Raw genomic sequence first — 230,686 nt, forward strand, 5'->3', positions numbered from 1 at the left:
GTGACTCTCTCAAATCTTTGGCAAAGTTGCCTGCTACAACTTCAAGATCAAGTTTCAGCGAGTGATCTTAGCACTTGGCTTCGACCTTTACAGGCTGATGCAGTATCGAATAACCACATTGTTTTATATGCTTCTAATATGTTTGTGAAAGGTTGGGTTGAGACCCATTATCTCGCACAAATCCAGCAAATTTGTCAAACACTTGCACAAAATCCTGAACTACGTATTTCTTTAAAAGAAGGGGTCAAACCTGCACCCAAGATAGTGGAAAGCACACCAAATACAACACTTAGATCAGAAAGTGCGGTAGATTTTCAAACAGAATCTAATACGCCAATAAAATTTGAATCCCATCTCAATACTAAACATTTATTTGATAACTTTGTTGAAGGTAAATCGAACCAACTGGCACGCGCAGTCGGTCAAAAACTTGCTCAAGCACCGGGCGAACCATCAGCCAATCCTTTCTTTTTATATGGCGGCACTGGTTTAGGGAAAACTCACTTGTTACACGCCATTGGCAACGGCATTTTAGCCAATAAACCGAATGCACGTGTGCTTTATATTCACGCAAATAACTTTATGCAGCATATGGTAAAAGCAGTGCGTGATAATAAAATGGATCAATTTAAAAAATTCTATCGTTCTCTTGATGCGCTTTTAGTGGATGATATTCAATTTTTCGCTGAAAAAGAAAAAACCCAAGAAGAATTCTTCCATATATTCAATAACTTATTTGAAACGGGTCGCCAAATTATCTTGACGTCAGATCGTTATCCTAAAGAAATTGAAAAAATTGAAGAACGTTTAAAATCACGTTTTGGCTGGGGCTTAACAACAGCCATAGAGCCGCCCGATCTTGAAACGCGTGTAGCGATTTTATTGAAAAAGGCGGAAGAACATAATATGAACTTGCCAGAAGAAGTCGCTTTCTTCATTGCTCAACGCTTGCGTACCAACGTGCGTGAACTTGAGGGGGCGTTAAATCGAGTAAAAGCAATGCAAGACTTCAAAGGCGGCGACATTGATATTGATTTCGTGCGTGATACCTTAAAAGATATTTTGGCTCTACAAGAACGCTTGGTTACCATTGAAAATATTCAAAAAGTGGTGGCTGAATATTATCGAATTAAGGTTTCAGATTTAAAATCAAAAAGTCGTGCGCGTTCAGTGACTCGTCCACGCCAAATTGCTATGGCGTTAGCAAAAGAATTAACAAACCGCAGTTTGCCTGAAATCGGTCGTGCATTTGATCGTGATCACACGACCGTATTAAACGCTTGCCGAGAAGTGCCAAAATTCCGCGAGCAAGACAATAGCATTCAAGAAGATTGGGCGAATTTGATCCGCACTTTGTCCGCATAAAAGGAGAACGCAATGCAATTTAGCATTTCAAGAGAAAATTTATTAAAACCGTTGCAACAAGTATGTGGCGTATTGAGTAATCGCCCAAATATTCCTGTATTAAACAACGTATTGTTGCAAATTGAAGACAATCGTCTGACTATCACTGGTACAGATTTAGAAGTCGAATTATCGAGTCAAACTCAGCTTTCATCGTCTTCTGAAAATGGCACTTTTACCATTCCAGCAAAAAAATTCTTAGATATTTGCCGCACTTTATCTGATGATTCAGAAATCACGGTTACTTTTGAACAAGACCGTGCATTAGTGCAATCGGGGCGTAGTCGTTTTACGCTGACAACCCAACCTGCCGAAGAATATCCAAACCTCACAGATTGGCAGTCTGAAGTGGATTTTCAACTTCCGCAAAATACCTTACGCCGTTTAATTGAAGCCACTCAATTTTCTATGGCAAACCAAGATGCGCGCTATTTCTTAAATGGTATGAAATTTGAAACAGAGGGCAATTTATTGCGAACTGTGGCAACAGATGGTCATAGACTTGCGGTGTGTACCATTTCCCTTGAACAAGAATTACAAAATCATTCTGTGATTTTACCGCGTAAAGGTGTGTTAGAGCTGGTTCGTTTATTAGAAACAAACGATGAACCAGCACGTTTACAAATTGGCACCAACAATTTACGTGTCCATTTAAAAAACACGGTATTTACATCAAAATTAATTGATGGTCGCTTTCCTGACTATCGCCGAGTATTGCCTCGTAATGCCACAAAAATTGTCGAAGGCAATTGGGAAATGCTGAAACAGGCTTTTGTTCGTGCGTCCATTTTATCTAATGAACGAGCGCGCAGCGTGCGTTTAAGCTTAAAGGAAAACCAGCTTAAAATTACTGCCTCAAACACAGAACACGAAGAAGCAGAAGAAATTGTCGATGTCAATTACAATGGCGAAGAATTAGAAGTGGGCTTTAATGTCACCTATATTCTTGATGTGCTGAATGCACTTAAATGTAATCAAGTGCGAATGCGCTTAACTGATGCGTTCTCCAGTTGCTTAATTGAAAACTGTGAAGACAGCAGCTGCGAATACGTCATTATGCCAATGCGTTTATAATATGGCGATTTCTCGTTTACTGGTCGAAAAATTTCGTAACTTAACAGCAGTGGATCTTGATTTTGATCCCTGCTTTAACTTTTTAATCGGCAACAACGGCAGCGGAAAAACCAGCTTATTAGAAGCTATTTTTTATCTTGGTCACGGACGTTCATTTAAAAGTGCGGTCACAAACCGCATCATTTCTTACGACGAACCGCACTTTACCCTATTTGGGCAAATCCAAGAAAGCCAACATCAATGGTCTGTTGGCTTACAAAAACTGCGTCAAGGAAACACCTTAGTAAAAATTAATGGCGAAGATGGCAATAAAATTTCCGATCTTGCCCATCTTCTGCCAATGCAATTAATCACGCCAGAGGGCTTAACCTTACTCAACGGCGGGCCAAGTTATCGCCGAGCGTTTTTAGATTGGGGATTATTCCACCACCAAACAAGTTTCTATTCTGCTTGGAGCAATCTCAACCGATTACTTAAACAACGAAATGCCGCACTCGCACAAAATCAGCCTTACTCTGCCATAAAAATTTGGGACGTTGAACTTGCCAAACTTGCCCACCAAGTAAGTCAATGGCGTGCCGAATATGCAGAAGCTCTCCGCCCTGAAATTGAACAAACTTGCCAACTTTTTCTGCCTGAATTAGAAATTAATGTCAGCTTTCATCAAGGGTGGGAAAAAAATGCTGATTATTATGAAATTCTTCAACAAAATTTTGAACGGGATCGTGCCTTAAATTACACCTTTTCAGGCCCTCAAAAAGCGGATTTTCGTTTCAAAGCACAAGGATTGCCTGTTGAAGATGTGCTTTCTCGTGGACAGCTTAAACTTTTAATGTGTGTATTAAGACTAGCGCAGGGCGAGCATTTAATGAAAGAAAAGCAACGCCATTGTATTTTTTTAATTGATGATTTTGCCTCGGAATTAGATCAATACAAACGTGCCTTGTTGGCAGAACGATTACAACAAAGTGGCTCACAAGTATTTGTTACCGCCATCACTCAAAGACAACTAAAAGAAATGCAAGTGGAAAACAAAAAAATGTTTTCTGTTCATAATGGCATCATTAACGCCTTAAATTAGCCAAAAGTGCGGTGGAAAATACGCCAATTTTTTAAAAAATATCAAAAATCATTATCATTACCTCGTAAATGTAATTCAAGTTTTGAGCGATTTATGCTATAAAACTCGCCCATTATAAAAATGAAGATAACTTGCAAACTATCAACGCAACACAACCAAGATTTGAATCAACTTGTAGCCGTATATCAAATTGTGTCCTATCAAATCTACTTTTTAAACTTAATTAATAAGGACAGCTTCCATGCTAAATAAAAAATTCAAACTCAATTTTATTGCGCTTACTGTCGCCTACGCATTAGCCCCTTATACAGAAGCCGCGCTAGTGAGAGACGATGTGGATTATCAAATATTTCGTGATTTTGCAGAGAATAAAGGGAGATTTTCTGTTGGCGCAACAAATGTGGAAGTGAGAGATAAAAATAACCAATCTTTAGGCAGTGCCTTACCTAACGGTATTCCGATGATTGATTTTAGTGTTGTGGATGTGAATAAACGTATTGGTACATTAGTGGATCCGCAATATATTGTAAGCGTAAAACATGCACACGAACATATAAATGACTTTTATTTTGGGCATTATAACGGACACAGAGATGTTTCAAATGATGAAAATAAATATAGTGTAGTCACACAAAATAATGATAAACCTGAAGAAAAATGGGATTATCAAAAACGACTTGATGACTATAATATGCCTCGTTTAAATAAATTTGTTACCGAGGTTGCACCAACTACACCTACATTAGCTGGGGGCGGTTTAGAAACCTATAAAGATAAAGAAAGATATCCATATTTTGTACGAGTAGGTGCTGGTACTCAGTTTGTTTATGAAAAAGGTTCTTACTATGTTGAAAAAACTACCCGTAATAATGATATTAAATTATTAGCTGATGCATATCGCTATGCTATCGGTGGTACACCTTATAAAGAAATAAACATTGATCAAGTTGAAACCAAAGAAGGTCTTATTGGTTTTGGCGATAGTCGTAAAGCAGATCTTGATGCTAAAACCTTGCTTTCTCAAGACCCACTTACCAACTACGGCGTATTAGGCGATAGTGGCTCGCCTTTATTTGCTTTTGATAAACAACAAAACAAATGGGTTTTTATCGGGCCTTATACTTATTGGGCTGGCTATGGTAAAAAATCTTGGCAAGAATGGAATATTTATAAAAAAGATTTTGCTGATAATATAAAAAACCGAGATAACGCTAAACCTGTGCCTTTCTCTAACAAAGAATATCGTTGGACAAACACTACAAATCATCAAAGTGAAATAAAAAACACTGATCATACAATTACTGTAACACTCCCCTCAGATCCAAATAGACTTGTTAATTTCCAACAAAAAGAACATTTACAAACAGGACAAAATGTAACATTTGACGATAGCACTAATAATGGGAAAGGCACACTTATTTTAGATGATCATATCAATCAAGGTGCTGGCGGTTTATTCTTTAAAGGAAACTATGAAGTTAAAGGAAAAACGGACGATATTACTTGGGTAGGCGGCGGAGTTTCTGTTGAAGAGGGAAAAACTGTAACGTGGAAAATACATAATCCTGAAAAAGATCATTTAGCCAAGATTGGTAAAGGAACATTAATTGTTGAGGGAAAAGGGAATAATAAAGGTTCGCTAAAAGTGGGCGATGGCACCGTTGTTTTAAACCAACAAACAACTAAAGAAGGACAACGCGCTTTTGCTTCAGTAGGGATTGTAAGTGGTCGCTCAACTCTTGTGCTTAATGATGATAAACAAGTAGATCCAAATTCAATTTACTTTGGATTTAGAGGCGGTCGATTAGATGCCAATGGCAATAATCTCACTTTTGAGCATATCCGTAATATTGATGATGGTGCAAGAGTGGTTAATCATAATATGACTAATACCTCAAATATAACGATTACTGGGACAGGATTAATAACAAATCCAAATACAATTACTCCATATAATATAGAAGCACCAGATGAAGATAGTCCTTATTTTCGACGCATTAAAGATGGAGGACAACTCTATTTAAATGTAGAAAACTATACTTATTATGCGTTAAGAAAAGGTGCTAAGGCTAATTTACAACTTCCTTACAATGATAAAGAAAGCAATGAAACTTGGCTATATATGGGTAAAAACAAAGAAGAAGCCCAAAAGAAAACGATGGAATACATCAATAATAGCCGTATGAATGGCTTTAACGGTTATTTTGGCGAGGAAGAAGGTAAAAATAACGGTAATCTAAATGTGACTTTTAAAGGCAAAAGTGAGCAAAATCGCTTTTTATTAACAGGCGGAACAAACCTTAATGGCGATTTAAATGTTCAACAAGGTACATTATTCCTTTCTGGCAGACCAACACCACACGCAAGAGATATTGCGGGTATTTCTTCAACTAAGAAAGATCCTCACTTCACTGAAAATAATGAAGTGGTAGTAGAAGACGACTGGATTAACCGCAATTTTAAAGCAACAAATATTAATGTAACCAATAACGCAACCCTTTATTCAGGACGCAATGTTGCAAATATTACTTCTAATATCACCGCCTCTAATAAAGCACAAGTTCATATCGGCTATAAAGCAGGCGACACAGTTTGTGTACGTTCTGACTATACGGGCTATGTGACTTGCCATAATAGCAATTTATCGGAAAAAGCCCTTAATAGCTTTAATCCAACCAATCTACGCGGTAATGTAAATTTAACCGAAAGTGCAAACTTTACCTTAGGCAAAGCTAACTTATTCGGCACAATTAGCAGCACGGGAAATAGCCAAGTTAATTTAAAAGAAAATAGCCATTGGTATTTAACAGGAAATAGTGATGTTCATCAATTAAATCTAGAAAATGGGCATATTCATTTAAATAATGTCTCAGATGCAACAAAAGCAACAAAATACCACACGCTCAATATTAGCAATTTATCAGGTAACGGTTCTTTCTATTATTTAACTGATATTTCTAAAAATCAGGGCGACAAAGTTGTTGTAACCCAATCCGCCACAGGTAACTTTACATTACAAGTAGCAAATAAAACAGGCGAGCCTACAAAAAATGAACTCACGCTTTTTGATGCGTCAAATGCAACTGAAAGAAATGGCTTAAATGTTTCACTGGCAAATGGCAGTGTTGATATTGGTGCTTGGAAATATACGTTGAAAAACACTAATGGACGTTACGATTTGTATAACCCAGAGGTAGAAAGAAGAAATCTAACTGTCGATACGACAAATATCACAGCACCTAATGATATTCAAGCTGATGCACCTAGCGTATCAAGTAACAATGAAGAAATAGCTCGTCTTGAAGCACCAGTTCCACCACCTGCGCCTGCTACACCATCAGAGACAACTAAAACAGTGTCAGAAAATAGTCCGCAAGAAAGTGAAACCGTAGAGAAAAACGAGCAAGACGCAACCGAGACAACAGCTCAAAATAGAGAAGTTGCAAAAGAAGCTAAACCAAGTGTAGAAGCTAACACTCAAACAAATGAAGTGGCTCAAAGTGGAAGTGAAACCGAGGAAGCTCAAACGACTGAAACAAAAGAAACAGCTACGGTAGAAAAAGAGGAAAAGGCTAAAGTAGAAACAGAAACGGCTAAAGTAGAAACAGAAACGGCTAAAGTAGAAACAGAGAAAACTCAAGAAGCCCCTAAAGTTGCTTCTCAAACGTCTCCGAAACAGGAACAGTCTGAAACTGTTCAACCGCAAGCAGAGCTTGAAAGTGAAAATGTTCCGACTGCTAAGAATGCAGAAGAAGTTCAAGCTCAACTGCAAACACAACCAAGTGCAACAGTAAGCACTGGAAACTCTGTAGTGGAAAATCCAGAGAAGACAACACCTGCTACAACTAAATCTGCAGTTAATTCAGAAGCAGTTCAATCAAAAACAGCAACAACAGAAGCTGTTGTTAGCCAGCCTAAAGTGACTTCTACTGACGAAACAACAGCAACTTCTACTGACGAAACAACAGTAGCTGATAATTCAAAAAGCAGTAAGCCAAATCGTAGAAGTAGAAGAAGTGTTAGCTCGGAACCAACTGTTACAAGTGGCAGCGATCGTTCTGCAGTAGCATTGCGCGATCTCACAAGTACAAACACCAATGCGGTACTTTCTGATGCCATGGCAAAAGCACAATTTGTTGCATTAAATGTAGGGAAAGCAGTTTCTCAACATATTAGCCAGTTAGAAATGAATAACGAGGGGCAATATAACGTTTGGGTATCTAATACTTCAATGAACGAAAATTATTCCTCAAGTCAATATCGTCGTTTTAGTTCTAAAAGTGCGCAAACTCAACTTGGTTGGGATCAAACAATCTCAAACAATGTTCAGTTAGGTGGCGTGTTTACTTATGTTCGCAATAGTAACAACTTTGATAAGGCAAGCAGTAAAAATACCTTAGCACAAGCAAATCTCTATTCTAAATATTATGCGGATAATCATTGGTATTTAGCGGTGGATTTAGGCTATGGTAATTTCCAAAGCAACTTACAAACTAATCATAATGCAAAATTTGCTCGCCATACTGCACAATTTGGTTTAACCGCAGGCAAAGCATTTAATCTTGGCAATTTTGGTATTACGCCAATAGTAGGCGTGCGTTATAGCTACTTATCAAACGCTGATTTTGCATTAGATCAAGATCGCATTAAAGTAAATCCAATATCTGTCAAAACGGCCTTTGCTCAAGTTGATTTAAGTTATACTTATCACTTAGGCGGGTTTTCCGTTACGCCAATTTTGTCTGCTCGATATGATGCAAATCAAGGCAGCGGAAAAATTAATGTAAATCAATATAATTTTGCTTACAACGTGGAAAACCAACAGCAATATAACGCAGGACTTAAATTGAAATATCATAATGTGAAATTAAGTCTAATTGGTGGATTAACAAAAGCAAAACAAGCGGAAAAACAAAAAACAGCGGAAGTGAAACTAAGTTTTAGTTTTTAATAAGCCTGTTTAAATTAGCGTTATAGACGACAAAGCCCTGTGTATTACAGGGCTTTATTTTTGAATGAAATTCAGTGATTAAGTGCGGTGAAAAATCAGCTCATTTTTTATTTTTAACGTAAAAACGCTGGAATATTTTTTTCGTATGCTGAGATTTTGTCTTCGTGCTGCAGGGTTAAGCCGATATTGTCCAATCCGTTTAACAAACAATGACGGCGAAATTCATCAAGCTCAAAAGTATAAACTTTATCCCCAACAGTGACCGTCATCGCTTCTAAATCTACATGGATTTGCTTGCTTTCATTTGCCCATACCCATTGGAAGATTTCTTCTACTTCTTCTTCGCTTAAACGAATTGGTAACATATGATTATTTAAGCTGTTGTTGTAGAAAATATCTGCAAAACTTGGAGCGATCATCACTTTGAAACCGTAATCTGCTAATGCCCAAGGGGCATGTTCACGAGAAGAACCACAACCAAGGTTTTTACGCGCCAACAAAATTGTTGCACCTTGATATTGCGGATAATTTAAGACAAATTCTGGATTTGGCTTGGTGCCGTCCACATCAAGATAACGCCATTCGTGAAATAAGTGTTTGCCGAAACCTACGCGAGTGATGGCTTGTAAAAATTGTTTTGGAATAATTGCATCGGTATCTACATTTGCCGCATCCAATGGTACGACTAAGCCTGAAAGTTGTTTAAATCCTGCCATTTTTCTTTTTCCTCTTTTTAAGCTTTAATTTAATGCCACTTCACGAATATCAACAAATTTACCGAACATTCCTGCTGCTGCCGCCATTGCAGGACTTACTAAATGGGTACGTCCATTACGACCTTGACGCCCCTCAAAGTTACGGTTTGACGTTGAAGCACAGCGTTCCCATTCGCCTAAACGGTCGTCGTTCATTCCTAAGCACATTGAACAACCTGGATTACGCCATTCTGCACCTGCGGCAATAAAGATTTTATCCAAGCCCTCTTTTTCCGCTTGTTCTTTCACTAAGCCAGAACCTGGTACTACTAAAATACGTTTTACATTATCCGCTTTTTTACGACCTTTCATTACAGCCGCTGCTGCGCGTAAATCTTCAATACGTGAGTTGGTGCAAGATCCGATGAACACTTGATCAACTTTAATATCTTTTAAATTAGTGCCAGCTTCCAAGCCAATATAATGTAAGGCTTTTTCCGCCGAAGCACGTTGTACAGGATCTGCCATTTCTTGCGGATTTGGTATGGTTTCATTCACAGAAATTACCTGCCCTGGGTTTGTCCCCCAAGTGACTTGTGGTGCGATGTCTTTTGCTTCTAGCGTTACCACAGTGTCAAATTGTGCATCATCGTCAGATTTTAAGGTTTTCCAATAAGCAACCGCATCATCCCAATCTTTGCCTTTCGGTGCGTGTGGACGATCTTTCAAATATGCAAATGTGGTTTCATCTGGTGCAATCAAGCCTGCTTTCGCGCCCATTTCAATTGCCATATTACAGACGGTCATACGCCCCTCCATAGAAAGGTCTCGGATCGCTTCGCCACAAAATTCCACAACGTGTCCTGTTCCGCCTGCCATCGTGGTTTTACCGATAATGGCAAGAATAATATCTTTTGCCGTAATACCTGATGCAACTTTACCACGCACTTCAATTTTCATACTTTTTGCGCGAGCCTGTTTTAAAGTTTGAGTGGCTAATACGTGTTCTACTTCAGAAGTACCAATACCAAATGCCAAGGCACCAAATGCACCGTGCGTTGCGGTGTGTGAATCGCCACAAACAATTGTCATACCCGGTAAGGTTAAGCCTTGTTCAGGCCCCATAACGTGTACAATGCCTTGCTCTTTGGTTGTTATATCAAATAATTTAATACCTGTTGCTTTGGTATTTTTATCCAATTCTAACACTTGAATTTTCGCTTGACCTTCAAGTTTATTGACATCGCGTACTTGAGTAGAAATGCTGTGATCCATTGTGCCAAAAGTTTTGTTTACTTGGCGTACTTGGCGATTTGCGACGCGTAACCCATCAAAAGCCTGCGGACTAGTTACTTCGTGAATCAAATGACGGTTAATATACAAAATTGGCGTTTCGCCCTCTGCTTCATAAACAATGTGTGAATCAAATAATTTTTCGTAAAGTGTTTTTGCCATAATATTTTTCTCTATTCGTTAAGGGAAGTGCGGTTAAAATTCAAGGTGTTTTTCAACCGCACTTTAAATACTTTGTCCCCCTGTTTATTGGGGATATTTCTAAATAACTAAGGGTGGGAGATTGCCCCCCTTCCGCCCTTCGGGCACCTTCCCCCGTAAACGGGGGAAGGCAAGTATTAAATTGCTTGTGTAATCAATGTACCCATTTCTGCCGTTGAAACTGGTGTGGAATCATCGGCTAAATCGGCGGTGCGATGTCCGTTTGCCAAAACTTTTTGAACCGCACTTTCAATGGCATCTGCTGCTTCGTTTAAGTTGAAGCTATAACGCAACATCATCGCGGCAGAAAGAATTTGTGCGATTGGGTTGGCAATGCCTTTGCCTGCAATATCAGGGGCTGAACCGCCAGCAGGCTCGTATAAACCAAAACCCTCTTCATTTAAGCTGGCAGATGGCAACATTCCCATAGAGCCTGTGATCATCGCTGCTTCGTCAGAAATAATATCGCCGAAAATGTTAGAGCAAAGTAAAACATCAAAAGCTTCTGGTGCTTTGATTAATTGCATTGTGGCGTTATCGATATAGATATGCTCTAAAGTCACTTCAGGATAGTCTTTTGCTATTTCTGTCACAGTTTCACGCCATAAAATGGAAGACTGTAATACGTTCGCTTTATCTACAGAAGTGACTTTTTTATTGCGTTTCATTGCTGCCTCAAAAGCCGCACGTGCAATGCGTTCGATTTCATATTTGTAATACACTTCCGTATCAAATGCTTTGGTTTGTACGCCATCCCCCTCACGACCTTTAGGCTGACCGAAATAAATCCCGCCCGTTAATTCACGCACCACCACCATATCAAAGCCTTTTTCAGCAATATCTGCACGTAATGGACAGAATTTTTCCAAGCCTTTATAAAGGGTTGCAGGACGAAGATTACAGAATAATTTGAAGTGTTTACGCAATGGCAATAATGCACCGCGTTCTGGCTGTTGATCTGGCGGTAAATTTGTCCATTTAGGGCCGCCTACAGAGCCAAACAAAATGGCATCCGCTTCATCACAGCCTTTTAAGGTTTCTGCTGGTAATGGATAACCGCAATGATCAATGGCAGCACCGCCCACATAAAACTCGTTAAAGTTAAGTTTAAAACCAAATTTTTCTTGAACTTTATTTAATAATTTAATGGCTTCCGCCATTACTTCAGGGCCAATACCATCGCCTGCTAATACTGCTACGTTGTATGATTGCATATTATTTTTCCTATTTTTTACTGCAAAAGTGCGGTTAGTTTTTTCGTATTTTTCCCCTCTTTGCGAAAAAGGGGAACTCGATAGATTAATGCTGTTTATGATTCTTAATATCTGCCACTTTATGCGTGCGATAAATGGCATTGATAGCGTGGACTAAAGCAAGTGCGGAAGATTCAACAATATCTGTTGCTAAACCAACACCGTGGAATTTACGCCCTTCGTGTTCCACCACAATATCCACTTGCCCTAATGCTTCTGCACCCTCGCCTTTGGCGGTTAAGTTATAGTGAGACATTTTAATTTCTAAACCCGTTAAATTTAAGATGGCGTTATAAACCGCATCTACTGGGCCATTTCCGCCAATTGAAGACGTACTTAATTTTTCGCCATCTAATTTCAATTGAACAAAGGCTGTTGCTGGATATTCTTTGGTTGAATGCGCAGAAAGTTTATCTAATACCAAACGATCTTCATCCCCTTGTTGCATATCGATAAATGCCAAGGCTTCCAAGTCATAATCGAACACTTGACCTTTTTTATCCGCCAATTTTAAGAACGCGTCATACAATTTATCCAAATCATAATCTTGTTCGTTGTAGCCCATATCCGCCATATGACCTTTCACAGCCGCACGCCCAGAACGTGCGGTTAAATTCAATTTTTCTTTTTTCAAACCAATGGTTTCTGGAGACATAATTTCGTAGGTATTTTTGTTTTTCAACATACCATCTTGATGAATACCAGAAGAATGGGCAAAAGCATTTGAGCCTACAATGGCTTTATTCGGTTGAATTGGCATATTGCAAAGCTGGCTAACCATTTGACTCACGCGATGAATTTCTTGGGTATTAATACGAGTATCCACATCCATAAAATCCTGACGCACTTTCATTGCCATCACGACTTCCTCAAGGGAAGTATTGCCCGCACGTTCCCCAATTCCATTAATAGTACATTCAATTTGACGCGCACCATTTTGCACTGCCGTTAAAGAATTAGCCGTTGCCATACCTAAGTCATTGTGGCAATGCACAGAAATCACAGCTTTGTCGATATTCGGCACGCGATTATGCACTTGAGCAATAATGTTGCCATATTCATTTGGTAAGCAGAAACCGACTGTATCGGGAATATTTACTGTAGTTGCGCCTGCATTGATTGCGGCTTCAACAATACGACAGATATTGTCAATGCCTGTACGCCCCGCATCTTCGCAAGAAAACTCAACATCATCCGTATAATTACGTGCGCGTTTCACTGCTGCAACTGCCATTCCTACTACATCATCAAAAGAACGTTTTAATTTCGCTTCAACGTGTAATGCCGAGCTTGCAATAAAAGTATGAATACGAAATGCTTCAGCGACTTTCAATGCTTGGTATGCGGCATCAATGTCTTTATCTACGGCTCGAGATAACGCGGCAACACGAGCGTTTTTGATATGGCGCGCAATGGTTTGAACAGATTCAAAATCTCCTTGAGAAGAAACGGGGAACCCCACTTCCATTACATCCACGCCTAAGCGTTCAAGTGCTAAAGCGATCTGTAATTTTTCTTTTACCGTCAAACTTGCTTTTAACGCCTGTTCCCCATCACGCAAAGTCGTATCAAAAATAATAACGCGATCTGTCATAACAATTTCCTTACTAAAAATTCCTCTAAAATCACTCCAAAAGTGCGGTGCGTTTTTCCTGTATTTTTTAGACAAAAAACCCGCAACTTATAAAGTGCGGGTTTAAAATTGGGTATTTACATCTGACTGTTTTTTATCCACAACTTAGCCGCACGCAAAATGTGAGAGCAGCAGGTTGAGAGATAAAGAAACAATACGAGACATAAATAAAAATCCTTCTGTGTAAAACGTTTTCCATATTACGAATAAAAAACTGGCTGTCAAACTATTTTTTGGCATTTTATATTAAAAATAAACCTACTCACACTTTATTAAATATATATTTAACTAATAAATTTAATAAAATCAGAATATTTAACCAATTTAATCATCATCAACAAATTTTTCTTATTGGATTTTTTACATTTTCAAAATAAGAAAAATTTTGCAATTTTTTACTCACTAAAAAGAATTTTTGCGATCTACATCGCAAAATGCTTTTAAATTAATCGTTTCTCTCCCTCGTTTTTTCCATACTAGATTTTCAAATAAAAAGGAAAAAATATGAATGACATTACCTACACATTACTCCGTTTAATGCAAGTGCCTAAACTTGGCGGCGTTGGCATTGATAAAATTTTGTCCAATATTACCTTAAATGAATTACTTAATTATGATGATGTTGCTTTCCGACAAATGGGATGGGGAGCCATTCAAATTCGCCGTTGGTTCAAACCTGAAGCAAAATTTATTGAGCCAGCACTCGCGTGGTCACAAAAAGAGGGAAATCATTTAGTAAATTATTTTTCCCCTTTTTATCCCTTTTTATTGAAACAAACCGCAAACTTTCCGCCACTATTATTTGTAAAAGGAAATTTAACCGCACTTTCACAACGCCAAATGGCAATGGTTGGGAGCCGTTATTGCACGACTTATGGAGAATATTGGGCAAAACATTTTGCAACAGAACTTTCATTAGCGGGTTTTACCATAACAAGCGGTTTAGCATTAGGAATTGATGGTCATTGTCATCAGGCTGTCGTTAATATTCAAGGGCAAACTATTGCGGTCTTAGGCAGTGGATTAGAACAAATCTATCCCTCTAAACATCAAAGATTATCAGCACAAATCATCGAAAATAATGGTGCATTAGTCTCTGAATTTTTACCAAACCAAGCACCTATTGCTGCTAATTTTCCACGCCGTAATCGGATTATTAGTGGGCTTTCAGTCGGCACGCTTGTTGTTGAAGCCACCGAAAAAAGCGGCTCTCTTATTACTGCGCGGTATGCGTTGGAACAAAACCGAGAGGTTTTTGCTGTGCCAGGCAATATTCAAAATGAATCAAGTCAAGGTTGTCATCGCCTGATTAAACAAGGCGCAATGTTGGTAGAAAATGCAAAGGATATTTTGGAAACGCTCTACCAACATTCTATCCACAGCCAAACTGAAATTGATTTTGACCAGATCGCCGTGCCTAATTACACGCCACCACCCGATCCTCGCCGATTAGTAGAAGCACCAAGCCACCCGAAACTTTATTCACGTATTGGCTATACTCCTGTGAGCATTGATGATTTAGCTGAAGAATTTAATTTAAGTGTCGATGTTTTACTTGTTCAATTGCTCGATCTTGAGCTACAAGATCTTATCATAAGTGAAAATGGCTTATATAAACGCGTTTAACGTAAATTTTTATGCTAAGATACGCCCATTCTTTTTTCATAAAAGGACGATTATGTTAGCAATTATCTCCCCTGCCAAAACCCTTGATTTTGAAAGTGCGGTAAAAAATTTTCCTGTTTCTCAACCGCACTTTACTGATTACAGCGAACAACTTATTGAGGTTTGTCGTAAACTTTCTCCGCAAGATCTTTCATCATTAATGTCTATCAGCGATAAGTTGGCAGGTTTAAATGCCGCACGCTTTGCAGAATGGACAAAAATTCACAATGAAGACAATTCCCGCCCTGCACTCTTTGCATTTAAAGGCGATGTTTATACGGGTTTAGATGCTGATTCCCTTTCGGAAGATGATGTCATTTTTGCACAATCCCATTTACGTATGCTGTCTGGGCTTTATGGGCTTTTAAAACCACTTGATTTAATGCAACCTTACCGATTAGAAATGGGGACAAAATTAGCCAATCCGAAAGGAAAAGATCTGTATGCCTTTTGGGGAAATGTGATTACCCAAGCAGTTCAACAAGCTATTGATGCACAAGGCGATAATGTATTAGTCAATCTAGCCTCTGATGAATATTATAAATCTGTTAAAGAAAACCAACTTAACGCCAAAATTATCAAGCCAGTTTTCTTAGACAATAAAAATGGAAAATACAAAGTAATTAGCTTTTATGCTAAAAAAGCACGAGGCTTAATGTGCCGTTATCTTATTCAACATCGTTTAACCGACATTGAACAATTAAAAGAATTTGATTTAGGTGGTTATTGGTTTGATTCAGCATCCTCCACTGAAACCGAATTTGTATTTAAGCGAGATATTAATGAATAAAATTTTTGTTATTTTGACCGCACTTATACTCTCTGGCTGTGCAACTAAGCTGACGCAATTAAATGTGCCTACGCAGTTAGAGCACAACGGTAAAAATTATGCCCTTACTGGCAGCCAAGATTTAGAAACCATTGCTCGCTATGCGTATATATCTAAGCCAGATACGCTAGAAAATTGGCAATCTGAAATTGAAATTCTCTTTGATCGCAATCAACCAGTGCGCTCAATTAAAGAGCGGATCGCATTGAGAGAACGTATTTATCGTAATACAGGCGTAAAAGATTTCCATTTCGATGCTATTCCAGAAAATTCAACCAATCCAAATGAATTAAATGGATATGTCATCTATTCGCCAACGAAAGAAAATCCATCTTGGCAAGTCAATGTGATGAAAGGACGACAATTACCACAATGTGGCTTTGTTCAGTATCAATATTCGCAAAAAGTGCAACAACCAACACTTTCTAAACATTTATCAGTCGATAAAGTGCAACAACATTTGCAAAAATACATTGTGGATATAGAAAGAAAACATTTACAAAATTTGAAATGGCAGTTGTTCTGTGAAAAATAATGTAGATCAAAATCTCATCAGATTTTGCTAGAGCAGATTCTTTGAATGATGTAATCTTATGCCCATTTTCAATTATGGTTAAAAGTAGGTAAATTATGATTAAAAAAATTGCAGTTTTAACAAGTGGTGGCGATGCGCCGGGTATGAATGCCGCAATTCGTGGCGTAGTACGTTCTGCACTTGCAGAAGGCTTAGAAGTGTTTGGTATCTATGATGGTTACCAAGGCTTATACAACAATAAAATCAAACAATTAAATCGCTATAGCGTATCTGATGTAATTAATCGTGGCGGTACTTTCTTAGGTTCTGCACGCTTTCCTGAATTTAAAGATCCAAATGTTCGTGCGAAATGCGCAGAAATTTTACGTTCTCACGGCATTGATGCGCTTGTGGTTATCGGTGGTGACGGTTCTTATATGGGGGCAAAATTATTAACCGAAGAACACAGTTTCCCTTGTGTTGGCTTACCCGGTACTATTGATAATGATGTTGCAGGTACTGACTATACCATCGGTTATCAAACCGCATTACAAACTGCAGTGGATGCAATCGACCGTTTACGTGATACATCAAGCTCACACCAACGTATTTCTATCGTTGAAATTATGGGTCGCCATTGTAGTGACTTAACGATTTCTGCGGGTATTGCTGGTGGCTGTGAATATATCGTCGCATCAGAAATTGAATTTAATCGCGAAGAATTAATTCAACAAATTGAACGTAGCATTATTCGCGGTAAACGCCACGCTATTATTGCTATCACTGAACTTTTAACTGATGTTCATTCTCTGGCAAAAGAAATTGAAGCTCGCGTAGGCCACGAAACTCGCGCAACCGTTTTAGGGCATATTCAACGTGGTGGTTCTCCTTGTGCTTTTGACCGTATTCTTGCCTCACGTATGGGCGCATACGCAGTAGATTTATTGCTACAAGGCAAGGGCGGCTATTGCGTAGGTATCCAAAATGAACAGCTCGTTCATCACGATATTATTGATGCCATTAATAATATGCAGCGTGTATTTAAGGCTGATTGGCTTAAAGTGGCAAAACGTTTGGAATAATCCTTTATTCCACTATATAAATCACTAACACTTAATTCATCTTTTTATCTTTCTCAAACGGACACAACAATGTGTCTGTTTTTTCTGAAAAAGTGCGGTCAGTTTTTCTCTTATTTTCTACAAATCATTTATTTTTAAAGATTGAAAATAAATGCGACTGCCAGTTCTACCTAGATGATCTTTTTGCTATCAAAATAGAGATCCGATAAAATGCCTCAGGCAAAATAAGGGATAAAATTATGACAAAGAAAAAAGTAAAACCCAATTCAAATACTATCGCACTGAATAAACGTGCAAGACACGATTATTTTATTGAAGATGAAATTGAAGCAGGTCTTGAATTACAAGGCTGGGAAGTCAAATCTATGCGCGCAGGCAAGGCAAATATTAGTGATAGTTATGTTATTTTTAAAAATGGCGAAGCCTTTTTATTCGGCGCAAGCATTCAGCCATTAAATGTTGCATCAACGCATATTGTTTGTGATCCAACTCGCACTCGTAAGTTATTGTTAAATAAACGCGAATTAGCATCCCTATTTGGCAAAGCAAACCGAGACGGTTTTACCATAGTTGCACTTTCTCTTTACTGGAAAAGTGCGTGGGCAAAAGTCAAAATTGGTTTAGCCAAAGGTAAAAAACAACAGGATAAACGTGATGATATTAAAGAACGTGAATGGAAAGTAACAAAAGATCGCATTATGAAAAATGCACATCGAAGATCTTAAATTGTAATAATAAATTAGCCCCAAATTACTTGGGGCTAATTTTTAAAATAGAATGAAAAACATTCAATCTTTTTGTTAATAAAAGAATATCGCCTTATCCCATACCGTATTTTTTTAATTTTTTACGTAATGTACCACGGTTGATACCAAGCATATTTGCTGCACGGGTTTGATTACCACGAGTATATTGCATAATCATATCTAACATAGGGTGTTCAACTTCCGCTAATACTAGCTCGTAAAGATCATTCACATCTTGACCATCTAATTGTGCTAAATAATTACGCAACGCTTGTTTGACTGAATCGCGTAATGGTTTGCTGGTCACTTGTGATTGCGCATTTAATACTGATACCGTTAAGGCATCGGCAGAATTACGTTGTTGTTCTAACATTTTTCTTTATCCAAAATTAAATTGAAAAAATCTTCCAATACAATCAGCTGCTCTTTAGGATCACTAATTGCATTAAAAGTCTGTTTAAAAACGGAATCAGGTTGAATTCCCTGTAAATACCAAGCTACGTGTTTACGCGCAATGCGATAGCCTTTTTGTTCGCCATAGAATTGATGTAATTCTTGAATATGACGCAAAATCTGACCGCACTTTTCCTTTAAACTTGGCATTTGACTTATCGAGTTATGCTCAATTAGGTTTTCTACCGCTTGAAATAACCAAGGGTTACCTAAGGCAGCACGACCGATCATAATGGCATCCGCTCCAGTATAATCAAGAACGAATTTTGCTTTCCGAGCAGAATCAATATCGCCATTAGCTATAACTGGTATAGCAATCGCTTGTTTAACGGCTTTAATGTTATCGTACTCCGCTTCCCCTTCAAAAAGACAAGCACGTGTACGACCGTGTACCGTTAATGCTTGTATGCCACATTGTTCTGCAATTTTGCCGATTTGAACGCAGTTTCGATTAGATTTATCCCAGCCTGTACGAATTTTTAAGGTCACTGGCACATTGACGGCGGACACTACTTCTCGCAAGATTTTTTCCACCAAATCTGGAAATTGCAACAACGCAGAGCCTGCGAGTTTGCGATTTACTTTTTTGGCAGGGCATCCCATATTAATGTCAATGATTTGAGCGCCATATTCCACGTCAATAGCAGCGGCTTGCGCCATCTCGAGTGGATCACTACCTGCAATTTGCACCGCATTGAGACCTAAATCTTCGCTATGTGCCAAACGCAATTTGGATTTTTCGGTATGCCAAACTTGCGGATTTGTGGACATCATTTCTGAAAATGTAAGCCCCGCACCATAATATGCACAAAGACGGCGGAAAGGCTGGTCGGTAATACCTGCCATTGGTGCAAGTAAAACACGATTTTTTAATTGGTATGAACCGATTCGCATTTTACGTTCCTTTCCTAGCAAGCCTAAATCTAATTTATATCGAACTGCTCGACAACCGACAAGGCTGGCTATAATACGCATTTTGCCTTGCTTTGCAAAGTGAAATTTGTTTAAAAAATACACTTTTTTTGATTGACAAAAAGAAATTAAAGCGTTTTTAGCTTACCCGTAATTCGGCACCATTCTTCTCTCGCCGCGACGGGCTCTAACGCAAATGTTTGCGTATAGGCATCGCATACCGATTGAGCTTGAGTTTCTAAAATGCCCGATAAACCAAGATCGCCATTCGGTTTAACAAGTTGGCTAATGATTGGGTAAAGTTCTTTGAGAGGGCCAGCAAGAATATTTGCCACCACGACGTCAGCTTTTAAATCAGAGGGTTTTTCATCAGATAAGAACAGCTGTAGGCGATCTGCCACGCCATTTTGCTCGGCATTATTGCGACTGGCTAGAATTGCTTGTGGATCGATATCAATTCCCACCGCACTTTTCGCACCAAGTTTTAATGCTGCAATGGCTAAAATACCAGATCCACAACCAAAATCGATGACGCTTTTATCTTTTAAATCAAGACCATCTAGCCATTCTAAACATAGTGCGGTTGTAGGATGAGTGCCTGTACCAAATGCTAAACCTGGATCGAGCATCACATTGACGGCATTTTCATCAGGCACATCACGCCAACTTGGACAAATCCATAAACGCTTACCAAATTGCATTGGGTGGAAGTTATCCATCCACTCACGCTCCCAGTCTTTATCTTCTATTTGTTCAATTTTGTATGCCGTATTGCTATCTAAGTGTTTTGCTTCTTTTAATAAGCGGACAATTTCTGCCATATTTGTTTCTGCATCAAATAGCGCAATAACATCAGTATTACCCCATAAACGCGTTTCGCCCGGCAAAGGCTCAAAAATCGGTGTATCTTGACTATCCATAAAAGTTACAGAGACGGAGCCGATTTCTTCTAAAAAATCACTCATTTGTTCTGCTTTTTCATTGGTGCTATTTAGGCGAATTTGAATCCAAGCCATTTGTTTTTTCCTTTCAAAAATTTGCGGATTTTCACCGCACTTTATTCTTTCTCGTAACCTTCGTAATAATAAGATTGCTCAATACCTTTAAAAATAATTTCTCGGTTATTTACATCATCTGTTAAATTCGCTTGTAATAAAAAACGAATTTCTAAATCGTTAATTGGGCTACGCTCCATTGCTTGTAAGTATTGAGTTTTATCCACATTTTGCCAATTAACAACTTTACCTAAATTTTTCTTTAAAACTAAATCTAACCAAATGCGAGTTGAACGACCATTACCTTCTAAAAAAGGGTGCGCAATATTCATTTCTACATATTTATTAATAATATTTTCAAAAGTATCTTCTGGCATTTGCTCTATTTTTCCTAATGCCTCTTTTAAATAAAGTGCATTAGCAAAACGAAAATGACCTTTTGAAATATTTTGTTCACGAATTTTACCAGCAAATTCATAAAGACCATTAAATAGGTAATGATGAATTTGTTGCAGCCCTTTTGTTGAACCAATTTCAATTTGATGAATATCACCGCTTTCAAATAAACGGTAGGCATTTTCTAAACTTTGTTGATCAATTTTTTTCACAATGATGATAAATCCAAAATTTTGGGGCATATTATACCGATTTTTTTAAAAGTCTCGGCAGTAAAGTCGAGCCAAGTGTGGCGAGCATGATGATTGTTATACCAAGTGCGGCTGAAAATGACAGTGTTTCGCCAAGTAATGATATGGCAAATAAGATGCCGAATAGTGGCTCAAGTGCGACTAAAATACCAGAGATATTGGCATCTACACTATTAAGGCCTTTATTCCATAACCAATAGGCAAGCCAGCTACAACCAATGGCAAGATATAATAAACCAGCAATACCTGTGGAATTTAATGATATTTGCCAGTTTTCTGTGAGTAATAGCGTAAATGGCAACGTTGTGATGGTGCCAAGTACAATGCTGACGGAGGTATAGGCTTGCGTTGAGACTTTGGCTACAACTCGCTGTGTCCAACGTAATACGGCAGCGAAGATGATCCCTGCGCTTAGCACTAATAAACAGCCGAATAAACTGATGTTATCAATGCCTTCATTATTTTTTCCACCATTAATTAAAATCGCCACGCCAATAAATGCCATTGCGCCAAATAGCCAGTGAAACCATTTTGCTTTGTCTTTAAAGAAGAAATGCCCGACAAATACAACGAGCAGCGGTTCTAGCCCAATCATGGTGACTGCACTGGACGCAGATGTATATTTTAGCCCGATGAATTGCAATAAAAATACGGCGGTATAGTTAAAGAATGCCAACCACCAAAGCTGTTTACGCATTGGTTTATCAATTTTTTTCCAACGACGTAAAAAGAGTGGCATGACAATAATCATTGCAATAATTAACCGCACTTGCACAACAAGCACAGGATCCATCATCGAATAAGTGAGCTTACCGACGATTAATGAACTGCTCCAAATAAGTAGCGCGAGAATTTGATAGAGCATTGATGTATCCCTGTGAATAGTTCCAATTCTATGTTTTAGCCTAGAAATTGCTGAAAGTGAGAAAATTAAATATCACCTTCCTCTAAGTTTAGAAGAAGGTGACAGCATATTGATTGACGCTTAAAGTGCGGTAGCTTTTAATTGAGTTTTTTCGATTCGACGTTCGCCCAATTTATTACCTACTAAAAAAGCGATCAATCCAAATGCTAATGATGGCACGATTTGATGGAAGTTAAATAATTTGACGCCAAGTTGAGTGAGTAAGATATAACTCCCCAAGCCGATAATCATTGAGCTTAACGCACCATAAGCATTTGCTTTATCCCAATAAATACCCAGTACAATTACCCATAAAAATGCGGCTTCCAGTCCGCCAAAGGCAAATAGGTTTAACCAAATAATCATATCTGGTGGATTGAGGGCGGCAAAGATTAAAAGTGCGGTCAAAATCAGCGTAATAATTGATGAAAAATAGCTCACTTTTTTCTCATTTTTTGCGGCTTCTGGCTTCGTAGAAAGGTATAAATCTTTGACAAAAATAGAAGAGGATTGAATAAGTTGTGCATCAATTGTAGACATAATTGCAGACATCGGCGCAGCTAAGAAAATCCCCGCAACAATAGGCGGCAATACTTTTATCATTAATGTTGGAATTACTTGATCTGATACCGTTAAATTTGGAATAACCGCTCTGCCAAGCGCACCAGCTAAGTGCATACCCAACATAATAATTGAAAGTACAATGGTTCCAATCAGCATACCGCGATGTAAGGCTTTACTATCTTTAAATGCCATACATCGAACTGCGGTATGTGGAAGACCAACCACCCCGAAACAGACAAGTATCCAGAAAGAAGCCATAAATTGGAAATCTAACATTCCATTTGGCCCGTAAGGCGTGACTAAGTCAGGATCAATTTCAGTTAATTTATTAACCGCACTTTCTACACCACCGAGGGCATAAATCGTGCCAATAAGGAGGATTATAGTCCCAAAAATCATTACGGTACCTTGAATGGTATCCGTCAGTACGACGGCACGGAAGCCCCCGATAAAAGTATAGATACCTACCGTTAAAGCAAATAAGAGTAATGCTTGAGTATAAGAAATGCCGATGGTTGTTTCTAATAAACGCGCACCACCAATAAATTGCACGGTCATAGCCGCAAAAAATGCGAGAAGAAGAGCAAGGCTTGATAGCCAAACTAAATATTTGTTTTTATAGCGATAAAAGAAAAGATCATTAATAGTTAAAGCATTGGTTTCTCTTGATAATAGCGCGAATTTTTTACCTAATGCACCTAATGCAAGCCATACGACTGGCACTTGAATCATCGCAAGTAATACCCAACCTAATCCGTATTTATAAGCAGCTCCTGGCCCTCCGACAAAAGAACTTGCACTGGCATAAGTTGATGCAGTTGTCATTGCGAGCACAAAACCAGTCATCGAACGATTTCCCACATAATATTCTGTTAAAAAATCGCCTTTTGTACGTTTTACATAGGCAAAAATTGCCGCACCAAAAACAAAAGTGAGATAAATAATTAAAGGAAGAATAATACCTAAATTCATTTTTGATTCCCCTGATCGTTAATTTCAAGAGAAATATCCTGAAAAATAATTTTGACAATCCAATAACCAATCACGATGAATAAAATGGGTAAGTAAATACAGGAGAGTTCAAACCAGAGGGGAAAGCCGATAGGGCCTTGAGTTTCTTTAGGTAAATAAGCACATAAGCACCAACCTATCACATATAAAATAGATAAGCTCAATGCCCAACTGGCTTCTTTACCAGCTTGTTGATAACGTTGTTTTAATGTCATATTTTTTCCTTAAATTTTTTATAAGTGAAAATATATTTTTTGAATGGTATAAGGGGGCACATATATCCTACGCTCCTTATACTTATGCATATTACAACTTTTTTGAATAATTCAAAATGTTTTGCTGATTTCTAAGTAAATTCGATTTTTATTATATTCATAAAAAGGATGATTACTGGTTACCCTTTGATACGACCAAGATAATTTCGGTGAGATTCCCCAGATATGAAAGTTTCTATGCCAAATAGTAAACACTGATGCATATTCCTTATTTTTCTGGCGAATACCAATAAGATCTTTTTCTTTATAGGCACGTTGTGCATAATTCAGGATTAAACGAGTTGATATACCCGCTTTCCATTCTTGTCCCCATCCTAATCGGACATTTTTTCGTTGATAAGCATTATCTAAATCTCGAGTGTTTTCGCGATTATAATCAGCTCCACCAAACCAATACTGTCCACTTTTTGTCAGGTAAAGTAGTGTAGCGGAAGCTAGATAGTTATTTCCATTTAGATGTTTACGAGTTTCATAGCGTTGTTCACCATACTCAAGTGCGGTCGAAATTTGCCATTTTTCATTTAGCCAATTGGATAAATCCAATCTAGCACCTGAATTTTTAGAGTATTGTTTCATCGCATTTCCGCCAGATGAGCCGCCCGCATACCAACGCTTCTCAGTAAATGGCATTAATGAGAGTTCAAATCGTGCAGTTTGGTATCCAAGACCTACACCAGCTCTCGCGTTAAATTCATTATATTTCTTGTTATCCCAATAATATTTCCCACTACCTTCCAAGGACAATTTTGTAAAGTAGTTGTGAGGTAATGACCATTTTTTTTCAGCATTCCCAAAATACGAAAATCCTCTGGCACTTTCTTTTTCCCAAGCACTCCAGTTGCCAATTTTGGTTCCGGCTTTTGGCGCATTATTAATATTACTTTCATTTAAAAAACTAAATCCACCCTGGACTTTCCATTGATCTCGTTGATTTAAGGCTGAAAGATATTGTTCAATTATTTTTACAGAATCAGGGGAAACTTGCTCTGCTCTTAACTTTTGGAATTGATCTTTTGCCGCTTCGTTATCATTATTCAAAAACAAGGCTTGGGCTAATTGATAGCGTAAAGGTAAAAGATCAGTTTTTTGTGAAAATAAGTGTCGATAAGCTTTAACGGAATCAGAAAAATGCCCTTTTTCTCGTAAGTCAATTGCTTCCGCCCATTCTAACAAGAACGGATCTTTTTTAGGAAGGGGTTGATATAGAGGCAATAAAAGTTGTACCGCCTCACCATTATTTTGTAATACGGCAGGGATAAGACCGCGAATAATCAAGTCTGGGTGTTTGGCTAATTCTTCTTTTGTAATCGATAACTTTGATGGATTATTATTGGTCAAAAGTGCGGTTGGTTTTTGTGGTAAATTTGGTTTGGCCAAATGTAGCTGCTCATCTAAACGCCCATCATGTGGTTGTGGGGATTTTTCCTCGGCAATAGAATATGACGTAAGAAATAATGATGAGCCGAGAAATAAAATAAATTTAGTTCGTATATTCATTTTTATCCTTATTGGGAAAAAATAAAGCAAGCCTGAGCTTGCTTTAAATGATTAAACAATTTATTACTGTGCTTTTGCACCGTAGGCTCCAGCCCAAGAATTATCTTTAGCTTTCACCATTCCACCTAGTTCTTTAGCACCATCGCCGTAAAATTTACCTTCGGCAATACCCTGAGATTTAAAAGAATCTGATTGAGCAGTACCAGAAAAAGTATTTCCTGTAATTTTAGCTTTTTCAATATCAATTTTGACTTTTTGTGAGGAACTTGTAGATTTTGTTGTATCAATGATTAAACTACCTGATAATTTTTTATCGCCAAAATTAACAATAAACTTTGAACTTCCTTTCATATAATCATCAGGTATAACACTTTCCTTTGATGTCATTATGCTTTCACCTTCATAAGTGACTTCGCCTGAATCAGGTAGTTTTTCAGTCGGGATTCCATTATAAAAAAGAATATCATTTTGTCCTGCTTCATTACTTGCAATTGCACCAAAGCGCATAGCAGTATATTTATTACAACAAATGTGTGGAACTCCATTGAGCGGTTGCTCAATATATTTAGCTTCATTCCAATTTTCAGTAAAAGCAATAGGGATTTGTTTTCCATCAACATCAATGCTGGTTAAGGTTCTATTAGATAGCTCTTGTTCATTGTTAATTGTGTTAATTTGTCCTACGCTATCTTCCTCACTTTCTGTTTTTATAGAAAAGACTAAACCTGTATTAGTCGGTGAACGTTTGGGCATTTCTAGAACAGCTTGTTCTGATGGTTGAGTTGCTGGAGTGCTTGGTTGAGCTGTAGGAGCATTTGATGCTGATGCCCCACTACCGCTTCCACAAGCCGTTAATGTTAAGGCTGCAAGTATCGTTAAACTAAATTTTTTTAAATTGATGTTCATAATTTCTTCTAAAATAACTAATGGTGGGGATTATATATAAAAAACTATTAATTGTCTTAATAAATCCTTTATGTTATTTGTCTTTTATAATAAGGGCTATAAAATAAATAATAAAGTGGCTAACACCTGTTAGCCATTTAAAATTTTAATTATTCATGCATCCCTAATTTTTTCTCCAAATAGTGGATGTTTGTTCCACCTTTTTGGAAATTTTCATCTTCAAGAATTAATTCATGAAGTGGAATATTGGTTTTGATACCATCAATAATTGTTTCAGATAATGCATTTTGCATACGACGGATTGCCACTTCACGTGTATCACCATAAGTGATAAGTTTTGCGATCATCGAGTCGTAATGTGGAGGCACAGTATAGCCGCCATAAACATGAGAATCCCAACGAACGCCCAAACCGCCAGGCGAATGTAAGTGATTTACTTTGCCCGGAGACGGTAAGAATGTTTTTGGATCTTCTGCGTTAATACGGCATTCCATTGCATGGCCTTTAACTTTGATGTCTTCTTGTTTAAAGGAAATTGGCAAGCCTGCCGCAATGCGCAATTGCTCTTTCACTAAATCTACACCTGTGATCATTTCAGTTACTGGGTGTTCCACTTGGATACGCGTATTCATTTCAATGAAATAGAATTCGCCATTTTCATATAAGAATTCAAACGTACCTGCCCCGCGATAGCCGATTTCTACGCAGGCTTTTGCACAGCGTGAACCAATATCACGGCGAACTTCTTCTGTGATACCTGGCGCTGGCGCTTCTTCCACAACTTTTTGGTGACGACGCTGCATTGAGCAGTCACGTTCAGCCAAATAAACTGCATTGCCATGAGTATCTGCTAATACTTGAATTTCCACGTGACGTGGATTTTCTAAGTATTTTTCCATATAGACCATATCATTATTGAATGCAGCTTTCGCTTCTGCTTTTGTCATTGCAATAGATTCTTCTAATGCGTCTTCGCTACGAACAACACGCATTCCTCGGCCGCCACCACCGCCTGATGCTTTGATGATGATTGGATAACCAATACGTTTGGCGATTTCTTTATTTTTAGCAATATCATTACCTACAGGGCCATCCGAACCCGGTACACAAGGCACGCCTGCTTTTTTCATTGCTTTAATAGCTGAAACTTTATCGCCCATTAAACGAATAACATCTGCAGTTGGGCCGATGAAAGTGAAATCTGAACGTTCAACTTGTTCAGCAAAGTCAGCGTTTTCAGATAAGAAACCGTATCCAGGATGAATTGCATCCGCACCTGTTACTTCGGCAGCAGCAATGATAGCTGGAATATTTAAATAACTTTTTGCGGAAGGTGCTGGGCCGATACAAATGGTTTCATCAGCGAGTAAAACGTGTTTTAAATCACGATCAGCAGTGGAGTGAACCGCCACTGTTTTAATACCTAATTCTTTACAAGCACGTAAAATGCGTAGTGCAATTTCACCGCGGTTAGCAATCACAACTTTTTCTAACATAAAAGAGTCCGTTTAGTCAGATAGACGTGAATTTTTATGTAGGTTCTTGAAATATTGTTCTCCCTATAAAATTTGGTGTGAACAGATTTCAATTTATATTGCCTACGATAAATTCGCTCTAATGGTTTGTATATGAAATAGGCGGACTAAAGTCCGCCCGACGAAAATATTGGAAATTATTCAATAACGATTAATGGTTCGTCGAATTCAACAGCGTCACCGTCGTTGATAAGAATTGCTTTTACTACGCCAGCTTTGTCCGCTTCAATGCGGTTCATCATTTTCATTGCTTCAACGATACAAAGCGCGTCGCCAACTTTCACAGATTGACCTACTTCAACGAATACTTTTGCTTCTGGGCTTGGGCTGCGATAGAAGGTTCCCACCATTGGAGAACGTACAAGATGACCTGATAATTCATCCGATGCGGCTGGTGCGGATGTCGCAGCTGCTGGAACTTGAGCTGGTGCAGCGGCAGGAGTCGGTGCTACTACTGGTGCTGCAGCATATTGAACGGCTGCTACTGGCGCAGCACGGCTAATACGTACTGTACCCTCTTCTTCTTGCACTTCTAATTCAGTAATGCCCGATTCTTCTACTAATTCGATTAATTTTTTGATTTTACGAATGTCCATACGTTCTTCCTAAAAAGATTGAAATTTTAACCGCACTTTTAAAGGAAAAAGTGCGGTTATGAATAAACTTACTTTTGTGTTGCAAAGATTACCTTAATTTTTTCAAATTTGCGATAAAATTCTGTGAATTTCGCCAAAAATGCTCGATTTTCTATTTTTTAGCAAGGTAATCCATAGCAAATAAAAAGGCAAACTCGTAACCTTTTGCGCCCAAACCGCAAATAACAGCTTCAGCCACATCGCTAAAATAAGAATGATGACGAAATGGTTCACGTTTATGCACGTTAGATAAATGAATCTCCACAAAAGGAATTGAAACAGCTAAAAGTGCATCGCGCAATGCTACACTGGTATGGGTGTAAGCCGCAGGATTAATTAAAATAAAATCGACTTGTTGAAAACTTTCGTGGATCTTATTAATTAATTTTTCTTCACTATTGGCTTGAAAACATTCCACTTTTACATTGTGTTGAGTGGCTAAAGTTTGTATTTTCTCTTCAATGGATGCAAGAGAAATACTGCCATAATGTTTTGGCTCGCGAGCCCCTAACATATTTAAGTTCGGGCCATTTAACAGCAAAATTCTGTGTGTTTGCGACATTTTTAATCCTTTTTGTGTGGTGCATTATACTGGTTTTTTCGATTTTTGGTGGTCGAATCAGATAATTTTAGTGATAAATTCAGATTCTAAATCAACAATAGGTAAATCAGAACTAGGCCAAGCACGTAGTACTTGATATTCCATCAAATCTAAAGTATCTAAGCCTGGAGTCACATTCGGAGTGTATTGTTGTGCAATTCGCGCGAGCTGAGAGAGCCCTAAACTGCTTTCGATACTTGAACTAATAACCGCTTTTAGACCTAACGAATGTGCTTGGTTAATGAGCTCAGTACAACGTTGAATTGAACCAATTAAAGTGGGTTTGATGACGACAGCCGATAAGTGCGGTTCTTTTTCTAGACAAAAATTAGGCTCTCGCACGGATTCATCCCACGCAATAGTAATGTCGGTTTGAGCTGCAAATTCACGGCTGAGTTCTTGTGTTTTACAAGGTTCTTCTAAAAATTGAATACGTTTTCTATGTTGCAGTTTGACTTGAGCGGCAAACTGTAACGCTTTTTCTAACGACCAATGGCGGTTTGCATCCAGTCGTAATTGTAAATCGGGAATTGCCTCTAAAAACATATCGGCAATTAATCCATCGCGATTGGCTTCGTATATGCCCACTTTCATCTTTGCCACTTTTTCGCCTTCCATGCTCGCAAGTTTGGCGTACAATTCATCTGGATCGCCATAACAAAGTGGTGCCGTATGATAATTGCCTTCAGCTTGTAAATAACCTTTCATTTCATCCATTGCGCAACTGATACCAAAAGCAACGGAGGGATAGGTGCCATCTAATGGGACGCGAGGTGCGTCACAGCTTGCATTGCACCATGTTGTTAGCCATTCAATTGCTTGTTCTTGAGCTTGGTCTAAGGTTTCTTCGCTAAAACCAGGTAGCGGGGCGATTTCTCCCCAACCGTCTCGGCTGCAACTCACTCTTACGATTAAGCCTTCACGGCGTTTTAAAAAACGATCACGCAGAATAAGTTGGCTATCAACGGGGATCGAATAACGGTAAAGATTAAATGATTTTTCAGCCATGCTTGCTCCCAATACAAAAGTGCGATCAAAATTCACGAAGATTTTTAACCGCACTTTAGAACGATAAATTAAGGGTTACGTCTGAATTTGCTGAAGTCTGGGGCGCGTTTTTCGTTAAACGCATTGCGGCCTTCTTGACCTTCTTCAGTCATGTAGAACAACATTGTTGCGTTACCCGCTAATTCTTGAAGACCTGCTTGGCCATCACAATCCGCATTTAATGCCGCTTTCAAACAACGGATTGCGATTGGGCTATTGCGTAACATTTCACGACACCAACGCACGGTTTCTTTTTCAAGATCAGCGTAAGGCACAACAGTATTGACTAAGCCCATGTCTAATGCTTCTTGTGCATTATATTGACGGCATAAGAACCAAATTTCACGCGCTTTTTTCTGACCCACTAAACGAGCCATATAGCTTGCGCCCCAACCACCATCGAATGAACCGACTTTTGGCCCTGTTTGACCGAAAATGGCATTTTCAGCAGCAATCGTTAAGTCACAAAGCATATGTAATACATGACCACCACCAATTGCATAACCAGCCACCATTGCTACAACTGGTTTTGGACAAGAACGAATATCGCGTTGGAAATCTAATACATTTAAGTGATGTACGCCGCTGTCATCTTTGTAACCGCCGTAATCGCCACGCACTTTTTGGTCACCACCAGAACAGAATGCTTTTTCGCCTTCGCCAGTTAATACAATGACACCAATGTTTTCATCAAAACGTGCATCAGAAAATGCAGTGATCATTTCTTTCACTGTTTGTGGGCGGAACGCATTACGAACTTCAGGGCGGTTAATGGTAATTTTTGCAATGCCATCAGTGGATTTATGATAGCGAATATCGCTATAGCCTTCACTGTGATCGACCCATTCAACAGGCGCATATAACACATCATCTTTTGGATTTTGCATAAGAATTCCTTTTAATTAACGTAAAAAAGTGCGGTCATTATAGCGGAAGTTTTTCGGATCAGGAAAACTAAATTCATTTGCTGCTTTATCTGTTGTGAAGATATTGCTAGAATTTTGCGTATTCTCTCTTTTATAAGGATCAAATGTGAAATTAATTGCAACCTTAGGTATGGCAGCATTGCTGTCTGGCTGTTCAATGTTTGATAGCCAACAATCCGCAATTCCAGCGGAATTTGCGGGGGCTGATTACCAACTTTCCGATCAAGATGCAAAACAATGGGCGATTGCAAGTAAGCAAGTAGAACAATGCGTTTACCCAAATTTAACTCGAATTTTGCAACAGCATTTTTCAAAAGAAGATAGCTATATTCACTCACAATATGTCTTTTTCTATCCGTTGGAAAAAATTATTGGCGAACAATATGTGAAGATTATCCAAGCCGATGAAAAATCAATGAATTATGCAAGCTATCAGTTTAAAAAATTCCGTACCGGAGTGGGCAATGTTGAACCTTTAACTAAACAGTCTTGTTTGAAGTTGCGTAACGAAGCGCGCGATGATTTGGCTGTCGTGAAAGGTCAATATAAAAATGGTATGGTGGAAGTGCAAAAAAATGAAGATGGCACACCAAAAAATTCTGATGGCATTGCAACCAATCAAAATAAATTCTTCTTTGATATTATCAAATGGGGATCGATGTTGTTACTTTAGTCTAAAATTCGATGCAATAAAAAACCGCACTTTAAAAAAGTGCGGTTTTATTTTTTCATTCTTTCTAGCTAAAAATTACGCTAATTTTTTGATTTGTGCAGCTAATTTAGATTTGTGGTTTGCTGCTTTGTTAGCGTGGATTAAGCCCTTAGAAGCCATACGGTCTACAACTTTTTGCATTTCAACGAATGCTGCTTCAGCTGCTGATTTTTCGCCTGCTGCTACTTGAGCATATACTTTTTTGATATAAGTACGCATCATAGAGCGTTGGCTTGCGTTGTGTTGGCGACGTTTTTCAGATTGAACCGCACGTTTTTTTGCTGACTTGATATTAGCCAAGGTCAAACTCCTAAAATTTCTGTTGATTGATAGACAAAATAAAGGGCACCAATATGCCGATTTTTTATACTTTTGTCAATGGAAAATTTGTGTTGATTTCGGTGAGACACAACCGAAAGTAAGTATCGTTATTTTTACAAGCTCTTTCAATAGGGGCTCACACAAACGATGTGCGGCGGATTTTATCAGTTTTTTTTCACGGAATATAGCACAAAAATAAAATTTCTATACAATTAGGCAAAAATTTTAGGCTTGAGAAGAATATTTTGAGTAAACGACTTTTAAAATCTAGCATTATTGTTAGTTCTATGACGTTATTATCAAGAGTGTTAGGTCTTGTGCGCGATGTAGTTATCGCTCATCTCATTGGGGCTGGCGCTGCGGCGGATGTTTTTTTATTTGCTAATCGTATCCCAAATTTTCTTCGCCGTTTATTCGCTGAGGGGGCTTTTTCACAGGCTTTTGTCCCTGTTCTCGCAGAATATCAAAAATCTGGCGATATGAATAAAACCCGTGAATTTATTGGAAAAGTTTCTGGTACGCTTGGGGGATTGGTGAGTATTGTTACGATTTTGGCGATGGTTGGTTCACCTGTCGTTGCCGCTTTATTTGGGATGGGCTGGTTTACCGATTGGATGAATGATGGCCCTGATGCACATAAGTTTGAACAAGCTTCCCTTTTACTTAAAATAACTTTTCCTTATTTATGGTTTGTTACTTTTGTCGCGCTTTTTGGAGCTGTACTTAACACGATTGGAAAATTCGGCGTGATGTCCTTTTCACCCGTGTTATTAAATATAGCGATGATTGCCACCGCACTTTTCCTTGCACCACAAATGGATAACCCAGATCTTGCACTGGCTATCGGGATTTTTCTAGGCGGATTATTACAGTTCTTATTCCAAATTCCATTTATGAAACAAGCTGGTTTACTGGTGAAACCCAAATGGGCTTGGCGGGATGAAGGCGTAACCAAAATTCGTAAATTAATGATCCCTGCGTTATTTGGTGTATCGGTAAGTCAAATTAATCTTTTGCTGGATACAGTGATTGCGAGTTTCTTAATGACAGGCTCTATTAGCTGGCTGTATTATTCCGACCGCCTACTGGAATTTCCTCTTGGTTTATTTGGTATTGCTATTTCTACCGTAATTTTGCCAACGCTTGCTCGCCACCACGTTAATCGTGAAGGAAATTCAGCTAAAAGTGCGGTTGATTTTCGTAATACAATGGATTGGGGCGTACGAATGATTTTATTACTTGGCGTTCCCGCAGCCATTGGTATTGCTGTATTGGCTCAGCCAATGTTACTTACGCTCTTTATGCGTGGAAATTTTATGCTAAATGATGTTCATGCCGCCTCTTATTCTTTATGGGCATTTAATGCGGGTTTACTTAGCTTTATGTTGATTAAAATCCTTGCCAATGGCTATTACGCCCGCCAAGATACCAAAACGCCAGTAAAAATTGGCATTATTGCAATGATAAGCAATATGGGCTTTAACCTATTGGCAATTCCTTTCAGCTATGTAGGATTAGCCATTGCTTCAGCGATGTCCGCAACTCTTAATGCTTATTTGCTCTATCGCGGCTTAGCCAAAGCGGATGTCTATCATTTCTCACGTAAAAGTGCGGTCTTTTTCGTGAAAGTTTTAGTGGCGGCAATCGCAATGGGGGCAGCAGTTTGGTATTACGTGCCTGAAATCAACCAATGGGCGAAAATGGATTTCTTTATGCGTGTTTATTGGCTTGTTTGGTTGATTGTCTTAGCCGCCATAGTTTATGGCGCAACGTTGATTTTATTAGGCGTTCGAAAACACCATTTGCTGACAAAAAACTAACTTCTCGCTATAATGCCGAAATTCTCTTATTTTCATGGATAAGGACATGCAATTAATTCGCGGGCTTCACAATGCAAATCGTGTTTTACAAGGTTGTGCGCTAACGATCGGCAACTTTGATGGCGTGCATTTAGGGCATCAAGCCGTCCTTCGCCATTTGCGTCAAAAAGCTGACGAATTAAATTTACCCATGGCGGTATTGTTATTTGAAGCTCAGCCGCGTGAATATTTTATGGGGGAAAATGCTCCAGCCCGTTTAATGCGTTTGCGTGACAAAATTTGTTATCTCGAAAAAGCGAAGGTTGATGTCGTAATTGTGGCGAAATTTGACCGCACTTTTGCCGAAAAACCAGCTGATGTGTTTATTGAGCAAACGCTTGTTAATCATCTACATGTGAAATTTTTAAGCATTGGCGATGATTTCAAGTTTGGTTCAAAACGCCAAGGCAATTTTGCAATGTTGCAAGAAGCTGGTAAGCGTTTCGGTTTTGTTGTTGAAGATAACCGTAGCTTTTGTCTAGATGAACAGCGAATTAGTAGTACTGCAATTCGCGAAGCGTTAGCGAATGATGACTTACAACTTGCAAAAAATTTACTCGGTAAACCTTATCGTATTTTCGGGCGTGTGATTCATGGGAATAAGTTGGGCAGAACAATTGGATTTCCAACGGCAAATATTCGTTTGCATAGACAAGTCAATCCAATCAAAGGTGTTTATGCCGTAAAAGTGCGGTTAAAATCGGGTGAGATTTTTAACGGCGTGGCAAATATGGGAAGACGCCCAACTATAAATGGATTAATGCAATTATTAGAAGTGCATTTATTTGATTTTTCTCAGAATATTTATGGCCAAATGGTGGAAGTCGAATTCTGCCACAAGATTAGAAACGAGATTAAATTTCCGTCTTTTGATGATTTAAAACTGCAAATTGAGAACGATGTAGAAACAGCGAAAGCGTTTTTTAACAGTTAATTTTAAAATGTAAAAATTGGAAAATAAAATGACAGTCGATTACAAAAACACTCTTAACCTACCGGAAACCAGCTTTCCAATGCGTGGCGATTTAGCTAAGCGCGAACCTGTAATGTTAAAAAATTGGTACGAGAAAAATCTTTACCAAAAAATTCGTGAAGCGAGTAAGGGTAAAAAATCTTTTATTTTGCATGATGGCCCTCCGTATGCGAATGGTAACATTCATATTGGTCACGCTGTAAACAAGATTCTGAAAGATATTATTATTAAATCCAAAACAGCATTAGGTTTTGATTCGCCTTATATCCCAGGTTGGGACTGTCATGGTTTACCAATTGAACTTAAAGTTGAAGGTTTAGTAGGTAAACCAAACGAGAAAATTACGGCGGCTGAATTTCGTCAAAAATGTCGCGAATATGCTGCGGAACAAGTCGAAGGTCAGAAAAAAGACTTTATCCGTTTAGGTGTGTTGGGCGATTGGGATAATCCATACCTCACGATGAATTTCGATACTGAAGCGAATATTATCCGTACTTTAGGTAAAGTGATTAAAAATGGTCATTTGTATAAAGGCTCAAAACCAGTTCATTGGTGTTTAGACTGCGGTTCTTCTTTGGCTGAAGCAGAAGTAGAATATGAAGACAAAGTTTCTCCGTCAATTTACGTTCGTTTCCCTGCGGAAAGTGCGGTTGAAATTGAAGAGAAATTTAATGCAGTAGGCAAAGGCCATGGCAAATTATCTGCGGTGATTTGGACTACCACACCTTGGACAATGCCATCTAACCGTGCGATTGCGGTAAATGCAGACTTAGAATACAACTTAGTACAACTTGGCGATGAGCGCGTGATCTTGGCCGCTGAATTAGTTGAATCAGTAGCGAAAGCGGTGGGAGTAGAACAAGTTGAAGTTTTAGGTTCAGTAAAAGGTCAAGCACTTGAGTTAGTACGCTTTAACCATCCATTCTATGATTTCACTGTGCCAGTGATTTTAGGTGATCATGTGACCACTGATGGCGGTACGGGGTTAGTACATACCGCACCTGATCACGGTTTAGACGACTTTGTCGTGGGTAAACAATATGATTTACCGATGGCGGGTCTTGTAGCTAATGACGGTAAATTCATTTCAACTACCGAGTTCTTTGCTGGCAAAGGTGTATTTGAAGCCAATCCGCTTGTGATAGAAAAATTACAAGAAGTGGGTAACTTATTAAAAGTTGAAAAAATCAAACACAGCTATCCACACTGCTGGCGTCACAAAACGCCAATTATTTTCCGTGCGACACCGCAATGGTTTATCGGTATGGAAACGCAAGGTTTACGCCAACAAGCATTAGGCGAAATCCAACAAGTTCGCTGGATTCCAGATTGGGGTCAAGCACGCATCGAGAAAATGGTGGAAAATCGCCCAGACTGGTGTATTTCACGCCAACGTACTTGGGGCGTGCCGATGACGTTGTTCGTGCATAAAGAAACAGAAGAATTGCATCCTCGAACATTAGAATTACTTGAAGAAGTAGCGAAACGTGTAGAGAAAGCCGGTATTCAAGCATGGTGGGATTTAGACGAAAAAGAATTATTAGGTGCGGACGCAGAAACCTATCGCAAAGTGCCAGATACCCTTGATGTATGGTTCGACTCAGGATCGACTTATTCTTCTGTTGTCGCAAATCGTCCAGAATTTAATGGTCAAGATATTGATATGTATTTGGAAGGTTCTGACCAACATCGTGGTTGGTTTATGTCTTCTTTAATGCTTTCTACGGCAACAGACAGCAAAGCACCATATAAACAAGTATTAACCCATGGCTTCACGGTGGATGGTCAAGGCCGTAAGATGTCAAAATCTATCGGTAACATCGTGACTCCACAAGAAGTAATGGATAAATTTGGTGGCGATATTTTACGTTTATGGGTTGCTTCAACAGACTATACAGGCGAAATGACTGTTTCTGACGAAATCTTAAAACGTGCAGCGGACAGCTATCGTCGTATTCGTAACACCGCGCGTTTCTTATTGGCAAACTTGAATGGTTTTGATCCAAAACGTGATTTAGTTAAACCAGAAGAAATGATTAGTCTAGATCGTTGGGCAGTCGCTTGTGCATTAGATGCACAAAATGAAATTAAAGATGCGTACGATAACTACCAATTCCACACAGTGGTACAACGTTTAATGCGTTTCTGTTCGGTAGAAATGGGGTCGTTCTATTTAGATATTATCAAAGACCGTCAATACACCACCAAAGCAAACAGCCTTGCACGTCGTAGCTGTCAAACTGCGTTATGGCATATTGCTGAAGCATTAGTTCGTTGGATGGCACCAATCTTATCTTTCACTGCCGATGAAATTTGGCAACACTTGCCACAAACCAAAAGTGCTCGTGCGGAATTCGTATTTACTGAAGAATTCTATCAAGGCTTATTTGGTTTAGGCGAGGATGAAAAATTAGATGATGCTTACTGGCAACAACTGATTAAAGTTCGTTCAGAAGTAAACCGTGTATTAGAAATTTCTCGTAACAATAAAGAAATAGGCGGCGGTTTAGAAGCAGAAGTGACCGTTTATGCTAATGACGAATATCGTGCATTGTTAGCACAATTAGGTAATGAATTACGTTTCGTATTAATTACCTCAAAAGTAGATGTAAAATCTTTATCGGAAAAACCTGCTGATTTAGCGGACAGCGAATTAGAGGGTATTGCGGTAAGCGTAACACGTTCTAACGCAGAAAAATGCCCTCGTTGCTGGCATTATTCTGACGAAATTGGGGTAAGCCCAGGACATCCAACACTTTGTGCACGTTGTGTAGAAAATGTAGTGGGCAATGGAGAAGTTCGATACTTTGCATAATTAAATTCATTGTAAAACAAAAAGTGCGATTGATTTGCTCTGTCCTTAAAAGTTAGACTAAATAAGCAACAATTATGGACAGGTTAATTCGCCGCACTTTTTATAGGGAGCAAACAATGGCAGAAGAAACAATTTTTAGTAAAATTATCCGTAAAGAAATTCCGGCAAATATCGTCTATCAAGATGAATTAGTCACTGCATTTCGTGATATTTCCCCTCAAGCTAAAACACATATTTTGATTATTCCAAATAAAGTCATTCCCACAGTGAATGATGTGACGGAGCAAGATGAAGTAGCGCTAGGTCGATTATTTAGCGTAGCGGCTAAACTCGCTAAAGAAGAAGGTGTTGCGGAAGATGGTTACCGCCTAATTGTGAATTGTAATAAACATGGTGGGCAAGAAGTATTCCATTTACATATGCATTTAGTTGGTGGAGAACCTTTAGGTAGAATGTTAGCGAAATAATGAAAAAATATTTTCTAATTTTAGCGAGCTTCATGCTCGTGGCTTGTTCAAGTTCAGAACAAAACTTAACTTATTCAACAAAGCCGATTTTGAATATTACGTCGTCTCTTTCGCCTTTGATTCAAGTTGAAACGACTCAAAAATCAGCGGTTATAAAAAATAAAAGTCAGCAACTTTTGAATATAAGTTACCATTTGTATTGGTACGATCATTTAGGGGTAACCCAAATTTGGGAAAATCAGCAAGAAAGCTATTCCGCTCAATTTTTGCTAAAACCACAAGAGCAAAAATCAATTGATTTAACTAAACCTACTGTAGAAAGTAAAAATTATCGCCTTTATTTAAAATAATTTATGAGCTCGTTGTTAATTGATTTAAACGGAAAAGAGTTGGAACAAGAGGAAGTTGAGTTACTTTCTCACCCTCTTGTTGCAGGATTAATTTTATTTACTCGAAATTTTGAAAACAGAGAACAAATTCAAGAATTAATTCGTTCTGTTCGCCAACGAGTGAAAAAGCCTTTATTAATTACGGTGGATCAAGAAGGTGGACGAGTTCAACGTTTCCGTGATGGATTTACAATGTTGCCTTCAATGCAGGCTTTTCAAGAAACTCTGTCAGCAACTGAACAAGTGAGTTTTGCTAAAGAAGCAGGTTGGCAAATGGCAGCAGAAATGATTGCCTTGGATATTGACTTGAGTTTTGCTCCTGTGTTGGATTTGGGGCATGAATGTCGAGCGATTGGCGATCGCAGTTTTTCATCTGATATAAAAAGTGCGGTAAATTTAGCCACCGCTTTTATTGATGGTATGCATCAAGCAGGTATGGCATCTACAGGTAAACATTTTCCCGGTCATGGCCATGTATTAGCCGATTCTCATTTAGAAACACCTTATGATGATCGCACAAAAGACGAAATTTTTAGTTTCGATCTCCAACCTTTCCAACAGTTGATTTCACAAAATAAACTCGATGCGATTATGCCTGCTCACGTAATTTATTCGCAATGTGATAGTCAGCCTGCAAGTGGTTCAAAATATTGGTTGAAAGAAATTTTACGCAAGAAATTAAATTTCCAAGGTACAATTTTTTCCGATGATCTAGGAATGAAAGGCGCGGGAGTAATGGGGAATTTTGTAGAGCGTAGTAAAAAAGCACTCAATGCAGGTTGCGATCTTTTATTACTGTGTAATGAACGTGAGGGTGTCATTCAAGTATTAGATAATCTAAAACTTACTGAAAATCAACCGCACTTTATGGCTCGTCAAGCTCGCTTACAAAGTTTATTTAAACGTAGAGTGATTAATTGGAACGACTTAATTTCAGATCAACGTTGGAGACTTAATTATCAAAAATTAGCTGATATTCAAAGCCGTTGGTTAGACATTCAGGCAGCAAAAAATGATTGATTGTCGATACTATCAACAAAATAAATGTCGTTCTTGCCAATTGCTTGAAATACCTTATAGTCAGCAGCTAACTGAAAAACAATATCATTTAAAGCAGCAACTGATTTCTATTAATTACGATGAAGCTCAATGGGTGGCTCCTTTTCAATCTAATGAACAAGGCTTTCGTAATAAAGCTAAAATGGTTGTTAGTGGTAGTGTTGAACGCCCGATACTTGGCATTTTAAAAAATAATGATCCACAAAGTGCGATTGATTTGTGTGATTGTCCTCTTTATCCTACACATTTTTCAGCAATTTTTTCAATTCTCAAAGATTTTATTGGTCGCGCAGGTTTAGTACCTTATAACATTGCTAAACAAAAAGGCGAGCTTAAATATATTTTGCTGACAGAAAGTATCGCGACGGAAAAATTGATGTTGCGTTTTGTGTTACGTACAGAAAATAAATTGCCATTAATTCGTCGAGAATTGCCCAAATTATTGGAAAAATTACCGCACTTAGAAGTGATTAGTATTAATTTACAACCACAGCACGCGGCTATTTTAGAGGGCGAACAAGAAATTTTTCTGACAGAACAACAATTTTTGCCTGAAAATTTTAACGGTATTCCACTCTTTATTCGTCCACAAGGCTTCTTTCAAACTAACCCTAAAGTGGCTGCAGGTTTATATGCAACCGCTCAACAATGGGTGGCTGAATTCCCTATTTATAACCTGTGGGATTTATTTTGTGGCGTAGGGGGATTTGGCTTACATTGTGCTAAAGCGTTGCAGGAAAAATGGGGAAAACCCATTAAATTAACAGGAATTGAAATTTCTTCCTCTGCTATTTTGGCAGCCAGTCATTCTGCGAAAATATTAGGTTTAGAACATGTAAATTTCCAATCTCTAGATGCAGCAAGCGTGATTGAAAATAAAAATAAAAATAAGCCAGATCTTGTGATTGTAAATCCGCCGCGTCGTGGAATTGGAAAGGAATTAAGTGAATTTCTCAACCAAATTCAACCGCACTTTATCTTGTATTCCAGCTGTAATGCCATGACAATGGGTAAAGATTTACAGCATCTAACTTGTTATAAACCATTGAAAATTCAACTTTTTGATATGTTTCCGCAAACATCTCACTATGAAGTATTAGTTTTACTAGAAAGAAAAAAGATTAATTAAGGTAAGCTAGAAAAGGCTAGGGAATTTGAAAGAAGGGTGGTGGAACTAAGCAGAATTGGTCTTAACAGCAAGTGGCTTACTGCACGCATCCCTGCGGGATTTCTACCCAGTCCACCATAGATTAAAAAATGCATCTCGGTGTTCTAGCTTTTGCAGCATAAAACTATGCAATAAGGTTTAAACCTTTAAAGCCACTATATCAGGAGACCAATCCTGTCTTCCTACAATATCCGTAAGAATTGGAGCAATGATAAAATCCTTTATATTAATTGTCAATTAATGTTTTGAATATTATTTCCAATTAAACAAAAACCACCCAAATTAATTTCGGATGGTTTTATTTTGAATAAATTATGATGAAAAATTATCTTGCGCCATATACAACGATTGTTTTTCCATGAGCGTGGATAAGATTCTGATCCTCCAACATCTTAATAATGCGCCCCACAGTTTCTCGTGAACAACCCACCATTTGCCCTATTTCTTGGCGTGTAATTTTGATTTGCATACCATCAGGATGCGTCATTGCTTCAGGCTGTTTAGCTAAGTTCATTAAAGTTTGAGCGATGCGACCTGCGACGTCTAAAAATGCCAAATTCGTGACTTGACGTGATGTATTTTGCAAACGTCTTGCCAATTGTGCAGTGAGAAACATTAAGATTTCAGGGTTTGCCTGAATCAACTGGCGATATTTCTTATAGGAAATTTCAGCAATTTCACATGTTGTTTTTGTTTTTACCCAAGCTGATCGTTTTGAACCTTCATCAAATAATCCCGCTTCGCCAAAAAATTGTCCTGCTCCTAAGTAAGTGAGGATCATCTCTTTGCCTTCATCATCTTTTGAAGATACCATTACAGAACCTTTAATTACATAATACAGCGTGGTCGCATCTTCCCCAGCATGAATTAAAGTTGATTTTGCAGGATATTTATGCAAATGGCAGTGAGTAAGAAACCAATCTAAAACGGGATCTCGTTGAGTTGCTTCTTCTTGAGAGGAGGTTACAACTTCATCAATTTCGGTTAATTCATTTGACATTCTTGCTCCTTACATTCCTGTTTCAAAAATTCCGTTTTATTTTTGATGTCAATGGATTCATGTAATTCAGACCATACAATCAACGCAATTCCATTGCGAATTTGAGTCAGTAAAAGTTGTTTTTTCTGGTTGAGTGAAAGTTCTTCTATACCGTAATCGGTTCCTTCGCGTAAAATCACGCTTTCTACGATATTATCTAATGTTTCTGCTTCCAGTTCTTGCCAAGGAATAATCATATATTTACTCGGTAAAGTCAATTAGGCAAAAAGTGGCTCGATAAAACGCCATTGTTGTTCAAAAGACTGACTTGAATTCAGACGGAAATTTGTACGAACATAGCGCATAAATTGTCCTTCGCAGAGTGTCACTAAATGTGAGGCAATTATACGTTCATCCACGTTGAAAGCACGCCCTTCACGTAATTTACGCATTTGCAAAATATTGACAAACTGCATCTCAAGACGATCGAAAAATTGTGCCACACGTGCTTGTAATTGCGCTTCTTCAAACATTAACGCGTGACCTGTTAGAACACGTGTTAAGCCGGGATTTTTTCGAGCAAAATCCAAAATTGTTTGTAAAATGTCGTGAATGCGATTCATTGTTTGAGTTTCGTTACGCATTGACGCTGTAATTCGGCTCAGCAAAGTACTTTCAATATGTTCAATTAGTGCTTCAAACATTTTTGTTTTGCTTGGAAAGTAACGATATAACGCAGCTTCCGACACACCAACTTCTTTTGCTAGACGAGCGGTTGTCATTCTTTCCATTCCACGTTCAGAATGAAGCATATGTATCAATACTGTAAGCACTTGCTGACGACGTTCTTTTACCGTTCTTTTTTCAATTTTCGGTGTTTCAATTTTAGGCGCAATTTCTTCTACGCCTGATAAAGATAATTGTTCTTCTACCATAAATTATTGTTTACCTGAATGACCGAAACCGCCTTCTCCACGTTCGGTTTGTTGAAAATCTTCTACAATATTAAATTCAGCTTGTACTACTGGCACGAAAACAAGTTGAGCAATACGATCGCCGACTTCAATTTTGAATGGTTCATTTCCACGGTTCCACATTGATACCATTAATGGCCCTTGATAATCGGAGTCAATTAATCCCACAAGGTTTCCTAACACAATGCCGTGTTTATGGCCAAGACCCGAGCGAGGCAAAATCACGGCAGCTAAATTGGGATCCGCAATATAAATTGATAGCCCTGTCGGAATTAATTTGGTTTCGCCTGGTTGAATTTCAAAGCTTTCATCGATCAACGCACGTAAATCAAGACCTGCTGAACCTTCAGTTGCGTAAGTTGGCAGAGGAAATTCATTTCCAATGCGAGAATCTAAAATTTTTACGTCAATTTTTTTCATTTAATACTCCGTTTGAAATTCATTTTTAGGTAAAAGTGCGGTTGGAATTATAAGGTTTTTTGATAGCGTTCGATGATTTCATTGACTAAATCAGCGGCAAGTTCTACTTTTGATTTTAGCGATAATTTTTTATGACCATTTTTCCAAAAAAGCTGCAAGGCATTTTCATCCGCGTTAAAAACTTGTCCGCCAGATACATCGTTGGCACAAATCATATCAAGATTTTTGCGTTCAAGTTTATCTTTTGCATAATCATCAATATTTTGGGTTTCGGCTGCAAATCCAACAGTAAAAGGACGATGTGTTTTTAAATGTCCTACATCTGAGATAATATCGGGATTTTTAATTAACTTGATAGATATTTCATCGCCAGATTTTTTGATTTTTTGTTCTGCAACTTCAGCTACTCTGTAATCAGCAACAGCCGCACAACCAATAAAAATTTGATTTTTTACCGCACTTTCAAGAGAGGCTTGCCACATTTCTTGTGCTGAGATGACATTAATTCGATTTACATTTTTTGGTGTTGTTAAATTCACTGGGCCTGAAATCAGTGTGACGTTTGCCCCACGTTTGGCAAATGCTTCAGCAATCGCAAATCCCATTTTCCCTGAACTATGGTTAGAAATATAACGAACGGGATCGATTGCCTCACGCGTTGGGCCTGCTGTAATGGCGACATTTAATCCTTGTAGATCTTGTTTTTGAGAGAAAAAGTCAGAAAGTGCGGTAAAAATTTCCTCTGGTTCTGACATACGCCCTTTCCCCATATCGCCGCAAGCTTGAAAACCACTATTGGGGCCGATAAGCTCAATCCCACGTGTTTGAAGAGTCGTTAAATTTTGTTGAGTAATGGATTGGTGATACATCTGCTGATTCATTGCTGGCACAAGAAAAATTGGCGCATCAGTTGCAAGACAAATTGTTGAAAGTAAATCATTCGCCATGCCTACAGTAAGACGGGCAATAAAGTCTGCACTAGCTGGCGCAATAATAATGGCATCAGCCCATTTGGCAAGTTCAATATGCCCCATTGCCAGCTCTGCTTGTGGATCAAGTAAAGATTGCGATACAGCATTGCCAGAAATGGCTTGAAGTGTCAAAGGAGTAACAAATTCTGCTGCAGCTGGGGTTAATACTACACGTACTTCAGCTTCTGCTTTGCGTAATAAACGAATCAACTCTATTGTTTTATAGGCTGCAATGCCGCCCGTAATACCGACGACAACACGTTTTCCGTTTAAATTCATTTTCTTCCCTTGTTAGTACTTAACCACAATTTCGTTATTTTACTTTAATTTTATTGAATGCCCAACGCTATTTTTACGATATGCATCGCAGATTTTGAATCACTTGCTCGTCAAACCTAAAAAGTGCGGTCAAAATCTTTCTTATTTTTCTTTTATAAATATATGGAAAACAATGATGAATTAATGCCACGGGAAAAATTGCTGGCATTCGGAGCAAAAGCATTAAGTGATTATGAACTACTTGCGATTTTTTTACGTACTGGTATCAAAGATTGTCCTGTTATGTCACTTTCTAAAAATGTATTAACGCATTTTGGCTCCTTGCACGCTTTACTTTCCGCAGATAAAAAAGCTTTCTGTTCTGTAAAAGGCTTAGGTATTACGCAATTTATTCAACTGCAAGCGATTACGGAAATGACCAAGCGTTATTTAAAGCAAGAGATGTTAAGTACGCCGATTATTAATGATCTTGAAACGGTAAAACTTTTTTTACTCACTGAATTGCAACACGAGGAAAGAGAAGTATTTATGGTTTTATTTTTAGATAATCAACATCGTTTGATTAAAAAAGAGCGGTTATTTTTAGGTACAATTAATGTATCAGCGGTTTATCCGCGAGAAATTATTAAAGAAGCACTCTATTGTAATGCGGCAGCTTTAATTTTGGCACATAATCATCCTTCAGGTATAACGGAGCCGAGTTATTCGGATCAACTTATTACTAAAAAAATTCAAGATGCGGCTGAACTAATGGAAATTCGCGTGCTTGATCATTTAATTGTAGGGAAAAGCGATTGTTATTCTTTCGCGGAGAATTGTTTATTATAATTTTTTATAATATTGACCATTTTTTTACCGATTACATTCAGGAAAATCGCATTTACACTTGAGAAATGAAAACAAAGTCAGTATAATTTGCGACCTTTAATATAGTAAGCGGGTCGGATTAGCGCGACCTGACGAGGTAGCAAGCTAGGTTTAACCAGCTTTAAACATCCGAACCGTAAGCTCGAGCTTATATTTAATTATTGGAGATTATTATGTCTAGAGTTTGTCAAGTAACAGGCAAGCGTCCAGCTGTGGGTAATAACCGCTCACACGCAATGAATGCGACACGTCGTCGTTTTCTTCCAAACCTTCACACTCACCGTTTCTGGGTTGAAAGTGAAAACCGTTTCGTAACCTTACGTTTAACTGCGAAAGGTATGCGTATTATTGATAAAAAAGGCATTGATGCAGTATTAGCTGAAATCCGTGCTCGTGGCGAAAAAATCTAAGGAGCTAAAAAATGGCAGCTAAAGGTGCTCGTGAGAAAATCCGTTTAGTTTCTACTGCAGAGACAGGTCACTTCTACACAACTGATAAAAACAAACGTAATATGCCTGAAAAAATGGAAATCAAAAAATTTGATCCAGTAGTGCGTAAACACGTTATCTATAAAGAAGCAAAAATCAAATAATATTGATTTAATTATTTTAAACCCGAGTAAAAACTCGGGTTTTTTATTTGTTCTTATTACAAACGTTTGCTTCTTATTTAACCGTTTGACTCGTAAAAAGTTAAATTTGCTTTTCATATTGTAAAAAAAATGTACAATTGTCCCCGTTTTGACGTAACCCTACATCAAAACCTGTTTCCAACCTAGCCCGTCCTGTGGGCAAACTAGGGTAAAAACAAAAAAGCTGAAACGCTTTTTTTAATAAGTAGCGAGTCAAATGCCCTATGTATCTGTTTTATAAACGGTAAATTTATCGCAAGGCACCCGACTTATTTTTTTCACCTCTTTTAGAAGGTTTTAATCAAAATGACAATGATCACCCCTGTACAAGCAATTCTTGCTTCAAACCAACATTTTTTAGATCGCCAAGATGTAATGGAATCCAACGTACGTAGTTATCCTCGCAAATTACCTTTTGCCTATGCAAAAGCACAAGGCTGTTGGGTTACTGATGTTGAAGGTAATGAATACCTCGACTTTTTAGCAGGCGCAGGAACCCTTGCATTAGGACATAATCATCCTGTGTTAATGCAAGCCATTAAAGACGTATTAGATAGCGGATTGCCGTTACACACTTTAGATTTAACCACTCCACTTAAAGATGCGTTTAGTGAAGAATTATTGTCATTCTTCCCGAAAGATAAATATATCTTACAATTCACAGGCCCTTCTGGTGCAGATGCAAATGAAGCAGCCATCAAATTAGCCAAAACTTACACAGGGCGTGGCAATATCATCGCTTTCTCAGGCGGTTTTCACGGTATGACCCAAGGGGCATTAGCCTTAACAGGTAATCTTGGTGCAAAAAATGCCGTTGAAAATTTAATGCCGGGCGTACAATTTATGCCATATCCACACGAATACCGCTGCCCATTTGGCATTGGTGGAGAAGCGGGTGCGAAAGCAGTTGAACATTATTTTGAAAACTTCATCGAAGATGTAGAAAGCGGCGTGGTAAAACCTGCTGCGGTGATCTTAGAAGCAATCCAAGGGGAAGGTGGCGTTGTGCCAGCACCAATCAGCTTCTTACAAAAAGTACGTGAAGTTACCCAAAGACACGGTATTTTAATGATCTTAGATGAAGTACAAGCTGGTTTCTGTCGTTCTGGAAAAATGTTCGCCTTTGAACACGCAGGTATTGAGCCTGATATTATTGTGATGTCAAAAGCAGTTGGTGGCAGCTTACCATTAGCTGTATTAGCTATCCGTAAAGAATTTGATGCGTGGCAACCTGCAGGACATACAGGTACATTCCGTGGCAATCAATTAGCGATGGCAACGGGTTATGCGTCACTTAAAATTATGCGTGATGAAAACCTTGCACAAAATGCGCAAGAACGTGGCGAATACTTAACCAATACATTACGTGAATTAAGCAAAGAATATCCGTGTATTGGTAACGTGCGTGGTCGTGGCTTAATGATGGGCATTGATATTGTTGATGAACGCCAGCCAAAAGATGCAACAGGGGCTTACCCACGCGATTGTGAATTAGCGGCAGCAATCCAAAAAGCTTGCTTCAAAAACAAACTCTTGCTCGAACGTGGCGGACGCGGTGGCAACGTGGTTCGCGTGCTTTGTGCAGTAAACATCAACCAAAGTGAATGCGAAGAATTTATCAAACGTTTCAAGCAATCTGTAGCAGACGCATTAAAAGCCGTGAGAGGCTAAAGTGCGGTTAAATTTTTCAAAATTTTTGTGAATTTTGACCGCTTAGTAATTATCCTCCCTCTTTAAAAATAGGGGCAAGGGGGAAATTTGATTACAATGTTTAATTACTCACAAAGTTGAATTTTCTTCTGCTAAATATCCCCTACCCCCTCTTTGCTAAAGAGGGGGAATCTTTTAGGAAATTAGATAACAGTGTCAAACCTCAAACAACACAAACAAGCTTTGTTTTGCAACGATAGCAAAGCAATTACTGATTATGAAACAGCGATGCATAATGCGGTGCAAGCAGTCTCTGCTTGGCTGAAAAATGAAAAAATGTACACAGGCGGTTCAATCAAACAAATGCGAGCCTTAATAAGCGGTTTTAATCCGACGAAAGAGGGTATGGGTGTACAGAAATCACTCGATCATTTGGTGGAAATTTTCCTCAATCCAAGCCTTAAAGTGCATCATCCACACTCACTTGCCCATTTACATTGCCCAACAATAGTGGCAAGTCAAATTGCGGAAGTACTGATTAATGCGACCAACCAATCAATGGATTCGTGGGATCAAAGCCCAGCAGGTTCAATTATGGAGGAGCATTTGATCGACTGGCTACGCCAAAAAGCAGGCTACGGCGAAGGCACTTCGGGCGTGTTTACCTCTGGTGGCACGCAATCAAATTTAATGGGTGTGTTGCTGGCACGTGATTGGGCGATTGCGAAACATTGGAAAAATAATGATGGCTCCGAATGGTCAGTACAACGTGATGGTATTCCAGCGGAAGCAATACAAAAAGTGAAAGTAATTTGTTCAGAAAACGCACACTTCTCTGTACAAAAAAATATGGCAATGATGGGAATGGGTTTCCAATCAGTCGTTACTGTGCCATCAAATACCAATGCACAAATGGATGTGATTGCACTTAGGCAAACACTTGCACAGCTTAAAGCCGAAGGCAAAATTACTGCCTGTATTGTTGCTACCGCAGGCACAACAGATGCGGGTGCAATTGATGACTTAAAAGCAATCCGCAAACTTGCCGATGAATATCAAGCGTGGTTACACGTTGATGCTGCTTGGGGTGGCGCATTATTGCTTTCCAAAGATTATCGCCATTTCTTAGCTGGTATTGAATTAACCGACTCAATCACGCTAGATTTCCACAAACACTTCTTCCAAACCATTTCCTGTGGTGCATTTTTGCTCAAGGATCCAGCAAACTATCGCTTCATCGATTACAAAGCTGATTATCTCAATTCGGAATATGATGAAGCTCACGGCGTGCCAAACTTAGTGGCAAAATCGCTACAAACAACTCGTCGTTTTGACGCATTAAAATTATGGTTTACCCTTGAAGCATTGGGAGAAGATCTTTACGCTTCAATGATCGATCACGGCGTAAAACTAACCAAAGAAGTCGAGCAATACATCAACGATACTCCAGCCTTAGAGATGCTTGTACCAAGTCAGTTTGCATCGGTGTTATTCCGTGTCGTACCAAAAGACTATCCAGCTGAATTTATTGATGCACTAAACCAAAACGTGGCAGATGAACTCTTTGCACGAGGCGAAGCGAATATTGGCGTGACTAAAGTAGGCGACAAACAATCACTGAAAATGACTACCCTAAGCCCGATTGCAACATTGGAAAATGTTAAAGCGTTATTAACTCAAGTACTAACAGAAGCAAATCGTATTAAAGACGACATCAAAAATAGCACTTACACACCACCCATTGATTAATTAGTCAATTAACACAAAAAATAACCGCTTGTATCTGAAGACAAGCGGTTATTCTGTAAAATAAAAATCTTTTAGCATAGATTAAACGAGATATATAAATTTTATCCATTAGATAACTACCTATATTTTTGAAATATTCATCATTTTAATTTTCAAAGAATATAAAAAATGGTAAAACTAACCGCACTTTATATCATTATTCAATCTACTCACTAAGTTAAAAATTATGCCAGAACTTCCCGAAGTTGAAACTGCACTACGTGGTATTAGCCCTTATCTTAAAAATTTTACGATTGAGAAAGTTGCCGTACGCCAGCCTAAATTGCGCTGGGCTGTATCAGAAGAATTGATAACACTAAAAAAGGTAAAAATTGTCGATCTCACTCGTCGAGCAAAATATTTGATTATTCACACGGAAAAAGGCTATATCATCGGGCATTTGGGCATGTCAGGTTCGGTGCGAATTGTGCCACAGGATAGCGCAATAGATAAACATGACCATATTGATATTGTGATGAATAATGGCAAATTATTACGTTATAACGATCCTCGTCGTTTCGGTGCATGGTTGTGGACGGAGAATCTAGATGACTTTCATCTTTTCTTAAAGCTAGGGCCTGAACCGCTTTCTGATGAATTTAATGCAGAATATTTATTCAAAAAATCTCGTCAAAAATCAACCGCACTTAAAACCTTCTTGATGGATAACGCTGTGGTGGTGGGTGTTGGAAATATTTATGCGAATGAAAGTTTGTTTATTTGTGGTATTCATCCACTTAAACTCGCTAAAAATCTGACCCGCAATCAATGTATTTCCTTAGTGAACACGATTAAAGATGTTTTGAGAAAAGCCATTATTCAAGGTGGAACGACACTTAAAGATTTTTTACAGCCAGATGGTCGCCCAGGTTATTTTGCACAAGAATTATTGGTATATGGCAATAAAGATAAACCTTGTCCAAAGTGCGGTGGAAAAATTGAAAGTTTAGTTATTGGGCAGCGTAATAGTTTCTTTTGCCCGAAATGTCAGAAAAGGGGTTAGAACAAATAAATTTTCAAATTGAAAAGAAAGTATTAAATATAATGAAAACAGCGGTCAAAATAGACCGCTATTTTTAGTTTACTGGAAATTCTTCAATGACAACAGGAACTTGTAAGATTTTGCCTAACCGTAAAATAGTAACAAGAACTTTTGAATTAGGTTTTGTATTTGCGATAATTTGCATCATTTCTCGGGCTGAAATCCCCTCTTGATTATTTAATTTCAAAATCACATCGCCAACTTGAATACCTGCTTTTGCTGCAGGGCTATTCGGGCTTACGTCTGTGATAACTATTCCTTCTTCACTACTTGAACTAATATCACTTTGCACACCAAAATAACCTCGAATCACACGTCCATCACGCATAATTTTACGTAGTACATCATTTGCAATATCTATTGGAATGGCAAAATTTAGTCCTTCTGCGATTTCATTGGCGGTTTTACCAATACTAAGTGTGCTGATTCCTACCAATTCTCCTGCAGAATTAATTAAGGCACCGCCTGAGTTTCCGCGGTTAATTGATGCATCGGTTTGGATGAAGTTTTGTCTGCCAACAGAATCACCTACCGCATTACGACCCATTGCGCTAATGATTCCTTGAGACACACTTTGTCCTAAATTGTAAGGATTACCGATTGCCAACACTACATCGCCGACTTGAGCTTGACGATTTGAATTTTGTGGAATAGTTGAAAGATTATTTGCACGAATTTTGAGAACAGCGAGATCAGTGAGATTATCTGAACCAACAAGACTGGCCTCAAAAATATTTCCGTTTTGCAACGCTACTACAATTTGATCGGCATTTTGGATAACGTGTTTATTTGTCAAAATATAACCGTCTTTACTCATAATTACGCCAGAACCTAAGTTATTCACTTGTAGTTGCTCATTATCATTAATGCTGGAAGAAAAAGAGCGGTTATAAACATTCACTACTGCTGGAGAGGCAATACGCACGGCATTTTTGAATGATACAATATCATCAGTAGTGAAGATGTTGCTGTTATTCAGTCTTGGAACCGCAAACAAAATCACGCCCGCAGCAGCCAAGCCCCAAAGGGCGGAATGGAAAAGTTTTTTAAGCATTTAGATTCCTTTCGGCGTGTAAGTTAATTTTATATCGTCACCGATTTGTTCTAATTCATTGAGTTGCCATAATGGTGCATCGGCAAGTTTAGTTAAATTCGGTAATTGGCATAGACCACGAGCATTGTCGCCAAGTAATTTGGGTGCAACGTAAATAATCAATTCATCTACTAATTTCGCATCAATTAAACTCCCTGCTAAATTTGCTCCAGCTTCTACCCAAAGGGTATTTATTTGTCGTCTTCCCAATTCTTGCATTAATTCTTTTAGTAAATTTTCTTTTGGAAGAATAATTTGTTCACAGAAATCAGGAAAGCCTGTTAAATCTCGTGGTTCATTAGAAACTAACCAAACAGGAGAATACGTTAAAAAAAGTTTATGAGTCGGCTGAATGCGATGTTGTGAATCTAAAATGACTCGCACAGGCTGGCGAAGATCTTCTTTTTTATATTCTGTTTTAAGATTTTCAGGAAATTCGTCCCAGCGTACATTAAGGCTTGGATCATCTGCAATTATTGTCGCAGAAGTAGATAAAAGTGCGGATGATTTTGCACGCATTTTTTGTACGTCTGAACGAGCATCTGAACCCGTAATCCATTTACTTTCTCCACTTGCCATTGCTGTTCGTCCATCTAAACTCATCGCGAGTTTGAGTTGAACAAAAGGCATACCTTGACGCATTCGTTTTAAAAAGCCTTTATTTATTTTTTCTGCTTGATCGCTCAATAAATTCACCGCACTTTCGATGCCGGCATCAGACAACATTTTCAAACCTTTCCCTGCGACTTGATGATTTGGATCTTGCATAGCCGCAATGACTTTTACTACGCCAGCCTCAATTAATCCTAATGCACAAGGTGGGGTGCGACCATAATGAGAGCAGGGCTCTAAGGTGACGTAAGCTGTTGTTCCTTTGGCATTTTCGCCAGCTTGAGCTAAAGCAACGCGTTCGGCATGAGGTTGTCCAGCCTTAAAATGAAAGCCTTCTCCCACAATTTCACCATTTTTTACCAATACGCATCCCACCGATGGGTTCGGTGTGGTGGTATATTGTCCTTTGGTGGCTAAATCTAAGGCGCGTTGCATAAATACGTGATCTTGTGAGGAAAATTCGCTCATGGTTAATCCTTTAAGCTCTCAATTTCTTTGGTGAATTGATTAATGTTATCAAAACTCAAATAGACTGATGCAAAACGAATATAAGCCACTTTATCGAGTTTTTTTAACTCATTCATCGCGAGTTTTCCAACCAGTTTACTTGGTACTTCACGTTCACCCGTCGCACGTAATTGAAAAATTATATGGTTAATTGCTTTTTCTACATCATCTGCACTTACAGGACGTTTTTCTAAGGCGTGTTGAATACCGCTACGCAATTTATCTTCATTGAATGGCTCACGTGTACCATCAGTTTTGATAATTTTCGGTATGATTAATTCTGCCATTTCAAAAGTAGTAAAACGTTCGTGACAATGACCGCACTCACGGCGGCGGCGAACTTGATAACCATCAGATACTAAACGGCTATCAATGACTTTAGTTTCTTCTGTATCACAAAATGGACAGCGCATAGATAATTCTCCATAAAAGGTCGTTATTCTACTAAAAAATAGGTTATTTGACGATTAGCTTTGTGCCTTTCTTTTTTTCTTTTGTGCGAATAATAAACCAAACCAAGCTTTCGTTTGTGCTAATAATTTTGCAAGATTTTCAGTTTGTTTAAATCTTGAGGTCTGCGCTAATACCCGTGACCAATATGGATCAGCTTTTGACCCGAAACCATTACTTTCAGTTAATTCCTGAAGTTTTTCAGAAACATTGTCAAAATTTACCGCACTTTTATCGTCTACAATAAAATCATTAATATTTCTTATGGTTGGCACCAATTGGATTTCAATTTGACTTTGTAAATAATCTTTTACGTAAGTTTGTAATTGAGAGAGAGCGGCTTCACGCTCAATAGGCGGTAATTCGATCACTTGATCTTGTGTAATTAATTTTGCTGGCACCGTATTTTCTTGTGTAACACATTGAATCAAATAATAAATCCAAGGACGGATACAATAGCGATCTTTGTATTTTGCAAAATGCCACTGAATTACTTGTGAATCATCGCCAAATAAAGGCTCCATATAACCAAATAGACGAATTTCTTGATTTTCGTTTTGCCAATCTACGGCAATATTTAAATCAATAGAAGCATGTTTGGCTTCGCCAAGATCCACTATTTTCTCTTTAAATTCTAGAACATTGTTACGAATATTTTCAGCATAAACCTTTCCAAATTTAGCCCGAGGCAACACACCTTTAACTTCTGCTTGTCTAAAATAATCAGCAAAATTTTGTTCATCCATATAGATTAAATCATTATTAAACGAATAATTATCCAAGCCATTTAAGGTAAAGTTTTCGCTGTCAGCAATACGGTTATCTTCATCGCGGAAATAAACACCAAGTTGTTTTTCAAAGAAAAATTTCACTGGGTTTTCCACAAAGCTGACTAAACGATCCAGTTCAATTTCTTCGATTTTTTCTGGGTTTTCTGTCATCGTGACCGCAAATTCCGAATTACTTGCACTTGCGTCAAATTGAGCCATTGGCAACCATTTTGTCGCAAAAGAGCGGGTAAATATCTCGTTATATTTGAAATTATCTGGGCTAAATGCGGTCATTGGATGTTCAATGACAGTAAGGACATTTTCACTTTGACCTTGATTAATATAATCCACGAGTTGGCTTACCAATACGGATGGTTCTTTCGGTTGATTATCTGTAATGGAACGCCCAACATAGCTGATATAGCAATAATTACGTGCGGCTAATAAGGCCTCTAAGAACAAATAACGATCATCATCACGACGAACACGGTCGCCTTTTTGATGATGATATTGCATTAAATCAAAACTGTTTGGTGTTTGTGTTCTAGGGTAATCGGCATCATTCATTCCAAGTAAACAAACTACTTTAAATGGCACTGAACGCATTGGCAATAAGGTGCAGAAGTTTACTTTTCCTGCAAGGAATTTGAGGCTATTTGGTGAATCTTCTAATTTTATTGTGATGACATCGGCAATCACATCTGCTTGTAATTCTTCAGTAAAATGGAGCGATTTTAGATGCTCAGCTAATTCATTAATTTTCTCTTGAATATAGAAAATCGTGTCGCTAGTGTCTTCATTTTGTATGAAGAAATCTGATAAAAGTGCGGTTAAAATTTCTTGCCATTTTTCGATGGAATGTGCTTGTTGCAGCGTTTCATGCAGCGCGGAAAGTACGGTAAAAAACTGTGACAACTTGCCAGCGAGTTCACCTTTTAAGCCATAGCTGCTGTTTAACCCCAGACTATCTTGCCAAATGCCCTGTTCTTCACGCATCGCATATCCTAAAATCATTCTTTCTAATCCAGCCTGCCAAGAATTGAAATTGATGCCATCTTGATTTTTTTGCAGACCGAAACGAATCCCTGAATCCGCCACCCATTCTCGCACTAATGGTAAATCAGCAAGAGAAATATTAAATCGTTCTCGCATCGCAGGAATATCCAACAACGCTAACACATCTTCCGCACTAAAATTGCTTTCTTTTAAGCGTAATAAAGTTAAGTAACTTGAGACCAACACATCGCTTTCTGAAAGTTTATTATCCGAAAGTGAAAATGGAATTTGTGGAGCATTTCCATTTTTTTGCCCGAAAACGGCCTGAATATAAGGCGTGTATTGATTTATATCTGCCACCATAACAACTACATCTTTTGGCGTAAGGTTAGGATCCTGATTGAATAAATCGAGTAAATAATCGTGCAAGACTTCCACTTCCCGCATAGCACTGTGGCAAGAATGTAGGGTTAAAGTGCGGTCATTTTTTTCGATATTTAACGGTTTATTTTCTAAATGCAGAATTTGAGATTGCAATTGTCCAAGTAAACTGTTCGATTTAATTTCTTGATAAGCATTGACGGGATAAGTTGGAATATGCTCTTCATCTCGCACTAAGGTATAGAGAAAATCTCGTCCCATTTTCCCCCAAGCCGCCAGCAATGGATTGCCTACTTGAAGGTTTTCATTTTGATAAGTGACGTCAAACTGAGCGTTTTCTAGTTGAGAAAGTTGTTCCTCAGAAAAGAGCGGTTGATTTTCATTTTGTTTATTGAATTGATAACGCTGACGAGAACGCAAATAATCGAGGCGTAAATCGCTAATATCTCCCCAATATTCTTGGCAAGGATTATTAAAAAATAAATGAATATCCACTTCAGAGGATATCGCTTGCAAAATATTGAGATAAGCAGTTGGAAGTGCTGGAATACCAAAAATAAATATGCGTGAAGGTAATTTTTTCGGTGCTTTTTTATCCGCAAGCAAGGCTAAGAACTGATTATGCAAAGCCGCTCGATGTGTAGCATCATCAACATCTGATTTAACATCGACGACCAACGCACGCCATAGCTCCCCTTGCCATTTTGTATTGCCTTGAATTTGCTCAAACAACGTATCGTTTAGGTTAGGTTGTTGCTTTTGTATTTGCGCAGTGATTTGTTCATCTTCGCCTTTTTCCCAAGCAAAAATCCATTCAGCTCGGTAAACTAAATATTGGTCAAATAAGTCGGCTATTTTACTGCTAAGTTGATAAAGTTTGTATTGTTCAGAATGTGGCGAAGATGCTAAATAATTGCGTAAAGGCAAAAAATTTTCTTTCTCGAGAAAAGTCGGAATTAAGCGTATTAAACGCCACATCATTGAATCTTTATCAAAAGGGTTTTCCAATGCCGTTGCGGGTAAATTTTGAGCATAAAGCTGCCAAATAAAACTTGCTGGCATAGGAAATTTTAGGTTCGCTGAAATGCCTGTTTCTTTGGCGAGTTCAATTTGTAGCCATTGCGCCATATTAGGGCTTTGCACCAAAATAATATCTTGTTGAAAAGGATCTTCAGGTGGTAAAGATTTGAATAAAGAAGAAAGAATTTCTTTTTGTTTTTCAAGCTGATTGGAATAATAAACAATGAACACAATGGCGACCTTTTGATGATTTAACCTAGAAAAAACAACGCCATTTTACTGAGTTTTTATCAAAATTTCACTCGTAGGATAACGCACAATAATGCGTTCATTTTCACATCGAATACGAAAAGTTAAGCCATTTTGTTGTATCAATTGTTCACAAGCTAACCCTAAAAATTGGCGTTGAGCTTGATTCTCTGCAATTTGTGTTGCCTGAAAATCTTGATAAATTTTTACCGCACTTTTTCGCTGTTCTGCCGTCCATTGATTAAAAACAAGAAATAAAACGCTAAATAAAGCTAAAGAAAATAACAATGTAATAAGAGACATTCCTTTATTCATCCTGAACATTAAAATCACTCCAACTTTTTTCTGCTAACTTCCACTGACTATATTGTTGCACTAAAGCAACCACCGTCTTTTTCCCATAAGCTAAAGTTACGCCATCTAAAGTTAAATTCCCGTTGGTAATCACTGCGCCAATAATCCTCCCTTTGCCAGTCAATTTTAAATCGCTCTCTGCAATTAATACGGCAGACACCGTGCCATTAATTTCAACTTCTGCTTGTGAATCTGAAAACCAATAAAGTTTAGGCGTTTTATTCGCATTTAAAATTTTAGGAGGGGAAGAAAAGTGCGGTCGAAAATAGGCAAGTTTTTCGCCACTCACAAAATCTTTCAATGCGCCTTGATTATCTCCCTGTTTAGGCGATTTTTTAAATAGGCTCATTCTTTCACACCAAAGAAAATATTGAATTGAATCTGTGGCACCATCAAGCGTAATGCTGATTTGCTTTACACTTTCATTATTATTTAAGGGTAAATCAAGGCAGGCAGTTTGTTTTTTCAAGGCTGTTATTCTTTGTAATTGTAATGTTCTTTCCACATAGTGTTTTCGTTGATTTTGTTGTGCCCGAAAAAAACTTAAATGGCTGTCATCTAACAATAAGATTACGCTTAATAAGCCTGAAATAAAAATCAGAATAGTCAGCGTAATAATGCCTTTTTGTATTGTCATTGTTTTTGATTCCAGAGAGCAACGACAAGGGATGTTTCATAACTAATATTTGGAGCTTGTTTTAAATTTCCTTTTAGCTTGATTTCTAATCCTTTTCCTTCGATTAACCAATTAAATTGTAGCTTAGTGATTTCATATTCGTTGTTATCTAATAAATCTGCCCAACCTCCCCCAGCGTTGCAAGCGGTTTGTTGAAAAGCACGTTTACAAGTTTCTGCCGTGCAATTAGTAGGAATAACACTTTGATAAGTCAGTTTGGTTTTTATCATTTTGTTACTCACTTTATAGCCGAATAATTCTTCAGTACTACTTTTAGATGTATTTTTCCCATTTTTCATACAGGTTTTCGGCGAACCTTTGCCAATACACCCATTTTTATTTAAATCATAAAAGAACAACACGCAGCTATTAGGTGGGGCGTTATCTTCTTGGCTAATGAAAATGGCTGTGCCTTGTTCATCTAATTCAAATAAAGATAAATTGCTTTCCGTCAGTTTTGCATTTAATGCTCGAAATCCTAATCGGCGAAGATCTTTACCTATTAACTGTAATGTTCGTTGTAATTCAGCTTGTAATTTTAAATGTAATAACATTTGTTGGTTTTGTGTTTGTATTTGCACATAAAAATGCGAAATGCTTAGCAGCAATAAAGAAGACAAAGCCAGTGAAATCATCAGTGCTAATAGGGTTTGCCCTTTTAATAATGTTTTCATCATTAATTACAAGCACTATCAAATTGATTGGTTTTTAAACGAATACTACCAACATTGAAAAATAAAAATAACGTACGTTCATTTTCTGCTTGCAAAATAAAACAACGAGTAACGATAGTATTACGAATGCCATCAAATCTCGTGATTTCTTTCGGATAAATATAATGGCTTTGAATCATCGTTTTATTAGGAAAATAAGGATAGTAAAAATGTGCATAAACCTCTTTCGGGCAATTTATCGGATTTAAACAATCACAAGTTTGGTTATTTTTTACTTGTGCCGTTAAGCACCATTGTTGTGTCGCAAGGTTCCGATTGATAAGTAAAAACCACACTTCCGATGAATTTTCTGCACGAGCCTGAATTTGTCGTAGAAATAAATACAGGCGATGTTGCTCTTTAGCTAAAATCGTTTTAGGTAAATCGGTTTGCCATAATGGCACGACAAAACTCAGCACAATGCTGATAATGGCTAACCCAATTAATAATTCCACTAATGTCATACCTTTCTGCATAAAACGCTCCAATTTTCTACCGCACTTTAATGATAAATAATGAGTAGAAAAATCACTTGATATGATTTTTGCGATCTGTATCGCAAATTTTTCCTGAAAACCTATAAAAACCATTGTTTTATGATTTTCAACTGGTTATTTTGGCAAATCTCGCTATAATGACGCGGAATTTTTCTGTTCTTTAAAATCTGGTGGAAATATGAATCCAATGTTAAATATCGCTATTCGTGCGGCACGAAAAGCGGGCAATGTGATTGCTAAAAATTATGAACGCCGTGATGCTATCGAAAGCACACAAAAAGGTATTAATGATTATGTGACAAACGTTGATAAAGCGTCTGAAGCAGAAATCATTGAAGTTATTCGTAAATCTTATCCTGATCACACAATTATTACGGAAGAAACAGGCGCAATTGAAGGCAAAGATAGCGATGTACAATGGATTATTGATCCTCTAGATGGTACCCGGAATTTTATGACAGGACTTCCCCACTTTTCTGTGTCTATCGCAGTTCGTGTAAAAAATCGCACTGAAGTCGGGGTTGTTTACGATCCAATCCGCAATGAATTATTTACTGCTGTGCGTGGCGAAGGTGCAAAATTAAATGAAGTACGTTTACGTGTAGATAGTAAACGTGAACTTCAAGGTTCAATTTTAGCCACTGGTTTTCCATTCAAACAACCAAAATTAATGCCAACTCAATTTGCAATGATGAATGCCTTAATTGAAGATGCTGCGGATTTCCGTCGTACTGGTTCTGCTGCATTAGATTTATGCTATGTGGCGTCAAATCGTATTGATGGCTATTTTGAAATGGGCTTAAAAGCATGGGATTGCGCAGCTGGCGATTTAATCGTGCGTGAAGCAGGTGGTTTAGTCTGTGATTTTGATGCAGGTAACGGCTACTTACGCAGTGGCAATATCATCGCAGCCCCATCACGCGTAATAAAAGAAATGTTAAATAAAATCCGCCCTTGTTTAGGTGCTGAATTTAATCATTAATTTTTATAAGTACAATAGCACCTATCAAGGTGCTATTTTTAATTTTATTAATGAAACATACTTGATTAGCGACTTTATCTGCGCATCAACGAAAAAAAACGACGACATTATGCTTCCAGAACTTGGCTTTTTCCTTCTTTTACTCGCAACAGCTAGCGCGTTTTTTCTTGCGTTAGTGCCTCAATTTGGGTTATTCAAAAAAAATTCGACTTTAATTAATGCTGCTTGGCCGCTTAGTTATATTTTTACCCTTGCGACGACGTTCTCAATTGGTTTGCTTGCTTATTCTTTTGCGGTGGATGATTTCACCCTTGAATATGTAGCGGCACATTCTAATTCCCAATTACCTACATTTTTTAAAGTGGCTGCCACTTGGGGCGGACATGAAGGTTCAATGTTGTTTTGGTTATTTTCATTGAGTTTATGGCTTGCTGCTTTTGCTTTTTTTAATCGAAAAAATGACCGCACTTTTTCCGCTCAATCTTTATCTTTATTGGGATTAATTTGCTTTGGTTTTGCGGTGTTTATTTTATTTTATTCCAATCCATTTGGACGCATTTTTCCTGCTCCCGCAGAAGGGCGCGATCTCAATCCAATGTTGCAAGATGTGGGATTAATTTTCCATCCGCCTTTATTATATGTTGGCTATGTGGGCTTTGCGGTAAATTTTGCAATGAGTTTGAGTGCGTTGATTTATAACCAATCTGCACGACAAATTGCACGCTCAATGCGTGGCTGGGTGTTGGTTTCTTGGTTGTTTTTAACCATTGGCATTGTGCTTGGTGCGTGGTGGGCTTATTACGAACTTGGCTGGGGCGGTTGGTGGTTCTGGGATCCCGTAGAAAATGCATCTTTAATGCCTTGGTTGCTTGGTTTGGCGTTATTACACAGTTTAATGGCAACAGAAAAACAAGGTGTATTTAGTTATTGGACAACGCTTTTTTCTTTGCTCGCTTTTGCCTTTAGCGTATTAGGCACGTTTATTGTTCGTTCTGGTGCACTCACTTCTGTGCACGCTTTTGCATTGGATAACACGCGCGGTTATGTATTGTTATTAATTTTCTTTGTTTTGACAGTGTTAGCCTTTGGTTTATTCGCTTTGCGTGCGGGCAGTTTGTCAGAAAGTGCGGTGAATTTTCAGTTCGTTTCTAAATCGGGTGGCATTTTATTGCTGAATATTTTGCTGACCATTGCCACTGTTTCTACCTTTTTAGGCACCTTTTACCCGATGTTATTCCAAGCGATGAATTGGGGCTCAATTTCGGTGGGAAGTCCTTATTTTAATAGTATTTTCTTCCCAATCATTACGGTAATTTTAATCTTAATGGTAATTTCGCTTAGCATACGTAAAGTGCAATTTGATCGCGTATTATTGATACGTTACGTATGGTTGCTTATTCCGTCTTTGATTCTCGCCAGCTTGATGATTTGGCAACAGCTACGCCATAATTCTGCGTTGAATTTTCACGCTTTCGCTTTTGTGTTATTAACTCTTGCGATTTGGCTTTTGTTGGTCACTTTATGGCAAAATTGGCGACAAATTCGTTTGTCTCAATTTGGTATGATTTTAGCACACTGTGGCGTGGCGATTGTGACTATTGGCGCAATAATGAGCGGTTATTTTGGCAGTGAAATTGGTGTGCGTTTAGCACCGCAACAAAGTCAAACGCTGGGACAATATGAATTTCACTATCGCCAATTTTCTAATGAAATCGGACCAAACTTTACGGCAGAAATCGCCTTTTTTGACGTAACTGAAAATGGTAAACCTTATGCAGAAATTATCCCCGAACGCCGTTATTACGATGTTCGTACAATGACAATGAGTGAAGTGGGGCTTAATGGCGGTTTTTGGGGCGATTTATATATTGTGATGGGAGATTCTCTCGGCAAAGGAGAATTTACTTTCCGCTTACATTATAAACCGCTGATTCGTTGGCTTTGGGCTGGCGGTATTTTAATGGCGTTTGGCGCACTTTTTAGCGTCTTCGGATTACGCAGAAAACAGGAAAAATAATGAACAAAAAACTTCTCTTTTTTGCACCGCTCTTTGTGCTTTTAGGCGTGTGTGTATTATTAATTGCTGGGTTAAATCAAGATCCGAAAAAAATTGCGTCGGCTTTAATTGATAAACCCGTTCCAGAGTTTTATCAGGCTAATTTACATGAGCCATCACAAATCGTAAGCCTGAAAGATTTTCCTAAACAGCCATTTTTATTAAATGTGTGGGGCAGTTGGTGTGGTTATTGCAAAGAAGAACATCCGTTGTTAATTGAGATTGCAAAAACGTTGCCTATTGTGGGTGTAGATTATCGCGACAATCCGCAAAATGGCATTGAAATGCTTAAGCGAATGGGCAATCCGTTCGTCTTAACCATTAATGATAGTCAGGGAGAACTTGCCCTCAAATTAGGCGTGGATGGCGCGCCAGAAACTTATCTTTTGGATGAAAATGGTGTGATTCGTTATCGCCATTCTGGTTTATTGGATAAAGAAACTTGGCAAACGGTATTTTTGCCAAAAATTGAAGCATTGAAGAATAAATGAAAAGCCTATTAGATATTTTTACTCGAGTTCAAAAAACATTTGTTTTTGCAACCGCACTTTTATTCGCATTTTCCTTGTTTACTCAAGCGGAAATGGTGGATACCTATCAATTCCAAAATCAAGATGATCGTACTCGCGCCGTAGAGTTGGCAAAATCTTTACGCTGCCCCCAATGTCAGAACCAAAATTTGGTGGAATCTAATTCACCTATTGCGTATGACTTGCGTCTTGAAGTGTACAAAATGGTGGATGAGGGCAAAAGTAATCAGCAAATTATCGATCAAATGACCGCTAGATTTGGTGATTTTGTGAACTATAAACCACCGTTCAAATGGAATACGGCGTTGTTATGGCTATTACCAGTCGCTCTTTTAATTTTAGCTGCTGCACTGCTTTATTTCTCAAATAGAAAAAAACAGTTTTCAGAAAAAATAGTTGCACAACAACTAGAGAATGATGAAATAATTTCCCTCCCCTCAGCCTTTGGCAGCCCCCCCCACAAGCAAGAGGAGCCAAGCAAACTTTCTAGGGGAAAAGTGAATAGTAAAATTTATTTTGTGCTTTTTACTTTACTCATCGCTATTCCAACCGCTTATTATTTTTCTCTTGATCGTTTTAGTCGTGTTCAACAAGGCGAGCAATCAATGATTGAGCAACATAATCAAAATGTTGAAATGAATGATGAACACAAAAATGAAAATGTAATTGAGAAGATCCAAAATAAACTGCGTACTGATCCAAATAATGCGGAAACTTGGCTTCAACTTGGGGAAGCCTATGTGCAGAATAATGAATTTGACAGTGCGCTTGTGGCCTATTCTAATGCGGAAAAATTGTCGGGAAGTAAACCTAATATTTTAGGTTTGGCAGCCACCGCACTTTATTATCAAGCAGGTCAGCAAATAACCCCAAAAGTAGAACAACTTTTGAATGAAGCTTTGGCAAAAGATAAAAATGAAGTGTCAAGTCTTTCTTTGTTGGCGACGATTGCCTTAGAAAATCGTCAATATCCACAAGCCAGTGCATATTTACAGCAATTATTAGATTCTGGTAATGCTGCAGTGGATCGTCGTTCAGTTATTCAACGAATGAAGATGTTGGATTTTTTACAACGTGGGGAAAAAGGACAAAATCCGTGAGCCAATATTCTGAAAATATTATTATTGGTGCTGGTGCAGCAGGATTATTTTGCGCGGCACAGTTGGCTAAATTAGGCAAGTCGGTGACAGTTTTCGACAACGGCAAAAAAATCGGACGTAAGATTTTGATGTCAGGCGGTGGATTTTGCAATTTCACTAATTTAGAGGTTACGCCTGCTCATTACCTTTCTCAAAATCCTCATTTCGTCAAATCAGCCCTTGCTCGTTATACCAATTGGGATTTTATTTCTTTAGTGGCGGAGCAGGGGATTGCTTATCACGAAAAGGAATTAGGGCAATTATTTTGCGATGAGGGCGCAGAACAAATCGTTGAAATGCTGAAATCTGAATGCGATAAATATGGTGCTAAGATTTTATTGCGTAGCGAAGTTTCTCAAGTTGAACGGATTCAAAATGATGAAAAAGTGCGGTTTGTTTTACGGGTAAATTCAACCCAATGGCAATGTAAAAATTTGATTGTTGCGACAGGTGGGCTTTCTATGCCAGGGCTCGGCGCAACGCCATTTGGCTATCAAATTGCGGAACAATTTGGCATTCCAGTTATTCCTCCGCACGCGAGTTTAGTGCCTTTTACTTATCGAGAAACAGATAAATTTTTAACCGCACTTTCAGGCATTAGCTTGCCAGTCACGATCACAGCCCAGTGCGGAAAATCTTTTCACAACCAGCTTTTGTTTACCCATCGTGGAATTTCAGGCCCTGCGGTGTTGCAAATTTCCAATTATTGGCAGCCTACTGAGTCAGTGGAAATTGATTTATTACCTAACCACAATTTGGAAGAGGAAATTAATCAAGCAAAACAATCTTCACCAAAACAAATGTTGAAAACTATCTTGGTTCGATTACTTCCGAAAAAATTGGTTGAACTTTGGCTTGAGCAAGGTCTTGTGCAAGATGAAGTTATCGCTAACATCAGCAAAGTGCGGGTAAAAAATCTGGTGGATTTTATTCATCACTGGGAATTTACTCCAAATGGCACAGAAGGCTATCGTACGGCTGAAGTCACTATGGGCGGTGTGGACACCAAAATGATTTCTTCTAAAACGATGGAAAGTAACCTTGTACAAGGTTTGTATTTTATTGGCGAAGTGCTAGATATAACAGGCTGGCTAGGCGGTTACAACTTTCAATGGGCGTGGAGTTCAGCTTATGCTTGTGCAACGAATATCTCAAGACAATAAATAGATAAAGATCAAAGCATACGCATTTTTTACAAGACAAAATCTCAAAATAGCTTTATCATATCGCCTGTTTTAGGCTGGCCTAACCCGTTTTAATTAACTTAATTGAGGAAAATAAAAATGGCAAAAATCGTTAAAGTGATTGGTCGCGAAATCATCGACTCACGCGGTAACCCAACTGTTGAAGCTGAAGTTCATCTTGAAGGTGGTTTTGTTGGTTTAGCTGCGGCTCCATCTGGTGCATCAACTGGTTCTCGTGAAGCATTAGAATTACGTGACGGCGACAAATCTCGTTTCTTAGGTAAAGGCGTATTAAAAGCCGTGTCTGCAGTGAACAACGAAATTGCACAAGCTATCGTTGGTAAAGATGCAACAAATCAAGCTGAAATCGACCAAATTATGATCGATTTAGACGGTACTGAAAACAAATCTAACTTTGGTGCAAATGCAATCTTAGCGGTATCTTTAGCAAACGCAAAAGCAGCTGCAGCATCTAAAGGCTTACCTCTTTACGCTTACATCGCAGAATTAAATGGCACTGCTGGTGTTTATTCTATGCCATTACCAATGATGAACATTATTAACGGTGGCGAACACGCAGATAACAATGTCGATATTCAAGAATTTATGATTCAACCAGTGGGTGCGAAAACGTTACGTGAAGCACTTCGTATCGGTGCTGAAGTATTCCACAATCTTGCAAAAGTATTAAAATCTAAAGGCATGAGCACGGCAGTTGGCGATGAAGGTGGTTTCGCACCAAACTTAGCCTCTAACGCAGACGCTTTAGCATGTATCAAAGAAGCAGTTGAAAAAGCAGGTTACGTATTAGGTAAAGATGTAACCTTAGCGATGGACTGTGCATCTTCTGAGTTCTACAACAAAGAAACTGGCAAATACGAAATGAAAGGCGAAGGTCGTTCATTCACTTCTCAAGAGTTCACACACTATCTTGAAGAATTAACCAAACAATACCCAATCGTGTCTATCGAAGATGGTCAAGATGAATCTGACTGGGAAGGTTTTGCATACCAAACTAAAGTGTTAGGCGACCGCGTTCAATTAGTGGGCGACGACTTATTCGTAACTAACACCAAAATCTTAAAAGAAGGTATCGAAAAAGGTATCGCAAACTCTATCTTAATCAAATTCAACCAAATCGGTTCTTTAACTGAAACTTTAGCGGCAATCAAAATGGCTAAAGATGCAGGTTATACCGCTGTAATCTCTCACCGTTCAGGTGAAACCGAAGATGCGACTATCGCTGATTTAGCGGTTGGTACAGCAGCAGGTCAAATCAAAACTGGTTCTATGAGCCGTTCTGACCGTATTGCGAAATACAACCAATTAATCCGTATCGAAGAAGCATTAGAACGCGCAGGTACTCCAGCAGCATTCCCAGGCTTAAAAGCGGTTAAAGGTCAAGCGTAATTCACGCTGAATTTACTGTAAAATCTCACCGCACTTTGTATAAAAGTGCGGTGTTTTTATATCTAATATTTAAAGGAAAGGGAATGTTACATTTAACTTTAGAGGACTCACTCTTTTTAGGGATGCCAAAGCAAGTAGGAACGCATTCTACGGTATTTGAGCATTTTGCCGTAATGTTTGAAGATGACGGTGAAACAGGCTATTTTTATGCACTTGATATGCGTCAAAATGCTCAACCGATAGTTGATATGTTGCACGTGTATAATGTTGATTCAACCTCTAATCATCATGAGGCTCGAAAACTTGAAATTTGTTGGGATGAAAGTGGTTACTTAGCCTTGTTGCTTATTAATGGCTATCCTCATGCCGTATTTGATTTTGCTCGTTTAGTCGGCTATAACAGCAATAAATATCCACAACCAGATCTAATGAGTATGTGGACTCGTGAAGAAATTACCAATAAACAGGCCGAGCAATGGCTAGGCGTGAAAACCATTCGATAAAAATTGAGAACAATGAAAAAGAAAAATCAGATTTTAGTGAGTTTATCTATTGTGGCCTTATTAGGAGGCTGTTCAGAAGAACAAGTACAACGTGATGTGTATCAGTCTTTAGACGATTGTTTAGCGGATTGGAAAAAAATTGAGCTTTGTGAGGCAGATAAAAATACCGAGAGTACTCAGAAAACTGAAACTACACCACCGCAGGGGCTTGGTTTAAATATTCGTGATAACGGTAATGCAGAAAGTGCGGTAAAAAATCCAGCTGAAAATAATGCACAAGCTAATCAAAGTGAGAACAATGCTGAATCGACTGCAAAAGCTGAAAGTACCGATCCTTCTTTAGGGGCCGCAATTGCTGGTGGCGTTATAGGGTATATGGCAGCTCGTGCAATTAGTAGTTTCCTTGGCCCGAGCTATCATCCTGGAAATCGAGCTGTCACCACACCAGCAGGGCAAGTTGTGCAACCGCAAACAAATCGTTCTGTTGGAAAACCAATGCTTGTGAAAGGAAATGCAGGAAGCATGAATAGCAAACCTGTATCTCGTGGTGGTTTTAGTAGCCCAAATAATACTAATCGTAGCAGTGGGGGCTAAATGAAACGTGTAACCGGGTTTCCTATTCGACCAGATATGGTGCAACAGCTACTTAATGTTGGATTTGATTACTATAATTTGCCTTCTAGTGATGGCTCTCATTATTGGTCTGATAATGTTGCCTATGAATTTACTTTAGCGGAAATTGATCGCATTGAGGATACAACTAATGAATTACATTTAATGTGTTTAGATTTTGCGGCGGATGAAATTAAAAAAGGCGATTATGAAAATTATCGTTTTACGGAGTTGCAAAAACAGCTTATTGAAAGCTCTTGGCGTAATCAAGATCCTTATTTATATGGACGCTTTGATTTTGGCTATGATGGCGACAACCTAAAAATGTTTGAATATAATGCCGATACGCCAACATCTTTGTTGGAGGCTGCGGTTGTTCAATGGCAGTGGTTGGAACAAATTGAGGGCTTGAAACATCGTGATCAATTTAACTGGATTCATGAAGAATTAATTAAACATTTCCAATTTTTGAAACAACAAAGTGGTAAAACAGATTTCCATTTGAGTGCTATGCAAGATGCTGGCCGTGAAGATTGGGGCAATGTGGATTATTTAGCTGATGTGGCTTATAACGCAGGTTGGAATATTCATCAATTAGCGGTGGAAGATATTGGCTATAACAGCGAAACAGAAAAATTTGTAGATTTAAATGATCAGCCTATTGAAATGTTATTTAAATTGTATCCGCTGGAATGGCTAAGCCACGCTGAGTTTGCTCGCCATATTACAACCGCTGAAACACGATTTATTGAGCCTGCGTGGAAAATGTTGTTAAGTAATAAAGCGCTATTGGCAAAACTTTGGGCGCGTTATCCGAATCATCCGAATTTATTGCCTGCTTATTTTACGCCTTTCGAATTACCAAAAGATTTATCGATGTGGGTGAAAAAACCATTGTTAGGTCGAGAAGGTGCCAATGTCTTCTATTATGAGAAAAACAATGGCGTAGAATTTGCAGCGAAAGGAAGCGAACACTCTACGTTTTATGCTAATTCAGGTTATGTTTATCAACAAAAATTTGAATTACCAAGTTTTGATGGAATGTATCCAATTATCGGCTCTTGGGTTGTGGGTGATGTGGCTTGCGGTATGGGATTACGCGAAGATTTTACTGCAGTAACGGGGAATGATAGTCATTTTATACCTCATTATTTTGTACCTTGATACATATTTATCATTATTACTCAAATGCAATATTTATCATAAGAATGGAAGCTATTATAGGTTATTTTTCACATTCAAATTTTTAACCGATTACAAAATCGTTCACGTATTATGTAACTAATTAGTAATATTTCATTAAAAAAAAATCTGCATCCAAATTGATTAAACCTTAGTCTAACTTTTGGGTGCAGATTAATTACTACTATTATTTATTTAAAGTAATTAACTCGAAAGATTATAACAATCCGCCTTGACCTAATGCAGGGTCAGTATCACGAGCTTTTAATGCATCTTCAACGGTTAAACCTAATGCTTTCGCAACGCCTTCACCGTATGCTGCATCACACCAGTGACAGTTACGAATATGACGGTATTTGATGAAATCAGGTGCATCGCCCATTGCAGCTGCAGTGTTATTAAACAACGCTTGTTTTTGCTCTGCATTCATTAAGTTAAATAATGCACGAGGTTGGCTGAAGTAATCGTTATCATCCTTACGATAATCCCAGTGTGCTGCATCTCCGTTGATACGAAGTGGTGGTTCAGCAAAGTCTGGTTGTTGTTGCCATTGGCTGAAGCTGTTTGGCTCGTAGTGTGGCAAGCTACCGTAGTTACCATCTACACGACCTTGACCATCACGTTGGTTGCTATGAACTGGGCAACGCGGACGATTCACTGGAATTTGACGGTAATTCACACCTAAACGGTAGCGTTGTGCATCCGCATAGTTAAATAAACGAGCTTGTAACATTCTGTCAGGGCTTGCGCCGATACCTGGAACCAAGTTACTTGGTGCAAATGCAGATTGTTCTACATCAGCGAAGAAGTTTTCTGGGTTACGGTTTAATTCAAACTCCCCTACTTCAATTAATGGATAGTCTTTTTTTGACCATACTTTGGTTAAGTCAAATGGATGATAAGATACTTTTTCTGCATCAGCTTCTGGCATAATTTGTACAAATAATGTCCATTTAGGAAAATCACCACGTTCAATCGCTTCATATAAATCACGTTGATGGCTTTCACGGTCATTTGCAATAATTTCTGCGGCTTCAGCATTCGTTAAATTTTTAATGCCTTGTTGAGTACGGAAGTGGAATTTTACCCAAAAACGTTCGCCCGCTTCGTTCCAAAAACTATAAGTGTGAGAACCGAAACCGTGCATATGACGATAGCTTGCAGGAATACCACGATCACTCATTACAACAGTTACTTGGTGTAATGCTTCTGGTAATAATGTCCAGAAATCCCAGTTATTTTTTGCTGAACGCATATTAGTACGCGGATCGCGTTTTACTGCTTTGTTTAAATCTGGGAATTTACGTGGATCACGTAAGAAGAATACTGGCGTATTGTTACCTACTAAATCCCAGTTACCTTCTTCAGTATAGAATTTTAATGCAAAACCACGAATATCACGCTCAGCATCTGCTGCACCACGTTCGCCTGCCACGGTAGTAAAACGTGCGAACATTTCAGTTTTTTTACCCACTTCACTGAAAATTTTTGCACGAGTATATTTAGTAATATCGTGTGTCACAGTAAAAGTACCAAATGCACCAGAACCTTTTGCGTGCATACGACGCTCTGGGATTACTTCACGTACGAAATCAGCTAATTTTTCGTTAAGCCATAAATCTTGTGCAAGTAATGGACCACGCGGACCAGCTGTTAAGCTGTTTTGGTTATCAGCAACGGGTGCACCGTTACCCATTGTTAAGTTTGTCGCAGCTAAGTGCGAGAAAGGGCATTGAGAACTCATTGTAGACTCCTTGTAAAGTTAATAAATTTAGTTAGGTTGAAATGAATTTCTTGCGTATCATATAGAAAGGTTTAAACAATTGAAATCTATTAAATCAATCAAAAAAAAACTATACTAAAAATAAGGCTTAAAATCTACCTAAGTATTCAAAATTGCTTACTAGATATATTTTATAAACCCTGATTTTCAACTGCATTTTTTCGTCTTTATCCGTTTTACGGATTCAAGTATAATGCCAACATTTTTAATAATATTAGATAAATGATTATGAACACAAAATTCAACGTAAAAACATTCCAAGGTATGATTTTAGCCCTGCAAGAATATTGGGCAAACCAAGGCTGCACCATTGTGCAACCTTTTGATATGGAAGTGGGCGCAGGTACTTCTCACCCAATGACCGCATTGCGCGCATTAGGCCCTGAGCCGATGGCATTTGCTTATGTGCAACCTTCACGCCGCCCGACAGACGGTCGCTATGGCGAAAACCCAAACCGTTTACAACATTACTACCAATTCCAAGTAGTGATCAAACCTTCTCCAGATAACATTCAAGAACTTTATTTAGGTTCACTTGAAATGCTTGGTTTCGATCCGACCAAAAACGATATTCGTTTTGTGGAAGATAACTGGGAAAACCCAACCTTAGGTGCATGGGGCTTAGGCTGGGAAGTATGGTTAAACGGTATGGAAGTGACCCAGTTTACCTATTTCCAACAAGTAGGTGGCTTAGAATGTAAACCTGTAACGGGCGAAGTGACTTACGGTTTAGAGCGTTTAGCCATGTACATTCAAGGCGTAGATTCTGTGTATGACTTAGTTTGGTCTGACGGTCCATTAGGCAAAACCACTTATGGCGATGTTTTCCATCAAAATGAAGTTGAGCAATCAACCTATAATTTTGAACACGCAAACACCGATTTCCTATTCTACTGCTTCGATCAATACGAAAAAGAGGCACAAGAGTTATTAGCCTTAGAAAAACCGTTACCATTGCCAGCTTATGAACGTATTTTAAAAGCAGCACACAGCTTCAACTTGTTAGATGCACGTAAAGCAATTTCGGTCACTGAACGCCAACGCTATATTTTACGCATTCGTGCCTTAACCAAAGGCGTGGCTGAAGCATACTATGCAAGCCGTGAAGCCTTAGGTTTCCCTGGTTGTAAAAAATAAGGCTTAAACAAATTCACAAAAGTGCGGTGAAATTTGACCGCACTTTAGGAGAGCAAAATGAACAAACCCATTCTTTTTTATGCAGAAACATGCCCAGATACCGAGCCATTTGTCGCAGAGTTAGATCGCTTAGGCGTGGATTACGATGAAGTTGAAATTATGACTTCATTACCTAATCTCAAACAATTTATTCGTTTACGCGATAGTAGTGCAGAATTTGATAACTCGAAAGCAAATGGCTATTTAGGCATTCCAGCGTTGTTATTACCAAATGGCGATGTTGTTTTAGATCCATCAAAGTTAAACACGATTTTTGAGTTCTAGGAAAAAATAGAATAGCGGTTTTCATGCAACCCTATGAAAAATACTTAAAGCTGAATTCGCAGAAATTGCGAGTGGATCAAACGGATGCGGAAAGAAAATTATGGCAACGTATCAATCGAGATCAATTATTAGGATTTCGATTTAATCGACAAAAGCCACTTCTAAGTTATATCTTTGATTTTTATTGTGCGAAAACAAAGCTGGTTATCGAATGCTAGCCGGCACTATGAACCTGATTATCAACGTTACGAAATGCAGAATTAAATTCACTGAGTTTTACAGTAATGCGATTGAGAAAGAATGAAGTGATAACGAAGAAAATAAGAATTTAAATCTACAGAATTTTTAAATAAGAGAAACAAAATGACAACCCAAAACTTCCTAGTAGAAATTGGCACAGAAGAGCTGCCACCAAAAGCTCTCAAAACATTAGCAACCTCTTTTGCGGATAACGTTGAGACGGAATTAAATCAAGCAGGTTTAACCTTCGACAAAATCGAATGGTTTGCAGCGCCGCGTCGTTTGGCGGTGAAAGTGTTGAACTTAGCTACACAACAACCAAGCAAAGAAATCGAAAAACGCGGGCCGGCAGTATCTGCAGCCTTTGATGCAGAAGGTAAACCGACCAAAGCGGCAGAAGGTTGGGCGCGTGGTTGTGGCATTACTGTTGAACAAGCAGAACGCATTGCGACTGATAAAGGAGAATGGCTCGTTCATCGTGCAAAAATTGAAGGTCAACCGACTAAAAACTTGCTGAACGATATTGTGGCAAATGCGTTGGCGAAATTGCCAATTCCAAAACCAATGCGTTGGGCAGATAAAACCGTACAATTTATCCGTCCAGTTCACACTGTGACTATGTTGTTAGGTGATGAGTTAATCGAAGGCGAAATTTTAGGTGTAGCAAGTGCGCGTACTATTCGTGGTCACCGTTTCTTAGGCGAGAAAGAATTTGAAATTCAACATGCAGACCAATATCCACAATTATTGCGTGAAAAAGGTTCAGTGGTAGCGGATTTTAACGAGCGTAAAGCCGAAATCCTTGCAAAATCTCAAGCAAAAGCGACCGCACTTGGTGGCGTGGCTGACATTGAAGAAAGCTTGCTTGAAGAAGTGACTTCGTTGGTGGAATACCCAAATGTGTTAGCGGCAAAATTTGAAGAACGTTTCTTAGCAGTGCCTGCGGAAGCCTTGGTTTACACCATGAAAGGCGACCAAAAATACTTCCCAATTTATGACAAAGACGGCAAATTATTACCGCACTTTATTTTTGTCTCGAACATCAACCCAGAAGATCCAACCGCGATTATTGAAGGGAACGAAAAAGTGGTTCGCCCTCGTTTAACTGATGCGGAATTCTTCTTCAAAACTGACTTAAAACAAAAACTGGTTGATCGTTTACCACGTTTAGAAACCGTGTTGTTCCAACAACAACTCGGTACATTAAAAGACAAAACTGATCGTATCGAACAACTTGCAGGCGAAATTGCAAAACAAATCGGTGCAGACGAAGCGAAAGCAAAACGTGCAGGTTTACTGTCAAAATGTGACTTAATGACCAACATGGTATTCGAATTCACCGATACGCAAGGCGTAATGGGCATGCACTATGCTCGTCACGACGGCGAAGATGAAGAAGTAGCAGTAGCATTAAACGAACAATATATGCCACGCTTTGCAGGCGATGAATTACCAAAATCACTCGTTGCAAGTGCGGTCGCTTTAGCCGATAAATTTGACACTTTAACGGGTATCTTTGGAATCGGGCAAGCACCAAAAGGCAGTGCAGACCCATTTGCATTGCGTCGTGCGGCATTAGGTGCGTTACGTATTATTGTAGAGAAAAATTTACCACTGGATTTAGAAGATTTAGTGAAAAAATCAGCCGCTCTTTTCGGCGATAAACTCACGAATAAAAACGTGGTTGCCGATGTGGTAGATTTCATGCTCGGTCGTTTCCGTGCATGGTATCAAGATGAAGGCATTGCGGTGGATGTGATTCAAGCGGTATTGGCTCGTCGTCCAACCCGTCCAGCTGATTTTGATGCGCGAGTGCGTGCGGTTTCACACTTCCGTACTTTAGATTCAGCGGAAGCGTTAGCGGCAGCAAACAAACGTGTAAGCAACATCTTATCCAAAGTGGATGCTGCAATTGGTGAGATCAATTTGACCGCTTGCGTAGAGCCAGCTGAAAAAGCACTTGCTGAAGCGGTACTTGCATTACGCACTGAAGTACAACCGCTTATTGCAAAAGGCGATTACACGGCAGTATTAGATAAATTATCGAACTTACGCACGCCAGTAGACAGTTTCTTCGACAACGTAATGGTAAATGCTGAAGATCCAGCATTACGCCAAAACCGCTTAGCGATTTTAAATACGTTACAAGGGTTATTCTTACAAGTAGCTGATATTTCAGTGCTTCAATAATGTAAAAAGGGATGGTTGATTTTTCATCAATCATCCTTTCTTTTATAGACTTCAAGTGATTATTTCTCTATAATTACCGCAATTTCCCCCCTTAGCTCAGTCGGTTAGAGCAGGCGACTCATAATCGCTTGGTCACTGGTTCAAGTCCGGTAGGGGGGACCATTTTTTCCAGCCAAAAATCTCTTTTTTATCAAAAATCTTATTTCAATATTGTCTATTTTATTTGCCTTGTGACTACAAACAAATTTTCACAGATAAATCAGCGAGTTTAATCCACACTTCATCGCTAAATTCTTGTTTAGCAAGGCGTTCAATATTGGCGAGTTCTTGGATAATTTCGTAGAGTTTTTGGTAAGTTAAACGCTGAATTGCACTTAAAAAGAGCGGTCGGCGATTTTGCCAGATTTTTAGACGATCAAATTCAGCCTTAATTTGTTGAGTTGGAAGTTTTTCCGTTGTCATAATACGTTGCTGTGGTTTTGTGAGTTCAAGCAACGTAAATAATTCTCGCTGTAGTGTGCGTAATAAAATAACAGGTTGCACATCTTCAGCTTGTAAACCTTTTAAAATACGTTTAGCACGATTTGCTTTTCCCATTAGCAAAGCATCAATCCATTGAAATGGTGTAAAAATTGAGGATTGTTCCACCACGCTAATGACACGATTGTAGTTAAGTTTATGATCAGGATGGAGCAAATCTAAAAGCTGCAGAGCTTGTTTGAGTGCGAGCAAGTTATTCTCATAACTGTAACAAAGTTGTTGAATTGCTTCATTATCGGCATCTAATCCCATTGCTTTAGTACGATTTTTTACCCAACGTGGCAAGTTTTCTACCGTCGGTGTTTGACAATTTATCAGTATTACATTTGGTTCATGTTGATTAAGTGCAATAAACCACGCTTGCTTTTCAATCGCTTTAGTCAATTTTGCTACCTGTAAAATAAGCAAGACATCTTTATTCAATACGGATATAAGTTCTTGCAGATTTTTCTGCAAAAGTGCGGTGAAATTTTCAGGTAAATTCAAGCTTAGTATTTGTTTACTAAAAAATAACCCCATAGATTGACAAGATTCTATAAGTTGCACCCAATCAGTTTGGCTATCAACCTGAATGCTATTTTTTTCATCAAAACCTTGCTGGTTTGCCACTTGACAAATAGTATCCTCAGTTTCACTAAGTAATAAAGGATCTTGCCCATGCGAGAGATAAACTCTAGCTAAACCTTGAGCAAGATTATAATTTAGTTGCTCTGGAAAAATACGGTTCATTATTTGCTTTTTATTTGATTTTGTAACGCAATTATTTTTACGATTAATTGACGCGCTACTTGCTCGCGCATATCATTCCAAATTACCTCGCGTTCTTCCGATTTGGCTAATGCTGCACGCGCATTATCAAAGAAAGTACGATTTACTTTCGCATTGATTGGATAGCTTTCGCCATTAGCAAGGCGAAAAGTGGCTTCAACTTCCAACATTAAAAGTTTTTCTGCTTCACGTCCGTGCTTAAAAATAGATGCGACTTGATCTGAAGTAATCTGTTTATTAATACGTAAAATGGGAATATTTTGTTTTACATTAACAATATTAACCTGATTTTCCTGTAACTTGCGACGCATAATAACAGTGAAATCATTATAAGGGTCATCACTTTCAAGGGCTAATGTTCGCAATTCATTTGGCATAGTAACCGACTGTTGAAAATGCCAACCGCAAGCAGAAAGAATTGCTAATGTTGCGATAAGCAGTAAAGTCTTGATTGATTTGATCATAAAAACTACCTTTAATTGTAGGACGTGTAAAATGTAAATATTTCACGTACGTATAAAAAATAGTGCGTGAATTTTGAATTCACACACCCCACGTATTATGGTTTCACTACTACGTTTAATAATTTACCTGCGACATAAATCACTTTGACAATATGTTGATTATCAACAAATTTCTTCACATTTTCATCCGCGAAAGCAATCGTTTTGACTGTTTCTTCATCCGCATCTGCCGCAACGGTAACTTTGCCACGAACCTTACCGTTTACTTGTACCACAATAAGTTTTTCGTCTTCTACCATTGCATCTTCGTCGGCTTTTACCCATTCTGCGGTATCAATAGCACTTTCATTGCCAAGAGCTTGCCATAATTCAAAACAGATATGCGGCGTAATTGGATAAAGCATACGAACAACTGCACTTAATGCTTCCGCCATGACTGCTCGATCTTGATCGCTTTCTAAGGAAGCCTTAGTCAGTTTATTCATCAACTCCATTACTGCTGCAATCGCAGTATTAAATGTTTGACGACGACCAATATCATCACTCACTTTCGCAATTGTTTTATGTACTTCACGACGAAGCACTTTTTGTTCTGCGGAAAGTGCGGTCAAATCTAGGCTAGTTTTTGCTGGATTTTGTTGATATTGATATACCAAATTCCAAACACGCCCTAAGAAACGTTTCGCACCTTCTACGCCAGATTCTTGCCATTCCAAGGTCATTTCTGCTGGAGAGGCAAACATCATAAATAGACGAACAGTATCGGCACCATATTTTTCTACCATTTCTTGTGGATCAATACCGTTATTTTTGGATTTCGACATTTTGGTCATGCCGCTGTGGACTAGTTCACGCCCTTCAGGAGCTGTGGCTTTAATAATTCTGCCTTTTTCATCACGCTCAAGGGTCACTTGGGTTGGGCTTACCCAAATACGCTCGTTGGTTGGACTGGTGTAATAGAAAGCATCTGCAAGCACCATACCTTGACACAATAATTTATCGGCTGGTTCGTCACTGGTTACAAATCCTGCATCGCGTAACAATTTGTGGAAAAAACGGAAGTAGAGCAAATGCATTGTTGCGTGTTCAATACCACCGATATATTGATCCACTGGTAACCAATAGTTTGCTTCTTCCGCATCAAGCATGCCATTTTGATATTGTGGACAAGTGTAGCGCGCGTAATACCAAGAGGATTCCATAAAGGTATCAAAGGTATCCGTTTCTTTTAATGCAGGTACACCGTTGAAAGTTGTTTTCGCCCAGTTTGGATCCGCTTTAATTGGGCTTTTCACGCCATCCATTACCACATCTTCAGGCAGAATAATGGGTAAATCTTCTATTGGTGCAGGTACTACATCGCCATTTTCAAGGGTTAGCATCGGAATTGGTGCTCCCCAATAACGTTGGCGAGAAACACCCCAGTCACGTAAACGGTAATTCACTTGACGTTTTCCTACACCTAATTTTTCTAATTTATCTGCAATGCCGTTGAATGCACCTTCAAAATCTAAACCATCAAACTCAGCTGAGTTCACTAATTTACCGTGCTCAACGAAAGCTTGTTTAGTTAAATCAATTTCTTCATCAGCAATGGGTTCAATAACTTGCTTAATTTGTAAACCGTATTTTTGAGCAAATTCAAAGTCACGCTGGTCGTGAGCTGGAACCGCCATTACTGCGCCAGTACCGTAGTGCATTAACACGAAATTCGCGGCCCAAATTGGCAATTTTTCACCCGTCAATGGATGAACCGCAAATAAGCCCGTTGCCATTCCTTTTTTCTCCATTGTCGCAAGATCAGCTTCTGCCACTTTGGCATTTTTTGCTTCTTGGATAAAGGTGGCTAATTCAGGATTATTTTGAGCCGCTAAACTTGCTAATGGATGTGCTGCGGCAATGCCTAAATAACTTACGCCGTAAAAGGTATCTGGACGCGTGGTGTAAACTGCTACTTTTTCGTTAGTATCTGCAACATCAAAGGTAATTTCTACCCCTTCAGAACGACCGATCCAGTTACGCTGCATAGTTTTTACCATATCAGGCCATTGTGGAAGGGTATCTAAACCACCTAATAATTGCTCTGCATAGTCAGTAATTTTGATAAACCATTGTGGGATTTCTTTTTGTTCCACAGGTGTATCACAACGCCAGCAACAACCTTCGTGTACTTGCTCGTTTGCGAGTACGGTTTCATCATTTGGACACCAGTTTACGGTTGAGGTTTTTTTGTACACCAAGCCTTTTTTGTAAAGCTCTGTGAAGAACCATTGTTCCCATTTGTAGTATTCTGGTTTACAGGTTGCGATTTCACGATCCCAGTCGAAACCAAAGCCTAAAAGCTGAAGTTGTTTTTTCATGCAGGCAATGTTTTCGTATGTCCATTTAGCAGGCGCAGTTTTATTTTTGATCGCCGCACCTTCTGCCGGTAAGCCGAAAGCATCCCAACCAAAAGGTTGCAACACGTTTTTACCTAGCATACGTTGATAACGAGAAATTACATCGCCAATAGTGTAGTTACGTACGTGTCCCATATGCAGGCGACCTGATGGATATGGGAACATAGAAAGACAGTAATATTTTTCTTTAGATTCGTCTTTGATTGCTTTGAAAACTTTATTTTCTGCCCAATATTGTTGAACCTTTGGTTCGATCATATCGGGACGATATTGTTCTTGCATAAAATCACCTTAAATTTTAACCGCACTTTTGCAGCATTTTGACAATAGAAAATGTGGCATAGAATACCGTAAAACGGCAAAAATTAATAGGGAGAGAAATAAAAGTGCGGTGATTTTTTTTTAGTTGTTTTTCACAATAAATTTTCAATTTTTACAGAACAGATTCGAACAAAGGAATCCATAGCAAGCAAATACAACTTATGATATAGTTCACAACCGAATTTATAGGGATCTTTTTATAATAAAAATAATGATAGAACTCGATCAAAACAATATTCCAAAACACATTGCCATTATTATGGATGGTAATGGGCGTTGGGCAAAACAGAAAAATAAAATGCGAATTTTTGGACACACCAATGGCGTTACTGCAGTACGCAAGGCTGTGGCTTATGCGCGACAAATCGGTGTGAAAGTGCTCACACTTTATGCCCTTAGTAGCGAAAATTGGAGTCGCCCAGAACAAGAAGTCAGCGCGTTAATGTCGCTTTTTATGCAAGCCTTAGATCGAGAAGTAAAAAAATTACATAAAAATAATATTTGTCTGAAAATTATTGGCGATGTATCTCGTTTTAGTGAAACTTTACAAGAAAAAATCAAAAAAGCGGAAAATTTAACAGAAAAAAATACCGCACTTACGCTCAATATTGCGGCAAATTACGGCGGTTGTTGGGATATTGTTCAAGCAGCTAAACAAATTGCAGAAAAAGTTAAAAAAGAAGAAATGTCAGTTTCAGATATTAATAACTCGACGTTTCAACATCATCTTGCAACGCAAAATGCACCACCTGTAGATTTATTAATTCGCACCAGTGGAGAACAACGCATAAGCAACTTTTTATTATGGCAAATTGCCTATGCGGAATTATATTTTTCCGATGTGCTTTGGCCCGATTTTAATCAATTAGAATTTAATCGTGCTATTGCAAGTTATCAACAACGTCATCGCCGTTTTGGTGGGACAGAATAATTCAACGGATTAAAATTATGCTTAAACAACGAGTTTTATCTGCTATTGTGTTAATTGCTGCAGTTTTATGTGCACTATTTTTATTCACACCTTTTTATTTTGCCCTTGCGTTAGGTATGGTAGCTGCTTTGGGGATCTGGGAATGGACTCAATTTGCTCGTCTTAAACAACCTTTGATACGTTTTTTTGTGACTACCTTTTTAGGCGTATTTATCTTCTTATGGCTCTATACTGAGGGTAACTATTTAGATGCCGGGCGTGTGTTTGAACAACATCTTCAGCTTTTATTGATAAATGCTGTAAGCTGGTGGGGCTTAGCTTTATTGCTAGTAATCAGTTATCCTAAATCAGCTAAATTTTGGTCTAAAAATCCACTTTTACAACTTTTATTTGCCTTTTCTACGTTGATTCCCTTTATCGCAGGTGTATTACGTTTACGTTTAGAACACTATACCAATAATCCTTATCACGGATTATTTTTATTACTTTACGTATTTGTACTTGTTTGGGCGGCTGATTCTGGTGCTTATTTTAGCGGACGCGCCTTTGGTAAACGTAAACTTGCCCCTAAAGTATCGCCAGGTAAAAGCTGGGAAGGGGTCATTGGCGGCTTAATTACAGCATTAGTACTTGCTTTTATCTTTATTCATTTCTCTGGCGATACTTTAGTAGGCGATCGAAATATTACTGGATTTATCATTCTTTCTGTAGCCACAGTTGCAATTTCAGTATTGGGCGATTTAACTGAAAGTATGTTCAAGCGTGAGTCTGGTGTGAAAGACAGCAGTCAATTAATTCCAGGTCACGGTGGTGTATTAGATCGTATTGATAGCTTGACTGCTGCAATACCTTTTTTCAGCTATTTCTATTTCTTTGTATTATAAGGATTTTTAATGTCATTTTTGTGGTCACTAGGTTCTTTTATCATTGCGATTGCGGTATTAGTATCCGTTCACGAATACGGTCACTTTTGGGCTGCTAGAAAGTGCGGTATAAAAGTCCATCGTTTTTCAATTGGTTTTGGTAAGGTAATTTGGAAACGTATCGATAAACAGGGTACAGAATTTGCGGTTTCAATGATTCCTTTAGGCGGCTATGTAAAAATGCTTGATGGACGTAATGAAGTAGTTCCTGCAGAGCAAAAGTCACAAGCATTTGACAGCAAAAGCGTATTGCAACGGTCATTTGTAATTATTGCAGGTCCTTTAGCTAATTTTATTTTTGCAATTTTTGCCTATTGGGTCATTTACCTTTATGGAATGCCAACGGTTAAACCAGTGATTGAATCGATAACGCCAAACTCAATAGCAGCACAAGCTCACATTGAACCCAATACACAAATTCTTACAATTGATGGCGAAGAAACTCAAGATTGGGAAACCATCAATATGCTACTTGCCACAAAAATGGGGGAGCCTAATGTTGAGATTGCCCTTTCTCCTTTCAATTCTAATATTGAACAACAACGGACTTTAAATCTTACAAATTGGACATTCGATCCTGAAAAAGAAAGTGCGTTCACTGCTTTAGGGATTGTTCCAATTCATTCAAAAGTGGAAATGGTACTTTCTAAAGTTGTTCAGGCTTCTCCAGCGGAGAAAGCGGGTTTACAAATAGGAGACAAAATTTTAACAGAAAATTTCACCGCACTTAGTTGGCAAAATTTTGTAAAACAGGTCGAACAAGGCGAAACTTTTTCTATTAAAGTTGAACGTAATGGCGAAACATTTGACAAAGCCCTGACTCCAGTGCGTAACCAAAATGGCAAATGGTTTGTAGGAGTTAGCCCAACCTTAACAAAATTAGCGGATGAATACCGTACTGAATTAAAATATGGTATTCTTGAATCTTTACAAAAAGGCATTGAAAAAACAGGGCAGCTTTCCCTTTTAACCTTGAAAATATTAGGGAAATTACTTACTGGCGATTTGTCATTAAATAATTTAAGTGGGCCAATTTCTATTGCAAAAGGTGCTGGTGCATCAGCAAATATTGGATTGGTGTATTTTTTAAGTTTTATGGCATTGATTAGTGTAAATTTAGGGATTATGAATTTATTTCCATTACCAGTATTAGATGGCGGTCATTTAGTTTTTTTAGCAATGGAAGCTGTTAAAGGAAAACCTGTTTCTGAGCGGGTGCAAAGCATCTGTTATCGAATTGGTGCAGCACTGTTATTAAGCTTAACGGTGTTTGCATTATTTAATGATTTTTTACGTCTATAATTTATATAGGATACAATCGATGAAAAAACTTCTAATCGCAAGTTTATTATTCGGTACGACAACGACTGTGTTTGCCGCACCTTTCGTGGCAAAAGATATTCGTGTAGATGGTGTTCAAGGTGATTTAGAACAACAAATCCGAGCAACACTACCAGTTCGTGCAGGTCAGCGTGTTACAGATAATGATGTAACAAATATTGTTCACTCTCTATTCGTAAGTGGTCGATTTGATAATGTCAAAGCACGTCAAGAAGGCGATGTGCTTGTTATTAGCGTTGTCGCCAAACCGATTATCGCAGATGTGAAAATTAAAGGTAACTCCGTTATACCTACAGATGCACTTAAACAAAACCTAGATGCTAACGGCTTTAGAGTTGGCGACATTTTAATTCGAGAAAAATTAAATGAATTTGCTAAAAGCGTAAAAGAACACTATGTAAGCGTAGGTCGTTATAACGCAACAGTTGAACCTATTGTAAATACGCTACCAAATAATCGCGCTGAAATTTTAATTCAAATCAATGAAGATGATAAAGCAAAATTGGCATCATTAACTTTCAAGGGGAACGAATCTGTTAGTAGCAGTACATTACAAGAACAAATGGAATTACAACCTGATTCTTGGTGGAAGTTATGGGGAAATAAATTTGAAGGTGCGCAATTCGAGAAAGATTTGCAGGCAATTCGTGATTATTATTTAAATAATGGCTATGCCAAAGCACAAATCACTAAAACGGATGTTCAGCTAAATGATGAAAAAACAAAAGTTAATGTGACCATTGATGTAAATGAAGGTTTACAGTATGACCTTCGTAGCGCACGCATTGTAGGTAATGTGGGCGGTATGTCTGCCGAGCTTGAACCTTTACTTTCAGCATTACATTTAAATGATACTTTCCGCCGTAGTGATATTGCAGATGTAGAAAATGCAATTAAAGCAAAACTTGGGGAACGAGGTTACGGTAACACAACAGTAAATTCTGTACCTGATTTTGACGATGCAAATAAAACATTAGCGATAACCTTTGTTGTTGATGCTGGACGACGTTTAACTGTTCGCCAACTTCGCTTTGAAGGAAATACTGTTTCAGCAGATAGTACTTTACGTCAAGAAATGCGCCAACAAGAAGGAACTTGGTATAATTCACAATTAGTTGAGTTAGGAAAAATTCGCTTAGATCGTACAGGTTTCTTCGAAACAGTTGAAAACCGAATTGATCCTATCAATGGTAGCAATGATGAAGTGGATGTCGTATATAAAGTCAAAGAACGTAACACGGGTAGTATCAACTTTGGTATTGGTTACGGTACAGAGAGTGGTATTAGTTATCAAGCAAGTATTAAACAAGATAATTTCTTGGGAACAGGGGCGGCAGTAAGTATAGCTGGTACGAAAAATGATTATGGTACTAGTGTCAATTTGGGTTATACCGAACCCTATTTTACTAAAGATGGTGTAAGTCTTGGTGGAAATGTTTTCTTTGAAAACTACGATAACTCTAAAAGTGATACATCCTCTAACTATAAGCGTACGACTTATGGAAGTAATGTTACTTTAGGTTTCCCTGTAAATGAAAATAACTCCTATTATGTAGGATTAGGCCATACCTATAATAAAATTAGTAACTTTGCTCTAGAATATAACCGTAATTTATATATTCAATCAATGAAGTTTAAAGGTAATGGCATTAAAACAAATGACTTTGATTTTTCTTTTGGTTGGAACTATAACAACCTTAATAGAGGCTATTTCCCAACCAAAGGGGTAAAAGCAAGTCTTGGTGGACGAGTTACTATTCCAGGATCAGACAATAAATATTATAAATTAAGTGCAGATGTACAGGGTTTCTACCCATTAGACAGAGATCACCTCTGGGTTGTATCTGCAAAAGCATCTGCAGGATATGCAAATGGTTTCGGAAACAAGCGTTTACCATTCTATCAAACTTATACAGCGGGTGGCATCGGCTCATTACGTGGTTTTGCTTATGGTAGTATTGGGCCTAATGCAATTTACCAAGATGAAAAGGGTGAATTTAAAAAAGACCACCCAGATGTGATTGGCGGTAATGCAATAGCTACAGCTAGTGCAGAGTTAATTGTGCCAACTCCATTTGTGAGTGATAAAAGCCAAAATACAGTCCGAACTTCCCTATTTGTTGATGCGGCAAGCGTATGGAATACAAAATGGAAATCAGATAAAACTGGATTAGATAGCAATGTATTAGCAAGATTGCCTGATTATGGCAAATCAAGCCGTATTCGCGCCTCTACAGGTGTCGGATTCCAATGGCAATCTCCTATTGGACCATTGGTATTTTCTTATGCTAAACCAATTAAAAAATATGAAAATGATGATGTCGAACAGTTCCAATTTAGTATTGGGGGTTCTTTCTAATAAATTGAACTTTTTTCGTCATCAGAACTCAAAAACAACGTTCTCTGCCTAATTTAATTGGGCAGAGAAAATATTAAACAAACCTCTATTTAATTAAGGATCTTTATCAAATGAAAAACATCGCAAAAGTAACCGCACTTGCTTTAGGTATTGCACTTGCTTCAGGCTATGCTGCAGCTGAAGAGAAAATTGCTTTTATTAATGCAGGTTATATTTTTCAACATCACCCAGATCGCCAAGCGGTAGCAGATAAACTTGATGCTGAATTTAAACCTGTAGCTGAGAAATTAGCAGCGAGTAAAAAAGAAGTTGATGATAAAATTGCAGCTGCTCGTAAAAAAGTAGAAGCAAAAGTTGCGGCTTTAGAAAAAGATGCACCTCGCTTACGTCAAGCTGATATTCAAAAACGCCAAGAGGAAATTAATAAATTAGGCGCGACTGAAGATGCTGGATTACAAAAATTAATGCAAGAACAAGATAAAAAAGTTCAAGAATTCCAAGCTCAAAATGAAAAACGTCAAGCTGAAGAACGTGGTAAATTATTAGATAGCATTCAAACTGCGACAAATAATTTAGCAAAAGCAAAAGGTTATACTTATGTGCTTGATGCAAATTCAGTTGTATTTGCGGTAGAGGGTAAAGACATTACTGAAGAAGTATTAAAATCTATCCCTGCTTCTGAAAAAGCACAAGAGAAAAAATAATAGGTTCTCATAATGCAAAAATCCTATTCTTTACAAGAATTGGCAACTCAAATCGGCGCTACCGTTCGCGGTAACGCCGATGTTGTTGTTGAGAATATCGCGCCACTCGATAAAGCCCAATCAAATCAACTTACTTTTATTTCTAACGCAAAATTCCGTGCATTATTGAAAGATTCTAAAGCAGGGATTTTGGTTGTATCTCAAGAGGATATTGAACACTGTTCTCCAGAAAGCAATTTACTTATTGTTAAAGATCCTTATGTAGCTTACGCAATTTTAGCTCAATATATGGATAGCACGCCAAAAGCAGCACAAGGAATTGCACAAAGTGCGGTCATTTTTGATGGCGTTTTATTAGGCGAAAATGTATCTATTGGTGCGAACGCAGTGATTGAAGAAGGTGTAGTTCTAGGCGATAACGTAATCATCGGGGCAAATTGTTTTGTTGGTAAAAATACCAAAATTGGTTCAGGCACCCAGCTCTGGGCTAATGTCACTGTTTACCATAACGTTGAGATTGGCGTAAATTGCTTAATCCAATCAGGAACAGTTATCGGTAGTGATGGTTTTGGTTATGCAAATGATCGTGGTCGTTGGATTAAAATCCCACAAGTAGGGCAAGTAATAATTGGTAATAACGTTGAGATTGGTGCGAATACTTGTATTGATAGAGGCGCATTAGATGCCACGATTATTGAAGATAACGTGATTATCGATAACCTTTGTCAAATTGCGCATAATGTTCATATCGGCACTGGTACAGCGGTTGCGGGTGGCGTTATTATGGCAGGTAGCTTAACTGTTGGTCGCTATTGCTTAATTGGTGGTGCAAGTGTGATTAATGGTCATATGGAAATTTGTGATAAAGTAACCATTACTGGAATGGGGATGGTAATGCGTCCAATCACAGAACCTGGCGTATATTCCTCTGGTATCCCATTACAAACGAATAAAGAGTGGCGTAAAACGGCAGCTCTAACATTAGGCATTGATGGCATACACAAACGCCTAAAAGCATTAGAAAAGAAAATTTCTTAATTGATACCCCATCATTTAATCTGCATTTTAAAAGTTTAATAACTGATTAAGATGCAGATTTTATGTGTATAAAATTTACTTAACAAAAATAAGCTGAAATTCTTTTAAAAATAAATAAGCCCAACTTTAAGTTGGGCTTATAAGCATATATTCCTTATCTTTAAAGAATTATGCATTACCGCCAGTGATTTTCGCTACTTCAGCAGCAAAATCTTCTTCTTTTTTCTCGATACCTTCGCCTACTTCTAAACGAATGAAGTTAGAAACAGAAGTATTTACCGATTTTAAGAAATCCCCTACAGATACAGAAGGATCCATTACAAATGCTTGACCTGTTAATGAAACTTCACCAGTGAATTTCTTCATACGACCTTCAACCATTTTCTCTGCGATTTCTTTTGGTTTACCAGAGTTGATTGCGATGTCGATTTGGATTTGGCGTTCGTGTTCAACCACTTCAGCAGATACATCTTCTGGATTTACGAATTCTGGTTTAGACGCTGCAACGTGCATTGCCACTTTTTTAAGTTCATCTGCAGAACCTTCGCCCGCAACTAATACGCCAATTTTCGCGCCGTGTAAGTATTGAGCAATTACTTGACCATCTAAGTAAGCAACACGACGGATGTTCATATTCTCACCGATTTTAGCCACTAATGCCGCACGTTTTTCTTCAAATTGCGCTTGTAATGCTTCGATAGTCGTACCTTTGTTTGCTGCTGCGAAATCAGTTACTTCATTTGCTAAACCTAAGAAACCTGCATCTTTTGCTACGAAGTCAGTTTCACAGTTCATTTCAACTAATACACCGAAACCATTTTCTACACGAGCAAGGATAACACCTTCAGCGGCAACACGGCCTGCTTTTTTAGCTGCTTTAGCTTGACCAGATTTACGCATATTGTCGATTGCTAACTCAATATCACCGTTTGCTTCAACTAATGCTTTTTTACATTCCATCATACCTGCGCCAGTACGGTCACGAAGTTCTTTTACTAATGATGCTGTGATTTCAGCCATTTTTAAAATCCTCTGTCGAAAATGCGGTTTATTTTGACCGCACTTTTAGATAAAAATATAGGGGCTAAATTTTAGCCCCTATGCCAATTAATCGTTTGATTATTAAGGGCCTCGCCTTATTGCAAAACTTAAATTATTCTGCGTCAGCTGCTAATTCTTCAGCAACTTGAGCTTCGTTACCACGACCTTCTTTAACCGCTGCTGCAGCTGCAGAAACGTAAAGTTGGATAGCACGAGTCGCATCATCGTTACCTGGGATAACGAAATCTACGCCAGCTGGCGTTGAGTTAGTATCAACGATAGCAAATACAGGAATACCTAGGTTGTTTGCTTCTTTAACTGCGATATGTTCGTGGTCCGCACCGATAACGAATAACGCATCTGGTAAGCCGCCCATATCTTTGATACCGCCAAGGCTTAATTCAAGTTTTTCCATCTCACGGCTACGCATTAACGCTTCTTTTTTGGTTAATTTTTCAAAAGTACCGTCTTGAGATTGAGTTTCTAAATCTTTTAAACGTTTAATTGATTGACGAACGGTTTTCCAGTTAGTCAACATACCACCTAACCAACGGTGGTTTACGTAATATTGCTGACAATCTAATGCTGCTGCTTGAACCGCTTCAGACGCTGCACGTTTTGTACCAACGAATAATACTTTACCGTTGTTGCTAGCAATGCGAGTTAATTCCGCTAAAGCTTCGTTGAATAAAGGTAAAGTTTTTTCAAGATTGATGATGTGAACACCGTTACGAGCACCAAAAATGAAAGGTTTCATTTGTGGGTTCCAGTAACGAGTTTGGTGTCCGAAGTGTACGCCTGCGTTGATCATGTCGCGCATTGAAACTTGTGCCATAATATTTTCCTTTTGTTGGGGTTGAGCCTCCACATATCAGCTAATCGACCGTTTGGCACCCCGATTAAGCCTTGTTGATATGTGTGTGTTGTTAGTAATTAAAAAGCTGCTTTTGAAAGGCAAAAACAGCGGGGCGATTTATACCATAAAGTGCGGTTAAAAACCAGTTTATTTTGTTTATTTCTCTACTTTTCTTGCTTTGATAAATAACAACGGTGGGCGGTGTGATAAATCTTTAAATTCATTATGCCATTGCGGTTGATCGGCAAGCATAGGTTCTTCCATTTGCTCGATTTGAAACCCTGCATGAATTAAATTATTGATAATTGTCGCTGTTGTTCGATGATAGGTTTGAAAAGGTTGTTTGAACCAATTTCTATTACGTTCGCCCTCTTCTCGATAATGATTTAAACGATAAGCAACTTGCTGTTTTTTGTCATTTTTTTCCCAACGTTCCCCTTCTTTGTGGCAAGTTGTAATCGGATGCTCTTGGGAAAAAACTAATGTGCCATTCGGCTTAAGTTTGTTGGCAATGGAAGCTAATAAAGCAGGAAAATCTTCAATATAATGAAAAGCAAAAGAGCTAGTAATCACATCAAAATGACTTTCTGGTAACTTAGCTAATTTTTCCATTGGTAAGTGATATAAGGAAAAACGTCCTGAAAATTGACCGCACTTTTGTAGATCTTTTTCAGCTTGTTCGAGCATTTTTTCGGAAAGATCGGTTCCAATTACTTTAGCCGCCCCTCGTTCTAAATAAAGTTGTAAATGCCCTCCAGTGCCACAGCCTAAATCGAGTAATTTTTTCCCCTTTAAATCAGGCAACAGTGAGAGCATGGTGGGCTTTTCGATAATTTCATTGAGGCTAATTGGATTTGAACGGAGTTTCTGATAAAGCTCAAAGAAATTATCTTTATCATAAACACTAATTTTATTATTCATTTATTGCCTTAAAATAAAAATTTATGTAATTTAAAATACTCAAAAATAAATATTTAAAAGAGAAGTTAAAATTTAATATTTTTAGATAAAACAAATATCACTAAAGATAAAAAATAATTTTATGAATGATCATTTAATATTTCTTCTTCAATTTTCTCACTTAGAATTTCTTCTGTTTCTTTATTTAATGCTTTTGTATCAAGATGCGGTTTAATAAATGGTCTTGGTGTCCAATATTTTTTTACTATTTCATTCGAAAAACCGTGTAAAACTTCTTCATTTAACCGTTCTTGATCTAATGTTCGTACTTCCTTAATAATTTCTTCCGCTTCAATTTTATCAATACCTAATTTCATCAATGTTGCTCGACTAAGTGTAATTGCTGATTCAAAAGTTTCACGCACAATAAAATCTACATCCTGCTTAATCAAACTAACTGTTGTTTTTCTGTCATAAGTTCGGGTTAAAATCGGTAAATTTGGATAAGCCTCTTTCATTTGACTGACAATATGTTCAATTCTTTGTGTATCGTTAATACCTAATACGACACATTTCGCCTTTTCAATTCCTGCGGCTCGTAAAACATCTAATCGAATGCCATCGCCATAATAAACTTTAAAACCAAACTTTGCAGCAGCACGGATATTTTCGATATTGCGATCAATTACTGAAACGCTAATTCCACGAATTAATAATGTTTGGCAGACAATTTGACTAAAACGTCCAAAACCAATAACTAAAACGTTATCTTCCAAATCCACGATGGTGTCTAGATCATTTTCATCAAGTTGATCAAGATGTTTAGGCTCTGTACGCTGTATAAGTTTGCGAGCAATTTGAGCGATAATAGGCGAAAAAAGCATCGAAATAATCACTGCAGCAGTGAATGTCGCTTGTTCTTCATTACTGATTACTTCCGCGGTCGCTGCGGCTGAAAAAAGCACAAAGGCAAATTCGCCACCGTGTGCCATCAAAGACATTCTCCCTATGGCTTCTCGATGATCAAGACGAGTAATTCGGGCAATAATATAAACAGCACTGGCTTTTCCCAGTATATAAAGAAAAACAATTCCAAGTAGCAAGATCCAATGATTAAACACTAAATGCAAATCTAAGGACATTCCTACGCCCATAAAAAATAATCCAAGTAATAAACCGCGAAATGGTTCTATATCCGCTTCAAGCTGATGGCGAAAAGCTGATTCAGACATCATCACACCAGCAACAAACGCACCCATTGCCATTGAAAGCCCGCCAATTTCCATTGCTAATGCGGCACCTAAAACGACCAATAATGCGCCCGCTGTCATCATTTCACGAATACGTGCCTTAGAAATTAAACGAAATAGTGGGTTCATTAACCATTTTCCAGCCACAATTAGCCCCACAACAGCACTTAATGCTATGCCAATTGATACCCAATTAGTGTGTGGTGTAGCTTCTTTCGAATGGGGAGCAAGAAAAGCGACAGAAGCCAAAAGTGGTACAATAGCAATATCTTCAAAAATTAATGTCGAAATTACGCGTTGTCCTTTTGACGTAGAAGTAAGCCCCCTTTCTTCTAGTGATTGCATTACAATAGCAGTAGAGGAAAGCGTGAAACCCATACCAGCAATAAATGATACTTCTTTTGTTAATCCTAATAAATAAATACCCGAAAAAGTGAGTAAGCAACCACATAATCCAACTTGTAACAAACCTCTGCCGAAAATAGCTTTACGCATTGCCCAAAGGCGTTCTGGATACATTTCAAGCCCGATAATAAAAAGAAACATTACCACACCTAATTCCGCTAAATGTACCACTGCTGTTGGATCTTGCTCTATGCCAAAGACAGATGGGCCGATTAAACAACCTGCGACTAAATAACCTAGCACGCTACCCAACCCGAGTCTTTTAAATAACGGCACAATTGTTACACTAGATGCGAGTAAAATAACGACTTTAATCAGTTCTGGATTGGCAAGTTGAGACATAATGACTCCCATAATGCAAAAAATACAAATATTTTGGCGAGTATATTAAAAAGTTATATGTGATAAATCATACTAAATCTTTTAATATAACTTTAAACCACATTTATTTTATATGAAATTGTGAGTTTCATTTAGTAACCGATGAATTAATTTTGCATTCGCAGGTGGAAACTGTCCTGCATCTAGTTCGCGTTGTTCGATCCAAAAACCTTCTTGACCTTCTCGCCCAAAAGGTTCGCCAATCCATTCATCTACCAGATAAAAGAAAAAAGAAATAATTTTTGTTGGATATTCAAATTGGAAGCGTTCATAGAGTTCAGCATTTAATGCAACAATACCAATTTCCTCTTCCAATTCACGTTTTAAAGCCTGTTCTGGGGTTTCTCCCGCATCCACTTTTCCACCGGGAAATTCTAAAGATTGCGCAAAATCTTGTCCTTCTAAACGCTGCGTTAAATAGATCTGACCAAATTCATTACGAATAATCCCCGCAGCAACTTGTATAATTTTTTTATCCATTTTTTCTATCCAATAGCACCTATGAAAAAAGTGCGGTGAAAAATCACCGCACTTTGGCTAATCATTAATGGCGAGCAGCACGACTGCCATGACAATGCTTATATTTTTTACCCGAACCACAAGGACAAGGCTCATTGCGTCCGATGCGACGATCTGAATAATCTTCAGTCTCTGAATTTTGAGTTGTCTGACTATTTTCATCCACAGGTAAATTATTTTGATTGATACGTGCCGCCATTTCTTGACGAGCACGTTCAGCTTCTTCCATTTCTTCTTGAGTACGCACACGTATACGGGTTAAAGTCGTGATAACGTGGTGTTTTAAGGAATCTAGCATTTCCGTAAACATACGGAAAGATTCTTTTTTATATTCTTGTTTTGGATCTTTTTGTGCATAGCCACGTAAATGAATACCTTGGCGTAAATAATCCATCGAAGCTAAGTGTTCTTTCCAAAGTTCATCTAAGGTTTGCAACATAACACCTTTTTCAAAATGGCGCATAGCGTCTTCGCCAGCCAAAACCTCTTTTTCTTTGTATTCCTTTTCTGAAATTTCCACAATGCGTTCGCGTAAACTTTCTTCGTGAAGATTATTATCTTCTTCTAACCAATTAGAAATCGGTAATTCCATACCAAACTCTTGAAATAAACGTTCTTCAAGCCCTTTAATATCCCATTGTTCTTCCAAAGATTGCGGTGGAATATATTGATCAATCACACCATTAAACACATCGTGGCGAATGGCATTGATGGTTTCAGAAATATCATCATTATCAAGCAAATAATTGCGTTGCTCATAAATTGCATGACGTTGGTCATTTGCCACGTCATCATATTCAAGTAGGTTTTTACGGCCATCAAAATGGAACGCCTCAACTTTTGCTTGAGCAGATGCAATCACTTTCGCCAACATTTTCGACTCCATCGCCTCGCCTGCTACTGTAAACGCTTTACGCATTAAATTGAGCTTACCCTCATTCAAATAAATGCGCATTAAACCATCTTCTAAAGAAAGATAGAAACGAGAAGAACCGGGGTCACCTTGACGACCTGAACGACCACGTAACTGGTTATCAATACGGCGAGATTCGTGACGCTCTGTACCGATAATATGCAACCCACCTGCTTTCATTACAATTTCGTGGTTTTTCTCCCACTCAGCTTTAAGTGCTTCAATTTGTTCTTGAGTTGGATTTTCTAATTTAGCAGCCTGCGCTTTCCAGTTACCACCAAGAATAATATCCGTACCTCGCCCAGCCATATTCGTTGCGATAGTCACTGCGCTAGGAAATCCTGCTTCAGCCACGATTTCCGCTTCTTGTTGGTGGAATTTCGCATTCAACACATTATGTTTTATACCTGCTTTATCTAACGCTTTAGATAATTCTTCTGATTTTTCGACTGAAATCGTCCCCACTAATACTGGTTGCTGGCGTTCTACACAATCTTTAATGTCTTCAATAATCGCATTAAATTTATATTGTTCATTTTCAAACATCACATCAGTGCGATCATCACGAATCATTGGACGATTTGTTGGAATTACAACGGTTTCCAAGCCATAAATTTGTTGGAACTCAAATGCTTCGGTATCCGCAGTCCCCGTCATGCCCGCAAGACGCTCATATAAACGGAAGTAGTTTTGGTAAGAAATTGACGCAACAGTTTGGTTTTCGCTCTTAATATCCACCCCTTCTTTTGCCTCAATAGCTTGGTGCAAACCATCAGACCAACGACGCCCCGCCATTGTACGACCAGTGTGTTCATCAACAATCACAATTTCGCCGTCTTTCACAATGTAATCGACATCTTTTTCAAACAATGTATGCGCACGCAATGCCGCCATAACGTGATGAAGTAACACAATTCGACTAGGAGAATATAAAGAATCCCCTTCAGGCATTAAACCTTGTGCAATCAACCAATCTTCCACTTTTTCTTGACCACGTTCGGTTAAATGCGCTTGTTTAGATTTAAGATCTAAAGTAAAGTCCCCTTCGCCTTGATATTCTTCAGTATCTTCTTTTTCTTGTTTAATTAAACTTGGGATCAGTTTATTTACCGCAACATAAAGCTCTGAACTGTTTTCTGCCTGACCTGAAATAATCAATGGTGTACGAGCTTCATCGATTAAGATAGAATCCACTTCATCCACCAGCGCATAACCTAATGTGCGTTGAAAACGTTCTTCTTTTGAGTGGGCTAAGTTGTCACGTAAATAATCAAAACCAAGTTCACTATTGGTTGCATAAGTAATATCTGCCGCATAAGCTGCACGTTTTTCTTCAGGCGGTAAACCGGGAATATTCACGCCTACACTCATGCCTAAAAATTCAAATAACGGACGATTCGTTTCTGCATCTCGGCGAGCAAGATAGTCATTCACGGTTACCACGTGGACGCCTTTACCTTCAAGTGCGATTAAATAACAAGGCAAAGTTGCCGTTAATGTTTTCCCCTCTCCTGTACGCATTTCTGCGATACAGCGGTTAGTCAATACCATCCCACCAATAAGCTGAACATCAAAATGGCGCATACCAAGCACGCGCTTACTTGCTTCACGTACCGTTGCGAATGCTTCTGGTAAAATTTGTTGCAAAGTTTCGCCCGCACTTAAACGATCACGAAACTCTTGTGTTTTTGCTTTTAATTCATCATCACTTAATGCCTCAAAAGCAGGCTCCATTTTATTAATTTTTACGACTTGTTTTTTTAATTTACGTAGAATGCGTTCATTACGACTACCAAAAATTCTTGTTAAAATGCTCATAATTTCTCTTTTTAAATATATAAGTTAAATAGTTAAATGCTTATGAAATACTTTATTTCATGCACAATAATTTTTTAAAATATCGCTATTTCAATAGCAATATTCTTCACAAAAAACAGAAAAATTAAATAAGCAAGGGGCCAGCTCGAATTGGCGCACTAAGATTCAACACATCCGCTAAAAAGTGCGGTTGAATTTTAAGTTGTTTTTCAGTTTGGTGGGAAATTAAAGGTTGAGGAATGGCTTGTCGTTGCACTTCACGTGCAACTTTTACCGTTTCTAACGCCTGTTGAATGGAAACACTCGAGGAATAATTTTCCGCATTATTTTGATTTTCAAAACTTTGTGCGTTAGGCAAAGCAAAAATCGCGATAATACTTAAAAGTAATCGCGACCAAAAATTTGGTTTGACAGTGCCTGAAATCATCGTCTCGTTGTTTATTATGAAAATTGCGTGTATTGTAGCGGAAATCTAAACTAATGTCATTTACTGGGGGCAGTCTTTATGGAAAACAAGGCTGATCGTTATCAAAAAGCAGTCAATATTATGGATGTGCTTGAGCAATCGCCCTTTGCCAAAATAATGAAAAAAGGTCTTGCTATCAATGAACTCAATCAAAAATTTAACCGCATTTTTCCACAGGAATTTCACGGCAAATTTCGTATTGGTAACATAACAGATCATTTAATTTTTATTGAAGTGTCTAATGCTATTTTTCGGCAGGGGATTCTATTTAAACAAATTGAATTATTAACACTAATTCAAGAAGAGTTTCCGCAAGTAACAGGATTTGAGATAGCGATCAATCCTGGATTTTAAGTTTCAAATATAAGAAAAAATAAAGAATTACTTATCACTCAAACTTTTTAATAATGCTTTCTCTATTTTTTTCTCCTCACGTCTTTTCTGAAAAAATGCGCTTAATTTCTGACTACAGTCTTCTGCCAATACACCAGATGTAATCTCCAAGGTATGATTCATCTTGTAATCATCAAAAAAATGAAAACGTGATCCAATCGCGCCAGTTTTATAATCAGATGCACCGAACACAAGACGTTTAATACGGCTATGCAAAATCGCCCCAGCACACATTGTGCAAGGCTCTAATGTTACATAAAGCGTGGTATTCAGTAGGCGATAATTTTGAATATTTTTTGCGCCATTACGCAAAGCGATAATTTCAGCATGTGCAGTAGGATCACTTTGAACAATGGAGAGATTCCAACCTTCTCCAATAATATTTCCAGCGTCATCCACCAGCACCGCCCCCACAGGAATCTCACCTAACGCTTCCGCTTTATCGGCAAGCTCAAGGGCGTAGCGCATCATTTTCTCGTCAAATTCTGACCGCACTTTTGCAGCATCCATTAGACGGAAAAAGGATATTTAATCGGCTCATGAGATTGATATCCAACGACTTTAAAATCATCCATCGTGACCCAAGTTTCCAAATCTTCAAGGGTTTTTATATCTGGATTGATTTCTAATTTTGGCAATGGGAAAGGCTCGCGTTTAAGTTGTACGTCACGCATTAACTCAAGCTGATCTTCATAAATATGCGCATTCACAATTTTATGATATGCCTTGCCGGCTTTTTTGCCCGTGATCTGTGCCATCAAAGCTAAGAAAGTAAACACTTGGATTTGATTGAAATTCAATCCAAGCGGAACATCACAGGAACGCTGATAGCTAGTAAGATGTAAAGTATCGCCCACAAGAGAAAAAGTATGCGTATGCATACAAGGACGAAGACAACCAAGATCAAATTCCCCAGGGTTAAAAAAAGTTAAAATTTCTCCTCTATCATCAATACCTTTCGTTAAGTTATTAACAATTTTACGTAGCTGATCGATGGTTTCTCCATTAGGCTTACGCCATGCTCTGCCTTGCACACCATATACGCGCCCCATATCATCAACACCTCTACGATGCGGATTTGCAAGCCAAGCTGCATTTTCATTCGCATTAGCATCCCAAGTTTTCGTGCCAAGTGCGCGGAAATCAGCGGCATTGTCATATCCACGAATATAACCTAGAAATTCAGCAATGGCCGCTTTCCAATAACTTTTACGGGTAGTAATCAGCGGAAATTGATTATTCGCCACATCATATTCTAAATCTGCATTAATGACCGAGAGGCAATGCTTACCTGTACGTTCATTAGCAACCCATTCACCTTCATTAACAATGCGACGACAAAGATCAAGATATTGCTTCATAAAAAATCTCCTATTTTATGACCGCACTTTTGCGTGAATACGCCCAAGCCATAATTAAAGCGCCACCAATAATCATTGGTAAGCAAAGTGCTTGCCCTCGTGTAATAATCCCAAAGAAATTTTCAACTTCAGGTTCTCGCACATATTCCACAATAAAACGGAAGACACCATAACCAATTAAGAATAAACCTGCAACAGAAGCCATTGGATGTGGCTTTTTAATAAAAATATTCAGAATCGCAAACAACACCAGACCTTCTAAAAAGGCTTCATAAAGTTGTGATGGATGACGAGGCAGTAAAAGAGGATCATTCGGGAAAATCATTGCCCAAGGCACATTCGTTTCGCGTCCCCATAGTTCAAGATTAATGAAATTACCAATTCTGCCTAAACCTAAACCAAACGGAATCAAAGGCGCAACAAAATCAGCCGTTTGCCAAAAATTACGTTTTTGTGAATAGGATGTCCAAATCATAGCAACAATTACACCAATTAAGCCACCGTGGAACGACATTCCACCTTCCCAAACGCGGAATAAATAAAGTGGTTCTTGTAAGAAATGATCGAGATTATAGAAAAATACATCGCCAACACGTCCGCCAATAAACACCCCCATAAAACCATTGAAAAGTAAGGTATCAACTTGATCTACTGTCCAACCGCTATTTGGGCGATTAGCACGGCGAACCGCAAGCCAACGTGCAAAAATAAAACCCAAAAGGTACATCAAACCATACCAACGTAAGCCGATATTGCTATCGCCGAGCGTAAAAATACTCGGATCAAAGTGGGGAAGAAGTAAATAATTTGAATTCATAATTTTCCTTATTTCAGAAACATATTGATCGCAACCACAATTAAGAAAAGGGCGAAACCTTTTTTTAAGGTTGAAACAGGCAATTTAGCGGTTGCACTTGCGCCTAATTTGGAAGTAAAAAATGAAGTGGCAGTAATGCCTAACACTGCGGGAAGATAAATATAACCGAGCGAATATTCAGGCATTAATGGATTTCCCCAACCACTCACTATAAAACTAAACATCCCTGATATGCCCAATAACATCCCACAAAATGCGGAAGAACCGATAGCTTGTTTGATATTAATGCCACGAGCAGTTAAAAACGGTACAATAAATCCACCACCGCCAATTCCCGCAGCACTAGATGCCATACCAATCAAAATACCGCCAATTACGGAAGAAAGAGGGGTAAGTGGTTTTGTTGTGACTTGATCTTTTTTAATCGAAAGTACCATTTTTGTGGCTAAATATACCACTAAGCAAGCAAAAATTTTGGCAGAAATTTCACGATCAAGTCTTCCAATAAATAAACCACAAATAAAGACAGAAAGCATAATAACCGGAGCTAAAATGCGAACAGCCTGCCAGACTACGTTACCTAATTTATGATGGCGTTGTGCCGATCCAATGCCAGTAATCACAATGGTAGCAAATGATGTGCCAAGTGCGGTAGACATCAACAAAGATTCTGGTACATCCACAATGGGCAGTAAATACACTAAGGTTGGCACAATCACTAACCCTCCGCCAATACCAAATAATCCAGCAAGAAAACCCGCTAATGCACCAACAAGCAAACAAAGAAGAATAAAAGTGAGCATTATTGACCTTTTGATTTGTAAAAATAGCGTTTTGTGTATTTTGTCTGAGAATATTTTTTATTTGCCGAATAATGCTGTGAATTTGCTTCACGAGATGCGGAAAATATTGGTGGATTATCCGTAAATAATACCGAAGCAAACTCTTTCATTACCTTTCGATAAACATCTCGCTTAAAAGACACAACTTGACGAACAGGATACCAAAAGCTTACCCAACGCCACCCGTCAAATTCTGGCGATTTAGTTGTTTGCATATTGATGTTTTTTTCATCGCTAACAAGCTGTAGCAAAAACCAGCGTTGTTTCTGCCCAATACACATCGGTTTGCTGTCATAACGCAATAAACGCTTTGGCAATTTATAGCGTAACCAATGTTTAGAAACATATAACAGACGCACATCTTTAGGTTGTAAACCAACTTCCTCGTGTAGTTCGCGATACATCGCTTGCTCGGCACTTTCATTATCATTAATGCCACCTTGCGGAAACTGCCACGAATTTTGCCCACAACGCTTCGCCCAAAGCACTTGCCCTTTGCGATTACAAATCACAATACCCACATTTGGACGGTAGCCATCAAAATCGATCACTATCGTTTTACCTTACATTTTTCCTATAAAAATAGCTCAAGATTGTTTCATAAATCAGTGCTTTTATCAACCAAAGGGCATTATGACAAAATAATCATATCATCACGATGCATTGCTACTGCACCGTATTCATAGCCTAAAACATTTTCAATGTCTGCTGATTTTCTGCCCTTAATTAATTGTAGGGCATCGCTATTATAGCGTGGCATACCTAGTGCAATGTCTTTACCAGATTGAGTGCGTATTTTGACTACTTCACCACGCGAAAAAAGTCCTTCCACGTTAATAATACCAGCGGGTAATAAAGATTTATTTTGTTCAAGAATGGCATTTTTCGCTCCATCATCAATAGTGATAATGCCTGCCGATGGCGCGGCGAAAAGCCATTGTTTGCGGCTTTCTAATCGATCAGATTGGTGTGCAATAAATTTTGTACCAATATTTTGTTCATAAGCAAGATCAGCGATTACATTTGGGCGATTACCTGGTGCAATAATGGTTTCAATTCCAGAGCGAGTGGCAACATCGGCTGCAATGATTTTAGTCATCATTCCTCCAGTGCCAAGATTAGTCCCACTGCCACCAGCGATTGAGCGAATGTGATCCGTGATTTGTTCTACAACTGGAATTAATTTCGCTCCAGGATTTTTACGCGGATCACTATCAAATAAACCTTGTTGATCAGTTAATAAATAAAGTTGTTCCGCTTGAACAAGAATAGCGACTAATGCAGATAAATTGTCATTATCGCCAACTTTAATTTCTGCGGTTGCCACCGCATCATTTTCATTAATTACAGGAATTATGTGATTGTCTAAAAGTGCGTGTAAAGTATCTCGTGCATTTAAAAAACGTTCGCGATCTTCAATATCGGCACGTGTTAATAAAAGTTGTCCGATATGAATATCATAAATAGCAAATAATTTTTCCCAAGCCTGAATTAATTGGCTCTGACCAACCGCTGCAAGCAGTTGCTTTGAGGCAATAGTGGGTGGTAATTGAGGATGATTTAAATAATGGCGACCCGCAGCAATGGCACCAGAAGTCACGATCACTATACGAAATCCATCATTATGCAGTTGTGCAATTTGACGAACGATTTCCATCATATGTGGCGAATTCAGTTTTGGCGAACCCTGAGTTAGCGTGCTTGTACCGAATTTCACAACAATTGTTTTTTTGTTCATAGTCCTTTCCCAAGTTCTTAAAATTGGTATTAACGTTATCACTAAATCAATGACAAATCACTTAATATCAGGTATAATAACAGCAAATTTTAGGGGGATTTATGACATTTAGTTTAATTGTAGCGACGACATTAAATAGCGTGATTGGTAAAGATAACCAAATGCCTTGGCACTTGCCTGCTGATTTAGCATGGTTTCGTCAGAACACGACTGGCAAACCTGTCATCATGGGACGTAAAACGTTTGAAAGTATTGGTCGCCCGCTACCTAAACGCACTAATATCGTACTTTCTCGTCAGCCCTTTGAACGAGAAGGCGTGGTATGGAAAGATAGCCTTGAAAGTGCGGTCGATTTTGTCAGAGATTTTGATGAAATTATGCTGCTTGGTGGGGGAGAGTTATTCAAACAATATTTGCCACAAGCGGACAAGTTATACCTTACTCAAATTCAAACAGAACTAGATGGCGATACTTTTTTCCCTCAATTAAATTGGGAGGAGTGGGAAATTGAATTTGATGAATATCGTAAGGCGGATGAACAAAATCGCTATGATTGTCGATCTTTGATTCTTACACGAAAATAAATCAAATTAATGAGACTATATCTTTAGAATATTCATTAATCTAGAAAATAAAGAGATGATGATTTCCCCTTGAGTTCCCCTTTTTAAAGTTTCATAATGACCTTTCATTTTATTTTTGATAGTTTTAAATATCCCATTTTTAAACATTATCCCAAATTAGGGAAGGCATTATGACGCAAACTGCAACTGAAAACCCATCAACTAAATCTGTATCAAATAAAACTGACCGTAAAAAAGGCTTAAGCATTTTTATTCTTGTCCTGCTTATTATTGGTATTGCTTGTGCTTTGTATTGGTTTTTCTTCTTGAAGGATTTTGAAGAAACAGAAGATGCTTATGTGGGTGGAAATCAAGTAATGGTATCATCACAAGTTGCAGGTAATGTAGCGAAGATTAATGCAGACAATATGGATAAAGTCCATGCAGGTGATATTCTAGTTGAATTGGATGATACCAATGCGAAACTTAGTTTTGAACAGGCCAAAAGCAATCTCGCCAATGCTGTACGTCAGGTAGAACAACTGGGTTTCACTGTGCAGCAATTGCAATCAGCTGTGCACGCCAATGAAATTTCTTTAGCTCAAGCTCAAGGCAATTTGGCGCGCCGAGTTCAACTTGAAAAAATGGGTGCGATTGATAAAGAATCTTTCCAACACGCAAAAGAAGCTGTCGAGCTTGCCAAAGCAAATTTAAATGCCTCTAAAAATCAATTGGCTGCTAATCAGGCTTTATTGCGTAACGTTCCATTACGTGAACAACCGCAAATACAGAATGCGATAAACTCGCTTAAACAGGCTTGGTTAAATTTGCAACGTACAAAAATTAGAAGTCCAATTGATGGCTATGTGGCGCGTCGTAATGTTCAAGTTGGGCAAGCCGTTTCAGTGGGTGGCGCGTTAATGGCGGTGGTATCTAATGAACAAATGTGGTTAGAAGCTAACTTCAAAGAAACCCAATTAACGAATATGCGCATTGGCCAGCCGGTGAAAATTCATTTTGATTTATACGGTAAAAATAAAGAATTTGATGGCGTGATAAATGGTATTGAAATGGGGACTGGTAATGCATTTTCTCTCTTACCTTCACAAAATGCTACTGGTAACTGGATTAAAGTGGTGCAACGTGTACCTGTGCGAATTAAATTAGATCCACAACAATTTGCCGAAACGCCATTGAGAATTGGTCTTTCTGCAACGGCAAAAGTAAGAATTTCAGATTCATCTGGCGCAATGCTACGAGAAAAATCAGAACCGAAGACTTTATTTTCTACTGATACACTTAAATATGATGAAAGTGCGGTAGAAAATTTGATTGAATCTATCATTCAGCAAAACAGCCATTAAGGCGGCGTTATGGACAATTCCACAAAAAAATTCCCACCTATTCAAGGTGGTGCGCTGATTTTATTAACGCTGGCTTTATCTCTCGCCACCTTTATGCAAGTATTAGATTCTACTATTGCAAATGTGGCGATTCCTACTATTGCGGGCGATTTAGGCGCATCTTTTAGTCAAGGTACGTGGGTAATTACTTCTTTTGGTGTTGCAAATGCGATTTCTATTCCAATAACAGGTTGGTTAGCAAAACGTTTTGGCGAAGTGCGGTTATTTTTAGTCTCAACTTTTTTATTCGCTGTCTCTTCTTGGCTTTGTGGGATTGCAGATAGTCTTGAGGCATTAATTATTTTTCGCGTCATTCAAGGTGCTGTAGCAGGCCCCGTGATCCCTCTTTCGCAAAGTTTATTATTAAATAATTATCCGCCAGAAAAACGCGGAATGGCATTGGCATTTTGGTCAATGACTATTGTGGTTGCACCTATTTTTGGCCCAATTTTAGGCGGATGGATTAGCGATAATATCCATTGGGGATGGATATTCTTTATTAATGTTCCGATTGGTTTGCTAGTTGTGCTAATCAGTTGGAAGATTTTGGGTAGCCGAGAAAGTGAAATTGTTCATCAACCTATTGATAAAGTCGGTTTAGTCTTACTTGTCTTAGGTGTGGGATCTTTGCAATTAATGCTTGATCAGGGTCGTGAGCAAGATTGGTTTAATTCTAATGAAATCATTATATTAGCTGTTGTTGCTGTTGTTTGTCTGATTGCTTTGGTTATTTGGGAATTGACAGATGATAATCCTGTAGTAGATATTTCGCTTTTCCATTCTCGTAATTTTAGCGTAGGGTGTTTATGTACCAGTTTAGCCTTTTTGATTTATTTAGGTTCTGTGGTATTAATTCCGCTCTTGCTACAACAAGTCTTCCATTACACCGCGACGTGGGCTGGGCTTGCGGCTTCCCCAGTTGGATTATTCCCTATTTTACTTTCACCGATTATTGGACGTTTCGGTTATAAGATCGATATGCGAATTTTAGTGACGATAAGTTTTATTGTATATGCAATAACATTTTATTGGAGAGCGGTGACTTTCGAGCCATCAATGACTTTTGCTGATGTTGCTTTACCACAATTAGTGCAAGGTTTAGCGGTAGCCTGTTTCTTTATGCCACTTACCACAATAACGCTGTCTGGCTTACCTGCGCATAGAATGGCTTCAGCCTCTAGCTTATTTAACTTCTTGAGAACTTTAGCGGGTTCTGTAGGGACATCTTTAACCACATTTATGTGGTATAACCGTGAAGCTGTTCACCACACTCAATTAACAGAACACATTAATCCTTATAACCCAATTTCCCAAAGTTTTTACCATCAAATGAATCAATTTGGTTTAAGTGATACGCAAACTTCAGCTTACCTCGCTCAACAAATAACATCGCAAGGATTTATTATTGGCGCAAATGAAATATTTTGGTTATCAGCTATGGGATTCTTAGGATTGCTTATTGTGATTTGGTTTGCAAAACCACCTTTTGGTACTCGGCATTAAAATAAATATATATTACATACCAATCACAACACAATCGGTAACAGTTTTAGCTCTACTTTGCGCCTGTACTGCAAGCTCTCGAGTATCAAAACTTGCTACACGAACACGGTTCCATTCGCCGTTAGTTTGTATTTGAGCATTTAATCCTGTCATCTGTAAACGACCTTGCAAATTTTCAGCTTGCGCTCGATTTTTGAAAGCACCACATTGTAAACCAAATTTCTTGCTATCCCGTACATTATTAACCGTTTTTATTTGTTCTACTTTTTTTGCGCTTTCAATTTTCTGTGAGTCTTGCTTTTTAATTGATTCCGATTTTACGATTTCTGCCTCTGTATTTTTCATATCTTCCGTTTTTTTGGATTGAGTTCTCGTTGCATCTTCTATTCTCTGTTGCTCAGCCAGTTTTCTAGCTTCATCAGCCGCTTTTTTATCTCTTTCTATTTGAATTAAAACTTGACGTTGTTCTTCTGTTAAACGCATATTTTGTTCTACACTCGCTGGATTATTATCTACAGGTACAGTACGCGTTTCTAAGGCTTTAATATAACTCCACACTTCCTCTGGACGATTAGGTAACACACTTTTAGGTTGAGCTTTTTCCTGTTGTGTTATAGCTTGCTGCACGCTTACCTTACTGTTCTGATTTTTCAACAAATAAAGTCCAACAACAAAAACTAGAACAATAAATAAAGCAAGAAAAATCAAGACATTTGTATTCTTTTTCTTATTTTTTTTCTTATTATTTGAGCTACGACGCGCAGCAAAATCTCGATGTGCCACAATAAATTCCTAGATTTGAAGTGATAATTTTAATAATTCAACAAAATTCGCTAAGTTTACTGAAAAATAGTCTTTAAATAAAGACTAACATAAGTGGATTATTTATATAATTAACAGAATAAAAAAATACCGCACTTATACAGGTTATGCTCAAAAAAGTTGGATAAAACAACTATTTATAAGTACAAATTACGTAAGATAACCTAAGTGCGGTTTGTTTTTTCTATGTTTTAATTAGTGGGTTGTTTTATTTTCATCAAAAACCGGTAATGGTTTGTGTTCAGTTGCGATATAGCTATATACCACAGGCAAGACGAACAAGGTGAAAATAGTACCAATGGATAATCCCGCTACAATCACTATCCCAATACTAAAGCGAGATACCGCTCCTGCACCTGTTGCATAGAGTAATGGAATTAAGCCAGCTACCATTGCCGCCGTTGTCATTAGAATTGGACGCAAACGCACTTTTGCCGCGTGAGTGATTGCCTCAATTCGAGTTTTACCATAGTTTAGCTGTTCTTCTTTTGCCACTTCACACATTAAGATACCGTGTTTAGTGATTAATCCCACGAGAGTAATCAACCCAACTTGAGAGTAGATATTTAATGTTGTTCCTGCGATGCTAAAGAAGGATAAAATATTTAAGCTCACCAATGCACCACTTACGGCTAATGGTACGGAAATCATAATTACCATTGGGTCACGTATAGATTCAAACTGAATGGCAAGCACCAAGAAAATAATTACAACAGCAAGAATGAAAGTCGTCGTAAGTGCATTACCCTCTTGTACTAATTGACGAGCTTCGGATTTGAAATCATAAGTGTATCCTTGTGGCAAATTATCATTTGCCTGTTGTTGAAGCCAAGCAATGGCATCACCACTTGATATACCCGGCATTGGTACAGCACTGATTTCAGCCGAATTTAATTGGCTGAAACGCGGTAATGATGTTGGCTGAGTTTCTAATTTCATACTAATAACACTACTTAATGGCACTGATTGACCATTAGATGCAGTTAAATAATAATTTTGGAAACTTTCTGGCGATAAGCGATCATCTCGTTTTACCTGCGAAATGACTTTATAAGCGCGTCCATCCACATCCACACGCGTAACTGTCGCACCAGATAAGAAACTCCCTAAAGTATTACTGATTTGTTGCATCGTGATGCCGTAAGTACCAGCTTTCTCTTTATCTACTGAAATTGTCATTTGCGCCGTGTCATAGGTCAAATCTAAATTTGTATAAATAAATTTGCCAGAGGCTTTCATCGCACTGAGGAATTTCTCTGCGGTGTTTGCCAAAGATTTATAATCTTGCGCAGTTTTCAATACAATAGAGACTGGAGCGCCTTGTTCCCCTGTATCAATTTCAGGAATGTTAAATGCTGATACTGACACTTCTGGAATTGATTTTGCTTTTTCATTAATTTCATTCATTATTGCGGATTGTTTACGTGAACGTTCTTTCCAATCTTTCAATGTGATGATATTTAACGAGCTATTAGAAGTTGGCGCACCAGCAATGCTCATCCCAAAAGAAACTTCAGGTGTTTCCATTACATTTTTCATATATGGTTGCATTGCATTTTGAATGTAATCCACATTCACACTAGATGGCGCATTACCAATCGCAATAAATGCGCCTTTATCTTCATTTGGTGTTAATTCACTCGAAAGCGCATTAAACAAAAATGGGAGCGTTGAGAAAATTACCACAGCAAAAGCCAGCATTGATTTACGATTGAGCATAACAAGATCAAGCATATATTCGTAAATACGATTAACTTTTCCTAATGTATGTTCAACCTTTTGTTCTAACCAAGTTGGTTGGGCGTTTGATTTAAGCAACTTGCTACTCATCATCGGAGAAAGAGTTAATGCCACAATGCCTGAAATAAATACCGCACCAGCTAGAGTTAAAGCAAACTCTTTAAACAATGTGCCAGTAATCCCCCCCATTAAAGCCATTGGCGAATAAACTGCGATCAATGCAATAGTCATAGAAATAACGGGTACTGCAATTTCACGCGTACCAATAATCGCCGCTCGGAATGGCGTTTCCCCCTCTTTAATATGACGATCAACATTTTCCAGCACTACAATAGCATCATCCACAACTAAACCTATGGCAAGAATTAAAGCGAGCAAGGTCATTAAATTAATAGAAAAGTTGAAACTTTGTAGCAGCATTAACACGCCAATAAGAGAAATTGGAATAGCTAATATTGGAATTAAAATGGCGCGGAACGAACCGATAAACATTAAAATTACCACTAAAACGATTAAAGTGGCTTCTCCAATAGTTTTTATTACCTCGTGAATGGAACTATTAATAGCAATAGTGCGGTCATAAAGAATATCGCTTTCCATACTGTCTGGCAGTTGTGTTTTTATACTTTCATATAAAGGGCGAATTTTTTCTGCGACAGTCAAAGGATTTGCTGTGGAGGTTGGATTGATGGCTAACACGACGGATTCTGCGCCATTTGCCGTAGCACGCGAATTATCACTTTCTTTATTTAATTCAACGGTTGCAATATCACGCAAACGCACTAAATCATCGCCATTTGATGAAATAATTAAGTTGCTGAGTTGTTCCACAGATGTCGTTGTGGTCTCAACTTTGTTACGATAACTCACATAATAGCCATTATCGTTCCCCGCAGCCGTTTGTACGTTATTAGCAGAAAGCGCAGACATTACTGCTGGAGCAGAAAGATTTTGAGCTGCCATTTTTTGTGGATCAAGCCAAATACGTAATGCATATTCAGCGGCACCAAATACCTGTACTTCAGCAACACCCTCAATGGTAAAAAACTGTGGTTTGACTACACGATTGATATAATCGGTCACCTGACTAGAATCCAGTTTTTTAGATCGGAAACTGATATACATAATACCGCTCCCACCTGAAGAAGAGGATACACTAGGATCTTCAATACCATTTGGTAACGCCGACTTTACTGCATTCACTTTGGCTAACACATCTGCCAACGCACCTGCAGGATCGGTATTTAATTTCATTTTTATTGTAATGGTCGAACTACTAGGCGCACTAGTCGAAGACATATAGTCAATATTATCGGCTTGTGCAATAGATTCTTCCAATTTTGAGGTAACAAATGCTTGGATTAAATTCGCATCTGCCCCTGGATATGCGGTACTCACTGTAATGACTGTGGTCGTCATTTTAGGGTATTCACGCACAGCCAATTTCGAGATTGCTTGCAACCCTAAAATAATCATTAACAAACTAATTGAAACTGCTAAAACAGGGCGACGAATAAATATATCGGTAAATTTCATTCGGATTTCCTCATACATTAAAGTGGTGTTTTATGTGCAGGCTCTACTGCACCCACAATGTCTTTTTTAATCCATTCCACAAGACTTCCATTACCAATACCTTGCTGACCGCCTGTAATAATTTTATCTCCTGCTTTAACTTCATTTCCTTGTAATTGAGCATAAACACCTTGACGATCTTTAGTAAATACGGTGATTTGTTTCGCACGATAGAGACGATCCAATTTTTCATTACCTGACATTTTTCCTTTATCTTCATCAGATAATGGTGTGAGTAAATAAGCAATTTCACCATACATATTGTAGCTGATAGCGACTTGTGGCACGACAATTTGATTTGTTTCCGTTGAAAGCGCAATACGCAAACGAGAGAACATACCTGAAAGCAGTTTACGTCCATCTTCTGGATCAAATGTTGCTTGAATATCCACAAGCCCAGTAGCTGCATTTACGGCAGGTTCAATCGCCGTAATACGTGCAGAAAATGTTTCTCCAGAACGAGCATCAACGGTAGCCGTAACACGCTGACCAATATGCAACTTATCTAAATCATTTTGTGAAAGAGCAAAATCTACTTTCATTGAGCTAGTATCTTCTACACGCACAATTTCTGTTCCAACATTCACATATTGTCCAATATTGATTTTCACAATACCCGCTTTACCATCAAATGGTGCCACAATTTTACGACGTTCAATTGCTGCTTTTAGAGATTCAATATTAGCTACTTGAGCGTCATAAGCCGCTTTTGCGTTATCCATTTCTTGACGTGATACAGCATTGCTATTTAATAAGCTCACATAACGTTGGTAAGTTTGACGAAGTGCTGATAATTGTGCCTGAGCAGCTTGTAGGCTGGCACGTTCAACAAAATTATCAAGTTCCACAAGCACCTCACCTTTTTTCACATTTTGTCCATTTTGAACAAGCACTTGTGAAACCGTACCCGCATTTTGTGCGCTAAGCATAGCACCTTGATGTGGACGTATTAGCCCTGTTGTATTGATAACAGGTGTCCACTCGCGTGGTTGTACTTCAAGTGCGGTCACGGGACTTGAAGGTTCTGGCATACTAGCAATCACTCGACTTGTCATTACACCTTTAAATACATTAAAACCGATGACACCAGCAAAAATTAAGACAAATACAGCTAAAATAACTTTCATCAAGAAAATATGTAAGCGTTTTGGTCTTTGATGTTGAGTTTGACTCATGTTTAAAGCTCCGTTATAAAATAACAACTATTATTTCTGAATCGCACGCCAAGAGCGTTCAATCACAGATTCTAAAATTTCAGGATTAAGATCGAAATCGATAAATTTTGCATCAGAGGCCAAATTTATCGCCGTTTTCAAACTTAATAAAAAGAGAATATCTTCAGGTAATTCGGCTAATAAGCCAGCTTTTTTGGCTTGGTCACAAAATAAATCCCAACGACAATTTTTAACGTTTTTACAAATATCCTTGAAATTCGGCAAAGATTCATATTGCTTTAAATTGGATAGAATAGTGGGATTTTCTTGTAAGAAATACCAAATGTTTTTCCACATTTGTCGATACTGTTCGAAAAAAGGCTTAGATTCATCAAAATCTTTTTCAAGTGTTGCCATAAACATTGAAAACACCCTGTGTGCAAATTGTTCAAGCAACTCATCTTTGTTTTTGAAATAAAGGTAAATCGTTCCCGCCGCTACATTTGCCTCTTTTGCGATTTTATGCATAGAAAGCCGGTCTAAACCTTCTTTTGCCATTAAACGATCGGTAGCAAGAAAAATTTGTTCGGCTAAATCAGTTTTAGCTTGTCGCATAAGATCCTTGAATAAAATAAAGAGCAATAATCGCCCAAAAATGAATGGACGTTCATTTTATTTATTTTTTGTTTTTTGGCAAGTTAAAAATAAAAAAGGACAACGAAAATGGGCTACATTTAAAAGCTAGATTTTGTAATCAACTTTTAAATGTAGCCCATTTTGACCGCACTTTTGATTGGGCGGAATAAAAAGCTAAATTGGTTCTAGTCCTAACACTTTACGACCATTAATACTTGCGATATTGACCATTTCATCTAAGTGTGGGAAACGGCAGCCTGCAGCCAATAGGCTTAATTCTTGCCATAAATCCCCCTCACATAATGGCACCATATAATCGCAAATATTATCTGTGCCTAGGGCAACAGTGATACCTTCGGGGATCATTTCATCTGCTGGCGTGAGTGCATTATGGAATGGCATAAGATCTTCTTTGCGATTACTGTCAATCCATGCCATTGGACAGGCGATCATCATCATTTTAGCTTTACGCATTTTTTCGTAAAGTTTGTAGCGATATTCTTTTGAATGTGAGCCAATGGAAATACCATGGATACCCACAACTCGCCCTTCCATTCCGTGTTCAATGGTTTTGTCGCAAAGTTGCTCAGTTTCTTTTTCACTTGGGTTATTGAATTGGTCTACATGTACATGACACATAATTCCAAGAGATTTGGCCTTATCTAACAAGATATCCATTGCCTCTAGGCCGCGTCCATAATCCAATTCATCACGATATGGTAAGCCGCCAATCATATCTACCATTTCTGCACCAATATCAAACCATTTACGCGCAGTGGGTTCGATTACTCCTTTTAAAGTTTGATTGGCAAATTTCAAAATAATGTCATGTTTATACACTTCGCGGGCTTTGTGTGCGGCAATAATTGCACGATCTTCACAAATTGGGTCTATATCGACAAAGGTACCAAATGCGGTTACACCTTGGGATATCATTAATTCAATAGATTGGCAAAAACGTGCGTAATAATCATCAACACTGGAAGTGCGTTTTACTTCATCCACTAAATCCCATTTTTGTTGCAAATTACTACTATGATAAATCCCAATTTTCTCTGGCGTCATCGTAAAAGCGCGGTCAGCATGTGCATGGGCATTTACCCATCCGCCTTTTTTGATAATTTCATCGCGAATATAGGTTTTAAAACTACGAACGTGGCTTTTCATACAAACTCCGTAAAAAAGAAAGGATAAAAAGACGAGAATGTATATTAATTGAAAGGTGCTGTAAGTACGGCGAGAAGCATTATGATAATGTTATGAAAAACTCACGGATTTTCATTAATAACATTTTTCAGTCTTAAACTGAGGCGTGAGTATAAAGACTTAAGGGCAAAAAATCCATTCTTTTATGCACTTATAGGTTATTTGTCGTAATGCGGGCATTCACATATCTAATTAGATATAATCACTATTCTATAAGAACTTAATAAATGCGTGGGCTAACGCCCACCCTACATAACTTAGACTTATCTACACAACTTCCATAGCGTGGATACAAGCCCACGAGATGAATAAAAGGATATAAAATACTGTCAAAATTAACCGCACTTTTTACCTTTATAGATTATTTTTCAAAGAAGAAATTTTGTAATTGGAAAGCTTCTAAGAAGATTCCAAGTGGCGGTCTGTCTGAAGATTGCTCAATATAATCTTTATCGAGTTTTTTGTAATTACCTTTGCGATCAATATGGTATTGTGTTCCATCAGGTTGAATCACCACATTCCAGTGGAAATTAGAGGCAAGTACCCAGTCATCCTCCTTAAGATCAAAGAGATTGCGTCCTTGACTATAATCCATCAACGGGTTTTCTACACGGAATACTGTCTGCATTAACGCAGAGAAAATATCAGCATGATTACTTAATCCATTTTGTTTGCCTACTGGTAAATCTTTCCAATATACAAGCAATGGCACTTGAATTTCATCACGTCCAAAATAATTTTCTCGTTCTTTTTCATTCATTTCATTGAAAGTTAAACCGTGTTCAGCAGTGATAATCACTAATGTGTTTTCAAGCGGTGTATTTTCTAGCACTTTTGCTAAAAGTAAATCCACGTCCTGTAAAGTGCGGTCATAATCTGCTTGGTTTTTAGCCTCCAAGGCTAAATCCAAATAAGCAAACCAAGGGGAGTCTATTTTTTGTGCTTTAATAAAATCATTGAGATTTTTTACCGCACTTTCATTATTTGGTTTGTTGGTTTTATTCGATGAAAGTTTTATTTCACGAAATAATGCTTGGCGGAAGACGCTATCTTTGAAATTCGTAGCAGAAAATAAACCCAATTGATAATTTTCAGCACGTAATTTTTCGATTAAAACAGATTGGGTATGATTGCTTAAAATGCTATCGGTGTAATTTGCATTTAGCCCGTAAAATAACCCAATTAAGCCTGCATTATTACTATTACCTGTGCTGTAATGATTAGTGAATTCCGTTGAACTTGTTGCAAATTCAGCTAACTTGGGCATTTTGCCTTGAGAAATGGCATCGTAACGCAATCCAGAAACAGTGATCATCAAAATGTTTGGTTTATTGTCAATTGGTGCAAAAGTGAGTGTTTTTTTAGGATAATCAATCTTTAAGGCATCTAAACGCCCCTCTTGTTTTAATGTTTGTGCGTACTGCTCGCCATCAATGAAACCGTGTTTTTCTAAAAAAGAACGAGCTGTCATTGGATAAGAAAGAGGAAAATTAGAGCGTTGCATCGTAATTGGACGATATAAATAAGCATCTGCCCAAGCATAAATTAAGTGCGTAGTAATAAACATGGAAGTTAAGGATACACCGACAGCTTTTAGCCATTTTTGGCGTTCAAGACTACGTAATTTTTCCCAACTCCAACGAGAAAATAACATTTGTGCCAGTAAAATTATTGGCATTGGTGCAAAGAAAATTTGCCAATCGCGTGACATTTCACCATTTTCTGGATTAACCAGCAAATTCCATACCACAGAGGATAAATGCAGATTAAAACGACTGAAAACAGCGGTATCAAATAATAATAAGGTTGTACAAATCGTGGAAAAAATCACGGTTAATCCGCGAAAAGTGCGGTGATTTTTAACAATGAAACTCAGTGGAAAGACCACAAGTAAATACAACGCAAAAACGTTAAAACTGAAATGCCCGAGCAAACTTACAAAGAAATAAAGTTTTCCTGCGAGAGTGTCTGGCCAGTCAATGATAAAGGCATAACGTGCGCCAATAAGAATAGCAACAATAATATTAAAAAAGGCAAACCAATGACCCCACGAAATTTTTCGTGAAACGTCATCGCGGTATTGTTTGCCGCTGAAGGTGCCTTTTTTAATCCATTTCATATTAACGTGTTTTTACTGCATTGATTAAGGAATTAGAAAACGCTTGAGCCAATGCCTCACGTTGAGTTTGCGGCACACTGCTAGTTAATAGATTACTTGCCATATTACCCAATGCGATTAAGGAGAGATCTACCGAGGCTTTATGCTTTTCTAGCACTGCGATTATATCGTTTACAATCGCACTTAATTGAGCATCAGAGTATTTAGAATGTTGAGCCATAATGTCAAAAATAAAACAAAAAATTTGGCTTATGATACCCGATTATTTGGTAGAACCTAAATAATTTCTTTTTTCTTGCTTAAAAAGTGCGGTTATAATTTGCGGCAAATTTTTCAAAGGTGACAAAAATGAGTATTATCGTTAATCAAATTGTTTTGCATCAGTTAGTCAAAAATGTGGATGGCGACAGCATAAAAATGGAAAGCGTATTACGCGATGAGTTGCTGTCAATTACGCCAGAAGTAGAGCAAATGATGTTGCAACTTCATCAAGGCTATCAAAATAAAGCTAAGGCTTTTGGCGTGTTTCAGGAAAAGTCTATCTTTGCACAACATTTAAATCGTTTATTAGAACAAGAAATTGAGTTTTTAGGTTTTAGTCAATATTCAACAAAATTGCTTGCTGATGAGCTAGGTAAATATAACTTTGCGGAAAGTGGCACCTTGATTTTATGCCAATATAATTTCTTAGCGACAGATTATTTGTTTATTGCATTGCTTGATAGCCGCCATAGTATGTTAGTCGATGAGCATTTAGATATTCACCGTACAGAATATCTTGATATAACTCAGTTTGATATTGCGGCACGGATAAATTTGACGGATTTGCAAGTAAATGCGAACTCTAATCGTTATTTAACTTTCATAAAAGGCCGTGTAGGTCGCAAAATTAGTGATTTTTTCATGGATTTTTTAGGTGCTGAAGAAGGATTAAATCCACAGGTTCAAAATCAGTGTTTATTGCAAGCTGTGAGTGATTACTGCGATCAAGGCGAACTCAACAAAGAGCAAACTCAAGCGGTAAAAAAACAAGTGTTTGAATATTGTAAAGGTCAGCTTTCAAACGGTAACAATATTGAATTAAGGGAACTTTCTGATTCATTACCCACTCTAAACGAACAGCCTTTTGTCGCCTTTACGGAAGAACAGAATTATGGTTTGGAAGAGAGCATTCCTCCTGTTCGTTCAGCATTGAAATCGCTAACAAAATTCTCTGGGTCAGGAAAGGGCGTTACCCTAAGTTTTGATGCGGAATTATTGAATACACGTATTCAATGGGATCCTATGACAGATACCCTAACCATCAAAGGTTTACCGCCAAATTTAAAAGATCAATTACAAAAGGCTTTAAAATCAGAGAATTAATTTGGAAACATAGCCAACTTTGGGTATTATTTGACAGTACTTTTGCACAAATTAAGGTAAAGAAAATGCAAGTTAAAACACTTTTAGGCGCAACATTTTTAGCATTAAGCCTCGCTTCTTGTTCCACCGTTGAAAAAGTTGTATATCGAATTGATGTACCGCAAGGCAACTATTTAGAAGCGACTACCGTTGCGCAAGTTAAAGAAGGCATGACTGCTCAACAAGTACAATATTTGTTGGGAACGCCAATATTAATCGATCCTTATAATAACTACACTTGGTATTACATATTCTTACAACAACGTGCCTATGAAACACCAGCTCAACATACGCTAACCGTAAAATTCGATCAACGTGGGATTGTGACAGAAACCCATCTTGATAAACCTTTACCAGAGGTTTCACAACAAGGCGAAAATAACACCATCATTGAAACAGGTGAGAAACCAAAATCAAGTTGGTGGAAATTCTGGAAATAATCTTTTTATTTTCACCGCACTACAATAATAATTGGTAAAAGGAATCCCCAATGTCAAAACTCTTGCTCGTTGATGATGATATTGAATTGACTGAATTACTTTCTACACTTTTAGAGCTTGAGGGTTTTGACGTTGAAACAGCAAACAATGGATTAGAAGCATTACAAAAACTCAATGAAAGCTATAAGCTGGTTTTGCTTGATGTAATGATGCCAAAGTTAAATGGTATCGAAACATTAAAAGAAATTCGTAAAGTCTCTAACGTGCCAGTGATGATGCTAACAGCAAGAGGCGAAGACATTGATCGCGTATTAGGCTTAGAATTGGGAGCGGATGATTATTTACCCAAACCTTTTAACGATCGTGAGCTTATTGCAAGAATTAAGGCAATTTTGCGTCGTAGTGCATCTCCTTCAAATAATACCGCAAATGTAGAAATCCTTTCTTTTGACGGAATAACTCTCCATTTTTCTCACGGAATTGCAACCTATAATGAAGAAAATCTCAATTTAACTGATTATGAATTTAAGATCCTTTGTTTATTGCTTAAATCTAAGGGAAATGTGGTAAGTCGAGAAGAATTAAGTTTAGAAGTAATGGAAAAACCGCTCACTCCATTTGACCGTTCTCTTGATATGCACATCTCTAATTTAAGACGCAAATTACCAGAACGAAAAAACAAGCCCTCTTGGTTTAAAACTTTACGCGGAAAAGGATACGCTTTAGTTACCTAATTTTTATGAAATTACGTTATTTTTTAATTTAAATCAACTCACTATCCAAACATTTCTTATGTTTTGGTTTTCTTTTTTCATAATGATGAGCCTTGTGATCGCCGTACCTAATTTCGATCTCAGAATTTATTCCCCATTAAAAGAAGCGAATATTGTTAATTACCAAAAAGAAATTCTTCAGATTATCCGTATTGGAAAACTACAAGAAATCGTTGCAGGCGTGCCTGTTTTACCTGCTGATAAATTCCAACCTTCTAGACCCGTTCTTATTGATTTAAAAACTAAAGATATTCTTGGCGAACTTCCCGAAGAAATGCCTTATATCCAAAGATTTTCAGATGTATCAAATAATTTTTCATATCCTAAACGCAAAAATTTTAATGAACTCCAAATTTCAGGCCCTTTTCAAGTTTACTTGGGAAATGGAGAAAATTCTTATGCCTTATATTTTATTTCATACGTGAATCCACAGCGGGAGATGTTTAATTATCTTTTTGATCGACCTATGATATTAATTTTTCTAATTCTTTTAATTACCACTCCATTATTATGGTGGTTTACAAGAATGCTCACTACACCAATTTCACGTTTACGAGATGCAGCTAATTCAGTGGCATTAGGTAATTCAAAATTGATAAAAGACTAAGTATTAAAGACCCGTTAGAACTCCGCCAAGGCGGTCAAAGTTTTAATCGAATGGCTATATCTATTGATAATTTAATCTCAAATCAACAAAGGCTTCTTTCATCTATTTCCCACGAATTAAAAACACCACTAACACGCTTACAATTGGCTACAGCTCTTGTCCGCCGCCAATGTGGAGAAACCGATAGTGTGAAACGTATTGAAAGAGAAATTGAGCGTATGGATAAAATGATTAGCGAACTACTTCTTCTTTCTCGTCAGCAAATGAATAGTCAAGTAAAGCGTGATATTTTTTATGCAAACTCTCTTTGGGAAGAGATTATTAAAGATGCACAATTTGAAGCGGAACAACGAGGTATAGCATTTCTCACAAATATTCATCTACCAAAAAATGAATTACAACTTAACGGTAATTTTAGATTACTAGAAAGTGCGGTCGAAAATATCGTGACAAATGCACTTAAATACACAAAGGATAAGATCGAGCTTTATATTTTTATCCAAGAAGAATTCCTCAGGATCTGTATCAATGACAACGGATCTGGGGTAAATCCGAATGAATTTGAAAAAATTTTCACTCCGTTTTATCGCGTCGATGAAGCGCGAACTAGAGCGACTGGAGGCACAGGATTAGGACTTGCAATTGTATCTAATGTAATAAAAGAGCATCAAGGAAGTGTTTGGGCTGAAAAAAGCCCATTAGGTGGGCTATCAATGAATATAAAATTGCCATTATGGATCAGTAAATAAAAATGATGACAATTTTTACCGCACTTTTACCTTTAAGCATTGTCCACAGCAAAAGAAATGACGTCATTAATTTTTTCGCAATCTAAAGCGATCATCATTAGACGATCTATTCCTAATGCGACACCAGAAGAATCTGGCATACCCGCGTCTAAAGCAGCAAGAAAGCGTTCATCAATTTCTCGAGTAGGCAATCCACATTTTTTTCTTTGTTGATTATCTAATTCAAAGCGATGACGTTGTTCCTGCGCATCGGCAAGTTCGTGAAAACCATTGGCTAATTCTAACCCTTTGTAATAAAACTCAAAGCGTTCTGCCACACGTTGATCTTCTGGGCTAACTTGTGCTAGGGCGGCTTGCGTTGAAGGGAAATGATAAACCGCAATAGGTCGTTCTTTTCCAATTTGAGGCTCAACGACTTCACTAAATAAAAACTGTAATAAAGTATCGCGATCTTCATCATCTTCAGCCATAAAATTATGTTTACGTGCCGCTTCAATTAATTCTGAACGTTCTGCAGATAAGGGATCTAAGCCTACATATTCTTGGAAAACAAACTGATAGCTTAAACTTTCTGCTGGTGGACAATCTAAAATTTGTTGGAGCAAATCATCCACTTCATTAATTAAACGATGCATATGAAAGTGTGGTCGATACCATTCCAGCATAGTAAATTCTGGATTATGACGATTTCCAGCCTCTTCATTGCGAAACACTTTGCTGATTTGGAATATCGCTCCACTGCCTGCAGCAAGCAAGCGTTTCATATGATATTCAGGGCTTGTAGAAAGCCAAAGTGTTTTGGATTGATTATCAAAAGGCGCGAGAAATTCTGTGCTAAATGTGGAAAGATGTAAATCAGTGACGCCAAATTTACTTAGAACAGGCGTCTCTACTTCAAGCAAGCCTCGTTCGGTAAAAAATTGACGAATTTCAGCAATAATTTTTGCCCGTTTAAGAAGATTTTTTATATCAGCAGAAGGTTGCCAATGATTAAGTGCGGTCATTTTTAATCCTGTTTTAAAAATTTTGCACATTGTAAACGAGAGCTGCTCTCAACTCAATCTTAGCTTTTTTGAGGTAGATCACAAAATACGATCTTTTCCATCTTTAGACATAAAAAACGTTATTAATTTGTAACAAAAAATGGCACAATGCCCACGTAATATTACCCTTTTAGGGGATTTATTTTTACTTTCTATTGATTGGAGGATATCGTGCAAACAGTTAATGTCGATATTGCGATTGTTGGTGCTGGTGGCGGTGGTTTACGTGCAGCGATTTCCGCAGCAGAAGCAAATCCTAACCTAAAAATTGCATTAGTTTCTAAAGTATACCCGATGCGTAGCCATACCGTGGCAGCAGAAGGTGGCGCAGCGGCAGTTATCAAAGAAGAAGATTCTTACGATAAACACTTTCAAGATACCGTTGCTGGTGGGGACTGGCTTTGTGAGCAAGATGTAGTGGAATATTTCGTACAACATTCCCCTGTAGAAATGACTCAATTAGAACGTTGGGGATGCCCTTGGAGTCGTAAAGCTGATGGCGATGTAAACGTGCGTCGTTTTGGTGGAATGAAAATTGAGCGTACTTGGTTTGCAGCAGATAAAACAGGTTTCCATTTACTACACACACTTTTCCAAACTTCTATTCAATATCCACAAATCCAACGTTTTGATGAACACTTCGTATTAGATATTCTTGTTGATGATGGCCATGCTCGTGGTATGGTTGCAATGAATATGATGGAAGGTTCGCTAGTTCAAATTAATGCCAATGCGGTTGTGATTGCAACTGGCGGTGGTTGTCGTGCATTTAAATTTAATACCAATGGCGGCATTGTAACAGGTGACGGCTTGTCTATGGCGTATCGTCACGGTGTACCACTTCGTGATATGGAGTTTGTTCAATATCATCCAACAGGCTTACCGAATACGGGTATTTTAATGACCGAAGGTTGTCGTGGCGAAGGCGGCATCTTAGTGAATAAAGATGGCTATCGCTATCTTCAAGATTACGGTCTAGGTCCTGAAACGCCAATTGGCAAACCTCAAAATAAATATATGGAGCTTGGCCCTCGTGATAAAGTTTCTCAAGCATTCTGGCAAGAATGGAAAAAAGGCAATACCTTAAAAACCGCGAAAGGCGTGGATGTTGTGCATTTAGATTTACGTCATCTTGGCGAAAAATATTTACACGAGCGTCTGCCATTTATTTGTGAATTAGCAAGTGCTTATGAAGGTGTAAATCCAGTAAATGAACCAATCCCTGTTCGTCCAGTTGTTCACTATACAATGGGCGGTATTGAGGTTGATTTTAACAGCGAAACTCGTATCAAAGGTTTATTTGCTGTAGGAGAATGTGCATCTTCAGGTTTACACGGCGCAAACCGTTTAGGATCTAACTCTTTAGCTGAACTTGTTGTGTTAGGTCGTGTAGCAGGGGAATATGCGGCACAACGTGCAGTTGAGGCTCAATCGGTAAATCAAAGTGCGGTTGATGCTCAAGCAAAAGATGTTGTTGCTCGTTTAGAAGCCCTTCATAAACAGGAAGGTAATGAATCTTGGTCTGAAATCCGTGATGAAATGGGTACTGTGATGGAAGAAGGTTGTGGTATTTACCGTGACCAAGCAAGCATGCAAAAAGCAGTAGATAAAATTGCAGAATTAAAAGAACGTTACAAACGTATTCGCATATCAGATAACTCAAGTGTGTTCAATACAGATGTGCTTTACACCGTTGAGTTGGGTTACATCCTAGATGTTGCACAATCTATTGCAAATTCAGCGATTGAACGTAAAGAATCTCGTGGTGCCCATCAACGCTTAGATTACACTGAACGTGATGATGTAAATTATTTAAAACACACACTTGCTTTCTACAATGAAAATGGCGCACCGCGCATTGAATATAGCCCAGTGAAAATTACCAAATCTCAACCTGCAAAACGTGTTTACGGTGCGGAAGCAGAAGCTCAAGAAGCAGCTGCGAAAGCTAAGGAGCAAGCAAATGGCTAATTCACCAGTAATGAATGTAGAAGTATTACGCTACAATCCTGAAATCGATCAAGAGCCGCATTTAAGTACTTATCAAGTACCTTATGATAATCAAACTTCATTGCTTGATGCGTTAGGTTATATCAAGGATAAACTTGAGCCATCTCTTTCTTATCGCTGGTCTTGCCGTATGGCGATTTGTGGTTCTTGCGGTATGATGGTAAATAACAAACCGAAATTGGCGTGTAAAACGTTCTTACGTGATTACAGCGGTCATATGCGTATTGAGCCGTTAGCAAACTTCCCAATTGAACGCGACTTAGTGGTTGATTTAAGCCACTTTATCGAAAGTTTAGAGGCAATTAAACCTTATATTATTGGTAACGAAGCGCCAGCATTAGATGGTAAACCACATCCATCAAAAGAGTTGCAAGTAAGCCGTACTAAACAAACGCCAGCACAGCTTGAGAAATATCGTCAATTCTCAATGTGTATCAACTGTGGTTTATGCTATGCCGCTTGCCCTCAATTTGGTTTAAATCCTGAATTCTTAGGCCCTGCAGCTATTACTATGGCTCATCGTTATAATCTTGATAACCGTGACCATGGTAAAGCAAAACGTATGTCATTATTAAATGGTAAAAATGGGGTTTGGAGTTGTACTTTCGTTGGCTATTGCTCAGAAGTTTGTCCAAAACATGTGGATCCAGCTTCTGCAATTAACCAAGGAAAAGTGGAAAGTGCCAAAGATTATGTTATCTCTATGCTAAAACCAAAAAGCTAAGGGGGAAGGAATGTCAGTAACAGTGAGTAAACGTAAAAAATATGTTCGTCCAATGACAGCGACTTGGTGGCAAAAATTGGACTTCTACAAAGCTTATATGCTACGTGAAGCGACTTCAATCTTTGCTGTATGGTTTTGTATTGTATTGCTTTATGGTGTTCTTTGCCTCGCAAGCAATCCAATACCAGGCTTAGGCATTTTGAGCTTTATTGAGTTTTTAAGAAACCCAATTGTGGTTTTCTTAAATATTATTACGCTTATCGCAACGCTTTATCATACGGTGACATATTTCTTAATGACACCAAAAGTGATGAATATCATTGTGAAAAATGAACGCCTACCACATACTGTGGTAAGAAATGCACTTTGGGCGGTAACAGCATTAGTTAGCGTGATTGCTTTAGTTTTAGTTTATATCTAAGGGAGAGAAAAAATGGTTGATCAAAATCCAAAACGCTCCGGCGAACCGCCAGTATGGTTAATGTTCGGTGCAGGCGGCACAGTGAGTGCAATTTTCCTTCCTGTCGTTATTCTAATCATCGGTTTGTTATTACCATTTGGTTTAGTCGATGCGCATAATTTAATTACTTTTGCTTATTCTTGGATTGGTAAATTAGTTATTTTAGTGCTTACTATTTTTCCAATGTGGTGTGGTTTACACCGTATTCATCATGGTATGCACGATCTTAAAGTGCATGTGCCAGCAGGTGGATTTATCTTTTATGGTTTAGCCACAATTTATACTGTTTGGGTGTTATTTGCGGTAATAAACCTGTAATAAAAATGATATAAATAAAAAAACGAGTCTAAGACTCGTTTTTTTATTTTATATATCAAGTAAACATTTTTTAGTTTGTTTTACTTTAGAAATTTGATTGGATTTTTTATAAATGGCTCAAGTATTCGGTACCTAAATTTCCCATTTGTCTCAAAATCCAAGCTTGTTTTTTACGAACTAATAAGCTTGGCTTATTTACTTTATAAATGATTGGATTAGGCAACACAGCAGCTAAAAGTGCGGCTTCATTTTGAGATAAATTTTTAGCTGATTTTCTAAAGTAATAGCGACTTGCCGCCTCCACACCAAAAATGCCGTTCCCAAATTCTGCAATATTTAAATACACTTCTAAAATACGTTTTTTTGACCAAGTCAGCTCGAGCAACATAGTTGCTGGAACTTCTAAACCTTTTCTTAGCCAATTTTGTCCATGCCAAAGCATTAAGTTTTTAGCGGTTTGCTGGGAAATGGTTGATGCTCCTCTAATTCCTTTTTTAGATTTTTCGTTATACCGAATTGCTCCTTGGATAGCCTCAAAATCAAAGCCTAAATGTTCAGGAAAACGCTGATCTTCTGATGCAATCACGGCTAGCTGAATATTGGGAGAAATATTTTCTAGGCTGACCCAGTTATATTGAATTTGGTATCGAAAATCGCCTTGTAAAAGATTAGCGACTTTTTGTTGTACCATATAAGCGGAAAATGGAATAGGGACAAAGCGAAAAATCAGTAACAAAGCAAAAACGGCGAAAAAAAAACGAAAGACAACTCGCTGCCAGTTTCTTTTCCACCATTTAGGACTAAATAAGCGTGAAAGTGCGGTAAAAATTCGCTTAGTTTTTTTCAATGAGATCAAGATGTTGTTTCATCCATTGCATAAAATCAGGATCCATCGTTTTAATCATATTGGAACCTCGAGTAATGGTGGCGGCGCTTGTATTCAAATTTTGCTGAATTTCTCGTTGTGGGAGATTTTTATCCAAGAGTTGAGAAACAATTTGCAAGCGTAATCCTACGGCATCTCGTTCATCAGCTGTTAATAATAAAGTGAGAAATTCTTGGGCTTTATCTTGCTCAAATGCTGTCTTCAGCATAGTCAAAAATGTGTTCCATTGTTCCAAATTACGACTAATATACATAATGATCACCTTATACTATTAAACTAGTATGTTTAGTATAGCCGATCCCATTCTTCATAGCGAAAAGTTTTTGGGCGTGCTTTGTTTTGTAAAATTTGGTAGTAAAAATCATAAGCGACGACATTTTGCACATAACCACGAGTTTCATAAAAAGGAATAGATGCTACAAATTCGTCTAATGCTAATTTTCCATTAGATCGTGCTAACCATTTTTCTACTCGATTTGCTCCTGCATTGTAAGCAGCTGCAATCAATATTCGATTATTAGGATATTTTCCATTAAGTTCATTCAGATGTGCTGTGCCGAGCGAAATATTATTTAATGGTTTAAATAAATCTTGTTCGCCTTGATAAGGTAGTTGATTATTCTCTGCTGTCAATTTTGCCGTGCTTGGCAGAAGTTGCATTAAGCCCCGCGCATTTGCTGAAGATTGTGCCATTGGATTCCAAGCACTTTCTTGACGAGCGATTGCCATAGCAAAAGTTTTGCTGATATTCAAATTTTGCAATGCCGCATTGAAGTATTCAGAATAAGCATTTGGCAGACGAAGGGACAGATAATCCCACGCTTTTGCCACAATAGAAGCATCAACAGCTAATTCAAACCATTGCTGATTTTTGGCATATTGTGCAAGTTTTAGCTGAGTTATGAAATCCGCATTATCCAGCATAATTCGCCAACGTTGTTTTGCTAAACCATTTCGTCCAAGTTCTCTTAATTCTGTAATCATTGCAAAAACTTGCTTAAAAGGAAGTTGTTCAGCTTGAGTAAAACTTGGTGCGACAGGGACATTCAGTTGATATATTTGTTTTAATTGTATTGCCGCTAACATTGGATAAAAGCCACGCTCTTTGGAAAGTGCGGTCAGTTTTTCTGTATTTTTTGATATATCTTGTTTCGCTTCCCAGTAACGCCATTCTTGCTTACTTTTTGATTCAGCAGAAAGCAAATTCAGCCAAGAGGTTAATTCAGTTTTTTGCCAAATTGCCATTCGTAAACGGCGTTCGGTTAGATTATCAGTTTTTAATTGTTGGATTTGTTCATCACGCCATTTTTGAAAATCAGCGTTTTCATTATCAAAAAAACGATTTAAAAAAGCGACTTTCCACTGTTTAATTTCATCCTCTGAAAGCTGCCAAGTATTCGCCCACTTTTGATAAAATTCAAAATTTGGGTTATTCATTTGTTCAGGTAGCGTTTTAAGATAACGTGGGAAAGCATCAATTAATACGGTTTTATCTAAAGTGTTAGGATCACTTTTTCTTACAATTTCAGCAAGTTGTTTAGGATTTTCTACTGGATTTTGTTCTTTTTGATTCGTGTTATTTTCTTTAGCATTATCCGACGTTGCTGATGTTTGCTGTTCGTTTAAAGTGGATAGCTTTTGTAATAAGGCTTGAAATGCTGGCGTTACAAAAGGGTAATTTTGTTGCACTAATGCATTCAGTTCATTTATTGCTTGTTGTTTGCCTTGAATGTCATCACTTTTTAAAAAGGCGATTTTGGTTTCCCAAAAGCGTGCTAGTAAATCGTATTGCAAAGGGTAGCCTTGCAATAAATCTATTAAGTTTTTTGTAATATTTTGAGTTGCTTCAGAAAACTGTTGATTTTTTACCGCACTTTTTAGCATTCCTTCAACTTGCAAGAAGATTTCACGTTGCTTTAAACGTTTTAAATAGTCTTGATGCTGTGTAGACGCCCAGTTTTGCTTTTCTTGCTCAAGATTAATGGAACTACTTGCCGTGTTAGATGATTCGGCAAAAGCAGAAAGTGCGGTCAAAATACAGAGAGAAATTAAGGCAACTTTTTTCATATTACGTTATTTAAATTAAAAGACTTTTTTAAACGGCTTTACAATAACATCCGCATATACGCCAGCTTCTACATAAGGATCTTGTGCCACCCAGTCTTTTGCTGCTTGTAAGTTTGCGAATTGTGCAATTACGGTTGAACCAGTAAAACCAGCTTCCCCCGGATTTTCATCATCAATTGCAGGATTTGGACCCGCAGTAAGCAATCGGTTTTGCGCTTGAAGTTGTTTTAAACGAGCTAAGTGTTGCTCTCGTACGGCAAGACGTTTTTCTAACGTATTGGGAATATCTTGGGCAAAAATAACATAGTACATAATGATTTCCTTTTATTTACAAGGGTTGTTCTGCTTCTAGTTCTGAAATTAAGGCTAATGCTTTTTCTAACTCTTGATTATTTTCACGAGGAATCGTGCGAGAGCGACCATTATTATCAACTGCAACAAAAGTAAATACCGCATCGGTTACACAATAACGTTCGCCAATTGGCTCACTCGCCACTTTTTTCACCCATACTTCTACTTTAATTTTAATGGAAGAACGCCCAACTTTGAGGCATTGTCCGTAGCAACAAACCACATCGCCTACCGAGATTGGTTTAATAAAATTCATACTTTCAACAGCAACAGTAACCACGCGTCCGTGTGCGATTTCTTTTGCTAAAATCGCACCGCCCATATCCATTTGAGACATAATCCAGCCACCAAAAATATCTCCGTTGGCATTGGTGTCAGAAGGCATAGCCAAAGTTCGTAGTAAAAGAACACCTTTTGATTGGCGACCATTTTTATCAATAAAATTGGCAGACATTATTTTTCTCCATCTTTTGAATTTGAATCATCTTTAGGTAAATAGCGGTAGATATAAGCCCCCGAAATAATGGTTGCAATCAGCGTCATACCAATAATTCCGAAAGATTTGAAATCAACCCAAGCTTCTTCCGACATATTATGGCTGATATAAATATTTACCAACATACAAATAATAAAGAATATTGCCCAGCCGAAATTCAATGTATTCCAAGCCTTTTCTGGCAGTTGTAGCTCTTTACCAAGTAACTTTTTGATTAATGGGGTTTTAAATTGAAATTGTGCGATAAGTAAAACAATGGCAAATAAGCCATTGATAATCGTCACTTTCCATTGCAAATAGCGGATTTCATTAAAGTAAGCGGTTAAAAGTCCAAAAAAAACGACCGCACTTGCCATAATTTTTTGTTGTTTTTCAACGGTTCTGTATTTCCATTTTAAAATCACGATCTGCAAAATTGTTGCAACCACTAATACGATGGCTGCTTCACGTACACCACCGAGTTTGTAAGTGACAAAAAATAAAATTAAAGGGATAAAGTCAAGGAGTTGTTTCATATTGATTAATCCTTCATAAATAAGCTGTAGAAACGATAAGTCACTACTAGCATAAAAATATTAAGTAATGCGCTGAAAATACCTATCGCCATATCAAACACAGCATTATTTGAAAGCGAACTTAATTGGAAAATAAGAATTGGCACGAGAAAATAAACCAGTAAGGTGTAAATAAACAATACGCCTTTTCTAGCGTTTCCCCTCATCCAAATTTTTCGGATAGTTTGCGAAAGTGCCTCTTGAGTAGAAAGATAATGTACTACCGTTAAATTTAAACGGACAAAGAACCAAACGCCAACAAGCATCGCGATAAGTGACATAATAGAGGGCGATTTTTTTGTGAGTAATGCAGCAAAGGCTTCACCAAGACCAAGTAACATTGGTGCAACCATTAATAGATCTAACAGAATTACGCCTGCAAAACGGCGCAAGGTAAGTGAGAAGGTTTCACCTAAAGTGCGGTAATTTTGTAGGCTAATTTTATGGATTGAGGTTAATCCCCAAGCGGCGATAAAACTCGTTAAAATCTGAGTAATAGCAACAAAAAACACAAAATTCGTGATACTTGCATTCGCGAGATTTAATACATCGCCTTTATTTTCATCATTAACAGGGAAACTTAAAAGTGCACTCGCACTTTGCACAATAAATAAAATTGCGACAAATTGCAGCATAATTTTTTTCTGATTACGGAAGAAATTCCAACTGTCTTGCAATACTTGTGTAAAGTTAATTAGCATTTTTTTCTCTCTATGAAAATGGTGGCGCAATTATACAGGGTTTGCCGATTATTGCATAAATATCCTTAATTCAGAATTGAATAGATAAAACAAAAGTGGACAAATTTGCCCACTTTTCATTCATTTTATTAAGATTGCGTCAGCTTTATTTTTTCTTCGCATATTTTAACGAGTCAATGGCTACCGCTAGAATGATAATGCTACCTTTAATGATGTATTGCCAGTAAGGGTTTACACCGATGTAAGTTAAACCGTAGTTGATAACAGTAAAGATAATAACCCCAGTGATAACACCAATTACTGTACCTACCCCACCAGCGAAAGATACACCACCCACTACGCAAGCGGCGATAGCATCTAATTCATACATAAAACCTAAGTTGTTAGTTGCAGAACCGATACGACCCGCTTCAAGCATACCACCAAAGGCATAGAACATACCTGCAATCATATAGATTACAACTAAATTACGTGCAACATTTACACCAGATACTTTTGCAGCTTCAGGATTTCCCCCAATGGCAAAGACATTTTTACCAAAACGCGTTTTATTCCACATAATCCATACTAATAATGCAGCTATCGTGGCATAGATAGTGATGTAAGAGAGTTTAAAGCTGCCGACTCGGAAGAATCCTTGAGCAAATGTTGAGAAATTTTCACTAAAACCTGCGATTGGCGAACCACCTACAGCATCATAGTATAGTGAGTTGAAACCATATACGATAATCATTGTACCCATTGTCGCAATGAATGGGGTAACATTTAAATACGCAATAACTAAACCATTAATCAAACCAATTAGCGCACCCACAACGCATACTGCGAGAATTACGACAGGAATTGGAATTTCCCCCATTTCAGGGAACACACGGTTTATATTATCCATTGATTGTAACATTGTTGCAGAGATAACTGCAGCCAAACCAACTTGACGACCAGCAGATAAGTCTGTCCCTTGTGTAATCAATAAACCTGCAACCCCTAAAGCAATAATTAAACGCACAGAAGATTGAGTGAGAATATTACTGAAATTGACTAAATTTAAGAATGTTGGATCTTGTGCAATGATGATGCCGAGCAAAATCAATAGCACAAAATAAATCGCATTTTGTTTTAAGAGATCAAAGGATTTGTTTTTTTCTAAGGCACTCATAATTCATTCCTTATGTTTATAAATATTTTGCCGCGAGTTGCAAAATTTCTTCTTGCGATGTTTTTGCAGTTTCAACGATACCCGCTAATTTACCGTTACTCATCACTAAAATGCGGTCAGTTACGCCCAATAATTCTGGCATTTCTGATGAAATCATAATAATGCCTTTATCTTTTTTAGCGAGTTCTTGAATGAGTTGATAAATTTCAAATTTTGCCCCGATGTCGATACCCCGTGTCGGCTCATCTAGCATCAGAATTTCAGGTTGAGTTAAAAGCCAACGACCAATAATGACTTTTTGTTGGTTACCACCAGAAAGAGAACCGATTGTAGTTCTGTGTGATGGTGTTTTAACATTCATTGAATCAATTACCCACTGGGTATCACTTTTCATTTTCTTCGTGCTAAGTAATTTCCACGGAGTGAGATAAGATTTCATATTTGAAATCAGTGAATTAAACTCAATGCTTAAATTAGAATAAATCCCCGTTGAACGACGTTCTTCAGTTACCAATGCAAAGCCATTATTAATTGCTTCAAGTGCGGTGTGATTTGTTACTGTTTTTCCATGTAACTTAATGGTTCCTTCAGTTAATTCTCGCACACCAAAAATTGTTTCAACAATATCAGTACGTTTAGCCCCCACCAACCCTGCGATACCGAGAATTTCTCCTTTACGCAACTCAAAAGAGACATTTTGAATAGAGGGTTGATTTTTTGCAGTAAGATTTTCTACTTGCAAAATCACTTCTTTTGGCACGTTGGTTTTTTCAGGGAAGCGTTGTGTTAATTCGCGACCAACCATCATTCCCACGATTTGTTCCATAGTGGATTCTTTCACATTGACCGTATTGATCCATTTGCCATCGCGTAAAATAGTAATTTCATCACAAATTTTGAAGATTTCATCCATTTTGTGAGAAATATAAATAATGCCACAACCGCGTTGTTTTAATTTGTCAATAATTTTAAATAGATGCTCGACTTCTTTTTCAGAAAGTGAGGATGTGGGTTCATCCATTATCACTATTTTCGCGTTGTACGAGAACGCCTTCGCGATTTCGATCATCTGCATTTGCGAAACGGAGAGTTTTGCGACTTTTTCTTTCGGATCTACATCAATATCTAATTCATCAAAAATTGCTTTAGTATCACGGTACATTTTCGCGTGATCAACAAAAGGCCCTTTAAGTGGATAGCGTCCAAGCCACAAGTTATCCATTACGCTAGTTTGGCGCACGAGGTTGAGTTCTTGGTGTACCATTGAAATACCATTTTCAAGGGCTTCTTTTGATGTTTTAAAATTGACAGGTTTGCCTAAGAAAAGAATTTCGCCTTCATCTTTGGCATAAATTCCGAACAGGCATTTTAGTAATGTAGATTTACCTGCACCATTTTCACCCATTAAAGCGTGAACAGAATGAGAACGAACAGTTAAGTTTGCGTTATCTAAGGCTTTGACACCCGGAAAGGACTTGCAGACATTGGTCATAGTGAGCAGCACTTGGCTGTCTTGACATTGAGTTTGAGCTGTCATATCCAACCTCTTTAAAAAGGGGAAGAAAACTTCCCCTTAGATTACAACAAAAATCGATGGAAAATTATTTTAAGAAGTCACTTAAGTTGTCTTTATCCACACCAACATAAGGAATACGTACAACACGATCTTTTAATTCCCATTTTGTGCCTTCAGTTGCAGATTTACCTTGCGCTAGATTATTAGATAATTGAACAACCGCTTTGCCTTGATTAACACCATCGTTTAATACTGTGCCAGCAAGTTCACCTTTTTTAATGAGTTGTAATGCTTCTGGTAATGCATCCACGCCGAAGATAGGCAGTTTTTTACCGTGTGCTTTTGTTGCTTCTAAAGCACCTAAAGCCATACCATCATTGTTAGAAATGATAACTTCAATATCGTTCGCCTTAGAGCTAGATAACCAAGCATCCACTTTATCTTTCGCCATTGCAGCATCCCACATACCAGTATCAATAAATAATTGCTCAGTTTGGATACCCTTAGCATTAAGTTCTTCTACAACATATTTTGTACGAGCTTCCGCATCTGGGTGACCAGGTTCACCTTTTAATAATACAAATTGGATTTTGCCATCTTTATTTAAGTCAAGAGCTGGATTAGCTTTCCATTGTTTTGCAATAAGCTCCCCTTGAATTAAACCAGATTCTTTCGGATCAGTGCCCACATAGTAAGCATTGTCATAAGAGCTAATGACTTTTCTACCAGGATCTTTATTAAAGAATACGACAGGAATATTATCTGATTTGACTTTATTAATGATAGTTGGAGCCGCAGCAGGATCCACTAAATTGATAGCAAGTGTTTTCACACCTTTAGAAAGCAATACATCAACTTGGTCATTTTGAATAGATTGTGCGTTTTGTGAATCATTCATTAAAAGTTTAATGCCACCAACTGCTTTTGCTTCTTTATCGATTTCTTTACGCATTAAAGACATAAAGTTATCATCGTATTTATAAATAGTTACACCAATTTTATTATCGGCTGCAAAACTTGAAGATGTGCTACCTAAGCCAATAGCCAAAGCAATCGCACTTAATACTACTGTTTTTTTCATAATAACGCTCCTATATTTGGAATGTTGATATTCACTGATAAATGTTGCTCAGAACGGCAACTGCTCGCATCATAACTGAATTTTCTTTCAGAATCTGTGATCGAACTCACAGAAATGAAAACGATTACATTAAAAATTAATATTTGTGATCTAGATCACATTTTATCGCTAATATTATATTTTAGATTCCACTGAAAAACGGCGTACCAAAGTAGGGTTAAATTGAACCATTGGTGGGGTAATTATTTTCTCATCGGTTAAACTTAATGCTAATTTAGCGGCATAAGTTGCCATTAAATCAATAGGATAGCGAATTGTGGTTAGTTTTGGGATCAAATAACGGGCAATCGGCATATCATCAAAACCAACAATTGAAAATTGGCTTGGTACACTGATACTGTTTTCATTAAGCACAGAAATTGCGCCTGCTGCCATTGAATCATTATAGGCAACGACTGCAGTAAGATTTTTGTTATAACTGAGTAAATCAATCATTGCCTTTTCACCGCCTTCAAAATCTGGCGTATTGAGAGTTATCGCCTGTTCAATGATGGGGTAATTGTGATCTTTTAATGCGGCAAGATAACCATTTCGTCTTTCAACTTCGTCAAAAATGGCGTGATTTGAACCGATATATGCAATATGTTGATGCCCATAACGAATAAGCATTTCAGTGGCTAAATAGGTGCCTTTTTGATTATCTAAACTGACACAACGATGTTCATAACCTTTAATAACACGGTTAATGATCACCATTCCCGGCACGGTATTTAAATAATGGCTTAATTCATCATCAGATAAGGCTTTAGAATGTACAACAAGAGAACTACAACGTTTACGCAATAAGGTATTAATTGCTTCCCGCTCTTTTTCCGCATGATGATAACCAATGCCGATTAAAATCGTTTTTTGATGCGCTTCTGCTACTTTGTCCACCGCTTTCACTAAAATCGCAAAAAAGGCATCAGTCACATCGGTCACTACCACGCCAATTGTATCCGTGTTTTGCACAGCAAGGGCTTGAGCATTCGCGTTAGGTTGATAATATAACTGCGCAATAGCTTGTTCCACCACAAGACGCGTATTTTCACTGACGGAAATCGAGTGATTTAATACTCGGGAGACCGTGGCGACAGAAACATTGGCTAATTTAGCGACATCTCGAATGGTACTCATAACGTTTTCCCTTGTTATAATCTATAAATCTTATATTTTGATCATAAATAATTTGCGCCAAATTGAAAGCGGTTACTTTTATAATTATGAACTAAATCATAAAAAATTTTGCTTATTTTCTTATTTTGTGACAAAGATCACGGTTTATTCACAATAATTTAGTATAAATTAATGTAATCGCTTACATTGCTAAAAAACAGGAGTCAAAATGACCGCACTTTTTGAACCTACAGAACATCCACATCGTCGCTACAATCCGTTAATCGATCAATGGGTTTTAGTTTCGCCACATCGTGCCAAACGCCCGTGGCAAGGACAACAAGAAAAAGTGAATGAAGAACAAAAACCAAGTTATGATCCAACTTGTTATCTTTGCCCAAACAATAAGCGTATTACAGGGGAATTAAATCCAGATTATCGTAAACCTTATGTGTTTAAAAATGATTTTTCCGCGCTTTTAGAAGATACGCCAGCCCCTGAAAAATCCTCCGATCCTCTTTTCCGAAGTTCTCAAGCTCGTGGCGAAAGTCGAGTTATTTGTTTCTCTCCAGATCATAGTAAAACATTGCCATTATTGACCGCACTTGAGATTGAAGATGTGATTAAAGTATGGCAAGAACAACTTCGTGAGCTTGGTGCGAAATACCAATGGGTGCAAATTTTTGAAAATAAAGGGGCGGCAATGGGGTGTTCTAACCCACATCCGCATGGTCAAATTTGGGCGAATAGTTTCTTGCCAAATGAAGTTGCTCGTGAAGATCGTACACAACGTGATTATTTATTAAAACATAGTTCAGTAATGTTAGTTGATTATGTAAAACGAGAACTAGAGTTAAAAGAACGTATTGTCGTTGAAACTGAATATTGGGTAGCTTTAGTGCCTTATTGGGCTGTTTGGCCATTTGAAACATTGCTTTTGCCAAAAACTCACGTAAAACGTTTAACTGAATTAAGTGACGAACAATCAAAAGATCTTGCGGTTATTTTGAAAAAATTGACGACCAAATACGATAATCTCTTTGAAACCTCTTTCCCATATTCAATGGGATTTCATGCTGCACCATTTAATGGCGAAGATAACGAACATTGGCAGCTACACGCTCATTTTTATCCTCCTCTTTTACGTTCAGCAACCGTGCGTAAATTTATGGTGGGATATGAAATGTTAGGCGAAAGCCAACGCGATTTAACGGCAGAACAGGCTGCAGAAAGACTGCGTGCCTTGAGTGAAGTTCATTATAAAGAAAGAACTAAATAATATAGCCAGTCTCCCTCTTTAGCAAAGAGGGGTGCAGATCGAGTACAGATTTAATATAAAGGATAGAATATGACCCCAATCCAAAATGCTCAAAAAATTTTCAATAGACAGCATAAAAATTTGCCAGAAATTACCGTCTATGCCCCTGGCCGCGTAAATATCATCGGCGAACATACCGACTACAACGACGGATTTGTTATGCCTTGTGCGATTAATTTTGGTACGGCCGTTTCAGGTACAAAACGAGATGATCATATTTGGAATGTTTATGCGGCGGATCTTGATGAAACTGATGAATTTTCTCTCAATGTTGAAATTCCTAAGAGTGAACACAAATGGGCTAATTATGTGCGTGGGGTGGTAAAATTTATCCAAGAACGTTACCCCCACTTTCAACAAGGTGCAAATTTAGTGATTTCTGGAAATGTGCCTCTTTCTTCAGGATTAAGTTCTTCTGCTGCGTTAGAGGTTGCGGTGGGTAAATTCTGCCAACAACTTGGCGATTTACCGCTTTCTCACACGGATATTGCATTGAATGGGCAAAAGGCTGAAAACCTATTTGTTGGGGCAAATTGTGGCAATATGGATCAGTTAATTTCCGCACTTGGGCAGGAAAATCACTTATTGATGATTGATTGTCGTAGTCTTGAAACCATTCCAACACCCGTGCCACAAGATGTCGCCGTTATTATTGTGAACTCAAATGTACCGCACGATTTAGTAACAGGCGAATACAATACTCGCCGTCAGCAATGTGAAGAGGCGGCAAAATTTTTTGGAGTAAAAGCCTTGCGTGATGTTTCAGTTGAGCAATTCCGAAAAAGAGAAGCGGAATTGACCGCACTTTCTCCGTTAGTGGCAAAACGTGCTCGTCATGTCGTAACAGAAAATCAACGAGTACTTGATGCTGTAGAAGCATTGAAGAACAATGATTTGACTCTTTTAGGTAAACTAATGGAAGCATCTCACAACTCAATGCGTGATGATTTTGAAATCACCGTGCCACAAATTGATTATTTAGTTGAATTGGCTCAACTTGTTATTGGCAAAAATGGCGGTGCGCGTATGACGGGCGGCGGTTTTGGTGGCTGTATTGTTGCACTTGCGCCGCATGATAAAGTCGATGCAGTTCGTAAAATTATTGCGGATAATTACGAGAAAACCATAGGTTTAAAAGAAACTTTTTATGTATGCACTGCATCACAAGGTGTTCAAGTGATTTAAGAGAAAATGATGTTAGAACAAACCACTTTTAATGCGCCTGATGGTGCACCTTATCAGCTTATAACTCTGCAAAATGAAAATGGAATGCGTGTTCAATTTATGGATTGGGGCGCAACTTGGCTTTCTTGTAAAGTGCCAATAAATGGCACATTATGCGAGGTTTTATTGGGTTGTAAGGTAGAGGGTTATCCCATTCATCAAAGCTATTTAGGCGCAAGCGTAGGGCGTTATGCAAACCGAATTGCAAATGCTCAATTTGAATTGAATGGCGAACTTATTAAATTAAGTAATAATCAAGGTAAACACCAGCTTCATGGTGGAGAGGGCTTTGATAAACGCCGTTGGAAAATTCAAGAGTGCGGTAAGAATTTTGTGTGTTTTTCATTACATTCAGTGGATGGCGATCAGGGTTTTCCTGGTAATGTGGATGTGTCTGTAACCTATACGCTAACAAATGATAATAGCGTAAAAATTGAATATGCTGGGATCTGTGATAAGGATACCGCATTGAACTTAACGAATCATGCCTATTTCAATTTAGAAAATGCAGCACAAGGCAGTGACGTGCGTGAACATACATTACGTTTAAATGCTGATTTTTATCTACCTGTAGATAATGAGGGGATTCCTAATTCTCCATTAAAGCATGTAGTGAATACAAGTTTTGACTTCCGTATTGCTAAACCCATCAAACAAAATTTTTTACAAGGGGATCAGCAAGCAACAAAAGGTTACGACCATTCTTTTATTGTCAATAAAGCTTGGCAAAAGCCTTGTGTGTTACTGACTTCTCCAGCTGGCGATTTAAGTTTGGAAGTAAGAACCTCGCAAGCTGCATTGCAGGTTTATACGGGTAATTATCTTGCAGGTACACCAACGAGAAATGGCGAATTATATGCCGATTTTTCTGGCATAGCATTAGAAACTCAATGCTTACCCGACACCCCTAATCATCCTGAATGGCAAAATTACGGCGGAATTCAAAAAGCAGGCGAGCAATATTATCATTGGACGGAGTTTAAATTTAAATAAGCCATTATTTATAATAAAAATGTCATTATAAGATCTATAAATTAGGTTCATTTCTAGCGTTAAAAGCGGTAATACACCACCAGCCCCTTAATCTAATTTAATTGGTCAAGCAATGGCTTTTTTATTTACAAAGGTTTACACTAATTTCAAATTTACTCAGGAAATCTATTATGCTTATTTCTTATTCCGACCTTAACCAACAACTTAAATCTGCTGGAATCGGCTTTAATGCAACAGAACTACACGGTTTTTTAAGTGGTTTACTTTGTGGTGGCTTAAAAGATCAAAGTTGGCTACCGCTCTTATATCAATTCAGCAATGATAATCACGCTTACCCAACAGGATTAGTTCAACCCGTTACAGCACTTTATCAACAAATTAGTCAAACCTTATCAGATGTTGAAGGCTTTACCTTTGAACTTGGTTTAACCGAAGATGAAAATGTCTTTGCACAAGCAGATAGCTTATCCGATTGGGCAAACCAATTCTTACTTGGTCTTGGCTTAGCACAACCTGAATTATCAAAAGAAAAAGGCGAAATTGGCGAAGCGGTTGATGATTTACAAAATATTTGCCAACTTGGTTACGATGAAGACGATAACGAAGAGGAACTCGCGGAAGCACTAGAGGAAATCATTGAATATGTTCGCACCATTGCAATGTTGTTCTATTCTCATTTCAACGAAGGAGAAATTGAGAGCAAACCTGTATTACATTAAGGAGATCTCGAATGGAATTGGCTTATATGGCTGAATTGCCTAAAGAAGAATTTGAGGAACGCCGCACACGAGTATTCACTCAAATGCAACCTAATTCGGCATTATTGCTTTTTTCTGAAATCGAAAAACGCCGTAATAATGATTGTACCTATCCTTTCCGTCAAGATAGCTATTTTTGGTATTTAACAGGCTTTACTGAACCGAATGCTGCGCTGCTATTACTAAAAACAGAACAAACTGAAAAAGCCATTATTTTTCTCCGTCCACGTGATCCGTTACTTGAAACTTGGAATGGTCGCCGATTAGGTGTTGAGCTTGCACCACAACAACTTAATGTGAATGAAGCCTATTCTATTGAAGAATTTGATACCGTACTGCCAAAAATACTGAAAAATTTGACCGCACTTTACTATGTGCCAGAAATTCATACTTGGGGCGATAAATTAGTGACAGAAAGTGCGGTAAGTTTTAACGAGATTTTAGATTGGCGACCAATGCTCAGCGAAATGCGCCTTATAAAATCGCCGAATGAAATCCGCTTAATGCAACAAGCGGGGCAAATTACGGCACTTGGTCATATTAAAGCGATGAAAACGACACGTCCAAATCGCTTTGAATATGAAATTGAAAGCGATATTTTGCATGAATTTAATCGCCATTGCGCCAGATTTCCTTCTTACAATTCCATTGTTGCAGGGGGAAATAACGCCTGTATTTTGCACTACACAGAAAATGATTGCCCACTAAATGATGGGGATTTAGTGCTGATTGATGCTGGTTGTGAGTTTGCTATGTATGCAGGCGATATTACCCGCACTTTTCCTGTAAATGGAAAATTTAGCCAGCCTCAACGTGAAATTTACGAGTTAGTTTTAAAAGCACAAAAACGTGCGATTGAATTGCTTGTACCTGGTAATTCCATCAAGCAAGCCAATGATGAAGTTATTCGTATTAAAACCCAAGGATTAGTGGATTTAGGCATCTTGAAAGGAGATGTGGATACACTTATTGAACAACAAGCTTATCGACAATTTTATATGCACGGATTAGGGCACTGGCTCGGTTTAGATGTGCATGATGTGGGCAGTTATGGACAAGATAAGCAACGGATACTCGAAATCGGTATGGTAATTACCGTTGAGCCAGGTATTTATATTTCAGAAGATGCTGATGTGCCAGAGCAATACAAAGGCATTGGTGTGCGCATTGAGGACAATTTACTGATGACTGAATACGGTAATAAAATCCTAACTGCAGCGGCCCCTAAAGAAATTGCAGATATTGAAAATTTAATGAATTTTTAATAAAAATGTTTAAATTGTGATCTAGTACACAGTTTTTTATTGCTCAAAATGTTAGCATTAGAACCAGTTAAAAACCGAACCAATCAGTTAAGGAGTCGATTATGTACAAACACATTTTAGTGGCAGTAGATCTTTCTGAAGAAAGTCCAGTTTTACTTAAAAAAGCAGTTGGAATTGCCAAACGCCACGACGCAAAACTTTCTATCATCCACGTTGATGTGAACTTCTCGGATCTTTATACTGGATTGATTGATGTAAATATGTCTTCAATGCAAGACAGGATTTCCACAGAAACACAAAAAGCCTTATTAGATTTAGCTGAAAGTGAGGATTATCCAATTTCAGAAAAATTGAGTGGCAGCGGCGATTTAGGACAAGTTTTAAGTGATGCCATCGAACAATATGATGTGGATTTATTAGTGACGGGACATCATCAGGATTTTTGGAGTAAGTTAATGTCTTCAACACGTCAAGTGATGAATACAATAAAAATTGATATGTTGGTTGTTCCGCTTAGAGATGAATAATTAACAAGAAATTGTTTTTTGAATAATCTGAAATAACTTAAATTTTAACCGCACTTCTCAAATAGCGTCGTGAAGTGCGGTTTTATTTTGGGGTTTTGGCAAAAAGCCTTTTTATAAATTTCAAAAATATGCAAAAATAAGGCGATTTAGTTTTTATTTTATTATGGGTAACAAGGATTCCTTTTAATGAAAACAACAGCAGAAATAAGACAATCGTTCCTTGATTTTTTCCATAGCAAAGGTCATCAAGTTGTAGAAAGTAGTTCACTTGTACCGGAAAATGATCCGACTTTGCTTTTCACGAATGCTGGGATGAACCAATTTAAGGATGTATTCCTTGGAATGGATAAACGCCCTTATTCTAGAGCGACCACAGCGCAACGTTGCGTGCGTGCTGGTGGTAAACATAACGACTTAGAAAATGTTGGTTATACCGCACGTCATCATACTTTCTTTGAAATGCTCGGAAACTTTAGTTTTGGCGATTACTTTAAACAGGATGCCATTAATTTTGCTTGGGAATATTTAACTTCTCCACAATGGCTTGGTTTACCTAAAGAAAAACTCTGGGTAACCGTGTATGAAACCGACGACGAAGCCTACAATATCTGGAATAAAGAAGTCGGTGTTCCTGCTGAACGCATTATTCGCATTGGTGACAATAAAGGCGCACCTTACGCATCAGACAATTTCTGGGCAATGGGCGATACGGGTCCTTGCGGTCCTTGTACTGAAATTTTCTACGATCACGGCGATCATATTTGGGGTGGCCCTCCGGGTTCTCCAGAAGAAGATGGCGACCGTTATATCGAAATCTGGAACGTTGTGTTCATGCAATTCAACCGTTTAGCCGATGGCACAATGGAAAAATTACCACGTCCATCAGTTGACACCGGTATGGGCTTAGAGCGTATTTCTGCTGTATTGCAACACGTTAATTCAAACTACGAGATTGATATTTTCAAAACATTAATCGCTAAAACGGCTGAAGTTGTAGGTACAAAAGATTTAAGTAATAAATCATTACATGTTATTGCTGACCATATTCGTTCTTGTGCATATCTAATCGCCGATGGCGTTATTCCATCAAATGAAGGTCGTGGTTATGTATTACGTCGTATTATTCGTCGTGCAGTTCGTCACGGTCATTTATTAGGTGCTAAAGAAGCCTTTTTCTATAAACTCGTGCCAACTCTAATTGAAGTAATGGCTGAAGCTGGGAAAGATGTAAAAGCCAAACAAGCAAATGTTGAAAAACTATTACGTTTAGAAGAAGAACAATTTGCTCGCACTCTAGAACGTGGATTGAGCTTATTAGATGAAGCCCTTACTCAAGTGAAAAACAGCGTTCTTTCAGGAGAAGTTGCATTCAAACTTTATGACACCTACGGTTTCCCATTGGATTTAACAGCTGATGTATGTCGTGAACGCAATATCACTATTGATGAACAAGCGTTTGACCGTGAAATGGAAGCACAACGCACTCGCGCGCAAGCAGCGAGCCAGTTTGGCGTGGACTACAACAGCATTATTCGTGTAGATGGCGAAACTAAGTTTGAAGGCTATACTGAAGTTGAATCTCAAGCAAAAATCACCGCTCTTTTCTATGATGGAAAATCAGTAGAAAGTATCGAAGCAGGTCAAAGTGCAGTCGTTATTTTAGAAAATACGCCATTTTATGCAGAATCAGGTGGTCAGATTGGCGATAGCGGATATTTAAGTGCACAAGGTGTAACCTTTAATGTGAAAGATACCCAAAAATATGGGCAAGTATTTGGACACATTGGGGAATTAACGCAAGGAAGTTTAAAAGTTGGACAATCAGTGAATGCGATTGTGGATGCTAAACGTCGCCACAACACATCACTTAATCACTCAGCGACACACTTATTGCACGCCGCCTTACGTCAAATTCTAGGTTTACACGTTGTGCAAAAAGGTTCGCTTGTTTCAGATAAAGCCTTGCGTTTTGACTTTGCACAACCAGAAGCCATTACAAAAGAACAATTAACTCAAATTGAAACATTAGTAAACCAAAAAATCCGTGCTAACTTCCCTGTTCAAACGGATATTATGGATATTGATTCCGCAAAAGCGAAAGGAGCAATGGCTCTCTTTGGCGAAAAATATGGCGATAAGGTTCGTGTATTAACGATGGGCGATTTCTCAATTGAGCTGTGTGGCGGTATTCACGCAAAACGCACAGGCGATATTGGTTTATTTAAAATTATTACTGAAAATGCAGTGGCTGCAGGCATTCGTCGTATTGAAGCTGTAACAGGTCAAAATGCCATTGACTGGTTACATAATCAACAACGCATTCTGACCCAAAGCGCAGACTTATTAAAATCAGACGTAAATACCTTAGTGGAAAAAATCCAACAACTTCAAGACAAAACGAAGAAAGTGGAAAAAGAATTACAAGGTCTAAAAGAAAAAGCCGCAATGCAGGCTGGTTCTGATTTTGTAAAAAGTGCGGTCAAAATCAACGGTGTTTCTGTTATTGCACAACAATTAGATGGTATAGAAACAAAATCATTACGCATAATGGTCGATGATTTAAAAAATGAACTCGGATCAGGCGTAATTGCATTTGCATCAATATTAGATGAAAAAGTTAATCTCGTCGTTGGAGTGACAAATGATTTAACCGCCAAAATAAAAGCTGGAGAACTTGTTAATTTAATGGCTCAACAAGTTGGAGGAAAAGGCGGTGGTCGTCCAGGTATGGCAATGGCAGGAGGTTCCCAACCAGAAAATGTGACACAAGCAATTAAAGTGGCACAAGACTGGTTAAACAAAAATCTGTAGTACAAGCTGGTTGGTGGGATGCCAACCGTTCCTTGATTGATAGGATATCTAATAAATGCAAACTAAGGAGATAAAAGATGTTAATCTTAACTCGAAAAGTTGGCGAAAGTGTACTTATTGGAGATGATATTTCTATCACGGTTTTGAGTGTACGTGGAAACCAAGTTAAACTCGGTGTTGAAGCGCCTAAAGAAGTATCCGTTCACCGAGAAGAAATTTACCAACGAATTAAACAAACGAAAGATGAACCCTATTTAGGTTCCTCTTAGTTAAACAATGGATATGATTATATGAAAGCAATTATTCCTGTCGCCGGTCTTGGCACACGTATGTTGCCCGCCACGAAGGCGATTCCGAAGGAAATGCTCACTTTGGTGGATAAACCGTTAATTCAATACGTGGTAAATGAATGTGTAGCTGCTGGCATAAAAGAAATTGTGCTGGTAACACATTCATCAAAAAATGCTATCGAAAACCATTTTGATACATCTTTTGAATTAGAAACGATGCTGGAAAAACGTGTGAAGCGTCAGCTTCTAGAAGAAGTTCGTTCTATCTGTCCAAAAAATGTAACGATTATGCACGTTCGTCAAGGTAATGCGAAAGGCCTAGGTCACGCCGTGTTATGTGGTCGTCCTTTAGTAGGAAATGAACCTTTTGCCGTTATGTTACCAGATGTATTATTAGCTGAATTTAGTGCAGATCAGAAAAAAGAAAATCTTGCTGCAATGATTCAACGCTTTAATGAAACTGGCGCAAGCCAAATTATGGTAACCCCAGTTCCGCAAGAAAATGTGAGTAGCTATGGTGTTGCAGATTGTGGTGACATTGAGCTTAATGGCGGCGAAAGTGCAAAAATTAATAGTATTGTTGAAAAACCTTCTATTGAAGACGCACCATCAAATCTTGCAGTGGTTGGGCGTTATGTTTTTTCAGCAGCAATTTGGGACTTGTTGGAAAAAACACCAATTGGTGTTGGCGATGAAATACAATTAACCGATGCTATTGATATGCTAATTGAAAAAGAAACCGTTGAAGCATTTCATATGACAGGGAAAACTTTTGATTGCGGCGATAAAATTGGCTATATGGAAGCTTTCGTAGAATATGGTATTCGTCACGAAAAATTAGGTAAAGAATTTAAATCCTTTATCAAAAATTTGGCGAAAACCCTATAAATAGCACCAATATAGATAAAATGGACAAAATGAGAGGTTTTGTCCATTTTGTTTTATTATTCAATAGCATATTGCTACTATACATAGCGGTAGAATAATTAAAATTAAAATAAAAAGGAAGAATTATGGCACTTTGGGGTGGGCGTTTTACACAAGCCGCAGATAAACGTTTTAAAGATTTTAATGATTCATTACGGTTTGATTACCGTTTGGCAGAGCAGGATATTCAAGGCTCGATTGGTTGGTCCAAAGCCTTGGCGAAAGTCAATGTATTAACTATCGAAGAACAGCATCAACTTGAACAAGCACTAAATGAACTACTTGTTGAAGTGCGGTCAAATCCGCAAGCAATTTTACAAGATGACGCTGAAGATATTCATAGTTGGGTTGAAAGTAAGCTAATTGATAAAGTAGGCAATCTTGGTAAAAAATTACATACTGGTCGTAGCCGTAACGATCAAGTGGCAGTCGATATAAAACTATGGTGCAAACAACGTGTACTTGAATTACAAGAATCAGTTCGCAATTTGCAACGCCACTTAGTTCAAACCGCAGAAAACACACAGCAATCAGTAATGCCAGGCTATACCCATTTACAACGGGCTCAGCCAATAACTTTTGCGCATTGGTGTATGGCGTATGTGGAAATGTTCGACCGCGACTATTCACGTTTAACAGATGCTTATAATCGAATGAATACCTGCCCACTTGGTAGTGGTGCCTTGGCTGGTACGGCTTATGCTGTAGATCGTGATTCACTCGCCCACGATCTTGGTTTCGCTTTCGCGACTAGAAATAGCTTAGATAGCGTCTCTGACCGCGATCATGTCGTAGAATTACTTTCTATCGCTTCTCTTAGTATGGCGCATCTTTCCCGCTTTGCTGAAGATATGATTATCTTTAACAGCGGAGAGGCAAATTTCGTAGAACTATCCGACCGCGTGACTTCTGGCTCATCATTAATGCCACAAAAGAAAAATCCTGATGCATGTGAGTTAATTCGGGGCAAAGCAGGTAGAGTGATTGGCTCATTAACAGGCATGTTAATTACCTTAAAAGGCTTGCCACTTGCGTATAATAAAGATATGCAAGAAGACAAAGAGGGTATTTTTGATGCCTTAGATACTTGGCAAAACTGTGTGGATATGGCAACGTTCGTATTAGATGAATTGAAAGTAAATGTTGAACGTACTCGTGAAGCTGCGTTAAAAGGCTATTCAAACGCAACTGAATTAGCGGATTATTTAGTCTCTAAGGGCGTACCTTTCCGAGATTCCCATCATATCGTGGGCGAAACGGTAGTTTATGCAATCGAGAAAGGCAAAGGATTAGAAGATCTGACTATCCCTGAATTCCGCCAATTTAGTGAAGTAGTGGGAGATGATGTTTACGAGATTCTTTCTCTCCAATCTTGCTTAGACAAACGTTGTGCAAAAGGTGGCGTATCGCCATTACGTGTTGCCGAAGCTATTGCAGAAGCCAAAATAAGATTTGCTTAATTAATATTATAACTTAGAGATCACATTGGATTTTACAAGCCTCTAAGTGCCACCTATTTATAAGCAAAAACGCTTAAATAAAACAATCAAGACAAAAAGTGCGGAAAAAACCACCGCACTTTTTATCTCAATTAGGAATATTCAATGACCAATCAACAAGACTATACTCAAGATAATGACAAACTTTACCGTTATCTTTTCCAACATCGTTCAGTTCGTGGGGAATGGGTTCGCTTAAATAAAACATTTACTGATACATTAAATACCCATCAGTATCCTAAAGCAGTACAGGATTTATTGGGAGAAATGATGGTAGCGACTAATTTGCTTACTGCCACACTAAAATTTGACGGCAATATTACCGTACAAATTCAAGGCGATGGCCCATTACGCTTAGCATTAGTAAATGGCAATGATCAACAACAAATCCGCGCCCTTGCTCGAGTGGATGGGGACATCACTGAAAATATGAACCTACATAATATGATTGGTAAAGGCGTATTGGTCATTACTATTGCACCAAAAGAAGGCGAACGCTATCAAGGTGTAATTAGCTTGGATAAACCCACGATCACGGAATGCTTAGAAGATTATTTTGTACGCTCAGAACAGCTTCAAACTCAATTAATTATTCGTACTGGAGAATATGACGGCAAGCCAGTGGCAGCAGGGATGTTATTACAGATTATGCCTGATGGTTCTGGTACATCAGAAGATTTTGAGCATTTAACTACGCTCGCAGCAACAGTAAAAGATGAAGAATTATTTGGTCTCCCTGCAGAAGAGTTACTCTATCGTTTATATCACGAAGAAACCGTTAATCTTTATCCAGCACAAGATGTACAATTTTTCTGTGGCTGCTCTGCTGAGCGTTCTGGTTCAGCATTACTTTTAATCTCTGATGAAGAAATTGATGAAATATTAGCCGAGCATAAAGGCAGTATTGATATGCAATGTGAGTGTTGTGGCACACACTACTTCTTTAATAAAGAAGCGATTGAAAAATTAAAATCAACAAGACTTTAAAAACAATCCCGACACAATGTTGGGATTTTTGATCTATATTACAACATCACTAAAAAGAGGTAAAATTTTTAAAGAAATGTTCAAAAATGAGATCTACTTAACATTTTTTTATATTGATATCCATTAGAATAAACCACAGTTAAATTTTAATCTTACATATTAGAGGTGACTTATGACAGACTTAAATAAAGTGGTAAAAGAACTTGAAGCTCTTGGCATTTATGATGTAAAAGAAGTTGTTTACAATCCAAGCTACGAGCAATTGTTTGAAGAAGAAACTAAACCAGGTTTAGAAGGCTTTGAAAAAGGTACTTTAACTACGACTGGTGCAGTGGCAGTAGATACAGGTATCTTCACAGGTCGTTCTCCAAAAGATAAATATATCGTGTTAGATGAAAAAACCAAAGATACTGTTTGGTGGACATCTGAAGTAGCAAAAAACGACAACAAGCCAATGAACCAGGCTACTTGGCAAAGCTTAAAAGACTTGGTAACTAACCAACTTTCTCGTAAACGCTTATTTGTAGTTGATGGCTTCTGTGGTGCGAGCGAACACGACCGTATTGCAGTGCGTATTGTCACTGAAGTAGCGTGGCAAGCACATTTTGTAAAAAATATGTTTATTCGCCCAACTGAAGAACAACTCAAAAATTTTGAACCAGATTTCGTTGTAATGAACGGTTCTAAAGTCACTAATCCAAACTGGAAAGAACAGGGTTTAAATTCAGAAAACTTTGTTGCATTCAACTTAACTGAGCGTATCCAATTAATCGGTGGAACTTGGTACGGCGGCGAAATGAAAAAAGGTATGTTCTCAATGATGAACTACTTCCTACCACTTAAAGGTGTAGGTGCAATGCACTGTTCAGCTAACGTTGGTAAAGATGGCGATGTAGCAATCTTCTTCGGTTTATCTGGTACAGGTAAAACAACCCTTTCTACCGATCCAAAACGTGAATTAATCGGAGATGATGAACACGGTTGGGATGATGTTGGTATCTTTAACTTTGAAGGTGGTTGTTATGCGAAAACCATTCATCTTTCAGAAGAAAATGAACCAGATATTTACCGCGCTATCCGCCGCGATGCATTATTAGAAAACGTGGTTGTTCGTGCTGATGGTTCTGTTGATTTCGATGATGGTTCAAAAACAGAAAATACTCGCGTATCTTACCCAATTTATCACATCGATAATATTGTAAAACCAGTTTCTCGTGCAGGTCACGCAACTAAAGTTATTTTCTTAACTGCAGATGCATTTGGCGTATTACCACCAGTATCTAAATTGACACCAGAACAAACTAAATACTACTTCTTATCAGGTTTCACTGCAAAATTAGCAGGTACTGAACGTGGTATTACTGAACCAACGCCAACTTTCTCAGCATGTTTCGGTGCAGCATTCTTAACCCTTCATCCAACTCAATATGCTGAAGTATTAGTAAAACGTATGCAAGCAGCAGGTGCTGAAGCTTACTTAGTGAATACTGGTTGGAATGGTACAGGTAAACGTATCTCAATCAAAGATACTCGCGGAATCATTGATGCAATCTTAGATGGCTCAATTGAAAAAGCTGAAATGGGCGAATTGCCAATCTTCAACTTAGCAATTCCTAAAGCATTACCAGGTGTAGATTCTGCAATCTTAGATCCTCGCGATACTTACACAGATAAAGCACAATGGCAATCAAAAGCTGAAGACTTAGCTGGTCGTTTTGTGAAAAACTTTGTTAAATATGCAACTAACGAAGAAGGTAAAGCGTTAATTGCAGCAGGTCCTAAAGCTTAATTAAAAATACTAAAAATATTAACCGCACTTTGGGTAACTGAAGTGCGGTCATTTTTTATCTGTTTTCAAGCTGATAAATGTATTCAAAAATTGACAAAAATCCAGTAAAATCACTGTGTTTTAACTTTCGTCAATTAAAAGGACAATGCAATGCTTAACCAAATCAAAAAAGATGCTCAAGATCGTATGGAAAAAAGCCTTGAAGCATTAAAAGGCCATATTTCAAAAATCCGTACCGGTCGCGCACAACCAAGTTTACTCGATGCAATTCAAGTTGAATATTATGGTGCTGCGACCCCACTTCGCCAATTAGCAAACGTAGTGGCAGAAGATGCACGTAATTTAGCTGTAACTGTTTTTGATCGTTCTTTAATCTCTGCAGTAGAAAAAGCAATTTTAACCTCAGATTTAGGTTTAAATCCATCTTCAGCTGGCACAACAATCCGCGTTCCGCTTCCTCCATTAACAGAAGAACGCCGTCGTGATTTAATCAAAATTGTGAAAGGCGAAGGTGAACAAGGTAAAGTTGCGGTTCGTAATGTGCGTCGTGATGCGAATGATAAAATCAAAGCATTATTAAAAGACAAAGAAATCAGCGAAAATGAACAACATAAAGCAGAAGAACAAATCCAAAAAATCACCGATATTTACATTAAAAAGGTAGATGAAGTATTAGCGGATAAAGAAAAAGAATTAATGGATTTCTAATCATCAAAAATGCGAAAGGCAGACAGTTTTGTCTGCCTTTATTTTATTAGGTATGCGAATTTAGACGTACCAATGAAAATATAATCAACAAAAGTGCGGTGAAGATTCTATGCAAAAACAAAACATTGTCATTCTTGGTTCAACGGGATCAATCGGTAAAAGTACCCTTTCTGTTATCGAAAATAACCCTCAGAAATATCATGCATTTGCACTCGTAGGCGGAAAAAATGTAGAAGCAATGTTTGAACAATGCATAAAATTCCGACCGCACTTTGCGGCTCTTGATAATGTAAATGCAGCTAAAATTTTACGTGAAAAATTAATTGCACATCATATTCCAACAGAAGTATTAGCAGGACAACGAGCTATTTGTGAACTCGCAGCACACCCTGATGCCGATCAGATAATGGCATCGATTGTTGGTGCAGCAGGATTGTTACCGACTCTTTCAGCAGTTAAAGCGGGGAAACGGGTATTACTAGCAAATAAAGAATCATTGGTAACCTGCGGACAGCTTTTTATTGATGCCGTAAAAAACTATGGCGCGAAGCTTTTACCAGTAGACAGTGAACATAATGCGATCTTTCAATCGTTACCGCCAGAAGCACAAGAAAAAATCGGTTTTTGCCCACTTTCTAAATTAGGCGTAAGTAACATTATACTCACTGGTTCTGGCGGACCATTCCGTTACACGCCACTTGAACAATTCACCAACATCACACCTGAACAAGCGGTTGCACACCCTAATTGGTCTATGGGTAAAAAAATCTCTGTCGATTCAGCCACAATGATGAATAAAGGTTTGGAATACATTGAGGCTCGATGGCTTTTCAACGCAAATGCGGAAGAAATGGAAGTCATTATTCATCCACAATCTATTATCCATTCTATGGTACGGTATGTTGATGGCTCGGTCATAGCTCAAATGGGAAATCCAGATATGCGTACACCAATTGCAGAAACTATGGCATATCCTCACCGCACTTTTGCTGGAGTAGAACCACTCGATTTCTTTAAAGTCAAAGAACTGACGTTTATTGAACCTGATTTTAATCGTTATCCAAATTTAAAACTGGCTATTGATGCCTTTGCTGTGGGTCAATATGCAACAACAGCAATGAATGCAGCTAATGAAATTGCCGTACAAGCATTTTTAGATCGTCAAATTAGTTTTATGGATATTGCAAAAATTAATTCGAAAACAATTGAGAAAATTTCGCCTTATACCATTCAAAATATTGATGATGTACTCGAAATTGATGCACAAGCAAGAGAGATTGCGAAAACGCTAATTAGTAAATAGACCTAGAATAACTAGGTCTAGTTTATTCGATTTAATGGAATACAAATTCCAAAATGCACATATAGGCTGCAATACAAAATAAGATAATCGCCAATAATTTTCTTGTTAAAGCTGGATTCATTAATCCACGCAATTTCATTGAGAAGAAACTCATTCCAAATGAACCCAAGGTAACGACACCAACTACAAGAAAATTTACATACCCTAATTGACCACTTAGGCTGACATCATAAGGGAAGGCTCTTGTGAGATAACCATATAAATTACCAATACCGCCAATAATCATCATGTAGTTCGTATAAACGGCAATTTGTTGTGTTTTTACCCCTTTTAATTGGCCAACAAGCGGAGCAAGGATAGATCCGCCTCCAATACCTGTAATACCCGCAATTAAGCCTCCTCCACAGCAACTAATACTACCTTTAGCTCGTTCCATAGGAGACATATTAGACACTTCTATTTGTGTTCTCGATCTGTTTAAAAATGTTTTAATCGCTAGCACACTTAAACTAACCGTAAAAATTAAACTAATTACCACAGTAGAAAAATAAAAACTTAATTCAAAGCCAATTTGCACGCCAATTACCATAGCAATAGACCATAAAATCATATTGATATAATCAATTTTAATTTTTTGCTTATGGAAAAATAATAAATTAATCAATGCAGTACACATCACTATGGTAAGTGATGTAGCTGAAATAACTTGAATCGGCAATTCAGGAAATAATGTACGTAAAATTGGCACCATCAACACCCCACCGCCAATACCAAAAATAGCAGAAACCACATTGGTACAAATACCGCAAATCAGTAAGATAAAAATTGTGCTAAGTGCCATCTTAGATCCTATTTAAAAATTCATTTAATCATACTTCATTTTGACGTAAGAGCATATGCTCAGCTTATGATCGCTATCATATACAGTTAAAATTATTCTGTTATGATAAAAAGAATAAGGAGGATACGTAGATATGAATTCATTTCAATTAATGGCAAAACCTACTGGTTCAATTTGTAATTTAGATTGTCAATATTGCTTTTACTTGGAAAAACCTCACTTAAACCAACGGGCTATGACTAATGAAGTATTAGAAGCCTATATCAAATCCTATATTGAAACAACGCCTCAACAACAAGTTACTTTCCTATGGCAAGGCGGCGAGCCAACCCTAGCAGGTCTTGATTTCTACAAAAGAGCGGTCAATTTTCAGCATAAATATGCTAATGGCAAACAAATTGAAAATTCTCTACAAACGAATGGAGTATTACTTAATGCCGATTGGTGCCGTTTTCTTCACGATCATCACTTTCTTGTAGGGCTTTCTATAGATGGACCTAAGCACTTACACGATACCTATCGTTTAACTAAAAATGGAAAAGGCTCATTTCAACAAGTAATAAATGCTCTCGATTTACTCTATAATTACCAAGTTTCTTTTAATACACTAACTGTGGTACATAATCTCAATGTCCAATATGCTAAAGAAATCTACCATTTCTTGAAAAGAATAGGTTCATCTTATATGCAATTTATTCCACTAATGGGCGATTACAAGCAACAAGCTACAGCAAAAGACTACGGTCAATTTTTAATTGATATTTTTGATGAATGGTATGCCAATGATGTAGGCAAAATTGGTATTCAATTTATTGAACAATGGTTTATGGCTTACCTTGGTTTACAACCAAGTTTATGTATTTTTCGTGAAACCTGCGGCGATCAATTGGTTATTGAACAAAATGGCGATATTTATAGTTGCGATCATTATGTTTATCCTGAATATAAACTCGGAAATCTTATTGAAACCCCTCTAATACAGCTCCTTGATAATAATACTAAACAAAAGAATTTTGGCGCAGCAAAATCTTTTCTTTCCGAACAGTGTAAAATCTGCAAGTTTCGCTTTGCCTGTCACGGAGGCTGCCCAAAACATCGTACAATTCAAGGATTTGGTAAAGCACATAATCAACTTTGTGAGGCATATTATTCTGCACTTTCTCATATGGATCCATATTTAAAGTCATTTGCAAAATCATTTGGCAAAATAAAATAATATTTATCTAGCTTAAAATTTTGTTAAACACTTCACATTTTTATAATTTGCTTATAGCAGAAAAATATAGAAATTTGTATAGTAATCTGAAGTTATTTATATATTAAAAGACGCCTTTATGTTTACATTGCCCTATTATTTACCACAAAACTTAAATGAATGTATTATTTCTGAAAGTAAAACTCTAGAAAAAAACAGCTTAATTTATGCACAAGGCGAGAAGCCTAAAGAATTTTATTTTTTAAAACAAGGGCTAGTTGGTCTGTATCATAGTCTAGAAAATGGCAAAGAAACATTGACTCGACTTTATCACGCTAATGAATATTTTGGTTTTCGTACTATTTTTAGTGAAACATCTTATCATTGCAGTGCAAAAGTATTAATGGAAGCCGATATCGTTAGAATATTTCCTGGTAATCACGCAAATTTTATTACAAATAACCCTGATTTTTCTTGTTATCTTATGAAACAACTTTCTAATGAATTATATGATGCAGAACACCGAATAAGTAATACAGCTTATAAGCGTAGTTACGAACGTATTATTGATGCCATTGAAAATTTAACAGAAAGTTATCCCGATTACCCTTGGACCTACCGAGAAGTAGCGGAATTTTGTGGATGTGAAACTGAAACCGCAATTCGTATTAGTAGAGAGCTTAAAAAACAAGGAATTTTAGATAAAAATACACGACATCTACGAATATGCTCTTAAAATTTGCTACTGTTCACTGATTGTAAATAATATATCTAAGTAATGATTAAATCAGATAAAGATTTTTTTATATATAAAATAAAAAAGCCCACTATATAAAGTGAGCTTATTTTTAGAATTAATTTTTATTCCTCAGTTGTTGCCTCAGCAACTTCTGGACGATCAACTAACTCAATGTATGCCATTGGTGCATTATCGCCTGCACGGAAACCACATTTCAAAATGCGAGTGTAACCACCTGCACGTTGAGCAAAACGTGGACCTAATTCATTAAATAATTTTGCAACAGTTTCAACGTTGCGAGTACGAGCAAATGCTAAACGACGGTTAGCAACGCTATCTACTTTTGCTAATGTAATTAACGGTTCAACTACACGGCGTAATTCTTTAGCTTTAGGCAAAGTAGTCTTAATGATTTCATGACTAACTAAAGCACTTGCTAAGTTACGGAACATCGCTTGGCGATGACTACTATTACGGTTTAGTTGACGACCACTCTTACGATGGCGCATGATCTTATCCTTCTCAGAAAAATCTTAACCTATGACCAAACTAGTCTTCAGCAATACTTGCTGGTGGCCAATTTTCAAGGCGCATACCAAGTGACAAGCCACGAGAAGCAAGAACATCCTTAATTTCAGTAAGAGATTTCTTACCAAGATTAGGGGTTTTTAATAATTCTACTTCAGTACGTTGTACTAAATCACCGATATAATGAATTGTTTCTGCTTTCAAACAGTTAGCAGAACGAACTGTCAGCTCTAAATCATCTACAGGACGTAATAAAATCGGATCAAACTCCGGTTTTTCTTCCTTAATTTCAGGCTGACGAACATCACGTAAATCAACGAATGCATCAAGTTGCTCCGCCAAGATTGTTGCTGCACGACGAATTGCTTCTTCTGGCTCAAGTGCACCATTAGTTTCTAACTCAATAACGAGCTTATCCAAATCTGTACGCTGCTCAACACGAGCTGCCTCTACATTATACGTAATTCGTTCAACCGGACTATAACAAGCATCAACAAGCAAACGACCAATTGGACGCTCTTCTTGCGTATGTATACGAGATGAAGCAGGAACATATCCTCTACCACGCTGAACACGTATACGCATACTAATTGAAGCATTTTCATCAGTTAAATGACAAATCACATGATCTGGATTTACAATTTCAACATCACCATCATGGGTAATGTCCGCTGCAACAACAGGGCCAATTCCAGATTTATTTAATGTCAGAATAACGTCATCTTTATTCTGTACCTTAACCGCTAGACCTTTAAGGTTCAAAAGTACTTCAAGAATATCTTCTTGAACACCTTCCTTACTACTATATTCATGCAATACGCCATCAATTTCTACTTCAGTTACAGCACAACCCGGCATTGAAGACAGAAGGATACGACGCAATGCATTACCTAGAGTATGACCAAAACCACGCTCTAACGGTTCTAAGATCACTTTAGCATGTGTTGAACTAATTTGTTCAATATCTACTAAACGTGGTTTTAAAAATTCTGTAACAGAACCCTGCATTTTATCCTCTCTTTGGTTTTAAGCTTAACTATTATTTAGAGTAAAGCTCAACGATCAGATGTTCGTTAATGTCTGCTGATAAATCAGAACGTTCAGGAACACGTTTGAATACACCTTCCATTTTTGCAGAATCAACTTCTAACCATGTTGGTTTTTCTCTTTGCTCTGCTAATTCTAATGATGCTTTAATACGAGCTTGTTTTTTCGATTTTTCACGAATAGCAACTACATCATTTACAGAAACTTGGAAAGATGGAATATTAACAACACGACCATTCACAACAATTGCTTTATGACTCACTAATTGACGAGCCTCTGCACGAGTTGCAGCAAATCCCATGCGATAAACAACGTTATCCAATCTACCTTCTAATAACACTAATAAATTTTCACCAGTGTTACCTTTCAAACGGTTTGCTTCTTTATAGTAGTTACGGAATTGACGTTCTAAAATACCATAGATACGACGAACTTTTTGTTTTTCACGTAACTGACTACCATAGTCAGACAAACGCGGTTTACGAGCACCGTGCTGACCCGGTGCTGTATCAATTTTACATTTTGAATCAATCGCACGCACGCCTGATTTAAGGAATAAATCAGTGCCTTCACGACGGCTGAGCTTGAGTTTAGGACCCAAATATCTTGCCATTTTCTTTCTCCAACTATCCTATATACGTCTTAAACGCGACGTTTTTTCGGTGGACGACAACCGTTATGAGGAATCGGAGTCACATCAGTAATATTCGTGATACGGAAACCCGCTGCGTTTAACGCGCGAATTGTAGATTCACGACCTGGACCCGGACCTTTAACCATAACTTCCAAGTTCTTTAAGCCAAATTCTTTAACGATTTCAGCACAACGCTCTGCCGCAACTTGCGCTGCGAACGGAGTTGATTTACGAGAACCACGGAAACCTGAACCACCTGCAGTTGCCCAAGCTAGAGCATTACCTTGACGGTCAGTAATAGTAACGATTGTATTATTGAAAGATGCGTGAATATGTGCTACGCCATCTACAACTTGTTTTTTTACACGTTTACGTGCACGAACTGGTGTTTTAGCCATTCTTATTTACCCCGACTATTTTTTGATCGGCTTACGTGGACCCTTACGGGTACGCGCATTAGTTTTAGTACGTTGACCACGTACTGGTAAACTACGACGATGACGTAAACCACGATAGCATCCTAAGTCTAAAAGACGTTTGATGTTTAGTGTTACTTCACGACGTAAGTCACCTTCAACGGTAAATTTACCAACTTCGTCACGCAGTTTGTCAATCTGCTCTTCAGACAATTCTCTGATCTTAACATCTTCAGCAATACCCGCTGCTGCACAAATAGCTTGTGAACGAGTTTTACCAATACCGTAAATTGCAGTTAAAGCGATTACAGCGTGTTTATGATCAGGAATGTTAATGCCTGCAATACGGGCCACTATGCACTCCTATATTTTAATTAATTTGATATTCTGATCTTGAAAAGCCCGTTTTCAGGATACTCAAACAGAATATCAAGGACATAAATGAGTTGAGCAGTATAACTACTCAACTGGTTCTTGGCAAGAAAAATGTTAATTAACCTTGACGTTGTTTGTGTTTAGGGTCGCTACACAATACGCGTACAACACCCTCACGTTTAACAATCTTACAGTTACGACACATTTTCTTTACGGAAGCACGAACTTTCATTGCTTATCCTTTTACTTTAAATGAACAATTATTGTCCAAAACCCTTAAGGTTTGCTTTTTTCAACGCAGATTCATATTGAGAAGACATTAAATGACTTTGAACCTGAACGATGAAATCCATAATTACAACGACTACAATTAAAAGAGATGTTCCACCGAAGTAAAATTTAACATCCCAAGCCGATGTCATAATATAAGGAACTAAACATACAAACGTTACATAGAGACCGCCAATTAATGTAAGACGAGTCATCACTTTATCAATATAACGTGATGTTTGTTCACCGGGTCTAATTCCTGGAATAAATGCACCAGATTTTTTTAGATTATCTGCTGTATCACGAGGATTATATTGCATTGCTGTATAGAAAAAACTGAAGAAAATAATTGCGACAGCATAAACAAGCAAATAAAGTGGCTGACCAGGATTCAATAACATTGATAAATTATTTAACCATTCAAATTTATCATTTTGCCCAAACCATTGTGTTAATGTAGCTGGGAATAAAATAATACTTGAAGCAAAAATTGCTGGCATTACATTTGCCATATTCACTTTCAATGGTAAATGTGTTGAATGACCACCTAAAATTTGACGACCTTGCTGACGCTTCGCATATTCAACGCGAATTCTACGTTGTCCTCTTTCAACAAAAACAACAAAATAAGTTACTGCAAATACAATAGCTGCGATCAGAAGAAGAACTAATGGATGCATCTGTCCTTGACGAGCCTGCTCAATAGTTTGAAGAATAGCCGATGGTAAACCAGCTACAATACCGCCAAAAACAAGAATTGAAATACCGTTACCAATACCTCTTTCAGTTATTTGCTCACCCAACCACATAAGGAACATTGTACCAGTGACTAAACTAACAACTGAAGTAAAGTAAAAACTAAATCCAACATTTGGCACTAAGCCAGACAACATATTTGGTAAACCTGTTGAAATAGCTACTGCCTGAATCGTTGCAAAAACAACTGTCGCATAACGAGTATATTTAGAAATTTTACGCTGACCAGCAGCACCTTCTTTCTTTAATTCTGCTAAAGCAGGAGAAACCGTTGCAAGCAATTGAATTACAATAGATGCCGATATATATGGCATGATTCCTAATGCTAAAATGGATGCACGGCTTAGAGCACCACCAGAGAACATGTTAAACATGTCAATGATAGTGCCTTTTTGTTGTTCAACTAATTGAGCTAGAACAGCCGCATCAATACCAGGAACCGGAATGAATGAACCAATTCGATAAACGATAAGTGCACCTAAAACGAAAAGTAATCGGCTTTTTAATTCACCTTTACCGCTATTAGTACTTCTTGCTTGATAACCTGGTTGTTTAGCCATTTGCTAATTATTCCTCAATTGAACCACCAGCAGCTTCAATTGCTGCTTTTGCACCTTTAGTTACACGTAAACCGCGTACCGTTACTGCAGATTTCACTTCTCCTGCTAAAATTACTTTAGCGAATTGGATATCTTTAGTTAAGATATTTGCTGCTTTTAATGTTTCTAAAGTTACTACATTACCTTCAACTTTGGTTAATTCATTTAAACGAACTTCTGCAGTCACTGCAGATTTCATTGAAGTAAAACCAAATTTTGGTAAACGACGGTATAACGGCATTTGACCACCTTCGAAACCGCGACGAACACCGCCACCAGTACGAGATTTTTGACCTTTATGACCGCGGCCACCAGTCTTGCCTAAACCTGAACCAATACCACGACCGAGGCGTTTAGCACTATGCTTTGCACCTTCAGCCGGAGATAGAGTATTTAAACGCATCTCTTACTCCTCCACTTTAACCATGTATGAAACTTGGTTAATCATACCACGTACTGCAGGCGTATCAATTAACTCAACAGTGTGGTGCATATGGCGAAGACCAAGACCACGCAAGGTAGCTTTATGCTTCGGTAAACGAGCAATTGAGCTACGAACTTGTGTTACTTTAATAGTTTTAGCCATTATTCATTACCCCAAGATTTCATCAACAGTTTTACCGCGTTTTGCAGCAACCATTTCTGGTGATTTCATATTTGCTAATGCATCAATAGTTGCACGAACAACGTTAATTGGGTTGGTAGAACCATACGCTTTAGAAAGAACGTTACGTACACCTGCAACTTCCAATACCGCACGCATTGCACCACCAGCGATGATACCTGTACCTTCGCTTGCTGGCTGCATAAATACACGTGAACCAGTATGAACACCTTTAACTGGATGTTGTAATGTACCTTCATTTAAAGCGACATTAATCATATTGCGACGTGCTTTTTCCATCGCTTTTTGGATCGCTGCTGGAACTTCGCGCGCTTTACCATAACCAAAACCTACTCGGCCATTACCATCGCCCACCACAGTTAATGCAGTGAAACTCATAATACGACCACCTTTTACAGTTTTTGATACACGGTTTACTGCGATTAGCTTCTCTTGCAGTTCACCAACTTGTTTTTCGATGTTTGACATCTCAATTTACCTCATTAGAACTGTAGACCAGCTTCACGTGCAGCGTCCGCTAAAGTTTGGACACGACCATGATATTTAAAACCGGAACGATCAAAAGCAACAACTTGAACGCCTTTTGCTAATGCGCGTTCTGCAACAGCTTTACCTACTGCAGCAGCTGCATCTTTATTACCGGTGTATTTTACTTGCTCACGAATTGCTTTCTCAACAGTTGAAGCAGCGGCAAGCACTTCTGAACCGTTTGGTGCAATAACTTGTGCATAAATATGACGTGGAGTGCGGTGAATAACTAAACGAGTTACACCTTGCTCTCTCATCATATGACGTGCACGAGCTGCACGACGGATACGAGCTGATTTCTTATCCATAGTGTTACCTTAATTATTTCTTCTTAGCCTCTTTGATACGCACTACTTCATCAGCGTAACGTACCCCTTTACCTTTATAAGGTTCAGGACGGCGATAAGCACGAATATCTGCTGCAACTTGACCGATCAACTGTTTGTCTGTACCTTTCAACACGATTTCGGTTTGAGATGGACATTCTGCTGTAATACCTGCCGGCAAAGTGTGCTCTACTGGGTGAGAATAGCCTAAACTTAATGCAATTGCATTGCCTTTAAGTTGAGCTCTGTAACCTACACCCACCAATACTAATTTTTTAGTGAAACCTTCAGTAACACCGATAACCATTGCATTAACTAATGCACGTGCAGTACCCGATTGAGCATTTGCTTCAACAAAACCTTCACGTGGAGTGAACGTAAATTGTCCGTTATCTTGTTTTACTTCAACTGATTCATGAATTTTGCGAGATAACTCGCCATTTTTACCTTTTACTGTTAATAGCTGACCGTCGAGTTTAACTTCAACGCCGGCAGGAATATTAACAGGTGCCTTTGCAACACGAGACATTTTCCTACCTCTCTATTAAGCTACATAACAGATGATCTCACCGCCTAAACCTGCTTGACGAGCAGCGCGGTCAGTCATAACACCTTTAGATGTAGAAATAACTGCAACACCTAAACCGCCCATAACTTTTGGTAATTCATCTTTACGTTTGTAAATACGAAGACCAGGACGACTTACACGTTGGATGCTTTCTACAACTGGTTTGCCTTGGAAATATTTTAAAGTAATTTCCAATTCAGGTTTAGCACCTTCTAAAACTTTTACGCTTTCGATATAACCTTCAGCAGCTAATACATTGGCAATTGCCACTTTTAGCTTGGAAGAAGGCATATTGATTGCAACTTTGTTCGCAGCTTGACCGTTACGAATACGGGTCAGCATATCTGCGATTGGATCTTGCATACTCATTGTACTTTTTCTCCGATTCCAAAATAAAGTGGTATATTACCAGCTCGCTTTTTTAAGGCCAGGGATTTCACCGCGCATTGCAGCTTCACGAACCTTAATTCGGCTTAAACCAAACTTACGTAAAACGCCATGAGGACGTCCAGTTTGGCGGCAACGGTTACGTTGACGAGATGGGCTAGAATCACGTGGTAAAGTTTGTAACTTTAACACTGCATCCCAACGATCTTCATCAGAGGCATTGACATCAGAAATGATTTTCTTTAATTCAACACGTTTTGCGTAGAATTTTTCAGCCAATTTAACGCGTTTTACATCGCGTGCTTTCATTGATTGTTTAGCCATTATAACCTGCCTTATTTACGGAATGGGAAATTAAAGGCAGCAAGTAGTGCTTGACCTTCTTCATCATTCTTAGCAGTAGTTGTGATAGTGATATCTAAACCACGTACACGATCTACTTTATCGTAATCGATTTCAGGGAAGATGATTTGTTCACGCACACCCATGCTATAGTTACCACGACCATCGAATGATTTCGCGCTTAAACCGCGGAAGTCACGAATACGTGGAACAGCAATTGTAATTAAACGTTCAAAGAACTCCCACATACGCTCACCGCGTAGTGTTACTTTACAACCGATTGGATATCCCTGACGGATTTTAAAGCCAGCAACAGATTTACGAGCTTTAGTTACTAAAGGTTTTTGACCGCTGATTGCTGCTAAATCCGCTACTGCGTTGTCTAGCAATTTTTTGTCGGTCAATGCTTCACCCACACCCATATTCAGGGTAATCTTTTCGATTCGTGGGACTTGCATGACAGATTTGTAGCCGAATTTATTTTTTAATTCGCTTACTACTTGATCTCTGTAGTAATCATGCAGTTTCGCCATCGCATTACTCCAGTTTGTTAGATAATTTCATTGTTAGATTTGAAGAAACGTACTTTTTTGCCGTCTTCGAATCTAAAACCTACACGGTCAGCTTTATTTGTTTTAGGATTGAAAATCGCAACATTTGAAGCATCAATTGCAGCTTCTTTTTTCACTAAACCACCAGCTTTTCCTAATGCAGGAACTGGTTTCTCATGTTTAGTAATGATGTTGATACCTTCAACAAACACTTTACCGTTTGGTAACACTTTAGTTACCTTGCCACGTTTGCCCTTATCTTTACCAGTAAGAACAATTACTTCATCATTTTGACGGATTTTAGCAGCCATTACATTCCCCTTACAGTACTTCTGGAGCTAAAGAAATGATCTTCATGAATTTCTCAGAACGAAGTTCACGAGTCACTGGTCCAAAAATACGAGTACCGATTGGTTGCTCAGTGTTATTATTTAAAATTACACAAGCGTTACCATCGAAACGAATAACTGAGCCATCTGGGCGACGAACACCCTTCTTGGTGCGCACAACAACTGCTTTTAATACATCACCCTTTTTTACTTTACCGCGTGGAATTGCTTCTTTTACAGTAATTTTGATGATGTCACCAATCGCAGCATAACGACGGTGCGATCCACCTAGAACCTTGATACACATTACGCTGCGAGCGCCTGAATTATCAGCAACATCCAGCATAGTCTGTTCTTGGATCATATTAGTGCTCCGTTAAGATTAAAAAAACACCCTTTCGGGACGAACCCATCCGCACTACTCAGATAGAATGGCGGACAGGCGACGGATTCTATCAAAAGAAAAAGAGAAAGGCAATGATAATTTACCTTTATCCTCTCAACTCGTTTATTAAAAGTGCGGTTAAAATTTACAAGATTTTGAATGTAAAAAAGCCAATGGATTAACCATTGGCCTTTCATTGTTATATTGTGAATTAAGCGATTACCGCTTTCTCAACAACGCGAACTAAAGTCCAAGATTTGGTTTTTGATAGAGGACGACATTCGCGAATCTCTACGGTATCACCAACTTTGGCTTCATTATTCTCATCGTGTACGTGTAATTTAGTTGTACGACGGATAAATTTACCATATAAAGGGTGTTTTACCTTACGTTCAATAGCAACAACGAAAGATTTTTCCATTTTGTCGCTAACAACTTTACCTTGTACGCTACGAATTTTATCAGTCATTACTCACCCGCCTTTTCGGTTAATACAGTTTTTACACGTGCAATATCACGACGCACTTGTTTAGCCTGATGGGTTTGTTGAAGCTGACCGGTGGCTGTCTGCATACGCAACTTGAATTGTTCACCTAAAAGGTTTACTAATTCAGCATTCAGCTCTTCAACACTTTTTGTACGTAAATCTTGAGCTTTCATTACATCACCGTCTTAGTTACGAAAGTGGTCTTAACTGGCAATTTAGCAGCTGCTAATGCAAATGCGTTTCTTGCTACTTCTTCAGACACACCATCCATTTCATAAAGCACTTTACCCGGTTGGATTAAGGCTACCCAGTACTCAACGTTACCTTTACCTTTACCCATACGGACTTCTAATGGTTTTTCAGTAATTGGTTTATCTGGGAATACACGAATCCAGATTTTACCTTGACGTTTTACTGCACGTGACATTGCACGACGTGCCGCTTCAATTTGACGAGCGGTTAAACGACAACGACCAACTGCTTTTAAACCGTAAGTACCGAAGCTAACTTCAGTACCGCCCGCGATACCACGGTTGCGGCCTTTGTGAACTTTACGGAATTTTGTACGTTTTGGTTGCAACATTTAGCGTTTCTCCTTACTTACGACCTTTACCGCGAGGAGCCTTTTTAGGCTTGTCGGTAGGTTGTTGTTCTGATTGCGCAACGGCAGCCATTCCACCAAGAATTTCACCTTTGAAGATCCACACTTTAACGCCGATTACGCCGTAAGTTGTGTGAGCTTCTGCAGTGTTATAATCGATGTCCGCACGAAGAGTATGTAGAGGTACACGACCTTCACGATACCATTCTGAACGTGCGATTTCTGCACCACCTAAACGACCGCTAACCTCAACTTTGATACCTTTAGCACCTAAACGCATTGCGCTTTGTACCGCACGTTTCATTGCACGACGGAACATTACACGACGTTCTAATTGAGAAGCGATGCTATCTGCAACTAATTTCGCATCTAATTCAGGTTTTTTCACTTCAGCAATGTTGATTTGAGCAGGAACGCCAGCGATTTTAGACACTGCGTTACGTAATTTTTCAACATCTTCGCCTTTTTTACCGATTACGATACCAGGACGAGCTGTGTGAATAGTTACACGAATACTTTTAGCTGGACGCTCAATAGTAATACGTGAAACTGAAGCATTTGCTAATTCTTTATTTAAGAATTTGCGTACTTTGAAATCGCCTTCAAGATTGTCAGCGAAGTCTTGTGTATTCGCGAACCAAGTAGAGCTCCAAGGTTTAACAATACCTAGGCGAATACCATGTGGATGTACTTTTTGACCCATTGCTATTCCTCTACTTATTAACGATCTGACACAACCACAGTAATGTGGCTAGTACGTTTTAAAATACGATCTGCACGACCTTTAGCACGTGGCATAACACGTTTCATGCTAGGACCTTCATCAACGAAGATTTTAGCAACTTTAAGATCATCGATATCTGCACCGTCATTGTGCTCTGCGTTTGCAATAGCTGATTCTAAAACTTTCTTCACTAAAGCTGCTGCTTTTTTGTTAGTGAAAGTTAAGATTTCTAATGCTTGCGCAACTTTTTTACCACGAATTAAATCGGCAACTAAGCGAGCTTTTTGGGCAGAAGTGCGAGCGTAACGATGTTTTGCAATAGTTTCCATCTATTTACCTCTTATTTCTTAGCTTTCTTATCTGCCGCGTGACCGCGGTATGTACGAGTCGGTGCAAATTCACCAAGCTTATGACCGATCATTTCATCAGATACATAAACAGGAACGTGCTGACGACCATTATGGACTGCGATGGTCAATCCGATCATTGATGGAATGATCATTGAACGACGGGACCAAGTTTTGATTGGTTTTTTATCCCCGCTTTCCACCGCCTTCTCTACCTTCTTCAACAAGTGTAGGTCAAGGAAAGGACCTTTCTTGAGAGAACGTGGCATGGCTAATCCTCTTTAATTTAATCTATTATTTGCCACGACGACGTACGATATATTTATCAGTACGTTTGTTGTGACGAGTTTTCTTACCTTTGGTTTGAACGCCCCAAGGAGTTACTGGGTGTTTACCAAAGTTACGACCTTCACCACCACCGTGTGGGTGATCTACTGGGTTCATTGCAGTACCACGAACTGTAGGGCGAATGCCTCTCCAGCGGTTAGCACCAGCTTTACCCAATACGCGAAGCATATGTTCTGAGTTACCAACTTCACCGATTGTTGCAACACATTCAGCTAATACTTTACGCATTTCGCCAGAACGTAAACGTAAAGTTACATAGTTGCCTTCACGTGCGATGATTTGTACATAAGCACCAGCAGAACGAGCGATTTGACCGCCTTTACCTGGTTTTAATTCAACGTTATGTACTGTTGAACCAACTGGGATATTACGCATTGGTAATGAATTACCCACTTTAATTGGTGAGTTTATGCCAGCTTGGATTTGATCGCCTACTGACAAACCTTTAGGTGCTAAGATATAACGGCGTTCACCATCTTTATAAAGCACTAAAGCAATGTTAGCAGAACGGTTTGGATCATATTCTAAACGCTCAACAACCGCTGGGATGTCTAACTTGTTACGTTTGAAATCGATTAAACGGTAGTGTTGTTTGTGACCGCCACCAATGTGACGAGTAGTAATACGACCATAGTTGTTACGACCACCAGTTTTAGATTTAGTATCTAGAAGAGGTGCGTAAGGTTTACCCTTGTGTAATTCAGGGTTCACGATTTTAACAACGTGACGACGACCAGCGGAGGTCGGCTTACATTTAACGATAGCCATTCTCTAATTTCCTCCGATTACTCTGCACTGTCCACGAAGTCCAAATTTTGGCCTTCGGCTAAAGTTACATAAGCTTTTTTCCAGTCGCTGCGACGACCCATTTTGTTACCACGGCGTTTAGTTTTACCTTTAACAACCACAGTACGAACAGAGTCAACTTTTACTTCAAATAATTGAGCAACAGCAGCAGCAATTTCAGCTTTGTTCGCATCTAAAGCAACTTTAAGTACAACAGTGTTAGATTTTTCAGCATTGTTCGTTGCTTTTTCAGAGATGTGCGGTGCACGTAGCACGCTTAGCAAACGTTCTTGACTCATGCTAGGATCTCCTCAATTTGTTTCACAGCGTCAACAGTAACAATCACTTTATCGAAAGCGATCAAGCTAACTGGATCGATACCTTGAACATCACGTACATCAACTTTGTATAAGTTACGCGCTGCTAAGAATAGATTTTCATCTAAACTTGCTGTGATAATTAACGCATCTTCAACGGCTAAATCTTTTAATTTTTGTACTAAAACTTTAGTTTTTGGTGCATCTAATTCGAATTTTTCCACAACAACCAAACGGTCTTGACGAACTAATTCAGAAAGAATGCTTTTGATAGCACCACGGTACATTTTCTTGTTCACTTTTTGGCTGTGATCTTGTGGTTTAGCCGCGAAGGTTGTACCACCAGAACGCCAGATTGGTGATTTAATATCACCAGCACGAGCACGACCTGTACCTTTTTGACGCCAAGGTTTTTTACCTGAACCAGACACTTCAGCACGAGTTTTTTGTGCACGAGTACCTTGACGCGCACCTGCTGCATAAGCAACAACAACTTGGTGGATCAACGCTTCGTTAAACTCACGTCCGAAGGTAGTTTCAGAAACAGTGAGTGCGTTTGCACCTACAACTTGTAATTCCATCTCTATCTCCTAGACTTATGCTTTAACTGCTGGCTTAACGATAACATCGCCATTAATAGCACCAGGCACAGAACCTTTTACTAATAGCAATTTACGCTCAGCATCTACACGAACAACTTCAAGTGATTGAACGGTTACACGCTCAGCACCTAAATGTCCCGCCATTTTTTTACCTTTAAACACACGGCCTGGAGTTTGGTTTTGACCAATAGAACCAAGTACACGATGTGATAAAGAGTTACCATGAGTCGCATCTTGAGTACGGAAGTTCCAACGTTTAACACCACCTTGGAAACCTTTACCTTTAGAAGTACCGGTAACATCTACTTTTTTAACATCTGCAAAAATGTCAACATTGATTTCTTGACCTAAAGTGAATTCTTCACCCTCAGTACGAAATTCCCATAAACCGCGACCAGCTTCAACACCTGCTTTCACGAAATGACCTGCTTCAGGTTTAGTTACACGATTCGCTTTTTTAGAACCAGTAGTAACTTGAACTGCAGTATAGCCATCGTTTTCAAGAGTTTTAACTTGAGTTACGCGGTTGGCTTCGATTTCGATAACGGTAACTGGTACAGAAACACCGTCTTCATTGAAGATACGGGTCATACCAACTTTACGACCGACTAAACCAATCATTGTAATAACCTCTTAATTAACCTAGGCTGATCTGCACGTCCACGCCGGCAGCCAAATCTAAACGCATTAATGCATCAACAGTTTTTTCTGTTGGCTCTACGATATCTACTAAACGTTTGTGTGTACGAATTTCGTATTGGTCACGTGCGTCTTTGTTTACGTGTGGAGAAATCAACACGGTGAAACGCTCTTTACGAGTTGGTAAAGGAATTGGACCACGAACTTGTGCACCAGTACGTTTAGCTGTTTCTACGATCTCCGCAGTAGATTGATCGATCAAACGGTGATCGAACGCTTTTAAGCGGATACGGATTCTTTGGTTCTGCATTAGACCAGAGCTCCAATAAAATTTAGCTAATAAAAAAACTAACACCAATCACAATTCTAACTTCAAAATAGAAAAGGAGGTGCAAGTTACCTGTTATATAGTCTCCAAATCGGAAACATTGTTCAGCGTGACATATCGTCATGCTCGTTTAATAAATGATTACATTAAACGGCTCTCATATTAAGGGCTCGTAGATTCTATAGAAAGACAACCCTATTTGCAAGCTTTTATTTTAGCTATTTTGTTGGCCTAAAAGCCTCTAATAATTTATCAAAAATATATTCTTCAAGATGTGTGTAGACCGTTTTTCTTTGACGACATAGTGTCACTTTCCACGGAACAGGACTTTCGATTTTACGACACAAAAATTCTTTTGAATGATAAAGCCCAGCCATAGGTAACGGTAGAATAGTTAATAATTCTTTGTTTGTTTTAACCGCACTTAGCAGAAAATCCCAACAGCTCGAATCCAAAACAATATCTGGATAACAATTATTGCGCTCAAAAGCTTCCTTCAAATGATGATGAATCATAAATGTTTGATCGAAAATTGCCATTTTCTGGTGATGTAAATCGGCCCATGTGATTTGTTGTTTTTTTGCTAAAACATGCTTTGGTGAAAGAAATAAGGCTAATTCAGAACTATGAATTTCAATTGAATCAATAATATTTTTTGATATTCGCTCGGGATATAACAACACGGCTAAATCAACTTTATCTAAAAGAAGTTCACTCTTTAGAGCATAAGCTCCAATTTCTTTAATAATGAAATTAATATCTGGATTCTTAAGAATAAGATTAGGCAATACAGAAGAAAACACGGCTGATAAAACTAAGGGAGGAATACCAATTGTTATCGTGCCTTTCTTACAATCTTTTGATTTATAAAGATTTGTTCTCATATCATTGTAACGCTTGATCACTTCTTTTGCATCACGATAATAATTTTCCCCCGCAAAGGTTAGTCCAATAATTTTTCCTGATGCCCGTTTAAATATCTGAATATTTTCACGATTCTCAAACTCCGTAATCATCATACTTAATGCAGGTTGAGACACATATAAATTTTGAGACGCTCGGCTTAAATTAAAATCATTATCTACGATTGAAACAAAATATCTTAGATGCCTAATATCCATCATTTTCACCCCCCTAAGGGCTGCCATTTTTATAAAATATAGCACAAGGATTGTTTAAAACACTATCAAAATAACTTATACCCCCCTAAGAAAGATGTATTTCTTTTACGAAATTTTTTTTGCTATTTTTAATATCAATCTAGTTCCTTTATCGCCTATCAAGGATCATCACAAGAAACATATCCATTTGAAATATAAGATACTTATTTGTTGATATTCTTTCTTTTAATCTCGTTATTAGGAGGTCTCTATGACACAAAAACATCTTAAGCTTAATAATCTAAATCAACACCTACATGATGGTATGAGCATCATGTTTGGTGGATTTATGGGTATCGGCACTCCAGCCAAACTTGTCCAACAAATCTTAGATTCTGGCGTAAAGGATCTCACACTCATAGGCAATGACACAGCCTTTATTGACACTGGCGTAGGCCCTTTAATTGTAAATAATCGAGTCAAACGTTTAATTACATCCCATATTGGTACAAATCCAGAAACTGGTAAAAAAATGATTACTGGTGAAATAGATGTAGAACTCGTTCCACAGGGTACCTTAGCTGAACGGATTCGTGCAGGTGGTGCTGGATTAGGTGGTATTTTAACACCTACGGGTGTCGGCACTGTTGTTGAAGAAGGAAAACAAAAAATTCAAATTGATGGCAAAGAATATTTGCTTGAACTCCCACTAAAAGCTGATATTGCCATTATCCATGCTCAAAAAGGTGACATGAATGGCAATTTAGCTTATGAATTATCTGCTAGAAACTTTAATCCACTCGTTGCTTTAGCAGCCAAAACTGTCATTGCCCAAGTTGATAATCTACTAGAGGTCGGTCAGTTACCCCCAGATGAAGTCATCACGCCAGCCGCATTAATTGATTACATTGTTTGTTCAGAATAAGGAGAACGCCATGAATGCAAAAGAATTAATCGCTCGCCGAATTGCGATGGAATTACATGATGGAGATATTGTTAATCTCGGTATTGGTTTACCAACACAGGTTGTTAATTATTTACCTGATAATGTCAATATTACACTTCAATCAGAAAATGGCTTTCTTGGTTTAACTGCATTTGACCCAGAAAATGCTAATTCAAACTTAGTAAATGCTGGTGGTCAGCCTTGTGGAATTAAAAAAGGCGGCGCTACTTTTGATAGTGCTTTTTCCTTCGCTTTAATTCGTGGCGGTCATGTTGATGCCTGTGTGCTAGGTGGACTTGAAGTTGATCAAGAAGCAAATCTCGCTAACTGGATGGTGCCTGGCAAAATGGTACCAGGAATGGGCGGAGCAATGGACTTAGTGACGGGTGCAAAAAAAGTGATTATTGGCATGGAACATTGTGCCAAGTCAGGTTCCTCAAAAATTCTAAAGAAATGTACTTTACCGCTCACAGCAAGTAAAAAAGTTGCCATGGTGGTTACCGAATTGGCGGTATTTAACTTCATTGAAGGCAGATTAGTTCTAAAAGAACACGCTCCTCATGTGGATTTAGAAACAATTAAAGCCAAAACAGAAGCCGATTTCATTGTTGCCGATGATTTCAAAGAAATGCAAATCAGCCAAAAAGGACTTTAATTATGATTAGTCGCGTTTCTCGTTTTATGACGACATTCGTCAGTAAATACCTGCCAGACCCACTTATTTTTGCCGTGTTACTCACCTTTGTCACATTCATTTGTGCTTGGGGATTAACCGATAGTACACCTGTTGATTTAGTTAATATGTGGGGTAATGGCTTTTGGAATTTACTTGGTTTTGGTATGCAAATGGCATTAATTGTCGTAACTGGTAATGCTCTTGCAACCTCACCACAAATTCGTAAGTTTCTTTCTACAATCGCTTCAATAGCAAAAACACCAGCACAAGGTGTTGTCTTAGTTACGTTTATGGGTTCAATTGCCTGTATCATTAACTGGGGCTTCGGTTTGGTCGTTGGTGCGATGTTTGCAAAAGAAGTCGCACGGAGAATAAAAGGCAGTGACTACGCCTTACTGATTGCCTGCGCCTATATTGCATTTATGACATGGGGTGGAGGTTTTTCAGGCTCAATGCCACTTTTAGCCGCAACACCAGGCAACCCAGTTGCTCATTTAATGGTGAGCGAAAGCAACCCACAAGGTATTATTCCTGCAGTTAGTACGCTTTTCTCTGGGTACAATATTTTTATCACGTTAAGTTTAGTCATTTGCTTGCCTTTCATTACCTATATGATGATGCCCAAAAATGGCGAAGCAAAAAGTATTGATCCAAAACTTATTGCGCCCGATCCAACATTTGATAAAAAATTGGATAAAGATGCAACACTTGCTGAAAAAATGGAAGAAAGCCGCTTCTTAGCCTATACAATCGGGGCATTAGGATATAGTTACCTCGGTATGTATTTCTACAAAAACGGATTCAATCTCACAATTAATAATGTAAACCTTATTTTCTTAATCACAGGAATTGTGCTTCATGGCTCGCCAATGGCCTATATGCGAGCAATTATTAATGCCACACGAAGCACAGCAGGGATCTTAGTGCAATTCCCATTCTATGCGGGTGTGCAACTAATGATGGAGCATTCAGGCTTAGGTGGTTTAATCACCGAATTCTTTATCAATGTTGCTAACAAAGATTCTTTCCCATTATTAACCTTCTTTAGTTCTGCCTTTATTAACTTTGCAGTGCCTTCTGGTGGCGGTCACTGGGTCATCCAAGGACCATTTGTTATCCCTGCTGCTCAAGCATTAGGTGCAGATCTAGGTAAGTCTACAATGGCAATTGCCTATGGTGAGCAGTGGATGAACATGGCTCAGCCATTTTGGGCATTACCAGCACTGGGTATCGCAGGGCTTGGCGTGAGAGATATTATGGGCTTCTGCATGACCGCACTTATCTTCACCGCACCAATTTTTATTATTGGTTTATATTTCTTATAGAAAAGGAGTTAAAAATGGAAAATGTTGTTATTATTAGTGCAGTTAGAACACCGATCGGCAGCTTTAATGGTGCATTATCTTCCGTAAGTGCGGTTGATTTAGGTGCAATTGTGATACAAGAAGCCATCAAACGTGCCAATATTGAAAGTGCATTAGTTAATGAAGTCATCATGGGAAACGTATTACAAGCAGGACTAGGGCAAAATCCAGCCCGTCAAGCAGCATTAAAAGCAGGAATAGAGAAAGAAATCCCTTCTTTAACAATCAATAAAGTATGTGGATCTGGTCTAAAAAGTGTCGCATTAGGTGCACAGTCTATTATCAGTGGTGATGCTGATATTGTTGTTGTGGGTGGCATGGAAAATATGAGCCAAGCACCTTATCTTTTAGATAGCAAAGTACGACAAGGCGTCAAAATGGGTAATCTCACATTAAGGGACACAATGATTGAAGACGGACTAACTTGTGCTAGCAATCACTATCATATGGGGATTACTGCCGAAAATATTGCAGAACAATATGGCATTAGCCGCCAAGCACAAGATGAACTCGCATTACGTTCACAAACCTTAGCATCTCAAGCCGTGCAATTAGGTGTATTTGATAAGGAAATTGTCCCTGTTATGGTAAAAACTCGCAAAGGAGACATTATTGTTTCACGAGACGAGTATCCTAAAGCAGATACCACAGCTGAAGGTTTAGCTAAATTAAAACCTGCTTTCAAAAAAGAGGGTACTGTCACCGCAGGTAACGCTTCTGGCATTAATGATGGTGCTGCAGCACTTATTTTAGTTAGCGAAAGCAAAGCTCATGCACTTGGATTAAAAGCCATTGCAAAAATTAGAAGCTATGCCAGCGGTGGGGTAGATCCATCTGTTATGGGATTAGGTCCAGTTCCAGCAACGCAAAAAGCATTGAAAAAAGCAGGAATAAATCTTGATGATATCGATCTGATAGAAGCAAATGAAGCCTTTGCCTCACAATTCTTAGGTGTTGGCAAAGATCTCAATTTGGATATGAATAAAACCAATATTCATGGTGGAGCTATCGCACTTGGGCATCCAATCGGCGCGAGTGGTGCAAGGATTTTAGTAACGTTATTGCACAATCTTATCGAAAAAGATAAAAAACTTGGGCTTGCTACACTTTGTATTGGCGGTGGTCAAGGTATTTCTATGATTGTAGAACGCTTATAACCATTTACTTCCTAAACTACAACAGCGAAATATTTCACTTCTAACTAAAAAAGCGAATTTCTTTTAAGAAATTCGCTTTTCTTTTGATATCCAATTATTCTTTCCTCTCCATCATCGCAATATGCCTTGTCGCGGCAATCCACGCCCCAACATAGCCCATAATTAAACAGCACACTAATAGGAATATAAATTCGCCAACGCCTAATCCATTCAAACTGAATTGGACGGCAAAAATATCCGTTACATATTTCACTGCAGAGGTAAAATAGCTGATAATAAAACTACTAAAAATTGCAGCGGCTAATCCACCTAATACAGCATAAATCATCCCTGTATAAAGGTAAGGACGGAGAATAAATTGATCTGTTGCACCAAGCAATTTCATCACATCAATACTTGATCGGCTACTATACACATCAGAGCGGATACTGTTACCAATAACCAAGAATACCGCTATCGCCATTAATACAGTGCAGAAAATTGCCACATGGGCGATTAACCAAGAAAGTGCGGTTAATTTTTCCATCCAATCGTTATCCAAGCGAACTTCTTGTACCCCTTTGATTTTATTTAAATTGGTACGTAACTCATCACGTTTTTCTGACACATTAAATTCGCTCGTCGGTTTTACCATCACGACCGCAGGTAATGGATTATCATCTAAAATTTCCAATTCTTCTCCAAAGCCAGACCAGCTTTTAAATTCCCTCAAGCTTTCTTGGCGAGAAACATAATTAAGGGATTCCACCCCTTCTTGCTGACGAATTTTCTCTACCACTAAATTCGCATCTTCTTCACTTAAATTTTTGTGAAGATAAATCGTCAATTCACTTTCAGGATAAAATTGAGTGGTCGCTAAATGTAAATTTTTCCACATTAAATAGCTCACGGTTGGGATCGTCAGAGAAACAGCAATCACCAAAATCGTGAGCAGCGTGCCAAATTTACGTTGCCATAAATCCGCCCATACTGCACGCAAAGTATAGGCTGTTTGAACAAAAAAGGATGCATCCGTTGGTCGGCTCATGATTATTCCTTAATAACGTAAATAACCTTGTTCAAGCACAAGACAAGGTTTTGGTTTTTGTTGAATTAAATTAATGTCGTGAGTAGCAATTAACACGGTCATTCCGAGGCGATTAAATTCTTCAAACAAATTAAAAATGCCTAAAGAAAGTTCATCGTCTAAATTACCCGTTGGTTCATCTGCTAGTAAGAGCTGAGGTTTATGCACAATCGCACGCGCGATATCAACGCGTTGCTGCTCACCGCCAGAAATTTGTGGTGGCAAATAGTGTGCTTTATTACGCAATCCTACACGATCTAAAGATGCCATAGCACGTGTATGCGCATCTTTTGGATGCATACCTGCAATAATCAATGGCAATGCCACATTTTCCACCACCGTACGATCTGTTAATAAACGATAATCTTGGTGAACCATACCGATTTGGCGACGCAGAAATGGAATTTCATATTTTGACAAGCGAGTAATATCGTGTCCGTTAAACCAAATTTGACCCGCGTTGGCTTTTTCCATTCCCATAATAAGCTTGAGTAATGTACTTTTCCCTGCGCCTGAATGCCCAACTAAGTAAGTCATACTTCCCACTGGAAGATGAAAATTCAAGCCTTGTAACGCTGGCTGCGTTGCACCATGATAGGCTTTAGAAACATTTGAGAACTTAATCACAATTTTTCCTTATTCTTTTTATTCTTCTTCATGAATGAATAATGCTTCAATAAATTCCTTGGCATTAAACTCACGTAAATCTTCAATTTTCTCGCCTACACCGATATAGCGAATAGGCAACTTAAACTGATCGGCTATGGCAAAAATCACACCACCTTTTGCCGTGCCGTCTAATTTTGTGAGTGAAATTCCTGTTAAACCCACAGCTTCATTAAATAATTTCGCTTGGCTAATAGCATTTTGTCCCGTGCCAGCATCCAGCGTAAGCATAATTTCATGTGGCGCAGTTTCGTCATATTTTTTCATAACACGAACAATTTTTTTCAGTTCGTCCATTAAGTTATTTTTATTTTGCAAACGACCCGCCGTATCCGCAATAAGAATATCAATATTGCGTGCAGCCGCTGATTGCATCGCATCAAAAATCACCGATGCAGAATCAGAACCCGTGCTTTGCGCAACAACTGGAATATGATTACGTTCTCCCCAAACTTGAAGCTGCTCAACAGCCGCTGCACGGAAAGTATCGCCCGCCGCAAGCATCACTGATTTTCCTTCAGCCTGAAATTTACGTGCGAGCTTACCAATTGTCGTCGTTTTACCCACACCATTTACGCCCACCATTAAAATCACATAAGGTTTTTTCGTGCTATCAATCTCTAACGGTTGTGCTACTGACTCAAGAATATCCGCCATTTCTACTTTTAATTGCTGATATAAAAGCTCGGCATCTTGTAATTCTTTGCGGCTTGCATGTTCAGTCAAATTTTTGATGATTTTACTTGTTGTCGGCACGCCAATATCCGCAATCAAAAGTTGTTCTTCCAATTCTTCAAACAACTCATCATCAATTTTCTTTCCTAAGAAAAAACTACGAAAACCCGCGCCAATATTTTGTTTAGTTTTCAGTAATCCTTTAACTAAACGACTAAAAAAGCCCCCTTCACTTGGTTTTTCGCGAGTTTCAATTTCAACAACGGGCTGAAGATCATCTTCTAAATTTTTCGCTTTGATGATTTCTTCGACTGGCTCAAGTGCGGTTGAAATTTCCTGTATTTTTTCTTCTTCAACTAAATCATTAGCTTCAAATTTTTCAATAGACGGCTCGACATCTTTAATCTTTTCTTCTGTAATCTTTTCTTCTTCAATTTTCGGCTCAATTTTAGGTTCATCTTGCTTTTTATTACGTCCAAATAACGATGCCCAAAATCCGCCTTTTTTATTTTCTTCAGCCATAAAATGCTCTCTTAACTGTAATCCGATAAAAATGTCGTTTATTCTAGCAAAAAATCGTCTAAACTAAGCACAATTTTCAATAAAAATCGAATCTTTATGAAAAAAATACAAACGCCAAATGCAAAGGGCGAGGTTCGCATTATTGCTGGGCTATGGCGAGGTCGAAAACTTCCAGTATTAAATTCTGAAGGCTTACGCCCAACTGGCGATAGAGTGAAAGAAACGCTTTTTAATTGGTTAATGCCTTATATCCACCAATCTGAATGTTTAGATGGCTTTGCAGGGAGTGGTTCATTAGGTTTTGAAGCACTTTCTCGCCAAGCGAAAAAAGTGATTTTTTTAGAATTAGATAAAACCGTCGCCAATCAATTAAAAAAGAATTTACAAACGCTCAAATGCTCATCAGAACAGGCTGAAGTGATTAATCAAAGTAGTTTGGATTTTCTAAAACAGCCACAAAATCAACCGCACTTTGATGTGGTGTTTTTAGATCCTCCCTTTCATTTTAATTTAGCAGAACAAGCAATTAACTTGCTTTGTGAAAATAATTGGCTAAAACCCAATGCGTTAATTTACGTAGAAACAGAGAAAGACAAACCGCTCATCACACCAGAAAACTGGACGTTATTGAAAGAAAAAACGACAGGAATGGTGAGTTATCGTTTATATCAGAATTAGAGAGAAAATTATGTTAGATATCGTTTTATATGAACCAGAAATTCCCCAAAATACGGGTAACATTATCCGCCTTTGTGCCAATACAGGATTTCGCTTGCACTTAATTGAACCCCTAGGTTTCACTTGGGATGATAAACGCTTACGCCGCTCAGGTTTGGATTATCACGAATTTGCGGAAATCAAACGTCACAAGACTTTTGAAGCCTTTTTAGAAAGCGAAAAACCCAAGCGTCTCTTTGCACTCACAACAAAAGGCAGTCCAGCACATAGCCAAGTAAAATTTGAACTTGGGGATTATTTAATGTTTGGCCCAGAAACTCGTGGCATTCCAATGTCAATTTTAAATGAAATGCCGCTGGAACAAAAAATCCGCATTCCAATGACAGCCAATAGCCGCAGTATGAACTTGTCTAATTCGGTTGCAGTAACGGTTTATGAAGCTTGGCGACAATTAGGCTATAAAGGTGCGGTAAATTTACCAGAAGTAAAATAAACAAAAAAGTGCGGTTAAAATTTAATAAGATTTTTAACCGCACTTTTGTTATTTAAATGGAACTTGTTTTCCGAACATTTTTCTTTTTACTCGTCCAAATTCGTTTTTGATTTTTTCTAAAATAGAGAACTTGCGTTGATTTCCGTGTACTCTAGCTCGTCCTTCTTTTAAACTACTTTCAAAATGATTCTCTGGATGCAACACAAAATCTTGAACGCAAATACCGGGGGAAAGTTGTACTATTTTATAATCTTTCAAATGTAAAAAATCCTCAAAAACAAGGGAATCAACTGCTACATCAAGTGGTTTATTTTTTACTAATTCAAGTAAATATTTAGCCCCTTTCGCTGTAACAGTATATCCCGCACATCCTGATTGTTTCACTGTCATAGGATAAATATTTCTATTGCATTTTACAGATTGTGGCTGTTTAAAGAACATTTTGCCATTTGCTTCTAATTTTAAGACATGAATATCATCAGAAATATAATCAATTTCTAATAATTCTTTAGCATTTTCTCCGAGATGAATATCATCTTCAAAGATATTGATATAGTTTAAATTATTTTCTAATGCTAAATCCCATAAAACAATATGGCTTAATGCGCAACCAATTTCTTCATCCGATAACTTGGCTTTAGGAGAACGATCTAATGTAATATTGAATTTTTTAGCAGTTTCTTCAATAATTTCGGGCGTGATAGCATCAAAAAATACGAAAGGAATATTCTGCTTACCGAATTCTTCTGTAATATGTTTTCGGCGTTTTTGTTCAGTAGTTAAACTAATGACATAATTGTGCTGTACTGTACTGTACATAAAAGTTACCAAAATAAATAAAAAGATGGAATGATATAATATAACAAGTGCAGTGAAAATCATAGAAATTTTAACCGCACTTTTCTCTCTAAAATTAAATATTATGTGCTAAACGATATTCAACCAAATCTTCAATGGTAAGCACAGAATAACCAAATTTCTTTGCAAATTCTACAATATCGGGGGTGCGAGCCATTGTGCCGTCATCATTCGTGATTTCACAAATCACACCTGCTTCTTTAAATCCTGCCAGACGAGCTAAATCAACGGAAGCTTCAGTGTGTCCGCGGCGAGTAAGTACGCCACCATTTGCTGCACGAAGTGGAAATATATGACCAGGACGATGCAAATCTGTTGGAAGTGCATTATCAGCAATCGCCGTTTGAATAGTTGTGACTCTGTCTGCGGCAGATACACCTGTAGAAACACCTTTCGCGGCTTCGATCGTCACCGTAAAAGCCGTTTTGTTTACGCTATTATTGTGTTCTACCATTGGCGGTAAATCGAGTTGTTGGCAACGTTCATCGGTAATACATAAACAAACAATGCCACTGCCATAACGAATTAATTTTGCCATTTGTTCTGGCGTGATTGTTTCTGCTGGGAAAATTAAATCGCCTTCATTTTCACGATCTTCATCATCTAAAACTAATACGCCATTTCCCTTTTTGAAGGCATTAATTGCGTTAAGTACGCGTTCTTCAGCGGTATTGCCGAATGGAGATAAAATTGACTGATTCATAGTAATTTCCTAATTTGAGATTTCAATTAAATACCAGAATCAGGGCTGAGAAATGCAAATAAAATGAACGATTTGGGAACCCAATTCGTTTTATTCTCTTTCATCCAGACTTTACTGTCGGCTTTGGAATTTCACCAAATCTGCTGACTTTAAAAATGAATGTCAGGGCAATTTCGCAGAAAAAACTTGCCTGAAATTGACCGCACTTTTAAACGCTCGTGGGCTTTACCACCGGTAGGGAATTTCGCCCTGCCCTGAGAATGCGCGCTAAGTATAACGCAAAATACCTAGTCACTAAATCAGAACGTGAAAAATATTTTCATTTATCCTACAATAAACACACTCAATTCTTACGCTATCAAGAGCAGATTATGTCAAAAGCAAAAGAGAAAAAAGTCGGTGTCATTTTCGGGAAATTTTATCCCGTACACACAGGCCATATAAATATGATTTATGAAGCGTTCAGTAAAGTGGATGAACTGCACGTTATCGTGTGTAGTGATACGGAGCGCGATTTGAAATTGTTTTACGATAGTAAAATGAAACGTATGCCAACCGTACAGGATCGTTTGCGTTGGATGCAGCAAATTTTCAAATATCAAAAAAATCAGATTTTTATTCATCATTTGGTTGAAGACGGTATTCCAAGTTATCCAAATGGCTGGCAATCTTGGAGTGAAGCGGTTAAAACCCTATTTCATGAAAAACATTTTGAACCTTCAATCGTATTTAGTAGCGAACCTCAAGATAAAGCACCTTACGAGAAATACTTAGGTTTAGAAGTTTCGTTAGTCGATCCTGACCGCACTTTCTTTAATGTGTCCGCCACTAAAATTCGTACGACACCATTCCAATATTGGAAATTTATTCCGAAAGAAGTTCGTCCTTTCTTTGCCAAAACGGTAGCGATTTTAGGAGGAGAGAGCAGTGGTAAAAGCGTGCTTGTGAATAAATTAGCCGCCGTATTTAATACCACTTCCGCGTGGGAATACGGACGTGAATTTGTATTTGAAAAGCTAGGTGGCAATGAGCAGGCCATGCAATATTCTGATTATCCGCAAATGGCTCTTGGTCATCAACGATACATTGATTATGCAGTTCGCCATGCACATAAAATTGCATTTATTGATACGGATTTCATCACTACGCAAGCGTTCTGTATTCAATATGAAGGAAAAGCCCACCCATTTTTAGACTCAATGATTAAAGAATATCCTTTCGATGTCACTATTTTGCTTAAAAATAATACTGAATGGGTGGATGATGGCTTGCGTAGCTTAGGTTCACAAAAGCAACGCCAACAATTTCAACAACTACTCAAAAAACTGTTAGATAAATATAAAGTTCCTTACATAGAGATTGAATCGCCAAGTTATCTTGAACGTTATAACCAAGTTAAAGCCGTCATTGAGAAAGTGTTAAATGAAGAAGAAATCAGTGAATTACAAAACACAACTTTTCCTATAAAGGGGATATCTCAATGATTTTATTTGCTGGAGATCCGCACGGAAGCTATGATCACATTTACCCTTTTATAAAAGAACAGGAAAATGTCGCACTGATAATTTTAGGCGATTTACAGCTCACGACAGCAGATGAATTGGATAAACTCGCACAACATTGTGATATTTGGTTTATTCATGGTAATCATGATAGCAAAACCATTAGTGCTTTTGATTCAATTTGGGGTTCTGAGTGGCAATCACGTAATTTACACAATCGCGTAGTTGATATTCAAGGAACCCGCATTGCGGGATTAGGCGGTGTATTCCGCGGGCAAATCTGGATTCCGCCAAATCGCCCCATGTTTTTTGATCCTATTCATTATTGTCAATATAGTCCACAAGAGAAAATCTGGCGAGGCGGTGTGCCTTTGCGTCATCGCACGTCAATTTTTCCATCAGATATTGAAATCTTAGAAAACCAACAAGCGGATGTGTTGATTTGTCACGAAGCTCCTAAGCCACATCCGATGGGTTTCCAAGTAATTAATGATTTGGCAATGAAGATGGGGGTTAAGCAAGTATTCCACGGACATCATCACGAAAACTTTACTTATCGAACAAACTATCCCTACAAAATCACAAATGTAGGTTTCCGCAGTCTTGCTGATGCCGAAGGAAATTATTTACTACAAACCATCGATGATCGTGAAAAATAAATCTATTCCAAAATAAAAGCCGATTCAAATGAATCGGCTTTTTTACATTCAAAGTGCGGTATTATTCCGCATTGTTTTTCGATTTAATGACAGCGTAAACTACACCTGTTGATAAAGCACCAATCGCAATTGCACCAAGATATTTCAACGGCTCAGATACAAATGGAATGACAAATAATCCGCCGTGCGGAGCTTGTAATGTAATATTTAATCCCATTGAAATCGCACCAGCCACCGCACCACCAATCACTGAGCTAATAATGACACGAATTGGATCTGCTGCCACAAATGGTAATGCGCCTTCAGAAATAAAGCATAAACCAAGGACAAATGATGCTTTCCCTGCATCGCGTTGGCTAACTGTGAATTTATTGCGAGCAATCCAAGTCGCAACTGCCATACCAATTGGTGGAACCATACCTGCTGCCATTGCCGCAGCCATTGGCGTATAAACTTGGGAAGCAATCAATCCAACCGAAAAAGTGTACGCTGCTTTATTTACCGGTCCGCCCATATCGATACACATCATTGCACCGATAATTGCGCCTAACACAATCGCATTCACTTCGCCCATTGAAGTAAGCCAATTACTTAGCTCTTTCATAATTTCAGCCACTGGTGGATTGATGAGATAAATCATCGTCAAACCAACAATCATCGAACCTAAGAGCGGTAAAATTAAAATCGGTTTTAATGAAGTCAAGCTTGCTGGCAATCGAATAATCACATTCAGCCCTTTCACCACATAGCCGGCTAAAAAACCAGCAATAATACCGCCAAGAATCCCAGCGCCCGCTTCACTTGCCAACATCCCAGCAATCAAACCAACTGCAAGCCCTGGACGATCAGCGATAGAAAATGCAACGTAACCAGCAAACACGGCTATCATTAATTTAAACGCCACACCTCCGCCGATATTCATCAACATATCGGGAAGATCTTGAAAAACTCCTGTATTTTCAATTACGTTAAAACTGAACATAAAGGAAATCGCGATCAACAACCCTCCAGCAACCACTAACGGTAACATATGAGAAACACCAGTCATTAAGTGTTTATACACACCTTTTTTCTCACGGCTTTCTTCTTTCGATTCCGAATTATTTCCACCATCAAAAATTTTGGCTTCTTTAAATGCTTTATCAAATTCTTGCTCGGTTTTCTTCAAGGCTAATCCTGTTGAAGTGCGGTACATGGGTTTACCTTTAAATTTATCTAAAGGCACATCAATATCTGCTGCAACAAATACCAAATCAGCCGCCGCGACTTCTTCTACAGTAATTTCATTACCAGCCCCAACTTGACCACGGGTTTCAACTTTTACATTCCAACCTTGCTTTTTCGCATAGGCTTCAATCGCTTCGGCTGACATAAACGTATGCGCAACGCCTGTCGGACAAGCGGTTACCGCAACAATATTTTTTACACCAGAAACACCTGTAAAACTCACCGCACTTTTCGGTGCAACATAACCAGCTCCATTCGCTAAGGCATTTGCCAGCGTGACTTCAGGAGAAATCATGGCGATAGCTTCACCGATAATAAAGACTTTTTTACCAACTAAAGCAGGGTTATTTGGTAATACAGAACCAAATACGAGAACAAGATCTGCTTCGGCTGGTGTTTCTACAATAGAGACATTCGCTTTTTGCGCAGCCGCTCGAAAAACTTCATGTAATAAATAGGCTTTCGCATCGCCTACATTAGCTGATTGGGTTAAAAATAACTTCATACTATCCTTCAATCATCGTTATTTGTACTTTTTCTAAAATGAGGTCAAGTAAACTCAAATCACTCACACCGACATTACTTTGAGACACTGCAAAAGCGGACACAGCCGTAGCAAAAGCTAAGGTTTCAGCTTTCGATAAACCTTTTTCAAAACCATAGATTAAGCCTGCTACCATTGAATCCCCTGCCCCAACGGTACTCACTACATTTTCACATTTTGGTGGTTCTGCTTTGAGCGAGCCTTCATTATTAATCCATAAAGAACCTTCTGCGCCCATTGAAATAATCACGTTTTCAATGCCTTCCGCTTTGAGTTGCTGTGCAGCGGCAATAATTTCCTCAAGACTCTTTAATGGATGACCAACCCAAGCCTCAAGTTCTCGATGATTGGGTTTTACTAGCCAAGGTTTCGCTTTTAATCCAGCGGTGAGCGCAGCATTGCTACTATCAAGCACAACTTTTACGCCAGCTTGATGAAGCTGATGCAACCAATCAGCAAACAATTCAGGAGACACACCTCGAGGTAAACTGCCACACACTGCGACAATGTCATAATTTAAACAATAAGCCAAAGAATCCGTCACAAATTGTTGCCAAACTTGTGGGCTTATTTGATATCCCAAGAAATTTAAATCTGTCACATCCGCTTCAGTCTCGGTAATTTTTACATTGATGCGCGTTTTGCCATCAACTCGGTGGAATTTATCTTCCAAACCGTGCTGATTAAACATTTGCTCGAAATCAGCTGAATTATCCTCGCCCAAGAAACCACCTACTGCAACATCAACGCCTAAATCTTTTAGTACTTTTGCAACATTAATGCCTTTTCCAGCAGGAAATAAACCAAGAGTTTCTACGGTATTTACTTCGCCAAGTTGAATACGATTTAAACGCCCGACTAAATCATAAGCGGTATTTAAGGTAATTGTTACGACGCTTGCCATACTATTCCCCTAAACCCGATTCGATCACAGCACCGATTCCGTCAATAGCTTGTTGCGCTTCATCGCCCGTCGCAACAAAACGTAAACGTGTCCCTTTCACTACGCCTAATGCCACAATTTTCATCAAGCTTTTAGCACTGACTAATTGAGAATTACGATCAAGATTTTGAACTGCTACGGAAGCATTATATTTCTTCACTTCGTTTACCAATATCGCACTTGGGCGAGCGTGCAAACCTTGCTCATTTTTAATCACAAATACGGCTTCAATGGCATTTGCCGGCAAATTATCATCTTCTGTTACCGCAGGTGTGTGAATTTGATCGCCCATAATCTCAATAGCATCGGGTTCAGACGGTGGCACTGCCGAAACATTCTCGCCCAAGCCATTGGCTATCGCTTTGCCCAATGATTCAATCGCTTGTTTGGCATCTTCTCCTTCAGCCACAAAACGTAAGCGATGTCCTTGCGTTACACCGAGTGCAACAATCTTCATTAAGCTTTTTGCACTGACGACTTCACTTTCACGAGTAAGATTTTGCACAGTAATTTTAGAAGTGAATTTTTTCACTTCATTAACCAAATTTGCACTTGGACGAGCATGTAAACCGTGTTCATTACGAATTGTAAAAGTTCCTACAACAGCACCTTCTACGGATTGAGTTTTAACATCACACGCTAAACCCAAAAGTGCGGTCAAAATTTCTGTTGAATTGCCATTGAGCAAGGTTGTTTGAACCTCATCATCTAATAAACGCGCTAAAGTTGGATTAATTTGATCACTGACAGCTGCAACAGTTATCACGCCTTTTACGGCTTTGCCATTGTGGCTAAAGATCGTTTTGGCACGACTAAATGCTAAGGCATTTTTCACATTTCCTACGACAGAATCCGTTACCCATAATCCTTTGCCAAGCGGTAATGCCGCATTATTAATCACTTCAGAAATAAAGCGATTTTCTACCGCACTTTGCACCTGTAATTGACCCGCATTAATCGCGACTAAAGTTAATAAACTTTGGGTATCTACGTCTAAACTGATATTGGCAGCAGGAATTTCAAATGGCTCAATTTTCTCGCCCATTAAAATCGTGCGAAATTCAGCAATATCAGTTATTTTTGCTAATTTCGCTGCGGTATCTTCATCGCTCAAAACCTGAGTAAGTTGGCGTAACAAAGACAAATGTTCATCAGATCGCGCCGCAATACCAATCACGACATAAGCAATATTTCCCTCGCCCCATTCTATGCCTTGAGGAAATTGAAACACTTGCACGCCCGTTTTCTTTACCATCGAACGAGTATCCAAGGTGCCGTGAGGAATCGCGATACCATTGCCTAAAAAGGTAGAGGTTTGCAACTCACGCACTAACATTCCTTGCAAATAACCATTTTCCACATTGTCTGCTTGAACTAATGCGGACGCTGTCATTTCAATTGCTTGTTGTTTATCAGCTGCGTTAGCATTTAAATGAATGTTGCTTTCCGAAAGTTCTAACATTCTTGCTCCTTAATAATTTAAAAAGAAAGCTGCGGATGAAACAAATCGACCAGCAGCTTATTGAAAAACAATTATTTAGATGTACAGGCTTTCAGCAGCACTTCACTACCTTGCACAATATATTCATCATTTTCTCCGCGCTCTTCGCCTTTTTGTAAATCACGCATCGCATCATAAATACCTTGCGCCATACTTTGCGAATCCACTTTTTCCCAACAATTTGCACTCAAACGTTTAAGATTAGCTTGCAATGCTTCCGCATGTAACACACCGCTATAATAAGCATATACATCAGAATCATGACCGCCTGTATAAAGTTTATCCTGAATTTGTTTCACAGGAACTAAAATACGACCTAAATACCAGTCATTCGCACCACTTGCAAAATTATCTACAAAGAAATTTTCATTCACACGACCTTTATATGTCGCCACAGTCGCTTCATAAGCTGCTGCATAGGATTTCTGATCGATTTTATCTTTATCTAAATCAATCACTTTTTTATCATCCCCCATAAATGGAACATAATTAGTAATAGACGACCAAGAAGAACAACCTGCCAACATTAACGTAAAAAATAAAACAGAGATTTTTTTAAACATAGTCATACCTAATTGAGAACCAATAAAAACGCAGCCATTATACTGGCTGCGTGGGATTAAGCAAGGAAGCCTATAAGCCCCATTTAAACAAATGCTTAACTTCGTATAAAGTCAGTGAAGTCAGACCATTGCTCAATACGAAAAGCACGAATATCTCGTACCGACTGAGAAATCCACGCCAACTGTTTTAGTTCATTCATTGCCTGAAAAAGGTTTGCCATATCTTCATTTGTATTGGTATATAAACTTCCTTGTGTTCTAACAAAACCAAATTTTGCTAAAACCGCACCAATGTCTGTATAAGCCTGCTGAACACCTTTTGGATGATAATCTTGAGTGTCTTTTACAACTAAATCAAAAGCAATCGCGTACATAGTTTTCCTTATTCAGCTTCGGGATCTTCAAGTAAGTGAGATAAGCGATAAATATCTTTTTCTCCAGATTGTAACAATGTGATATTTACCAACGCATCGCCATCTGGCAAAAATTCCGCAACCTCGCCAACCACATAAGGCACGCCAAATTGCCCAAATTGCTTAATACAGCCTGTTGGAATTTGTTGTCTTAGTTCCATATTTAACCTCATATTTTTATGGTTTTATAACATAATTTTGTAGAGAAATGGATAAAAATTTACCGCACTTCTACTCCTGCTCTTTTACTAAAGACACCAAAATTTGATCGATTTTAAAGTTTTCTGTATCTATCACTTCAAACTTGTATTTTCCGTAAACCACAGAATCGGTCTTTTTCGGGATTTTACGTAACATATACATCATAAAACCACTGATGGTCTCGTAGTTTTCTTCATCGGGAAAATAAGCAATATCTAACACTCGAGTAACCTCTTCTAATGGCGTTGCACCATCAATCAGCCATGAGTTTTCATCACGGCTCACAATATATTCTTCTTCGTTAGAAACCAATTCCCCCATAACAATACTCATCACATCATTTAGCGTAACAATACCCACTACAAGGGCATATTCATTCACAATAATGGCAAAATCTTCGCCAGTAGATTTAAACAATTCCAACACTTCGTAAAGAGAAAGCGTATCAGGCACAAATAAGGCTTTACGGAGTAGTTTGGGATCAGTCAGCAACACATTTTCATTTTGCAAATACAGTGTGAGCAAAGTATGGGATTCGATATAACCTAAGATTTTATCAAGGCCATTGTCACAAATCACAATTTTAGAATGAGAATTACGAGAAAGCGTATCCATGACTTCTTGGCGAGAAAAAGTGCGGTCTAAATATACGATGTTTTCACGGGTTGTCATGGTGGAAGTTACTGTACGGGCTTGCATATCGAAAATGTTTTCGATCAAATAATGCTCTTGAGTTTTCAACACACCAGCTTCTGCGCCTGCTTCAACTACGGCGAAAATATCTTCAGAGGTCATGCCATCTTCACGCACAGTAGAAATGCGAAATAGACGAAAAAAGGCATTAGCAAGCGTATCAAATAACCACACAAGCGGTTTAAACACATACATACTAAAATTCATAATACCCACAACGCGCAACGCCACCATTTCAGGATAAGTAATAGCAATACGTTTTGGAATAAGATCAGCAAATAAAATAAACAAACAAGTCACTAATATAAAAGCGATTGTAGAGGCGGTTGGTTCAATCCAACTTCCTTCAAAAGAACGATTTAAAATATCTGCAATGTAAGGACTTAGCGCACTTTCGCCAATTCCCCCACCCAAAATCGCCACCATATTCAACAAAATTTGAACCACCGTAATAAAACGACCGGGATGTTCTTGTAATTTAAGCACTTGAAGCGCACGCACGTCACCTTCATTTGCAAGAGATTGCAATTTTAACTTGCGAGAACTCGCCAGAGAAATTTCAGCAGAAGAAACAACTGCGCTACTTAAAATTAAAGCCACAATTGCCAAAATAGTATGAAATAATTCCATAATCATTACTCAAAAATATAAAAGAAAACGACCGCACTTTGCGGCCGTTTGGGATATTACTTGTCGCTGTCAAACCAGCCGCGAATAAATTGAATAGACAAAAATAATGTCGCCAGCAAGAATACATATAAAATCCACGAAACAATCGGATTGCTTGGTGTATCATCAGCAGTAATTTCTTTAATTGAGGTTGCATTACGATATTCATCTATCATCGTAATACGCCAACCATAGTATTTAATTTGCACAAGTTTGTTGTCATTACCCAAAGCCTGCGCTTCAGCCTGTAAATTGGCTGATCCAAATTTGAAGTAGAACGGGAAACCCCAACGTGTATCTTCATTGCGATACACCATAATTTTGCCATCATCATTTTGCGTATTGATGTAATACACATCACGTGTTGGGCTATCAGCTGGATTCGATTTTGTGATTGGCCCATCTTTATCAACACGTTTTACTTCTACGCCAGTAACACGCGTCACATCATAATGGGGGAACACATAATTCACCACAGAAAACATAAAACCGTGGAATAAAAAAACAACAATAAATAAGAAATATTTAAAAAACTTTCGCATACTTTTCCCTTGTCAGAACTGTTCATTTATTCTACACGAATTTTAAATAAACGCTCGAAATTTTTTGTAGTGATTTGAGCAAACGCCTCTGCAGAAACGCCTTTTAGGGTTGCCACGTATTCACAGACTTCTCTCGTATAAGCTGGTTGATTTTCTTTTCCTCGATAAGGCACTGGCGCAAGATAAGGCGAATCCGTTTCCACCAATAAGCGATCCATTGGCACATAACGAATAACCTCACGAATCGCTTCGGCATTTTTAAAGGTTACAATACCAGAACAAGAAATGTAAAAACCTAAATCCAACGCTTTTTTCGCAAATTCCATGGTTTCCGTAAAACAATGAATAACGCCACCGCACTTTTCAGCATGGTGCTGGCGTAACATTGCAATGGTGTCATCGCCTGCCGAACGTGTATGAATAATTACAGGTTTATCTAATTGGTTTGCAATATCGATTTGGCTACCAAACACCGCTTGTTGTGCCGCTTTATTGTCTGAGCTGTAATAATAATCTAATCCAATTTCGCCAATCGCAATCACTTTCGGATCTTGCACCAAACGCAATAAGCGTTCTGCGTCATAAGGTTCTTCTTCAAAATCAAGGGGATGCACACCACAAGCAAGGGAGACATTATTAAATTCGCGTAAAGAGTCATAAGCCTGCTCAAAGCGGCTTAAGGTCACACCAATGGCAAGCAAATGTTTCACATCACGTGCGCACGCTTTTTCCACCACATCTGCGATATTTTTGTGTAAATTTTCATAATCCAACGCATCTAAATGACAGTGGGAATCAACAATAAACATAATTATTTTCCTAATTTGTACCTTGGGTAAATTAATTAACCCTTAAACACTTCTGTAACTAATCGCGTCAAGCCATCTAATAGCATTAATTCAACATTCACACCATTAATCGTCAGCAAATCTGACCGCACTTTTTGCATAATTTTGATTGCTTGTAATAAACCAAGAGCAGTTTGCTCATCGCTGAATTGTTCAATACCACGCCCGAGATCAGCCACTTGTCGATAGCTATCAATTTCAAGTTTATGTTTTAAACAATCGGAAAGAAAAGCCAAGATCCAATCCACTTGCTGAACATAACGTTCTTTATCAAACAACGGAAGCAATTCCAATGGCGAACGTCGGCGATAAAAAACCCAAAATTGACGTAAGAAGTTTTTACGCTGTTCAATCAGCCCTTGTTGTAACGTTTCTAAGGCTAAAAGCGGTCGCCCAAGATTCATCGCAAGTGCGGTCAAAATTTCCTGATTTTCAGCCGCACTTTCTGATTTCAACCAATCAACAGCCATTTGTTCATTAGGCACGGACAGATTCCACACTTGACATCGACTGTAAATAGTTGCCAACAAACTTGCCGAACTATCCGCTTGAAGTAAAAAATAAGTATTTGGACGAGGCTCTTCCAATGTTTTCAATAACGCATTGGCAGCTGCTTCCGTTAAACGTTCAGCTCCTTGCACATACACCACTTTATTGCCGTTTTGTTGTGCATGTTGAGCAACAATTTCATTAATGTCGCGTACTTGATCAACGCCAATATCCTTACCGTCAATCGGGCTTAACTCGTGATAATCAGGATGACTATGGGCTTGCATTAAATGACAAGAATGGCATTGATCACAAGGTTTATCGCCTTGAGCCACACACATTATTTTCTGTGTAAGTGTATCAAATAAACTTTCCACACCTAAACCAAAATCCGCTTTAATCAGCACAGCATGATGCCCCAAACCCTCGTCAAAGGTTTGAGCAATTTGATGATAAATTGGCATTAGCCAAGGATAAAGTGCGGTCATTTTTTGTTTGATTTCCACCAATTTTTTACCGCACTTTCGATATCAGCTTGAACAAGTTCAATAGTCTGCTCTGCATTAATTACGACTGCTTTTGGATTATCTTTTACTAATGCTAAATAGCGTGCTCGAGTGCGGTGGAAAAAATCTAAATCCATTTGCTCAATACGGTCTAACTCGCCACGTCCACGAGCTCGCGCTAAACCGACAATCGGATCTATATCCAAATAAATTGTGAGATCTGGCTCAAAATTGCCTAATACAGTTTCTTTCAAAGTAAGCATAAAATGCGGATCTAATTCGCGCCCACCACCTTGATATGCCTGAGATGACATATCGTGACGATCGCCCACCACCCATTTTCCTTGCATTAAAGCAGGCTTAATCACATTTTCTACTAACTGAATACGTGCTGCATAAAGCATTAATAACTCTGCTTTATCTGTCACGGGTTCTTCGGTTTCATGTTTAATTAGATGGCGTAATTTCTCTGCCAATGGCGTTCCACCCGGTTCTCGAGTAAACACCACATCTTTAATCCCCAGTTCATGCAAAACTTGCACAACAGACTGATGAGCGGAACTTTTCCCCGCGCCTTCCAAACCTTCAATAACAATAAATTTTCCTTTCATATTTTCTTCCGCACTTTTATTTGGCATTTTTCTGGCTGCGATACCAACGTAAATATTCTTGTACCGCTTTATTATGTTCATTCAAATTTCGGGTAAATTTATGCCCACCAGAACCATCTGCCACAAAATAATAAAAATCTGTTTTTTCTGGATGCGCAACAGCCTGTAACGAACTTTCACTTGGCATAGCAATTGGCGTTGGTGGCAATCCATCAATCACATACGTATTATAAGGCGTTGGCATTTCTAGATCTTTTTTGCGAATATTACCATTGTAATTTTCGCCCATACCATAAATTACCGTTGGATCCGTTTGTAATTTCATTTTTGCTTTTAAGCGGTTGATAAATACAGATGCCACTTTTGCTCGCTCAGCAGCCACGCCCGTTTCTTTTTCTACGATAGACGCTAGAATCAACATTTCATAAGGATTGGCTAAAGGTAAATCCTCGTTACGCTCGTTCCAAGCCTTATTTAACGCCTTTTTCATTCGCTCGGCAGAACGTTTCAACAAGTCCAAATCCGTAGATTTCGGGGTATAATTATAAGTATCAGGATAAAGCCAACCTTCCACATTTTTTAGTTCAAGATTTCTACCAACATCTGGCAAATCAAGTAATGTGAAAATTTCTTCGTTACTTTTATATTTCAAGGTTTGCACCAAGTGCGGTGCATTTTCAAGATCTTTTCGCCAATCTTTAAAGGTTTTTCCTTCAATCCATTTTACATTGAACTGCACTTCCTTACCTGAATTAAGCAAATCCAACAAATCTTGCACAGTTTTAACGTTCTCAAGAGAATAAGTCCCTACTTTTATTTTATTTAACTCAGGTTTCAACTTCAGCAAATAAGGCAATAATTTCCCGTCATCAATTAACTTTTCTTGCTCAAAAAGTGCGGCTAATTTTAAACCTGTTGTGCCACGTTCAATAGTTAAAAGTTGATCTGCCTGCGCATTTACTGGTGTTTTCACAAATTCAGTCATTTTGTAATAAGCAAAACTCGCCACGCCCGCTAAAATCAAAATTAAAAGTAAAATCGCAATTAAAAATTTCTTCATAGGGTATAAGAAAGAGAAAATAAAAAACAACAAAAGGGGCAATTAAGCCCCTTTATTTTTGATACTTTGTTATTTATTAAAATACTGAATATTCGCTCTTTTACGCAATGCTTTGACCCAATCGTTCGTCGCATCTTGTAATTGAGTATTTACTAAACGTTCATATGCTTTTTGTGTGTAGGCTTCTGATGTAAGATCGCCATCACGTGTGCCAGTTACTTCCAAAATATGCCAACCAAACTCAGTTTTAAATGGTGCAGAAATCACACCTTGTTTACTTTTTACGACGGTTTGCGCAAACTGTGGCGCGTAAGTTTCTGGGAACGCATAACCTAAACTACCGCCATTCGCCCCCGATAAATAATCTTTAGAATATTTTAAAGCCGCATCTGCAAAAGTTGTTTTACCTGTAATAATATCAGAACGAATTTTAGCTAATTGTTTTTTTGCTTGAGCATCATTTAACAATGGATTAAGTTTTAACAAAATATGGCGAACTTCATATTCTTTACCTGTAACTTTTTGTGCCGTACCCTTTTCTTTCGCTTCTTCTAACATTTTTTGACCGAGTGCGACAACTTCTTCACGCGTCACATCAATGCTTTCTTGAATAGCTTTGTTGCGTACAGCCCCCATCATCATTTGATTGGCAATTTGCTGACGAAATGCATTTAATGAAATACCTTGATAATCCAGTGCATCCAAAAATTGACCATAAGTTAAGCCATTTCTAGCTGCGGTGTCTTCCACAATATGATCAATTTCACGAGGATCAATTTTGACTCCCGATTCTTGAATTGCTTTCTGCACTAAAATATCATCAATAATTTTATCAATCGCACTTTGGCGATCGCCTTTTTTACCCATATTCGCACGTACTTGACTTTCTAATACAGGAATACCATCCACTGTCGCTACGACACGTTCCTCCGCTTGTGCCATAGAAACGAAAGCGACACATCCCAAAGCAGCCAATAAAAAAGATCTTAAAACAAATTTTTTCATTTTCATCTCATCCAAAAAGAGTCAATAACGTTGGTTAGAGTAACAATTCTACTGAAGGTTCACAATAGACAAAATTTATTTCCCTAATATAACGACTTCGTAACTGCCATCTTGTTTTTCAGTGCGAACTTGGACAAGTTCATCACGACTTGTTGGCACATTTTTACCTACGTAATCAGCACGAATTGGTAATTCACGATGACCACGATCAACAAAAATCACTAATTCAATTTTTGCCGCTCGTCCAAAATCAGTAAGCGCATCCATTGCCGCTCGAATGGTTCGACCAGTAAATAACACATCATCAACCAAAATGACGGTTTTATCTTGAATATTCAAATATTGTGATGAACCACTATAAACTGGCATTTTATCTTCCTGATCCACCAAAGTTAAATCATCGCGATAAAAAGTGATATCCAGCTCCATTGAGGGTAAATTTATACCACTTAATTCTTCAACTCGACGTTGTAATAATTCAGCAATTTCCGCACCACGGCGTTTAATCCCAACAATCACAAGATCATCTAACGTTTGATGTTTTTCAATAATTTCGTGAGAAATACGCGAAATCGTGCGAAGAAAACGATCGTGGTCGATAATAATTTTTTCCATTTTTCCCAGCTTTATCAATAGTATTTCAATGCGCAAAGTATAAAGAAAATACGCCTAAAAAGCGATGGTATTTGCACCATTTTTATCCTTCGTTATACTATCCAAAACATTCCATCAAAGGAAATAAAATTATGCGCTACTCCATTCAAGATTTTATTCAACTCATTGCCCAACTTCGTAATCCAAATGGCGGATGCCCTTGGGATTTAAAACAAAATTATCAATCCATGATTCCTTGCTTAACGGAAGAAACTTACGAAGTAATCGAAGCGATTGAGAAGAAAGACATACCAAATTTACGCGAAGAATTAGGGGATTTATTGTTACAAGTCGTTTTCTTCAGCCAGCTTGCTACAGAAGATAAATACTTTACTTTTGATGATGTATTGCAAGATATCGCTGAAAAAATTGTGCGCCGTCATCCTCACGTATTTGGCGATGCAAAAGCTGGGGACGAAACAGAAGCCCTTTCCCGTTGGAACGAAATGAAAGCCAAAGAAAAACAAGGTAAAAGTGAAGAAACCTCTATTTTAGATAATGTGCCTCGTGCTTTTCCTTCTCTTACGCGAGCGGCAAAATTACAAAAACGTTGTTCAAAAGTAGGGTTTGATTGGGAAGAAATTTCACCCGTATTTGACAAAGTGCGGGAAGAATTAGAAGAAGTTCACGCTGAAATTAACCGCACTTCGATTGAACAAAATAAAGTGGAAGAAGAAATCGGCGATTTATTGTTCTCAACTGTCAATCTTGCTCGCCACTTAAAATGTGATCCTGAAGATGCATTGCGGAAAGCAAATTTAAAATTTGAACGTCGTTTTCGAGCGGTAGAACAAGCGGTTCAACAACAAGGTAAGCAAGTTAATGATGTGCCACTTATTGAGTTAGATTTGTTGTGGGATGAAGTGAAAAAACAAGAAAACTAATTGAGAAGTGCGGTAAAAATTAGCACAATCAAACAATCATCAGATCAATATTTCTCATCTAAATTATTATTAAGGATTTTAACAAATAGCAGTAAAAGAAAGCAAAAAGCCGCTAAATCTCTTTAGCGGCCTTTCTGAATTTGGCTCCTCCTGCGGGACTCGAACCTGCGACATATGGATTAACAGTCCACCGTTCTACCGACTGAACTAAGGAGGAAATGGTGCCTCGAGGCGGAATCGAACCACCGACACGGGGATTTTCAATCCCCTGCTCTACCGACTGAGCTATCGAGGCGTTATCGTTATTGGCTACTGCCTGACAACGGGGCGTATTAAACTATTTTTTCGGTTTTCGGTCAATAACTAAATTCAAAAAAAATGGAAAAAACATTTCATTTGAATAGTTAATCATCAATATGTTTATTAAAACAACGAAATAATAAAAACTATTTTAAAATTTGCCGCACTTTTTTAATAAAAAATGCTCGATGGTGTTAGCCAGAGAGCATTTTGATTATCTGAAAAAATTCAATTATCGTCTTACACGAAATTTTTTCTGTGCTTTATCTACTTTCAACAAATAATTGCGAGCTTGTGATGATGGGTGAGCAGTCGTTAGAATGCGATAAACTTGTTCTGGATACATTTGGTTGATTTTGTAAATCGCCGTATCCTTATCATTATCAAAAACACGTAATACAGCACCAGCACCACTATTATATGCAGAAATCATTGCGAAACGTTTTGAGGTTGGATTCGTAATTCCATCTAAATATTGATTTTGCAAAATCCACAAATAAGACACGCCAGCATCAATATTATTCGCAGGATCATATAAATAGCGCGTAGATGGCTGTCCACCTTTGCCTTTCATTGTAAACACATCTCGACCAGCGGTGTGAGGCACTACTTGCATTAAACCAATGGCATTGGCATAACTAATCGCATAAGGGTTAAAACTTGATTCTGTTTGCATAATACTCAAAATCAAACTTTCATCAATGCCATAACGTTGTGCAGCTTTACGAATCAATGGTAAATATTTTCGCGCACGCACTTCTACGTGATTTGCAATCATAGGAATAGAGACAAATTGCACGGTATGCCCATTCTGTAACCGACGAGTTTGCAATTTATTTTGAATCAAATAAGTGGCGAAATTACTTGCGATAACTTGATTAGCAATTTGTTGCCCTTGATGATCCACAACCTGCCCTAAAAGGAATGGGCGAAAGCTAATCGGCACATCTCCAGATGCAAATAAATCAATACCTTTTGCATCGGCACCCATTAACAAGGTATGAACAATCGCATTATGTAAACGATTTAGATCTCGTTGGGTTTCAATAACGATATTACCTTCATCAAAACTCACGTGGCTACGCGTATAAAAAGAATCTGTATATTTCACATAATCTTTACGGCTTGCCACTAATAATTCATTGACACCCCAAATACGGTCAATATTATGTGAAAATTGCCCAGTGAGAATATCTAACCCTTGCGTGTCTTTAGCAAAGGCTTCATCATAGTTAATACCTTGATTCAGTGAGTTACTACAAGCATACAAAAAAGGCAACAATGCCAATAATAAATATTTTTTCATTGTAGGATAGATAACTAATTTGATGGTGGAACATAGCCTTCAATATGAACATCTTTACCTTCAAACAAAAAATTAACCATTTCTTGTTCTAATAATTTACGGTGCTCTGCATTCATCATATTAAGTTTTTTTTCATTCACAAGCATCGTTTGTTTCTTAATCCATTCGCTCCAAGCCTGTTTACTTACTGAATCAAAAATACGCTTGCCCAACTCTCCCGGATAAAGTTGGAAATCTAAGCCTTCCGCTTCTTTTTTGAGATATTCACAAAATACTGTTCTTGCCATAATGATTCCTTACAAATTGTATTAAAAGATTTTTCACAGGCTGAGCCAGCCCGATCGATTCAGGATTTTGCGGATCATACCAATATTTGACCGCACTTGATAGGTTTGATTGGTATTCTTTTGAACTTTCCGCCACTTTTCGCCAGTCCAAATTAGCCTGCTCCACGCATAAAGTACTCTCCATTTCGGCGTAAATTGGATGAATATCTAAATGAAAATGGCTGAATGTATGTCGAAAACTCGACCATTCTTGATAATGCGTGACTTTTTCTTGGGCTAAAAAACGAAGCAACGAGGCTTTATCTTCAAATTGTGGAAAACAAAATAATCCGCCCCATAATCCCGAGTTTTCTCGCTGTTCCAAACATACTTTGCCATTTTTCGACAAAATTAAAAAATAGGTAGTTTTTTCTGGCATCACTTTTTTAGGTTTTTTAGCTGGAAATTTTTCCCAGTTTGCATTTTTATAAGCCAGACAATCCATATTTAACGGACAAAGATCGCATTTGGGCTTAGTTCTCGTGCAAACCATTGCACCAATGTCCATCATTGCTTGATTAAAATCTGCCACACGCGTCGTAGGTGTAACTTGCTCTGTTAATGTCCACAAGCGATTTTCTACTTTTTTCTCTCCACTCCATCCCTCAACAGCAAAATAACGCGCCAACACACGTTTCACATTACCATCTAAAATTGGATAAGGCTGATTTAAAACAGAAGATAAAATGGCACCAGCAGTCGAACGTCCCACTCCAGATAATGCCCAAACTTGCTCAAAATTTGTTGGGAAATTTCCATTAAATTCATCCCGCACTTTTTGAGCGGCTTTATGTAAATTACGCGCTCGTGCATAATAGCCCAAGCCCGTCCATAAATGTAACACTTCATCTTGTGAAGCATTGGCAAGTGCGATGATATTTGGAAATGTTTTGATAAACCGCTCAAAATAAGGAATTACCGTCGCAACTTGCGTTTGCTGTAACATCACTTCAGAAAGCCATACACCATAAAGCGTTTTATTTTGCTGCCAAGGTAAATGCTTACGTCCAAACTTGTCGTACCAAGCTAAAACAGATTTGGCAAATGGCGCATTGATGGAAGATTTTGCTAACATAAAAAGAAAAGTGCGGTTAAAAATGGGGATGATTTTACACGAAAATAGAGCTTGTTTATCTGTATTTTTTCAGTATAATTCGCAACCTATTTGGTGCCAATTATGGCGTATTATTCACTCACGCGGTGTAGGGAGAAAGTTCCTATAGCGGCGTGGCTTCATTTTGAGGTTTTCTATGAAACAAGGTATTCATCCAGAATATAAAGAAATTGCTGCGACTTGTTCTTGCGGTAATGTGATCAAAACACGTTCAACTTTAGGCAAAGACATCAACCTTGATGTGTGTGGTAACTGCCACCCATTCTACACTGGTAAACAACGTGTTGTTGATACTGGTGGTCGTGTTGAGCGTTTCAACAGCCGTTTCAAAATTCCAAGCACAAAATAATTTGGACTTGTTTAAAAACCCCGCCAATTTGCGGGGGTTTGTTTTATAAAACTAGCACTACAATACGTTGAACTTAATTAAAGATAATAATGTTCTACGTAATTTAATTTATCATCAAGTTTTAAAACTAAAGGCTGACCTGTTGGAATTTCAAAATCCATAATTTCAGCATCAGAAATACCGATAATATGTTTTGCCAACGCACGGAGTGAGTTACCGTGAGCAACCACTAAAACACGTTTGCCAGAAAGCATTGCCGGCGCAATTTGATCTTCCCAGAATGGAAGTGCACGTTCTAATGTTAATTTTAAATTTTCTGCGTTTGGCACAACATCAGATGGAACATTAGCATAACGGCGATCATTGTGTGCAGAGTTTGGATCTTGTGGATCTAGATCCGGTGGAGAAATATCATAAGAACGACGCCAAATATGAACTTGTTCGTCACCGTATTGCTCCGCAGTCGCTTTTTTATCTAAACCTTGCAAAGCACCGTAGTGACGTTCATTTAAACGCCAGTTTTTCACTTGCGGAATCCATAATTGGTGGGATTCTTCTAACACGATGTTACAAGTTTTGATTGCTCGAGTTAAAACAGAGGTAAATGCGATGTCGAATTCATAACCTTTGTCTAACAACTTTTTACCCGCAGCTTTTGCTTCTTCTACGCCGCGTTCTGTTAAATTTACATCACGCCAACCCGTGAATAAGTTTTTCGCATTCCATTCACTAAAACCGTGACGGATAAATACTAATTCCATAAGAATCTCCTAATGTTTTCAAATAAAAAGAACGCACATTTTATAGCAAAAAATCCTTAGCTTTAAAAGTTAAAAGGGATGATTTCCTGATCTTTAACAAAAAATAACCATCAAACTTTTTCGCCTTTTCACAAATATGATAAGATTTGCGAGTTTTACGGATTTAGGATGAATTATGTTGCGTTTAGGCGTTAATCAAAAAACATCATTATTATTAACCGCACTTTTAAGCTGCGGTTTATTAATATTTTCGCCTGTCAGCCAATCTTCCGATCTCAATCAAATTCAAAAACAAATTAAGCAACAAGAATCTAAAATTGAGAAGCAAAAACGTGAGCAAGCTAAGTTGCAAGCGAATTTAAAAAAACACGAGAGTAAAATTAACACTGTTAAGGGAGAACTGCTTGAAACCCAAATAAGTTTAAAGGAAATTCGTAAGCAAATTGCCGATGCAGATAAGCAGCTCAAACAATTAGAAAAACAGGAACGTGAGCAAAAAACACGATTAGCTAAACAAACGGATATAATTTACCGTTCAGGCATTAATCCATCGCTGATTGAACGAATGTTTGCCCAAGATCCAACAAAAGCAGAGCGAATGAAAGTTTATTATCAGCATTTAAATCAAGTTCGGATTGAAATGATTGATCATTTAAAAGCAACGCAAGCACAAATTGCAGTACAAAAAGAGGCGATTCTCGCTCAACAAAAAAACCACCGAAATCAACTTTCCACACAAAAAAAACAACAACAAGCATTGCAAAAAGCACAGCAAGAGCATCAATCTACGCTGAATGAACTCAATAAAAATTTAGCCCTAGATCAAGATAAATTGAATGCATTAAAAGCAAACGAACAAGCACTTCGTCAAGAAATTCAACGAGCAGAACAAGCAGCGCGCGAACAAGAAAAACGTGAAAGAGAGGCACTTGCGCAACGCCAAAAAGCTGAAGAAAAACGAACATCAAAACCTTATCAACCCACTGTGCAAGAACGACAATTACTTAATAGTACAAGCGGTTTAGGGGCGGCAAAAAAACAATATTCCTCACCAGTGTCTGGTTCAATTTTGCATACTTTTGGTTCTATCCAAGCAGGCGAAGTACGTTGGAAAGGTATGGTAATTGGCGCATCAGCAGGCACGCCTGTTAAAGCAATTGCTGCTGGACGTGTCATTTTAGCAGGATATTTGAATGGCTATGGTTATATGGTTATTGTTAAACACGGTGAAACTGATTTAAGTTTATATGGCTTTAATCAAGCGGTGTCAGTGAAGGTTGGTCAGCTTGTTTCAGCAGGGCAGGTTATTGCTCAAGTAGGAAATACAGGGGAAATATCACGTTCTGCGCTTTATTTTGGTATTAGCCGTAAAGGAACGCCAGTAAATCCTGCAGGGTGGATTCGTTGATGAATATTCTGATAGAAAGTGCGGTAAAAAATTTCATTATTTTTTCTACCGCACTTTATGCCTCTTTTTCTTTTGCTCAAAGCAAACTTGCGATTGTCATTGATGATGTAGGCTATCATTCCAAGGAAGATGCAGCAATTTTTGCGATGCCGCGTGAAATATCGGTGGCAATTATCCCTGCAGCACCCTATGCTCGAGTACGTAACCAAGAAGCGAAATCTCAAGGCAGAGATATTTTAATCCATATGCCGATGCAACCAATTAGTGCAATTAAAATCGAAGACGGTGGATTACATTTAGGAATGTCTGCAACACAAGTAAATGATCGCGTTAATACCGCTAAAAATATTGTACGTGATGCCATCGGTATGAACAATCATATGGGCAGTGCAGCAACGGCCGATCCCCAATTAATGACTTATTTAATGACCGCACTTCAAGAAAAACATTTATTCTTTTTAGATAGTCGAACAATAGGAAAATCTGTCGCAGGAAAAATAGCAAAAGAACAAGACGTGCGTTCATTAGATCGCCATATATTTTTAGATGATAGTAACGAATTCGCAGACGTTCAACGTCAATTTAAAGCAGCAATTCACTATGCCAGAAAACACGGCACCGCCATTGTCATTGGTCATCCTCGACCAAATACCATTGCGGTGTTACAAGCAGGACTTCGTAATTTACCCGAAGATATTCAATTAGTCGGAATGGGAAATTTATGGCGAAATGAAAAAGTTATTCCGCCCAAGCCATTTATTTTATTATTCAGCGAAATGCCAGCGCCAACCTCAATGGGACCTTTTGAGCCTGTAGAATTATTACGAGGCGTACCAAAATAAAAAACTGATGTTTAAATTAGTTTTTTATCTTATTTAACAAGCGCATTTCTCAATTTACCTTGATGCCTTTCTAACAATACTTTCGCTTCTGATTTTGATAAATTGCTTAAAATCATCATAATCGCCAGTTTGGCGTTTTGATCTGCTTCAATTAATGTCTGCTCAGCGAGCATTTTATCGCAATCCGTTGCTTGCATTACGATACGCACGGCGCGTGCTTTAAGCTTTTCATTACTGGCTTGTACATCGACCATCAAATTTTCGTAACATTTACCCAATAAAATCATACTTGCCGTAGTCAGCATATTCAGTACCATTTTTTGTGCGGTACCAGATTTTAAGCGACTAGATCCCGTCAATATTTCAGGGCCAACAATAGTCTCAATCGCAATATCGGCTATCTCAGCCATCACAGATTTTGGATTACTCGCAATAGAAATTGTCAATGCACCAAGAGATTTAGCATACTGAAGACCTGCAATAACATAAGGTGTGCGGCCACTTGCAGCGATACCAACTAATACATCATTTTTTGAGAAATTTATACTTTGTAGATCCTCAAGTACAGCTTTCATATTGTCTTCCGCCCCTTCAACAGGATGACGGATAGCATGTTCGCCCCCCGCAATAATACCTTTGACCATTTCCGAAGATACACCAAATGTAGGGGGACATTCTGACGCATCCAATACGCCAAGACGACCACTTGTGCCTGCACCAATATAAATTAAACGCCCTCCTTGTTGAAAAGCCTGCACAATTTGCTCTACCGCCAACGAAATCTGCGGTAAACAGCTTTCAATCGCAAGTGGCACAAGTTTATCTTCTTCATTCATTAATCGAACAATTTCTAAAGCAGTTTGACGATCAATATCAACTGAATTCGGATTTCGTTGTTCCGTAATTAACGTGGATAAACTTCTTAATATAATGTCATTCATATTTTGACCTTAGTCTTTAGGAAAAATAGCCCCCAAACTAACCGCACTTTTTGCGCCAGTTACGCTAGGCAGGTTTGCTGGTAAATTGTTCATTCGACAATAAGCCAACCAAGCAAAAGCAGCGGCTTCTACATAATCAATATCAAAACCTTGCTCTGTCGTTGTACCAACCTGCCAATCGAGTAAATTATCATGCAATCCACACATAATTAAACTATTCTTGGCACCGCCACCACATACTAATAAACGTTTTGGTAAATCTGTTTGAGGCTGATTTAGTGCATTAACAATGCTTGTTACCGTCAATTCAACAAGGGTCGCTTGCACATCCTCTGGACGCAAAGACATTTCAACTGAAAGTGCGGTCAATTTTTCCCTTGTTTTTGCTATTTTTTGATTTAACCAATCAAGATTAAATAGCTCTCTCCCAGTACTCTTGGGCGCAGGTAAAGAAAAGAAAGGTTCATTTAATAATTCATCAAGCAGAACTTTATTCACGTTGCCTTTTGCAGCCCACTTGCCATTTTCATCATAACGAAGCCCTTGATGTTTTTCGATCCACTGATCTAATAAGGTATTGCCTGGCCCCATATCAAAACCGATAACAGCTTGATTTGGAAACAAAATAGACACATTACTAATCCCGCCAATATTTAAAACAGCTGTAGCAAAATTAGAATTTGAAAATACCGCCTCGTGAAACGCAGGTACAAGAGGTGCACCTTGCCCTCCCCAAGCCATATCCTTACGGCGAAAATCGCCAATAACCGAAATACCTGTTTTAGCGGCAAGTAAATTCATATCGCCTAATTGCATTGTAAAGGGAAATTGTGAATTTGGAGAATGCCATACCGTCTGCCCGTGGCAACCAATAGCCTGAATTTGATTTGGCAAAAGAGCATTTTTCTGTAGAAAAGCATTGACACAATCACTGTATAGCAAGGCAAGTTTATGATCCAGTTCGCCTAAATTTTGTAGAGTTGTTTCGCCTGCTTGAACAAGTGTAGTTAATTTCTCACGTAAATCTTCTGGCATCGGAAAAAAATCAGATAAGATAAGTTGAGGATCTTGAGAAAAATCAACCAACCCAATATCCACACCATCTAAGCTAGTGCCAGACATCATACCAAGATAATATTGAGGTTTCATATTAATCATTTCTATATTTCTATTTTGATGATTATATCGCTAACTTAACAATAAAAATAATTACATAAAATTGAAAACACCGAAGCGCAGTGAAAATCTGTTAGATTTCCACCGCACTTTTTTAGCGTTCAACTCCATTTATTTCTCTAAAATACCATTCTTGCATTTCTGAATAATCTCATCCACGCACCGTCTTCTGTCCAGTTTTCTGGGTGCCAAGAGTTACTCACAGCACGGAACACGCGTTCAGGGTGTGGCATCATAATAGCAACTCGCCCATCCAGATTTGTAATTGCAGTAATGCCCTCCACAGAGCCATTCGGATTGGCAGGATATAGTTCGGTAGGGTTACCGTTATTGTCGATGTATTGTGCGGCAATGATGCCTTGTGCTTTTAAGCCTACAAGCTGTTCAGCTGATTTAAACTTAACTTGCCCTTCCCCGTGGGAAACCGCAATGGGCATATGTGAGCCAGCCATTCCTGCAAACCAAGCTGAAGCCACTTCATTAATTTTCACTAAACTCACACGCGCTTCAAAGCATTCAGATTTGTTGCGTACAAAACGTGGCCAGTTTTCTGTACCAGGGATAATTTCCGCCAAGTTAGAGACCATTTGACAGCCATTACATACACCTAAGGTCAGTGTGTTTGGATTGATAAAAAACTGGCTGAATTGCTCGTGTAATTTCGGGTTAAATAAGATGGATTTTGCCCAACCACCCCCTGCGCCAAGCACATCCCCGTAAGAGAAACCGCCACAAGCAACCATTGCATTGAATTCAGCTAAATTGCGACGGCCAGTCATTAAATCAGACATATGCACGTCAATTGCATTAAAGCCTGCACGATCAAATGCTGCTGCCATTTCATAATGGCTATTTACACCTTGTTCACGCAAAATTGCAATGGTTGGTTTTACACCTTTATTGATAAATGGTGCAGTAATATCTTCGTTCACATCGTAAGTCAAAAATGCGGATAAACCTTTGTCGTCAGGGTTTTTCTTAGCTTCAAACTCTTGCTCAGCACAATCTGGATTATCGCGTAAGCGTTGCATTTGGTAAGTTAATTCCGCCCAAATACTACGTAATTCAGTGCGTTTTTCGCTGAATAATTTATGGCTGCCGCGGTTGATCTCAAAGCGATCATCAGCAGTTACCGTACCAAGTTGATGGGTAATACCAAGCAAATTGTGAGCTTTCAACACCTCACGTACGCTTTCTAATTGGCTGTCGGCAACTTGGATAACCGCCCCCAATTCTTCGTTAAATAATACCGCTAAATCATTTTTGCCTAAGGCGGAAATATCAACTTCTACCCCACAATGCCCTGCAAACGCCATTTCTGCAAGGGTTGTGATTAAACCACCGTCCGAACGGTCGTGATAGGCAAGTAATTTTCTTTCTGCGACTAAAATTTGCATTGCGTTGTAGAAATCTTTTAAGCGTTGAACCTTTACCACATCGGCAGGCTTGTCTCCTAACTGTTTGTACACTTGAGCAAGTGCGGTGGCACCTAATCGATTATTGCCTTCGCCTAAATCAATTAATAATAAGCGCGATAAACCTTTGTCGATACGAAGTTGTGGCGTAAGCGTTTTACGTACATCTTCTACACGAGCAAAAGCGGAAATTACTAATGAAAGTGGGGCGGTCACTGATTTTTGTTCGCCATTATCGATCCAAGTGGTTTTCATCGACATTGAATCTTTACCCACAGGAATAGTTAAGCCTAACGCAGGACAAAGTTCTTCGCCCACAGCTTTTACTGCTTCATAAAGTCCTGCATCTTCTCCTGTGTGACCTGCTGCACTCATCCAATTAGCAGAAAGTTTAATACGTTTCATCTCGCCAATATGGGTGCCTGCAATGTTAGTAATCGCCTCCGCCACCGCTAAACGTGCAGAAGCCGAGAAATCTAGCAAGGCAACTGGAGAGCGTTCTCCCATTGCCATTGCTTCGCCGTGATAGCTATCTAATGAAGCTGTAGTAACTGCCACATCAGATACAGGAATTTGCCAAGGTCCCACCATTTGATCACGGGCTACCATTCCTGTTACCGAGCGATCACCAATAGTAATTAAGAAAGTTTTTTCTGCAACAACGGGTAAACGTAATACACGGTGAAATGCTTCTTTTAATTGAATACTTTCCGTTGTAATCGATTGATTTTCCACCGTTTTTGAGGAAACCTCGCGTGTCATTTTAGGCGTTTTGCCTAATAACACATTCATTGGTAAATCAATTGGATTATTATCGAAATAACTATCGTGCAAAGTTAAATGTTCCTCTTCAGTCGCTTCGCCAATCACTGCAAAAGGGGCTCGTTCACGCTCACAAAGTGCGGTAAATAATTCGAGGTTTTCTGGCGCAACGGCTAATACATAACGTTCTTGCGATTCGTTACACCAAATTTCCAATGGCGACATACCTTTTTCATCACAAAGAATAGAACGCAGATCAAATTTTCCTCCACGCTTGCCATCGTGCACCAATTCAGGCATCGCATTAGATAAACCACCCGCCCCCACATCGTGAATAAACAGGATTGGATTTTCTTCCCCTAATTGCCAACAGCGGTCAATAACTTCTTGGCAACGGCGTTCCATTTCTGGATTTTCACGTTGAACAGAAGCAAAATCTAAATCTTCTTTTGATTTTCCACTATTCATCGAAGAAGCTGCACCACCACCTAAACCGATGTTCATCGCTGCCCCACCCAGCACAATCAATTTAGCACCGACTGAAATTTCGCCTTTTTGAACCTGTTCGCCACGAATGTTACCGATTCCGCCCGCCAACATAATCGGCTTGTGATAACCACGCACTTCTTTACCAGCAAAACTGTTTACTGTTTCTTCATAAGTACGGAAATACCCCGATAATACTGGACGACCAAATTCATTATTAAATGCCGCACCACCTAAAGGCGCATCTATCATAATATCTAAAGCTGAAGCAATGCGATTTGGTTTAGACAATGGATCTTCCCAAGGTTGTTCAAAGTTTGGAATAGCGAGGTTAGACACCGAGAAACCTGTTAAACCCGCTTTTGGTTTTGCTCCACGCCCCGTAGCCCCTTCATCACGAATTTCTCCGCCCGAACCTGTTGCCGCACCGGGAAATGGCGAAATGGCAGTGGGATGGTTATGTGTTTCCACTTTCATTAAAATGTGCGCATCTTCTTGATGAACACGATATTGCCCATCTGGATCAGGAAACCAACGCCCGACTTTCGAACCTTCCATTACTGCAGCATTATCTTTATAAGCAGAAAGCACAAAATCAGGCGTTTGCTCAAAGGTATTTTTAATCATTTTAAACAGCGATTTATCCTGTTTTTTACCATCAATAATCCAATCGGCATTAAAAATTTTATGACGGCAATGTTCCGAATTTGCTTGTGCAAACATATAAAGTTCAATGTCGTGTGGATTGCGGTTTAACGCCGTGAAGTTTTCGACTAGATAGTCCATCTCATCATCTGCCAACGCCAAGCCCAAGGCAATATTCGCCTGTTCTAATGCTTGACGACCACCATTTAAAATATCAATGGTGGTTAATGCTTTAGGTTCTTGTTGAGTGAAAAGCAAGGCTGCTTCTGTTTCGTGATTTAACACGGTTTCTAACATACGGTCGTGTAATAAATCTTTCAGCGTAGCCAATTCTGCTTCGGTTAAATTACGTTCAATATTGAAATAATAGGCTATACCACGTTCAATACGATTTACCTTTGACAAACCACAATTGTGAGCGATGTCTGTCGCTTTTGAAGACCAAGAGGAAATTGTCCCCACTCGTGGAGTCACAATTAAACAATATTCTGTGGGCTTGAGTTCAGAAAACATTGATCCATAATGCAACAATGCTTGTAATTTAACGATTTCATCTTCTACAAGCAATGTTTTTTGTTCAACAAAATGCAAATACTCTGTGTAAACTGACGTAATAGGCAATTGATATTGCTGACATTTTTGTTGAAGCTGAGTTAAACGAAATTCAGAAAGCGCAGGCGAGCCACGAAAGGTTTTGACAGTCATATTGCAGTTCCGTATAAAAGAAAAGTAAAAAAACGGACGCATTATAACGAACAAAGCAAACGTTTGCATTCAAAATAAAACAATAAGATTTATGTTCAAACATACTTCCTATTTTTCCAAAAATACTATCCCCAACCATCTCAACACGGAAAACTTTGCTTATCACACAAAATATAAACTCTTCAAAAAGGAAATTCATAAATACATTATATAAATGACGCTAAAAAATAGAGCTTTCACTATTACCAAACTTACACAATTCATTTCCAATATTCAGCAATCCTCACTTTACGTCTCATTGACACACTCTAATCTTTCATCATTTAATAGTTTCTCTTTTTATATAACACTTTTTATTTCTTCCTTTTTGCTCTTGGGTGTGTTTGATCATACACTTCCGCTAAATGTTGAAAATTTAAGTGGGTATAAATTTGTGTGGTGGAAAGGTTACTATGCCCGAGCAATTCTTGTACCGCACGCAAATCAGAACTAGCTTCCAACATATGCGTCGCAAAGGAATGACGCAGTTTGTGCGGATTGAGGTGGATATTTAAGCCTTGGCGAATGCCCCAGGTTTCCAAACGTTTTTGAATGGCTCGATGAGAAATGCGATTTCCAAGCTGGCTAACAAATAACGCCTCATCTTTTGGGTTAAATAACGACCGCACTTTTAACCATTCCTGAATGGCATGCGAAGCATAACGCCCAAACGGCACTACACGCTCTTTTTTGCCTTTCCCGATAACGCGCACTTCCCGCACTCGGGTATTAATGCTGTTTAAATCTAAGCCTTGTAATTCAGATAAACGTAAACCTGAACTATACATTAATTCCAAAATCGCACGATCACGTATATCAATCGGCTCTTTGCTATCGTTTGCAAGCAGCTGTTGAACTTGCTCGCCATCCATATTTTTCGGTAAATGCTTGCCTTGTTTTGGTGCGGAAATACCTGTAGCAGGGTTTACTTTCAATTCTCCCTGTTGCACTAAAAAACTGAGAAATCGACGCAATGCGGATAAACGTAAAGCCAAGCTTTTTTCTTTTAGGCCTTGTTTTTTGCTTTCCGCCAAAATAAAGCGCACCACGCTGGGTGTCACTTGTGCCCAAGCATGAATGTCTTGTTGTGCTAAGATTTTGATGATGGCATCAAGTTGATGTTGATAATTGGTGAGCGTGTGAGGGCTCATTTGGCGTTCAATCCGCAAATAATCCCAATAACGATTTAACGCAGTTAGCATTACAGACTCAATTCAAATAAACGTTCTTTTGGGTTCAATTTAAACCCTTCCGATTCCAACATTGAATATTGATTTTGCGCTAATTCCGCTACTAAACGATTTGATTGCGTAAAATGTACAAAGTCTTTTGCTTTAGAAATCAACGCCGCATAAATTTCTGTTTGTTGAGGATGTTCTAACACAAAAATATCGGTAATTTGCCAATAGCGTTGTAATTGTAAAGAAGAAAGGCGAGGGAAAAGCTGCACAAAGCCAATAGCCTTTTCATTTTCATCCACCGCAATAAAAAACAGGCTTTCATTAAAACGCATACGATTAGTTAAAAAAGCCAAGGTGCGTTCTGGATTCTCTGCTTGTCCATAGGCTTGGCGATAGGCTTCAAAAAGAGGAAGAAGCACGTCAATATTCCATTGTTCAGCTTTGAAAAGTTTCATAATTGGTTATTTTTTATTGGTTCCATACAGGTAATTGTAGCTTTTTAGCACAAGATAATCATCTTTCTATGAGAATTTTTTTAATTTTATGATCTTCTGCAAAGAATCGTGGTGAAATTTTGGTATAGTAAGCAAGTTAATTTTATCAACTATGGAGAAACAAAAATGGCACGTCGTCCTTTAGTGATGGGTAACTGGAAATTAAACGGTTCCAAAGCGTTCACCAAAGAATTAATCGAGGGATTAAAAGCAGAATTACATGATGTAACAGGTTGTGATGTAGCAATTGCCCCCCCCGTTATGTATTTAGGTACGGCTGAAGCAGCACTTTCTGGTTGTGGTTGCAGCTGTGGCGGTAAAAGTGTGGTTCAATTAGGCTCACAAAACGTTGATGTGAACGTAAAAGGTGCATTTACTGGCGATATTTCAACTGAAATGTTAAAAGATTTCGGGGCAAAATATATCATTATTGGACACTCTGAACGCCGCACTTATCATAAAGAAAGCGACGAATTTATCGCGAAAAAATTTGCCGCACTTAAAGAAGCAGGTTTAGTGCCAGTATTATGTATCGGCGAATCGGAAGCAGAAAATGAAGCAGGCAAAACAGAAGAAGTGTGTGCACGTCAAATTGATGCAGTAATCAACGCATTAGGTGTTGAAGCATTCAACGGTGCAGTGATCGCATACGAACCAATCTGGGCGATCGGTACGGGTAAATCTGCGACTCCAGCACAGGCGCAAGCCGTTCATGCATTTATCCGTGGTCACATCGCTGCCAAATCTCAAGCCGTGGCAGAGCAAGTGATTATCCAATACGGTGGTTCTGTAAATGATGCAAATGCCGCTGAATTATTTACTCAGCCAGACATCGACGGTGCATTAGTGGGTGGCGCATCATTAAAAGCTCCTGCATTTGCAGTAATTGTAAAAGCAGCGGCAGCAGCAAAAAACTAATTTTCAGTTAATTAGAATAACAACAAAAGTGCGGTAAATTTTTACCGCACTTTTTTATATCTTATATATTTTTGATGAATGGGTTAGTAAGCGGTATCAATCGGTAATTCTGCTCTGCACCATCCATCAAATCCGCCAATCATACTAAATACATTTTCATAGCCTTGTTCCACGAGAAAAGTCGCTACATTGCGACTACTCACGCCGTGATAACAACTCACAATAATAGGCGAGTCAAAATCTGCTAGCTCTTCAAATTGCAAAAAACTTTGGTTGGTTAAATGAAAAGCACCTTTAGGATGTGAATAAGCAAAGCGCATATTATCTCGAATATCGACTAATATCGCGCCTTGTTGCATCATTTCCCAAGCTTTCTGTGGGATTATTTCTTTAAATGACATTTATAAACTTCTTTTTGCGTGTTGTTTGTACACGCCATCAATCATAACAAGAATCATCGCGATGACTAAACAAATAAAAAGTGGGTAGCTTTCGCTATCAATTTGTTCTCCGATCAAAAATGATACGCATAGCATCATAATAGTTTCAACATAACCAAGCAGACCGAGTAAATTCATAGGAAGCATATTACTGGCTATTACATAGGCAATTAACGCAGTACCGCTGATTAATCCTAGTAATACAAGCAGCCCCCAAATATTAGGATTACTTTGTTCGACCACTGAGAAATCTGTTTGCATCGCAAAATAAATACTGACAGGAATAAGGCTTAACATTTCTAAACAAAAGGAAGCAAGATCGGTATTTTTTAACGCTTTTCGGATAGAAAAATACGCGGTGTAACCTAAACAGATAACAATGGCTTCCCAAGAAAGACCGCCTTTTAACACAATATTAGAAATTACGCCTAATGTTGCAATGATAACTGCAATAAATTTGAATGTTGAAATGCGTTCTTTAAAAAACACGCGACCTGCTGCCACCATTACAATTGGTAAAAGTAGATAACCAAAAGATACACTTAATGAACTGCCATTATTCGGTGCCCAAAGAAAAAGCCACATTTGAAAACCCATTAATAATCCGCAAAGTAAATACGACAATGCTAAGTACGGTCGTTTTTGAATGCGTTTTAAACGTTCAATTAAAGCCGCTTTTTGTTTAAATAATGTGACGGACAACAGGACAAAAGGAAAAGTAAATATCATCCGATAACCGAAAATATCTGTACCACTCAAAGGTTTGAGTAACGTAGAAAAATAATACATATAGCCAAATAGAAAAGAGGCTAATAATGAAACGAGAATACCTTTAAACATAAGAAATCCTTATTTTAAACCATTATTTATTCTATTCTAACATCGCCCAAAATGCACGGACTAGGGGCTGTTCGAGATTTCTTTTTTGGGTGCAAATACCTAATTCAAAAGGCTCAATAGGCTTATCAAGATTAAGTTTGGAAATTTGGTTATTCATTGGGCTGCTGTCAATTACTGCATCAGGTAACATTGCTAATCCAAATCCTAATCCCACCATCGGCACAATTCCTTCGTGCCCCGCAACAGTTGCATAAATTTTCGGATGTTTTATTTGTTTCTCTCGTAGCCATTGTTCAATCCGCTGCCGAGCGTGTCCTTCAACAGGGAAAATAAAAGGCATTTGCTGCCAATCAATAGGTTTTTCTTGCAGTAATTGTGTCGCCAAACAAGCCACCCGTGGGGCAATTAGGGACAAACTAATATCATCTATTTTATGAAACACTACACTAGACGGCAGATTATTCGGTTTGCCCGCAAGTGCGAGATCGACTTGTTGTGCTTGAATTAACTCTAGTGCTAACGCTGGATCACCCGTAGTCAGTTGAATTTCCACTTTAGGATAACGCTGGCGAAACTGTTTAAGCACCTGCGGAAGATGGCTATAGGATGCTGTTACAGAGCAAAAAAGTTTAATTTCACCGCAAAGTTCATCGGATTCATCTTTAAGTTGTTGTTTAAATTGTTGCCAGTTTTGCCATTCTGTTTTAGCAAATTGCAAAAATTTCTCGCCATATTCAGTAAGTTTGACTTGGCGATTATCACGGATAAAAAGTGTCCTCCCTAACTCGTCTTCCAACCGTTGAATTTGACGGGAAAGCGTGGAGGGGGACATGTGGTTTTGGGTGGCGGTTTTAGCAAAGTTTTTTGTGTCACTGAGATGAATGAATATTTGTAGGTCAGTAAATTCCATAATTTCTTCTTTTATTTTATTTAATTTCGGGTTTCGCCGATGGCGACCTACTTTTTCTTTGCTCGTGCAAAGCAAAAGTAGGCAAAAAGAAAACACGCCCTGCTTTGCCTTATTTCCTGAGAAATTGAAAACTTGCTTAACGGAAATTTTCGTCTGTTTGAGCGTAGCGAGTTCAGCAAATTGCCGTTAAGAAAATTGAAACAAAGCAAAGAGCTGCGATTTAATTGGGGCGTGTTTTCTTTGCCTACTTTCTTTTACACGAGTAAAAGAAAGTAGGTCGCTCATCGAGCGAAATACGATACCAATCCACAAAAAAACAACATGATTGCACAAATCGCAACATTACATTCCCATAATATCACTTTACGCAATCATAAAAAATCCTATAATCAAACCACAACAAAAAAATATGCAAACACAACATCATACAATTATCAACCTTACACAATTAAGGACAAAAAATGGCTAACTATTTCAACACTTTAAATTTACGTCAAAAATTAGACCAATTAGGTCGTTGTCGTTTTATGGATCGCGAAGAATTTGCAGATGAAGCAAACTTCTTAAAAGGCAAAAAAATCGTTATCGTGGGCTGTGGTGCACAAGGTTTAAACCAAGGTTTGAATATGCGTGATTCTGGCTTAGATATTAGCTATGCCTTACGCCCTGAAGCAATTGCAGAAAAACGTGCGTCATTCCAACGTGCAACCGAAAATGGTTTTAAAGTGGGTACTTATGAAGAATTAATTCCAACTGCAGATTTAGTCGTAAACTTAACGCCAGACAAACAGCACTCTAAAGTAGTTGTTGATGTGATGCCTTTAATGAAAAAAGACTCTGCATTTGGTTATTCACACGGTTTCAACATTGTTGAAGTAGGCGAAGAAATTCGTAAAGACATTACTGTTGTGATGGTTGCACCAAAATGCCCGGGTACTGAAGTACGTGAAGAATACAAACGTGGTTTCGGTGTGCCAACATTAATTGCGGTTCACCCTGAAAATGACCCGAAAGGCGAAGGTATGGCGATCGCAAAAGCATGGGCTGCTGCAACTGGCGGTCATAAAGCAGGTGTTTTAGAATCTTCATTCGTGGCAGAAGTAAAATCCGACTTAATGGGTGAGCAAACTATCCTTTGCGGTATGTTACAAGCAGGTTCTATCGTATGTTATGACAAATTAGTGGCAGACGGTAAAGATCCTGCATACGCAGGTAAATTAATCCAATACGGTTGGGAAACCATTACCGAAGCGTTAAAACAAGGTGGTATCACATTAATGATGGATCGCCTATCAAACAGTGCAAAATTACGTGCATTTGAACTAGCTGAACAAATCAAAGAAAGCCTTGGTTTCTTATACTACAAACACATGGATGACATCATCAGCGGTCACTTCTCTGCAACCATGATGGCAGACTGGGCAAATGGCGATAAAGATTTATTCGCATGGCGTGAAGCAACAGGTAAAACAGCCTTTGAAAATGCACCAAAATATGATGGCAAAATTAGCGAACAAGAATACTTTGATAACGGCGTATTAATGATTGCAATGGTTAAAGCTGGTGTAGAATTAGCCTTTGATGCGATGGTTGCAAGCGGTATTTATGAAGAATCAGCTTACTACGAATCACTTCACGAATTACCATTAATTGCGAACACCATCGCACGTAAACGCTTATACGAAATGAACGTGGTAATTTCAGATACTGCAGAATATGGTAACTATTTATTCTCTAACGTAGCAACCCCAATTCTTGCAAAAGAAATTATCCCTAACCTTCAAAAAGGTGACTTGGGCGAGCCTACTCCAGCAGCGGAAATCGATAACATCACCTTACGCGATGTAAACGATGCAATTCGTAACCACCCTGTTGAATTAATCGGTCAAGAATTACGTGGTTATATGACAGATATGAAACGTATTGCTGTTGCAGGTTAATGTTAAATTGAACTAAATTAAAAACCGACTTTATCAATATAAAGTCGGTTTTTTCATAGATAAAATTAATCATAAAAATGCACGTTAATTACAACGTGCATTTTTCTTATTTAAGCATCCATCGACATACAAAGTAAAGTTAATGGATGAATACAGGTCACGTTAGATGACATATCAATTTGCCATTTACAGGTTTGACATTCAGATATAACATAATCAAATCCACCCTCGTTAATATTATCGAATAGATTTTTACCAATAGATTGTGAAATTTCATAGTTTTCTGATTTAAAACCGTAAGTCCCCGCAATACCACAGCATTGGCTAGGTAACATAATGATTTCTAAACCCGGAATTTTTTTCAACACTTCCAAAGTATAAGGTGCCCAACCAGCTTTATCTACGTGACAAGCGGTGTGATAAGCCACTCGAAGTTTAAGTGGTTTTAACGGTAATGTTTTACCTTCTTTGAAAAGCTGATATAAAAATGGGGTTACCATATGGATATGCGGACGGACTTTGGCGTTGTCGATACCTAAAATATGATGGTATTCGTCGCGTAAATTAAGAGAGCAACTTGATGCCTCACTAATCACATCTATTCCATTTTCATCTACCATTTTTCCAATATAATCGGTATTAAATTGTGCAATATTACGAGCGCGATTAGGAAAACCGTTTACCATTAATGGTAAACCACAGCATTTTTCTTTTTCTAATAACATTACCCCAATGTTCATTGCATTGAACACTTTAAGAAATTCTTTGCCAAGCTGTGGATTATTATAATTAACATAACAACCGTGGAAATATGCTACTTTTCGCTCAAATTTTTGTTGGTCTTGTAACGCATTTTTCATATACCAGCTACGGAATGTACCAAACGCATATTTAGGTAAAGTACGTTCTTTACTGATTTTAAGTGTTTTTTCCAACATAAATTTAGTGGCTTTCAGACCCGTAATGGTGTTCACAATGGGAGCAAGTGGAGTATTAATTTTACCCATTACATCTGTGTTACTTAAAATCGCATCACGCAATTTATTCATTAACGGTTTTTTAGACTGCGCTAAGTGATTATTACGCGCACGTACAATTAAATCGCCAATTTTCACATCAGACGGACACGCCACTTCACAACGTTTACAGTTGGTGCAATATTTAAGTGCTTCATCATAAAGTTCTGCTGATTTTAAGCGTAAACGCTCGCCATCAGGCCCTGATTGTTTTGGACCAGGATAAAGCGGATTGTTGCGTGAAACCGGACAAACAGCAGTACAAGCCGTACATTTAATACAGCTTTCAAAACTTTCGTCGATATATTTATGGCTTTCAGGCGAATTAAGGGATTGTTTTGCACTATCAATGAGTCGTTGAATATTATTATCCATATTATTCCCCCTTATTTCGCTAAGATTTCATCTGCCACTGCCAAGGCAGTTACAACAGCGACACCCGAACCACAACCAAGCTCAAGGGCATTAAAACCACCAATCACATTACCGACGGCATATAAATTCGTTAAAAATTGACCGCACTTTTGCACTTGGCATTGAGCATTAATTGCTACGCCTGCTGATTGATAAGGTTGTGGATGTGCAAAGCGATGAACAGTCCAAGTGAAACGATCTTTCTGGTTGAAACCTTCAACACCGATAATATCGGATTCAAAAACAGGTTCATAAATCTTATCAAATTCGGAAATAAGCCCTTTGCTGAAGAAACTTCCTGAAGCCAATACAAAATTATCTGCAGTGATTTCTTCATTTTCTAGCAAACGAGTGTTGATACAACGTACTTTATTTCCTTCAAATGTTGCATTCAATGCACTGTCGCCATTAATCATTAAACCACCAAGGGATTCAAATTTATGGCGTAATTGGATACGTTGGCGCATACCGAGCAATGATGGTGGCAGCGTTGGTAATTCAAATAATGCAAGTTTAGTTGCATCACGAAGTGCGGTCATAAATTCTTGGTTTTCTAAACCAAAGCAAGCAGGTAAAAATACCGCTTCTGCACCTTGCGCTGATTCTATGATTTCTTTAACTAAGTCTTTAAAAGCGAGTTTGTGTTCTAGAAGTTGAGAGATATTGACACTACGGAATTCTCGGGCATTTTTACGAAGTTCATCTAATTGTGGAATATTTAAGAAACCACTTGTTACTTCACAATGCTCAAATTGTGGATTTAACACCAAATTTGCGGCTAAAAGTTGTGGTTGAAAATCGTGATAACCTTCAATACCAAGCACCGCAATACGTTTATGTGGAAAAGGTTCATTGCCTTGCACAGTTGGCACGCTATTTGGCGAAAGCCACGCACCGCGTAAACTGCCTAAGCCTGTTACACGCCAATGGTTCTTTTCCGTAGAACCAATTAAATCAAGATGTAATTCATTGGCTAAACGTTCAAAATCTTGTGCTTTAGCAAGCACTTTCTCAGCACCCAATAAACTATAAGGGTGGGCAGGTAATTCATTACGAAGTGCGGTGATATTTTCTTTTAAATTTTCTACCGCGCGACTTTCCCCATATGTCGTTGATGGCATACGGCTTAATAAATCTAAAGAGCCAGATGCAAAATCAATGGCTGCTTGACCGTTGTTGATAATCACGCAACGTTTACCGCATTGTTGAAGGGCGATGCCACAGGTTAAACCCGCCAAACCACCGCCAATAATGGCTACATCAAAATTCATTGCTATCCGTCCCTTGTTGTGCTTGTTCATCAAGCGGTTTCACATCATTTAAACCTAATACGCTACCATACATCCAAGAAGTAAATTCGGCTTCGCGAATAGCTTCCCCCCAAGCAATTGGTTCAATACCACGCCAGCGTTCTTCCATAAAAGCAGAAAGTTGAGTGGTTGATTGACGTGGTGTTGCCACTTCAAAACGATTCATTAGTCCTGCAGCACGACAAGCACAGAGTTCAGCTTGACAAGTTCCCATTCCAACTCGGGAGCGACGACGTAAATCGACGAGATTATTTACATCCAGTTCATCAACAGCGTAACGAACTTCCCCCGCTGTTACCGCTTCACATTCGCAAACCATTGAACGATCTAAACGTTCTTTTTCAAGCAAACGAGTAGCCCGTGAACCGTGACGATATACGGCAGAATAACGAATAGTACTTGGTAATGAAATAACTTTTTGATTAGTTTCTTGGCGGCTTTCAGTCGAACCTGGTAGAGCCTGTTCAGCAGTAACACAACGAGCCGTTTTATTGAGTTTTTTACAAACAAGGTCAGTCGCCCATTCAGCCATTAAACGATAAGTCATTAACTTACCGCCAGTGATTGTAATAAAGCCATCTAAGCCATCACGCTCTGCGTGGTCAAGTAGTACAATACCACGACTCACATTTCGACCTGATGGATCATCATCACTCGCAACTAATGGTCGCACCCCAGCATAAGCACGTAATACGCGAGTATGACGTAAGCTCGGTGCAAGTTTTTCTCCCTCACGGAAAAGAATATCCACTTCCTCTGGCGTTACTTCCATATTATCAATTTGATCATAAGGAATGCGGCTAGATGTTGTTCCTATAACACAAATTGTATCGCCAGGTACGAGAATATCCGCATCAGCAGGTTTACGGCAGCGGTTAATCACAAGTTTATTAATGCGATGGCCCATTACGAGCAATGCGCCTTTTGCAGGGAACATTTTAATTTTGAGATCGGCATATTCCGCAATCCCTTGTCCCCAAATACCACTAGCATTTACAACAAGCGGTGCAAAAAATTGGCGTTCTCTGCGATTTTTGTGATCGTACACATTTACGCCAATCACTTTTCCACCTTCACGAATCAAATTTTTTACTTCGCAATAAGTGAACATTTTTGCACCGTTTTCTGTCGCATCCATCATATTAGAGGCGGTTAAACGGAATGGGTCAATAGAACCATCTGGCACAACAACAGCGCCCACTAAATCAGGGTTTACTGAAGGTTCCATAATTTTAGCTAGTTCAGGATCAATGGCTTGCGCATCAATTCCAGATTTTGCACAGCTCTCAAGGAAGGTTTTTTGATAGTCGAGCGAATCTTCAGGCAAAGTGATAAATAAGCCTTCCGTTTCATCTACGCAATGACGTGCAATTTTGCGCAAAATGCGGTTTTCTTTAATACATTCTTCAGCAGATTCTTGGTCGTTCACGGCGTAACGCGCACCACTGTGTAATAATCCGTGGTTACGTCCTGTGGCGCCTGTCGCAATATCTCGACGTTCCAATAAAATACAATCAATGCCACGAAGTGCGCAATCGCGCGCAATACCTGCTCCTGTTGCGCCACCACCGATAATGATCACATCAGTGCTAAGTGACGAAAGATCTCCAACATCTTTATAGATACTAGGCGATAATCCCATTGTTTACCCCCGATTCCCAAAATGTAATAAAAAATAATATAAAAAGTGTAATCATTGTAGAGAAGTGCGGCAAAATTAACAACATTTTGAGCGTAAAAGAAAACTATTTTGTGATATTGATCACAATAATTTTCGCATTCGCTCAAGCGGTGTAAAAATTTTGTGAAACACTTCAAATTTTTGATTTTTTTTACTTTCTTATTTTTTATTTTCTTTTATGATTCACAAATCCCTTACTGTTTCAAAAGGGGAAATTTAGATGACACATAATTAAAAAGTTGGAGAAAAAATTATGTTTGGACCATTCAAACCCGCTCCGCATATTGCGGAACTTCCAGCGGAAAAAATTGATTCCACGTATAAACGCTTACGTTGGCAAGTGTTTGCAGGGATCTTCTTCGGTTATGCTGCATATTATTTTGTGCGTGCAAACTTTGACTTAGCACAACCAGGTTTAATTCAAGCTGGCTTGTACTCAAAAGCGGAACTAGGTGTTATCGGCTCAGCGGCTGGTCTTGCTTACGGTTTATCAAAATTCGTTATGGCAGGTATGTCTGACCGCTCTAACCCTCGTGTATTCTTACCGTTTGGTTTATTGCTCTCTGGTTTATGTATGACCTTAATGGGTCTATTCCCATGGGCAACTTCAGGCATTGCCATTATGTGGGTAATGATCTTCTTAAATGGTTGGTTCCAAGGTATGGGTTGGCCTCCATGTGGTCGTACTATGGTGCATTGGTGGTCTAAATCTGAACGTGGTTCTATCGTGTCAATTTGGAATACGGCGCACAATATCGGCGGTATGGTGCCGGGTGCGATGGTGCTATTAGCAAGTGCAATTTTCTTCAGCACTCACGGTATTGAAGCGCAGGCGAAAGATGTTTGGCAACAATCATTATACTTCCCAGGTATTGCTGCAATGATCTGTGCAATTCCTGTGTACTTCGTGATGCGTGATACGCCACAATCTTGTGGTTTACCATCAATCGAAAAATGGCGTAATGACTACCCAGATGACTATAACGAAAAAACTTACGAAAACGATTTAACTGCAAAAGAAATCTTTGTCACTTATGTATTAAAAAACAAATTGTTATGGTACATCGCACTGGCTAACGTATTTGTATATTTAATTCGCTATGGCGTATTAAAATGGTCTCCGGTTTACTTAAGTGAAGTAAAACACTTCAACATCAAAGGTACCGCATGGGCATACACAATCTATGAATTAGCAGCGGTTCCAGGTACGTTATTATGTGGTTGGGTATCAGATAAAGTATTCAAAGGTAAACGTGGTTTAACTGGTTTCATCTTCATGATCTTAACCACTGCAGCAGTTGTTGCATACTGGATGAATCCTGCGACACCAGAAGCTGAATTAGCGAACTACAGCGCATGGTATCAAAACCCATACCAATTAACTGACTTCGTATTAATGACTTTAATCGGTTTCTTAATCTATGGTCCTGTAATGTTAATCGGTTTACATGCGCTTGAGTTAGCACCGAAAAAAGCAGCAGGTACTGCAGCAGGTTTCACCGGTTTATTCGGTTACTTAGGTGGTACAGTTTCTGCATCAGCAGTTATCGGTTGGGCTGCTCAACATTATGGATGGGACGGTGGTTTCTTCGTCATGATCGGCGGTGGTGTATTAGCAGTGTTATTACTCTTAATCGTAATGGTTGAAGAAGGAAAACACAAAGCGAAATTAGGCGATACTTACGGTACTAAATAATTAGCTTAAAAAAGGCGACGGGCAAATTGCTTAGTCGCCTTTTTTGTAACTAAAATCTAAAAACCTCATAAAAATTTACCGCACTCTTAAGGAGAGATACTTATGAAACTTAAAACTTTAGCACTTTCTTTATTAGCAACTGGCGTACTTGCAGGTTGCAGCAGCCATTCATCAAGTATGGCAAATACCCAAATGAAATCACACAAAATTATCATTGCTCACCGTGGTGCTAGCGGTTATTTACCAGAGCATACGTTAGAATCTAAAGCACTTGCGTTTGCACAACACGCAGATTATTTAGAGCAAGATTTAGCAATGACTAAAGATGGTCGTTTAGTGGTTATTCACGATCACTTTTTAGATGGCTTGACTGATGTAGCAAAAAAATTCCCACATCGTCACCGTAAAGATGGTCGTTACTATGTCATCGACTTTACCTTAAAAGAAATTCAAAGTTTAGAAATAACAGAAAACTTTGAAACCAAAGATGGCAAACAGACACAAGTTTATCCTAATCGTTTCCCCCTTTGGCAATCCCATTTCCGTATTCACACCTTTGAAGATGAAATTGAATTTATTCAAGGTTTAGAAAAATCGACGGGCAAAAAAGTAGGGATTTATCCAGAAATCAAAGCACCTTGGTTCCACCATCAAAATGGCAAAGATATTGCTGCTGAAACGCTCAAAGTGTTAAAAAAATATGGCTATGATAAGAAAACCGATATGGTTTACTTACAAACTTTCGATTTTAATGAATTAAAACGTATCAAAACGGAATTACTTCCACAAATGGGTATGGATTTGAAATTAGTTCAATTAATTGCTTATACAGATTGGAAAGAAACACAAGAAAAAGATTCAAAGGGTTATTGGGTAAACTATAATTACGATTGGATGTTTAAACCTGGTGCAATGGCAAAAGTGGTTAAATATGCCGATGGTGTTGGCCCAGGTTGGTATATGTTAGTTAATAAAGAAGAATCCAAACCTGATAATATTGTGTACACTCCGTTGGTAAAAGAACTTGCACAATATAATGTGGAAGTGCATCCTTACACCGTGCGTAAAGATGCACTACCTGCGTTTTTCACAGACGTAAATCAAATGTATGATGCCTTATTGAATAAATCAGGGGCAACAGGTGTATTTACTGATTTCCCAGATACTGGCGTGGAATTCTTAAAAGGAATAAAATAATTTCTATTATAACCGTAGGTAAACATACCCACGGTTAACTAGGTTTCTATATCGTAGAAACTAAAAATCTACTCTAACAGAGTAACATCATAATCAATCTAGGTGTTCTAACCTAGAATTCAAATAAGGAGGCTATTTCAAAACACTCCGTATTCTTTTTTAATAAATTCTTCCCCTTTACTTAGGGAAAACACTCTTCATTTCAACCGCACTTCTAAGGAGTGATCTATGGATAAATCATTAAAAGCGAACTGTATTGGCGAGTTTTTAGGTACAGCCTTATTGATTTTCTTTGGTGTGGGCTGCGTTGCAGCACTAAAAGTAGCAGGCGCTAGTTTTGGCTTGTGGGAAATCAGCATTATGTGGGGGATGGGCGTTGCACTTGCAGTATATGCAACAGCGGGGTTATCTGGTGCACATTTAAACCCTGCAGTAACCATTGCCCTTTGGAAATTTGCTTGCTTTGATGGCAAAAAAGTAATTCCTTACATCATTTCACAAATGCTCGGCGCATTCTTTGCTGCCGCATTAGTTTATGCCTTATACCGCAATGTTTTTATCGATTATGAAACAGCCCACAATATTGTTCGTGGTACACAAGAAAGTTTAAGCCTTGCGGGTACATTCTCCACTTATCCTCATCCAAGTTTAAGCATTGGTGGCGCCTTTGCTGTGGAATTCGTGATTACTGCAATTCTTATGGCATTAATTATGGCATTAACTGACGATGGAAACGGAGTACCTCGTGGTCCACTTGCCCCATTATTAATCGGTATCTTGATAGCCGTTATTGGTGGTGCTATGGGACCATTAACTGGTTTTGCCATGAATCCAGCACGTGACTTCGGACCAAAATTCTTTGCTTATCTCGCTGGCTGGGGCGAACTCGCTTTAACTGGCGGACGCGAAGTCCCTTATTTTATCGTTCCAATGGTTGCACCTGTTTTAGGCACATTAGCTGGTGCATGGTTATACAAAAAAGCAATTGGCGGCAATTTACCTTGTAATTGCGGCTGCGAATAATTATTTGAAGGAGTAATACTATGACAGACAAAAAATACATCATTGCATTAGACCAAGGCACAACAAGCTCTCGCGCAGTATTATTAGATCATAATGCGAATGTGGTTGAAATTGCACAACGTGAATTTACCCAAATCTACCCTCGAGCTGGTTGGGTAGAACATAACCCAATGGAAATTTGGGCAACTCAAAGCTCAACCTTAAACGAAGTCGTTGCAAAATCGGGCATTACATCTGATGAAATCGCTGCTATCGGTATCACCAACCAACGTGAAACCACCATTGTATGGGAAAAATCAACGGGTACACCTGTTTACAACGCTATCGTTTGGCAATGCCGCCGTACTGCAGACATTACCGATAAATTAAAAGCCGATGGCTATGAAGAATATATTCGTAATACCACAGGCTTAGTGGTTGACCCTTACTTCTCTGGTACAAAAGTAAAATGGATTTTGGATAACGTTGAAGGCGCACGAGAAAAAGCTGAACGAGGCGAATTATTATTTGGTACCGTTGATACTTGGCTTGTATGGAAATTGACTCAAGGCCGAGTGCACGTAACCGATTATACCAACGCATCTCGTACCATGTTATTTAACATCCATACTAAACAATGGGATGACAAGATGCTTGAAATCTTGAATATTCCTCGTTCAATATTACCTGAAGTACGTAATTCTTCTGAAATTTACGGCCAAACCAATATCGGTGGTAAAGGTGGTGTGCGTATTCCTGTTGCAGGGATTGCTGGTGACCAACAAGCCGCTCTTTACGGACATCTTTGCGTACATGCAGGCCAAGCCAAAAACACTTACGGCACAGGTTGCTTTATGTTACTCCACACGGGTAACAAAGCTATTACATCCAAAAATGGACTACTCACAACCATTGCTTGTAATGCAAAAGGCGAACCAGAATATGCCTTAGAAGGTTCAGTATTTATCGCGGGTGCATCAATCCAATGGCTCCGTGATGAACTCAAAATTGTTCACGATAGTTTTGACTCTGAATACTTTGCACAAAAAGTGACTGATAGTAATGGCGTATATGTTGTTCCAGCTTTCACAGGCTTAGGTGCACCATATTGGGATCCATATGCGCGCGGTGCGATTTTTGGTCTTTCTCGCGGTGCAAACTGTAATCATATTGTTCGAGCAACCTTACAATCTATTGCTTACCAAACCCGTGATGTCTTAGAGGCTATGCAATCAGATTCGGGTGAACGATTACAATATCTCCGTGTAGATGGTGGTGCGACAAACAATAACTTCTTAATGCAATTCCAAGCTGACATTTTAGATGTAAATGTAGAGCGCCCAGTTGTGAAAGAAGTGACCGCTCTAGGTGCAGCTTATCTTGCTGGTTTAGCAACAGGCTTCTGGAAAGATTTAGACGAGCTTCGCGATAAAGCCCGTGTAGAACGCACTTTCAGCCCAGACAGCGACAATGAAAAACGTGAACGTCGCTACAAAGGCTGGAAAAAAGCAGTTAAACGCTCATTAGAATGGGCAAAAGAAGATGAAGAATAATTTATAAATTAATTCTCATACAAAAAGAGCGGTCAAAACTTCTTTTATTTTGACCGCTCTTTTATTCTGTATCTGTATAAAAATTATTTTCTAGAGAGAGGTGGCACAAAGGTTAAACCTAAATCCCAAGGTTGCTCAATCCAAGTGTTTTGTGGAATATCAATCACGTAATCATCTACTAATTCCGTACCTGCAGGTTTTGCAAATACAGTGACAAATTTTGCATTAGGGTACATTTGACGAATCGCACGCGCAGTATTACCCGTATCAACTAAATCATCTACCACGATAAATCCTTCGCCACCATTTGGCACTTGGGCTGCATGAAGAACTTGTAGTTCTCCCTGGTTGTTATGATCGTGATAACTTGCGATACAAACGGTTTCAATATGACGAAGACCCAATTCACGAGCCAATACAGCCGCTGGAAATAAACCACCGCGACTCACCGCAATAATACCTTTCCATTGAGAAGCTGGAAGTAAACGTTCTGATAATTTTCGGGCATGCATTTGAAACATATCCCAAGTTACCACATATTTTTCGCTCATAATTGCACCTTAGTTTAAATTTTGCGTAAAGATGCACTACCCGCGTTTTTCACAGACGTAAATAAAATGTATGATGCCTTATTGAATAAATCAGGGGTAACAGGTGTATTTACTGATTTCCCAGATACTTGCGTGGAATTCTTAAAAGGAATAAAATAATTTCTATTATAACCGTAGGTAAGTTTACTTACGGTTATTAATGCCGTCTATGATGAAATTATCTTTTCAATTGAAAAGTGTTTTTCAGAAAGACTTACTATATCCTTAATGAATAGGAACATAATATGAAAACAACGTTAAAAATGACCGCACTTACGGCTCTTTCTGCTCTTGTCTTAGCTGGCTGTGGTGCACACCAAATGAAATCAGAAGAACAAGCAAATATGCAATTACAACAACAAGCTGTTCTTGGCTTAAACTGGATGCAAGATTCTGGCGAATATAAAGCATTAGCTTATCAAGCGTACAATGCGGCAAAAGTTGCATTTGATCACGCAAAAGTGGCAAAAGGTAAGAAAAAAGCGGTTGTGGCTGATTTAGATGAAACTATGTTAGACAACAGCCCTTATGCTGGCTGGCAAGTTCAAAATAACAAACCATTCGATGGTAAAGATTGGACTCGTTGGGTAGACGCACGTCAATCTCGTGCTGTTCCGGGTGCGGTAGAATTTAATAATTATGTAAACAGCCACAAAGGTAAAGTGTTCTACGTAACAAACCGCAAAGACAGCTCTGAAAAAGCAGGCACTATTGATGATATGAAACGCTTAGGTTTCAATGGCGTGGAAGAATCTGCATTTTATTTGAAAAAAGACAAATCAGCTAAAGCGGCTCGTTTTGCAGAAATTGAAAAACAAGGCTATGAAATCGTACTTTATGTAGGCGATAACTTAGATGACTTCGGTAATACCGTATATGGCAAATTAAACGCTGACCGCCGTGCATTCGTTGATCAAAACCAAGGCAAATTTGGTAAAACTTTCATCATGTTACCTAACGCAAACTACGGTGGCTGGGAAGGCGGTTTAGCTGAAGGGTATTTCAAAAAAGATACACAAGGCCAAATCAAAGCTCGTTTAGATGCAGTACAAGCTTGGGATGGTAAATAATTTTCCATTAAAAAAACCAATTTAAATATAATTTAGTTTGGGGCTAAGCTCAGTTTTTACTGGCTTAGCCTTTTTAGTTTTTCAGGTTCACTCAAGTAATCATCATTACTACAGGCTGAAGTTTTGTTATGATGTTACAAATCTTTCAAAATAGAAATCTAATTCAATGAAGAAGAATTTTTCAGTGGGGAAATTGCCGTTTAAAGGAAAAAGTGCGGTTAATTTTCACCGCACTTTTAAACCAAAATTAAAACCCAAAACGTTGTCGTTGGATGAAACCAAAGTTGTGTTATTCAATAAACCTTTTGATGTACTCACGCAATTTACCGACGAACAAGGGCGTGCCACTTTAAAAGATTTTATCTCAATTCCAAATGTTTATGCGGCAGGTCGATTAGATAGAGACAGTGAAGGGTTACTGATTTTAACCAATAATGGCGAATTACAACATCGTTTATCAGATCCCAAATTTAAAACAGAAAAAACCTATTGGGTGCAAGTGGAAGGTATCCCTGAAGAAACCGATTTAGCACAACTCAGAAAGGGTGTAGAACTCAAAGATGGTATGACTAAACAGGCTCAAGTGCGGTTAATTTCAGAGCCAGATTTATGGCAACGCAATCCGCCTATCCGAGAGAGAAAAAATATTCCCACAAGCTGGTTAGAAATTAAAATTAGTGAAGGGCGCAACCGCCAAGTGCGGAGAATGACTGCGCATATTGGCTTCCCCACCTTACGATTAGTGAGAGTAAGTCAGGGCTCATTATCTATTGATGGATTAGCAAATGGCTCATTTAGATTATTATCATTGGATGAAATAAAAGTATTATTTCAGACCGTCAAATTATAAAAATAGGGCAAGTATTTCGTTTGCCCTAAATTTTTCGCTCATAAACATTAAGCAGAAAGATAATTAATAAAAAACTAAACTGCTTTCAAACTCTTTCAGAAGATTACTTTCAGCTCGCAATTCATTCCAAATTAACGGGTTACGGTCTAAGTATCCGCTTTCAAAATTCAATGTCCAATCATCTAAAGTGCGGAGCGTTTCAAGGGTGAAATTTTTTGCTGTTTCTGTTGCTTGACGGGATTTATTGAGAATAACCGCAAGACGAAGCAATCGCATTAAAGCCATCACATCTTGCTCGCTATAACGTGCAAATTTAAAAAATTCAGCAGGTTTAATCGTGCCAATATGCCAACGTACTAACGCGGTAAGCAAACGTTGCTGTTCACGATCAAACCCAGGTAATTCCATATTTTGTAAGATATACGCTGAATGTTTTTGTAAACCTTTGTGATTAATCACAATGCCTACTTCATGCAAGCGCGCTGCCCAAAGCAGGATTTCGCGCATTTCTTCAATAAATTCTGTCGATTGCCAATTTTGATATTGCGCGCTGAGTAAATTTGCACTATCCGCAACGCGATGAGCTTGGGCTTGGTCAATATTGAATTGTTCACTTAATCCCCAAGCTGTGCGTGCTCGAATATCTGCAACTTGGAAGTTTTTCTCAAGACTGTAAATGACACCTTCACGCAATGCACCGTCAGAATAGCGCATTTGTTGAATATGAAAGACTTCAAATACCGCACTTAAAATCGCTAAACCCGGTACAAAAACATCTATGCGGTCTTGGTTTAAACCGTTAATATTTAGCTCAGTAAAATGCTTCGCTTGTAGCGTTTGCTCAATTAAAGCATTTAATCGCTCGGCTGTAATGGTTCCATTTGGATCAAGATTAGTCGAAATGACTTGCGCTACAGTTTTAATCGTCCCCGATGAACCTAGCACAGATTGCCAACCTAATTTGCGATATTCAAAGCCTAAATCTTCGATTTTATTGACCGCACTTTGACGCGCGCGTTGAAAGTTTTCTGGAGAAATGACGCCATCGGTAAAAAATTGAGTCGCAAAACTCACACATCCCATGTGGCGGCTTTCAGCCATAAGCGGTGTGAAATCATCGCCGATGATCATTTCTGTCGAACCACCACCAATATCTATAACAAGCTTTCTGCCTTTTTCTGGTTGAGTATGGCATACGCCTGCGTAGATGGTTTTAGCTTCCGTTTGCCCACTAATAATATTAATGGGATAGGGGAAAACTTTGGCTGCTTGACGTAAAAATTCATCATTATTGATGGCTCTGCGTAAGGTATAAGTGCCAACTACATTGACATTTTCAACGGAAAAACCTTGTAAACGTTCAGCAAATAAGGCTAAGCAATTCACGCCACGCGTGATAGCCTCTTGATTAAGCACGGCATTTTCGTCTAAACCTTCCGCGAGTTTAACTTTTTGTTTTAAGCGCGAAAGCACTTGGATTGAGCCGTTTACAATGCGTGCAACAATCATATGAAAGCTGTTTGAGCCAAGATCAATCGCGGCAATTTCACGTACATTGCCACGATGCTTGGGTTCTAAAATAACGTCATTCATAACATTCCTAAAATTCAAATTTATAAAGCAAATCAAACACTTGGTTTGTGCTAGAAACGGATTGAAAATAAAGCTGTGGCATTAGGCGATAACGTAAGGTGACTTCTGCTAAACCATCAAATAAACCTACGCCATATTTTATTTGTAAGCGATTGGTAATATTTCCACTTACTGTAACCTTAGATTTATCGCCCACGCCAGATGTACCAAGGTTTAAGTCTTGAATACCAAAAACTTCGCCAATACTGCCCACTAATTTACCGCTCTTTGAAATGCCTAAACCAATCAATGCTGCGCCAATCGAACCACTGGAGCCAGCTTCACCGCTACTTTCTAACGAACGACCTGTTAATAAATAAGAAAGTGCTTGATCTTGTGGTTTGCTTGGTTCACTGAAAATAGTGACTTCTGGGCTATCGGCTATGCCAATCACTCTCACTCCAGCAGTAATTTTGCTGTCTTCCATTGTTTCAGGATTACGAATAGCCTCAATATTCAACGTAGGTTGTGCCGCTTGCCCAGAAAAACTAATAAGCCCTTTACGAATGAGTAAATCTTGTCCGAAAGAAGCATAGCGACCTTTGGTTAAATTGATTTGCCCGAATAAACCTAAATTGCCTTTGTCTTGTTTCACAGAAAGTAAACCATCAAGATTGGTTTTTAAGCCATAGGCATCAAGGCTGACGTCTTTACCAATATTGATGCGTAAATCAGAGCGAATATCCATTCCTGATTTCGTTTTTGCGGCAAATTCACGTTTAATCAGTTCTTCTTTGCTCTTGTGCGGGCCGTTTAAAATCACTTCATCTTCGCTGACTGGCTCAGCAGTATCTGGCAGACTGTCAATTTTAATACGCGCCCAAGGAATATCCACTGTTCCGCTTAAATTCAATTCCTTAGGATTGGCTTTTATCGTGATATCTGGACTGAAACGTAGTTTTGCCATAGATGGAATATCCACGTTGAAATTATTTGCTTGCGCATTCAATTCTGTCGTCCAATGTTCAATATTCGCCCAGTTTGCACGTCCAGTTAAGTTTAAGTGACTATCTACTGTTTCGATTTTCCCTTGTAATGTTGAACGGTTACCATTGAAACGTAGGGCAATATCGCCATCTGTAATATTGACTGGCATAGATTTCAATTTGGTACGAATATTACGAATATTGAAGTCACCATTTAATAATGGTTTCTCTAAATTCCCGCCGAAACTCAACTTCGAGACTACCTTACCATTCACTGATTCACCGCTAGTAAGTAGCTGATTTGCGATCGACAAGTTTAATCGTTCTATCGCAAGGGTTCCGCCAAGTTGGCGAGTTTTAACAAAATCATTTAAACGAATATCGCCTACAATTCTGCCTTGATTATGCAAATTGATGTCTGTTTTTAAAACCAAATTATTATTTTGAATGTCGGCATTAAGGGTTAATTTTGGAATATCTAATTTAAACGTGCGGTAATCCAATTTTTGAGAGAAAGCTAAATGATTGCCATCTACTTTTGTGCTAAATTGGAATGGTTTATCCGTAAACCAAGCCACATTACCTTGCGCTTGCAAGTTTCCTTTGAGGCTATCTTGTTCGATAAGTTTATTCATTAAATCTAAATTAACACGTTTGAATTGGAAAGGAATATTGCCTTGCTTGCCTGCATTGAATGTTTGGGGGAAACATAATTCTACATCTGTATTTTGCCAGCAATGTGCGGCAATATTGGCTTGTGTTTGTTTGTTATCGTAAGACACCGCAATCGCTTGGTTGGATTTTACATCGCCAATCGGGGTATCGAATTTTGCTTGTGAAAGTGTGCCTTTCCACTGTTCCAAAGTGCGGTCAAAATGGCCGTTAATTTGTAAATTTGCAGCAACTGGCTCGCCTTGAGATTTTAGGATTAGTTTGTGATTTTGTTCATCGCCTGATAAATCAAGATCAAGTAAATGGAGTTTAATATTTTCGCCATAATGAAGTTGTTCTGATTTAATATTCAATTTTCCACTCGAGAGTGGGGTATTGTTTATATGACCTTTTATACTTGCTTTAGCTAACTGAAAACCTTGTAAATGTAAATTGGATGAAGTTAAATCAAGATCAAGATTAGGTGTCGTAATTTGACCAGAAATCGATACACGACCTTTTACTCGCCCTTTTAAATCTGACCATAAACCACGTAAATTTGGTGCATCTATATCTAGCACAAAATCAGAATGATCATCTAATACGCCACTGGCTTTAAGATAATTTTCGCCATATCTAATCTGTAAATCAGGCACGGTTAGAAGTACCTTTTGATTAAGCGTTGCAGAACCTTTTAAACTGATAGGTTTTGCAGAAAGCGTTCCGTTTAAATCGGCTACTGGCACTTCCACTTGCCAACCTTGAGAGTCCGCAAAACCGCGAGAATGTAATTTACCCGATAATATTGCAGGCATAACTGGAACAAAAAAACCAATATTCATTTTTTCTAAATCGGCTTGAATATCCCAGTTTGCACCATTTTTCCAATTCGCATTACCCACAAATTCACTTTTACCGTCTAATGAAGCTATCCCCAATTTATTTACGGTGACTTCATAAAGTTTACCGTCGGTATTAAGTTCTACTTGAGATGCGGGAATATAATTCATTCCTGCTACATTGCCCTTAAGTTCAGCGTGATAATTTAGTAAATCCCCCGTGAGCTTAAGCGTCACATCATTAATTTTGAGTGGCGTCATTGTGTTTACAAAAGCGTATTGTCCTTTTGCCACGTTTAATGTGAGGTTTAAAGGCATTTTGTCTTGTGCTAATTGCACGTCGCCATTCAGTTCAGCATCTAATACACCTTTTGTTTTTAAAGAAAGTGCGGTGGATTTTTTCAATGATCCCGAAAGCGTAAGATCCACATCACTCTCTGGCAGAATTTCTTTTTCATCGGATTTCAACGGCTCCAAATGGGATTTTAAGGTTAAATCGAGAGACATATCGCCATCAAGTTGTAATTTACCTTGTGAATAAAGATTACCGAGCGAGCTTTCTACCGCTAATTTTTGTAATTGCAGTTGGTTATCGACGGTATCCGCCTGTGCAATCAGGCTTGGGATTTCAATAGATTGAAGCGTTTCGCCTTTTTCATTGACTGCTTGATACTGCCAGTTTTTGCCTGAAATTTCAGGAATATGTAAATCAAAAGGAAGAATGATTTCTGATACATTGCCTAAAAAAGCGGGCGTTAAAGATTGCTCAATCGCAGCCCAATCTACAGGCTTATTCGGCTGTTCGGCTTTCGCCTCTGATTTAACTTCAGGCAATTTTTTTGCAATCACTGAAATATCGTTAATTTCAGTCGGTGCAATAGTTAAGCCTTTTTCATTATTTAAACTTACCGCACTTTTAAAATTTCCAAGCGTAATATTAGTCTGATCAACATTTACGGATAAATCTTGCACCACTAAATTTTCTGCATTGATACTAATTGGCAAGGAAATGCGCTTCATCGGGCTAGACTTTGAATCATCAGGCGTTGATGGCGGTAACAATGCGGTATTAATCGCAATCGTCGGTTTATTTAAGGTAAAGTCACGTAAACAAACTTCACGTGAAAGCAAACAACCGAAATCAAGCTGTAAACGAGCTTGTGCAATATGTGTATCAATCCCAGCAGTTTGGTATCGAACATTATTTAGCACTAAGCCATTTTGTAATCCGCCTTCAATTTGCTCAACGGAAAAACTATCGAGCATTTTGTCGGCTAGTTGAATTAAACTTTTTTGTCCCGCATCGAAAGAGAGCGCACCAGCAACACCTAAAACAGGTATAAAAATGACCGCACTTCCAATACAAATAACTTTGCGTACCCAGTGTTTTTTATTTGCTTGTTTTGGTGCTTTTGGTGAAGTATCTGATGGTTGTAGTTGTTTTGTCATAAATTCACCTTAAATTTCTGTACCAAGTCCAATGTAAAATTGAATATTTTTGCTGTTATCTTTATCGCGAATGGGTGTGGCAATATCAAATTTAATCGCGCCCACTGGCGATGCCCAACGCACACCAACGCCTGCGCCATAACGCAGCTCTTTTGCTGTGTAATCATTGGCTGCTAATCCGCTATCTGCGAAGGTTGCCGCCCACCAATTCGGATAAACTTGATATTGATATTCTAAAGAACCTGTCAGCAAACGTGAGCCACCCACCAATTTCCCATTTTTATTTTTAGGCGCAATTTTTTTATAGCCATAACCGCGTACACTACGATCGCCGCCAGCAAAGAAACGCAGTGTAGGCGGAATTTTTTCAATATCTTTTGTATGTAAATACCCGATTTCAGCACGAGCAACGATACGATGATTTTCTGCATAAGTACGAATCCACGCGCTTGATGCTTGCACTTTTATAAAAGAAGATTCTGATAGCCAAATTCGTTTGCTTAAATCAAAAGTAATTTTTTGCACATCGCCCCAAGTGGCAAAGGAACCACCACGTAATCGAGTGCGAGTAAATCCAACAGTTGGATAAAGAAGTAAGGTTTTATCAGTGATATCCGCTTGTGTAAAACTATCGTATCTTGCACGAAGTCCGCCAAAATATTGCCAACCACGCGCATTATTCCAATAACGTAACGCTGACAACGTAAGTGCTCTCGTATTGGTATCGTTCTCTTTTTCCCCTTCCCAACCGACGGCAAAATCATAGTAATAATTTAATGGATTTTTCAGCAACGGTATTCGATAAGTGGCTTCTAGAGTTTGTTTCGGTGCAGAGAGATAAAGATTTGAACGCAAACTATGTCCACGGCTATTAATCCAAGGTTTTGTCCAGCCAATTTGTCCGTGTACACCGCCATCAGTGGCAAAGCCCACACCGAGTTCCATCGCATTTTTTTTACGTGGATAAAGAATGATGTCTATATCTACCGTTTTACTTTTATGATTGATATTAGGTTGAACTAAAACTGAATTAAACCAATTTGAAGATGAAAAATCGCTAGTTAAATCCGACAAATTATTCATTAAATATGGATCGCCAGATTTTATGTTAAGAATATTATTGAGATAATCGTCGCGGATTTGTGAATGGCTAAAAGTTATATTGCCATAATGATAACGAACGCCGCTATCAAATAACATTCGCCACCATGCTTGATGGGTTTCTGGGCTAATTTCTAAACGTGAAATTTTAAATTCCCCATCAAAATATCCTCGATTTAATGCTAAACGTGAAATTGCTGTTTTGTAATCATCGTAAGTTTGGTGTTCAACCAAAACGCCATCTTTCGGTAAGTTTTTACGCAATGCATTAAAATTTTCATCTTGTGCCGCTTCTCCCTCAATTTGTACATCAGTGCCTGCAATTTTTGTTGGCTCGCCTGGTGTAACCTGTGCAATCAATAAATCGCGTTTGCCTTGACGCTGTTTTCGTTCAAAACGCACGGAAGAATCATAATAACCAAACACACGCAAACCACGATCCACGGCTTTGGTTACCAAATGTTGATAGCGTTCGGAGCCATCCATTTCTTCTTTATTGATCAAATTAACATTGAGATCCGTATTACGAACAGCACGGAAACCACGAATGCCTTGAACTTCAATATCAACGGTTTGTTCAGCAAATGCGGGAAAGCAATTTAATGCTAAAAAAAGTGCGGTGAGTTTTAGCAGTGTTTTATTCATTTTAGGACTAAACGTTTTGAATGTATTGCCCTATAGTCTACCGAGAAGTTCGACAGGATCCAAGATTTTCAACAGATTTTGTCTGGTTTTAATAAAGAAATACCGCACTTCATTGCTAAAGTGCGGTAAATTTTTGAGCTGTTTTAATTAGTGACCGCCACAACCACAGCTGCCGTGATTATGTTCGTGATGATGACCGCCACAGCCACAACCGTGGCCTTCTTCGTCATCATCGTGGCTGTGCGCACCGTGAACGTGACCGTGTGCGATTTCTTCTAACGTTGCCTCACGTGTTGCGACAACTTCAACGGTGAAGTGTAATTCTTTACCCGCTAACATGTGATTTCCATCAACTACAACTTCATCGCCATCGATTTCAGTAATCACTACTGGAACTGGGCCAATGTCAGTATCCGCTAAGAAACGCATGCCCACTTCAAGTTCATCGGCACCTTGGAATACATCTTTTGGTACACGTTGAACCATATTTTCGCTGTATGCACCGTAACCTTCTTCAGGTTGAACGCGTACTTCAAATTTGTCGCCTACTTCTTTACCTTCAAGTGCTTTTTCAAGACCGATTACTAAATTATTGTGACCTTGTAAATATTCTAGTGGTTGATTCGCTGGTGCTTCATCGACCAATACGCCATCTTGTGTGCGAACTTGGTAAGCAATGCTCACCACTACATTTTTTGCTACTTTCATTATGTTTTCCTTATAAAAATCCGTTAAAAAAGCCGTATCATTGTAACGAAAATTATTCCGCGCGCAAGGCTTTAAGGATTAATGCACACGAGTCTCTTCTTCTTCATCATCATCAAAAAATTCCCCATCATCGCCGTATTCATCGTCATCATCATCAAAAAATTCCACATCATCTCCGTATTCATCGTCATCATCATCAAAAAATTCCACATCATCGCCGTATTCATCGTGATCAGCATTTGGGTTTTCAAAATAAGTTCCCCAACCATCATAAATGCCTTTATGTTTTTCTAATAATGGAAGGATTTTTTTTTGTTGAGCATCAATAATTTCCGCTTTTAATTCTACTTCACTGATAATGTCAAAGCAGAAAATTGGGCTGCCATCATCATCTTTAAATTCTTCTGCTTCGGACACTTCATAACCAGCTTTAAACGCATCTACGGCGATTTTTTCTAACAAATCAAAATCGTAGTGCGCGATGTGATGCTCAATAATATAAAGGGCATTTGGATCACTGCCATCATTCAGTAAATCTTCGATAATTTCACGGGTTTCTGCTTGTAACTCTGCCAATTTTGACATAATAAAATCCTTCAACAAGAACAAAAGTGCGGTTATTTTAGTGGATAAATCAC

The 230,686-nt window shown here is 38.4% G+C and carries 225 protein-coding genes, 3 tRNA genes, 4 pseudogenes and 1 riboswitch; of the genes and pseudogenes, 92 read left to right on the top strand and 140 right to left on the bottom strand.

The window, feature by feature from the left end; genetic code table 11:
• From dnaA to ACPT8O_RS00020, 4 genes are all read left to right on the top strand, one after another.
• Entirely contained in the window at positions 1–1,365 is a 1,365-nt protein-coding gene (gene dnaA / locus ACPT8O_RS00005) for a chromosomal replication initiator protein DnaA (RefSeq protein ID WP_021034810.1), read from the top strand.
• A gap of 12 nt (positions 1,366–1,377) precedes the next feature.
• The gene (gene dnaN / locus ACPT8O_RS00010) at positions 1,378–2,478 is read left to right on the top strand and encodes a DNA polymerase III subunit beta (RefSeq protein ID WP_005655970.1); all 1,101 of its coding nucleotides are present in this window, start codon (positions 1,378–1,380) and stop codon (positions 2,476–2,478) included.
• A gap of 1 nt (position 2,479) precedes the next feature.
• On the top strand, positions 2,480–3,559 hold the full coding sequence (gene recF, locus ACPT8O_RS00015; RefSeq protein WP_005655969.1) for a DNA replication/repair protein RecF: 1,080 nt from the start codon (positions 2,480–2,482) through the stop codon (positions 3,557–3,559).
• Between the two features lie 241 nt (positions 3,560–3,800).
• Positions 3,801–8,510 (top strand): S6 family peptidase, encoded by a 4,710-nt coding sequence (locus ACPT8O_RS00020; RefSeq protein WP_021034809.1) that lies wholly within the window; start codon positions 3,801–3,803, stop codon positions 8,508–8,510.
• A gap of 113 nt (positions 8,511–8,623) precedes the next feature.
• Here the strand turns inward: ACPT8O_RS00020 and leuD are convergent, their stop codons facing one another.
• From leuD to leuA, 4 genes are all read right to left on the bottom strand, one after another.
• Complete coding sequence (gene leuD, locus ACPT8O_RS00025) at positions 8,624–9,226, bottom strand: 3-isopropylmalate dehydratase small subunit (protein ID WP_005664229.1); 603 nt, start codon at positions 9,224–9,226, stop codon at positions 8,624–8,626.
• Between the two features lie 24 nt (positions 9,227–9,250).
• Positions 9,251–10,660, bottom strand: a complete 1,410-nt coding sequence (leuC, locus tag ACPT8O_RS00030) for a 3-isopropylmalate dehydratase large subunit (protein WP_011272333.1) — start codon at positions 10,658–10,660, stop codon at positions 9,251–9,253.
• Positions 10,661–10,836: 176 nt separating this feature from the next.
• Positions 10,837–11,913, bottom strand: coding sequence for a 3-isopropylmalate dehydrogenase (gene leuB / locus ACPT8O_RS00035; RefSeq protein WP_021034808.1), 1,077 nt, complete (start codon positions 11,911–11,913; stop codon positions 10,837–10,839).
• An 85-nt stretch (positions 11,914–11,998) separates the two neighbouring features.
• Positions 11,999–13,546 carry a 2-isopropylmalate synthase gene (gene leuA / locus ACPT8O_RS00040; RefSeq protein ID WP_021034807.1) on the bottom strand — a complete coding sequence of 516 codons (1,548 nt, stop codon included), beginning with the start codon at positions 13,544–13,546 and terminating at the stop codon, positions 11,999–12,001.
• 543 nt (positions 13,547–14,089) lie between these two features.
• Here leuA and dprA point away from each other — a divergent pair.
• The 5 genes from dprA to smpB all read left to right on the top strand — a co-directional run bounded on the left by dprA (position 14,090) and on the right by smpB (position 18,400).
• Entirely contained in the window at positions 14,090–15,211 is a 1,122-nt protein-coding gene (dprA, locus tag ACPT8O_RS00045) for a DNA-processing protein DprA (RefSeq protein WP_012055334.1), read from the top strand.
• Positions 15,212–15,263: 52 nt separating this feature from the next.
• Positions 15,264–16,040, top strand: coding sequence for a peroxide stress protein YaaA (gene yaaA / locus ACPT8O_RS00050; RefSeq protein WP_005666012.1), 777 nt, complete (start codon positions 15,264–15,266; stop codon positions 16,038–16,040).
• Positions 16,033–16,614, top strand: coding sequence for a hypothetical protein (locus ACPT8O_RS00055; RefSeq protein ID WP_021034806.1), 582 nt, complete (start codon positions 16,033–16,035; stop codon positions 16,612–16,614). Before yaaA ends, ACPT8O_RS00055 begins: the two co-directional genes overlap by 8 nt.
• Positions 16,615–16,709: 95 nt before the next feature.
• Positions 16,710–17,675, top strand: coding sequence for a 6-phosphofructokinase (pfkA, locus tag ACPT8O_RS00060; RefSeq protein WP_021034805.1), 966 nt, complete (start codon positions 16,710–16,712; stop codon positions 17,673–17,675).
• A gap of 239 nt (positions 17,676–17,914) precedes the next feature.
• Positions 17,915–18,400, top strand: coding sequence for an SsrA-binding protein SmpB (gene smpB / locus ACPT8O_RS00065; RefSeq protein WP_005647965.1), 486 nt, complete (start codon positions 17,915–17,917; stop codon positions 18,398–18,400).
• A gap of 94 nt (positions 18,401–18,494) precedes the next feature.
• On the opposite strand, the gene fis is transcribed toward smpB, so the two are convergent.
• From fis to menB, 14 genes are all read right to left on the bottom strand, one after another.
• A complete protein-coding gene (gene fis / locus ACPT8O_RS00070) occupies positions 18,495–18,794 on the bottom strand; it encodes a DNA-binding transcriptional regulator Fis (protein ID WP_005651583.1) in 300 nt (99 codons plus the stop codon).
• A complete protein-coding gene (gene dusB / locus ACPT8O_RS00075) occupies positions 18,788–19,768 on the bottom strand; it encodes a tRNA dihydrouridine synthase DusB (RefSeq protein ID WP_041175395.1) in 981 nt (326 codons plus the stop codon). Before dusB ends, fis begins: the two co-directional genes overlap by 7 nt.
• 146 nt (positions 19,769–19,914) lie before the next feature.
• A complete protein-coding gene (gene prmA, locus ACPT8O_RS00080) occupies positions 19,915–20,802 on the bottom strand; it encodes a 50S ribosomal protein L11 methyltransferase (protein ID WP_021034802.1) in 888 nt (295 codons plus the stop codon).
• 41 nt (positions 20,803–20,843) lie between these two features.
• The gene (fic, locus tag ACPT8O_RS00085; RefSeq protein WP_005647970.1) at positions 20,844–21,389 is read right to left on the bottom strand and encodes a protein adenylyltransferase Fic; all 546 of its coding nucleotides are present in this window, start codon (positions 21,387–21,389) and stop codon (positions 20,844–20,846) included.
• Between the two features lie 31 nt (positions 21,390–21,420).
• Positions 21,421–22,293: a DMT family transporter gene (locus ACPT8O_RS00090; protein WP_021034800.1), complete on the bottom strand. Its 873-nt coding sequence runs from the start codon at positions 22,291–22,293 to the stop codon at positions 21,421–21,423.
• Between the two features lie 120 nt (positions 22,294–22,413).
• Entirely contained in the window at positions 22,414–23,868 is a 1,455-nt protein-coding gene (gene panF, locus ACPT8O_RS00095; RefSeq protein ID WP_021034799.1) for a sodium/pantothenate symporter, read from the bottom strand.
• Entirely contained in the window at positions 23,865–24,122 is a 258-nt protein-coding gene (locus tag ACPT8O_RS00100) for a YhdT family protein (protein WP_021034798.1), read from the bottom strand. Before ACPT8O_RS00100 ends, panF begins: the two co-directional genes overlap by 4 nt.
• Positions 24,123–24,233: 111 nt before the next feature.
• On the bottom strand, positions 24,234–25,679 hold the full coding sequence (locus ACPT8O_RS00105; protein ID WP_021034797.1) for a surface lipoprotein assembly modifier: 1,446 nt from the start codon (positions 25,677–25,679) through the stop codon (positions 24,234–24,236).
• 63 nt (positions 25,680–25,742) lie between these two features.
• Positions 25,743–26,585 carry a Slam-dependent surface lipoprotein gene (locus ACPT8O_RS00110; RefSeq protein ID WP_021034796.1) on the bottom strand — a complete coding sequence of 281 codons (843 nt, stop codon included), beginning with the start codon at positions 26,583–26,585 and terminating at the stop codon, positions 25,743–25,745.
• Between the two features lie 149 nt (positions 26,586–26,734).
• Positions 26,735–28,081: an acetyl-CoA carboxylase biotin carboxylase subunit gene (gene accC, locus ACPT8O_RS00115; protein ID WP_021034795.1), complete on the bottom strand. Its 1,347-nt coding sequence runs from the start codon at positions 28,079–28,081 to the stop codon at positions 26,735–26,737.
• 176 nt (positions 28,082–28,257) lie between these two features.
• Positions 28,258–28,716: an acetyl-CoA carboxylase biotin carboxyl carrier protein gene (gene accB, locus ACPT8O_RS00120; protein WP_021034794.1), complete on the bottom strand. Its 459-nt coding sequence runs from the start codon at positions 28,714–28,716 to the stop codon at positions 28,258–28,260.
• Positions 28,717–28,867: 151 nt separating this feature from the next.
• Positions 28,868–29,317 (bottom strand): type II 3-dehydroquinate dehydratase, encoded by a 450-nt coding sequence (aroQ, locus tag ACPT8O_RS00125; RefSeq protein WP_041175287.1) that lies wholly within the window; start codon positions 29,315–29,317, stop codon positions 28,868–28,870.
• 57 nt (positions 29,318–29,374) lie between these two features.
• Positions 29,375–30,364: an o-succinylbenzoate synthase gene (gene menC, locus ACPT8O_RS00130; RefSeq protein ID WP_041175286.1), complete on the bottom strand. Its 990-nt coding sequence runs from the start codon at positions 30,362–30,364 to the stop codon at positions 29,375–29,377.
• A gap of 68 nt (positions 30,365–30,432) precedes the next feature.
• On the bottom strand, positions 30,433–31,290 hold the full coding sequence (gene menB / locus ACPT8O_RS00135) for a 1,4-dihydroxy-2-naphthoyl-CoA synthase (protein ID WP_005630980.1): 858 nt from the start codon (positions 31,288–31,290) through the stop codon (positions 30,433–30,435).
• Between the two features lie 145 nt (positions 31,291–31,435).
• Here menB and ACPT8O_RS00140 point away from each other — a divergent pair, with 145 nt between their 5' ends.
• Entirely contained in the window at positions 31,436–32,002 is a 567-nt protein-coding gene (locus ACPT8O_RS00140; protein WP_021034791.1) for a DUF5358 domain-containing protein, read from the top strand.
• Positions 32,003–32,077: 75 nt separating this feature from the next.
• Here the strand turns inward: ACPT8O_RS00140 and rpsT are convergent, their stop codons facing one another.
• Positions 32,078–32,341, bottom strand: a complete 264-nt coding sequence (rpsT, locus tag ACPT8O_RS00145) for a 30S ribosomal protein S20 (protein WP_005651580.1) — start codon at positions 32,339–32,341, stop codon at positions 32,078–32,080.
• A gap of 266 nt (positions 32,342–32,607) precedes the next feature.
• On the opposite strand from rpsT, the gene murJ reads away from it, so the two are divergent.
• The 7 genes from murJ (at position 32,608) to rlmC (ending at position 41,053) form a co-directional block, all read left to right on the top strand.
• Positions 32,608–34,182, top strand: coding sequence for a murein biosynthesis integral membrane protein MurJ (gene murJ, locus ACPT8O_RS00150; RefSeq protein ID WP_041175285.1), 1,575 nt, complete (start codon positions 32,608–32,610; stop codon positions 34,180–34,182).
• Positions 34,183–34,228: 46 nt separating this feature from the next.
• Complete coding sequence (gene ribF / locus ACPT8O_RS00155) at positions 34,229–35,155, top strand: bifunctional riboflavin kinase/FAD synthetase (protein WP_021034789.1); 927 nt, start codon at positions 34,229–34,231, stop codon at positions 35,153–35,155.
• A 28-nt stretch (positions 35,156–35,183) separates the two neighbouring features.
• Positions 35,184–38,009 (top strand): isoleucine--tRNA ligase, encoded by a 2,826-nt coding sequence (ileS, locus tag ACPT8O_RS00160; RefSeq protein WP_041175284.1) that lies wholly within the window; start codon positions 35,184–35,186, stop codon positions 38,007–38,009.
• Positions 38,010–38,125: 116 nt separating this feature from the next.
• A complete protein-coding gene (gene hinT / locus ACPT8O_RS00165; RefSeq protein WP_005627389.1) occupies positions 38,126–38,476 on the top strand; it encodes a purine nucleoside phosphoramidase in 351 nt (116 codons plus the stop codon).
• On the top strand, positions 38,476–38,826 hold the full coding sequence (locus tag ACPT8O_RS00170) for a YcfL family protein (RefSeq protein WP_005647993.1): 351 nt from the start codon (positions 38,476–38,478) through the stop codon (positions 38,824–38,826). Before hinT ends, ACPT8O_RS00170 begins: the two co-directional genes overlap by 1 nt.
• Before the next feature lie 3 nt (positions 38,827–38,829).
• Positions 38,830–39,885 (top strand): beta-N-acetylhexosaminidase, encoded by a 1,056-nt coding sequence (nagZ, locus tag ACPT8O_RS00175; RefSeq protein ID WP_021034786.1) that lies wholly within the window; start codon positions 38,830–38,832, stop codon positions 39,883–39,885.
• Positions 39,878–41,053: a 23S rRNA (uracil(747)-C(5))-methyltransferase RlmC gene (rlmC, locus tag ACPT8O_RS00180; RefSeq protein ID WP_021034785.1), complete on the top strand. Its 1,176-nt coding sequence runs from the start codon at positions 39,878–39,880 to the stop codon at positions 41,051–41,053. Before nagZ ends, rlmC begins: the two co-directional genes overlap by 8 nt.
• Positions 41,054–41,417: 364 nt before the next feature.
• Here rlmC and crp read toward each other — a convergent pair whose 3' ends face one another.
• From crp to coaBC, 5 genes are read right to left on the bottom strand one after another with little or no spacing between them, the layout of a single operon-like run.
• Positions 41,418–42,092 carry a cAMP-activated global transcriptional regulator CRP gene (crp, locus tag ACPT8O_RS00185; RefSeq protein WP_005647998.1) on the bottom strand — a complete coding sequence of 225 codons (675 nt, stop codon included), beginning with the start codon at positions 42,090–42,092 and terminating at the stop codon, positions 41,418–41,420.
• Complete coding sequence (locus ACPT8O_RS00190; protein ID WP_005647999.1) at positions 42,077–42,328, bottom strand: YheU family protein; 252 nt, start codon at positions 42,326–42,328, stop codon at positions 42,077–42,079. Before ACPT8O_RS00190 ends, crp begins: the two co-directional genes overlap by 16 nt.
• A 21-nt stretch (positions 42,329–42,349) precedes the next feature.
• Entirely contained in the window at positions 42,350–43,006 is a 657-nt protein-coding gene (gene slmA, locus ACPT8O_RS00195) for a nucleoid occlusion factor SlmA (RefSeq protein WP_005648000.1), read from the bottom strand.
• 3 nt (positions 43,007–43,009) lie between these two features.
• Positions 43,010–43,465 (bottom strand): dUTP diphosphatase, encoded by a 456-nt coding sequence (gene dut / locus ACPT8O_RS00200; protein ID WP_005631431.1) that lies wholly within the window; start codon positions 43,463–43,465, stop codon positions 43,010–43,012.
• A 47-nt stretch (positions 43,466–43,512) separates the two neighbouring features.
• Complete coding sequence (gene coaBC, locus ACPT8O_RS00205) at positions 43,513–44,715, bottom strand: bifunctional phosphopantothenoylcysteine decarboxylase/phosphopantothenate--cysteine ligase CoaBC (protein ID WP_011272308.1); 1,203 nt, start codon at positions 44,713–44,715, stop codon at positions 43,513–43,515.
• Between the two features lie 162 nt (positions 44,716–44,877).
• Between coaBC and radC the strand changes: the two genes are divergently transcribed.
• The 6 genes from radC to mutM all read left to right on the top strand — a co-directional run bounded on the left by radC (position 44,878) and on the right by mutM (position 50,654).
• Positions 44,878–45,543 carry a RadC family protein gene (gene radC, locus ACPT8O_RS00210; protein WP_013526173.1) on the top strand — a complete coding sequence of 222 codons (666 nt, stop codon included), beginning with the start codon at positions 44,878–44,880 and terminating at the stop codon, positions 45,541–45,543.
• Between the two features lie 212 nt (positions 45,544–45,755).
• Positions 45,756–45,992 carry a 50S ribosomal protein L28 gene (rpmB, locus tag ACPT8O_RS00215; protein ID WP_005542826.1) on the top strand — a complete coding sequence of 79 codons (237 nt, stop codon included), beginning with the start codon at positions 45,756–45,758 and terminating at the stop codon, positions 45,990–45,992.
• A gap of 11 nt (positions 45,993–46,003) precedes the next feature.
• Positions 46,004–46,174, top strand: a complete 171-nt coding sequence (rpmG, locus tag ACPT8O_RS00220) for a 50S ribosomal protein L33 (RefSeq protein WP_005613503.1) — start codon at positions 46,004–46,006, stop codon at positions 46,172–46,174.
• A 345-nt stretch (positions 46,175–46,519) separates the two neighbouring features.
• Entirely contained in the window at positions 46,520–47,884 is a 1,365-nt protein-coding gene (locus ACPT8O_RS00225; RefSeq protein ID WP_041175283.1) for a diaminobutyrate--2-oxoglutarate transaminase, read from the top strand.
• A 192-nt stretch (positions 47,885–48,076) separates the two neighbouring features.
• Positions 48,077–49,612, top strand: coding sequence for an L-2,4-diaminobutyrate decarboxylase (gene ddc, locus ACPT8O_RS00230; protein WP_021034783.1), 1,536 nt, complete (start codon positions 48,077–48,079; stop codon positions 49,610–49,612).
• A 226-nt stretch (positions 49,613–49,838) separates the two neighbouring features.
• Positions 49,839–50,654, top strand: a complete 816-nt coding sequence (mutM, locus tag ACPT8O_RS00235; RefSeq protein WP_021034782.1) for a DNA-formamidopyrimidine glycosylase — start codon at positions 49,839–49,841, stop codon at positions 50,652–50,654.
• Between the two features lie 73 nt (positions 50,655–50,727).
• On the opposite strand, the gene degS is transcribed toward mutM, so the two are convergent.
• Genes degS through ACPT8O_RS00275 form a run of 8 tightly spaced genes read right to left on the bottom strand, consistent with a single transcriptional unit; the run spans position 50,728 to position 58,990 of the window.
• Entirely contained in the window at positions 50,728–51,747 is a 1,020-nt protein-coding gene (gene degS, locus ACPT8O_RS00240) for an outer membrane-stress sensor serine endopeptidase DegS (RefSeq protein WP_005688381.1), read from the bottom strand.
• Positions 51,748–52,866 (bottom strand): bifunctional diaminohydroxyphosphoribosylaminopyrimidine deaminase/5-amino-6-(5-phosphoribosylamino)uracil reductase RibD, encoded by a 1,119-nt coding sequence (gene ribD, locus ACPT8O_RS00245; RefSeq protein ID WP_021034781.1) that lies wholly within the window; start codon positions 52,864–52,866, stop codon positions 51,748–51,750.
• Positions 52,867–52,868: 2 nt separating this feature from the next.
• Positions 52,869–53,318 carry a transcriptional regulator NrdR gene (nrdR, locus tag ACPT8O_RS00250; protein WP_021034780.1) on the bottom strand — a complete coding sequence of 150 codons (450 nt, stop codon included), beginning with the start codon at positions 53,316–53,318 and terminating at the stop codon, positions 52,869–52,871.
• 54 nt (positions 53,319–53,372) lie between these two features.
• A complete protein-coding gene (recC, locus tag ACPT8O_RS00255) occupies positions 53,373–56,753 on the bottom strand; it encodes an exodeoxyribonuclease V subunit gamma (protein WP_021034779.1) in 3,381 nt (1,126 codons plus the stop codon).
• A 45-nt stretch (positions 56,754–56,798) separates the two neighbouring features.
• Positions 56,799–57,086, bottom strand: coding sequence for a DUF5374 domain-containing protein (locus ACPT8O_RS00260; protein ID WP_021034778.1), 288 nt, complete (start codon positions 57,084–57,086; stop codon positions 56,799–56,801).
• Positions 57,079–57,762: a DUF2572 family protein gene (locus ACPT8O_RS00265; protein ID WP_021034777.1), complete on the bottom strand. Its 684-nt coding sequence runs from the start codon at positions 57,760–57,762 to the stop codon at positions 57,079–57,081. The genes ACPT8O_RS00260 and ACPT8O_RS00265 overlap by 8 nt, the downstream gene beginning before the upstream one ends.
• Positions 57,759–58,478: a PulJ/GspJ family protein gene (locus tag ACPT8O_RS00270; RefSeq protein ID WP_021034776.1), complete on the bottom strand. Its 720-nt coding sequence runs from the start codon at positions 58,476–58,478 to the stop codon at positions 57,759–57,761. Before ACPT8O_RS00270 ends, ACPT8O_RS00265 begins: the two co-directional genes overlap by 4 nt.
• Complete coding sequence (locus ACPT8O_RS00275) at positions 58,478–58,990, bottom strand: pilus assembly FimT family protein (protein WP_041175282.1); 513 nt, start codon at positions 58,988–58,990, stop codon at positions 58,478–58,480. The genes ACPT8O_RS00270 and ACPT8O_RS00275 overlap by 1 nt, the downstream gene beginning before the upstream one ends.
• A 199-nt stretch (positions 58,991–59,189) precedes the next feature.
• On the opposite strand from ACPT8O_RS00275, the gene suhB reads away from it, so the two are divergent.
• The 9 genes from suhB to ACPT8O_RS00320 all read left to right on the top strand — a co-directional run bounded on the left by suhB (position 59,190) and on the right by ACPT8O_RS00320 (position 68,591).
• Positions 59,190–59,993 (top strand): inositol-1-monophosphatase, encoded by an 804-nt coding sequence (gene suhB, locus ACPT8O_RS00280; protein WP_005631453.1) that lies wholly within the window; start codon positions 59,190–59,192, stop codon positions 59,991–59,993.
• A gap of 109 nt (positions 59,994–60,102) precedes the next feature.
• Positions 60,103–62,010, top strand: coding sequence for a heme lyase NrfEFG subunit NrfE (nrfE, locus tag ACPT8O_RS00285; RefSeq protein WP_021034774.1), 1,908 nt, complete (start codon positions 60,103–60,105; stop codon positions 62,008–62,010).
• A complete protein-coding gene (locus tag ACPT8O_RS00290; protein ID WP_021034773.1) occupies positions 62,010–62,540 on the top strand; it encodes a DsbE family thiol:disulfide interchange protein in 531 nt (176 codons plus the stop codon). The genes nrfE and ACPT8O_RS00290 overlap by 1 nt, the downstream gene beginning before the upstream one ends.
• Positions 62,537–63,679, top strand: a complete 1,143-nt coding sequence (gene nrfF, locus ACPT8O_RS00295) for a heme lyase NrfEFG subunit NrfF (RefSeq protein ID WP_021034772.1) — start codon at positions 62,537–62,539, stop codon at positions 63,677–63,679. Before ACPT8O_RS00290 ends, nrfF begins: the two co-directional genes overlap by 4 nt.
• Positions 63,676–64,881 carry an NAD(P)/FAD-dependent oxidoreductase gene (locus ACPT8O_RS00300; RefSeq protein ID WP_021034771.1) on the top strand — a complete coding sequence of 402 codons (1,206 nt, stop codon included), beginning with the start codon at positions 63,676–63,678 and terminating at the stop codon, positions 64,879–64,881. The genes nrfF and ACPT8O_RS00300 overlap by 4 nt, the downstream gene beginning before the upstream one ends.
• A 120-nt stretch (positions 64,882–65,001) precedes the next feature.
• Entirely contained in the window at positions 65,002–66,312 is a 1,311-nt protein-coding gene (gene eno / locus ACPT8O_RS00305; protein ID WP_021034770.1) for a phosphopyruvate hydratase, read from the top strand.
• Between the two features lie 83 nt (positions 66,313–66,395).
• Complete coding sequence (locus ACPT8O_RS00310; protein ID WP_040035224.1) at positions 66,396–66,815, top strand: DUF2251 domain-containing protein; 420 nt, start codon at positions 66,396–66,398, stop codon at positions 66,813–66,815.
• A gap of 12 nt (positions 66,816–66,827) precedes the next feature.
• On the top strand, positions 66,828–67,409 hold the full coding sequence (locus tag ACPT8O_RS00315; protein ID WP_021034768.1) for a hypothetical protein: 582 nt from the start codon (positions 66,828–66,830) through the stop codon (positions 67,407–67,409).
• A complete protein-coding gene (locus tag ACPT8O_RS00320) occupies positions 67,410–68,591 on the top strand; it encodes a glutathionylspermidine synthase family protein (RefSeq protein WP_041175281.1) in 1,182 nt (393 codons plus the stop codon). It abuts the gene before it with no gap.
• 235 nt (positions 68,592–68,826) lie between these two features.
• Here ACPT8O_RS00320 and ACPT8O_RS00325 read toward each other — a convergent pair whose 3' ends face one another.
• A complete protein-coding gene (locus ACPT8O_RS00325) occupies positions 68,827–70,353 on the bottom strand; it encodes a catalase (RefSeq protein WP_021034766.1) in 1,527 nt (508 codons plus the stop codon).
• 267 nt (positions 70,354–70,620) lie between these two features.
• Between ACPT8O_RS00325 and glyQ the strand changes: the two genes are divergently transcribed.
• The 5 genes and pseudogenes from glyQ to ACPT8O_RS00350 all read left to right on the top strand — a co-directional run bounded on the left by glyQ (position 70,621) and on the right by ACPT8O_RS00350 (position 74,445).
• Positions 70,621–71,529: a glycine--tRNA ligase subunit alpha gene (gene glyQ, locus ACPT8O_RS00330; RefSeq protein WP_041175280.1), complete on the top strand. Its 909-nt coding sequence runs from the start codon at positions 70,621–70,623 to the stop codon at positions 71,527–71,529.
• A 57-nt stretch (positions 71,530–71,586) separates the two neighbouring features.
• Positions 71,587–71,853, top strand: a complete 267-nt coding sequence (locus ACPT8O_RS00335; protein ID WP_021034764.1) for a glutaredoxin — start codon at positions 71,587–71,589, stop codon at positions 71,851–71,853.
• A gap of 23 nt (positions 71,854–71,876) precedes the next feature.
• Positions 71,877–72,185, top strand: a pseudogene (locus tag ACPT8O_RS00340) (DUF559 domain-containing protein).
• A gap of 31 nt (positions 72,186–72,216) precedes the next feature.
• Positions 72,217–74,283, top strand: coding sequence for a glycine--tRNA ligase subunit beta (gene glyS, locus ACPT8O_RS00345; RefSeq protein WP_021034763.1), 2,067 nt, complete (start codon positions 72,217–72,219; stop codon positions 74,281–74,283).
• An 85-nt stretch (positions 74,284–74,368) separates the two neighbouring features.
• A tRNA-Ile gene (locus ACPT8O_RS00350) sits at positions 74,369–74,445 on the top strand.
• Between the two features lie 72 nt (positions 74,446–74,517).
• Here ACPT8O_RS00350 and holA read toward each other — a convergent pair.
• From holA to leuS, 3 genes are all read right to left on the bottom strand, one after another.
• Complete coding sequence (gene holA, locus ACPT8O_RS00355) at positions 74,518–75,552, bottom strand: DNA polymerase III subunit delta (RefSeq protein WP_021034762.1); 1,035 nt, start codon at positions 75,550–75,552, stop codon at positions 74,518–74,520.
• A complete protein-coding gene (gene lptE, locus ACPT8O_RS00360; RefSeq protein WP_021034761.1) occupies positions 75,552–76,055 on the bottom strand; it encodes an LPS assembly lipoprotein LptE in 504 nt (167 codons plus the stop codon). The genes holA and lptE overlap by 1 nt, the downstream gene beginning before the upstream one ends.
• Positions 76,056–76,150: 95 nt before the next feature.
• Positions 76,151–78,736, bottom strand: a complete 2,586-nt coding sequence (gene leuS, locus ACPT8O_RS00365; RefSeq protein WP_054249350.1) for a leucine--tRNA ligase — start codon at positions 78,734–78,736, stop codon at positions 76,151–76,153.
• Positions 78,737–78,986: 250 nt separating this feature from the next.
• Between leuS and uppS the strand changes: the two genes are divergently transcribed.
• From uppS to lpxD, 6 genes are all read left to right on the top strand, one after another.
• On the top strand, positions 78,987–79,706 hold the full coding sequence (uppS, locus tag ACPT8O_RS00370) for a polyprenyl diphosphate synthase (RefSeq protein ID WP_021034758.1): 720 nt from the start codon (positions 78,987–78,989) through the stop codon (positions 79,704–79,706).
• A 17-nt stretch (positions 79,707–79,723) separates the two neighbouring features.
• Positions 79,724–80,590 carry a phosphatidate cytidylyltransferase gene (locus tag ACPT8O_RS00375; protein WP_021034757.1) on the top strand — a complete coding sequence of 289 codons (867 nt, stop codon included), beginning with the start codon at positions 79,724–79,726 and terminating at the stop codon, positions 80,588–80,590.
• A gap of 9 nt (positions 80,591–80,599) precedes the next feature.
• The gene (rseP, locus tag ACPT8O_RS00380) at positions 80,600–81,931 is read left to right on the top strand and encodes a sigma E protease regulator RseP (protein WP_021034756.1); all 1,332 of its coding nucleotides are present in this window, start codon (positions 80,600–80,602) and stop codon (positions 81,929–81,931) included.
• A gap of 19 nt (positions 81,932–81,950) precedes the next feature.
• Positions 81,951–84,329: an outer membrane protein assembly factor BamA gene (gene bamA / locus ACPT8O_RS00385; RefSeq protein ID WP_021034755.1), complete on the top strand. Its 2,379-nt coding sequence runs from the start codon at positions 81,951–81,953 to the stop codon at positions 84,327–84,329.
• Between the two features lie 110 nt (positions 84,330–84,439).
• Entirely contained in the window at positions 84,440–85,033 is a 594-nt protein-coding gene (locus ACPT8O_RS00390) for an OmpH family outer membrane protein (RefSeq protein WP_005690567.1), read from the top strand.
• Positions 85,034–85,045: 12 nt separating this feature from the next.
• The gene (gene lpxD / locus ACPT8O_RS00395; protein WP_021034754.1) at positions 85,046–86,071 is read left to right on the top strand and encodes a UDP-3-O-(3-hydroxymyristoyl)glucosamine N-acyltransferase; all 1,026 of its coding nucleotides are present in this window, start codon (positions 85,046–85,048) and stop codon (positions 86,069–86,071) included.
• Positions 86,072–86,239: 168 nt separating this feature from the next.
• Here lpxD and tsf read toward each other — a convergent pair whose 3' ends face one another.
• The 7 genes from tsf to secM form a co-directional block, all read right to left on the bottom strand.
• A complete protein-coding gene (tsf, locus tag ACPT8O_RS00400) occupies positions 86,240–87,091 on the bottom strand; it encodes a translation elongation factor Ts (RefSeq protein WP_005693261.1) in 852 nt (283 codons plus the stop codon).
• A gap of 133 nt (positions 87,092–87,224) precedes the next feature.
• Positions 87,225–87,947 carry a 30S ribosomal protein S2 gene (rpsB, locus tag ACPT8O_RS00405; RefSeq protein ID WP_005648094.1) on the bottom strand — a complete coding sequence of 241 codons (723 nt, stop codon included), beginning with the start codon at positions 87,945–87,947 and terminating at the stop codon, positions 87,225–87,227.
• 177 nt (positions 87,948–88,124) lie between these two features.
• Positions 88,125–88,889 carry a class I SAM-dependent methyltransferase gene (locus tag ACPT8O_RS00410; protein WP_021034752.1) on the bottom strand — a complete coding sequence of 255 codons (765 nt, stop codon included), beginning with the start codon at positions 88,887–88,889 and terminating at the stop codon, positions 88,125–88,127.
• A 119-nt stretch (positions 88,890–89,008) separates the two neighbouring features.
• Positions 89,009–90,865 (bottom strand): monovalent cation:proton antiporter-2 (CPA2) family protein, encoded by a 1,857-nt coding sequence (locus ACPT8O_RS00415; protein WP_041175279.1) that lies wholly within the window; start codon positions 90,863–90,865, stop codon positions 89,009–89,011.
• A 108-nt stretch (positions 90,866–90,973) separates the two neighbouring features.
• Positions 90,974–91,384 (bottom strand): 8-oxo-dGTP diphosphatase MutT, encoded by a 411-nt coding sequence (mutT, locus tag ACPT8O_RS00420; protein ID WP_013526207.1) that lies wholly within the window; start codon positions 91,382–91,384, stop codon positions 90,974–90,976.
• Between the two features lie 64 nt (positions 91,385–91,448).
• Positions 91,449–94,154 carry a preprotein translocase subunit SecA gene (gene secA / locus ACPT8O_RS00425; protein ID WP_021034750.1) on the bottom strand — a complete coding sequence of 902 codons (2,706 nt, stop codon included), beginning with the start codon at positions 94,152–94,154 and terminating at the stop codon, positions 91,449–91,451.
• Positions 94,155–94,278: 124 nt separating this feature from the next.
• Positions 94,279–94,581, bottom strand: coding sequence for a secA translation cis-regulator SecM (gene secM / locus ACPT8O_RS00430; protein ID WP_021034749.1), 303 nt, complete (start codon positions 94,579–94,581; stop codon positions 94,279–94,281).
• A gap of 78 nt (positions 94,582–94,659) precedes the next feature.
• Between secM and ACPT8O_RS00435 the strand changes: the two genes are divergently transcribed.
• Positions 94,660–94,974, top strand: coding sequence for a DciA family protein (locus ACPT8O_RS00435; RefSeq protein WP_021034748.1), 315 nt, complete (start codon positions 94,660–94,662; stop codon positions 94,972–94,974).
• 27 nt (positions 94,975–95,001) lie between these two features.
• On the opposite strand, the gene tadA is transcribed toward ACPT8O_RS00435, so the two are convergent.
• From tadA to proB, 6 genes are all read right to left on the bottom strand, one after another.
• On the bottom strand, positions 95,002–95,523 hold the full coding sequence (gene tadA, locus ACPT8O_RS00440; protein ID WP_425623323.1) for a tRNA adenosine(34) deaminase TadA: 522 nt from the start codon (positions 95,521–95,523) through the stop codon (positions 95,002–95,004).
• Positions 95,523–96,374, bottom strand: a complete 852-nt coding sequence (locus ACPT8O_RS00445; protein ID WP_425623324.1) for a thymidylate synthase — start codon at positions 96,372–96,374, stop codon at positions 95,523–95,525. The genes tadA and ACPT8O_RS00445 overlap by 1 nt, the downstream gene beginning before the upstream one ends.
• 10 nt (positions 96,375–96,384) lie before the next feature.
• Positions 96,385–97,191, bottom strand: a complete 807-nt coding sequence (gene lgt, locus ACPT8O_RS00450) for a prolipoprotein diacylglyceryl transferase (protein ID WP_425623325.1) — start codon at positions 97,189–97,191, stop codon at positions 96,385–96,387.
• Positions 97,192–97,199: 8 nt separating this feature from the next.
• Entirely contained in the window at positions 97,200–97,994 is a 795-nt protein-coding gene (locus tag ACPT8O_RS00455; RefSeq protein ID WP_425623326.1) for a sulfite exporter TauE/SafE family protein, read from the bottom strand.
• Complete coding sequence (gene rppH / locus ACPT8O_RS00460) at positions 97,994–98,584, bottom strand: RNA pyrophosphohydrolase (RefSeq protein WP_425623327.1); 591 nt, start codon at positions 98,582–98,584, stop codon at positions 97,994–97,996. Before rppH ends, ACPT8O_RS00455 begins: the two co-directional genes overlap by 1 nt.
• 80 nt (positions 98,585–98,664) lie before the next feature.
• Positions 98,665–99,771: a glutamate 5-kinase gene (gene proB / locus ACPT8O_RS00465; protein ID WP_425623328.1), complete on the bottom strand. Its 1,107-nt coding sequence runs from the start codon at positions 99,769–99,771 to the stop codon at positions 98,665–98,667.
• Positions 99,772–99,872: 101 nt separating this feature from the next.
• On the opposite strand from proB, the gene folA reads away from it, so the two are divergent.
• From folA to ACPT8O_RS00480, 3 genes are all read left to right on the top strand, one after another.
• Entirely contained in the window at positions 99,873–100,355 is a 483-nt protein-coding gene (folA, locus tag ACPT8O_RS00470; RefSeq protein WP_423717236.1) for a type 3 dihydrofolate reductase, read from the top strand.
• A 170-nt stretch (positions 100,356–100,525) separates the two neighbouring features.
• Positions 100,526–101,698, top strand: a complete 1,173-nt coding sequence (locus ACPT8O_RS00475) for an EmrA/EmrK family multidrug efflux transporter periplasmic adaptor subunit (RefSeq protein ID WP_425623329.1) — start codon at positions 100,526–100,528, stop codon at positions 101,696–101,698.
• 9 nt (positions 101,699–101,707) lie between these two features.
• On the top strand, positions 101,708–103,240 hold the full coding sequence (locus tag ACPT8O_RS00480) for a DHA2 family efflux MFS transporter permease subunit (RefSeq protein ID WP_021034739.1): 1,533 nt from the start codon (positions 101,708–101,710) through the stop codon (positions 103,238–103,240).
• A gap of 12 nt (positions 103,241–103,252) precedes the next feature.
• On the opposite strand, the gene ACPT8O_RS00485 is transcribed toward ACPT8O_RS00480, so the two are convergent.
• The 7 genes from ACPT8O_RS00485 to ACPT8O_RS00515 all read right to left on the bottom strand — a co-directional run bounded on the left by ACPT8O_RS00485 (position 103,253) and on the right by ACPT8O_RS00515 (position 112,712).
• Entirely contained in the window at positions 103,253–104,023 is a 771-nt protein-coding gene (locus ACPT8O_RS00485) for an SPOR domain-containing protein (RefSeq protein WP_021034738.1), read from the bottom strand.
• 234 nt (positions 104,024–104,257) lie between these two features.
• Positions 104,258–107,338, bottom strand: a complete 3,081-nt coding sequence (acrB, locus tag ACPT8O_RS00490) for a multidrug efflux RND transporter permease subunit AcrB (RefSeq protein ID WP_021034737.1) — start codon at positions 107,336–107,338, stop codon at positions 104,258–104,260.
• Positions 107,339–107,355: 17 nt separating this feature from the next.
• Positions 107,356–108,552 carry a multidrug efflux RND transporter periplasmic adaptor subunit AcrA gene (acrA, locus tag ACPT8O_RS00495; RefSeq protein ID WP_021034736.1) on the bottom strand — a complete coding sequence of 399 codons (1,197 nt, stop codon included), beginning with the start codon at positions 108,550–108,552 and terminating at the stop codon, positions 107,356–107,358.
• Between the two features lie 30 nt (positions 108,553–108,582).
• Entirely contained in the window at positions 108,583–109,146 is a 564-nt protein-coding gene (acrR, locus tag ACPT8O_RS00500) for an efflux transporter AcrAB transcriptional repressor AcrR (protein WP_021034735.1), read from the bottom strand.
• A 195-nt stretch (positions 109,147–109,341) separates the two neighbouring features.
• Positions 109,342–110,334 carry an amidohydrolase family protein gene (locus ACPT8O_RS00505; RefSeq protein WP_005631292.1) on the bottom strand — a complete coding sequence of 331 codons (993 nt, stop codon included), beginning with the start codon at positions 110,332–110,334 and terminating at the stop codon, positions 109,342–109,344.
• A gap of 400 nt (positions 110,335–110,734) precedes the next feature.
• Positions 110,735–112,492, bottom strand: coding sequence for a DUF3413 domain-containing protein (locus ACPT8O_RS00510; RefSeq protein WP_021034733.1), 1,758 nt, complete (start codon positions 112,490–112,492; stop codon positions 110,735–110,737).
• Between the two features lies 1 nt (position 112,493).
• Complete coding sequence (locus tag ACPT8O_RS00515) at positions 112,494–112,712, bottom strand: YejL family protein (RefSeq protein WP_005670154.1); 219 nt, start codon at positions 112,710–112,712, stop codon at positions 112,494–112,496.
• A 128-nt stretch (positions 112,713–112,840) separates the two neighbouring features.
• On the opposite strand from ACPT8O_RS00515, the gene yejK reads away from it, so the two are divergent.
• The 4 genes and pseudogenes from yejK to cpxA all read left to right on the top strand — a co-directional run bounded on the left by yejK (position 112,841) and on the right by cpxA (position 116,465).
• On the top strand, positions 112,841–113,857 hold the full coding sequence (gene yejK, locus ACPT8O_RS00520) for a nucleoid-associated protein YejK (protein ID WP_021034732.1): 1,017 nt from the start codon (positions 112,841–112,843) through the stop codon (positions 113,855–113,857).
• A gap of 65 nt (positions 113,858–113,922) precedes the next feature.
• On the top strand, positions 113,923–114,336 hold the full coding sequence (gene bamE, locus ACPT8O_RS00525; RefSeq protein WP_021034731.1) for an outer membrane protein assembly factor BamE: 414 nt from the start codon (positions 113,923–113,925) through the stop codon (positions 114,334–114,336).
• Between the two features lie 50 nt (positions 114,337–114,386).
• Positions 114,387–115,070, top strand: a complete 684-nt coding sequence (locus tag ACPT8O_RS00530) for a response regulator (protein WP_021034730.1) — start codon at positions 114,387–114,389, stop codon at positions 115,068–115,070.
• A gap of 58 nt (positions 115,071–115,128) precedes the next feature.
• Positions 115,129–116,465, top strand: a pseudogene (gene cpxA, locus ACPT8O_RS00535) (envelope stress sensor histidine kinase CpxA).
• Positions 116,466–116,497: 32 nt separating this feature from the next.
• On the opposite strand, the gene epmA reads toward cpxA, so the two are convergent.
• The gene (epmA, locus tag ACPT8O_RS00540; RefSeq protein WP_041175278.1) at positions 116,498–117,469 is read right to left on the bottom strand and encodes an elongation factor P--(R)-beta-lysine ligase; all 972 of its coding nucleotides are present in this window, start codon (positions 117,467–117,469) and stop codon (positions 116,498–116,500) included.
• Positions 117,470–117,679: 210 nt separating this feature from the next.
• On the opposite strand from epmA, the gene frdA reads away from it, so the two are divergent.
• From frdA to frdD, 4 genes are read left to right on the top strand one after another with little or no spacing between them, the layout of a single operon-like run.
• Complete coding sequence (gene frdA / locus ACPT8O_RS00545; protein WP_021034728.1) at positions 117,680–119,479, top strand: fumarate reductase (quinol) flavoprotein subunit; 1,800 nt, start codon at positions 117,680–117,682, stop codon at positions 119,477–119,479.
• Positions 119,472–120,242, top strand: coding sequence for a succinate dehydrogenase/fumarate reductase iron-sulfur subunit (locus tag ACPT8O_RS00550; RefSeq protein WP_005645965.1), 771 nt, complete (start codon positions 119,472–119,474; stop codon positions 120,240–120,242). Before frdA ends, ACPT8O_RS00550 begins: the two co-directional genes overlap by 8 nt.
• Before the next feature lie 10 nt (positions 120,243–120,252).
• Complete coding sequence (gene frdC / locus ACPT8O_RS00555) at positions 120,253–120,663, top strand: fumarate reductase subunit FrdC (RefSeq protein ID WP_021034726.1); 411 nt, start codon at positions 120,253–120,255, stop codon at positions 120,661–120,663.
• Between the two features lie 12 nt (positions 120,664–120,675).
• Positions 120,676–121,020 (top strand): fumarate reductase subunit FrdD, encoded by a 345-nt coding sequence (gene frdD, locus ACPT8O_RS00560; RefSeq protein WP_005690445.1) that lies wholly within the window; start codon positions 120,676–120,678, stop codon positions 121,018–121,020.
• A 106-nt stretch (positions 121,021–121,126) separates the two neighbouring features.
• Here frdD and mtgA read toward each other — a convergent pair whose 3' ends face one another.
• From mtgA to ACPT8O_RS00615, 11 genes are all read right to left on the bottom strand, one after another.
• On the bottom strand, positions 121,127–121,876 hold the full coding sequence (mtgA, locus tag ACPT8O_RS00565; RefSeq protein ID WP_371903631.1) for a monofunctional biosynthetic peptidoglycan transglycosylase: 750 nt from the start codon (positions 121,874–121,876) through the stop codon (positions 121,127–121,129).
• A complete protein-coding gene (trpR, locus tag ACPT8O_RS00570) occupies positions 121,854–122,159 on the bottom strand; it encodes a trp operon repressor (protein WP_041175277.1) in 306 nt (101 codons plus the stop codon). The genes mtgA and trpR overlap by 23 nt, the downstream gene beginning before the upstream one ends.
• Before the next feature lie 32 nt (positions 122,160–122,191).
• A complete protein-coding gene (locus ACPT8O_RS00575; protein ID WP_021034723.1) occupies positions 122,192–123,973 on the bottom strand; it encodes a transglycosylase SLT domain-containing protein in 1,782 nt (593 codons plus the stop codon).
• A gap of 15 nt (positions 123,974–123,988) precedes the next feature.
• Positions 123,989–124,285, bottom strand: coding sequence for a YciI family protein (locus ACPT8O_RS00580; protein ID WP_021034722.1), 297 nt, complete (start codon positions 124,283–124,285; stop codon positions 123,989–123,991).
• Between the two features lie 16 nt (positions 124,286–124,301).
• The gene (gene yciA / locus ACPT8O_RS00585) at positions 124,302–124,778 is read right to left on the bottom strand and encodes an acyl-CoA thioester hydrolase YciA (RefSeq protein WP_021034721.1); all 477 of its coding nucleotides are present in this window, start codon (positions 124,776–124,778) and stop codon (positions 124,302–124,304) included.
• A complete protein-coding gene (locus ACPT8O_RS00590; RefSeq protein WP_021034720.1) occupies positions 124,778–125,335 on the bottom strand; it encodes a septation protein A in 558 nt (185 codons plus the stop codon). The genes yciA and ACPT8O_RS00590 overlap by 1 nt, the downstream gene beginning before the upstream one ends.
• 5 nt (positions 125,336–125,340) lie before the next feature.
• Complete coding sequence (locus ACPT8O_RS00595; RefSeq protein WP_021034719.1) at positions 125,341–126,075, bottom strand: hypothetical protein; 735 nt, start codon at positions 126,073–126,075, stop codon at positions 125,341–125,343.
• Between the two features lie 145 nt (positions 126,076–126,220).
• Entirely contained in the window at positions 126,221–127,231 is a 1,011-nt protein-coding gene (gene mglC / locus ACPT8O_RS00600) for a galactose/methyl galactoside ABC transporter permease MglC (protein WP_021034718.1), read from the bottom strand.
• A gap of 16 nt (positions 127,232–127,247) precedes the next feature.
• Positions 127,248–128,768 carry a galactose/methyl galactoside ABC transporter ATP-binding protein MglA gene (mglA, locus tag ACPT8O_RS00605; protein WP_021034717.1) on the bottom strand — a complete coding sequence of 507 codons (1,521 nt, stop codon included), beginning with the start codon at positions 128,766–128,768 and terminating at the stop codon, positions 127,248–127,250.
• 64 nt (positions 128,769–128,832) lie between these two features.
• Positions 128,833–129,828 (bottom strand): galactose/glucose ABC transporter substrate-binding protein MglB, encoded by a 996-nt coding sequence (mglB, locus tag ACPT8O_RS00610; protein WP_021034716.1) that lies wholly within the window; start codon positions 129,826–129,828, stop codon positions 128,833–128,835.
• Between the two features lie 174 nt (positions 129,829–130,002).
• Positions 130,003–131,004, bottom strand: coding sequence for a substrate-binding domain-containing protein (locus ACPT8O_RS00615; protein ID WP_012055243.1), 1,002 nt, complete (start codon positions 131,002–131,004; stop codon positions 130,003–130,005).
• 208 nt (positions 131,005–131,212) lie between these two features.
• Here ACPT8O_RS00615 and galT point away from each other — a divergent pair, with 208 nt between their 5' ends.
• The 14 genes from galT (at position 131,213) to ispC (ending at position 147,382) form a co-directional block, all read left to right on the top strand.
• Positions 131,213–132,262 carry a galactose-1-phosphate uridylyltransferase gene (gene galT, locus ACPT8O_RS00620; protein ID WP_012055242.1) on the top strand — a complete coding sequence of 350 codons (1,050 nt, stop codon included), beginning with the start codon at positions 131,213–131,215 and terminating at the stop codon, positions 132,260–132,262.
• A gap of 69 nt (positions 132,263–132,331) precedes the next feature.
• Positions 132,332–133,486: a galactokinase gene (gene galK, locus ACPT8O_RS00625; RefSeq protein WP_021034715.1), complete on the top strand. Its 1,155-nt coding sequence runs from the start codon at positions 132,332–132,334 to the stop codon at positions 133,484–133,486.
• A gap of 9 nt (positions 133,487–133,495) precedes the next feature.
• On the top strand, positions 133,496–134,518 hold the full coding sequence (galM, locus tag ACPT8O_RS00630; RefSeq protein WP_041175276.1) for a galactose-1-epimerase: 1,023 nt from the start codon (positions 133,496–133,498) through the stop codon (positions 134,516–134,518).
• A gap of 170 nt (positions 134,519–134,688) precedes the next feature.
• A complete protein-coding gene (locus ACPT8O_RS00635; protein ID WP_021034713.1) occupies positions 134,689–135,237 on the top strand; it encodes a YecA family protein in 549 nt (182 codons plus the stop codon).
• 11 nt (positions 135,238–135,248) lie between these two features.
• A complete protein-coding gene (gene pepP, locus ACPT8O_RS00640; protein ID WP_021034712.1) occupies positions 135,249–136,541 on the top strand; it encodes a Xaa-Pro aminopeptidase in 1,293 nt (430 codons plus the stop codon).
• A gap of 101 nt (positions 136,542–136,642) precedes the next feature.
• On the top strand, positions 136,643–137,068 hold the full coding sequence (uspA, locus tag ACPT8O_RS00645) for a universal stress protein UspA (protein WP_021034711.1): 426 nt from the start codon (positions 136,643–136,645) through the stop codon (positions 137,066–137,068).
• Positions 137,069–137,254: 186 nt separating this feature from the next.
• The gene (gene alaS / locus ACPT8O_RS00650) at positions 137,255–139,879 is read left to right on the top strand and encodes an alanine--tRNA ligase (protein ID WP_021034710.1); all 2,625 of its coding nucleotides are present in this window, start codon (positions 137,255–137,257) and stop codon (positions 139,877–139,879) included.
• A gap of 77 nt (positions 139,880–139,956) precedes the next feature.
• Positions 139,957–140,148: a carbon storage regulator CsrA gene (gene csrA / locus ACPT8O_RS00655; protein ID WP_005632782.1), complete on the top strand. Its 192-nt coding sequence runs from the start codon at positions 139,957–139,959 to the stop codon at positions 140,146–140,148.
• A 21-nt stretch (positions 140,149–140,169) separates the two neighbouring features.
• The gene (galU, locus tag ACPT8O_RS00660) at positions 140,170–141,057 is read left to right on the top strand and encodes a UTP--glucose-1-phosphate uridylyltransferase GalU (RefSeq protein ID WP_021034709.1); all 888 of its coding nucleotides are present in this window, start codon (positions 140,170–140,172) and stop codon (positions 141,055–141,057) included.
• Between the two features lie 125 nt (positions 141,058–141,182).
• Complete coding sequence (gene argH / locus ACPT8O_RS00665; RefSeq protein ID WP_021034708.1) at positions 141,183–142,556, top strand: argininosuccinate lyase; 1,374 nt, start codon at positions 141,183–141,185, stop codon at positions 142,554–142,556.
• A gap of 144 nt (positions 142,557–142,700) precedes the next feature.
• A complete protein-coding gene (gene hslO / locus ACPT8O_RS00670; RefSeq protein ID WP_021034707.1) occupies positions 142,701–143,582 on the top strand; it encodes an Hsp33 family molecular chaperone HslO in 882 nt (293 codons plus the stop codon).
• 172 nt (positions 143,583–143,754) lie between these two features.
• Positions 143,755–145,371, top strand: coding sequence for a phosphoenolpyruvate carboxykinase (ATP) (gene pckA / locus ACPT8O_RS00675; RefSeq protein WP_021034706.1), 1,617 nt, complete (start codon positions 143,755–143,757; stop codon positions 145,369–145,371).
• Between the two features lie 150 nt (positions 145,372–145,521).
• Positions 145,522–146,079 carry a ribosome recycling factor gene (gene frr / locus ACPT8O_RS00680; RefSeq protein ID WP_021034705.1) on the top strand — a complete coding sequence of 186 codons (558 nt, stop codon included), beginning with the start codon at positions 145,522–145,524 and terminating at the stop codon, positions 146,077–146,079.
• Between the two features lie 109 nt (positions 146,080–146,188).
• Positions 146,189–147,382 carry a 1-deoxy-D-xylulose-5-phosphate reductoisomerase gene (gene ispC / locus ACPT8O_RS00685; RefSeq protein WP_021034704.1) on the top strand — a complete coding sequence of 398 codons (1,194 nt, stop codon included), beginning with the start codon at positions 146,189–146,191 and terminating at the stop codon, positions 147,380–147,382.
• A 31-nt stretch (positions 147,383–147,413) separates the two neighbouring features.
• Here the strand turns inward: ispC and ACPT8O_RS00690 are convergent, their stop codons facing one another.
• On the bottom strand, positions 147,414–148,223 hold the full coding sequence (locus tag ACPT8O_RS00690; protein ID WP_021034703.1) for a sulfite exporter TauE/SafE family protein: 810 nt from the start codon (positions 148,221–148,223) through the stop codon (positions 147,414–147,416).
• 133 nt (positions 148,224–148,356) lie between these two features.
• Here ACPT8O_RS00690 and ACPT8O_RS00695 point away from each other — a divergent pair, with 133 nt between their 5' ends.
• Positions 148,357–149,439 (top strand): anaerobic sulfatase maturase, encoded by a 1,083-nt coding sequence (locus tag ACPT8O_RS00695; protein WP_021034702.1) that lies wholly within the window; start codon positions 148,357–148,359, stop codon positions 149,437–149,439.
• Positions 149,440–149,557: 118 nt separating this feature from the next.
• On the top strand, positions 149,558–150,154 hold the full coding sequence (locus ACPT8O_RS00700) for a Crp/Fnr family transcriptional regulator (RefSeq protein WP_425613318.1): 597 nt from the start codon (positions 149,558–149,560) through the stop codon (positions 150,152–150,154).
• Between the two features lie 125 nt (positions 150,155–150,279).
• On the opposite strand, the gene rplQ is transcribed toward ACPT8O_RS00700, so the two are convergent.
• From rplQ to ACPT8O_RS00845, 29 genes are all read right to left on the bottom strand, one after another.
• A complete protein-coding gene (gene rplQ, locus ACPT8O_RS00705; RefSeq protein WP_005648400.1) occupies positions 150,280–150,666 on the bottom strand; it encodes a 50S ribosomal protein L17 in 387 nt (128 codons plus the stop codon).
• Between the two features lie 40 nt (positions 150,667–150,706).
• Positions 150,707–151,693, bottom strand: coding sequence for a DNA-directed RNA polymerase subunit alpha (locus ACPT8O_RS00710; protein WP_021034700.1), 987 nt, complete (start codon positions 151,691–151,693; stop codon positions 150,707–150,709).
• 31 nt (positions 151,694–151,724) lie between these two features.
• Positions 151,725–152,345, bottom strand: coding sequence for a 30S ribosomal protein S4 (gene rpsD / locus ACPT8O_RS00715; RefSeq protein ID WP_005648404.1), 621 nt, complete (start codon positions 152,343–152,345; stop codon positions 151,725–151,727).
• A gap of 29 nt (positions 152,346–152,374) precedes the next feature.
• On the bottom strand, positions 152,375–152,764 hold the full coding sequence (gene rpsK, locus ACPT8O_RS00720; RefSeq protein ID WP_005543603.1) for a 30S ribosomal protein S11: 390 nt from the start codon (positions 152,762–152,764) through the stop codon (positions 152,375–152,377).
• 15 nt (positions 152,765–152,779) lie between these two features.
• Positions 152,780–153,136, bottom strand: coding sequence for a 30S ribosomal protein S13 (gene rpsM, locus ACPT8O_RS00725; RefSeq protein ID WP_005648406.1), 357 nt, complete (start codon positions 153,134–153,136; stop codon positions 152,780–152,782).
• 139 nt (positions 153,137–153,275) lie between these two features.
• The gene (gene rpmJ / locus ACPT8O_RS00730) at positions 153,276–153,389 is read right to left on the bottom strand and encodes a 50S ribosomal protein L36 (protein ID WP_005625868.1); all 114 of its coding nucleotides are present in this window, start codon (positions 153,387–153,389) and stop codon (positions 153,276–153,278) included.
• A gap of 28 nt (positions 153,390–153,417) precedes the next feature.
• Positions 153,418–154,743, bottom strand: coding sequence for a preprotein translocase subunit SecY (gene secY / locus ACPT8O_RS00735; RefSeq protein ID WP_005652382.1), 1,326 nt, complete (start codon positions 154,741–154,743; stop codon positions 153,418–153,420).
• Positions 154,744–154,750: 7 nt separating this feature from the next.
• Entirely contained in the window at positions 154,751–155,185 is a 435-nt protein-coding gene (rplO, locus tag ACPT8O_RS00740) for a 50S ribosomal protein L15 (protein WP_005648410.1), read from the bottom strand.
• Positions 155,186–155,188: 3 nt separating this feature from the next.
• Complete coding sequence (gene rpmD, locus ACPT8O_RS00745; protein WP_005543631.1) at positions 155,189–155,368, bottom strand: 50S ribosomal protein L30; 180 nt, start codon at positions 155,366–155,368, stop codon at positions 155,189–155,191.
• A gap of 6 nt (positions 155,369–155,374) precedes the next feature.
• Positions 155,375–155,875, bottom strand: a complete 501-nt coding sequence (rpsE, locus tag ACPT8O_RS00750; protein ID WP_005625871.1) for a 30S ribosomal protein S5 — start codon at positions 155,873–155,875, stop codon at positions 155,375–155,377.
• Positions 155,876–155,889: 14 nt separating this feature from the next.
• A complete protein-coding gene (gene rplR / locus ACPT8O_RS00755; RefSeq protein WP_005690393.1) occupies positions 155,890–156,243 on the bottom strand; it encodes a 50S ribosomal protein L18 in 354 nt (117 codons plus the stop codon).
• Between the two features lie 13 nt (positions 156,244–156,256).
• Positions 156,257–156,790, bottom strand: coding sequence for a 50S ribosomal protein L6 (rplF, locus tag ACPT8O_RS00760; protein ID WP_005690391.1), 534 nt, complete (start codon positions 156,788–156,790; stop codon positions 156,257–156,259).
• A gap of 15 nt (positions 156,791–156,805) precedes the next feature.
• Positions 156,806–157,198 (bottom strand): 30S ribosomal protein S8, encoded by a 393-nt coding sequence (gene rpsH / locus ACPT8O_RS00765; protein ID WP_005625877.1) that lies wholly within the window; start codon positions 157,196–157,198, stop codon positions 156,806–156,808.
• A 36-nt stretch (positions 157,199–157,234) separates the two neighbouring features.
• On the bottom strand, positions 157,235–157,540 hold the full coding sequence (gene rpsN, locus ACPT8O_RS00770) for a 30S ribosomal protein S14 (RefSeq protein WP_005625879.1): 306 nt from the start codon (positions 157,538–157,540) through the stop codon (positions 157,235–157,237).
• An 11-nt stretch (positions 157,541–157,551) separates the two neighbouring features.
• Positions 157,552–158,091 carry a 50S ribosomal protein L5 gene (rplE, locus tag ACPT8O_RS00775; RefSeq protein WP_005625881.1) on the bottom strand — a complete coding sequence of 180 codons (540 nt, stop codon included), beginning with the start codon at positions 158,089–158,091 and terminating at the stop codon, positions 157,552–157,554.
• A 17-nt stretch (positions 158,092–158,108) separates the two neighbouring features.
• A complete protein-coding gene (rplX, locus tag ACPT8O_RS00780; protein WP_005635734.1) occupies positions 158,109–158,420 on the bottom strand; it encodes a 50S ribosomal protein L24 in 312 nt (103 codons plus the stop codon).
• 10 nt (positions 158,421–158,430) lie between these two features.
• Complete coding sequence (gene rplN, locus ACPT8O_RS00785; RefSeq protein ID WP_005548786.1) at positions 158,431–158,802, bottom strand: 50S ribosomal protein L14; 372 nt, start codon at positions 158,800–158,802, stop codon at positions 158,431–158,433.
• Between the two features lie 232 nt (positions 158,803–159,034).
• Positions 159,035–159,292 (bottom strand): 30S ribosomal protein S17, encoded by a 258-nt coding sequence (gene rpsQ / locus ACPT8O_RS00790; protein WP_005625886.1) that lies wholly within the window; start codon positions 159,290–159,292, stop codon positions 159,035–159,037.
• On the bottom strand, positions 159,292–159,483 hold the full coding sequence (gene rpmC / locus ACPT8O_RS00795; protein WP_005625888.1) for a 50S ribosomal protein L29: 192 nt from the start codon (positions 159,481–159,483) through the stop codon (positions 159,292–159,294). The genes rpsQ and rpmC overlap by 1 nt, the downstream gene beginning before the upstream one ends.
• Complete coding sequence (rplP, locus tag ACPT8O_RS00800; RefSeq protein ID WP_005625890.1) at positions 159,483–159,893, bottom strand: 50S ribosomal protein L16; 411 nt, start codon at positions 159,891–159,893, stop codon at positions 159,483–159,485. Before rplP ends, rpmC begins: the two co-directional genes overlap by 1 nt.
• A 13-nt stretch (positions 159,894–159,906) precedes the next feature.
• Positions 159,907–160,614, bottom strand: coding sequence for a 30S ribosomal protein S3 (rpsC, locus tag ACPT8O_RS00805; protein WP_021034699.1), 708 nt, complete (start codon positions 160,612–160,614; stop codon positions 159,907–159,909).
• A 17-nt stretch (positions 160,615–160,631) separates the two neighbouring features.
• Positions 160,632–160,964, bottom strand: a complete 333-nt coding sequence (gene rplV, locus ACPT8O_RS00810) for a 50S ribosomal protein L22 (protein WP_005625897.1) — start codon at positions 160,962–160,964, stop codon at positions 160,632–160,634.
• Positions 160,965–160,975: 11 nt separating this feature from the next.
• Positions 160,976–161,251, bottom strand: a complete 276-nt coding sequence (gene rpsS / locus ACPT8O_RS00815; RefSeq protein ID WP_005539416.1) for a 30S ribosomal protein S19 — start codon at positions 161,249–161,251, stop codon at positions 160,976–160,978.
• 25 nt (positions 161,252–161,276) lie between these two features.
• The gene (gene rplB, locus ACPT8O_RS00820) at positions 161,277–162,098 is read right to left on the bottom strand and encodes a 50S ribosomal protein L2 (protein WP_005652371.1); all 822 of its coding nucleotides are present in this window, start codon (positions 162,096–162,098) and stop codon (positions 161,277–161,279) included.
• A 17-nt stretch (positions 162,099–162,115) separates the two neighbouring features.
• Complete coding sequence (gene rplW / locus ACPT8O_RS00825) at positions 162,116–162,415, bottom strand: 50S ribosomal protein L23 (RefSeq protein ID WP_005632756.1); 300 nt, start codon at positions 162,413–162,415, stop codon at positions 162,116–162,118.
• Positions 162,412–163,014, bottom strand: coding sequence for a 50S ribosomal protein L4 (rplD, locus tag ACPT8O_RS00830; protein ID WP_005652369.1), 603 nt, complete (start codon positions 163,012–163,014; stop codon positions 162,412–162,414). The genes rplW and rplD overlap by 4 nt, the downstream gene beginning before the upstream one ends.
• A 15-nt stretch (positions 163,015–163,029) precedes the next feature.
• Positions 163,030–163,656 carry a 50S ribosomal protein L3 gene (gene rplC / locus ACPT8O_RS00835; RefSeq protein ID WP_005632753.1) on the bottom strand — a complete coding sequence of 209 codons (627 nt, stop codon included), beginning with the start codon at positions 163,654–163,656 and terminating at the stop codon, positions 163,030–163,032.
• Positions 163,657–163,672: 16 nt separating this feature from the next.
• Positions 163,673–163,984: a 30S ribosomal protein S10 gene (rpsJ, locus tag ACPT8O_RS00840; RefSeq protein ID WP_001181005.1), complete on the bottom strand. Its 312-nt coding sequence runs from the start codon at positions 163,982–163,984 to the stop codon at positions 163,673–163,675.
• A 236-nt stretch (positions 163,985–164,220) separates the two neighbouring features.
• Positions 164,221–165,123 (bottom strand): LysR family transcriptional regulator, encoded by a 903-nt coding sequence (locus tag ACPT8O_RS00845; protein WP_041175394.1) that lies wholly within the window; start codon positions 165,121–165,123, stop codon positions 164,221–164,223.
• A gap of 250 nt (positions 165,124–165,373) precedes the next feature.
• Between ACPT8O_RS00845 and atoD the strand changes: the two genes are divergently transcribed.
• Genes atoD through ACPT8O_RS00865 form a run of 4 tightly spaced genes read left to right on the top strand, consistent with a single transcriptional unit; the run spans position 165,374 to position 169,245 of the window.
• Positions 165,374–166,027, top strand: a complete 654-nt coding sequence (gene atoD, locus ACPT8O_RS00850; protein WP_041175275.1) for an acetate CoA-transferase subunit alpha — start codon at positions 165,374–165,376, stop codon at positions 166,025–166,027.
• A 10-nt stretch (positions 166,028–166,037) separates the two neighbouring features.
• Positions 166,038–166,703, top strand: a complete 666-nt coding sequence (locus ACPT8O_RS00855; RefSeq protein WP_005660145.1) for a 3-oxoacid CoA-transferase subunit B — start codon at positions 166,038–166,040, stop codon at positions 166,701–166,703.
• 2 nt (positions 166,704–166,705) lie between these two features.
• Positions 166,706–168,049 (top strand): TIGR00366 family protein, encoded by a 1,344-nt coding sequence (locus tag ACPT8O_RS00860; RefSeq protein ID WP_005652362.1) that lies wholly within the window; start codon positions 166,706–166,708, stop codon positions 168,047–168,049.
• 14 nt (positions 168,050–168,063) lie between these two features.
• Positions 168,064–169,245 (top strand): acetyl-CoA C-acetyltransferase, encoded by a 1,182-nt coding sequence (locus ACPT8O_RS00865; protein ID WP_021034696.1) that lies wholly within the window; start codon positions 168,064–168,066, stop codon positions 169,243–169,245.
• 94 nt (positions 169,246–169,339) lie between these two features.
• Here ACPT8O_RS00865 and ftsX read toward each other — a convergent pair whose 3' ends face one another.
• Genes ftsX through ftsY form a run of 3 tightly spaced genes read right to left on the bottom strand, consistent with a single transcriptional unit; the run spans position 169,340 to position 172,174 of the window.
• Complete coding sequence (gene ftsX / locus ACPT8O_RS00870; protein ID WP_021034695.1) at positions 169,340–170,272, bottom strand: permease-like cell division protein FtsX; 933 nt, start codon at positions 170,270–170,272, stop codon at positions 169,340–169,342.
• A 9-nt stretch (positions 170,273–170,281) separates the two neighbouring features.
• Positions 170,282–170,938 (bottom strand): cell division ATP-binding protein FtsE, encoded by a 657-nt coding sequence (gene ftsE, locus ACPT8O_RS00875; RefSeq protein WP_005635730.1) that lies wholly within the window; start codon positions 170,936–170,938, stop codon positions 170,282–170,284.
• Positions 170,939–170,956: 18 nt separating this feature from the next.
• Complete coding sequence (ftsY, locus tag ACPT8O_RS00880; protein ID WP_021034694.1) at positions 170,957–172,174, bottom strand: signal recognition particle-docking protein FtsY; 1,218 nt, start codon at positions 172,172–172,174, stop codon at positions 170,957–170,959.
• 96 nt (positions 172,175–172,270) lie between these two features.
• On the opposite strand from ftsY, the gene rsmD reads away from it, so the two are divergent.
• Both rsmD and trmL read left to right on the top strand, forming a co-directional pair.
• Positions 172,271–172,852: a 16S rRNA (guanine(966)-N(2))-methyltransferase RsmD gene (gene rsmD, locus ACPT8O_RS00885; protein WP_021034693.1), complete on the top strand. Its 582-nt coding sequence runs from the start codon at positions 172,271–172,273 to the stop codon at positions 172,850–172,852.
• A gap of 10 nt (positions 172,853–172,862) precedes the next feature.
• Complete coding sequence (gene trmL, locus ACPT8O_RS00890) at positions 172,863–173,345, top strand: tRNA (uridine(34)/cytosine(34)/5-carboxymethylaminomethyluridine(34)-2'-O)-methyltransferase TrmL (protein WP_005655559.1); 483 nt, start codon at positions 172,863–172,865, stop codon at positions 173,343–173,345.
• 48 nt (positions 173,346–173,393) lie between these two features.
• On the opposite strand, the gene ACPT8O_RS00895 is transcribed toward trmL, so the two are convergent.
• Both ACPT8O_RS00895 and ribB read right to left on the bottom strand, forming a co-directional pair.
• A complete protein-coding gene (locus ACPT8O_RS00895) occupies positions 173,394–174,164 on the bottom strand; it encodes a glycosyltransferase family 25 protein (RefSeq protein ID WP_041175274.1) in 771 nt (256 codons plus the stop codon).
• Between the two features lie 94 nt (positions 174,165–174,258).
• Complete coding sequence (ribB, locus tag ACPT8O_RS00900) at positions 174,259–174,906, bottom strand: 3,4-dihydroxy-2-butanone-4-phosphate synthase (protein ID WP_021034691.1); 648 nt, start codon at positions 174,904–174,906, stop codon at positions 174,259–174,261.
• Between the two features lie 88 nt (positions 174,907–174,994).
• Positions 174,995–175,172: riboswitch (FMN riboswitch) on the bottom strand.
• Between ribB and nadR the strand changes: the two are divergent.
• Positions 175,149–176,390 (top strand): annotated as a pseudogene (nadR, locus tag ACPT8O_RS00905) (multifunctional transcriptional regulator/nicotinamide-nucleotide adenylyltransferase/ribosylnicotinamide kinase NadR); the annotation flags it as partial. (Overlaps the previous riboswitch by 24 nt.)
• Positions 176,387–177,067 (top strand): metallophosphoesterase family protein, encoded by a 681-nt coding sequence (locus ACPT8O_RS00910; protein WP_021034689.1) that lies wholly within the window; start codon positions 176,387–176,389, stop codon positions 177,065–177,067. The pseudogene nadR and the gene ACPT8O_RS00910, both read left to right, overlap by 4 nt.
• A gap of 61 nt (positions 177,068–177,128) precedes the next feature.
• Here ACPT8O_RS00910 and ACPT8O_RS00915 read toward each other — a convergent pair whose 3' ends face one another.
• The 14 genes from ACPT8O_RS00915 to pyrR form a co-directional block, all read right to left on the bottom strand.
• The gene (locus ACPT8O_RS00915) at positions 177,129–178,799 is read right to left on the bottom strand and encodes a fructose-specific PTS transporter subunit EIIC (RefSeq protein ID WP_021034688.1); all 1,671 of its coding nucleotides are present in this window, start codon (positions 178,797–178,799) and stop codon (positions 177,129–177,131) included.
• A 1-nt stretch (position 178,800) separates the two neighbouring features.
• A complete protein-coding gene (gene fruK / locus ACPT8O_RS00920; protein ID WP_021034687.1) occupies positions 178,801–179,742 on the bottom strand; it encodes a 1-phosphofructokinase in 942 nt (313 codons plus the stop codon).
• A 1-nt stretch (position 179,743) separates the two neighbouring features.
• Positions 179,744–181,243, bottom strand: a complete 1,500-nt coding sequence (fruB, locus tag ACPT8O_RS00925; RefSeq protein WP_021034686.1) for a fused PTS fructose transporter subunit IIA/HPr protein — start codon at positions 181,241–181,243, stop codon at positions 179,744–179,746.
• Between the two features lie 71 nt (positions 181,244–181,314).
• Positions 181,315–181,845, bottom strand: coding sequence for a hypothetical protein (locus ACPT8O_RS00930; RefSeq protein WP_021034685.1), 531 nt, complete (start codon positions 181,843–181,845; stop codon positions 181,315–181,317).
• 95 nt (positions 181,846–181,940) lie between these two features.
• Positions 181,941–182,219, bottom strand: a complete 279-nt coding sequence (vapD, locus tag ACPT8O_RS00935; RefSeq protein WP_021034684.1) for a virulence-associated protein VapD — start codon at positions 182,217–182,219, stop codon at positions 181,941–181,943.
• Between the two features lie 8 nt (positions 182,220–182,227).
• Positions 182,228–182,419, bottom strand: a complete 192-nt coding sequence (locus ACPT8O_RS00940) for a DUF5397 family protein (protein WP_012055040.1) — start codon at positions 182,417–182,419, stop codon at positions 182,228–182,230.
• 70 nt (positions 182,420–182,489) lie between these two features.
• Positions 182,490–183,788: a hemolysin family protein gene (locus ACPT8O_RS00945; protein ID WP_021034683.1), complete on the bottom strand. Its 1,299-nt coding sequence runs from the start codon at positions 183,786–183,788 to the stop codon at positions 182,490–182,492.
• Between the two features lie 50 nt (positions 183,789–183,838).
• Entirely contained in the window at positions 183,839–184,363 is a 525-nt protein-coding gene (locus ACPT8O_RS00950; RefSeq protein WP_005669286.1) for a DUF1523 family protein, read from the bottom strand.
• Positions 184,364–184,389: 26 nt separating this feature from the next.
• Entirely contained in the window at positions 184,390–185,172 is a 783-nt protein-coding gene (locus ACPT8O_RS00955) for a YchF/TatD family DNA exonuclease (protein WP_021034682.1), read from the bottom strand.
• Between the two features lie 35 nt (positions 185,173–185,207).
• Positions 185,208–186,188 (bottom strand): DNA polymerase III subunit delta', encoded by a 981-nt coding sequence (locus ACPT8O_RS00960; RefSeq protein ID WP_021034681.1) that lies wholly within the window; start codon positions 186,186–186,188, stop codon positions 185,208–185,210.
• Positions 186,185–186,817 (bottom strand): dTMP kinase, encoded by a 633-nt coding sequence (gene tmk, locus ACPT8O_RS00965; protein WP_041175393.1) that lies wholly within the window; start codon positions 186,815–186,817, stop codon positions 186,185–186,187. The genes ACPT8O_RS00960 and tmk overlap by 4 nt, the downstream gene beginning before the upstream one ends.
• Positions 186,818–186,833: 16 nt before the next feature.
• Positions 186,834–187,877 (bottom strand): endolytic transglycosylase MltG, encoded by a 1,044-nt coding sequence (gene mltG, locus ACPT8O_RS00970; RefSeq protein ID WP_021034679.1) that lies wholly within the window; start codon positions 187,875–187,877, stop codon positions 186,834–186,836.
• A gap of 69 nt (positions 187,878–187,946) precedes the next feature.
• The gene (locus ACPT8O_RS00975) at positions 187,947–188,882 is read right to left on the bottom strand and encodes a peptidylprolyl isomerase (RefSeq protein WP_041175272.1); all 936 of its coding nucleotides are present in this window, start codon (positions 188,880–188,882) and stop codon (positions 187,947–187,949) included.
• 75 nt (positions 188,883–188,957) lie between these two features.
• On the bottom strand, positions 188,958–189,497 hold the full coding sequence (gene pyrR / locus ACPT8O_RS00980; protein WP_021034677.1) for a bifunctional pyr operon transcriptional regulator/uracil phosphoribosyltransferase PyrR: 540 nt from the start codon (positions 189,495–189,497) through the stop codon (positions 188,958–188,960).
• Positions 189,498–189,628: 131 nt separating this feature from the next.
• Here pyrR and mazG point away from each other — a divergent pair, with 131 nt between their 5' ends.
• Complete coding sequence (gene mazG / locus ACPT8O_RS00985; protein ID WP_021034676.1) at positions 189,629–190,420, top strand: nucleoside triphosphate pyrophosphohydrolase; 792 nt, start codon at positions 189,629–189,631, stop codon at positions 190,418–190,420.
• Positions 190,421–190,561: 141 nt separating this feature from the next.
• Here the strand turns inward: mazG and ACPT8O_RS00990 are convergent.
• The 5 genes from ACPT8O_RS00990 to mutY all read right to left on the bottom strand — a co-directional run bounded on the left by ACPT8O_RS00990 (position 190,562) and on the right by mutY (position 193,427).
• Positions 190,562–190,637, bottom strand: a tRNA-Asn gene (locus ACPT8O_RS00990).
• A 2-nt stretch (positions 190,638–190,639) separates the two neighbouring features.
• Positions 190,640–190,715 (bottom strand) — tRNA-Phe (locus ACPT8O_RS00995).
• Between the two features lie 237 nt (positions 190,716–190,952).
• The gene (mltC, locus tag ACPT8O_RS01000) at positions 190,953–192,026 is read right to left on the bottom strand and encodes a membrane-bound lytic murein transglycosylase MltC (protein ID WP_021034675.1); all 1,074 of its coding nucleotides are present in this window, start codon (positions 192,024–192,026) and stop codon (positions 190,953–190,955) included.
• A gap of 14 nt (positions 192,027–192,040) precedes the next feature.
• Positions 192,041–192,313, bottom strand: coding sequence for an oxidative damage protection protein (locus ACPT8O_RS01005; protein ID WP_005690347.1), 273 nt, complete (start codon positions 192,311–192,313; stop codon positions 192,041–192,043).
• Complete coding sequence (gene mutY, locus ACPT8O_RS01010; protein WP_021034674.1) at positions 192,291–193,427, bottom strand: A/G-specific adenine glycosylase; 1,137 nt, start codon at positions 193,425–193,427, stop codon at positions 192,291–192,293. Before mutY ends, ACPT8O_RS01005 begins: the two co-directional genes overlap by 23 nt.
• 175 nt (positions 193,428–193,602) lie before the next feature.
• On the opposite strand from mutY, the gene rpmE reads away from it, so the two are divergent.
• Entirely contained in the window at positions 193,603–193,815 is a 213-nt protein-coding gene (gene rpmE / locus ACPT8O_RS01015) for a 50S ribosomal protein L31 (RefSeq protein ID WP_021034672.1), read from the top strand.
• 77 nt (positions 193,816–193,892) lie between these two features.
• On the opposite strand, the gene ACPT8O_RS01020 is transcribed toward rpmE, so the two are convergent.
• On the bottom strand, positions 193,893–194,576 hold the full coding sequence (locus tag ACPT8O_RS01020) for a 2,3-diphosphoglycerate-dependent phosphoglycerate mutase (RefSeq protein ID WP_021034671.1): 684 nt from the start codon (positions 194,574–194,576) through the stop codon (positions 193,893–193,895).
• Between the two features lie 175 nt (positions 194,577–194,751).
• Here ACPT8O_RS01020 and envC point away from each other — a divergent pair, with 175 nt between their 5' ends.
• Both envC and ACPT8O_RS01030 read left to right on the top strand, forming a co-directional pair.
• Positions 194,752–195,984: a murein hydrolase activator EnvC gene (envC, locus tag ACPT8O_RS01025; protein ID WP_021034670.1), complete on the top strand. Its 1,233-nt coding sequence runs from the start codon at positions 194,752–194,754 to the stop codon at positions 195,982–195,984.
• Positions 195,984–196,826: a divergent polysaccharide deacetylase family protein gene (locus ACPT8O_RS01030; RefSeq protein WP_021034669.1), complete on the top strand. Its 843-nt coding sequence runs from the start codon at positions 195,984–195,986 to the stop codon at positions 196,824–196,826. Before envC ends, ACPT8O_RS01030 begins: the two co-directional genes overlap by 1 nt.
• 29 nt (positions 196,827–196,855) lie before the next feature.
• On the opposite strand, the gene murQ is transcribed toward ACPT8O_RS01030, so the two are convergent.
• From murQ to ACPT8O_RS01055, 5 genes are all read right to left on the bottom strand, one after another.
• Positions 196,856–197,767, bottom strand: a complete 912-nt coding sequence (gene murQ, locus ACPT8O_RS01035; protein WP_021034668.1) for an N-acetylmuramic acid 6-phosphate etherase — start codon at positions 197,765–197,767, stop codon at positions 196,856–196,858.
• Between the two features lie 9 nt (positions 197,768–197,776).
• Positions 197,777–198,925, bottom strand: coding sequence for an anhydro-N-acetylmuramic acid kinase (locus ACPT8O_RS01040; protein ID WP_021034667.1), 1,149 nt, complete (start codon positions 198,923–198,925; stop codon positions 197,777–197,779).
• A gap of 137 nt (positions 198,926–199,062) precedes the next feature.
• Positions 199,063–202,956, bottom strand: coding sequence for a phosphoribosylformylglycinamidine synthase (gene purL / locus ACPT8O_RS01045; protein ID WP_021034666.1), 3,894 nt, complete (start codon positions 202,954–202,956; stop codon positions 199,063–199,065).
• A gap of 353 nt (positions 202,957–203,309) precedes the next feature.
• Entirely contained in the window at positions 203,310–204,197 is an 888-nt protein-coding gene (xerC, locus tag ACPT8O_RS01050) for a tyrosine recombinase XerC (RefSeq protein ID WP_021034665.1), read from the bottom strand.
• Positions 204,197–204,631 (bottom strand): GNAT family N-acetyltransferase, encoded by a 435-nt coding sequence (locus ACPT8O_RS01055; protein WP_021034664.1) that lies wholly within the window; start codon positions 204,629–204,631, stop codon positions 204,197–204,199. Before ACPT8O_RS01055 ends, xerC begins: the two co-directional genes overlap by 1 nt.
• Before the next feature lie 165 nt (positions 204,632–204,796).
• On the opposite strand from ACPT8O_RS01055, the gene tpiA reads away from it, so the two are divergent.
• Entirely contained in the window at positions 204,797–205,588 is a 792-nt protein-coding gene (tpiA, locus tag ACPT8O_RS01060) for a triose-phosphate isomerase (RefSeq protein WP_021034663.1), read from the top strand.
• A gap of 83 nt (positions 205,589–205,671) precedes the next feature.
• On the opposite strand, the gene glpE is transcribed toward tpiA, so the two are convergent.
• Genes glpE through ilvY form a run of 3 tightly spaced genes read right to left on the bottom strand, consistent with a single transcriptional unit; the run spans position 205,672 to position 207,778 of the window.
• Positions 205,672–205,989 (bottom strand): thiosulfate sulfurtransferase GlpE, encoded by a 318-nt coding sequence (gene glpE, locus ACPT8O_RS01065; RefSeq protein WP_021034662.1) that lies wholly within the window; start codon positions 205,987–205,989, stop codon positions 205,672–205,674.
• Positions 205,990–206,868, bottom strand: a complete 879-nt coding sequence (gene rarD / locus ACPT8O_RS01070; protein WP_021034661.1) for an EamA family transporter RarD — start codon at positions 206,866–206,868, stop codon at positions 205,990–205,992. It lies immediately after the preceding gene.
• A gap of 31 nt (positions 206,869–206,899) precedes the next feature.
• On the bottom strand, positions 206,900–207,778 hold the full coding sequence (ilvY, locus tag ACPT8O_RS01075; RefSeq protein ID WP_041175271.1) for an HTH-type transcriptional activator IlvY: 879 nt from the start codon (positions 207,776–207,778) through the stop codon (positions 206,900–206,902).
• A 461-nt stretch (positions 207,779–208,239) separates the two neighbouring features.
• Between ilvY and ilvC the strand changes: the two genes are divergently transcribed.
• Entirely contained in the window at positions 208,240–209,718 is a 1,479-nt protein-coding gene (gene ilvC / locus ACPT8O_RS01080) for a ketol-acid reductoisomerase (RefSeq protein WP_021034658.1), read from the top strand.
• Between the two features lie 110 nt (positions 209,719–209,828).
• On the opposite strand, the gene glpC is transcribed toward ilvC, so the two are convergent.
• The 3 genes from glpC to glpA are packed head-to-tail and all read right to left on the bottom strand — an operon-like array spanning position 209,829 to position 214,100.
• On the bottom strand, positions 209,829–211,109 hold the full coding sequence (gene glpC / locus ACPT8O_RS01085; RefSeq protein ID WP_021034657.1) for an anaerobic glycerol-3-phosphate dehydrogenase subunit GlpC: 1,281 nt from the start codon (positions 211,107–211,109) through the stop codon (positions 209,829–209,831).
• An 11-nt stretch (positions 211,110–211,120) separates the two neighbouring features.
• Positions 211,121–212,419: a glycerol-3-phosphate dehydrogenase subunit GlpB gene (glpB, locus tag ACPT8O_RS01090; RefSeq protein WP_054249347.1), complete on the bottom strand. Its 1,299-nt coding sequence runs from the start codon at positions 212,417–212,419 to the stop codon at positions 211,121–211,123.
• Complete coding sequence (gene glpA, locus ACPT8O_RS01095) at positions 212,409–214,100, bottom strand: anaerobic glycerol-3-phosphate dehydrogenase subunit A (protein ID WP_005667659.1); 1,692 nt, start codon at positions 214,098–214,100, stop codon at positions 212,409–212,411. Before glpA ends, glpB begins: the two co-directional genes overlap by 11 nt.
• 292 nt (positions 214,101–214,392) lie before the next feature.
• Between glpA and glpT the strand changes: the two genes are divergently transcribed.
• From glpT to glpK, 4 genes are all read left to right on the top strand, one after another.
• Positions 214,393–215,835 carry a glycerol-3-phosphate transporter gene (glpT, locus tag ACPT8O_RS01100; RefSeq protein WP_005667661.1) on the top strand — a complete coding sequence of 481 codons (1,443 nt, stop codon included), beginning with the start codon at positions 214,393–214,395 and terminating at the stop codon, positions 215,833–215,835.
• 102 nt (positions 215,836–215,937) lie between these two features.
• The gene (glpQ, locus tag ACPT8O_RS01105; RefSeq protein ID WP_021034655.1) at positions 215,938–217,032 is read left to right on the top strand and encodes a glycerophosphodiester phosphodiesterase; all 1,095 of its coding nucleotides are present in this window, start codon (positions 215,938–215,940) and stop codon (positions 217,030–217,032) included.
• A gap of 228 nt (positions 217,033–217,260) precedes the next feature.
• The gene (locus ACPT8O_RS01110; protein ID WP_021034653.1) at positions 217,261–218,055 is read left to right on the top strand and encodes an MIP/aquaporin family protein; all 795 of its coding nucleotides are present in this window, start codon (positions 217,261–217,263) and stop codon (positions 218,053–218,055) included.
• Between the two features lie 20 nt (positions 218,056–218,075).
• The gene (gene glpK / locus ACPT8O_RS01115) at positions 218,076–219,587 is read left to right on the top strand and encodes a glycerol kinase GlpK (RefSeq protein WP_005650776.1); all 1,512 of its coding nucleotides are present in this window, start codon (positions 218,076–218,078) and stop codon (positions 219,585–219,587) included.
• An 83-nt stretch (positions 219,588–219,670) separates the two neighbouring features.
• Here glpK and gpt read toward each other — a convergent pair whose 3' ends face one another.
• Positions 219,671–220,138, bottom strand: a complete 468-nt coding sequence (gpt, locus tag ACPT8O_RS01120; protein ID WP_054249346.1) for a xanthine phosphoribosyltransferase — start codon at positions 220,136–220,138, stop codon at positions 219,671–219,673.
• Positions 220,139–220,159: 21 nt separating this feature from the next.
• On the opposite strand from gpt, the pseudogene ACPT8O_RS01125 reads away from it, so the two are divergent.
• From ACPT8O_RS01125 to ACPT8O_RS01135, 3 genes and pseudogenes are all read left to right on the top strand, one after another.
• Positions 220,160–220,297: pseudogene (locus ACPT8O_RS01125) on the top strand (glycerophosphodiester phosphodiesterase family protein); the annotation flags it as partial.
• Positions 220,298–220,422: 125 nt separating this feature from the next.
• Positions 220,423–221,247, top strand: coding sequence for a lipoprotein e(P4) (gene hel, locus ACPT8O_RS01130; RefSeq protein ID WP_011272171.1), 825 nt, complete (start codon positions 220,423–220,425; stop codon positions 221,245–221,247).
• A gap of 166 nt (positions 221,248–221,413) precedes the next feature.
• Entirely contained in the window at positions 221,414–222,097 is a 684-nt protein-coding gene (locus ACPT8O_RS01135; protein WP_021034650.1) for an rRNA large subunit pseudouridine synthase E, read from the top strand.
• A gap of 63 nt (positions 222,098–222,160) precedes the next feature.
• On the opposite strand, the gene ppx is transcribed toward ACPT8O_RS01135, so the two are convergent.
• From ppx to rraB, 5 genes are all read right to left on the bottom strand, one after another.
• Entirely contained in the window at positions 222,161–223,690 is a 1,530-nt protein-coding gene (gene ppx, locus ACPT8O_RS01140) for an exopolyphosphatase (protein ID WP_021034649.1), read from the bottom strand.
• 7 nt (positions 223,691–223,697) lie between these two features.
• Positions 223,698–227,594: an autotransporter assembly complex protein TamB gene (locus ACPT8O_RS01145; RefSeq protein WP_021034648.1), complete on the bottom strand. Its 3,897-nt coding sequence runs from the start codon at positions 227,592–227,594 to the stop codon at positions 223,698–223,700.
• A 9-nt stretch (positions 227,595–227,603) separates the two neighbouring features.
• Complete coding sequence (locus ACPT8O_RS01150; RefSeq protein ID WP_021034647.1) at positions 227,604–229,340, bottom strand: autotransporter assembly complex protein TamA; 1,737 nt, start codon at positions 229,338–229,340, stop codon at positions 227,604–227,606.
• A gap of 147 nt (positions 229,341–229,487) precedes the next feature.
• Positions 229,488–230,048: a peptidylprolyl isomerase gene (gene slyD / locus ACPT8O_RS01155; RefSeq protein ID WP_021034646.1), complete on the bottom strand. Its 561-nt coding sequence runs from the start codon at positions 230,046–230,048 to the stop codon at positions 229,488–229,490.
• A gap of 78 nt (positions 230,049–230,126) precedes the next feature.
• Positions 230,127–230,633: a ribonuclease E inhibitor RraB gene (rraB, locus tag ACPT8O_RS01160; protein ID WP_041175270.1), complete on the bottom strand. Its 507-nt coding sequence runs from the start codon at positions 230,631–230,633 to the stop codon at positions 230,127–230,129.
• Positions 230,634–230,686 lie beyond the last annotated feature (53 nt).

Origin of the sequence: Haemophilus sp. HN_Hi08 (assembly GCF_049824455.1) — a bacterium.
GTDB classification, from domain to species: Bacteria; Pseudomonadota; Gammaproteobacteria; order Enterobacterales; family Pasteurellaceae; genus Haemophilus; species Haemophilus influenzae_D.

Bases quoted from the DNA above. Each gene is read 5' to 3' on its own strand.
- dnaN (WP_005655970.1), top strand. From the start codon at position 1,378: ATGCAATTTAGCATTTCAAGAGAAAATTTATTAAAACCGTTGCAACAA.
- recF (WP_005655969.1), top strand. From the start codon at position 2,480: ATGGCGATTTCTCGTTTACTGGTCGAAAAATTTCGTAACTTAACAGCA.
- ACPT8O_RS00020 (WP_021034809.1), top strand. From the start codon at position 3,801: ATGCTAAATAAAAAATTCAAACTCAATTTTATTGCGCTTACTGTCGCC.
- leuD (WP_005664229.1), bottom strand. From the start codon at position 9,226: ATGGCAGGATTTAAACAACTTTCAGGCTTAGTCGTACCATTGGATGCG.
- leuC (WP_011272333.1), bottom strand. From the start codon at position 10,660: ATGGCAAAAACACTTTACGAAAAATTATTTGATTCACACATTGTTTAT.
- leuB (WP_021034808.1), bottom strand. From the start codon at position 11,913: ATGCAATCATACAACGTAGCAGTATTAGCAGGCGATGGTATTGGCCCT.
- leuA (WP_021034807.1), bottom strand. From the start codon at position 13,546: ATGACAGATCGCGTTATTATTTTTGATACGACTTTGCGTGATGGGGAA.
- dprA (WP_012055334.1), top strand. From the start codon at position 14,090: ATGAATGACATTACCTACACATTACTCCGTTTAATGCAAGTGCCTAAA.
- yaaA (WP_005666012.1), top strand. From the start codon at position 15,264: ATGTTAGCAATTATCTCCCCTGCCAAAACCCTTGATTTTGAAAGTGCG.
- ACPT8O_RS00055 (WP_021034806.1), top strand. From the start codon at position 16,033: ATGAATAAAATTTTTGTTATTTTGACCGCACTTATACTCTCTGGCTGT.
- pfkA (WP_021034805.1), top strand. From the start codon at position 16,710: ATGATTAAAAAAATTGCAGTTTTAACAAGTGGTGGCGATGCGCCGGGT.
- smpB (WP_005647965.1), top strand. From the start codon at position 17,915: ATGACAAAGAAAAAAGTAAAACCCAATTCAAATACTATCGCACTGAAT.
- fis (WP_005651583.1), bottom strand. From the start codon at position 18,794: ATGTTAGAACAACAACGTAATTCTGCCGATGCCTTAACGGTATCAGTA.
- dusB (WP_041175395.1), bottom strand. From the start codon at position 19,768: ATGCGAATCGGTTCATACCAATTAAAAAATCGTGTTTTACTTGCACCA.
- prmA (WP_021034802.1), bottom strand. From the start codon at position 20,802: ATGGCTTGGATTCAAATTCGCCTAAATAGCACCAATGAAAAAGCAGAA.
- ACPT8O_RS00090 (WP_021034800.1), bottom strand. From the start codon at position 22,293: ATGCTCTATCAAATTCTCGCGCTACTTATTTGGAGCAGTTCATTAATC.
- panF (WP_021034799.1), bottom strand. From the start codon at position 23,868: ATGAATTTAGGTATTATTCTTCCTTTAATTATTTATCTCACTTTTGTT.
- ACPT8O_RS00100 (WP_021034798.1), bottom strand. From the start codon at position 24,122: ATGACATTAAAACAACGTTATCAACAAGCTGGTAAAGAAGCCAGTTGG.
- ACPT8O_RS00105 (WP_021034797.1), bottom strand. From the start codon at position 25,679: ATGAATATACGAACTAAATTTATTTTATTTCTCGGCTCATCATTATTT.
- ACPT8O_RS00110 (WP_021034796.1), bottom strand. From the start codon at position 26,585: ATGAACATCAATTTAAAAAAATTTAGTTTAACGATACTTGCAGCCTTA.
- accC (WP_021034795.1), bottom strand. From the start codon at position 28,081: ATGTTAGAAAAAGTTGTGATTGCTAACCGCGGTGAAATTGCACTACGC.
- accB (WP_021034794.1), bottom strand. From the start codon at position 28,716: ATGGACATTCGTAAAATCAAAAAATTAATCGAATTAGTAGAAGAATCG.
- aroQ (WP_041175287.1), bottom strand. From the start codon at position 29,317: ATGTCGCAAACACACAGAATTTTGCTGTTAAATGGCCCGAACTTAAAT.
- menC (WP_041175286.1), bottom strand. From the start codon at position 30,364: ATGGCTGAAAAATCATTTAATCTTTACCGTTATTCGATCCCCGTTGAT.
- menB (WP_005630980.1), bottom strand. From the start codon at position 31,290: ATGCAAAATCCAAAAGATGATGTGTTATATGCGCCTGTTGAATGGGTC.
- ribF (WP_021034789.1), top strand. From the start codon at position 34,229: ATGCAATTAATTCGCGGGCTTCACAATGCAAATCGTGTTTTACAAGGT.
- ileS (WP_041175284.1), top strand. From the start codon at position 35,184: ATGACAGTCGATTACAAAAACACTCTTAACCTACCGGAAACCAGCTTT.
- hinT (WP_005627389.1), top strand. From the start codon at position 38,126: ATGGCAGAAGAAACAATTTTTAGTAAAATTATCCGTAAAGAAATTCCG.
- ACPT8O_RS00170 (WP_005647993.1), top strand. From the start codon at position 38,476: ATGAAAAAATATTTTCTAATTTTAGCGAGCTTCATGCTCGTGGCTTGT.
- nagZ (WP_021034786.1), top strand. From the start codon at position 38,830: ATGAGCTCGTTGTTAATTGATTTAAACGGAAAAGAGTTGGAACAAGAG.
- rlmC (WP_021034785.1), top strand. From the start codon at position 39,878: ATGATTGATTGTCGATACTATCAACAAAATAAATGTCGTTCTTGCCAA.
- crp (WP_005647998.1), bottom strand. From the start codon at position 42,092: ATGTCAAATGAATTAACCGAAATTGATGAAGTTGTAACCTCCTCTCAA.
- ACPT8O_RS00190 (WP_005647999.1), bottom strand. From the start codon at position 42,328: ATGATTATTCCTTGGCAAGAACTGGAAGCAGAAACATTAGATAATATC.
- slmA (WP_005648000.1), bottom strand. From the start codon at position 43,006: ATGGTAGAAGAACAATTATCTTTATCAGGCGTAGAAGAAATTGCGCCT.
- dut (WP_005631431.1), bottom strand. From the start codon at position 43,465: ATGAAAAAAATTGACGTAAAAATTTTAGATTCTCGCATTGGAAATGAA.
- coaBC (WP_011272308.1), bottom strand. From the start codon at position 44,715: ATGAATTTAAACGGAAAACGTGTTGTCGTCGGTATTACGGGCGGCATT.
- radC (WP_013526173.1), top strand. From the start codon at position 44,878: ATGGAAAACAATGATGAATTAATGCCACGGGAAAAATTGCTGGCATTC.
- rpmB (WP_005542826.1), top strand. From the start codon at position 45,756: ATGTCTAGAGTTTGTCAAGTAACAGGCAAGCGTCCAGCTGTGGGTAAT.
- rpmG (WP_005613503.1), top strand. From the start codon at position 46,004: ATGGCAGCTAAAGGTGCTCGTGAGAAAATCCGTTTAGTTTCTACTGCA.
- ACPT8O_RS00225 (WP_041175283.1), top strand. From the start codon at position 46,520: ATGACAATGATCACCCCTGTACAAGCAATTCTTGCTTCAAACCAACAT.
- mutM (WP_021034782.1), top strand. From the start codon at position 49,839: ATGCCAGAACTTCCCGAAGTTGAAACTGCACTACGTGGTATTAGCCCT.
- degS (WP_005688381.1), bottom strand. From the start codon at position 51,747: ATGCTTAAAAAACTTTTCCATTCCGCCCTTTGGGGCTTGGCTGCTGCG.
- ribD (WP_021034781.1), bottom strand. From the start codon at position 52,866: ATGAGCGAATTTTCCTCACAAGATCACGTATTTATGCAACGCGCCTTA.
- nrdR (WP_021034780.1), bottom strand. From the start codon at position 53,318: ATGCGCTGTCCATTTTGTGATACAGAAGAAACTAAAGTCATTGATAGC.
- ACPT8O_RS00260 (WP_021034778.1), bottom strand. From the start codon at position 57,086: ATGAATAAAGGAATGTCTCTTATTACATTGTTATTTTCTTTAGCTTTA.
- ACPT8O_RS00265 (WP_021034777.1), bottom strand. From the start codon at position 57,762: ATGACAATACAAAAAGGCATTATTACGCTGACTATTCTGATTTTTATT.
- ACPT8O_RS00270 (WP_021034776.1), bottom strand. From the start codon at position 58,478: ATGATGAAAACATTATTAAAAGGGCAAACCCTATTAGCACTGATGATT.
- ACPT8O_RS00275 (WP_041175282.1), bottom strand. From the start codon at position 58,990: ATGCAGAAAGGTATGACATTAGTGGAATTATTAATTGGGTTAGCCATT.
- suhB (WP_005631453.1), top strand. From the start codon at position 59,190: ATGAATCCAATGTTAAATATCGCTATTCGTGCGGCACGAAAAGCGGGC.
- nrfE (WP_021034774.1), top strand. From the start codon at position 60,103: ATGCTTCCAGAACTTGGCTTTTTCCTTCTTTTACTCGCAACAGCTAGC.
- ACPT8O_RS00290 (WP_021034773.1), top strand. From the start codon at position 62,010: ATGAACAAAAAACTTCTCTTTTTTGCACCGCTCTTTGTGCTTTTAGGC.
- nrfF (WP_021034772.1), top strand. From the start codon at position 62,537: ATGAAAAGCCTATTAGATATTTTTACTCGAGTTCAAAAAACATTTGTT.
- eno (WP_021034770.1), top strand. From the start codon at position 65,002: ATGGCAAAAATCGTTAAAGTGATTGGTCGCGAAATCATCGACTCACGC.
- ACPT8O_RS00310 (WP_040035224.1), top strand. From the start codon at position 66,396: ATGTTACATTTAACTTTAGAGGACTCACTCTTTTTAGGGATGCCAAAG.
- ACPT8O_RS00315 (WP_021034768.1), top strand. From the start codon at position 66,828: ATGAAAAAGAAAAATCAGATTTTAGTGAGTTTATCTATTGTGGCCTTA.
- ACPT8O_RS00320 (WP_041175281.1), top strand. From the start codon at position 67,410: ATGAAACGTGTAACCGGGTTTCCTATTCGACCAGATATGGTGCAACAG.
- ACPT8O_RS00325 (WP_021034766.1), bottom strand. From the start codon at position 70,353: ATGAGTTCTCAATGCCCTTTCTCGCACTTAGCTGCGACAAACTTAACA.
- glyQ (WP_041175280.1), top strand. From the start codon at position 70,621: ATGAACACAAAATTCAACGTAAAAACATTCCAAGGTATGATTTTAGCC.
- ACPT8O_RS00335 (WP_021034764.1), top strand. From the start codon at position 71,587: ATGAACAAACCCATTCTTTTTTATGCAGAAACATGCCCAGATACCGAG.
- glyS (WP_021034763.1), top strand. From the start codon at position 72,217: ATGACAACCCAAAACTTCCTAGTAGAAATTGGCACAGAAGAGCTGCCA.
- holA (WP_021034762.1), bottom strand. From the start codon at position 75,552: ATGAACCGTATTTTTCCAGAGCAACTAAATTATAATCTTGCTCAAGGT.
- lptE (WP_021034761.1), bottom strand. From the start codon at position 76,055: ATGATCAAATCAATCAAGACTTTACTGCTTATCGCAACATTAGCAATT.
- leuS (WP_054249350.1), bottom strand. From the start codon at position 78,736: ATGCAAGAACAATATCGTCCCGATATGATCGAACCAAAGGTTCAACAA.
- uppS (WP_021034758.1), top strand. From the start codon at position 78,987: ATGATAGAACTCGATCAAAACAATATTCCAAAACACATTGCCATTATT.
- ACPT8O_RS00375 (WP_021034757.1), top strand. From the start codon at position 79,724: ATGCTTAAACAACGAGTTTTATCTGCTATTGTGTTAATTGCTGCAGTT.
- rseP (WP_021034756.1), top strand. From the start codon at position 80,600: ATGTCATTTTTGTGGTCACTAGGTTCTTTTATCATTGCGATTGCGGTA.
- bamA (WP_021034755.1), top strand. From the start codon at position 81,951: ATGAAAAAACTTCTAATCGCAAGTTTATTATTCGGTACGACAACGACT.
- ACPT8O_RS00390 (WP_005690567.1), top strand. From the start codon at position 84,440: ATGAAAAACATCGCAAAAGTAACCGCACTTGCTTTAGGTATTGCACTT.
- lpxD (WP_021034754.1), top strand. From the start codon at position 85,046: ATGCAAAAATCCTATTCTTTACAAGAATTGGCAACTCAAATCGGCGCT.
- tsf (WP_005693261.1), bottom strand. From the start codon at position 87,091: ATGGCTGAAATCACAGCATCATTAGTAAAAGAACTTCGTGACCGTACT.
- rpsB (WP_005648094.1), bottom strand. From the start codon at position 87,947: ATGGCACAAGTTTCAATGCGCGACATGATCAACGCAGGCGTACACTTC.
- ACPT8O_RS00410 (WP_021034752.1), bottom strand. From the start codon at position 88,889: ATGAATAATAAAATTAGTGTTTATGATAAAGATAATTTCTTTGAGCTT.
- ACPT8O_RS00415 (WP_041175279.1), bottom strand. From the start codon at position 90,865: ATGTCTCAACTTGCCAATCCAGAACTGATTAAAGTCGTTATTTTACTC.
- mutT (WP_013526207.1), bottom strand. From the start codon at position 91,384: ATGGATAAAAAAATTATACAAGTTGCTGCGGGGATTATTCGTAATGAA.
- secA (WP_021034750.1), bottom strand. From the start codon at position 94,154: ATGAGCATTTTAACAAGAATTTTTGGTAGTCGTAATGAACGCATTCTA.
- secM (WP_021034749.1), bottom strand. From the start codon at position 94,581: ATGATTTCAGGCACTGTCAAACCAAATTTTTGGTCGCGATTACTTTTA.
- ACPT8O_RS00435 (WP_021034748.1), top strand. From the start codon at position 94,660: ATGGAAAACAAGGCTGATCGTTATCAAAAAGCAGTCAATATTATGGAT.
- tadA (WP_425623323.1), bottom strand. From the start codon at position 95,523: ATGGATGCTGCAAAAGTGCGGTCAGAATTTGACGAGAAAATGATGCGC.
- ACPT8O_RS00445 (WP_425623324.1), bottom strand. From the start codon at position 96,374: ATGAAGCAATATCTTGATCTTTGTCGTCGCATTGTTAATGAAGGTGAA.
- lgt (WP_425623325.1), bottom strand. From the start codon at position 97,191: ATGAATTCAAATTATTTACTTCTTCCCCACTTTGATCCGAGTATTTTT.
- ACPT8O_RS00455 (WP_425623326.1), bottom strand. From the start codon at position 97,994: ATGCTCACTTTTATTCTTCTTTGTTTGCTTGTTGGTGCATTAGCGGGT.
- proB (WP_425623328.1), bottom strand. From the start codon at position 99,771: ATGAACAAAAAAACAATTGTTGTGAAATTCGGTACAAGCACGCTAACT.
- folA (WP_423717236.1), top strand. From the start codon at position 99,873: ATGACATTTAGTTTAATTGTAGCGACGACATTAAATAGCGTGATTGGT.
- ACPT8O_RS00475 (WP_425623329.1), top strand. From the start codon at position 100,526: ATGACGCAAACTGCAACTGAAAACCCATCAACTAAATCTGTATCAAAT.
- ACPT8O_RS00480 (WP_021034739.1), top strand. From the start codon at position 101,708: ATGGACAATTCCACAAAAAAATTCCCACCTATTCAAGGTGGTGCGCTG.
- acrB (WP_021034737.1), bottom strand. From the start codon at position 107,338: ATGAAATTTACCGATATATTTATTCGTCGCCCTGTTTTAGCAGTTTCA.
- acrA (WP_021034736.1), bottom strand. From the start codon at position 108,552: ATGAGTCAAACTCAACATCAAAGACCAAAACGCTTACATATTTTCTTG.
- acrR (WP_021034735.1), bottom strand. From the start codon at position 109,146: ATGCGACAAGCTAAAACTGATTTAGCCGAACAAATTTTTCTTGCTACC.
- ACPT8O_RS00505 (WP_005631292.1), bottom strand. From the start codon at position 110,334: ATGAAAAGCCACGTTCGTAGTTTTAAAACCTATATTCGCGATGAAATT.
- ACPT8O_RS00510 (WP_021034733.1), bottom strand. From the start codon at position 112,492: ATGAAATGGATTAAAAAAGGCACCTTCAGCGGCAAACAATACCGCGAT.
- ACPT8O_RS00515 (WP_005670154.1), bottom strand. From the start codon at position 112,712: ATGGCTCAACATTCTAAATACTCTGATGCTCAATTAAGTGCGATTGTA.
- yejK (WP_021034732.1), top strand. From the start codon at position 112,841: ATGAGTATTATCGTTAATCAAATTGTTTTGCATCAGTTAGTCAAAAAT.
- bamE (WP_021034731.1), top strand. From the start codon at position 113,923: ATGCAAGTTAAAACACTTTTAGGCGCAACATTTTTAGCATTAAGCCTC.
- ACPT8O_RS00530 (WP_021034730.1), top strand. From the start codon at position 114,387: ATGTCAAAACTCTTGCTCGTTGATGATGATATTGAATTGACTGAATTA.
- epmA (WP_041175278.1), bottom strand. From the start codon at position 117,469: ATGACCGCACTTAATCATTGGCAACCTTCTGCTGATATAAAAAATCTT.
- ACPT8O_RS00550 (WP_005645965.1), top strand. From the start codon at position 119,472: ATGGCTAATTCACCAGTAATGAATGTAGAAGTATTACGCTACAATCCT.
- frdC (WP_021034726.1), top strand. From the start codon at position 120,253: ATGTCAGTAACAGTGAGTAAACGTAAAAAATATGTTCGTCCAATGACA.
- frdD (WP_005690445.1), top strand. From the start codon at position 120,676: ATGGTTGATCAAAATCCAAAACGCTCCGGCGAACCGCCAGTATGGTTA.
- trpR (WP_041175277.1), bottom strand. From the start codon at position 122,159: ATGTATATTAGTCGTAATTTGGAACAATGGAACACATTTTTGACTATG.
- ACPT8O_RS00575 (WP_021034723.1), bottom strand. From the start codon at position 123,973: ATGAAAAAAGTTGCCTTAATTTCTCTCTGTATTTTGACCGCACTTTCT.
- ACPT8O_RS00580 (WP_021034722.1), bottom strand. From the start codon at position 124,285: ATGTACTATGTTATTTTTGCCCAAGATATTCCCAATACGTTAGAAAAA.
- yciA (WP_021034721.1), bottom strand. From the start codon at position 124,778: ATGTCTGCCAATTTTATTGATAAAAATGGTCGCCAATCAAAAGGTGTT.
- ACPT8O_RS00590 (WP_021034720.1), bottom strand. From the start codon at position 125,335: ATGAAACAACTCCTTGACTTTATCCCTTTAATTTTATTTTTTGTCACT.
- ACPT8O_RS00595 (WP_021034719.1), bottom strand. From the start codon at position 126,075: ATGCTAATTAACTTTACACAAGTATTGCAAGACAGTTGGAATTTCTTC.
- mglC (WP_021034718.1), bottom strand. From the start codon at position 127,231: ATGAGTGCCTTAGAAAAAAACAAATCCTTTGATCTCTTAAAACAAAAT.
- mglA (WP_021034717.1), bottom strand. From the start codon at position 128,768: ATGACAGCTCAAACTCAATGTCAAGACAGCCAAGTGCTGCTCACTATG.
- mglB (WP_021034716.1), bottom strand. From the start codon at position 129,828: ATGAAAAAAACAGTAGTATTAAGTGCGATTGCTTTGGCTATTGGCTTA.
- ACPT8O_RS00615 (WP_012055243.1), bottom strand. From the start codon at position 131,004: ATGAGTACCATTCGAGATGTCGCTAAATTAGCCAATGTTTCTGTCGCC.
- galT (WP_012055242.1), top strand. From the start codon at position 131,213: ATGACCGCACTTTTTGAACCTACAGAACATCCACATCGTCGCTACAAT.
- galK (WP_021034715.1), top strand. From the start codon at position 132,332: ATGACCCCAATCCAAAATGCTCAAAAAATTTTCAATAGACAGCATAAA.
- galM (WP_041175276.1), top strand. From the start codon at position 133,496: ATGTTAGAACAAACCACTTTTAATGCGCCTGATGGTGCACCTTATCAG.
- ACPT8O_RS00635 (WP_021034713.1), top strand. From the start codon at position 134,689: ATGCTTATTTCTTATTCCGACCTTAACCAACAACTTAAATCTGCTGGA.
- pepP (WP_021034712.1), top strand. From the start codon at position 135,249: ATGGAATTGGCTTATATGGCTGAATTGCCTAAAGAAGAATTTGAGGAA.
- uspA (WP_021034711.1), top strand. From the start codon at position 136,643: ATGTACAAACACATTTTAGTGGCAGTAGATCTTTCTGAAGAAAGTCCA.
- alaS (WP_021034710.1), top strand. From the start codon at position 137,255: ATGAAAACAACAGCAGAAATAAGACAATCGTTCCTTGATTTTTTCCAT.
- csrA (WP_005632782.1), top strand. From the start codon at position 139,957: ATGTTAATCTTAACTCGAAAAGTTGGCGAAAGTGTACTTATTGGAGAT.
- galU (WP_021034709.1), top strand. From the start codon at position 140,170: ATGAAAGCAATTATTCCTGTCGCCGGTCTTGGCACACGTATGTTGCCC.
- argH (WP_021034708.1), top strand. From the start codon at position 141,183: ATGGCACTTTGGGGTGGGCGTTTTACACAAGCCGCAGATAAACGTTTT.
- hslO (WP_021034707.1), top strand. From the start codon at position 142,701: ATGACCAATCAACAAGACTATACTCAAGATAATGACAAACTTTACCGT.
- pckA (WP_021034706.1), top strand. From the start codon at position 143,755: ATGACAGACTTAAATAAAGTGGTAAAAGAACTTGAAGCTCTTGGCATT.
- frr (WP_021034705.1), top strand. From the start codon at position 145,522: ATGCTTAACCAAATCAAAAAAGATGCTCAAGATCGTATGGAAAAAAGC.
- ispC (WP_021034704.1), top strand. From the start codon at position 146,189: ATGCAAAAACAAAACATTGTCATTCTTGGTTCAACGGGATCAATCGGT.
- ACPT8O_RS00690 (WP_021034703.1), bottom strand. From the start codon at position 148,223: ATGGCACTTAGCACAATTTTTATCTTACTGATTTGCGGTATTTGTACC.
- ACPT8O_RS00695 (WP_021034702.1), top strand. From the start codon at position 148,357: ATGAATTCATTTCAATTAATGGCAAAACCTACTGGTTCAATTTGTAAT.
- ACPT8O_RS00700 (WP_425613318.1), top strand. From the start codon at position 149,558: ATGTTTACATTGCCCTATTATTTACCACAAAACTTAAATGAATGTATT.
- rplQ (WP_005648400.1), bottom strand. From the start codon at position 150,666: ATGCGCCATCGTAAGAGTGGTCGTCAACTAAACCGTAATAGTAGTCAT.
- ACPT8O_RS00710 (WP_021034700.1), bottom strand. From the start codon at position 151,693: ATGCAGGGTTCTGTTACAGAATTTTTAAAACCACGTTTAGTAGATATT.
- rpsD (WP_005648404.1), bottom strand. From the start codon at position 152,345: ATGGCAAGATATTTGGGTCCTAAACTCAAGCTCAGCCGTCGTGAAGGC.
- rpsK (WP_005543603.1), bottom strand. From the start codon at position 152,764: ATGGCTAAAACACCAGTTCGTGCACGTAAACGTGTAAAAAAACAAGTT.
- rpmJ (WP_005625868.1), bottom strand. From the start codon at position 153,389: ATGAAAGTTCGTGCTTCCGTAAAGAAAATGTGTCGTAACTGTAAGATT.
- secY (WP_005652382.1), bottom strand. From the start codon at position 154,743: ATGGCTAAACAACCAGGTTATCAAGCAAGAAGTACTAATAGCGGTAAA.
- rplO (WP_005648410.1), bottom strand. From the start codon at position 155,185: ATGCGTTTAAATACTCTATCTCCGGCTGAAGGTGCAAAGCATAGTGCT.
- rpmD (WP_005543631.1), bottom strand. From the start codon at position 155,368: ATGGCTAAAACTATTAAAGTAACACAAGTTCGTAGCTCAATTGCTCGT.
- rpsE (WP_005625871.1), bottom strand. From the start codon at position 155,875: ATGTCAAACATCGAAAAACAAGTTGGTGAACTGCAAGAGAAGCTAATC.
- rplR (WP_005690393.1), bottom strand. From the start codon at position 156,243: ATGGATAAGAAATCAGCTCGTATCCGTCGTGCAGCTCGTGCACGTCAT.
- rplF (WP_005690391.1), bottom strand. From the start codon at position 156,790: ATGTCTCGTGTTGCAAAGGCACCTGTTAATATTCCTGCCGGCGTTGAA.
- rpsH (WP_005625877.1), bottom strand. From the start codon at position 157,198: ATGAGTATGCAAGATCCAATCGCAGATATGCTGACCCGTATTCGTAAC.
- rpsN (WP_005625879.1), bottom strand. From the start codon at position 157,540: ATGGCTAAACAATCAATGAAAGCACGCGATGTAAAACGCGTTAAATTG.
- rplE (WP_005625881.1), bottom strand. From the start codon at position 158,091: ATGGCGAAACTGCATGATTACTACAGAGATCAAGTAGTAAGCGAATTA.
- rplX (WP_005635734.1), bottom strand. From the start codon at position 158,420: ATGGCTGCTAAAATCCGTCAAAATGATGAAGTAATTGTTCTTACTGGT.
- rplN (WP_005548786.1), bottom strand. From the start codon at position 158,802: ATGATCCAAGAACAGACTATGCTGGATGTTGCTGATAATTCAGGCGCT.
- rpsQ (WP_005625886.1), bottom strand. From the start codon at position 159,292: ATGACTGATAAAATTCGTAGCGTACAAGGTAAAGTTGTTAGCGACAAA.
- rpmC (WP_005625888.1), bottom strand. From the start codon at position 159,483: ATGAAAGCTCAAGATTTACGTACAAAAAGTGTTGAAGAGCTGAATGCT.
- rplP (WP_005625890.1), bottom strand. From the start codon at position 159,893: ATGTTGCAACCAAAACGTACAAAATTCCGTAAAGTTCACAAAGGCCGC.
- rpsC (WP_021034699.1), bottom strand. From the start codon at position 160,614: ATGGGTCAAAAAGTACATCCACATGGTATTCGCCTAGGTATTGTTAAA.
- rplV (WP_005625897.1), bottom strand. From the start codon at position 160,964: ATGGAAACTATTGCAAAACATCGTTACGCTCGCACTTCTGCCCAAAAA.
- rpsS (WP_005539416.1), bottom strand. From the start codon at position 161,251: ATGCCACGTTCTCTCAAGAAAGGTCCTTTCCTTGACCTACACTTGTTG.
- rplB (WP_005652371.1), bottom strand. From the start codon at position 162,098: ATGGCTATCGTTAAATGTAAGCCGACCTCCGCTGGTCGTCGTCACGTT.
- rplW (WP_005632756.1), bottom strand. From the start codon at position 162,415: ATGAGTCAAGAACGTTTGCTAAGCGTGCTACGTGCACCGCACATCTCT.
- rplD (WP_005652369.1), bottom strand. From the start codon at position 163,014: ATGGAATTACAAGTTGTAGGTGCAAACGCACTCACTGTTTCTGAAACT.
- rplC (WP_005632753.1), bottom strand. From the start codon at position 163,656: ATGATTGGTTTAGTCGGTCGTAAAGTTGGTATGACCCGTATCTTCAAT.
- rpsJ (WP_001181005.1), bottom strand. From the start codon at position 163,984: ATGCAGAACCAAAGAATCCGTATCCGCTTAAAAGCGTTCGATCACCGT.
- ACPT8O_RS00845 (WP_041175394.1), bottom strand. From the start codon at position 165,123: ATGGATATTAGGCATCTAAGATATTTTGTTTCAATCGTAGATAATGAT.
- atoD (WP_041175275.1), top strand. From the start codon at position 165,374: ATGACACAAAAACATCTTAAGCTTAATAATCTAAATCAACACCTACAT.
- ACPT8O_RS00855 (WP_005660145.1), top strand. From the start codon at position 166,038: ATGAATGCAAAAGAATTAATCGCTCGCCGAATTGCGATGGAATTACAT.
- ACPT8O_RS00860 (WP_005652362.1), top strand. From the start codon at position 166,706: ATGATTAGTCGCGTTTCTCGTTTTATGACGACATTCGTCAGTAAATAC.
- ACPT8O_RS00865 (WP_021034696.1), top strand. From the start codon at position 168,064: ATGGAAAATGTTGTTATTATTAGTGCAGTTAGAACACCGATCGGCAGC.
- ftsX (WP_021034695.1), bottom strand. From the start codon at position 170,272: ATGAGCCGACCAACGGATGCATCCTTTTTTGTTCAAACAGCCTATACT.
- ftsY (WP_021034694.1), bottom strand. From the start codon at position 172,174: ATGGCTGAAGAAAATAAAAAAGGCGGATTTTGGGCATCGTTATTTGGA.
- rsmD (WP_021034693.1), top strand. From the start codon at position 172,271: ATGAAAAAAATACAAACGCCAAATGCAAAGGGCGAGGTTCGCATTATT.
- trmL (WP_005655559.1), top strand. From the start codon at position 172,863: ATGTTAGATATCGTTTTATATGAACCAGAAATTCCCCAAAATACGGGT.
- ACPT8O_RS00895 (WP_041175274.1), bottom strand. From the start codon at position 174,164: ATGTACAGTACAGTACAGCACAATTATGTCATTAGTTTAACTACTGAA.
- ribB (WP_021034691.1), bottom strand. From the start codon at position 174,906: ATGAATCAGTCAATTTTATCTCCATTCGGCAATACCGCTGAAGAACGC.
- ACPT8O_RS00910 (WP_021034689.1), top strand. From the start codon at position 176,387: ATGATTTTATTTGCTGGAGATCCGCACGGAAGCTATGATCACATTTAC.
- ACPT8O_RS00915 (WP_021034688.1), bottom strand. From the start codon at position 178,799: ATGAAGTTATTTTTAACCCAATCAGCTAATGTAGGCGATGCGAAAGCC.
- fruK (WP_021034687.1), bottom strand. From the start codon at position 179,742: ATGGCAAGCGTCGTAACAATTACCTTAAATACCGCTTATGATTTAGTC.
- fruB (WP_021034686.1), bottom strand. From the start codon at position 181,243: ATGTTAGAACTTTCGGAAAGCAACATTCATTTAAATGCTAACGCAGCT.
- ACPT8O_RS00930 (WP_021034685.1), bottom strand. From the start codon at position 181,845: ATGTTTAAAAAAATCTCTGTTTTATTTTTTACGTTAATGTTGGCAGGT.
- vapD (WP_021034684.1), bottom strand. From the start codon at position 182,219: ATGTACGCGATTGCTTTTGATTTAGTTGTAAAAGACACTCAAGATTAT.
- ACPT8O_RS00940 (WP_012055040.1), bottom strand. From the start codon at position 182,419: ATGGAACTAAGACAACAAATTCCAACAGGCTGTATTAAGCAATTTGGG.
- ACPT8O_RS00945 (WP_021034683.1), bottom strand. From the start codon at position 183,788: ATGATTATGGAATTATTTCATACTATTTTGGCAATTGTGGCTTTAATT.
- ACPT8O_RS00950 (WP_005669286.1), bottom strand. From the start codon at position 184,363: ATGCGAAAGTTTTTTAAATATTTCTTATTTATTGTTGTTTTTTTATTC.
- ACPT8O_RS00955 (WP_021034682.1), bottom strand. From the start codon at position 185,172: ATGTTTATTGTTGATTCCCACTGTCATTTAGATGCGTTGGATTATGAA.
- ACPT8O_RS00960 (WP_021034681.1), bottom strand. From the start codon at position 186,188: ATGACCGCACTTTATCCTTGGCTAATGCCAATTTATCATCAAATTGCT.
- tmk (WP_041175393.1), bottom strand. From the start codon at position 186,817: ATGAAAGGAAAATTTATTGTTATTGAAGGTTTGGAAGGCGCGGGGAAA.
- mltG (WP_021034679.1), bottom strand. From the start codon at position 187,877: ATGAAGAAATTTTTAATTGCGATTTTACTTTTAATTTTGATTTTAGCG.
- ACPT8O_RS00975 (WP_041175272.1), bottom strand. From the start codon at position 188,882: ATGAAAAAATTTGTTTTAAGATCTTTTTTATTGGCTGCTTTGGGATGT.
- pyrR (WP_021034677.1), bottom strand. From the start codon at position 189,497: ATGGAAAAAATTATTATCGACCACGATCGTTTTCTTCGCACGATTTCG.
- mazG (WP_021034676.1), top strand. From the start codon at position 189,629: ATGCGCTACTCCATTCAAGATTTTATTCAACTCATTGCCCAACTTCGT.
- mltC (WP_021034675.1), bottom strand. From the start codon at position 192,026: ATGAAAAAATATTTATTATTGGCATTGTTGCCTTTTTTGTATGCTTGT.
- ACPT8O_RS01005 (WP_005690347.1), bottom strand. From the start codon at position 192,313: ATGGCAAGAACAGTATTTTGTGAATATCTCAAAAAAGAAGCGGAAGGC.
- mutY (WP_021034674.1), bottom strand. From the start codon at position 193,427: ATGTTAGCAAAATCTTCCATCAATGCGCCATTTGCCAAATCTGTTTTA.
- rpmE (WP_021034672.1), top strand. From the start codon at position 193,603: ATGAAACAAGGTATTCATCCAGAATATAAAGAAATTGCTGCGACTTGT.
- ACPT8O_RS01020 (WP_021034671.1), bottom strand. From the start codon at position 194,576: ATGGAATTAGTATTTATCCGTCACGGTTTTAGTGAATGGAATGCGAAA.
- envC (WP_021034670.1), top strand. From the start codon at position 194,752: ATGTTGCGTTTAGGCGTTAATCAAAAAACATCATTATTATTAACCGCA.
- ACPT8O_RS01030 (WP_021034669.1), top strand. From the start codon at position 195,984: ATGAATATTCTGATAGAAAGTGCGGTAAAAAATTTCATTATTTTTTCT.
- murQ (WP_021034668.1), bottom strand. From the start codon at position 197,767: ATGAATGACATTATATTAAGAAGTTTATCCACGTTAATTACGGAACAA.
- ACPT8O_RS01040 (WP_021034667.1), bottom strand. From the start codon at position 198,925: ATGATTAATATGAAACCTCAATATTATCTTGGTATGATGTCTGGCACT.
- purL (WP_021034666.1), bottom strand. From the start codon at position 202,956: ATGACTGTCAAAACCTTTCGTGGCTCGCCTGCGCTTTCTGAATTTCGT.
- xerC (WP_021034665.1), bottom strand. From the start codon at position 204,197: ATGCTAACTGCGTTAAATCGTTATTGGGATTATTTGCGGATTGAACGC.
- ACPT8O_RS01055 (WP_021034664.1), bottom strand. From the start codon at position 204,631: ATGAAACTTTTCAAAGCTGAACAATGGAATATTGACGTGCTTCTTCCT.
- tpiA (WP_021034663.1), top strand. From the start codon at position 204,797: ATGGCACGTCGTCCTTTAGTGATGGGTAACTGGAAATTAAACGGTTCC.
- glpE (WP_021034662.1), bottom strand. From the start codon at position 205,989: ATGTCATTTAAAGAAATAATCCCACAGAAAGCTTGGGAAATGATGCAA.
- rarD (WP_021034661.1), bottom strand. From the start codon at position 206,868: ATGTTTAAAGGTATTCTCGTTTCATTATTAGCCTCTTTTCTATTTGGC.
- ilvY (WP_041175271.1), bottom strand. From the start codon at position 207,778: ATGGAATTTACTGACCTACAAATATTCATTCATCTCAGTGACACAAAA.
- ilvC (WP_021034658.1), top strand. From the start codon at position 208,240: ATGGCTAACTATTTCAACACTTTAAATTTACGTCAAAAATTAGACCAA.
- glpC (WP_021034657.1), bottom strand. From the start codon at position 211,109: ATGGATAATAATATTCAACGACTCATTGATAGTGCAAAACAATCCCTT.
- glpB (WP_054249347.1), bottom strand. From the start codon at position 212,419: ATGAATTTTGATGTAGCCATTATTGGCGGTGGTTTGGCGGGTTTAACC.
- glpA (WP_005667659.1), bottom strand. From the start codon at position 214,100: ATGGGATTATCGCCTAGTATCTATAAAGATGTTGGAGATCTTTCGTCA.
- glpT (WP_005667661.1), top strand. From the start codon at position 214,393: ATGTTTGGACCATTCAAACCCGCTCCGCATATTGCGGAACTTCCAGCG.
- glpQ (WP_021034655.1), top strand. From the start codon at position 215,938: ATGAAACTTAAAACTTTAGCACTTTCTTTATTAGCAACTGGCGTACTT.
- ACPT8O_RS01110 (WP_021034653.1), top strand. From the start codon at position 217,261: ATGGATAAATCATTAAAAGCGAACTGTATTGGCGAGTTTTTAGGTACA.
- glpK (WP_005650776.1), top strand. From the start codon at position 218,076: ATGACAGACAAAAAATACATCATTGCATTAGACCAAGGCACAACAAGC.
- gpt (WP_054249346.1), bottom strand. From the start codon at position 220,138: ATGAGCGAAAAATATGTGGTAACTTGGGATATGTTTCAAATGCATGCC.
- hel (WP_011272171.1), top strand. From the start codon at position 220,423: ATGAAAACAACGTTAAAAATGACCGCACTTACGGCTCTTTCTGCTCTT.
- ACPT8O_RS01135 (WP_021034650.1), top strand. From the start codon at position 221,414: ATGAAGAAGAATTTTTCAGTGGGGAAATTGCCGTTTAAAGGAAAAAGT.
- ppx (WP_021034649.1), bottom strand. From the start codon at position 223,690: ATGAATGACGTTATTTTAGAACCCAAGCATCGTGGCAATGTACGTGAA.
- ACPT8O_RS01145 (WP_021034648.1), bottom strand. From the start codon at position 227,594: ATGACAAAACAACTACAACCATCAGATACTTCACCAAAAGCACCAAAA.
- ACPT8O_RS01150 (WP_021034647.1), bottom strand. From the start codon at position 229,340: ATGAATAAAACACTGCTAAAACTCACCGCACTTTTTTTAGCATTAAAT.
- slyD (WP_021034646.1), bottom strand. From the start codon at position 230,048: ATGAAAGTAGCAAAAAATGTAGTGGTGAGCATTGCTTACCAAGTTCGC.
- rraB (WP_041175270.1), bottom strand. From the start codon at position 230,633: ATGTCAAAATTGGCAGAGTTACAAGCAGAAACCCGTGAAATTATCGAA.